Here is a 229,805-nt window from a genome sequence, read left to right on the forward strand (position 1 = left end):
CATGCTAGCCCGAGGCGCGCCCGGCCCGACCGATAAGCTCGGTCTATGACGCAACCGACCGCATGGGAGTACGTCACCGTCCCGCTTTTGACACACGCCACCAAGCAAATCCTCGACCAGTGGGGCGCCGACGGGTGGGAGCTGGTCACGGTGCTGCCCGGGCCGACCGGTGAGCAGCATGTTGCCTATCTGAAGCGTCCTAAATGACCGCCTCCGCCCGGCTCGAGCAGCTCGGCGTCACGCTTCCGCAAGTGGTGCGACCGCTGGCGTCATATGTCCCGGCCGTGCGGACCGGCAACCTCGTCTACACCGCAGGCCAGCTCCCCATGGAGGCCGGCAAACTGGCGGGAACCGGCAAGGTGGGCACCGAGGTCAGCCCCGAGCAAGCGGCTCGTCTGGCCCGGATTTGTGCGCTCAATGCGCTCGCGGCCGTGGATTCGGTGGTGGGCATCGACGCGGTGACCCAGGTAGTCAAGGTGGTGGGCTTCGTCGCCTCGGCGCCCGGCTTTCACGGCCAGCCCAGGGTCGTCAACGGGGCTTCGGACCTGCTGTGTGAAGTATTCGGCGACAACGGCGTTCATGCCCGCTCGGCGGTCGGCGTGGCAGAGCTGCCGCTGGACGCGCCGGTGGAGGTCGAGTTGGTGGTCGAGGTCCGGTGACGGCGGCGGCCTACGGTCGACTGCGCCCGGTCACCGAGACCGCGTCGGTGCTGCTGGCGAACAATCCCGGGTTGCTGACCCTCGAAGGCACCAACACTTGGGTGCTGCGCGGTCGCGGCAGCGACGAGTTGGTGATCGTCGATCCCGGTCCGGACGACGACGAGCACATCGGGAAGGTCGCCGCGCTTGGCCGCATCGCACTGGTGCTGATCAGCCACCGGCACGGCGATCACACCGACGGCATCGACAAGCTGGTCGATGCGACCGGTGCCCCGGTGCGCTCGGTGGGCAGCGGATTCCTGCGCGGCCTCGGCGGGCAGCTGACCGACGGCGAGGTGATCGACGTCGCCGGGTTGACGATCACGGTGCTGGCCACCCCGGGCCATACCGCCGATTCCCTGTCGTTCGTGCTCGACGACGCGGTGCTGACGGGCGATACCGTGCTCGGCCGCGGCACCACCGTCATCGACACCGAGGACGGCGACCTGGGCGACTATCTGGAGTCGCTGCGTCGGCTGCAGGCGCTGGGCCGTCGTACCGTGTTGCCCGGTCACGGGCCGGAGCGGCCCGATTTGCAGGCCGTTGCGTCCGAATACCTGGCCCACCGCGAGCAGCGGCTGGACCAGGTCCGGTCGGCGTTGGCCCAACTCGGCGACGACGCCACCGCGCGCCAGGTCGTCGAGCACGTCTACACCGACGTCGGCGAGGAACTTTGGGACGCCGCCGAATGGTCCGTGCAAGCGCAGCTGAACTACCTACGCCGATGAACGACGCGAGACAGAAGCCAGGGTCGCAAATCCCGCGGCGATCACGGCCCTAGCTTCTGTCTCGCGTTGCAGCTACCTCGCTCGGCGGGCCAGCCGTTCGGAGTCGGAGATCAACACGCTCTTGCCTTCCAGGCGGATCCAACCGCGATGGGCGAAATCGGCCAGCGCCTTGTTCACCGTTTCCCGTGATGCGCCCACCAGCTGGGCGATCTCCTCCTGCGTCAGGTCGTGGGTGACCCGCATCGCCCCGCCTTCTTGGGTGCCGAACCGCTGGGCCAACTGCAGCAGCTGCTTGGCGACCCGGCCGGGCACGTCGGTGAAGATCAGGTCGGCGAGGTTGTTGTTGGTGCGGCGCAGCCGCCGGGCCAGCACCCGCAGCAGCTGCTCGGCGATTTCAGGACGATCTTTGATCCACGACCGCAGCGCGTCGCGGTCCATCGACACCGCACGCACTTCGGTGATGGTGGTCGCGCTGGAGGTCCGTGGCCCCGGGTCGAAGATCGACAACTCGCCGAACATGTCCGACGGGCCCATGATCGTCAGCAGATTCTCCCGGCCGTCCGGTGAACGTCGGCCGATTTTGACCTTCCCGGAAATGATGATGTACAGCCGGTCGCCCGGCTCGCCTTCCGCGAAAATCGTGTGTCCGCGCGGGAAGTCGACGGGCTGCAATTGTTTGGTCAGCGCGGCGACGGCGCTGGGTTCGACCCCCTGGAAGATTCCGGCCCTCGCCAGGATCTCGTCCACGTTGCCCCTTTAGCTCTTGTCAATCTGATTGGCGCAGGTTTATTGCCCGGCTTCGCCTCGCGCCGTCACCGGCCCGCATTGTCGCCAGGCTGGCCAACCTCTAACCGGCTGCTGAAGCGAGTCTAGAGGTTAGGCCATTCGTTCAACGTGCCAACGCTACACAGGATTTGCATGTCGAGTCGGCCTAAACTGCGGATTCGGTCGTGAATGCCGATGCCGGCGGGTCGGCAAGCCCGGCTCTTCGGGAACGGCGAATGCGGCCCGGTAAAACGGGTCCGCGTGGTGTTTGTTGCGGCTGACCGCGGCAACCGGGGGATCGGCGAGGCGCTCGCTTTGCCGGCGGTGCATGTGGTCTAACGCCTCGGGCATCCCGTCTCGGGCCAACGTATTGACGTCGTCGGCCTCGGCCTGCTCGAGAAACTCGGCAACATCCTTGGCGGTTACCGTGTCATTGGCCAATCTGGCCTCCAGTCGGGCCAGCCCGAACGTCACAAGCATCAGCAATGCCGGGACGAAGGCCACGAGCAACCAAGACACAAGGTGCAAGTAAACACGGCGAATGTCTCAGTGGGATCACAAATCAGTACTCTGTCGAAGGTGACAGCGGGTAAGACCTCTCGGCGCTCCACCCGAGCAGCTGTGGTGCCGGACGCCGCCGCCGACCGGCGCTGGGCCTCAGAGACCCGCACCGCCTTGGTGCGACGGGCTCGCCGTATGAATCGCAAACTGGCACAAGCCTTTCCACACGTGTATTGCGAGTTGGATTTCACCACGCCGCTGGAGTTGACGGTGGCCACGATCTTGTCGGCGCAGAGCACCGACAAGCGGGTGAATCTGACGACGCCGGCGCTGTTCGCCCGGTACAAGACCGCGCTGGACTACGCGCAGGCGGATCGCGAAGAACTCGAAAACCTCATCCGCCCCACCGGTTTCTACCGCAACAAGGCGACAGCGCTGATCCGCCTGGGACAAGAGCTGGTGGAGCGGTTCGACGGCGAGGTTCCCGCCACGATGGACGAGCTGGTATCGCTGCCGGGTATCGGTCGCAAAACCGCCAACGTGATCCTGGGAAACGCGTTCGGCATTCCGGGAATCACCGTCGACACCCACTTCCTGCGTCTGGTGCGACGGTGGCGCTGGACCAGCGAAACAGACCCGGTCAAGGTGGAGCACGCGGTCGGCGAGCTCATCGAACGCAGCGAATGGATCGACCTGAGCCACCGGGTGATCTTTCACGGCCGCCGGGTGTGCCATGCCCGCAAACCGGCGTGCGGAGTGTGCGTGCTGGCCAAGGACTGTCCGTCGTTTGGGGCCGGGCCCACCGAGCCGCTGGAGGCGGCCGCCCTGGTGCAAGGCCCGGAAACCGAGCATCTGTTGGCCCTTGCCGGCCTGTAGCACGGCGTGATGAGCGCTCTTGCCGACCGGACCACTCGCTGGACCATCGCGGTCCTGGTGGTGGTGGCCGCCCTGGCTGCGGCGCTGGTGCTCGCGCTGCGCGAGAGCTCGTCGCCGCCAGGGGTGTCGGTGTCGTCCGGCCCGCTGACCGGTGGCCGCGAACACCGCGACGCCGATACCCCGGCGGCGCTGGCCAGGCCCCGGCAGCGCGCCGGTCTCCCGCCCTGCCCCGCCGCTACCGGCACTCCCGAATCGGGTGCGCTGCGCGGTGTGGTGGTGGAATGCGCGGCGGACGGTGCGCTTGTCGATGTCGCACAATCGCTGGCCGGTCGCCGGGTGGTGCTGAACTTGTGGGCCTACTGGTGTGGTCCCTGCGCAACCGAATTGCCGGCGATGGCCGAATATCAACGCCGCGCCGGGCCCGCGGTCACGGTGGTGACGGTGCATCAGGACGAGAACGAAACGGCCGCCTTGCTGCGGCTTGCCGAGTTGGGTGTGCGGCTGCCGACGTTTCAGGACGGTCGCCGGCGGGTGGCTGCGGCGCTGCGAGTCCCAAATGTGATGCCCGCGACGGTGGTATTGCGGCCGGACGGTAGCGTTGCGCAGACGCTGCCGCGAGCCTTCGCCAGTGCCGACGAGATCGCGGCAGCGGTCGGGGAGCCGGATCGGTGAGGAGGTGCCGGTGAGCGCAGCGGTTTCGCTGACGCCTGACGTCGGCCCGGCCTGGCTGCGCCCGCTGGTCGACAACGTCGGTCGGGTGCCCGACGCGTATCGGCGTCGGCTGCCCGCCGACGTGTTGGCCCTGGTGACGGCGGCCAAGGCGACGGCGAACCTGCGCGGCGACGGGCGCGACGCGGCGGTGCTGGTGCTGTTCTCCGGGCCGGAGTCGGCACCGGTGGACGGCGCTGTTCCCGACGAGGCCGATCTGCTGTTGACGGTGCGAGCTTCGACGTTGCGCCACCACGCGGGACAGGCCGCATTCCCCGGCGGCGCATGCGATCCCGACGACGACGGGCCGGTGGCCACCGCACTGCGGGAAGCCCACGAGGAGACCGGTATCGACACCAGCCGGCTTCGTCCGCTGGCGACCATGGAGCGAACCTTCATCGCGCCCTCGGGTTTTCACGTTGTCCCGGTACTGGCCTACTCACCTGATCCTGGGCCGGTCGCCGTGGTGAACGAAGCCGAAACCGCGGTGGTGGCCCGGGTTCCGGTGCGTGCCTTCATCAACCCGGCCAACCGGCTGATGGTGTATCGCCGTCCGCACAGCCGGCGCTTCGCCGGACCCGCGTTCCTGTTGAACGAGATGCTGGTGTGGGGATTCACTGGCCAGGTGATCTCGGCGATGCTCGATGTGGCCGGCTGGGCGCAGCCCTGGGACACCGGCAATGTGCTGGAGTTGGACGCGGCGATGGCGCTGGTCGGCGACGAGGGCGGGACACCGCGATGAGCTCGATGACCTCCTCCCAGTGGCTGGACATCGCGGTGCTCGCAGTGGCATTCATCGCCGCGATCTCGGGCTGGCGCTCAGGCGCGATGGGCTCGCTGCTGTCCTTCGTCGGCGTGATGCTGGGCGCCGTCGCCGGTGTGCTGCTGGCCCCGCACATCGTCACGCACATCAGCGCGCCGCGGGCCAAACTATTCGCCGCGCTGTTTTTGATCCTGTCGTTGGTCGTGGTCGGCGAAATCGCCGGTGTGGTGTTGGGCCGCGCGGTGCGTGGCGCGATCCGCAGCCGCCCAATTCGATTCGTCGACTCGCTGGTGGGAGTGGCCGTGCAACTGGTGGTGGTGCTGGTAGCGGCGTGGCTGCTGGCCACGCCGCTGACCGAGTCCAAGGATCAGCCGGCCCTCGCCGCAACCGTGCGCGGGTCGCGGGTACTGGCCGAGGTCAACCAGGTCGCCCCCAGCTGGCTCAAGACGGTGCCCAAGCGGATGTCGGCGCTGCTGGACACCTCCGGTCTGCCCGCCGTGCTAGAACCGTTCAGCCGCACACCGGTCGTCGCAGTCGCGGCGCCGGATGCTGCGATCACCAACAACCCGGTGGTTGCCGCCACCCAGCCCAGTGTGGTCAAAATCCGTGCCATCGCTCCCGGTTGCCAGAAAGTGTTGGAGGGCAGCGGATTTGTGCTTTCCCCGCAGCGGGTGATGACGAATGCGCACGTGGTCGCCGGCGCGAACAGCGTCACCGTGGCCGCCAGCGGCAACCCCTACGACGCCACCGTCGTGTCCTATGACCCGTCGGTCGACATCGCGATCCTCGCCGTGCCCAACCTGCCGGCCGGGCCGCTGGCCTTCGCCGACGCGGCGGCGAAAACCGGTACCGACGCGCTGGTGTTGGGTTATCCGGGCGGCGGCGACTTCGTGGCAACCCCGGCCAGAATCCGGGAGATCATCGAGCTCAGCGGTCCCGACATCTACCGCAACGCCACCGTCACCCGCGAGGTTTATACGATCAGAGCCACTGTGGAACAAGGGAATTCAGGAGGACCACTGATAGACCTCAACGGCAACGTGCTCGGCGTCGTGTTCGGCGCGGCTGTCGACGACCCCGACACCGGTTTTGTGCTGACGGCCAAAGAGGTAGCCGGGCAGCTCTCCAGGATCGGCGACACCCAGCCGGTCGGCACCGGGGCCTGCGTCAGCTGATCCGGGGTCTGTGTACCTGCTCGAGAAACCGGATCAGGTGCCGGTTGACTTCCTCCGGCGCCTCTTCGTGACCGAAATGCCCTACGTTGCCGACGGATACGTAACGACCGTGCGGCGCGTAGCGCCGAGTGCGTTCAACCGGGTCCGCTAGCACGTAGGGATCGGCGTCGCCGCGCAGGTGCAGCACCGGGATGCCCAGTTGTCGGCTCATCGACTTCATGAACCGCCTGCCCTCGTCGCGCAGTTGGCTGCGCACCGCCCACCGCTGATATTCCAGCGCCGAGTGTGCCGCCGACGGAATTTGGATAGCCACCCGCAGATGGCCAATAGTTTCGGAAAAGTCCTCGGAGGCAAGCCATTTCGCGCAGGCACGGCTGCGCACCAGACGCTCGACTTCTTCGCCGTCGTTTCGGGTCAGCGCGCGCTCCGGCCAAATCGGCACCTGATAGCGCAACAAGGTCGGCAGCAGGGCCCGGGCCTGGTCGCGCCGGGTCAGCGCCGACCGTCGCAACGCGGCGGGGTGCGGCGAGCTGACCATCGCGATGGCGCGCACCAGCCGCGGATGCAGCACCGAGGTCGCCCAGCACACCAGTCCACCGTCGGCGTGGCCGACCAGGGTGGCCGAAGAGTGCCCGAGCGCGCGGATCAGTCCCGCGGTGTCGCCGGCCAGCGTCCAGCCGTCATAACCGCGCGGCGGCTTGTCGCTGCCGCCGTAGCCGCGCAGGTCGACCGCGACGACACGGCCTCCGGTCAGACCGCGCAGCTGGTGACGCCAGGACCACCAGAACGAGGCGAAGCCGTGCAGGAGAATGACCAGCGGTCGCGCCGACGGGGGCGTGGTCGCGTCGTGACCGGCCGGAACTGCCTCGACGACATGAAACCGGATGCCGTTGGCGTGGACGTCCAGGTGCCGCCATGGCCCGTCGATACGGGTTACCGACGGATCCGGTGGCGCCATCTACCAACCCGAAGGATCGGCGGGCGTGGCGCCCCGCGGTGTGACCGCCCGCGGTTCGGCTTTTTCGTGGCCGGGCGCCAACGCGGTGCGGGTTTCCTTGACCGATTCGATGGTCTGGCGCGGCCCGCGGATGCGGCGGACCTTCAGGTAACCCAACAGCGCGAGCACCGCGGTGACCACGACCATGAGGCCGAACACGATCAGGTACGAAACCCACCGCCACAGCCACGTGTTGAGCAGCTCGGCAAGAAAGAAGAAGAAAAAGAACGTCGAATAAAACAACACCACCAGCGCCGAGACGAAAAAGACGCTACCGGTGAGGCCTTTTTTGACGTCGCGGGTGATCTCGGCGCGGGCCAGCTCGATTTCAGCGCGAACCAGCGTGGAAACCTGGGCCGTCGCTTCCTTGACCAGGTTGCCGATCGACGGCTCGACGGGTGAGGCGTGCGGATCAGTCAAGGGGATCGTGGTCAGAGTGCCGGGCACCCCGTCTTTGTGCTGGGCCCTGCTAGTGGAATTCGTACGATCACCCTTGCTCACAGACGGTCCTCCCGGTTTGCCATCGTTGCGGTTCATGTTGCCATGCCGCGCAACGCGAGACGAGGCCAGCGCACGAGAACCCGCAGACGACAGTGGCCCACCCGTCGTCACGCTAGACTGACGCAGCGTTTCGGATTCGGGCCCGGACTCACCGACGGGAGTGATGCCTTGCAGACCGCGCACCGCCGCGTGACGGCGGCGATGGTGGCCTTGATCCTGCTGATGGCGGTCGGCCCGGCCGGTCCGGGCAAGGCTGCAGACGACAAGGTTCCCCTCGGCGGTGGCGCGGGCATCGTCGTCAACGGGGAGGCGCTGTGCACCCTGACCGCCATCGGCACCGACAACACCGGCGCGCTGATCGGGTTCACCTCCGCGCATTGCGGCGGACCCGGCGCCGTCGTCGCCGCTGAAGCGGCACAAGATCGCGGCACGCTGGGCACCATGGTGGCCGGCAACGACAGCCTCGATTACGCGGTCATCCGGTTCGATCCGGCGAAGGTGGCGCCGGTGGCGAACTTCAACAACTTCCCGATCAACGGCATCGGACCGGATCCGGCGGTCGGCCAGGTGGTCTGCAAGCTGGGCCGGACCACCGGCGATTCCTGCGGAGTCACGTTCGGGCCGGGCCAAGATCCGGGCACCATCGTGGCCCAGCTCTGTGGCCGGCCCGGCGATTCGGGGGGGCCGGTCACCGCCAACGGCATGCTGGTCGGGATGATCCACGGTGCGTTCAGCGAGAACCTGCCCGGTTGCATCATCAAATACATTCCGCTGCACACCCCGGCCGTGGTGGTGTCGATCAACGCCGTGCTGGCCGATCTTGCCGCCAAGGGCCCGGCCCGGCGCCCGGCTTCGTGCCGGTAGCGGCCTAGCTACTTGGCCGCGCGGATCGCGTCGAACACGCCGGGGTCCAACAGCGTCGAGGTGTCGCCGAGCTCACGGTTTTCGGCGATGTCGCGCAGCAGCCGGCGCATGATCTTGCCGCTGCGGGTCTTCGGCAGCTCGGGCACGACGTGGACTTCGCGGGGCCGGGCGATCGGCGAGATCTCGCGGGCCACCTGGGCGCGCAGCTCGTCGATGATCTCCTCGCCCACCGTCTCGGGCTGGTCGGCCTGCAAGACCACGAACGCGCAGATCGCCTGGCCGGTGGTGTCGTCGCTGGCGCCGACCACTGCGGCCTCGGCCACCCCGGCGTGGCCGACCAGCGCCGACTCCACCTCCGCGGTGGAAATCCGATGCCCCGACACGTTCATCACGTCGTCGATACGGCCCACCACCCAGATCGCGCCGTCAGCGTCGTAGCGGGCACTGTCCCCGGCGAAATACCAACCCTGCTGGGCGAACTTGGACCAGTAGGTCTCGCGGTACCGGTCGGGGTCACCCCAGATGCCGCGCAGCATGGCGGGCCAGGGCTGGTCCACCACCAGATAACCGGTCACGTGCTCACCCTCGTCGGGCCCGGGCTGGAGTTGGTTGCCGAGGTCGTCGACGATCTTGGCCGAGATGCCCGGCAGCGGCCTCATCGCCGAGCCCGGCTTTGCCGTGGCCACGGCGGGCAGCGGTGAGATCATCGCGGCGCCGGTCTCGGTCTGCCACCAGGTGTCCACGATCGGGGTGCGGCCACCGCCGACGACGTCGCGATACCAGCGCCACGCCTCCGGGTTGATGGGTTCACCGACCGATCCGAGCAGCCGCAGGCTTGACAGGTCATGGGCGGCGGGAATTTCGCGGCCCCACTTCATGAACGTGCGGATGAGTGTCGGTGCCGCGTAATAGATTGTCACACCGTATTTTTCGATGATCTCGAAGTGCCGGTGCTGGTTCGGGGTGTCGGGTGTGCCCTCGTAGATGACTTCGGAGGCGCCGTTGGACAGCGGTCCGTAGACGCTGTAGGTGTGCCCGGTGACCCAGCCGATATCGGCGGTGCACCAGAACACGTCGGTGTCCGGCTTGATGTCGAAGATGCTGTAGTGCGTGTAGGACGTCTGGGTCAAATACCCGCCGCTGGTGTGCATGATCCCTTTGGGCTTGCCGGTGGTGCCCGAGGTGTACAGCAAAAACAGTGGTTGCTCGGCGTCGAACGGCTCGGCCGTATGCTCGGCTGCCGCGGGGGCGACGACGTCGTGCCACCACAGGTCGCGGCCCTCGGTCCAGGGCACGTCGATGCCGGTGCGCCGGACCACCAGCACGTGTTCGACCGGGCTGTCGTGCTGCCCGATCGCCTCGTCGGCCGCTTGCTTGAGCGGAGCCGGTTTACCGCGCCGAAACTGGCCGTCGGAGGTGATCAGCAGTTTGCATCGGGCGTCGGCGATCCGCGCCCGCAACGCCGTGGCGGTGAAGCCGGCGAACACGACGCTGTGCATGATCCCCAGCCGGGCGCAGGCCAGCATTGCCACGATCGCCTCGGGGATCATCGGCAAATAGATCGCAACCCGGTCGCCGGCGACCAGACCGAGCCCGGTCAGCGCGTTGGCGGCCTTGCAGACCTGGGTCTTGAGCTCGGCGTAGGTCAGGGTGCGGCCCTCGCCGAGCGGCTCACCTTCCCAGTGGATGGCCACCCGGTCGCCGCGACCGGCCTCGACGTGGCGGTCGACGCAGTTGTAGGCGACGTTGAGCCTGCCCCCGACGAACCACTTGGCGAACGGGGCCTGCGACCAGTCCAGCACCTGCTCGAACGGTGTCGCCCAGGACAGCCGGTCGGCTTGCTTGGCCCAAAACGCCAGCCGGTCCCGCTCGGCCTCTCGGTATACGTCGTCGTGGACGTTGGCCTGCGCGACAAACTCCGGGGGCGGGGGATACGACGACGGTGCCTGGGTGTGCGTCTCGGTCACGTGAGCGAGCGTAGCCGGGGCGATGACGTCGACGCAGCGGAAGGACTTAGGGTCGGCCCCATGGTGCGTCCAGAAAGCTGGATCAGGCTAGCGGGTGGAAGTCCCGTCCCGGTAAGCACCGGAGCGCCGGGTAGCAGGCCCCGGTTCGTCGCTGAGAGGCGACGGGCTAAGCGGGGTGTCAAGAGCCTCTTTGGAGGGAGCAAGTGCACGGGCCGTAGCAGCATCGCGAACTCTGCAGCCTCGTCAGATTCACAACAGGAGAGCCGAGCCGCTCATGTCACGGTGAAGGCCACGTCCGGCGAGTCCCGGTCCGGGGTCAGCTCGTCGGGTCTCCTCGGGGTAGGGGAGATGGCACGTGCACACAGTCTGGTTCGGAACTGGAGAGACCCGTCTGCGCACGCCCGCGTCGGGCAAGAGACCAAGGGTATAAGCCGATGGTGAAAGTCCTTGGAGCACAGCGGGAGTCCGAGGGGGTCATAGTACCGCTGATCGGCGTGCAGCATAACGCGTCGGGAGGGAAGGGCCCCTGCTTTGATCACGTGCGCGAAGCGGGTAAGTGTGAGGGCATGACCGGATCGCTCCGGTCCAATAACCCCGGCAAGCCATTGCTTGCCGTAGCCGATGACGAGCCGTTGAGCCCGTCGGGAGTGAAAGTGCGACAACTGCAACGGGCGCTATGGGCTGCGGCCAAGCAGTCTGAGGGTCGGCGTTTCCACGCCCTGTTTGACCGTATCTACAGGGGTGACGTCCTGTGGGAGGCGTGGTTTCGCGTGTGCAAGAACAAGGGCGCGGCCGGGGTGGATCGCATCACCGTGGCCGCGGTGGAGGACTACGGCGTGGACCGCATGTTGCGTGAGTTGCGCGGTGACCTTCGCACGGGTCGTTACCGTCCGGCGCCAGCGCGCCGGGTGGAGATCCCCAAACCACAGGGCGGTAAGCGGCCGTTGGGGATACCCACGGTGCGAGACCGGGTGGCCCAGGCGGCGGCCAAGATCGTGTTGGAACCGATTTTCGAGGCGGATTTCTTGTCGTGCTCGTATGGGTTTCGGCCGAGGCGGTCGGCGACGATGGCTAAGGAACGCTTGCGGACCGGGTTCATCGAGGGCTATCAGTTTGTGGTCGAGTTCGATATCGCCAATTTCTTCGGCGAAATCGACCACGACCGGCTACTGGCTCAGGTCAGTAAACGGGTTTCGGATCGGCGGGTGCTCAAACTGCTGCGCTTGTGGCTGCAGGCAGGAGTGATGGTCGAAGGTGTGTTGGAGCGGACGGTCGCAGGCACACCGCAGGGCGGGGTGATCTCGCCGCTACTGGCCAACATCTACCTGCACGTGCTCGACACTGAGTTATCTGCCCGTGGGGTGGGTGAGTTGGTGCGCTACGCCGATGACGGTGTGGTGCTGTGTCGCAACGCGGCACAAGCCGAGCACGCCTTGGCGGCGGTGGGAGAAATCTTGGCGTCATTGGGGTTGCGGCTGCATCCGGACAAAACGAAGGTAGTCGACCTACGGGAGGGTCGGGAGGGGCTGGATTTTCTGGGCTGTCACTTCCGAGCTCGCATGTCGGGGCGGCTGTGGGAACAACGGCGCATCGTGCGCTACTACCTGCACCGTTGGCCGTCACAGCGGGCGATGAAGCGGCTGCGGGAGAAGGTCCGCGACCGCACCGGCCGCAACCGCGCCGGGACAGACATCCGCGTCATCATCGCGGAGCTGACTCCGATCTTGCGCGGCTGGGGAAATTACTTTCGCACCGGCAACGCCGCCGACAAGTTCACCCAGATCGACCGGTACGTGTGGCGGCGGTTGTTCCGCTTGATGGTTAAGAAGCGGGGCCGCAACCTTCGTGCTGGGCAAGCTGATCAGTGGACTGAGCCGTGGTTCAACGGGCACGGCCTGTATCGACTTCGTGGCACCATCCGTTACCCGAAGGCTGCGTAACCATGTCTAGAAGATCATCGGTAAGCCGTGTGCGGGAAAACCGCACGCACGGATTGAAAGGGGGATGGGGAAACGGGTCTGCCTTGCAGACACCGCGCCCCTGACTACCAATGCGTCGGATGCACGCCATGGCGGCGGTGGCCGCGCTGCTGGCCGCAGTGCTCGCCGGTTGCGGGGGCGGCGGGCTCAGCCCCGACGTGGTGGTGGTCAACGGCGGCGAGCCGCAAAACCCGCTGATTCCGACCAACACCAACGACAGCAACGGCGGGCGCATCGTCGACCGGCTTTTCGCCGGCCTGATGTCATATGACGCCAACGGCACCCCGACGCTGGAGGTCGCACAGTCGATCGACACCACCGACAACATCAACTACCGGGTCGTGCTCAAACCGGGATGGACCTTCAGCGACGGATCACCGGTGACGGCTCGTTCGTTCGTCGACGCCTGGAACTACGGCGCGCTGGCCACCAATGCCCAACTGCAGCAAAGCTTCTTCAGCCCGATCGCCGGCTTCGATGAGCTGGCGGCACCGAAACCTGTCGCGACGGCCATGTCAGGACTGCGGGTGCTCAACGACCGTGAATTCACCGTGCAGCTCAAAGTGCCCACTATCGATTTCAAACTGCGGCTTGGCTTTTCGCCATTCTATCCGCTTCCGCCGGTAGCGTTCCGAGACATGACGGCGTTCGGGCAGCATCCGATCGGCAACGGTCCCTACAAGCTTGCCGACGGCGAATCCTGGCAGCACAACGTGAAAATCGACCTGGTGCCCAACCCCGCTTACCACGGCAGCCGGGCGCCGCAGAACAACGGGCTGCGTTTCGTCTTCTACGCCAACCTCGACACCGCCTACGCCGACCTGCTCTCGGCCAACCTCGATGTGCTGGACACGATTCCGACCAGCGTGCTGCCGGTTTACCGCAAAGACCTCGGCGGCCGTACCGTCACCGCACCCGCGGCGGTCAACCAGACCCTGGATACGCCGCTGCGGCTGGCGCACTTCGGGGGCGAAGAAGGCCGGCTGCGTCGGCTGGCCCTGTCGGCGGCGATCAACCGGGACCAGATCTGTCGACAGATCTTCGTCGAATCCCGCGCGCCCGCCCGTGATTTCACGGCCAGTTCACTGCCCGGATACGACCCGAACATCGAAGGCAGCGACGCGCTGGACTTCAACCCGGAGCGGGCCCGCCGGCTGTGGTCGCGGGCCAACAGCATCTCGCAATGGAGCGGGCGCTATGCGATCGCTTACAACGCGGACGGCGGTCACCAGGAGTGGGTGGACGCGGTGGCCAACAGCATCAAGAACACCCTGGGTATCGACGCGGTGGGCGCGCCACAACCCACGTTCGCGGGGTTTCGCACCCAGATCACCGGTCGCAGAATCACGACCGCGTTTCGCGCCGGCTGGCAGGGCGACTACCCGTCGATGCTGGAGTTTCTGGCACCCCTGTTCGTCACCGGGGCCGGCGCCAACGACGTCGGCTACTCCAACCGGGATTTCGACGTCGCGCTGGCCAACGCCGAGGCCGCGCCCAGCTTGCCACAGTCCTATGCGCTGGCCAACCAAGCTCAACGAATCCTGTTGCACGACATGCCAGTTGTGCCGCTGTGGTACACCATTAGCGTGGCCGGATACTCACCGGCGGTGAGCAACGTGACCCTGACTTGGAATGGTCTGCCCGACTACGAGCACATCCGCAAGACCTGACATGGCCTGGTACCTCGTCCGCCGTATCACGGTGATGGTCCCCGTTTTTCTGGGCGCCACCCTGCTGATTTACGGGATGGTTTTCCTGCTGCCGGGAGATCCGATAGCCGCGCTGGGCGGGGACCGGCCGCTGAGCCCCGCGGTGGCGGCACAGCTGCGAGCCCAGTACCACCTCGACGACCCGTTCGTGGTGCAGTACTTGCACTATCTGGCCGACATTGTGCGCGGTGACTTCGGCCGCGCCTACTCCGGTCTGCCGGTCAGCACCGTTTTGGCTCAAGCATTTCCAGTGACAATCCGGTTGGCGGCGATCGCGTTGGTGGTGGAGGCGCTCCTGGGCATCGGCTTCGGCGTGATCGCCGGGTTACGCCAGGGCGGCATCTTCGACGCCGGGGTGCTGATCGCGAGCCTGGTCATCATCGCGGTCCCGATCTTCGTGCTGGGTTTCGTGGCGCAGTTCGTCTTCGGCGTCCGGCTGGGAATCGCCCCGGTGACGGTGGGCGATCAGGCGACGTTCGCCCGGCTGTTGCTGCCCGGCATCGTGCTGGGTTCGGTGTCGTTTGCCTATGTGGTGCGGTTGACCCGTTCGGCGGTGGCCGCCAATGCCCACGCTGACTATGTGCGCACCGCGACCGCCAAAGGCCTTTCCCGGCCCCGGGTGGTCACCGTGCATATTCTGCGCAACTCGCTGATTCCGGTGGTGACGTTTCTCGGCGCGGACCTCGGCGCGTTGATGGGCGGGGCGATTGTGACCGAGGGGATCTTCAACATCCACGGTGTCGGCGGTGTGCTGTATCAGGCGGTCACCCGGCAGGAGGCGCCGACCGTGGTGTCCATCGTGACAGTGCTTGTCGTGGTGTACCTGATCACCAACCTGGTGGTCGACCTGGCCTACGCGGCCCTGGACCCCCGGATTCGTTATGGCTGAACATGTTGTCGGCCAAGGTTTTTGGCGCACTGCCTGGCGAGGGCTGCGTGGGCGACCGAAGTTTCTCGTGGCTGCAGCGCTGATCGCGTTCTTCGGTTTGGTCGCCGCCTTCCCCGCGTTGTTCACCAGCGCCGACCCGAGCTACGCCGACCCAGGCCAAAGCCTGCTGAACCCGTCGACTACCCATTGGTTCGGCACCGACCTGCAGGGCCACGACATTTACGCCCGCACCGTGTACGGTGCGCGGGCCTCCATCACCGTCGGGTTGGGCGCCACGCTGGCGGTGTTGGTCGTCGGCGGGACCCTCGGCGCGCTGGCCGGGTTCTACGGCGGCCGGATAGACACGGTGGTGTCCCGCATCGCCGACGTCTTCTTTGGCATACCGTTGCTGCTCGCCGCGATCGTGCTCATGCAGGTCATGCATCACCGCACGGTGTGGACCGTGATCGCGATCCTGGCATTGTTCGGCTGGCCGCAGATCGCCCGCATCGCGCGTAGCGCGGTCATCCAGGTGCGGGCCAGCGACTATGTGCTGGCAGCTGAGGCGATGGGGCTGAGCAGGTTTCGGATTCTGGTGTGGCACGCGCTGCCCAACGCGGTCGGCCCGGTGATCGCCGTCGCCACCATCGCGCTGGGGGCTTTCATCGTCACCGAAGCGACCTTGTCCTACCTCGGCGTCGGGCTGCCGCCGTCGGTGGTGTCCTGGGGCGGCGACATCGGCATTGCCCAGACCCGGCTGCGCGCCGGCTCTCCGATCTTGTTCTATCCCGCAGGCGCATTAGCGATTACGGTCTTGGCTTTCATGATGATGGGTGACGCGTTGCGCGATGCGTTGAATCCGGTGTCACGGTGATGACCAGCGCGGAACGCCCGCTGCTGGCGATCGAGGATCTAGAAGTCAGGTTCGGCGACGACGATGCCGCGGTTCGGGGAGTGTGGCTCGCGGTGCACCATGGCCAGACCGTCGCGGTGGTAGGCGAATCCGGCTCAGGCAAATCCACCACCGCAGCTGCCATACTCGGGCTGCTTCCCAGCCGGGGGCGGATCACCCGCGGTCGCATCCTGTTCGACGGCCTAGATCTCGCCGAGGCAAATCCGCGGGTGTTGCGGTCGATCCGTGGCCGGGGGATCGGTTACGTGCCGCAGGATCCGATGACCAACCTCAACCCGGTGTGGAGGGTCGGCTTCCAAATCCGAGAAGCATTGCGTGCCAACAATATCCCTGACCGCCAAGCGGTGGACCTGCTTGCCGAGGCGGGCATGCCGGATCCGGCCACCCAGGCCCGCCGTTACCCGCATCAGCTGTCCGGCGGCATGTGCCAGCGCGCGCTCATCGCGATCGGATTGGCCGGACGACCCCAACTGCTGATCGCCGATGAACCGACCTCTGCGCTCGACGTCACCGTGCAGCGAAGGGTGCTCGATCATCTGCAGCGCCTGGCCCGCGACCGCGGGACCGCGGTATTGCTGATCACCCATGACCTGGCACTCGCCGCCGAACGCGCCGAGCATCTGGTCGTGATGAAGCGCGGTGTCGTCGTGGAATCTGGTGATGCACAAGATGTTCTGGCCAATCCGCGGCGCGACTACACGCGTCAGCTCATCGCCGCCGCACCGGCTATGCGCCCAGCGGACAGACGCGCGCGGGCAGCCGGTGACGACATCGTGGTCGCCTCGGAGTTGACCAAGGTCTACCGGGTGTCGCGCGGCGCGCCGTGGCGAAAGGTGGAGCTGCGCGCCGTCGACGGCGTGTCGTTTCGGCTGCGGCGCGCCACCACGTTGGGGATCGCTGGCGAATCCGGCTCAGGCAAATCCACGCTGGCCCGATTGGTGCTCGGTCTGCTGCAACCGAGCTCAGGCACAGTGCTTTTCGACGGCCAGGATATCGGTGCGCTAGATCGCCAACAGGCGTTCGCGTTTCGTCGGCGAATCCAACCTGTGTTTCAAAACCCTTACAGCAGTTTAGATCCCGTGTACTCGGTGTTTCGGGCCATCGAGGAGCCGCTGCGCATCCACGGCATCGGCGACCGTCGGCAACGCGCGCAAGCGGTGCGTGAACTCGCCGCCCAAGTGGCGTTGCCGTCGTCGCTGCTGGGCCGGTTGCCACGCGAGCTGTCCGGAGGTCAGCGCCAGCGGGTCGCGATCGCCCGAGCGCTGGCGTTGCACCCGGAGGTGCTGGTGTGCGACGAGGCCGTCTCGTCGCTCGACGTCGTGGTACAGGCCCAGATACTGGACCTGCTCGCCGACCTACAGGCTCGACTCGGCCTGACCTATCTGTTCATCAGCCACGATCTGGCGGTGATACGCCAAATCGCCGACGAGGTCCTGGTGATGCGCGCCGGGCGGGTGGTCGAGCACGCGCCGACCGAGGACGTGTTCACCCGGCCGCAACATGACTACACCCGCCAACTGCTCGACGCCATCCCCAGCGCGCCGACCCGATAATGTGGGCCTTCCGTGACCGATGACCCGCTGGCACCGCTGCTGGAGCTCCACGGCGTGGCCGCGGCCTGCGAACAGGTACGTGACGCGCTGGGCCGCGCGCACCGGCACCGGGCCAACCTGCGGGACTGGCCGGTGACCGCGGCCGAGGCGGCGCTGCGGGCGGCGCGGGCCTCGGCCGTGCTCGACGGCGGCGTGCTCAACCTGGCCGACCCCGCGGCCAGTGACCCGATATTCGCCGGCGCGCTGCGGGTGGCTCAAGCGCTGGAAGGTGGACAGACCAGCCTGGTCGGGGTGTGGCAGCGGGCGCCGATGCAGGCGCTGGCCCGGCTGCACATGCTCGCGGGCGCCGGTCGAGTCGACGAGGACCAGCTGGGCCGCCTCGGGGGACGCCGACGTAGCGGCGCGTCTTGAGCTGCTCGCGGACCTGGTCAGCGGCGGCACCCAGGCCCCGGCGGCGGTGGTGGCAGCGGTCGCGCACGGTGAGCTGTTGACGCTGGCCCCGTTCGGCAGCGCCGATGGTGTGGTGGCCAGGGCGGTGTCGCGGCTGGTGACAGTTGCCACCGGACTGGACCCCCATGGGCTGGGCGTGCCCGAGGTGTATTGGATGCGCCGTGCCGCCGAATATCGCGACGCCGCCGGCGGCTTCGCCAGCGGCACGGCCGAAGGCGTCAGGGCCTGGGTGCTGTTGTGCTGCCGCGCGCTGCAAGCCGGTGCGCGCGAGGCGCTGTCGATCGCCGACGCCGTGGCGCGTGGTTAGCCGAGCCGGTCGGAAACAAGCCCCACGCACATGTGAAGCGGGCGACGATCCGAATGGTCTCGGCGCGCCGCCCGCTAGCACGGAACTCGGTTACCAAGCGTGCAACTTCGGGTTGCGTGGGTTGGCCTCGGCGATCTTGCGAAGTGTCCGGCTGCAACCCCACCCAAAGGGTCGTCGACACCGTCCGATCTTCGCAATTACGCAGGCCCGCAACACTTCTGCCATTATCGCGGCTGTAGCTCCGCGTGGGTGCCGGTATCCGTGCTGGGCCGCCCGGATCGGGAGACCGATTCTTCTCTTCCGAATCGACCTTGGCCTCACCGGGCTTCCGTGACTCCTTTGTACTACGTGACCCCTATCACATCAAGACTTAAATGCGGGCGACGGTCTCACTTGCCCCCGCCGGAGTTTGCTGACGCTAGAACGCGAAGCGGCGCAGCAGAGAGTAGGTGACGGCTCCGGCGGCCAGCGCGCTGAAGCCCACCGCGGCCGTCGTGGCGACCGCGGCGCTCGACGGCGCCGGAATGCGGTCCCGCAAAGACACCGGCCGAGAAAACGTCAGCACTGGCCAGCCCCGGGTGTTCGCGACCTTGCGCAGCGCTCGATCCGGGTTGACCACACTGGGATGGCCAACCGCCTCGAGCATCGGCAAGTCGGTGATCGAGTCGGAGTAGGCGTAACAGTGTTCCAGCGCATACCCTTCCCGGGCGGCCAGCTGCCGGATCGCCTCCACCTTGCCCTCGCCGTAGCAGTAGAAGGCGATCTCGCCGGTGTATTTGCCGTCGTTGACCACCATCTTGGTCGCCATCGCGTGGGTGGCGCCCACCGCACGGGCGATCGGTGCCACCAGCTCTTCGCCGGAGGCCGATACCACCACCACGTCGCGGCCGCACAGCTTGTGGCCGGCGATGAGATCGGCCGCTTCGGCGAACACCAGCGGGGTGACGATATCGTGCAGGGTCTCGTTGACGATCGACTTGACCTGCTCGACATCCCAGCCGCTGCACATGTTGGTCAGGTGGATGCGCATCCGGTTCATTTGGTCATGGTCGGCACCCGACAACAGGTAGAGGAACTGGGCGTAACTGGACTTGAGCACCGTGCGCCGGTTGATCAGCCCCTGGTCGAAGAAGGGTTTACTGAACGCCAGCGTGCTGGACTTGGCGATGATCGTCTTGTCGAGGTCGAAGAACGCGGCGGTGCGGGGTTGCGGATCCGGTTGCTCGGGTGCCGACGACGAAGTTTGCTGCGGCGCGGCCGAATTGGCGACGGTCACCGGCTCAGCATAGGGCGATGCCCGCACAGGATGTGCGGGTGTGGATAAAGGAGCGGCTCAGAGCGGGTGCGGCCGGCGCGCCCGGCGATGATTTCGTGCCTGAAATTACTAAGGTGTCCTGCTTTCTATTGCAAGCAGCACTTGCGCTTGCCTGCACTGTCGCGTGTATAGTAACCAGTACTCGGCCTGTGCCGAGGTGTATCAGCCCGACCCCCCGGGGCTGATACACGACGACCCTCGCCTCCTCCCCCCCTGGCGGGGGTCGTCCCTTTTCGAGTGCTCTGTCGAGCGTTGCGGAATCGCCTTTCCATGTGCCAGTGGTGAGCCCGTGACTGAGTTGTGCACAGACCGGCGGCTATCCACAAATTCTGCGCTGGCACTGGCGGTCTAGCGCAGCGGCCCGCCACGGTGGGGACGTGACCTCCACCCGCAGCCGACTCGGCCCGACCCACGATGTCGGCGTGCTGGCGATGCTCGATGACCCGCTTTTGCGCGACGAACTCGACCGGGCGGCCGCCGCGGTCGGGGTGCGGGTGGTCCACACCAGTGACTCGGCGGCAGCGAACCGAAAAACCTGGTCGGCGGCGGCCGCTGTGGTGCTCGACGCGGCGGCGTCCACCCGGTGCGGGCAGCAGGCACTGCCGCGACGCTCCCACGTGGTCGTGGTGTCCGGCACCGAACCCGACGCGTCGACGTGGGCGGCCGCAGTTGCCGTCGGCGCCCAACGAGTTCTGGTGTTGCCCGCACAAGAGCACCAGCTCGTCGGTGAGCTCGCCGATGCCGCGGAGTCGGTGCGCGACCAGCGGCTGCGCGGCGGGGTGGTCGCGGTTATCGGCGGGCGTGGAGGAGCTGGCGCATCGGTGTTTGCGGCTGCGTTAGCGCAGGTCGCCGGCGACGCGCTGCTGGTCGATCTCGACCCCTGGGGTGGTGGCATCGACCTACTGCTGGGCTGCGAAAATGCGCCTGGACTGCGCTGGCCGGATCTCGCGGTGCAGGGCGGGCGGCTCGACTGGTCGGCGCTGCGCGAGGCGCTGCCGCGGCACCGCGGCGTGAGCACACTCTCATCCCCCCGCACCAGCCACGAGTTGGATCCCGGGCCGGTGGAGGCTGTGATCGACGCCGGGCGCCGCGGCGGGGTCACCGTGGTCTGTGATATTGCGCGCCGGCTGAGCGATGCGTGCGAAACCGCTGTGCAGTCAGCTGATCTGGTTGTGCTGGTCAGTCCGTGTGATGTGCGGGCGTGCGCGGCAGCCGCGTCCATCGCACCGCTGCTGTGCACGATCAACCCCAACGTGGGGCTCGTTGCGCGCGGTCCGTCGCCGGGCGGCCTGCGTGCCGGTGAAGTCGCTATGGTCGCCGCCGTGCCGTTGTTGGCGTCGATGCGAGCCGACCCGCGAATCGCGGAGCGACTCGAACACGGCGGGCTGCGGCTGGGGCGGCGATCCGCCTTGGCGGGCGCGGCCCGTCGCGTCCTCGCCCTGCTGCCCAGCCGACCGGCGCAGTCAGAAAGCGGGGCAGCGTGAGCGGTTCCCTGATCGACCGGGTGCGTGAGCGGCTTGCCGCCGAGTCCGGGCCGCTGCGGCCGAATGTGGTGGCCGCCGCAATCCGCGCGGAGTCCGGCGGGGTGCTCGGCGACACCGAGGTGCTGTCCAACTTGCGGGTCCTGCAGACCGAACTCAGCGGCGCCGGCATCCTGGAGCCGCTACTGTGCGCCGACGGTGTCACCGACGTCCTGGTCACCGCTCCCGATGCGGTTTGGGTTGACGACGGAAATAGCTTGCGACGCAGTGAAATCCGGTTTGCCGACGAGGCGGCGGTGCGCCGCCTGGCGCAGCGGCTGGCGCTGGCCGCCGGGCGCCGTCTCGACGACGCCCAGCCCTGGGTGGACGGCCAGCTGACCGGTGTCGGGTCCGGGCGATTCGCGGTGCGGCTGCATGCGGTGCTACCGCCGATCGCTGCCGACGGCACGTGCCTGTCGTTGCGGGTACTGCGCCCGGCCACCCAGGATCTGGCGGCATTGACCGCGGCCGGCGCGATCGCGCCGCAGGCCGCCCAGCTGCTCGCCGACATCCTGGCTGCCCGGTTGGCGTTCCTGGTGTCGGGCGGCACCGGCGCGGGGAAAACGACTCTGCTGGCAGCGATGTTGGGTGCGGTGTCGCCCGACGAGCGGATCGTCTGCGTCGAAGACGCCGCCGAGCTGGCACCCCCGCACCCGCATCTGGTCAAGCTGGTGGCGCGCTGCGCCAACGTCGAAGGCGTGGGCGAAGTGACGGTGCGCCAACTCGTGCGGCAGGCCTTGCGCATGCGCCCCGATCGCATCGTGGTCGGCGAGGTCAGGGGCGCCGAGGTGGTGGATCTGCTGGCGGCGTTGAACACCGGCCACGACGGGGGCGCGGGCACGGTCCACGCCAACAGCCCCGGCGAGGTCCCGGCGCGACTGGAAGCGTTGGCCGCCCTGGGCGGCCTTGGCCGGGCCGCACTGCATAGTCAGCTCGCTGCAGCGGTCCAAGTGCTGTTGCACGTCGCGCGGGACCGGGCCGGCCGTCGCCGACTTGCCGAGATCGCCGTGTTACGCCAAAGCGACTGCGGGCGAGTCGATGTCGTCACGGTATGGCAGGCGAGACGCGGGCTCACAGACGCCGCAGACGATTTGCGCCGCCTGCTGGACTCCCGGATGTCGACGTGACTGGCCCAGCGGCTGCCGCGTTGACGTTGTCGCTCGCGGTGGCGGTGTTGCCCTCATCTCCGCGGGCCCGACTCGCCCCGGGCAGCCCACCGGATCGGCAGTCGTGCCGAAGGTGGGCGGGGTGGACCGCCGGATGTGCCGCGGCGGTGGCGGCCGTATTGCTGCCATTGACAACGGCTCTCGCCACTGCAGTAGTCGGCGCCACCGTCGCGCTGCGCTACCGTCGGCACCGGCATGGCCGGCTCGGTGTCGACGAGAGCCGGTCGCTGGAAGCCGCGCTCGATGTCCTGGTCGGCGAACTGCGCACGGGAGCTCATCCGGTGCAGGCATTCTCGGTTGCTGCCGCCGAAACCGGTGGCATCGTCGCCGATCGCTTCCACACGGTCGCCGCACGCGCGCGGCTAGGTGCCGATGTCGCCGCGGGTCTGCGCAGCGCCGCCCGGTCCTCGGCGATGCCGGCGCATTGGGATCGACTCGCGGTGTGCTGGCAGCTCGCTGCTGAGCATGGCTTGGCGATGTCGGCACTAATGCGCGCGGCTCAGCGCGATATTGCTGAGCGGCAAAGGTTTTCGGCACAGGTGAGAGCGCGAATGGCGGGAGCACGCGCCACCGCGGCAATACTGGCGGGACTGCCGGTGTTGGGCGTGCTGCTGGGCCAGCTGATCGGGGCGCAACCATTGCGTTTCTTGCTGGGCGGCCATGCCGGCGGTTGGTTGCTGGTGGTCGGAACCATGCTGGTGTGCGGCGGGCTGGTGTGGTCGGACCGAATCACCGATCGGGTGGCGTCGTGAGCGCCGCGGCGGTGTTGCTGGCGCTGGCGTTGCTGGCCGCAGCCGGTCCGTCGGCCGTGCGGGTCCGGGCCGGGTTGCGATGCCGCGCGGTCCGCCCGCGGCGGGCAACCGGGCGCGCAGCGGACCCGCTTGCGGTCGCGTCAAGCCTGGACGTGTTCGCGGTCTGCTTGGCGGCCGGCATGGCAGTGCCGACCGCGGCCGCCGCGACCGCCGCGTCGGCACCCCCGCGCTTGGCCCGCCTGCTTCGCCGGACCGCTGATCTGCTCACACTGGGCGCCGATCCGGCTGCCGCCTGGTCGCCGCCGCCGGATCTGTCGGGCGCCTCACTTGACATTCACACCCAAGCGTTGCTGCGGTTGGCCCGGCGGTCAGCGAGTTCGGGTGCCGCGCTCGCCGACGGCGTCACTGAACTCGCCGGACAATGCCGCCGCGATGCCGCGCACGCCGCCGAGGCGACCGCCGAGCGCGCCGCGGTGTTGATCGCCGGTCCGTTGGGCCTGTGTTTTCTGCCAGCGTTTGTCTGTTTGGGCATCGTTCCGGTGGTGGTGGGCCTGGCCAACGACGTCCTGCAATCGGGGCTGCTGTGAAGCGTGGTCACTTCGGTTTGGAGAAGGGAGACAAAAATGCGCAAGGACAACATGTTTCGCGCATTGCATGCGCGCCTGGTGCTTTTGGTGGTCGACGAGTCGGGCATGTCCACCGTCGAGTACGCCATCGGGACCATTGCGGCCGCCGCGTTCGGGGCGATCCTCTACACGGTCGTCACCGGCGATTCCATCGTGAATGCGTTGACCAACATCATCGCCCGGGCGCTGAACACCAAGACGTAGCCGACGATGCCGGTGTCAGCACTGTGGAGGCCGCCTTGGCGATCGCCGCGCTGGTCGCGGTGCTGGTGCTGTGCGTTGCGGGTGTCACCGCAATGTCGATGCAGGTGCGTTGTGTCGACGCCGCGCGGGAGGCGGCTCGACTGGCGGCGCGAGGCGACGAGCGCGCGGTCGACGCCGCTCGGCGCGTCGCGCCGCGGGCAGCGCAGGTGCAGGTGCGCCGCGACGGCGAGTTCGTCGTCGCGACCGTCACCGCGCGGTCGAACCTGTTGCCTGCGTTGGTCATTGGAGCCGAGGGGATTTCGGCAGCCGAGCCGCTGCGGTGAGGACGGCGCGGCCACCGTGCTCGCAGCGGTGATGGTTGCTGTGCTGCTGTGCGTCACCGGTGGCGGGGCATACCTCGGCTCGGTCGTGGTGGCCCGCCACCGCGCACAGGCGGCCGCCGACCTGGCTGCGCTTGCCGCAGCCGCGCGGGTGTCGGCTGGCGCCGACGTGGCCTGCGCCCGGGCGGCGTGGTGGCCCGTCGGATGCGGGCCGGCGACCTCGAATGCGCCGTGCAGGGGCTAGACGTCGTCGTCACGGTCGGGGCGGCGGTGGTAGGAGGGGCGACGGCCAGGGCGGCGGCCCGTGCGGGGCCCGTCGACACGGCCGGGTGAACGACGGCGTGCGCTCAGCCGGTGTGGTTACCGGAGCGCGATAACCCCGCTTCGGCCAGTTCGCGGTCGGTTGGCAGTCGCAGCGAGATCAGTCCGGCAAACGTCTTGTCTTCGATTTGGATCCGGGCTCGCCCGGGTTCGAATCGACTCGGCAATCGCCGTTCGGATGGCCGCGAGATGTGGGTTGCGTCGCAGGAAGGCGGTAATCGGCACCAGGTTGCGTGGCTGCGTTCCCTGCGCCACCACGATCGGTTCTTTGCCCAGTGTCTCCACCAGCAGCCAGTCATGGCCCATGCCAGCGACTTTACGGCGGCCGGCACGATTATCGGCCCCATTGAGCTCGTCTAAACAGGTTTGCGGCCCCGCGACTTTCGTCGATGAGTTGCGCGCAGTGTGCTGGCCGGGTATCTTGCTGCTGCGCCCGAAGCCGTCGGGATTGGGAACGGATCGCGTTGTCCGACCGTTCGTCGCGCCGTGTCGCAAGTTCGGCACGTCCCGGTCTAGTCAGCAAAGCGTTGGCGGTGTTGCCGCCATGGCCACGGACGTCGCCCGTCGAGGGGTCGGTCGTCATCCGTCGGTCAATGCGGCGAGCACCAACCGCAACACGGCGACCGCACCCGCTTTGTCCAGCGGTTGGTTGCCGCTTCCGCATTTCGGCGACTGCACACACGACGGGCAGCCGGTGGGGCATTCGCACGCCTCGATCGCCGCGGCCGTCGCGCTCAGCCAGGTCCTCGCCTGACGAAAGCCGCGTTCGGCGAAGCCGGCCCCGCCCGGATAGCCGTCGTAGACAAAGACAGTGGGCAGCCGGGCAAACGGGTCGGGACCCACCGCGGCCGACAGCCCGCCGATGTCGCCCCGGTCGCAGCTGGCCACCAGCGGCAGCAGCCCGATCGCCGCGTGCTCGGCCGCGTGCAGAGCGCCCGGGATTCGCGGCCCGTCGATGCCGTTGCGCTGCAATGACTCTGGGGTGATCGTATACATGACTGCGGTGGTGGGCAGGGTGTGTGCCGGCATGTCGAGGTCGATGAAGTCGAGTACCTCGCCGTTGAGCCGGCGGCGCAGGTAGCCGATGACCTGGTTGGTGACGGTCACCGGGACCAAGCCCAGCGTCACCGGCCCGAAAACCATGCGCTCGCCTTCGCCGGTGACCGCGATGTCGGTGACTTCCCGTGCGAATGTGGCATATCCGGGGTCTTCGGCGTGGACAAACGCGATGCCGTCCTCGGTGTCGAGTGAGTCGACGACGTAACTGTCGCCCTGGTGCAGGTATACCGCTCCGGGGTGCACAGTCGCCGGGGCTTGGCTGGCGCTGGCGGTGCCCAACAGCCGCCCGGTGTCGGCCTCCACGATGACGACCTGGCCGTCGGTGGGCCCCCGGATGTCGACGGCAGGATGCGGGTCCAGACCCGGCGCGGGAAAGTACTTGCCGAAGCGGTGCCTCAGCAGGCCGTCGTCGACCAGCGTGCTGGCCACATCTTCAGCGCGCAACGCCCGAACTTCATCGTCGTCGAGTGTCAATTCAGTTGCTGCACAGAGCAATTGCGGACCCAGAAGATATGGGTTGGCCGGATCGATCACGACCCGCTCGATGGGCTTGTCCAGCAACGCCGCCGGGTGGTGCACCAGGTAGGTGTCCAGTGGATCGTCGCGGGCGATCAGCACGATCAGGGCACCCTGGCCGCGGCGCCCGGACCGTCCGGCCTGCTGCCAGAACGAGGCGACCGTGCCCGGGAACCCGGCGATCACCACGGCATCCAGGCCCGCGATGTCGACGCCCAACTCGAGTGCGTTGGTGGTGGCCAGACCGCGCAGCCGGCCCTCGGCCAGCGCATGCGCGAGCGCGCTGCGCTCCTCGGCGAGATAACCCGCCCGGTAGGACGCCACTTTGTCAGCCAGCTCCGGCGCGATGTCTCGCAGACGAGACCGCGCGGCCAGCGCGGTCAGTTCCGCACCGCGCCGCGAGCGCACAAATGTCAGCGTGCGCGCGCCCTCGGCGACCAGATCAGCCATGAGCCGTGCCGCCTCAGCACCGGCGGAGCGGCGTACCGGGGCGCCGTTTTCACCGGTCAAGTCGCGGCGCAACGCGGGCTCCCACAGGGCTACCGTGCGCGCCCCCTGAGGGGAACCGTCGTCGGTGACCTCCTCAACAGGTTGGCCGATCAGCTCGCTGGCCGTCGCGCCCGGCGACGCCGTCGTCGCACTGGCGAAGATGAACGTCGGGCGCACATCGGGATGAGCGGCGTACCGAGCGCACAACCGCAGCAGGCGACGCAAAACCATCGCCACGTTGGAGCCGAAAACGCCGCGGTAGTAATGGCATTCGTCAATCACCACGAAACGCAGTCCGCGCAAAAACACCGCCCAGCGGGCATGGTTGCGCAATATCGACAGATGAACCATGTCCGGATTGGAAAACAGCCACCGAGAGCGCTCCCGCGCGAAGCGGCGCACCTCGGCGGGGCTGTCGCCGTCGTATGCGGTGGGCGCCACGTCGGCCAGTCGCGGGATTGCTGCGGTCAGCGCGTGCGCGGTGCGCAGCTGGTCATGGCCGAGCGCTTTGGTCGGCGACAGATACAGCGCTCGTGCCCGTGGATCGGCGGCGAGCGCGTTGAGAATGGGAAGCTGGTAGGCCAGCGATTTGCCCGAGGCGGTCCCGGTGCTGAGGACCACATGACGGCCCGCGTGGGCCAATTCCGCGGCGCGGTACTGGTGCGACCACGGTCGGCCGATGCCGTAGTCGTTGAACGCGCGAACCACCTCCGGTTGCGCCCAGGTCGGCCAGCTGCGCGGTTGGCCGGCCTGCGGGGCCAGTTCGGCGACATGCCGCAACGGATGCTCGCCCGGCTCGACGCCGGCGACTACGGCGGCGAGCAACTCGCTGCCGAATGCCACGTGTGCCTCCTCGCGCCGGCTATCAACTGCATTGTTCACCACCTGATTGGGCGAATTGCTGGCCACAAGCTGTCGCTCGAGCCGGGAACATGATTGACTTATGGCGGTCGCAGCTTCTGTGTTCGTGTCAAACTTTCGCAGGATCGACGTTGCGGCCGCGGTTCCTGCGAGGGTGTAGGTCGGGTGAGTTCCGAGCGACTCCGCGAGGTATGGCGGTCACAGCAGGCCCGGGCACCGAAACACGGTGCACCGCACCCAGAAGAGAAGGAAAGATCGAGAAATGCCACAGGGAACTGTGAAGTGGTTCAACGCGGAGAAGGGATTCGGCTTCATCGCCCCCGAGGACGGTTCGGCCGACGTGTTCGTCCACTACACGGAAATCCAGGGAACGGGCTTCCGCACGCTTGAGGAGAATCAGCGAGTCGAGTTCGAAGTCGGTCAAAGCCCCAAGGGGCCGCAGGCGACCGACGTCCGTTCCATCTGAGCGAAAGCTTCTGGCGAAAATCCCCGCGTGGTCCCGGTTACCGGGTCCGCCGGGGGTTTTCGTTATGCGACTGCGCAGCGCGAATCGTCGCCCGAGGTGACCTACTGTCGGTGACGTGAGCCAGCTGTCCTTTTTCTCGGCGGAGTCGGTGCCGCCCGCGGTCGCCGACCTCACCGGGGTGCTGGCGGCGCCCGGCCAGATCGTGATCGTGGGCGCCGGTGCGCGGCTATCGGTCGTGGTTGAGCAGCCGTGGCGGGCCGCGGCGCTGGCCGCGATGATCGACGACGCGGGCTTGGTGCCCGAGATCACCCGCACCGACGAAGACACCCCGCTGGTGCGCACGGCCGTCGACCCCCGGCTGCGGGCGATCGCCGCCGAGTGGACCCGCGGGGCGGTCAAGACCGTACCCCCGCAGTGGCTGCCGGGCCCGCGGGAGCTGCGGGCCTGGACGCTGGCAGCCGGGTGCCGGGACGCCGACCGCTACCTGCTCGGGCTCGACCCCCACGCGCCCGACACCCATTCACCGCTGGCGTCGGCGCTGATGCGGGTGGGGATCGCACCCACCCTCATCGGCACCCGCGGCAGCCGGCCCGCGTTGCGGATCAGCGGTCGGCGACGGCTATCGCGCCTGGTAGAAAACGTCGGGGAACCGCCTGCCGACCCGCAGGCGTTGTCGCAGTGGCCCCGCGTTTAGCCGCCAACCACGGCACCGGTCCCGGAGAGTCGGTTTGCGTCGGCTGGCCGGGGGTGCCACATTGTCAGTTGTCCACAGGGTTGACCGAGGGTCTTTGGACAGAGATGGAGCGTAGGCACAGTTGGCTAACGGCGGCCGCAGCAGCGGCAGAAATGGAAGCGCGCGGCGACTCGTCATCGTGGAGTCGCCGACCAAAGCGCGCAAACTAGCCGGCTACCTGGGCTCCGACTACATCGTCGAGTCCTCCCGGGGGCACATCCGCGACCTGCCACGAAACGCCGCAGACGTGCCCGCCAAGTACAAATCCGAACCGTGGGCACGCCTCGGCGTGGACGTCGACCACAACTTCGAACCGCTGTACATCATCAGCCCCGACAAGAAAAACACGGTCAACGAACTCAAGGCCCGGCTTAAAGACGCCGACGAGCTGTATCTGGCCACCGACGGCGACCGTGAGGGTGAGGCCATCGCCTGGCACCTGCTGGAGACGCTTAAACCGCGCATACCGGTCAAGCGGATGGTGTTCCACGAGATCACCGAACCCGCGATCCGCGCGGCCGCCGAGCATCCCCGCGATCTGGACAACGACCTCGTCGACGCCCAAGAGACCCGTCGCATCCTGGACCGGCTGTACGGCTACGAGGTCAGTCCGGTGCTGTGGAAGAAGGTCGCGCCCAAGCTTTCGGCTGGCCGGGTTCAGTCGGTGGCCACCCGCATCATCGTGCAGCGCGAACGCGAGCGGATGGCGTTCCGCAGCGCCGAATACTGGGACGTGGTCGCCGAGCTGGACGCCAGCGTCTCCGATCCCGGTGCGACCCCACCCACCTTCTCGGCCCGGCTGACCAGCGTCGACGGGTTGCGCGTGGCCACCGGGCGCGATTTCGACTCGCTGGGCGTGCTGCGCAAACCCGACGAAGTGGTTGTGCTCGACGAGGCGGGCGCCACCGCGATCGCCGAAGGGTTGCGTGGCGCGCAGCTGACCGTGGCGTCCGCCGAGGAGAAGCCCTACACCCGCCGACCGTATGCGCCGTTCATGACCTCGACGCTGCAGCAGGAAGCCGGCCGTAAGCTGCGGTTCTCCGCGGAACGGACGATGAGCGTGGCGCAGCGGCTCTACGAAAACGGCTACATCACCTATATGCGCACCGACTCCACCACGCTGTCGGAGTCGGCGATCAACGCCGCCCGCACTCAAGCGCGACAGCTCTACGGCGAGGAGTACGTCTCGCCGTCGCCGCGGCAGTACACCCGCAAGGTCAAAAACGCCCAGGAGGCGCACGAAGCGATCCGCCCTGCCGGTGAGACGTTCGCCACGCCCGACGCGGTGCGCCGCGAGCTCGACGGTGACGACTTCCGCCTCTACGAACTGATCTGGCAGCGCACGGTGGCCTCGCAGATGGCCGACGCGCGCGGCACCACGCTGAGCCTGCGGATCGCCGGGACGTCGGGTGAGCGGCAGGTGGTGTTCTCCGCGACCGGGCGCACCATCACCTTCCCCGGGTTCTTGAAGGCCTATGTGGAAACCGTCGACGAACTGGCCGGCGGAGAGGCCGACGACGCCGAGCGGCGCCTGCCGCACCTGAGCGAGGGGCAGCGGGTCGACGCCGCCGAAGTGATCCCGGATCAGCACTCCACCAACCCGCCGCCGCGTTACACGGAAGCCTCGCTGGTCAAAGCACTCGAGGAGCTAGGCATCGGGCGGCCGTCGACGTACTCGTCGATCATCAAGACCATCCAGGACCGCGGCTATGTGTACAAGAAGGGCAGCGCCCTGGTGCCGTCGTGGGTGGCGTTCGCGGTCACCGGGCTTTTGGAACAGCATTTCGGCCGGCTCGTCGACTACGAGTTCACCGCCGCGATGGAAGACGGTCTCGACGAGATTGCCGCCGGCCACGAGCACCGCACGAACTGGCTGTCCAACTTCTACTTCGGCGGCGACTATGGGGTACCGGGTTCGGTGGCGCGTTCGGGGGGCTTGAAGAAGCTGGTCGGCGTCAACCTCGAAGGCATCGACGCGCGAGAAGTCAACTCCATCAAGTTGTTTGACGACGCCGAAGGACGTCCCATCTATGTGCGGGTGGGCAAGAACGGTCCCTATTTGGAACGCATGGTCGCCGGCGACGACGGCGAGCCGACGCCTCAGCGGGCCAATCTCAACGACACCCTGGCACCCGACGAGCTGACGTTGGAGGTGGCCGAAGAGCTTTTCGCCACCCCGCAGGAGGGCCGGGTGCTGGGCGTGGATCCCGAGACCGGCTACCAGATCGTCGCCAAAGACGGCAGGTATGGGCCGTATGTCACCGAGGTCCTGCCCGAGGAGCCCGACGATGACGGCGCTGCCGACAGGAAGGGCAAAAAACCCGCTCGCCCCAAACCCCGTACCGCGTCGCTACTGCGCAGCATGGACCTGCAGACCGTCACCCTCGATGACGCGCTGAAACTGCTGTCGCTGCCTCGTGTCGTCGGCGTCGACCCCGACACGGGCGAGGAGATCACTGCACAGAACGGCCGTTACGGGCCATACCTCAAGCGGGGCAACGACTCTCGATCGCTTACGAGCGAAGACCAGATTTTCAGCATCACGTTGGACGAGGCGCTGAAGATCTACGCCGAGCCCAAACGCCGCGGCCGGCAAAGCGCCTCGGCGCCGCCGTTACGTGAACTGGGAATCGACCCGGCGTCGGGTAGGCAGATGCTGGTCAAGGATGGCCGGTTCGGACCTTATGTCACCGACGGGGAGACCAACGCCAGTCTTCGCAAGGGCGACGACGTGTTGTCGATCACCGACGAGCGCGCCGCCGAATTGCTGGCAGATCGCCGGGCCCGCGGGCCGGTCAAGCGGACCGCCAAGAAGACGACCCGCAAGGCACCGGCGAAGAAGCGGGCTTAGCTACTCACCTCGCTGGAAACCTGTTCGGGCGCAGCGAGATTCAAAGGCCTGGCCAGCTGGGTGGGCGCGGTTCGCCCGCGCAGTTCGACGACTTCGCCAACCTCCCAGCACAACGCTTCTGCGTCGATTGCGCCGCTGACCGCGACCGCGGATGCCAGCACGTGGCCCTCTTCGAGCTTGGCCAGCTCGGTGAGCCGGGCGGCCTCGTTGACCGGGTCGCCGATCACGGTGTATTCGAAGCGGGCCTGCGCGCCGATGTGGCCGGCGATCGCGCGGCCGGCCGAGACCCCGATCCCGAACTCCAGCGAACCCAGCACCGGCAGCAGCGCGTCGTGTAGTTCGCGCGCGGCCGCCAACGCGCCGCCGGAAGCGTCGGGGTGCTCGATGGGCGCGCCGAAGATCGCCAGCGCGGCATCCCCCTGGAATTTGTTGACGAAACCGCCGTGGCGGCCAACGGTTTCCACGATCACCCGGAAGAATTCGTTGAGCAGGTTGACGACCTCGGCGGGCGGCCGGGTCGCCGCCAGCTGGGTGGAGCCGACCATGTCGACGAACAGCACGGCGACGTCGCGTTCCTGCCCGCCCAGTTCGGTGCCGCGCTCCAGGGCGCGGCGGGCGACGTCTTCGCCCACGTAGCGGCCGAAGAGGTCGCGCAGCCGTTGCCGCTCGGCCAGGTCGCGCACCATGTCGTTGAAGCCGGCCTGTAGCAGGCCCAGTTCGCTGGCGTCGTAGATCTGCATGTGCGCGTTGTAGTTTCCGCGCTGCACCTCGCCGAGCGCCCAGCGCAGCTGGCGCAGCGGGTCGGCGATCGACATGGCCACCAACAGAGTGCTGGCCAGCCCGATCACCAATGCCAGCAGTGCCATCAGCAGGATCGGGTTGAGCAGCTTTTCGGGTGGCCCGTGCAGGAACGCGGCCTTGTCGGCCATTACGGCCAGCACGATGGCCAGCAGCGGCACCCCGGTCGACAGCGCCCACGTCAGCAATTGGCGCAGGATGACACCGGGTGCGCGCACGTTCTCGGGCACGCCGCCCCGCAGGGCGGCAACCGCCACCGGCCGCAGGACCCGTTCGGCCTGCAGGTAGCCGATGATCGCGGTCGCGGCGGCACCCAGGGCGACGGCAACACCCACCACCGGTCCTAGCTGGCTGGTCTTTCGCCAACTGGCGACGATGAACACCACGCCGCCCACGCACCAGTAGCACAGGCTGATCAGCACGCGGTAGAACGGCATCCGCAGCGCGCGGATGCGGGCCAGCTCGGTGGTGCCCGGGTCGGTGTCGGCGAGCAGGCTGTCGCGCCGCTGCCACCGAAAAACCGGCACCAGCAGCCGCACGCTCACCGAGAACCCGGTGGCGACGAGCACGACCAGCGTGATTGCGAAGAGCGTCAGGTTGGTCCGGGGCAGGTCCTGCAGCTCGACGCGGTCCTCGGGCGGCAAGCCGTAGCGCAGGAAGCCGAGCACCAGCAGTGCGCCGATGATGTCGGCCTGAAATATGCTCAGCGAGAACACCGGCCACGGCGTGCGCACCAGCCAGCGGAGGAACGCGCTGGTTCGTCCGCTCAGTGTCGCTGCGGTGTTCACGGACCCACCGTATCCGGCTGTCGGCACTTAGCGGCAACCAAAAAGCAGGTTGCGCCGCAGCTGGTGTCGGCGGTGACCAGTACTGTTTGCGGTGATGCCCGGGGTGTTCGCGCGGTTGGTCGGCCAGCAGGCCGTGGAGGCCGAGCTGGTGGCCGCTGCCCGCGCGGCCCGCGGTGATTCGGCTCACAGCCCCGCGATGTCGCATGCGTGGCTGATCACCGGCCCGCCCGGCTCGGGGCGTTCGGTGGCGGCGCTGTGCTTCGCGGCCGCCCTGCAGTGCACCTCCGATGGTGTTCCGGGCTGCGGACAGTGCCGGGCGTGCACCACGACGATGGCCGGCACCCACGCAGATGTGCGGCGCGTGATCCCGGAAGGCTTGTCCATCGGCGTGGACGAGATGCGGGCCATCGTGCAAATCGCGTCGCGGCGCCCCAGCACCGGGCGCTGGCAGATCGTGCTGATCGAAGACGCCGACCGGCTGACCGAAGGGGCGGCCAACGCGCTGCTCAAGGTCGTCGAGGAACCGCCGCCGTCGACGGTGTTCCTGCTGTGTGCGCCGTCGGTCGACCCCGAAGACATCGCGATTACGCTGCGTTCCCGCTGCCGCCACGTGGCGCTGGTCACCCCGTCGGCCACGGCGATCGCCCAGGTCCTGGTCGACGGCGACGGGCTGGACGCCGACACCGCAGCCTGGGCGGCCTCGGTCAGCGGCGGTCATGTGGGGCGGGCGCGGCGGCTGGCCACCGATCCAGATGCGCGGCGACGGCGCCAGCGAGCGCTGGAGCTGGCCCGCGACGCGGCAACCCCGTCACGGGCCTACGCCGCCGCCGAGGAGCTGGTGGCCGCCGCGGAGGCGGAGGCTTACGAGCTGACCGCCGGCCGCGACGAGGCAGAGACCGAGGAGTTGCGGACGGCGCTGGGTGCCGGAGGCACCGGCAAGGGCACCGCGGCTACCTTGCGGGGCTCGACCGGGGCCATCAAAGACCTTGAGCGACGCCAGAAGTCGCGTCAGACCAGGGCGTCACGCGATGCGCTGGACCGGGCGCTGATCGACCTGGCGACCTACTTCCGGGATTCGCTGATGGTGGCCACCGGGGCGCACACGGTGCGCGCCAACCACCCCGACATGGCGGATCGGGCGGCCGCGATGGCCGCGCATGCCTCCCCGGAACGGCTGCTGCGCTGCATCGAAGCAGTGCTGCAGTGCCGCGAAGCGCTGGCTGTCAACGTCAAACCGAAGTTCGCCGTCGACGCGATGGTCGCCACCATTGGCCAGGCGCTGCGGGTCGACCGGTAGAGTAGTGCCGCCCGGCAGGGCATGCCACCTTAGCTCAGTCGGCAGAGCGGCTCACTCGTAATGAGCAGGTCAGGAGTTCGATTCTCCTAGGTGGCTCTCACCAGGTAGCCCACCGGCCCGGCGGCGATGCACACGGCCAGCGCCGCGGTGTCGGCCCGCGCGGTGATCGCCTCACCCGCTCCGGGAAGGCGCACGTACACGCGGTTGAGGCCCGGATGCACCGGAACCTTGACCGTGGGGCCCTCGGTCAGCGACAGCATGAGCGAGCCGTCGCTGTTGGCCAGGTAGTTGATCTCGGTGGTCCAGTCCGCGGGCAGCAGCGGCCCGTCGAGCACCAGCCGCGCCGGTCGGTCCGGCTGGGCAAAGTATCCGCATTGCGGCATCGGTCCCGGCAGGATCGTCCGCACCCAGGCCACCCGTGCACCGACCAGCCACCCCGAGCTGTCGAGTATCCGCAATTGCGTTGTGGTCGAGGCGAATTCAGGCCTGTCCCGCAGCAATGCGAATATGTGGCTGGCCAGGTTCTCCGGCCAGGCCACCCGCTGCAGCACCAACGGGTCGACCTCTTGGTCGAGCAGCGGTGCCGACGACGCTGCGCGCGCGTCAGCCAAACTTCGGCGCGCATGCTGCAGATACGGCTGGGCGGGATTGTCACGCCAGGACCGCAGGAATGTCGCCGTCGAATACAGGCTGCTGGCCACGAACAGCGTCACCACGCTCGCCGTCACCGCGGTGCGCGCCGCAGACGCATCCAGCCAGCGCGAGGATGCTCGATTCGGCGCGCAGAATCCGACCGCGGCCAACAGCGCCAGCACGACGACCAGATCGGGGAAATACCGCAGGGTTTGGGCCAGTTCGAGCGCAGTGAACCGCGACGAGCGCATCAGATAGATCGGCACCTGGCAGGCGACCGCGTAGCCGGCCGCGGCGAGCCATATCAACCCGACGCGACGCTTGCGAAGCAGGGACACCGCCAGCGCCGCAGCCAGCACCAGCCAGCCGAGCGCCCGCACCGCCGGCGGCGGCGTCGCCCACGGCGAGGCCGGCGCCCACCGGTCCCAGGCCCACGGTCCGCCGGCCAGGCCCGGAACGATGCCGTGCGTGATCGAGCGGCGCAGCAGGTCACCGGTCATCGTCAGGTCCGTGCTCCACCGTCGCTGGTCCACCACCACCAGATACAAGCCAATCCAGGCACCGGTCAGCGCCAGCGACGCCGCCCACAACCGAAAACCGGCCCGCCACACCGTCACCAGCGCGGCCGGGCGACCCTGCACGTGGCACAGCAGCGCGGTGACCATGAACGCAACGAACGGGATCACCGCGGCCTTCTCGAAGAACAGCAGGCCACCGAGATACGCCAGCGCACCGGTAACCGCGTAGCGCTGGTTCCCGGTGCGCACCAACAGAACTGCGTCGGCGCATACCCAGGCCAGTGCGGCCAGCATCGGCAACGAGTTCAGGGCTGCGGCCCACCACGCGAAACCCGGAACCCCGAGCGGGGTAAACAGCGCGAAGGTCAGCGGGACCAGCAGGACCGGCCGCCAGCCCAGGATCGCGTGCAGCGCGCGCAGCAACGCCAGCGAGACCAGCAGCTGCAGTACCACCAGGCTGATCGCCGGTCCGACCCAATTCAGCGGCGCCAGCCGGGCGATTACCCCGGCCACCAGATACGCGGCCGGCATCAGGTGCCCGTCGTGGTCGTCGAACAGGTATGACGGCGACAGCAGATCATGGGTGCCGGCCCGGCCGACGAGAATCAGGTCGTCCCAGTAGAAGTAGCCGCCGAACGCCAGCACCGCACGGACCGCCAGCTGGACTGCGATCAACGCGGCGGCGGCCAGCGCGACCCGCGGAGCCCGTCGGTATGGTGGGCCGGTGCGTGCACTGGTTACCGGGGCAGCCGGTTTCATCGGCTCGACGCTAGTCGACTGTCTGATCGCCGACGGTCACACCGTGGTCGGGCTGGACAACTTCGCCACCGGCCGCGCGACCAACATCGAACATCTGGCAGGCAATCGCGAATTCGTGTTCGTCGAGGCCGACATCGTCACCGCGGATTTGCAGGCCATCCTCGACCAGCATCGCCCGGAGGTGGTGTTCCACCTGGCTGCGCAGATCGACGTGCGGCATTCGGTGGCCAACCCGGAGTTCGACGCCTCGGTCAACGTCGTCGGCACGATCCGGCTTGCCGACGCGGCGCGGCGCGCCGGCGTGCGCAAGATCGTGAACACCTCCTCGGGCGGATCGATTTACGGCACTCCGCCGACCTACCCGACCAGCGAAGAGGTGCCGACCGACCCGGCGTCGCCGTACGCCGCGGGCAAGGTGGCCGCTGAGATCTACCTCAACACGTTTCGACACCTCTACGGCCTGGAGTGCTCGCATATCGCGCCGGCCAATGTGTATGGGCCGCGCCAGGATCCGCACGGCGAGGCCGGGGTGGTTGCGATCTTCGCGGAGGCACTGCTGTGCGGCAAGCCCACCAAGATCTTCGGCGACGGCGGCAACACGCGCGACTATGTCTACGTCGACGACGTGGTGGATGCTTTCGTCAAAGCGGCCGGACCGGTGGGCGACGGCATGCGTTTCAATATCGGTACCGGAGTGGAAACCTCAGACCGCCAACTGCATTCGGTGGTGGCGGCCGCGGTCGGCGGGCCCGACGAGCCGGAGTTTCGTCCGCCGCGGCTCGGCGACCTGAGGCGCTCCTGCCTCGATATCGGCCTGGCGCAACGGGTTTTGGGCTGGTCGCCGCAGGTCGAATTGGAGGAAGGCGTGCGGCGCACCGTCGATTACTTCCGGCGGCTGCACGAAATCTAGCGCTGCTCGGGGGCTTGGGCGCTTCCGAGCGCGATGGCGCGGGCCAGCCGGGCGTAGCGCAGTTCCAGGTCCTTGAACCGCAGGTAGGTGCTGAGCGTGGTGAAACTGAACGCGATGATCAGCGCGTAGAGCATCAGGTCGGTGCCGCGAGCCACCCCCAGCCAGTGCGCCACCACCGTAGTGTCGTTGGGCCGCAGCACGGCGTAGATTGCCGCGAGCACGAACACGACATAGCCGACTTTGACCCAGGCCCGCGACTGCGCGCTGCGCCGCGAGCGCAACAGGTAGACCAGCAGCGCAATGATCGAAAAGATCAGCAGCACCTGTATCCAGTTCAACGCGGCATCCTTCCACGCAGGAATCCGTCGAAAATGATGTTGACACCGTTGAGCAGCGGCTGCCCCTTGGATTTGGAATAGTCGGTGTAGAGCACCTCGACGGGTTCTTCGGTTACGCGCCAACCGTTTTCGTCGATCAGCATGATGAACTCGGTGGCGTGGCTCATCCCGCTCATCGTGATGTCGAGCTTGTCAGCCACCTTCTTGTTGAACACCCGCAGGCCGTTGTTGGTGTCGGTTAACCCGAGTCGGCGACCGCGCGGGCTCAACCACGCCCCGGTGCGCAGCACGATCCGTTTCAGCAGTGGCGGCCGGTTGCCGCCGCGCCGGCCGAAGCGGGTTCCGATGACGATGTCGACGTCACCGGCGCTGAGCCGGTCGACCATGGTGACCAGGTCTTTGACACGGTGCTGGCCGTCGCCGTCGAACGTGGCGAAGACCTGTGCGCCGGGCTGACTGCGGGCATACTCCACACCGGTCTGGATCGCAGCCCCCTGGCCCAGGTTGACCGGATGGCGCACCAAGTGCGCCCCGGCCCCCAGCGCAATCTCGCCGGTTCCGTCGGTACTGCCGTCGTCCACACATACGGCGTGGTCGAAGACCGAGCGGACGTCGGCGATAACCTCGCCGATGACCGCGGCTTCGTTGAAGGCTGGAACAACGATCCAGACGTCGGGATAACCCATGTCGATGCCCCAAGCTACACGCCGATCAGCGGCGCGTACGGGCAAGCGCGGCCAGATGTATCGCGATCCCGACCAGCGGACCGCACAGCAGCGCGACGACCGTGCGGGTTCCCAGCGGCATCGGCAGGAGCAGGAGCAACGTCGACGCCACCGTGGCGCCCACCCAGCCCAACGCATAAGCCCGGTGCAGCGCCGCGGCGACACTCGCGGCCCCGGTCAGCGTCAGCATGGCAATTGCCAGCGCCGCAGCGGTCAGCCAGGCCAGTAGGCAGCTGGCGGCGTGGTAGCCGGGCCCGAACCCGACCCGCAACAACCACGGGCCCACCAGCCCCGCGGCCACCACCCCGACCGCGCCGATCCCACCCACGACCGCTGCCGGGCCGATCAGCGCCCGCAGCCGGTCGGTGCGCTCATCGACGAAATGCGCAATCAGGTTGCCCTGCATCGCGGTCAGCGGAACCAGCAGCGGTGCCCGGGTCAAGGTCACCGCCAAGATGACCACCCCGCCTTCTGCGCCCAGCTCGGCCGAGGTCGCCTTCAGCAGCACCGGGAATCCCATCACCAGGATGGCGCTGGCACCGGCGGCGGTGATCGAGTGGCCCACCCCGCGCAGGAAGGTGGCGGTGCTTCCGGGCGTGAGCAGCCGGGCCGCGGCCCGCGCGGTCGGGGAGGCGATCAGCATGATCAGCCACGCCGTCGCCCCCGCCACCGTGGCCCACAAGAATCCCCGCAGTCCCCAGCCGATGACGAACGTCGCGAGCGCGACCGCGACCCGGATGGTGGCGTCGGTCACCATCAGCGCCCCATATTGGCTCCAGCGGTTGGCCCCGGCCAGCACACCCAGCAGCGTCGCGTGCACGCAAAAGCTGGCCAGGCCTACGCTCAGCAACCCCACCGAAAGCCAGCGGGCATCGACGAAGACCTGCCGGCTCCACAGCGTCGAGCTGCCCGCGATCACCACAGCCGCCGCCACCCCGACCACCGCGGCCACCCGCAACGGATGAGTGCGGCCGTCCGGCAGTATGTCGGTGTAGCGCGCCGAGCGGACCTCCCGGGTGGTCTCTTGCAGAAGCCCGTTGGCGGCGCCGGTGGCCAAGCCGAACGCGCCCCAGAACACCCCGAACACCGAAAACCCGGCCGGCGCCAAATCCCGCGCGGCCAGGTAGATCACCGCGTAGCCGCACAAGGCCGTCAGAACGGTCGCCGTGCCGACGCGGGCCACGCTGCTGCGTGCGATCGGCCCGGTGGATGCTCCTTCGAAAGCAGCCGACGCTGAGGCCCCGCCGACCTCGGTCACGGCGACGACAGCTGCCGAGCGCGCAGCTTGGGTATCGGCACAGATCGAAAATACTAAGAGCCGGTCCCCAGCCCGACAGCTTCCGTTAACCCTGATCTGAAAGACTGCTGGCAAGAGGGGAGTATTCCGGCACCGCGGCGTCGTCATCCCGTCGACCGCCATCGGCCGACCGGCGTCGCGGACCGTGGTGCACTCGGCGGTGGAAGAGACCTCTGGCTTTCCTTGAAAGCGGAGGTTGTCCTTTGCACGACCCGTTGCACGACGTCGAATGGCTCGTCGTTTTAGGCATCGCGATCGCAGTCCTTTTGTTCGACGTCGTGGTTATCGCACGCCGGGCGCACCAACCAACGATGCGCGAATGCGCAATCGCGCTATCGACCTATATCGGGCTCGCCGTGTTGTTCGGGATCTGGGTCTGGCACTTCCAAGGCCCGCAGTTCGCGGTGGAGTTCTTCGCCGGGTCGCTCACCGAATACAGCTTGTCGGTTGACAATCTCTTCCTGTTCATCGTCATCATGGCGAGCTTCAAAGTTCCCCGGATCTACCAGCAACAGGCGCTGCTGGTCGGGATCGTGATCGCGTTGATCCTGCGCGGCATCTTCATCGCACTTGGCGCAGTGGCCATCCGACAGTTCTCGTGGGTCTTCTATCTCTTTGGCGCGTTTCTGGTGTACATCGCCGTCAAACTGGCCCGGAACCACACGCGTGACCGAGACGCGGAGAACGTGATCGTCCGGTTCGCGCGCAGGCGATTGCGTACCACCGACACCTGGGACGGCGTCAAGCTCTACGTGAAACAGGGACCTGACCGGCTGGCGACGCCGATGTTTTTGGTCATCCTCGCGCTTGGCGCCACCGACCTGGTTTTCGCGCTCGATTCCATACCGGCGATCTACGGGCTCACCCGCGAGCCGTACTTGGTGCTCGCGGCCAACGTGTTCGCGTTGATGGGTCTGCGACAGCTGTACTTTCTGCTCGGCGCCCTGCTGGACCGCTTGGTGTATCTGTCTCGAGGACTTGCCGTGATCCTGGCGTTTATCGGGGTGAAGCTGCTGCTACATGCCCTGCGGGAGAACGAGATCCCGTTCATCAACGGTGGTCGGCACGTCGAGGTGCCCGAGATCCCGACGCTGCTCAGCCTGGCGGTCATCGCGGTGACACTCGCGCTCACCGCGCTCGCCAGCCTGCGGGCCACCCGGGTTGCCGACGCCAGCTAGGTGGGTATCCGCGGCCCATGGGGTTCGCCGAGTACCAGAACGAGCTATATCAGCACGGCCAGACCGGCCGGCAACCGCCGTATCCGATCGTTTTCACCGATCTGGAGGCAAAGGCCGGTGCGGCGATGCCGCCGAGCACACCCAGCAGGTCAACTGCGAAGCGTTCAAGCGCTGGGGATTGCTGCCCCGCATGGGGGTCGCCCCGACCGAGCGTGATCTCTCCGTCGAGGTGTTCGGCACAACGTGGCAGGCTCCGGTGTTTATGGCGCCGATCGGTGTCATCGAGGTGTGCGCTCAAGGCGGCCACGGCGACTTGGCGGCAGCCCGCGCGGCGGCCCGCACCGTGTGCCGTTCTTCGCCGGAACACTCTCGGCCGGTAGCTGTCCTTGGTGTTTCGCGCTAGCCCGGACGCCTGCGCCATCGCGATTTTGGCCTGCTGCTTCAAGCGGTACCGTTCCAGCCGTCATTCGGCCCGGCGTTCATTGGCCGCGGTGATCGCCCGCAAACCCCCGCCGATGGCGCCCCCGAGCGGGAAGACCAGCCACCAGAAATTCGCAGCGAAATGCCACATCGGGTTCACAGCTGCCAGGATGCCACCGCGGTGGGTTGGCCGGGTGTCAGTGTTGTCTGACGACAAAGCGCGGCGCGGTCCGCCACCGCCGACGACCGCCCGGCTGGCGCGTGGGCGGCTCGAGCAGCAACACTGCCCGGCCGTCCACGAGTACCGGATGCACCCAGTCGCCGAGCTCGATAGGCTCGCCGGTGCCCGGTCGGCGCCCCTGACCGTCGCGGACCTCGTCGATGGATGCCAGCGCGCGCAACTGGGCGACGGTGGCTTCGGCAGGCAGTCGCTCCAGCCCCGGCAAGGTGATGAACAGTCCGTCGTTGCCAGACAGGTGCAGGCCCACCGCGGCCAGCGCGCCGATCACCCCGTCGCAGCTGCCGCCGTGACCGGACAGATGCACGCCGAGGCCGGCAGCAAGTTCGTGGGCTTGGTTGGTGCACAGCACTTCTCGCTTCGCTCGGCGGCCGAAGTCGACCAGCGCGGCGCGGTTGAGCCGGCGCGGGATAGCCACCGCGAGCCCGGGATCGGCGTCCGGCGGACAGACCCGCTCGAGGAAACCGCCAGCGAGCTCGACGACTTGCGTCCGGACATCCTCGGGGTTTCCCTTAGGGCTTCGCCAGGCCAGGCAGGCGCTGGAATTGTGTGTGGTGTAAGGGATTTGGTCGTCCAAGTGGAGCTGATGCCGGGTAGCCCCGGCGGGCGTCCCCAGACCTGCCGCGGCCAGCTCGCAAAGCAGCGCCCGGGCGCGGCGCCCGGTTCCGGGGCTGCGCAGGTTGTCGGTGTCGTCGATGCCGATGAGGAGATCCGCACCGGCCAGCACGCGTCTCACGGGTTGACGACCAGGGCGGTGACGTCGCGCACCCAGCGCTCGATATCGAGTTGAGCACCGGCGAGCTTGACGGTGTTCCGTTTGGTGAGAGCCAAGATGACCTGGTTGTCGAGTTCGGCCGCGCTGAGTGTTTGGGCCGGGTCGCGTCCTTCGACACGCAGGCTCTCGACGTTCGTGACGCCGGCAGCGTGGATAACGCAACGCACCGTGGGCCCCTTCTGGACTCGGGTCCCGCGCGATTGCGGTGTGACGACCTCGGCCTGCGGAAGGTGCTGCAGCTCCGACAGCGTCAACCGGGCGAGAACCCGGCCGGCTTCGTAGACGATGACGTCGCCGCCACGACCGCCACCTGGCATGACGCACGCACTGAGCGTCAGCACCGCCAGTAGCGCAGCGAGCAGCCGGGAAGCAGCGATCCGCATCTACGCAAGATAAATGGTTGATAATTGCGCATTCAAGAATGAAAAATGGTAATTATTCCGTATGTGAGGTTAAAATAGACTATGCCTTGCGCCTGTCATTCGCCGATCGCCGGTTTGTCCTTCTCCCGGGAGGCTCTCGTTCCGGTGCTTTCGGTTGCCGCGATCGCCTCCTACGCGGGCATGAGGATTCCGATGGGGCTGCCCGGACATCGCGGATTGATCTGGCTGACCTTGCTGGTCGTCGTTGCCCTCGTGACACGGCGGCGCAAGACCGTGATCATGGTGGGTGCTGCCTCGACGACGGCGACGTTGATGTCCGGTGTCCAGCCGTGGGCGAGTGGGTGCTATCTGGCTGCTGCGCTAATGCTCTATGCGGTGACCGCGACGCCGACGCTGCGCCGTCGGCCGTGGCTGGTGGTGCCGGCTGCCGCGCCGATCCACCTCGTGGCGTTGGCAGTCCCGATAGCTGCTCTGCCCGTGTGGGTTTCGCCTGGGCTCGACGTAAAGCTGCTGTGGCACTTGGTTTTCGGATTGGTGGCAGGACTGGCGGGCTGGGGCGTGGCGCTGGGCATTGGCCTTGCACCGCAGTTTGGCCGGGTCACAAAGGAGGCCGGATCATGATGTTGCGAGTGGTTCCCGAAGGTCTGACGGCGACCAGTGCGGCTGTCGAAGCCATCACCGCCCAGTTGGCGGCCGCGCACGCTGCAGCGGCTCCGGCGATCACCGCAGTGGTACCGCCGGCGGCCGATCCGGTGTCGGTGCAGGCCGCGGCGATGTTCAGTGCGCGGGGCGGCCAGCATACGGCGGCAGCAGCCAAGGGCGTCGAAGTACTGGGCCGCGCCGGCGTCGGGGTGGCCGCGGCCGGTACCGGTTACGCCGCCGGTGATGCCGAGGCCGCGTCGACGTATTCGGTCGGCGGCGGCTGACGATGATCGCACCAGTATGGATGGCGTTTCCGCCGGAGGTGCATTCGTCATTGCTGAGCAGCGGTCCCGGGCCGGGCCCGCTGTTGGCCGCCGCCAGCACGTGGAATGCGCTGAGCATCGAATACGAAACCGCCGCAAGCGAATTGACCTCGGTATTGTCCAGCGCGCAGGCGGTGTGGGAGGGGCCTACCGCTGAACGGTACGCAGCCGCGCATCTGCCATATCTGGCCTGGTTGCGGTTGGCCAGCGCAATCAGTGCCGAAACGGCCGCTCAGCACGAGACGGTGGCCGCCGCCTACACCGCGGCGCTGGCCGCGATGCCGACCATGGCGGAGCTGGCCGCCAACCACGCTATCCATAGGCTGCTGGTGGCGACCAATTTCCTTGGGATCAACACGATTCCGATCGCGCTCAACGAAGCCGACTATGCGCGGATGTGGACTCAGGCGGCCACCACGATGAGTACCTATCACGCCACAGCAGAAGCTGCCAGCAGCGGCAGCGGCGGCGCGGGTGGGGGAGCAGGTGGCGGCGTGGGGGCGGGCAGCGGCGCCCGAGGCGGCGGCGGCTCGTTCCAGTTGCCGACACCGGAGGAGATCTGGCAAATGCTCTTCGGTCCCGACGGGGAACAAATCCCCGGCCAAGGCCAACCCAACTGGAGTCCCGAGCAGTACTTGCAGAATCTGCCGAATTTCTTCAACGGCAACGCCCAAGCCCTGGCCTGGCTGCAACAGAACTGGCAGGGCTTGCTAAATCCCTCCCAGGCTCCGGCGCTCATTTCCTACTTCATCGCGTGGCAGACCTATCGGATCGTCAACTGGACGCTGCGAACACTGCGTTTCCTCATTCAGGAGCTGCCGCTGCTGATTTCAGTGGGCTTGAACCTTGCGATCGTCAACCTGGGCGGTGTGGCGGCTCTCACCGGGCCTGCTGGACTGTCGGGACTGGCCGGTGTGGCTCAGCCGGTGGGCGCTCCCGCCGCCGCGCCGCTGCCCCAACCCGCGGCCCTGGGCGGGCAGCCGGTGGTGGCCGCGCCTGCCACCGCAACGACTTCGGGGGTCCCGGCGGTGCCCGCCGCGCCGGCCGCATCGACCACGGCAACCGCCGCCCCCTCCCCAGCGCCGCCCGCGGTGCCTCCTGTCCCACCGGCACCGGTCACCGGTACGGAGGGTTTCGGCTACATGGTTGGCAGCCTCGGTCTCGGCCAGGAGTCGGCGCTATCCAGCCGCACCAGGTCCAGGCGCTCGCCCGTCGACACAGCTGCAGCCTCGGTGTCTGCCACCGCCCCAGACCAGCAGCGGCCGCGGGCACGCCGGCGCCCCGGGACCGTCATCGACCGAGGCTACGGCTACGAATACCTCGACATCGACAACGAGCCGACTACCGGCGTCGCTACGCCGTCGGCGTCGACAAATGCGGCCGGGCCGCTGGGCTTCGCCGGGGCGGTGTCCAAAGCCGCAACCCGGGCGGCCGGGTTGGCAACGTTGCCCGGTGACGAGTTCGGCCCCGGTCCGACCATGCCGATGCTGCCGCGCACGTGGGATCAACAGCACGACAACTAGCGAAAAGATCACAGCCGCGACGCGCTTGTTGGATGTTCATGTCGCGGTCGAAGCCGCCCAGCGCAGCGGCCGATCGCGCAACGGGCCTAATGCCCGCTGGTCTTGAAGCGTTCGATCGAGCGCTGCACTTCGGCTTCGGCCTCGGCGCGGCCCACCCAATCGGCCGTCTTCACGAACTTGCCCGGCTCCAACGCCTTGTACTGCGAAAAGAAGTGTTTGATCGCATCCAATTCGAACCGGGGGACGTCGTCGATGTCCTTGATGTGATCCCAACGCATATCGCCGGCCGGAACGCAGAGCACCTTGTCGTCACCGCCGGCTTCGTCGGTCATCCGGAACATGCCGACCGGCCGCGACTTGACCAGCACACCCGGATACACCGGCTCGGGTAGCAACACCATCGCGTCGAGCGGGTCGCCGTCTTCACCCAGGGTGTCGTCGATGAAGCCGTAGTCGGTCGGGTAGACCATGGAGGTGTAGAGGTAACGGTCCAGATAGATCCGCCCTGACTCGTGGTCGATCTGGTATTTGTTGCGCTGGCCCTTGGGGATTTCGATGGTCACGTCGAACTGCACCGTGCCGGCTCCTTCGCAAAGTCGCTGACCGTCGGCTGACGTCGTGGGTCATGGGTCAGGTCAACCCTAGTGCAGCGATACCGAGCACAGAACAGCTGCCAACCCGGCGGCGGTCGGAGATCGGTTCGGCACAATTAAGACAAGAACAGGCAGGAGAGTCATGCGTCCCACTCGGTGGCGGCGATCGACCCACGCGATCATCGGGGTAGCCGTGCTCGCGGTGGTCGCTGCCCTGGTGGCGGCGGCAGCGTGGCTGACCTCGAGCGCCCGCGACGCCAAGACGGCGCGGACCTCGCCGGAGCCGCACACTGTCGCGGCGCCGCCTGCGGTGGTTCCGGTCCCCGCCAGCGCCCCCGCGCCGACCGAAGCGGGGCTGTCCGCGACGCTGGCGCCGCAGGTGGCCGACCCGAATCTGGGCCGGCTGGGCGGCCGGATCACCGATGCGATGACCGCCAAGGAGCTCTGGCATCAGCTTGACGACGTGCCGCTGCTGCCGGCGTCCACCAACAAAGTGCTGACCGCGGCCGCCGCGCTGCTGACGCTGGACCGAGAGGCCACGGTCACGACGCGGGTGGTCGCCGGTAAGGAGGCGGGCGTCGTTGTGCTGGTGGGCGGCGGCGATCCCACCTTGTCGGCGGTGCCGCCCGGCGGGCAGTCGTGGTACCACGACGCCGCACGCATCAGCGATCTGGCCGGTCAGGTTCGCCGCAGTGGGGTGAAGCCGACCGCGGTCAAGGTGGACACCTCGGCATTCACCGGCCCAAAGACTGCGCCGGGTTGGGACCCGGCCGACATCGACGGTGGTGACGTCGCACCGATCGAGCCGGTGATGCTCGACGGTGGACGTGTTCAGCCGGCGACTCCGGACTCCACCCGCTCGCACACCCCGGCTGTGGATGCCGGGCGCGCGCTGGCTACCGCACTCGGCGTCGACCCTGCGACGGTGACGTTGGCAACGGCGCCGCCCGGTGCCCGGGAGCTGGCCGCTGTCCGCTCCGCGCCGCTCATCGAGCGTCTCGGCGAGATGATGGACGCCTCCGACAACGTGATGGCCGAGTGCATCGCACGCGAGGTGGCGGCCGCTACGCATCGGCCGCACAGCTTCGCCGGCGCCGTCGACGCGGTGATCAGTCGGCTGGCCGCCGCGGGAGTCGACACCTCGGGGGCCACGCTGGTGGACTCCAGCGGGCTGTCGCTCAACGACCGGTTGACCGCCAAGACACTCGACTCCGTGGTGCAGGCTGCGGCCGGGCCGAACCAGCCGACGCTGCGGCCGCTGCTGGATTTGCTGCCGATCGCCGGCGGCAGCGGCACGCTGTCCAACCGTTTCGTCGACCCCGCCGCCGACGGGATCGCGGCGGGCTGGTTGCGGGCCAAGACCGGTTCACTGACCGCCGTCAACTCCCTGGCCGGGGTGGTCACCGACAACAGCGGACGGGTGCTGACGTTTGCGTTCATCTCCAACGACGCCGGCCCGACCGGCCGTTTGGCGATCGACGCCCTGGCCGCGCGGCTGCGCACATGTGGATGCGCGACATGACCGGATCCGCTGAGCTGACCGTCGGACGCGCTATCGACTGGCGCTTCGCCGCAGAGGTCGGTGAGCGGCTTGCTCGCCCGGGTCCGCCGGCGACCGAGTACACCCGACGCCAGGTGATCGCCGATCTGACCAGCGCGGCTAAGGCAGCCGAGCCGCCGGTGCGGGAGGTCACCGGCCTAGACGTCGGCGGGCCGGTGCCCGAGGCGCGGGTCGTGGACCGGCCGCAGTGGATCCGCGCGGCGGCGGAGTCCATGCGGGTGATGACCGGCGGGACCGACAAGCCACGCGGCTTTTTCATCGGACGGCTCACCGGCGCGCAGACCGGCGCCGTGCTGGCCTTCGTGTCCTCGGGAATTCTCGGCCAGTACGACCCGTTCGCCGCCGGCAACGGAGGCTGCCTGCTGCTGGTGTACCCCAACGTCATCGCCGTCGAGCGTCAACTGCGGGTACGGCCCGCCGACTTCCGGCTGTGGGTGTGTCTGCACGAGGTGACCCACCGGGTGCAGTTCACCGTCAATCCCTGGCTGTCCGGCTACATGTCGCAGGCGTTGGCCGTGCTGACGCGCGAAAGCCGGGAAGATGTCAGCCAGGTGCTAGGCCGGCTCGCCGAGTTCGTCCGCAGTCGCAGGGACGCCGGCGGTGTCAACCCGGACGGCAACTCGCCGGGAGTGCTGGGCCTGCTGCGCGCCGTGCAGTCCGAGCCGCAACGGGAGGCGCTGGATCAACTGCTGGTGCTCGGCACCCTGCTCGAGGGCCATGCCGATCACGTGATGGATGCTGTCGGGCCGAGGGTGGTCCCGTCGGTGGACACCATCCGCCGTCGGTTCGACGAGCGTCGCCACCGCAAGCAGCCCCCGCTACAGCGGTTGCTGCGGGCGCTGCTGGGCATCGACACCAAGCTAAAGCAATACACCCGAGGCAAAGCCTTCGTCGACCAGGTGGTCAGCCGGGTCGGCATGCAGCAGTTCAACACGATCTGGTCAGGTCCCGAAACGCTGCCATTGCCCGCGGAAATCGAAAACCCGCAACGATGGATCGACAGAGTGCTGTAGGGCAGCTCACGACGGCTGTCAAGGCATTTACCGACACCTACCTCGCCGGAGTTGAGCGCTGGTGCGTGGGGCTTTCCGGTGGCCCCGACTCGTTGGCGCTCACCGCGGCCGCGGCCGGCCTGCGCCCTACCACCGCGCTGATCGTCGACCACGGCCTGCAGGCCGGCTCGGCCCAGGTCGCCGCCACCGCGCGACGACAGGCTATGGAGCTGGGATGTGTTGACGCGCAGGTACTTTGCGTACAGGTGGGTGCTGACGGCGGCTTGGAGGCGGCCGCCCGCACCGCGCGCTATGAGGCGTTGCAGGCCGCCCGCGGGGACCGTCCAGTGCTGTTAGCGCACACGCTCGACGACCAAGCCGAAACGGTGCTGCTCGGACTGGGCCGCGGCTCGGGCGCCCGCTCGATCGCGGGCATGCGCCCGCATGATCCGCCGTGGTGTCGGCCGCTACTGGGCCTGCGGCGTGCCGTGACCCATGCCGCCTGCGACGAGCTGGGCCTGGCCGCATGGCACGACCCCCACAACAGCGATCGCCGGTTCACCCGCACCCGGTTGCGCCAGGAGGTGCTGCCGCTGCTCGAAGAGGTCCTCGGCGGCGGGGTCGCCGAAGCACTGGCACGCACCGCGACGGCGTTGCGAGAGGACAGCGAGCTCATCGACACACTTGCGGCGCAGGCGCTGGCGGCCGCCACCACCGGTGACGGACTCGACACTGCGGCACTGGCCTCGCTGCCCGACCCGATTCGCCGGCGGGTCATCCGCCGCTGGCTGCTGGCCGGAGGCGCTATTGGATTGACCGACAAGCAGATTCGCGGGATCGACACCCTGGTCACCGCGTGGCGCGGGCAGGGCGGGGTGGCCGTCGGGTCCACACTGCGCGGTCAGCGGCTGGTTGCCGGGCGACGCGACGGGATGTTGGTTTTGCGCCGCGAGCCCGTGTGACAGGGCTCGCGCCGTCCGGCCGCAGTTGAGACAAAGTGGCCGCCCATACCATTACTCATCACCGCGACAAATTATTTCGATGAAATGCATAGTCGACTCATTAAATACAATTTTAACAATGGACGTTTGTTTACGCCTCTATGAATAATAAGCGCGGTTTCTATGCGTTTGCTCAGCGCACAGGCATTACCTCGAAATAGCCGCTTAGCATCACGGCGACCGTCTTCGAGGAGGAAAGTAAATGGCACTTGTAATCACAGAGCCGGAGATGCTGGCAGCGGCCGCCGGAGATTTTCACGACATCAATTCGGTGCTGAGAGCCACCAACGCGGCAGCCTCAGGCCCGACGACTGCGGTGATGCCGGCCGGCGCCGACTTGGTATCGGTGCTGACCGCTGCACAGTTCGTCGCGCACGCACAGCTATACCAAGTGGTCTGCGCCCAGGCTGGGGCGGTCCAAGACCAGTTGGCGACGACGCTGGGCGTCAGCGCCGGTTCGTACGCGGTCACTGAGGCCGCCAACACCGCCGCGTGCAGCTAGGAAAAGTAAGCCATGTTGGATTTCGCTGCATTGCCGCCGGAAGTCAATTCCGCGTTGATGTATTCCGGGTCTGGCTCAGGTCCGCTGCAGGCTGCCGCGGCTGCGTGGCAAGAGCTGGCTGCCGAACTCCGCGGCACCGCATCCGCTTACCGGTCCGTGACGGCCGGCCTAACAGGAGGGCCGTGGCAGGGGCTTGCTGCGGCGTCCATGGCCGCCGCCACCGAGGCCCATATGGGGTGGCTCGACGGTGCTGCCGAGCAGGCCGAACAAGCGGCCACTCAAGCCGCCGCAGCGGCTCAGGCCTATGAGACAGCGTTTGCCGCGACGGTGCCGCCGCCGGTGATCGCGGCCAATCGGGCGTTGCTGATGCAGTTGCTGGCGACGAATGTTCTTGGCCAGAACATTCCGGCTATCGCGGCTACAGAGGCTCACTATGCCGAGATGTGGGCGCAGGATGCCGCGGCGATGTACGGCTATGCCGGCGCAGCGACCGCGGCCTCGACGTTGACGCCGTTCGCTGCGCCTGCGCCGTCAACCAACCTGGCCGGGCTGGCGGCCCAGAACGCTGCGGTCGCGCAGGCTGTCGGCGCCTCGACGGGCACGACAGTGCAGGAACTGTCGCAGTTCACGTCGGCCGTGCCCGGCGTGCTGGCAAGGCTTGCGGGTTCAGCTACTTCTCCGCCGTGGCTTGCCGGGCTCGGTCTGACCTTGGAGCCGTCCGGCTCCGGCGTGATCGTCGGCGGGGTACTCGGCGACATGCTGGCGGGGATCAGCGGGTCGTCAACGTTGAATGCGGCCACGCCATTTAATGCGTTTGCGCGACAGATTTCCAACGTAAGGCTTTTCGCCACCGCATTCAGGGATATTGAAGGCCTCGCCTCTAAGGCCCTAGACACAATGGAAAAATCCGCGAAGGCCACCGGCGAGGCCGCGGCCAAGGCCGCCTCGGCGTTGCCGAGCATTCTTCCGGCCGCGGCGGCCCAGGCCTGGCTGGCGGCCTAGGCGGAGCGACGGGAAGTGTGGGCAAGGCCGCGTCGATCGGCGTGTTGTCGGTGCCGAACAGTTGGGCAGCGGCGGCGCCGACCTCAAGTGCGACGTCGGCAACACTGGCGGGCGCGGGCTGGACGGCTGCCCCGCAGGAAAGCGCCTCGGTGGTACCGGCACCCGGGATGCCGGGTGTGGCGTCGGCCACGCGCAATGCTGCCGGCTTCGCCGCGCCGCGGTACGGCGTCAAACTCACCGTGATGGCGCAGCCGCCGGCCGGGGCTGACGATCCAGTAGGCCAGGTAGCCACAATCGGAGGCGCCGATGTTGGCCGCGGCTTGGCGGCATGGCACGCTGTGGTCGTGGCAGCGCAATCGGGCGAGCTGTACCCCGGCGACATCAAATCGGTGCTGCTGACCGGGCAACAGATTCAGGCCCGCACCGCCGAGCTCGGCGCGATGATCGGTGACGACTACCGCGGCGTGACCGATGTTCCCGGTGCTCAAGACCTGCTGCTGATCACCGTATTGAAGGGCGCGGTCATGTTCGTCACCGACCTGGCACGCGCGATCCCGCTGCCGACCCAGTTCGAGTTCATGGCCGTCAGCTCCTACGGCTCCTCGACGTCGTCGTCGGGCGTGGTGCGAATCCTCAAAGACCTCGACCGCGATATCAACGACCGCGACGTGCTGATCGTCGAGGACGTCGTGGACTCCGGACTGACGCTGTCGTGGTTGCTGCGCAACCTCGCCACCCGGCGTCCGAGGTCGCTTCGGGTATGCACGCTGTTGCGCAAGCCGGATGCGATGCGCGCCCACGTGGACATCGCATACGTGGGCTTCGACATTCCCAACGAATTCGTCGTCGGCTACGGCCTCGACTACGACGAGCGCTACCGCGACCTGCCGTACATCGGCACCCTCGATCCGCGCGTTTACCAGGACTAGTCCAGCTCCCAGACCGCCGTCACCGAGAAATCCACTGTCTGCTGGCCGGGTTTCAGCGGAACCTCGGTGGCCATCGGTGCCCGAGGCAACGGCGTTGGAGTGGGTGTAGCGGAGGTTTCCCAGATCGAAATCACTTCACCTAAGCGGAGTCCCGATAGCCGCGCGTACTGGTCGGCTCGATCCCTGGCGTCGTTGAACGCGCGAGCCCGCGCGTCCTTTACCAACTGGGAATCGTTCTCGATGGAATAGCGCACGGAATTGATTCGGGTGGCGTCGCCGCCGGCGCTGACGATGACGGCCAGCACATGCGACGCCGAATCCAGCTTGCGAACCTTGACCTGGATCGAGTGTTCGGCGTGGTAGCCGGTGATGTTTCCTTCGCCGCCGCCGTACTGGGGTTGCACGCTGACATTCGTCGTACTGATATCCGGCGGACTCACTCCAGCGTCTGTGAGCGCGTTGATGACCGCTTGCTGCCGTTCGTTTGTCCGGTTCATCGCGGTTGTGACGTCGGGCGCAGTCAATTCGATGCCGGCGTCGACGGTCAACGTATCCGGAACACCCTGAGCTTGGCTCGACCCCGTGACGGTGACTTGGCGGGTATTGTCGTCGACCGATGCCGTGCCGGCATCGCACGCGGACACCGCGACCGCTGTGACACTTAGCGCTAGCACAGCACGCAACCACGGTTTCCCGCTCGTAGCCAAGGACATGACTGGCACCCTAGCGTTTGTCAGAACGGCGGATCGTCAGGCAGGGGTTCCAGCGGGGGAGGTCGCCAATCGGGCGGCAGCTCTTCGGGTTCTCGAGGATCGTTCACCCAGGTACAAAAGGGGCTGGTGCTCGGTGTGCCCTTGAACAAAAACAGCATGTCGCGCATATGGTTTCGAAACTTGCGGGCATCGATCTCTTGTTTGCGGGCCTCTTCGAGGTAACGCCGTGCTTTGTTGACGGGCCGCTGCTCGCGATTGTGCTTGCGCGCGCAGGCGATTCGAGCTGCGCGTTGCTTCGAGCGGCTGCGGCGGCTCGGTGTAGGTGCTACGCACACGGGAGCGCGCAGCTGCGGGAAAAGGTCTAATCCCTCGGGCACGGTGCGATAGGTGTGCCCTGCGGGTGAGACCCAGATCACTGTGCCGTCCGCCAGCTGCCTATCACGCCACCCACCGAAAGTCTTCAGCCGGTGATGTTGGCGGCAAAGGCATTTCAGATTCCATGGCACAGTCAACCCACCAGCTTTCGGGTTGGCATGGTTGAACGGAATCGTATGGTCGATATCACAGACCATGGCCGGGCGGCTGCATCCTGGGAACCGACACGTCAAATCCCGGCACCGGATCGCCCGTTCCAGCGCCGCGGACGGTTGATACCGCAAGGCCTCCGCTGGCGTCACCCTAAAATCAGCCAACCTTATCGATGCAGCCGCGGCGAGCTGGCGAACCTGCTCGGCGTCGATGACACCGCAGCCCTCGAGGTAGCCGGGCTGGGCGCTGTCGCCGTAGACCGTTTGCCCGCTGGCCACCACATTCACGACGACTTGTGCACCACCCATATCGCGACCTTCGGTGCTCGCGGTTTTCTTGGGGCAGAACGATTTTCCGCAGCAGCACGCCAGGCGACGTCCTTCAGTGAGCGCGGCGAGCGCATCGGCGCGGCGCTGATCCAGTGTTCGCGGATCGTCTGGGCACACTTGTTTGGCCAATTCCGATAGCCGCCGGTCGAATGCCGTGGCCGCCGACGCCGCTACGGTGCCATGAATCTCTGCCATGCCATGCTCACCGGCGATGGTCGCGATGTACCGGTCATCCTCGGCGCGCCGGCGACGCTCACGGGCGGCATCGGGATCGGCGACGCGCACTGCGGCATCGACGGCATTGACTATGCGCTGCCGCGACCAGCCCTGCCACTTGCCGATACGGGACGCCAGCGACTCGTCGAGCTTCGCGATCACTGTCTCATCGGTGACCAAGTCGGTGCGGCTAATGATCAATCGCACCGTGCGCCAATCAGTTCGGCCTTCGGCAAGCAGTGCAGCTACCTGAGGGAGCCGAGTGTCGAGCGCGTTGGCGTACGAGACCACATAGCTCGCGGCCGTCGGGGACAGATTCATCACCGCGGCCACCTCGGCCGTCGTCTGATCGAACCCGTCGATCACCGCATAGCCGCGCTCGGTATCGGCTGGCTCTGGCTCGGCCAACCGCTGTTGCAGCAGGGCCGCCACCGCCGCCAGCCGCCGCGCCACCAGTATCGACTCCAGCCGATGTGCCGACCCGATCACCTCCACCAGCGCCGATGCCTGCAGAGTAGCCGTCGCGGCGGGCTCACCGACCCCGGCGGCCTCCAGCGGATCAGTCGCGGTGTCAAACATAGTTTCGACGATAGGTGGCTGCACTGACGGCGACGTCGACCGAGGCGGCTCATGGTCCGGGTTATCCACAGTTGCGGATCTGTCCACAACCTTGGCCGGCGAGACTGATACTCGAATCACGCCACGCAGTGGTATTGCCCCGACAGGGAACCGCGGACCTGAGCAGGTTTATGCAGCGGGTTTGATGGCGCGGACGGTCGCAGCGTGGATCCCGTCGGCAACCTGATGGGTGAAAGTGATTGACACGTCGGTGAATCCGGCCGCGGTCAGTCCGTCTAGGTATTCCTGTCTGGACAGTGCGCCGGCGATGCAGCCGACATAGGGACCGCGCTCGGCTCGGTCGGCCGCACTCAAAGGGTCTTCTGCGACTACATCCGAGATCCCAATGCGGCCGCCGGGAACCAGAACACGAAAAATCTCGGCGAGCGCAGCAGTCTTGTCGACCGACAGGTTGATCACGCAATTCGAAATGATCACGTCCACTGATTCGTCAGGCAGCGGAACGTCTTCGATGGTGCCCTTGAGGAACTCGACATTGGTGATACCGGCTTTCGCCTGGTTCGCCTCGGCGAGCGCAAGCATCTCGTCGGTCATGTCGACGCCATAGGCGTACCCGTTTGGCCCTACTCGCCGTGCGGATAGCAACACGTCGATCCCGCCGCCCGAACCCAGGTCGAGGACGTGTTCACCCGGGCGCAGCTCGGCCACCGCGGTCGGGTTGCCGCAGCCCAGGCTGGCGGCAACGGCCTCGGCCGGCACTTCGGATTGCTCGCCGTCGCTGTAGAGGCCGACGCCGAAACTGGGATCGACTTCGACCCGCCCACAGCAACCCGCCGCGCTGATCAGATGTGCGTTGGTGTCGACCGAAGTCACCGCGACGGCGGCTTCGGCGTAGCGAGCTCGAATTTGTTCGCGAAGCTTGGTGTCCTGGTCACCCATCTATCTGAGACTCTGCTTCACAGATCGATAGCTGTCAATATGTATGGCAGAATCGGCACCATGACGGGAATTCCGACAACCACGAACCCGGTTTTCGCTGATTTTTCGGCGTGCTGCGACCCGATCACCGGTGGTGTGCTGGACACCGCCGCCGCGGAGCGACTAGCGGCGGTGCTTAAGGCGCTGGCCGAGCCGACCCGGCTGCGGCTGGTGTCGTTGATTGCGGCGCATGACCGAGCCGAGGCCTGCGTGTGCGATCTGACCGATCCTGTGGGGCTGTCACAGCCAACCGTGTCCCATCACCTGAGGATTCTTGCCGACGCTGGGCTGATCGAACGTGACCAGCGCGGCAAGTGGGCGTATTACCGCCTGATTCCGGGTGTTTTGGATGCGCTGGCCGGCGTGCTGGCCACAGCCGATCGCCGCCGACGCGCCGCAGACTCAGCACAACAAGTGCGCGTTGAGCGGCTTGCACCTGGCAGACGGCGGAGCTGATGGCTGCGAGGACGCCGAAAGGATGGCTCGCAGCCGGATCGCCGAGCTTCAGCATCGCATCGATGAATTGACAGCCATGCGCGATGCTCTGGCACAGCTTGTCGCGAGTTGTCGTCAGCCGCGGGCGAAGCGCCCATGCCCAATCCTGGACGCGATTGGAACCGCAGCTGACACAACAACATCCGTAACCGGAGGCCACAATGAGAATTGAATTGCTCACCTCGCCCGGATGCCCCAACGCGGCTACGGCCAGAAAAATCATCACCGACTGCCTGGCCGACCTCGGCATCGAATTGCCGATCCTCGAGCGGATCGGTCCTTTTCCGTCGCCGACGGTCTTGGTCGACGGTTTCGACGTGATGCGCGCGGCCCGGGCTCAGGTCGGGCATGCGTGTCGACTCGACTTGCCGACTGCGCAACAGGTCTGCGACGCACTGCGGGCCCGTCGCCGCGCAATTGGGCGTGCGGACCACGATGACATCGATGTCTGAACCCGCCATGGGGCAAGGGTCGTTTGATGACGCCAGCGTGATTGGCGGTGCGACGAGTCAAACCTGTTGCCAGCCAATACTGTCGCGGCCGAACTGGCGAAAACTGTTCGGCGGCCTCAACACTGCCGATGCGAGGGTGCATCTGATCCGTGCCGCGTTGCGCCTGCCGGCAGCCGGTGAGCCGGGTCACTAAGTCGCAGCTGGCGGATGCCGTCGGTGTGCCCGAACTCGATCTCGACGACGCGCGGCCGGGACATTGAATACGACGACCAGGGCCGCATCGTCGAGTGGGGGATAATTACGAAGCCCACCCCGCACAAATTCACCATCGACAGATGCCAGCGGCGCACCGCCAGCGTCGAGACTCGCTGCCCGACAACGGGAACCGTCATCAGACTCACCGTCGCACCCGAGGTCGGTGTTACCGCGCTGGACCCACCGCGGCGGTCGTATCCATCGTCCACCCGAGCCGGGTCGACCCAGCCGCGGTGCAAGTCACCGGCTGCAATTCGCAGCACTTCTTCGCCGCCGCAGCCCGCCCGCGATTGGCAGTCCCGCTACCCTGGGATGACGGTATTGCCCGTCGCGGAAGCCTACAGCCTGCTGCGGCCATTGGCCGACGCGATCCTTGGCGGCGACCGCCTTCATCACGGCGACACCCGCATGCCGTATCGACCCGGTCAGCCACTGCCCGACGAGCGCTAACCCGGCATCAGCAGGCGCACAACTCGGCGTAGCGCTCACACGCGGATCAGCGGTCGCCGATTCTGTGATAAAGAGATGCGAATGAGCTTCCCTAAGTCCGCATCCGTTGCACCAGATGTCGGATATGAACGGGGCCTGTCGGCGCGCACTGTCCAGATGATGGCGATCGGCGGCGCGATCGGGACCGGCCTCTTCTACGGGGCGGGTGCCGGCATCGAGCAGGCCGGCCCGGCGTTGATTTTGGCGTACATGGTTGGCGGTCTGGTGGTCTTCGTCATCATGCGTGCCCTCGGCGAGTTGCTGGTCTACCGGCCGGTGTCGGGCAGCATGTCCGAGTACGCCGAGGAATTCCTGGGGCGTTTCGCCGGTTTCGCCAACGGCTGGACGTACTGGGCGGTGTGGACCACCACGTGCATGGCCGAGATCACTGTCGCGGGAAAGTACGTGAGGTTCTGGTGGCCTGCCATACCCGAGTGGGTGACGGCATTGGTGGTGCTGACGATCCTGTTTGCCGCCAACCTGATTTCGGTGAAGATTTTCGGGGAGGCGGAATTTTGGTTCTCGATGATCAAAGTGGCAGCCATCATCGGTATGATTGTTTTGGGAATCGTTGTGCTGCTCCCTATTCCGGGCATTGGCCCCAACGCCGGACCGTCGATCGCCAATTTGTGGAACGATCACGGGATCTTCCCCACCGGCGTGAGCCAAGCGCTGCTGAGTCTTCAGACCGTGGTGTTCGCCTACGTCGGCGTGGAGCTCGTCGGCGTCACCGCCGGTGAAGCGGAAAATCCGAAGATCACGTTGCGCAAGGCAATTAATACGTTGCCGTTCCGCATCGGATTGTTCTATGTCGGCGCGTTGCTGGTCATTCTGTCGGTACGCGGATGGCGACACTTCCACAGCGGCCAGAGTCCATTCGTCGCAGTGTTCAACTACGTCAATATCCCGGCGGCAGCCGGGATCGTCAACTTCATCCTGCTGACCGCCGCGCTGTCGTCGTGCAATGCGGGCATCTACTCCACGGGCCGTATGGTGCACAGCCTGTCCGAACGACGCGAAGCGCCAGCGGCTATGCAGGCCTTGAGTTCCCGCCATGTGCCGCTGCTGGCGATCAGCTTCTCGGCTCTGGTGATGGGTCTCGGGGTGTTCGTCAACTGGCTTTCTCCCGACAAAGCCTTCGCCTATATCACCTCGGTGTCTGCGATTGGAATCATCTTCGTGTGGGCCTCAATCCTGGCCTCGCACATGGTGTATCGGCGACGCGCGGCCGCGGGAAAACTGCCGGCTTCCGACTATCGGCTGCCAGGCGCACCGGTGACCACTGCAGTGGCCCTGGCATTCCTTGCCCTGGTGGTCGTCCTGCTGTTCTTCAGCGCGCATGGGCGCATGGCGATCTTGGTCGGCGTCATCTGGCTGGCGCTCGTGTCGATCGGTTACGTTGCTCAGCGTGCCCAGACCCCAGCTCATTTGGAGAACGACTGCTGAAGCGCTGCTGCCACCATTCCGACATCGTCGTTGGCTTGCCGCAGACCGGTGGGCACATCAGGGTAGACGGCACCGCTCATCGACAGGTCGAAGACTAGATGGTGACCGTTGTCGGTGGTGAGGTATCCCGCCAGGCGCTGCACGTTGACCAGGGCGCGACCTGTCGCCGGGTCGGCTACCGCTACGGTTCCAGTCTTGGCTTGCACCTTTCCCTTTGCCGGGCTGTGCGCGCCGACGGCCGCTATCGTGCCGCTTCGGCCCAAGACCGGCTGTCCGGCGACGAAAGCCGGTCCCCACGGCTGCCTGGCCGCCCACCCGACCCAACTGGTCATCTGCCGAGGGGTCGCCGATGCCGGGTAGGCGCCCTCGCCGTCGGTCAACACGACGGCGTCGGACCGCAAACCGGCTTTGTCGACGACGGCGCGGACAGTGCGCAACCCGTCGGAGCAATCGGTGGATCCGGATTTAGTTGCCAGCAAGCACAGCATCGCGTTGGCGCCGACGTTGTAGCTGGTGCGTAGAATCATCGAACCGAACGCCTGCAACGGCGGTGACTGCAGCGACGCCAACCGGCGGCGAGCTGAATAGCTGTTCGGCGCCGGGAGCCAGTACTGGTTATTGGGGCCGAGCGCTGGGGCGCTCACCGCAATCCCCACGCGCCCAAGGGCTTCGACAAACAATGTGCGAGCCCATGTCTCGGCGTCCGGCACGTGGTAGATCGTGAGCTGCGGGCTTCCTTGCGGGATCAGCCCGCTGACGACGAGGTTGTGCGAGTTGGCGGGATCCGCGCTCACCTCGAGGCTCGATGGGTTGCCGGGTTTGATGGTCGAGACCTTCGCCTGAACGGTGAAGGCCGTTGTCGACGGTGTGGTTTGGACGATCGCCGGCTGCCCGACGTCACCGGGTGACACGTCGATGTCGAGGATGTTGTCGTTGACGAAGATTGGCGGAACGCCGCCCTCCTGCCCGGGTGCGTAGCGCCAGATCCGAGTATCGACGATGACGTCGCCGTCGATGGCTTTCACTCCCTTGGCAGCGATTTGGCGGGCCAAGTCGTTGAGGCCCGCCAACGGATCGTCGCTAACCTTGCGAGCGTTGGGTGCGATGTCGCCGTAGACGTGGTCGATGCTGTTGGCGTCGAATGCGTCGTCGACGCGGCCGTGCATCGCGCCGCGACCGCCCAACGTGAGATCGCCCGAAGCGACCAGGATGACATCGCCGTGCACTACGCCGTCGACCGTCGGCGCCGTGGCGTACACCGGTGTGGTCAGCCGGGTGTTGGGGCCGATGGTGTCGTATACCGTGCCGATCGTAAATTGCTTTGCGGTCGAGCCGGTCAACACCATCTCGTCGGGCCGCTGGCTCAACAGAACTTCTCCGGAGTCGCGATCGGCGACGTCGTAGTTCCACCGCGCCGTTGCATATGCCGGTTTCGCCATGATCTGTAGTGCGGCGGCGGGCAGCTGTGCGGTTGCTCCACCGCTGCTCTTCTCGGCGTGGCAGCCAGAGACTAGAGCGACCGAGAGTGTACCTGTGGCAAAGAGACGTATTACGCCCCGCAAAGGTCGCTGATGCCACGAGCTATTATCGACCCGGAAGAAGTTGCCGCCCAGGTAATCACACCAATCACGTACGGACCAGCCCAGCAGGCATGCATTAGCGCCCGCTGGGCTGGGCAACCGGTCACGTCTGGCTAACAGTCTTGCCAGCCGGATGGCCGTGACGCAGCTAGCGGGGAAGCCCCCACTTGCAGCATCTTCACTCGCCTTCCGACGCGCCGCTGGTGGTTGTCGGAGAAGTGGTGGTGGTCGTCGACGTGCTGGTTGTGGTTGTGGACGTGCTGGTTGCACCCGCAGGCGGGTTGTTGCATGCAGAGCGGAGGACTGTGCTGCCTGGACTTTGGTTCGTTGCGTTTCGTTCGGCCTCCTGCTGTGTCGCGCCGCTGTCACCGAAATATTGGTTCCCATTTTGGACGACCGCGCCGCAGTCGGGATACTTGAAGGTGATCAGCACGTTGCATATGGGGTTGTTTTGCTGACACTCCGAGCTCGCAGCCAAGTTAGCCTGGTACTCATTCGGCTTATTCGTCGCAACACCAACCGACTTGCCATCCGGCGAGACGGCAATTGCGCCCCACTCCTCTTGGGCGTTGGCAGCTGGCGCCATCGCGACCGTCAGCACGACTGCTAGTGCGGTACCGGAAGCGGCGATCGTCGTGCGGGTTCTAAGCCTAAATCCGTGGATGGTTCCGGTGATTTGATCGGCGTGTGAACAGCGAAAATGCCTTCTGAACTGGGACAATACGAGTGCTGAGGCCGCATTTGTCCATAGTCCGGGAAGGCACTTTCGATGCACTCATCGTATACGTTCACCACCGGATCGGCGGTGTTTGACGAGCAGAATCTGCTGTCGGCGGCCGGGTTGGTGCCAGTGCTGGAACTGGCTGAGCAGACCGGTCTTTCGGAATTGATCAACGAGCGCGTGGATCTGCCGTCGACTCGGGTGAAGTCCGGCGCGGTCAACCCGGCTGGCAAGCTGACCTCGATCGTCGCCGGGATGATGTGCGGCGCGGACAGCATCGATGATGCCAATGTGCTGCGCGCGGCGGCACACCCCGGGTGTTCAACGAGGTATATGCCCCATCGACGTTGGGGATCTTTTTGCGCGAGTTCACCTTCGGGCATACCAAACAACTCGCCGCAGTGGCCCGCGAGCATCTGATCGCACTGGCGGCGCGCACCCCGCTGCTGGCTGGCGCCGACGAGCGGATGTTTTTGGACATCGACTCGCTGCTGCGCCCGGTCTACGGCCACGCCAAGCAGGGCGCCTCCTTCGGTCATGCCAAGATCGCCAGCCGCGCGCTGCTGCGGCTGGGCCTGTCCCCACAGATCACCACCATCTCCACGGCGACCGCCGCGCCGGTGATCGCCGAGGCGCAGCTACGGAGCGGCAAAGCCGCCTCCGGGCGCGGTGCCGCATACCAGCTCAAGCAGGCGATCACCACCGCGAAAGCGATCAACCCCGACGCGCCGATCCTGGTGCGCGGCGACTCAATGTTTGGCACCAAGAAAGTGATCACCACCTGCATTCAGCGAGGCGCCGAATTCTCCCTGTCGATCAGCCGCAACAAGCGCATCAACGCCGCGATCGCCGCCATCGACGAGGCCGCCTGGACCCCGGTGCACTACCCGGGCGCGGTCGAAGACCCCGACACCGGGGCGTTGATCTCCGATGCCCAGGTCGCCGAAACCCCCTACACCCTGCGCCTGGCCCGCGGCCGAACACTGACCGTGCGGCTGGTAGTGCGCCGGGTCAAAGACGCCCGCCACCTGGATGCGTTGTTTCCGGTGTGGCGCTATCACCCGTTTGTCACCAACTCCGCGCTGCCGGTCGACCAGGCCGATATCACCCACCGACGCCACGCCATCATCGAAACCACCTTCGCCGATTTAATCGACGGCCCACTGGCACACATCCCGTCGGGGCTGTTCGCGGCCAACTGCGCCTGGCTGGCCTGCGCGGTGATCGCCCATAACCTGCTGCGCGCCGTCGGCACCCTCGCCGGTGGCCACCATGCCGTGGCCCGCGGGGCTACCCTGCGCCGCGACCTGATCAACATCCCGGCCCGCTTCGCCGCCCCGGCCCGCAAACCAATGCTGCACCTACCCGCCCACTGGCATTGGCGAGCCAGATGGAAGGCCCTGTGGCACAACGTCATCGGTTACCCGATCGCGCAACCCCGCGCCGCCTGACCCCACCTTCCAAGCCCTGTCCGCCCCGCCATCCCAGGCCCGACCCAAGGAACCCAAAGGAAAGCTGGTACAGGCCAGCGGATCACCCACGCCCCACCGCGCCACACTCGGCCGCATCCCAAAACAACCGCGTCGACGGCAACACGAAATCACCCATCCACGGATTCAGGCTAAGACTGGGCCGTGTCATGGCAGTTCCTTTCCAGGCCGGTATTGGGGTTGGGTTCAGCTTGGCGCGGTTGAACAGTTGCATGTGGATGGGCAGCGGTCTGATCTTCGAGCTGGCCAGACTGCAGAATGGATAGACCGTAATCGCACCGTGATAGGTTGATAGGCATAGCCTGCCCTGAGCCTCAGTGGTGTGAATACCTCCTTTCAATGTTGCAAATGCAGGCCCAAACAACGGAGGGTAACTCGGCCGCTTTGCGATGTCGCGGTTTTCTCCAAAATGGTGTGCAGATAGTAGTTAAACCAGGTGCTGTTCAGCACATCTGCTTGATCAGCAAACGGGGTCGAGCCCACAGTTCCTGGCCGGAACTCGGTCGCTCACTGATTCGGGGTGCTAGCGATCGCAGTCGGTCACCTAGCGTTTCGGCGTACGTGTTATGGCGTCACCAGGATCTTGCAGTGGCGTTCGGGATCGGCCAGGTCGTCGAACGCCGCTCCGACCCCGTCGAGGCCGACTTCGCCGGTGATCACCGGCGCGACGTCGATCTCACCTTCGGCAATCGCACGCAGCGACTCGGCGAATTCGTTTGGGTCATAGGCGAACACGAACTGCACGCTGATCTCTTTGGCAACGCCGAAGAACGGATGCACAGTGTCGGGTTGCATGCAAACTCCGGCGACGACAATGCGGGTGCCTGCCGGGGTCCGGCGCATGACATCATCGATGATGCCGGGCACTCCGACCGCCTCGAACACCACCTTCGGCTTCACCGTGTCGAACGGCGAACCGCCCGCGGGGTCGATCGTCTGAACGGCGCCCATCGTGGCAGCAAGCGCGCGTCGCTTCGGTGAAAAGTCTGACGCCACAATCGTTTCTACGCAGCGAATCTTCAACGCCGCGATGATCGCTATCCCGATCGGACCGCAGCCGAGCACCAGCGCCGTCTCGCCGCGCTCAATCCCCGACTTGTTGACCGCATGCAGACCCACCGCCATCGGCTCGGTCAAAGCGGCGTGCCGCGGGTCCAAGCCGTTGGGAATAGGCAACAGCAGCGGCGCCGACAGCAACATCCGTTCGGCGTAGCCGCCGATTGTTTTGTCGGTGAAGCCAATTGGTACGATCCCCTGAGCCGAAAGCACCACTGGTATTGAAGTCACCAGGGTTCCCGGTGGATGCGTGTCGGTTTCGGGTCCGGCTTCGAGCACCTCCGCGCTGAATTCGTGGCCCATAATGATGTCGCGGTGAATGTCAGCCCCGACCCCGGCGCCCATCTGTTTACTCAGCGACAGCATCTCCTCACCATGAGCAGCGAAATGCAGGTCTGAGCCGCAGATTCCGCACGACCGCACGGCGACCAGCACCTGGCCCGGCCCAGGCACCGGTTCGGGCACGTCGTCGCGGTAGACCATGCGCCCGTCGCGCAGCACCGCGGCGCGCATCAGTTCTGCTCGCTTTCCAGCTTGATCTCGTCGGTATGTTCGCTGATGGCTTTGACCACCGCCTCACCGGCCCGGCCGAGCAGCTGGTCCCTCATCCCGCGAGCCCACTCATGCGACGCCTGCGGAGCATCGAGCTGTCTCTTGAAGTGCGGAATCACCTTGCGGGCAAACAATTCGTAGGAGTGGTAGGTGGCTTGCGGTGTGGCCCAGTCGTGGCCGAGCATCAAGAAGGTGCCAAACCCGCCGGAGCGGTCGAGCAGGTCTTGGATGTAGGTGATCGCATCGTCTGGTGTGCCGATGCAGCAATTGCCTTTGGCCGCGTAGTCTTCGACAAACTCCCGCGGCGATTGTGCGCCCTCGACCAGGTTGGCCAACGGTACGAAGCCGGCGGCACCGAAGTATTTCGCAAAATCCTGCAAGCCGTAGGTGCAGTCCTCGATGGCCTGGTCGCGGCTGTCGGCCAGATGCATGATCCCCAGCACCCGCCAGCCGGCCCGGTCCGGCTCGTCTCTGCCCGCTTTGTGGGCTTGGTCGCAGACCACCTGCCAGGCGTTTTCCAGCGCCGCGTAGCCGCCGGGCACCGACATCGACAGCGACAGCAGCGACGTGCCCAGCTGGCCGGCCAGCCGTGGCCCGGACGGGGAAATCATTGCCGCGGTGGCGATTTCGGGATAAGGCCAGGTGTAGGGGCGGACATGCAGCTGCGCGTCGCGCAGGGTGAACCAGTCGCTGTGACGGTTGATCCGCTCGCCGGGGGCTGCGCGAAACAGGGCCAGAATCGCCTCGAGGGACTCTTGCATCATCCGGCGCTGCTCGACCGGGTCGATGCCCATCATGTAGGCGTCCGAGGGCAGCGCCCCGGGGCCGGTGCCGAACATCACCCGGCCGCGAGTCAAATGATCGAGCAGCACCCAGCGGTCGGCCACCATCAGCGGATGGTGGTAGGGCAGCGAGACCACTCCGGTGCCCAGCCGGATGTGTTTGGTTCGCTCGGCCGCCGCCGCGATGAACACCTCGGGGCAGGCGATCAGTTCGTAACCGCCGGAGTGGTGTTCGCCGAACCACGCCTCGTCGAACCCGAGACGGTCGAGTGCGACGACGCGCTCCATGTCGTATTCGAGTGCCACCGTGGGGGATTGCCCGGTGGGATGAAATGGTGTGATGAACACGCCGAAGCGCAGGGGTTGGCTCATCGCAACTCCAAGCTGGACAGGAAGTCGAGTAGTACTTCGTTGATCTTGTCTGGGCGTTCCTGTTGCAGCCAGTGCCCGGCCCCGTCGATCATGACCTCACGGTACGGGCCGGTCACGACCTCGGTTGCGCGGTCACGGCGCATGAAGCTCAGCACGGGGTCGTCCGCACCCGCGATGAACAGCGCCGGCACCGTGATGGTGGGGCTCACCGGGTGCGCCATGATTTCCCAGTTCCGGTCGAGGTTGCGGTACCAGTTCAGCCCACCGGTGAAGCCGGTGCGGGTGAACTCGGCGATGTAGTGGTCGAGTTCGTCGCCGCTGATCCAGTCGGGCAGGCCGTCAGGCTCGGGCAGCCTTTCGACGAAACCCTCCGGTCCCGGCCGGGCCATCCGCAGCCCGGCGGCCGGGTCGCTGCTGCCGCGCAGGCCGCCATCATTCGGCGAATCGTCTTGGCCGGGTCGGCGCCCAACTCGGCGTCGGCGACCCCCGGCTCCTGGAAATACAGCATGTAGAAGAACTTGTCGCCGAAGAGCTTGCGCAGCGCCTGGGTGGGCGGCACCTGGGAGCGCGGCACCGGCGGCACGCTCAACCCGACCACCGCCGCCACGCGATCGGGATGCAGCTGCGCCGCACCCCATGCCACCGGGGCGCCCCAGTCATGACCCACCCACACTGCCCGCTCGGCCCCGACATCGTCGAGCAGACCGACGATGTCGGTGGTCAGCTCGCGAATGTCGTAGGCCTCGACCGCTTCTGGACGAGACGATCCGCCGTAGCCGCGCTGGTCGGGGGCCAGCACGTGATAGCCAGCCGCCGCGAGCGCCGGAATTTGGTGCCGCCACGAATAAGCCAGCTCCGGGAAACCGTGCGCCAGCACCACCGCTGGTGCGCCCCGTTTCCCTGCCTCGACCACTCGTAGCCGCACGCCGTTGGTATCAACTAACCGCTGGGTCGATGCGTGCACGGTCTCACCAAAGCACAACGGCAACCGGCTGAGAAGAGGCTGCGTCGTTCCGGGCGCCCAGTGGGAACCGCCGCCGGCCGCACGCTCGTTGCATTAGACGGCGCCGATGCGGGCCTCATGGGGGCCTGCTGACGAGCCGGGCAATTAGGCGTAGCGGTAACCTGAACTTTCCAGCTGCGCGTATCGGGGAAGGACCTGGCCGACTACGGCCGATGCTTGATGAACCGGAAAAACGTGATCCGCACACTCACGGCGATCGCCGTCGTGTTGTTGCTTGGCTGGTCGTTCTTCTACTTCAGCGACGACACCCGAGGGTACAAGCCCGTCGACACCTCGGTGGCGATGGCGCAGATCAAAGCCGACAACGTCAAAAGTGCGCAGATCGACGACCGCGAGCAGCAGCTGCGGTTGACCCTGAAGAGCCCTAACAGCGACACCAACGGCTCCGACAAGGTCATCACCAAGTACCCCAGCGGCTACGCTGTCCCGCTTTTCGACGCGTTGAACAGCAAGAATGCCCAGGTCAGCACTGTCGTCAACCAGGGCAACATCTTGGGATCGCTGCTGATCTACGTGTTGCCGCTGCTGCTGTTGGTCGGGTTGTTCATGATGTTCTCCCGCATGCAGGGCGGCGCGCGGATGGGTTTCGGCTTCGGCAAATCCCGGGCCAAGCAGCTATCCAAGGACATGCCCAAGACCACCTTCGCCGACGTCGCCGGTGTCGACGAGGCGGTCGAGGAGCTTTACGAGATCAAAGACTTTCTGCAGAACCCCGGGCGGTATCAGGCACTGGGGGCCAAGATCCCCAAGGGCGTGTTGCTTTACGGCCCGCCGGGAACCGGTAAGACGCTGCTGGCCCGGGCGGTCGCGGGCGAGGCCGGGGTGCCGTTCTTCACGATCTCCGGCTCCGACTTCGTCGAGATGTTCGTCGGTGTGGGGGCCTCGCGAGTGCGCGACCTGTTCGACCAGGCCAAGCAAAACAGCCCGTGCATCATCTTCGTCGACGAGATCGACGCGGTCGGACGCCAGCGCGGCGCCGGCCTAGGCGGCGGCCATGACGAGCGGGAGCAGACCCTGAACCAGCTACTGGTCGAGATGGATGGCTTCGACCCGCGCGCCGGTGTCATCTTGATCGCCGCGACCAACCGGCCCGACATTCTCGACCCCGCGCTGCTGCGGCCCGGCCGTTTCGACCGCCAGATTCCGGTGACCAACCCAGACCTCAACGGGCGCAAGGCAATTCTGCGAGTGCATGCCAAGGGCAAGCCCATGGCCCCCGACGCCGACCTCGACGCGCTGGCCAAGCGGACGGTCGGCATGACCGGCGCCGATCTGGCCAATGTCATCAACGAGGCGGCGCTGCTGACCGCACGCGAGAACGGCACCGTCATCACTGGCGCCGCGCTGGAGGAGGCGGTGGACCGGGTGATCGGCGGGCCGCGGCGCAAGGGCCGGGTGATCAGCGAGCAAGAGAAGAAGATCACCGCCTACCACGAGGGCGGGCACGCGCTGGCCGCGTGGGCGATGCCCGACATCGAGCCGATATATAAGGTGACGATCCTGGCCCGTGGGCGCACCGGCGGTCATGCGGTGGCGGTCCCGGAGGAAGACAAGGGGTTGCGCACCCGCTCGGAGATGATCTCGCAACTGGTGTTCGCGATGGGCGGTCGCGCGGCCGAGGAGCTGGTGTTTCGCGAACCGACCACGGGCGCGGTGTCCGACATCGAGCAGGCCACCAAAATTGCCCGGGCCATGGTCACCGAATTCGGGATGAGTTCCAAGCTCGGCGCCGTGAAATACGGCACCGAACACGGTGACCCGTTCCTGGGCCGCACGATAGGCACGCAGCCTGACTATTCACACGAGGTGGCGCGCGACATCGACGAAGAAATCCGCAAGCTCATCGAGGCCGCACACACCGAGGCCTGGGAGATCCTGACCGAATACCGCGACGTGCTCGACACGCTGGCCGGTGAGCTGCTGGAGAAGGAAACCCTGCACCGCCCCGAGCTGGAAGCGATATTTGCCGACGTCGAAAAGCGGCCCCGGCTCACCATGTTCGACGACTTCGGGGGCCGCATCCCCTCGGACAAGCCGCCGATCAAGACTCCCGGCGAGTTGGCCAAAGAGCGCGGTGAGCCGTGGCCGCCGCCGGTGCCCGAACCCGCGTTCAAAGCGGCGATCGCACGAGCCAGCGCCGAGGCGGCGGAGGCCGAGCGCGAGCGAAACACCAACGGCGCCAACGGTGCACCGGCAGCCCAGGGGCGGGCGACGGCCGGGGTGCTCCACCGCGGCGCCCCACTCAGCCCGACTACGGCGCCCCGGCGGGCTGGCGCGCCCCCGGGTGGCCGCCGCAGCAGCCGAATTACTGGTATCCGCCGCCGTCGTCGCCGCCCCAGTCGTCGTACCGGCCACCACCACCGCAGAACTATCCGCGTCAGCCCTACCCGCAGGGTCCGGCGCCCGGTGACCCACCGCCACCGGCCGACAAGTCCCCGGACGAGCAGGGGCAGCGCGCGGGCCGGCCCAATCCGCCGGCCCACGGCTGACACACGGAGGCTTCGATGGCGCAGCCAAATCCCCGTACTCGCACGCTACGCATGCCGGTGTTCGACCAGGCCCGAGTTGAGGCCGCGGTCCGAGAACTGTTGTATGCGATCGGCGAGGACCCGGACCGGCACGGCCTGGAGGACACGCCGGCCCGGGTCGCGCGCACCTACCGCGAGATGTTCGCCGGGCTCTACACCGATCCCGACACCGTGTTGAACACGACGTTCGACGAGCAACACGACGAGTTGGTGATGGTCAAGGACATCCCGCTGTACTCGACGTGCGAGCACCACCTGGTGGCCTTCCACGGTGTGGCACATGTCGGCTACATCCCCGGCGACGACGGGCGGGTGACCGGTCTGTCGAAGATCGCGCGGTTGGTCGACCTCTACGCCAGGCGGCCCCAGGTGCAGGAGCGGCTCACCGGCCAGATCGCCGACGCCCTGATGCGCAAACTCGATCCGCGCGGTGTCATTGTCGTCGTCGAGGCCGAACACCTGTGCATGGCGATGCGCGGGGTGCGCAAGCCCGGAGCGGTCACCACCACGTCGGCGGTGCGGGGACAGTTCAAGACCGACGCCGCGTCTCGAGCCGAAGCGCTCGAGCTCATCTTGCGCAAGTGACCACCACGCGCGTGCAGGTAATGGGCGTGGTGAACGTCACCGACGACTCGTTCTCGGACGGCGGGCGCTACCTGGACCCTGACCGCGCCGTCGAACACGGGCTGCGGTTGGCCGCCGAGGGTGCGGCCATCATCGACGTCGGCGGCGAATCCACCCGACCAGGAGCGGTGCGCATCGAGCCGCAGGTGGAAACCGCCCGAGTGGTTCCTGTCGTCAAACAGCTTGCCGCGCAAGGGGTTACGGTCAGCATCGACACGATCCGCGCCGGGGTGGCGCGCGCGGCGCTCGAGAGCGGCGCCCGGATCGTCAACGACGTCTCCGGTGGGCGCGCCGACCCAGCGATGGCGCCGCTGCTAGCCGACGCGAAAGTGCCGTGGGTATTGATGCACTGGCGCTCGGTGTCGGCCGAGCACCCGCACCGGGTGCCGCATTACCGCGACGTGGTGGCCGAAGTGCGCGCCGAACTGCTCGCCAGCGTCGATCACGCGGTCGCCGCCGGGGTGGACGCGGCCAAACTGATCATCGACCCGGGTCTGGGATTCGCCAAAACCGCACAACACAATTGGGCACTGCTGCATGCATTGCCGCAATTCGTCGCGACCGGTATCCCGGTGCTGGTCGGGGCATCGCGCAAGCAGTTTCTCGGTGCGCTGCTGGCCGACGCTGACGGGACGTTGCGCCCACCCGACGGACGCGAGACCGCGACCGCGGTGATCTCCGCGCTGGCCGCCCTGCACGGCGTGTGGGGGGTACGCGTGCACGACGTGCGAGCCAGTGTCGACGCGCTGAAGGTCGTCGAGGCCTGGAATCAGGGCGGAACCAATGGCTGATCGAATCGAATTGCGCGGCTTGAGGGTTCGTGGCCGACACGGTGTCTACGAGCACGAGCGCGCCGACGGCCAGGACTTCGTCGTCGATATCACCGTGTGGATCGACCTGGCCGACGCCGCCGCCAGCGACGACCTGTCCGACACCTACGACTACGGCGTGCTGGCCCAGCGGGCGAGCGACATCGTCGCCGGCCCGCCGCGCAAGCTGATCGAAACGGTCGCCGGTGAGATCGCCGACGACGTCATGAAAGACACCCGGGTGCATGCCGTCGAAGTAGTGGTGCACAAGCCGAGCGCCCCCATCCCGCAGACGTTCGCCGACGTGGCGGTGGTGGCAAGGCGGTCGCGTCGCGGCGGGCGCGGATCGGTGGTACCGGCCGGAGGTGTGCCATGACCCGCGTCGTGTTGTCGATCGGGTCCAACCTGGGCGACCGGCTGGCGCGGCTGCAGTCGGTCGTGGACGGGCTGGGCGGGTCGGTGCGGGCCGTCTCTCCCGTCTACGAGACCGACCCGTGGGGCGGTGTGGATCAGGGCCCGTTCCTCAACGCGGTGCTGATCGCCGACGACCCGGCGTGTGACGGCCACGGCTGGCTGCGCCGGGCCCAGGCGTTGGAGCGGGCGGCCGATCGCACGCGCGGCCAGCGGTGGGGTCCGCGCACTCTCGACGTGGACCTGATCGCCTGCTACGACGACGGCGACGAGGTGCTGTCCCGCGACGACGGCTTGACCCTGCCGCACCCGCTGGCCCATCTGCGGGCGTTCGTGATGGTCCCGTGGCTGGCGATCGACCCGGACGCCGAGCTGACCGTGGCCGGAAAGAAGCGACCCGTGGCCCGGTTGCTGGCCGAGCTGGAACCCGCCGATCGTAGCGGTGTGCGACGGACGGATTTGGTGCTCACGACCCGGGTGTCGGGATGCTGATGGGACCGACGCGCAAACGGGACCTGACGGCCGCGGTGATCGCCGCCGCGGTGGTCGGTTACCTGCTGGTGGTGCTGCTGTACCGATGGTTTCCGCCGATCACGGTGTGGACGGGCGTGTCGCTGCTCGCGCTCGCCACCGCCGAGGCGGCGTGGGGCCGGTATGTGCGGGCCAAGATCAACGACGGCGAGATCGGCGACGGGCCCGGCTGGCTACATCCGCTGGCGGTGGCTCGCAGCGTGATGATCGCCAAGGCCTCGGCGTGGGTGGGCGCCGTGGTGCTCGGCTGGTGGATCGGGGTGCTGGTGTACCTGTTGCCGCGGCGCTCGACGCTGCGGGTCGCCGGTGAGGACACCACCGGCGCCGTGGTCGCGGCCGCCTGCGCACTGGCTCTGCTCGTCGCCGCGCTGTGGCTGCAGCATTGCTGCAGATCTCCGAGCGATCCCACCAGAAGGGGCGAGGGCACCGAAAGCTGACCGCTAATCGGCCCGCTTGAGAATCGCCGGTCCGCGACCGACACGCGCATTGACCTCGGCCCGGTACAGTCAGGCCATGACCGTTCTGTCCCGCGGCGCCCGGGCACGGCGCGGCGGCCGCAGGCCGGGTTGGCTGCTGTTGACGGCGTTGCTGGTCCTCGCCATCGGGGCCAGTTCCGCGCTGGTGTTCACCAACCGGGTGGAACTCCTCAAGCTCGCGGTGATCCTGGCCCTGTGGGCCGCCGTCGTGGCGGCCTTCGTGTCGGTGATTTACCGCCGGCAAAGCGACGTGGATCAGGCGCGGGTACGCGACCTCAAGCTGGTCTACGACCTGCAGTTGGATCGGGAAATCTCGGCACGCCGCGAATACGAGTTGACCGTGGAATCGCAGCTGCGGCGCGAGTTGGCCTCCGAACTACGTGCCCAGGCTGCCGACGAGGTGGCGGCACTGCGGGCCGAATTGGCGGCGCTGCGCACCAACTTGGAGATCTTGTTCGACGCCGAGCTCAGTCACCGGCCCGCGCTTGAGACCGAACGCACCACGGTGCGCAGCTACAGCGAGTGGGAGCGGCAGGACGAGAATCCTCGCGACCGGTTCGACCGGGTGACTTCGCTGCGGCCAGAAGAAGCAGCCAGCCGAAGCGAAGACCGCTCGATCATCGACGTGCCGGAGGAACCGCTGCTGCCGCCTCGGCCCGCAGCACCGGAGCCCGCCCCCGAACCGTATCCGTCCGCCGCGTCCTCCCAGGCCGGGGAGCGTGGGGGTTCGCCCTGGCGGCAAACAGAAGAAACAGGAGACAGCCCCTGGTCGCCGCGGGCGCGACAACCAGAGCAGCGTGAATGGTCCTCTGCCCAAGAGCGCTTCGCAGCCCAGCCGCAGGGACCTGCCCAGCGGCCACACGCGGTGCCGCCACCGTATCAGTCCCGGTTCGGCGAAACCGGGAACGTCGCGCCACAGCCCGAACCCGAGCCGCCGCGCCGCGACTGGCATGCCGCGCCCACTGAAACACCTCAGCGTGAACCAGCCAGCCAGTGGCAGCCGAGCGGCGCCGAGGACCACTGGGCGACCCCGAGAACACCCGGAAGCGCCTGGGTTACCGACCGTCGCGACCATCCCGATGTCGCGGGCGTAACGGGCAACGCCGCAAACGGTTCCACCGCCGCCAGCCAGCCCGCCCCCGAGGTGCCGCGCCCCGGCCGGCACGCCCGGCCAGCCGAGCCGCCGGTCATGCCGCGCGGCGGGACCGCCATGAGCTGGGGTTACGGCGAGAGCAGCCAGCGGCCCCGCCACTCAGCGGACCACGGCGCCCCCGCGGCTTCGCCGGTGCCGTCCGCGCCGCCACCTGAGTCCCCGCTGCAGGCCGCGTCGACCATGTCGGCGCCGTCCGAGCCCACGGCCCGGCACCGCAGCGCGGACACGGCGGGCCCATCGTCGGGTACGCAATCAGTCGCCGAGCTGCTGGCACGGTTGCAGGCCGAGCCCACCGGTGGCCGGCGTCGGCGGCGCGAAGAGTGACCAGGCCCACTGCGCGGCCGCGTCGCCTCCGGGTAGAGTCTTAGCGACCGTCCGGTACCCGCGTCGCGGGACTGGAACGAACCAACAGACGTGCGAGGTCCCTTTCTGCGATGGTGCAGTTCGACGGATTGCGCCCGGCTCGGCTCAAGGTGGGGATCATCTCAGCCGGCCGGGTGGGCACCGCGTTGGGAGTCGCGCTGGAACGCGCCGACCATGTCGTGGTGGCCTGCAGCGCCATTTCCCAAGCGTCGCGGCAACGCGCCAAGTCCCGCCTGCCCGACACCCCGGTGTTGCCGGTACCCGATGTCGCGAACAGCGCGGAACTGTTGCTGCTGGCGGTGACCGACACCGAGCTCGCCAGCTTGGTGGCCGGTCTGGCCGCCACGTCGGCGGTGCGGCCGGGAACCATCGTGGTACACACCTCAGGCGCCAATGGCCTGGGCGTTCTGGCACCGCTGGCCCGCCAGGACTGCATACCGTTGGCCATCCACCCCGCGATGACGTTCACCGGCGCCGACGAGGACATCGCCCGGTTGGCGGACACCTGCTTCGGCATCACCGCAGCCGACGACGTCGGATACGCGATCGGCCAGTCGCTGGTCTGGGAGATGGGCGGGGAGCCGTTCCTGGTCCGCGACGAGGCCCGGACGCTGTATCACGCCGCGCTCGCTCACGGCAGCAACCACCTGGTCACCGTGCTCGCGGACGCGCTGCAGGCGTTGCGGGCCGCGCTGTCTGGGCCTGGCCTGGTGGACCAGCAGACGGTCGACGACCGGCCGGGTGGGATCGCCGAACGAATCATCGGGCCGATGGCCCGCGCTGCGCTGGAAAACACGCTGGAACAGGGTCAGTCCGCGCTCACCGGACCGGTAGCCCGCGGCGACGCAGCCGCCGTCGCCGAACATCTGGCCGCACTGGCCGATGTCGCGCCGGAGCTGGCCGAGGCTTACCGCGCCAATGCGCTGCGCACCGCGCATCGTGCACACGCCCCCGACGACGTCGTAGAGGTGCTGACGCGGTGATGCCCAACAACGCGCCGAAGTTCAACGTCGGCGAGCTGAACGTGTACTCGACACCACGCGACGTCAGCCACGTCAGCCGCGCGCTACGACACACCGGCCGGCGAGTGATGCTGGTGCCGACCATGGGCGCGCTGCACGACGGGCACCTGGCCCTGGTCCGCGCCGCCAAACGGGTGCCCGGCTCGGTCGTGGTCGTCTCGATCTTCGTCAACCCGTTGCAGTTCGGCGTGGGCGAAGATCTCGACTCCTACCCGCGGACCATCGACGACGACCTGGCGCTGCTACGCGCCGAAGGCGTCGAAGTGGCCTTCACCCCGAGCATCGCGGCCATGTACCCCGATGGTCCGCGCACCGCGGTGCACCCGGGTCCTTTGGGTGCCGAGCTTGAAGGTGCTGCTCGCCCAACGCATTTCGCCGGTGTGCTGACCGCGGTGCTCAAGCTGCTGCAGATTGTGCAGCCGGATCGGGTGTTTTTCGGCGAGAAGGACTATCAGCAGCTGGTGCTGGTGCGGCAGATGGCGGCAGACCTGCACCTCGACGTGCAGGTGGTCGGCGTGCCTATCGTGCGCGAACCCGACGGCCTGGCCATGTCGTCACGCAACCGCTACCTCGACCCCGCGCAGCGCGAGGCGGCGGCGACGCTGTCGGCGGCGCTGCTGGCGGGCAGGCACGCCGCCTCGGCGGGTGCGAGCGCGGCGGTGGACGCCGCCCGCGCCGTGCTCGATGCGGTCCCCGCGATCGACGTCGACTATTTGCAGGTGCGAGACCCCGCGCTGGGCCCTGCCCCCACGCATGGCCCCGCCCGGCTCCTCGTCGCGGCCCGGGTCGGCAAGACCAGACTCCTGGACAACGTCGCCATCGAAATCGGAACTCTCACCGGCAGCAACGGACGGGTGCCCGCCGGCGATCGGGTCAGCGAATCACGTTGGAGGAATTGATGTTACGGACCATGCTCAAATCTAAGATTCATCGCGCGACGGTCACCCAAGCCGATTTGCACTACGTCGGCTCGGTGACCATCGACGCCGACCTGATGGACGCCGCCGACCTGCTCGAGGGCGAGCAGGTCACGATCGTCGACATCGACAACGGCGCCCGGCTCGTCACCTACGCGATCACCGGGGAGCGCGGCAGCGGAGTTATCGGAATCAACGGCGCCGCAGCCCATCTCGTGCATCCCGGTGATTTGGTGATCCTCATCGCCTACGCGACCATGGACGACGCGGAGGCCCGCAGCTACCAGCCGCGGATCGTCTTCGTCGATGAGCGCAACCGGGCGATCGACCTAGGGCACGACCCGGCTTTCGTGCCCGCCGACGCATCCGAGCTTCTGTCCCCGCGGTAACCGTGCTCCTCGCAATCGACGTCCGCAACACCCACACCGTTGTCGGATTGATCTCCGGGTCCAAGGACAACGCAAAGGTCGTGCAGCAGTGGCGAATTCGCACCGAATCCGAGATTACCGCTGACGAACTCGCACTGACGATCGACGGACTGATCGGCGAAGACTCCGACCGGCTCACCGGCGCGGCCGCCCTGTCCACTGTTCCCTCGGTGCTGCACGAAGTCCGGATCATGCTCGACCAGTACTGGCCGTCGGTACCGCATGTGCTGATCGAGCCCGGCGTACGCACCGGCATCCCGTTGCTGGTAGACAATCCAAAAGAAGTCGGCGCAGATCGGATCGTCAACTGCTTGGCGGCTTTTCATAAATTCGGTACCGCCGCGATCGTCGTCGATTTCGGATCCTCGATCTGTGTGGATGTGGTGTCGGCCAAAGGCGAATTCCTGGGTGGCGCGATAGCACCGGGCGTGCAACTGTCGTCGGATGCCGCCGCCGCCCGATCCGCCGCGTTGCGCCGTGTCGAGCTGGCCCGCCCGCGTTCTGTGGTTGGCAAGAACACCGTCGAGTGCATGCAAGCCGGAGCGGTGTTCGGATTCGCCGGCCTGGTCGACGGCCTGGTGCAGCGCATCCGCCAAGACGTGGACGGGTTCGCCGGTGACAATGTCACAGTGGTGGCCACCGGGCACACCGCGCCGCTGCTGCTGCCCGAGCTGCATACCGTCGACCACTACGACCAGCATCTGACCCTGCACGGGCTGCGGCTGGTGTTCGAACGCAACCGTGACAGCCAGCGCGGGCGACTCAAACCGGCCCGCTGAAGTCGGGGTCGCTGGCCGTCGCCGAAGCGTTGCGAAACAGAAGCCACGGTCGTATTCGGGCCCGAGATCGCGACCCTGGTTTCTGTTTCGCGGCCCGCACCGGCGCTCCTTTAAGCTGGCAGGTCGTGAGCGCCTCCGGTCATGACATCCCCGAGGACCTTCCCGAGCAATTCCGAATCCGCCGGGACAAGCGCGCTCGACTGCTGGCCCGTGGACACGATCCGTACCCGGTCGCCGTGGCACGCACCCATACTCTGGCCGAGATCCGGGCCGCTTATCCGGACCTGCCCGCCGACACCGCAACCGGCGACATCGTCGGCGTCGCAGGCCGGGTGATCTTCATCCGCAACTCCGGCAAACTGTGCTTTGCCACCCTGCAGGACGGTGACGGCACCCAGCTGCAGGCGATGATCAGCCTGGCGAAGGTGGGCCAAGACGCGCTCGACGCGTGGAAGGCCGACGTCGATATCGGCGACATCGTTTACGTGCACGGCGAAGTGATCAGCTCGCGCCGCGGGGAACTGTCCGTACTCGCCGACACCTGGCAAATGGCGTCGAAGTCGTTGCGGCCCCTGCCTGTCGCGTACAAGGAGATGAACGAAGAGTCACGGGTGCGGCAACGCTACGTCGACCTGATCGTGCGTCCGCAGGCGCGTGCAGTAGCCAGGCTGCGGGTCGCCGTCGTCCGCGCAATACGGGCCGGGCTGGAGGCGCGCGGTTTTCTCGAGGTCGAAACACCGATGTTGCAGACTCTGGCCGGCGGCGCGGCGGCCCGGCCGTTCGTTACCCACTCCAACGCCCTCGACATCGACTTATACCTGCGGATCGCGCCGGAACTGTTCCTCAAGCGCTGCGTCGTCGGGGGCTTTGACAAGGTGTTCGAACTTAATCGCGTGTTCCGAAATGAGGGAGCTGATTCCACTCATTCTCCGGAATTTTCCATGCTGGAGACCTACCAGGCGTATGGAACCTATGACGATTCGGCCGTAGTTACCCGCGAGCTTATTCAACAGGCGGCTGACGAGGCGATCGGTACAAGACAACTACCGTCGCCCGACGGCGGTGTCTATGACATCGACGGAGAATGGGCGTCGATACAAATGTATCCCTCGTTGTCGGCCGCGCTCGGCGAGGAGATCACACCGGATACGACAGTTGAGCACTTGCGCAGTATCGCCGAACGGCTTGGCGTCGAGATCAAGCATGGCTACGGGCATGGCAAGCTGGTCGAAGAATTGTGGGAGCACACCGTGGGCGCCCGTCTTACCGCGCCGACATTTGTCAAGGATTTTCCGGTCGAAACGACGCCTTTAACCCGCCAGCATCGCAGTCTCCCCGGCGTCACCGAGAAGTGGGACCTTTACCTGCGGGGGATCGAACTGGCGACCGGTTACTCCGAATTGATCGATCCCGTGGTGCAGCGGCAGCGGTTCGAAGCGCAGGCGCGCGCCGCGGCCGCGGGCGACGACGAGGCGATGAGACTCGACGAAGATTTTCTCGCAGCCCTCGAGTATGCGATGCCGCCATGCACGGGAACCGGAATGGGTATAGACCGGTTGTTGATGGCATTGACTGGACTGTCAATTAGGGAGACAGTTTTGTTTCCCATTGTTCGACCGCTGAGCAACTGAACCAGTGCGGTAGCGTTTAACTCTGGGATTGAATAAGCTGTCTTTGTATGGCAGATTAGTCCAGCGGGGACACAATCCAGGTTGCACAGTAAGTGCGCTCCGGAGATGCGGTAGAGGGTGAACTAATGGCGAAGAAAGTGACCGTCACGTTGATCGACGATTTTGACGGTGAGGCACCCGCCGATGAAACGGTCGAATTTGGGCTCGACGGGGTGACCTACGAGATTGATCTTTCGAGCAAGAATGCGGCGAAACTACGAAACGACCTGAAGCAATGGGTGGAAGCCGGCCGCCGGGTCGGCGGGCGGCGCCGGGGCCGGGCCAGCGCGGGCCGTGGCCGCGGGACCATCGACCGGGAGCAAAGCGCCGCGATCCGGGAATGGGCCCGTCGCAACGGGCGCAACGTGTCCTCTCGTGGCCGTATCCCGGCCGACATCATCGAAGCCTTCCACGCCGCCAACTGACAGCGACCACCGGCGCCCAGCCCGACGGCTGGGCGCCGGTTTGCTTTTCGCTGGTGGCGAACTGATCACCGGGGCGCGCGGGAAAGTTTTTGGCGATTTTCGCGTTGGTCTGTTGCGTCCGTGTTTCCACGCGGGAACGTGTGCTCGCGTTAGCGGCGCATAGGTAGGAACCTCGGGCAGCGGCCCATTACAGTGGATAGCAGGTACGCGATGCCACCGCTGTACCGATGGTGAGGGAGAGCAGGTAACCACCGATGTTTGAGAGATTTACCGACCGCGCCCGCAGGGTCGTCGTCCTGGCGCAAGAAGAGGCCCGGATGCTCAACCACAACTACATCGGCACCGAGCACATCCTGTTGGGCCTGATCCACGAGGGCGAAGGCGTAGCCGCAAAGTCGCTGGAGTCGCTGGGCATCTCACTGGAGGGCGTCCGCAGCCAGGTCGAGGAGATCATCGGCCAGGGCCAGCAGGCGCCGTCGGGGCACATCCCCTTCACCCCGCGGGCCAAGAAGGTGCTGGAACTCTCCCTGCGCGAAGCCTTGCAGCTGGGCCACAACTACATCGGCACCGAGCACATCCTGCTGGGCCTGATCCGCGAGGGCGAGGGTGTGGCCGCCCAGGTTCTAGTCAAGCTCGGCGCGGAGTTGACCCGCGTGCGCCAGCAGGTGATCCAGCTGCTGTCCGGCTATCAGGGCAAGGAGACCGCTGAGGCCGGCACTGGCGGTCGCGGCGGGGAGTCGGGCAGCCCGTCGACGTCGCTGGTGCTCGACCAGTTTGGCCGGAACCTGACCGCGGCGGCGATGGAGGGCAAGCTCGACCCGGTCATCGGCCGCGAGAAGGAAATCGAGCGGGTCATGCAGGTGCTGTCGCGGCGCACCAAGAACAACCCGGTGCTGATCGGCGAGCCGGGCGTCGGCAAGACCGCGGTCGTCGAGGGCTTGGCCCAGAAGATCGTGCACGGCGACGTTCCGGAGACGCTGAAGGACAAGCAGCTCTACACGCTGGACCTGGGTTCCCTGGTTGCCGGCAGCCGCTACCGCGGTGATTTCGAAGAGCGCTTGAAGAAGGTGCTGAAGGAGATCAACACCCGCGGCGACATCATCTTGTTCATCGACGAGTTGCACACACTGGTCGGTGCCGGCGCCGCCGAAGGTGCGATCGACGCCGCGTCGATCCTGAAGCCCAAGCTGGCCCGCGGCGAGTTGCAGACCATCGGCGCCACCACGCTCGACGAGTACCGCAAGTACATCGAGAAGGACGCCGCGCTGGAGCGCCGCTTCCAGCCCGTGCAGGTCGGCGAGCCGACGGTCGAGCACACCATCGAGATCCTCAAAGGCCTGCGCGACCGTTACGAGGCTCACCACCGGGTGTCGATCACCGACGGCGCGATGGTGGCCGCGGCCACCCTGGCCGACCGCTACATCAACGACCGGTTCCTGCCCGACAAGGCGATCGACCTGATCGACGAGGCCGGCGCGCGGATGCGGATCCGCCGGATGACGGCTCCGCCAGACCTGCGCGAGTTCGACGAAAAGATCGCCGAGGCGCGCCGGGAGAAGGAGTCGGCGATCGACGCGCAGGACTTCGAGAAGGCCGCCGCGCTGCGCGATCGGGAAAAGCAGCTCGTCGCACAGCGTGCTGAGCGCGAAAAGCAATGGCGTTCAGGCGATCTGGATGTGGTGGCCGAGGTCGACGACGAGCAGATCGCCGAAGTGTTGGGCAACTGGACCGGCATCCCGGTGTTCAAGCTGACCGAGGCCGAGACCACGCGCCTGTTGCGCATGGAAGAGGAACTGCACAAGCGGATCATCGGTCAGGAGGACGCCGTCAAGGCCGTCTCCAAGGCGATCCGGCGCACCCGCGCCGGGTTGAAAGACCCCAAGCGCCCGTCGGGTTCGTTCATCTTCGCCGGCCCCTCCGGGGTGGGCAAGACCGAGCTGTCCAAGGCGTTGGCGGAGTTCCTGTTCGGCGACGACGACGCGCTGATCCAGATCGACATGGGCGAATTCCACGACCGGTTCACCGCGTCGCGGCTCTTTGGCGCGCCGCCGGGCTACGTCGGCTACGAGGAGGGCGGCCAGCTGACCGAGAAGGTGCGGCGCAAGCCGTTCTCGGTGGTGCTGTTCGACGAGATCGAAAAGGCGCACCAGGAGATCTACAACAGCCTGCTGCAGGTGCTCGAGGACGGCCGGCTCACCGACGGGCAGGGCCGCACGGTCGACTTCAAGAACACCGTGCTGATCTTCACGTCCAACCTCGGTACCGCCGACATCTCCAAGCCGGTCGGGCTGGGCTTTAGCCCGGGCGGCGGGGAGAACAACTACGAGCGGATGAAGCAGAAGGTCAACGACGAGCTGAAGAAGCACTTCCGCCCGGAGTTCCTCAACCGTATCGACGACATCATCGTGTTCCACCAGCTGACGCAGGAAGAAATCATCCGGATGGTGGAGCTGATGATCAGCCGCGTTGCTGCTCAGCTCAAGAGCAAGGACATGACGCTGGAGCTGACCGACAAGGCCAAGGCGTTGCTGGCCAAGCGCGGCTTCGACCCGGTGTTGGGTGCTCGCCCGCTGCGGCGCACCATTCAGCGCGAGATCGAAGACGCGCTCTCGGAGAAGATTCTCTTCGAGGAGGTCGGCCCGGGCCAGGTCGTCACGGTCGACGTGGACAACTGGGACGGCGAGGGTCCCGGTGAGGACGCGGTATTCACGTTCACCGGAACCCGCAAGCCGGCCGAGCCGGTCGAGCCGGACCTGGCTAAGGCTGGCGCGCAGAGCGCGCCCGGGCCAGCATCGCCGACCCAGTAAGCCGCGCACGCCGGTGCGGGCCACGGTTTACACTTGCCTTCGTCAGCATTCGTTGATGGGTAACGGAACCTGGTGAGACTCCAGGACGGTCGCGCCACTGTACAAAGTCAGCCCCGCTACTCGTCAGCGGCTACCCCCCAGTGGGGCGCGAGATCCCCAGAAGGAGTCAACTGTGGCCAATCGCCAGGCAACCGGCACCCGAATCCGATCCGTCGATCTGTCCGCGGCAACCGCGGCGCTGTGGCTGGCGGGAACTGTTTTTCTGGCGTTGCTGGCCCCCTACTTCGTCGGCATTGACCAAGGCGCGGTGTCGGTGTTCGGCAACGATTCACACGTGCACGAGTTCGTCCACGACGCACGGCATCTGCTCGGATTCCCCTGCCACTGATCGCCGAGATGGAAAAGCGCCTAGTCGGCAGCGGTCTCCTAGCGGGAGCGATAGCCGGGACGCTGGCGTTCCTGCTCGCGCGCGTGATGGCTGAACCCGTTATCGGTCGGGCAATCGAATACGAGGACGGTCGCGCCGATGTGGCCTCGGCTCACGGAGTACACGATCACGGTGTCGAGTTGTTTACCCGAGCCGTGCAGGCCAATGCCGGTCTCGGTTTTGGCATGTTGATTTTCGGTGTCGCGATGGGCTCGCTGTTCGCCGTCCTGTTTTCCGTCACGTATGGTCGTGTGGGAAGCATTGGGCCGCAAGCGTTTTCGATTCTGCTGTCGATCGGGGTCTTCGTAGCGCTGTACCTGGTGCCGTTCTTGAAGTATCCGGCTAATCCGCCGGCCGTTGGTCACACAGACACCATCGGAGCGCGCACGGGCTGGTATTTGGTGATGGTGCTCTCGTCGGTGCTGCTGGCGGCGGGTGCGGCATGGCTGGCCCGCAAACTTGTGTCCCGAATTGGTGCGTGGAATGCCGGGCTGACCGCCGTGGCGGTCTACGTGCTGGCAATCGCCCTGGTCATGCTTGTGCTGCCGAATGTGGATGAGGCACCCGAACCGATGCGCGACGCATCGGGTGTGATCGTCTACCCCGGCTTTCCCGCCGACGTCTTGTACGACTTCAGGTTGGCGTCGGTGGGCATTCAGCTGGTGCTCTGGATGACCATCGGGCTGGTCTTTTCGATGTTCGCGGGCCGACTGCTGGTTGAGCGAGCCGAAGGTGGACGGGCCGCGAGTATCACGGCGTGACCGAAGTCGTGCGGCTGACCCTGGTGTCGCACGCAATGACCGATGCCATGGTGGCCGGGCGTTTTCCCGCCGACGAGCCGCTCAACGACGCGGGGCGCCGACATGCTCGAACCGCCGCGGCTGGCCTGGGCATCAATCGACAAACCCGCGAACTCTGCGGGCCTGAGCGTCGCGCGCTGCAGACCGCGCGGCTGCTGAACCTGCGGGCCGCGGTGGAGCCGCGGTTGGCCGACCTCGATTACGGCCGGTGGCGCGGCACGGCGCTCGACGACGTTTGTCCCGGCGAGTTGCAGGCGTGGCTCAGCGATCCGTGGCGGGCACCACACGGGGGTGAATCGATCGTCGTCCTGATCGACCGGGTGGCCCAATGGCTGGACTCGTTGACCGCCACGGTTTTACCGACGGTTGCGGTAACACATCCCGCGGTGATCCGGGCGGCGATTCTGGTCGCTCTCGGCGCCCCGCCCGAGTCTTTCTGGCGCCTCGACATCGCACCGCTCAGCCGCACGGTGATGCATTTCCGCGGACATGCCTGGACACTCCGGTCGAATTAGCGCTCTTCGGTGACGGGTTAGGTTGGTGCGGCCAGTAGCGCGAAGACCTGCTTGGCGATTTGGAGCATCCAGCCGGTCACGCTGGGGCCATGGTCACGCGGCCAGGTCAGCTGAAAGCTCACCACCCACGGCTGTCCGGTCTTGTCGATCGCATACCAGCTAAACGTCAAATCACCCGGCAGGCCACCGGCTTTGGCGCCGACATACGGCCAAACATGGCGGTCCAGGTCGACGCCTGGAACCGCTGCCAGGATTTCCTTGACGGGAGCGGCTTTACCAACCGCGACGGCTTGAAGCGCGGTGTGGACGCGACAGATGTCTTCGGCGCTTCCATACCATTCCGCACCGTAACCCGATGCTGGTGTGTGCGCGCGGTTCGGATCTGGTTGGTAGACACGCGAATTGGCCTGCTCAAGCAACTGTGCGCGGATTTGCGGGTTAGCCTGCTTCCACTGCTGGCGGAGGTCCGGCTTGCCCCAGCCGACCGAGAACAGCTCATACATAGTTGGAAACGGGGTCATCGCGGCCGGATCGTGGTGGCCGGCGTCGACCAGCGCCTTCTCGACTGCCCGGATGCCTACTTTCCCGATCAGCATGTCCGTGGCCATGTTGTCGCTGGTCGCGATCATCTTGTCGGCGGCAGTGCGCACCGAAACATGCGCTCCAACCGGTAATTCCAATCCCGACGACCCGACCGCCTTGCCCTTGTCGGTAACGGTCAGCTGGTCATCCCAGGACACCGTTCCCGCGTTGACCGCTTCGGCGACGGCGTAGAGCACGTACAGCTTGAAAATCGATGCCAGCGGCAGCGATTGCGCGGTGTTGGTGCCGGCGATCCGCTCGCAGCGGCCGGCGTTGACTTTGGCCGCTTGATAGGAATAGCGGGCTCCGGTCTTGCTCAACGTCGCATCGACGTCCCGCCACGAGGAGATCGTGGGGGTCTGGGTAACGAGGTCGAAGCGGTCAACCAGGGTGTCGTCGTTGGTGTGGATTTTGATGTCTTGGTGCGCGCCGTAGGAGGTGATCAAATGCAGAGTCGCAGCGCCGGCGCTGATGTCGACGCCGCCGACCGTGAAGGGCCGGTCCCACCACAGCCCTTCCATGGTGGTTTTGACCGGTTCCACCATCTGCGGTGCGGCCAGGGTACGAACCCCGACCGGGCCGATAGGCCACTGCGAGTTGAGCATGTCAACGGTCTGCTGCGCGCGCATTCCCGGCGGTGTCCGGATATCGATTCGGACGCCCGGGTCCGCGGCGTTCGCCGGTGCAGCGGGTGGAGGGGTGCATCCGGGGGCGAGGGCGGCGGTTAGCGTGGCCGCAGCAGTCAATGCCACGACGCGCTGCCGCGCTCGGCCGGCGCTAGGCCGTCGGGCGGTTTGCGGCAACGTCCAGCACAACCTCGAATTCCAGTAGCGATGCGCCGGTCGCTACCGGGTTGGCCCGGTGGCCGGCATGCGCCTCGATGGCAGGTCCCGTCGCCCATGCCTGGAAAGCTTCGTCGGATTCCCAATGCGTCACCACGAAGTAGCGGTCCTCGCCCTTGACCGGACGCAGCAGCTGGAAGCCGAGGAAGCCCGGCTGGTTCTCCACCGCGTGCGCACGATGCGCGAACCGCTTTTCCAGTTCGGGACCCGCGTTCGGGGGCACCTCGATTGCGTTGATCTTCACCACTGGCATGCCGCTAGGCTACCGTGCCCGACGTGGCCCCCGACCTGCTGACCCATCGCGGTGGACACGGCCAGCCCGTGGTGCTGGTTCACGGCTTGATGGGCCGGGGCAGCACGTGGTCGCGCCAGCTGCCGTGGCTGACCCGGCTAGGCACTGTCTATACGTATGACGCGCCGTGGCACCGGGGCCGTGATGTCGCCGACCCGTACCCGATCAGCACCGAGCGCTTCGTGGCCGACCTGCACGACGCGGTGAAAGCGTTGGCAACTCCCGTGCGGCTGGTTGGACATTCGATGGGCGCTTTGCACTCGTGGTGCCTGGCGGCGGAGCATCCCGAACTCGTCTCGGCGCTGGTGGTGGAGGACATGGCACCGGATTTCCGTGGCCGCACCACCGGGCCGTGGGAACCTTGGCTGCATGCTTTGCCCGTCGAATTCGACTCTGCCGAAAAGATATTCGCTGAATTCGGCCCAGTCGCCGGGCAGTACTTCTTAGACGCTTTCGACCGGACCGCGACCGGATGGCGGCTGCACGGTTACGTCGAACGCTGGATCGAAATCGCGGCCGAGTGGGGTACCCGCGACTACTGGTCGCAGTGGCGGGCAGTGCGCGCACCTGCGCTGCTCGTCGAAGCCGGTGACTCCGTCACACCACCTGGACAGATGCATATCATGCACGAAATAGGTTACTGCACAAGCTATCTGCATGTACCAGAAGCGGGTCACCTGGTGCACGACGAGGCGCCGCAGGTATACCGGCAGGCGGTGGAGTCGTTTTTACGGCGCTTCGCCCGCTAACGCATATCGACCGTCGGCCGTTCGCGTGACCAGGCCATCGGCAAGCAGCGAACTCAGGGCGCGCTCGCGCTGCTGACTATCGCTTAACCACGCCACGTCCAACTCAGCTTTGGTGGCCGGACAATCTCTGGCGCGCAATACATCCAGCAGGCATCCGCGGACCTGTCGGTCGGTTCCCGCATAGGTCTGGACCCGTTTGAACCCCTGTGAAGCGGGGTAACCGGCTCGCCGCCATGCACACTCGGGCAGCGGACACAATCCGCATCGCGGATTGCGCGCAGTGCACACCGTGGCGCCCAACTCCATCAGCGCTGCTGAAAACCGATGTGCTCGTTGGTCTTTCGGTAGCAGCGCGGCGACGTCAGCATGGTCGCGGGCGGCCGACGGTGCGGCGGCGTCGGCGCGGCCGCGCACCACGCGAGCCACCACGCGGCGCACGTTTGTGTCGACCACCGGCACCGGCTTTTGGTAGGCGAAGCACGCCACCGCCCGCGCGGTGTAGCCGCCGACACCGGGCAGCGTCAGCAGCGTATCGACGTCGTCGGGCACCACATCGGCGTGGTCGCGGGCGATCACGGTGGCGCACTCGTGCAGTCGCTTGGCCCGGCGCGGGTATCCCAGCTTGCCCCAGGCGCGCAGCACGTCGGCCGCGCTGGCTGCGGCGGTGGCCGAGGCGGTGGGCCAGCGCACCACCCAGTCCTGCCACACCGGAATAACCCGGGCCACCGGCGTTTGCTGCAGCATGAACTCGCTGACCAGGATCTGCCATGGGGTGACGCCCGGGCGCCGCCAGGGCAAGTCGCGCTTTGCCCGTTCGTACCAGTCGAGCAGTTGTGCCGCCGGCAGGCTCATCGACGGATACGGCAAAATGTGCGCCATGCCTAATACCAATCCCGTAACCGCGTGGAAGGCACTCAAGGAGGGTAACGAGCGATTCGTCGCCGGCAAGCCCCAACACCCCAGCCAGAGCGCCGAGCACCGGGCCAGCTTGGCCGCCGCGCAGAAACCCACCGCCGTGGTGTTCGGCTGCGGCGATAGCCGAGTGGCGGCCGAGATCATCTTCGACCAGGGTCTCGGCGACATGTTCGTGGTGCGCACTGCCGGCCACGTCGTCGACTCAGCGGTGCTGGGCTCCATCGAATACGCGGTGTCGGTGCTCAATGTCCCGCTGATCGTCGTCCTTGGCCACGACGGGTGCGGTGCCGTCAAGGCCACCCTCGCCGCACTCGAGGACGGTGCGGTGCCCGGCGGCTACGTGCGCGACGTGGTGGAGCGGGTGACGCCGTCGATCTTGTTGGGCCGCCGCGATGGGCTGACATCGGTGGACGAGTTCGAGGCCCGCCATGTCCGCGAGACGGCCGCGCAGCTACTAGCCCGCTCGACTGTCGTCGCCGAGCGGGTGGCCGCAGGCACTCTGGGGATCGCCTGCGTCACTTACCGGCTGGCCGAAGGCCGCACGGTGCTGCGCGATCACATCGGCGACATCGGCGATGAGGCTCAGCAACAGTAGCGTGACGTGATGATGCCACGGGGCCGCGGGCGCGCTCCGTGGTCGCGGCTGGCAAAGCGACACGCCGAGCGCGGTCGCTCGTGTCGGCGTGACCTGGGCTTACGGTGTGAATGTGCTGGATCTAGAGCCGCATGGCCCGCTGCCGCCAGAGATCTACTGGCGCCGTCGCGGACTCGCGCTGGGCATTGCGGTAGTAGTGATCGGGATCGTGGTCGCGATCGTCGTCGCAGTGATGAGCAGCAGTGCCGGCGCCAACACGACCGCGGCTGAGAAGCCAACCGCCGCACCGCCGGCAAAGTCCCCGATCGTGCAGCCCCAGGTGGTGACACCGGCTCCGCCGCCGACCGCACAGAACCCGGGCACTCCCGAGACACCGACCGCGGCGGTGCAGCCACCGCCAGTGCTCAAGGAGGGCGACGACTGCCCCGACTCGACACTTGCCGTCAAGGGGCTGACCAACCAACCCCAATACGTGATCGGCGACCAGCCCAAGTTCACCATGGTCGTCACCAACATCGGGTTGGTTTCCTGCAAACGTGATGTCGGAGCGGCCGTGCTGGCCGCCTACGTCTACTCATTGGACGGCAAGCGGTTGTGGTCGAACCTGGACTGCGCGCCCTCCAACGAGACGCTGATCAAAACGTTTGCGCCCGGCGAGCAGGTGGTCACTGCGGTGACGTGGACCGGGATGGGGTCGGCGCCGCATTGTCCGTTGCCGCGGCCGCCGATCGGACCCGGGACCTACAACCTCGTCGTGCAGCTGGGGAACCTGCGTTCGGCTCCCGTTCCGTTCATCTTGGCCCAGGCGCCGCCCCCGGGTGCCGCGCCCCCTCCGGGTGCCCCAGCCCCTGCCCCGGGCGCCGCGCCGCCCCCGGGTGCCCCGGCCCCTGCCGCACCCCAGCAGGGCGCTCCGGCACCCGAGGCACCACCCGCGCAGTCGGGCAACTGAGCCGGCGTGGTCAGCCAAGCGGATCGGCGATGGTCGACTCCGCCAACTGGGACAGACCTTCGCGGACATGACGCGCCCACATCGCGCCGATTCCGTCCACCGACTGCAGATCGGTGGCGGTGGCCGCCAGCAGGTCCTGCAACGAACCGAATGTCCGAACCAGCAGATCGACGTGTGCGAACTGCAGACGCGGGATACCGGCCATGGCGCGGTAGCCACGCGCGCTCATCGCTGAGTCCTGAGCTTCCGCAGTCGAGGGATACCCGAAAACCTTTGCCAGAACAGTGAAGTCGAGTAGCTCGGTGTCCGACAACGCGTCCAGCTCGTCCAGCGTGGCGGCCACCTGAGCCTTCGACGGCGGCTCGGGATTGGCGTGATAGTCACGCACGATCAGTTCCCGCGCGGCGTCGTTGCCGCCCAGCAATTCCTCGAGTTGCAAGCGCAATTGACGCCCGTCGGTGCCCAGCTCGACCGCATCGTTTTCGATCACCAGTCCGATCCGGCGGACCAACTCGAGTCGTTGCACCACCGTCATCACGTCGCGCAGCGTGACGAAGTCCTCGATCTCAGCCCGCGACAGCTGCCTGCTGACCTCGTCGAGTCGGGCCTTGTACCGTTCCAGGGTGGCGATCGCCTGGTTAGCCCGGGACAGGATGGTCGCCGAGTCGGCCAGCACATGTCGTTCCCCGCCCACGTAGACGGTCACGATGTTCATCGAGTGGCTGACCGAGATCACCGGGAAGCCGGTCTGAATGGCCGCCCGCTCCGCGGAGCGGTGCCGCGTTCCAGACTCGTCGGTCGGTATCGACGGATCAGGCACCAGCTGCACGTTCGCTCGCACGATGCGGCTGTCGTCGGTGGAGAGCACGACCGCCCCGTCCATCTTCGCCAGCTCCCGCAGCCGCGTCGGCGCGTAGCGCACGTCGAGGGAGAAGCCGCCGTCGCAGATGGCTTCCACGCTGTCGTCGTAACCCAGCACGATCAGCGCACCGGTGCGGCCACGTAGGATGCGTTCCAGACCATCCCGTAGTCCGGTGCCCGGCGCCAGCCGGCTGATCGCTTCACGCAAGGTGGGACGAGGTACCGGCGTGGTGCCGTTCAGCTTGCCCGGATTCATCACCACTTATTGTGCTCTGCGCCCACATCGCCGCGCGGTAGATCTAGTTGATGCAGCGGCGTAAGCGTCGCCCGGCGGTGTTTTGTTACGTCAACCAGGTGGTGCAGCGCTGCGACGATGCTCGGCGCCTCGAGCGCACGAAGACCTTGGGGCGCCGCCCCGCATCCGGCGGGGATCAACGCCGTCGTGAACCCCTGCCGGGCGGCTTCAGCCAGACGCCGTTCCATCCCGGCGACCCGGCGCAGGTCACCGGCCAGGCCCACTTCACCGATGATCACCGCAGTGCTGGGCAGCGGCAGGTTCGCATACGCGGAAGCCAGCGCCATCGCAACTGCCAGGTCCGACGACGGGTCGGTCAGACGCATGCCGCCCACGGTGGACAAGAAAATGTCAGTCACCGAGATGGGTAGCCGCGCATGGGTTTCCAACACCGCGGTGATCATCGCAGCCCGCGCATGGTCGATGCCGCTGACCGCCCGCCGCGGTGACCCTCCCGATGGTCGGGCCAACAGTGCCTGCACTTCGCCGATCAACGGCCGCTTCCCATCCAGCGTCACCGTGATAGCGGTGCCGGGCACCGGCTCCGGCCGCTGATCGAGAAACAGGCCGGACGGATCGTTCACTCCTTCAATTCCCTTGTCCTGCAACAGAAAACACCCAACCTCATCCGTGGTGCCGAACCGGTTCTTGACGCAGCGCACCATGCGCAGGGCGGAGTTGCGGTCGCCGTCGAAGTGCAGCACCACGTCCACGAGATGTTCCAGCGATCGCGGTCCGGCAATCGCGCCGTCCTTGGTGACATGGCCGACGAGAAGCAGCGCTACGCCGGTTCGCTTCGCGGCTGCGGTCAGCCCGGAGGTGACGGCCTTGACTTGGGTGACTCCGCCCATTGCGCCGTCGGCATCGGTGGTAGACAAAGTCTGGACCGAGTCCACGACAACCAGCGTGGGCGCCACCGCCTCGATATGGTCCAGCACCGCGTGCAGATCGGATTCGGCCGCCAGGTACACCTGGTCGTGGCTGCAACCGGTGCGGTCGGCCCGCATCCGGATCTGGCCGGCGGATTCCTCACCGGAGACGTATAGCGCGCGCCGCCCCGCCTGTGCCCACCGGTGGGCAACCTTGAGCAGCAGCGTCGACTTGCCCACACCGGGATCGCCCGCCAGCAGCGTCACCGAACCGGGCACCACGCCGCCGCCGAGCACCCGATCCAGTTCACCGACTCCGGTCGGGCAGTGGTGGGTATGGTGCGGCTCGATGGCGCTGATCGGAAGGGCCCGGCAAGCCTGCAGCGGTGACCGGCGGGCCGTGCCGCGAACCGCGGAGAGCAGCGCAACCTCGTCGACGGTGCCCCACGTGCCGCACGCCAGGCAGCGGCCCACCCATTTGGCGGTCACGTGGTGACATTGCGAGCAGCGGTACTGCGAACGCGCCTTGGCCACGCCGCGACGATATCGGCGGGGTGTGACAAGCCGGACTACGACGGATGCTCGGCCTGCGCCGGGGCCCGCTCCTCCGGGGTCGTCGAGCCCGCCGAAATGGGGACTATCACGGTCGCGCTCCCCGCCTTCTCGAACGAGAAGCTGAACCGGTAAGTCAGCCCGTTGGTGATTGGTTTGGCCAGCGCCACAGTGGCCTTGGCGGCGTTCGCGGGCTCGACGGCGTGCAGAGCCTTGACGGCCTGTCCGTCGGGTGTGCCGACCAATAACTTGCCTCCAGCAGGCAGTCGAGTATCGCCAGTCACGGTCACCGCGCCGATATCGGTAGTGACGCCGACCAGCTTGTCGTCGACATCCGGCGACTGGTTGGTGGCCACGAACACCAGGTCCACGGTTTGACCGGGCCGCAGGAAGTCCCCGGTTTGCACCGCCTTGATGTAGACGTTGCGCAGCGCGACGTATTTGACCGAGCCTTCGCCGCCGTTGACGGCTGACTGCTGTTCCGAGGTCTGTGCGATCTGGCCGCTGCTGCAGCCGGTGAGCATGGCGACGGCGACCAGGCCGGTCGCGGCCAGCACGGCGGTCCTGACGCGGTTCACTCAATGCCTCCTGCCACGGTTCGACTATGCACAGTAGTAGCACGCTCACCCCGGCGGTAGCGCAGGGCGTCCTAGCAGCCCAGCGGGGTGTTGACCAGCCCGGCCGGCATTCCACGGGGCTTTCCGATGAGAGGGCCCCTTGCATGAATCCGCGCATCTGTCAAGCCCCAGTTCTCACCTGCGGTGCCCCTGACCTGCACCGTTGTTCCGCGCGTGTCAAAGGGCCGTGTTAGCATGAAGTAACGAAAGGGGCTCGAATCAGATGATTTTTAAGGTCGGAGACACCGTCGTCTATCCACACCACGGTGCTGCGTTGATCGAGGCGATCGAAACCCGAACCATCAAAGGGGAACAAAAGGAATATCTCGTCTTGAAAGTGGCGCAGGGAGACCTCACCGTTCGAGTGCCCGCCGAGAACGCCGAATACGTCGGCGTCCGCGATGTGGTCGGACAGGAAGGCCTCGACAAGGTTTTCCAGGTGCTGCGCGCTCCGCACACCGAGGAGCCGACGAACTGGTCGCGCCGCTACAAGGCCAATCTCGAAAAACTCGCGTCCGGCGATGTGAACAAGGTGGCCGAGGTAGTGCGTGACCTGTGGCGCCGCGACCAAGAGCGCGGTCTCTCGGCGGGCGAGAAACGCATGCTTGCCAAGGCGCGGCAGATCTTGGTCGGTGAATTGGCCCTGGCCGAGAACACCGACGACGCGAAGGCGGAGACCATCCTCGACGAGGTTTTGGCCGCCGCGTCATAAACGCCCGGGGGGCATGCAGTGTGACGGGCACGGTAGTCGCGGTGGTCCCGGCTGCAGGCGCGGGGGAGCGGTTAGCCGCCGGTGTCCCGAAGGCATTCTTCCACCTTGACGGGCGTACCTTGGTCGAGCGCGCCGTCGTCGGTTTACTGGACTCTGGCGTCGTCGACCGGGCGGTGGTCGCGGTGCCACCCGATCGGACCGACCAAGCCAAGTTGATACTCGGACACCTGGCAACCGTCGTGGCCGGAGGCGCGAACCGCAGCCAATCGGTCAGCCTGGCGTTGGCCGCCGCGGGCGAGCCCGACTTCGTGCTGGTGCACGACGCCGCGCGAGCGCTGACACCGCCGCAGTTGGTGATGCGCGTAGTCGAGGCGCTGCGCGCCGGGCACCCGGCGGTGGTGCCGGCATTGCCCGTGCCGGACACGATCAAGGCCGTCGACGCCGACGGTGTGGTGCTGGGAACGCCGGAGCGGGCGGGCCTGCGGGCAGTGCAGACCCCGCAGGGCTTTGCCACCGAGCTGTTGCTACGGGCGTATCAGCGCGCCGAGGGCGGCGATTTCACCGACGACGCCTCGGTCGTCGAGCACGTCGGCGCCCAGGTCCAGGTGATCGACGGAGACCCGTTGGCGTTCAAGATCACCACCGCCCTCGACTTGTTGTTGGCCAAGGCGATCGTGAGCCGGTGAGCCTGCTGCCGCGCATCGGACTGGGCACCGATGTACACCCCATCGAACCAGGGCGGCCGTGTTGGCTGCTCGGCCTGCTGTTTCCCGACGTCGACGGTTGCGCCGGACATTCGGACGGCGACGTGGCCGCACATGCGCTTTGCGATGCTTTGCTGTCGGCGGCGGGCCTCGGCGATATCGGTGAGGTGTTCGGGGTCGACGACCCCCGCTGGCGCGGCGTCAGCGGCACCGGCATGCTCGGCCACGTCCGCGACCTGCTCACCGCCAACGGCTACCAGGTCGGCAACGCCGCCGTGCAGGTGATCGGCGACCGACCCAAAGTGGGTCCCCGCCGCGCCGAGGCGCAGGAGTTGCTGTCGGGGTTGCTGGGGGCGCCGGTGTCGGTGTCGGCCACCACCACCGACGGGCTGGGCCTGACCGGGCGAGGGGAAGGCCTGGCCGCGGTCGCGACCGCGCTGGTCTTCCGGCGAGCAGAAGCGTAAGCCCCTTTCCGTGGGCACGGACCCGGCGAACACGGCTGCGGCGCGAATAGCCCGGTAAGCTGGCACGTCGTGACCGATCGCGCCCAGCTGCGGCTTCACGACACGGCGAGCGGTGCCGTGCGTGATTTCATTCCGCTGCGGCCCAGGCACGTCTCCATCTACCTGTGCGGCGCCACCGTTCAGGGCCTGCCGCACATCGGGCACGTCCGCAGCGCCGTGGCCTTCGACATACTGCGCCGTTGGCTGATCGCCCGGGGATACGACGTGGCATTTATCCGCAACGTGACCGATATCGACGACAAGATCCTCAACAAGGCCGCCGCTGCTGGCCGGCCATGGTGGGAGTGGGCCGCCACCTACGAGCGTGAGTTCACCGCCGCCTACGACGCGCTGGGCGTGTTGCCCCCGTCGGCGGAACCCCGCGCCACCGGGCACATCACCCAGATGGTCGAGCTGATCGAGCGGTTGATCGACAGCGGTCATGCCTACCCGGGCAACGGCGATGTCTACTTCGACGTGCTGAGCTACCCCGAATACGGACGGTTGTCAGGGCACAGGATCGAGGACGTCCATCAGGGCGAGGGAGCCGCTCCCGGCAAACGCGATCAGCGCGACTTCACCCTCTGGAAGGCCGCCAAGCCCGGTGAGCCGTCTTGGCCTACACCGTGGGGCCGGGGGCGTCCCGGCTGGCACCTGGAATGCTCCGCGATGGCCCGCACCTACCTCGGCTCGGAGTTCGACATCCATTGCGGAGGAATGGATTTGGTGTTCCCGCACCACGAGAACGAAATTGCGCAGAGCCGTGCCGCAGGTGACGGGTTCGCCCGCTACTGGCTGCACAACGGCTGGGTCACCATGGGCGGGGAGAAGATGAGCAAGTCGCTGGGCAACGTGTTGTCCATCCCGGCCATGCTGGAACGGGTCCGGCCCGCCGAACTGCGCTACTACCTGGGCAGCGCCCACTACCGCTCGATGCTGGAATTCTCCGAAACTGCACTGCAGGACGCGGTCAATGCCTACGTCGGGATCGAGGATTTCCTGCATCGCGTGCGACGCAGGGTTGGCGCCGTGGTTCCGGGTTGCTGGACTCCCCGGTTCGCGCAGGCGCTCGACGACGACCTTTCGGTTCCGATCGCGCTGGCCGAGATTCACCACGCGCGCACCGAAGGCAACCGGGCTCTCGACGCGGGCGACCACGATGTCGCCCTGGCCAAGGCCAGCGCAATCCGCGCAATGATGGGCATCCTCGGCTGCGATCCGCTCGACGAGCGTTGGGACTCTCGCGACGAGACGTCGGCCGCGCTGACCGCCCTGGACGTGCTGGTGCAGGCCGAACTGCAGCGGCGGGAAAGGGCCCGCGAGCAACGAAACTGGGCGCTGGCCGATGAAATTCGTGACCGGCTCAAGCAAGCCGGGATCGAGGTGACCGATACCGCCGACGGTCCGCAGTGGTCACTGGTCGGCAATGACAACAAGTGATGGCCGGTAACTCGCGGCGCCGCGGGGCGGTGCGCAAACCCGGCACCAAGAAAGCCCGCACCGTCGGCTCGGGCGGACAGCGCCGCCGCGGCCTGGAGGGACGCGGCCCCACCCCGCCGGCGCACATGCGCCCGTATCATCCCGCCGCCAAAAGAGCCAAGTCGCAACCACGTAAGCCGGCCAAACCCGGCGACGACACCGAGGTGGTGCTTGGCCGCAACCCGGTGCTGGAATGCCTGCGCGCAGGCGTACCCGCGACCGCGCTCTACGTCGCGCTCGGCACCGAGGCCGACGAACGGCTGACCGAATCCATAAGACTGGCAGCCGATTCGGGCATCGCAATTTTGGAGGTGCCGCGCACAGACCTGGACCGCATCACGACCAACGGGCTGCATCAGGGCATCGCGTTACAGGTCCCGCCCTACCGCTATGCCCACCCCGACGACTTGCTCGCCGCCGCGATGGAGTCACCGCCGGCGCTGCTGGTCGCGTTGGACAACATCTCCGATCCGCGCAACCTGGGCGCGGTCGTGCGCTCGGTGGCGGCGTTCGCCGGGCATGGTGTGCTGATCCCGCGGCGGCGCTCCGCGGCGGTGACGGCGGTGGCGTGGCGGACCAGTGCCGGTGCCGCGGCCCGTGTTCCGGTGGCACGTGCTGCGAATCTAACTCGGACACTGAAGGATTGGGCTGACCGCGGGCTACGGGTAATCGGGTTGGACGCCGGCGGAGCTACGACTATCGACGAGCTGGACGGCACCGACCCGTTGGTTGTCGTCGTGGGTTCGGAAGGCAAGGGTCTGTCCCGGCTGGTGCGGCAGACCTGCGATGAGGTGGTGTCCATCCCGATGGCCGGCCCCGCCGAGTCGCTGAATGCCTCGGTGGCCGCCGGTGTGGTGCTCGCCGAAATCGCCCGCCAGCGCCGCAGATAGCCTCGCTGCCATGCTGGCCCGGTTCGGCGCGTTCCTGCTGGCGGTGGCGGTCGCACTGGGCGCTCCGAAGCCGGCGGCAGCCGCACCGGCCGCCGGCTTCGATGTGGTGGCGCATCGCGGCGGTGCCGGTGAGACGACCGAGGAATCGCTGCGCGCGTTCGCCAAATCACTTGAGCTTGGGGTTAGCACACTGGAATTCGACATTGGCATCACCAAGGACCATCAACCTGTGGTGTGGCACGACGCGACGATCGAGCCCAGCAAGTGCGCCGACACCGCGCCGGCGTTCACCGGCGACCCGCAATATCCCTACGTCGGAAAGCTGGTGCACGAACTCACCTTGGCGCAAATCCGCATGCTTGACTGCGGCAAACTGCTCAGCGAGTTCCCGAATGCGGAAGTTGTGTGGGGCAACAAGATCGCAACCCTGCCTGATGTCTTCGCGCTGACCGGATCCTATCGAGCCGACGTGCGCTACGACATCGAAACCAAGGTCGACGCTGCCGATCCGGCGAGAACGGCCGGGCCCGCAGGAATTTGTCGACGTGATATTGGCGGCGGTCAGGGCCGCGGGCAAGGCCGGGCCGGGTGGAGATCGAGAGCTTCGACTGGCGGACATTGCCAATGGTGCGTCAAGCCGAGCCGTCGATTCCGTTGGTGGCGTTGTGGAACGAGGCGACCTGGACGCCGGGTTCGGTGTGGCTGGCGGGCATCAACCCAGCCGTTGTCGGCGATCCGATCGTCGGCGCCAAGATCGTCGGTGCCGACATCGTCTCACCCGACTACGAAGTTGTCGACGAAGCATTCGTGAATCGGGCGCACGCGTTGGGGCTCAAGGTCATCCCGGCTACGGTCAACGACGCCGAGACGATGCGGGCCCAGATCGCCGCCGGTGCCGACGGCATCGTCACCGACTATCCCACGCTGCTGCGCAGGATGCTGGCCGAGCTGGCAATGCCGTTGCCGCCCGCGTACCACCGCTGGTCAAACCCCCAATAGCCGCACGCTGAGCCACAGCGCCAGCACCGACGTCACCAACGCCGTGGGCACGGTGCACAGCCCCAGCCGCGTGTACTCGCCGACACTGGCCGGCACGTCATACCTGCGAAGAACCCTGCGCCACAATAGGTTCGACAGCGAGCCAGCATAGGTCAGGTTGGGACCGATGTTGACCCCGAGTAGCACCGCCAAGATCGCCGCCGGCCCGCTGGTCGCGGCCAGCGGCAGCAGCACCAGCGTCGCCGGCAGGTTGTTGACGATGTTGGCCAACGCGGCGGCAGCCGCAGCGATACCAAGCAACGCGAGCAACCCACAGCCGGTGGGGATCAGCGCACACATGCGACTGGCCAGGCCGTTGAGCATGACTGCCTGCACCACAACGCCCAGCGCCAGCACGAACACCAAGAACGGCACGTTGACCGCGCGCACGATCTCCACCGCCGAGGTGCGCCGATGGCGCAGGCTTCGCGCAGCCAGGACCGCAGCTCCGGCAAGCGCTGCCCACGCGGGCGCGACGCCGGCGGCTTCGGCGATCGCGAAGCCCGCCAGCGTCAGCGCCACCACCAGCAACACGAACACGGGCAGCTGTGGTGGTGGGCCGACCTCGTGGCGGTCGGGCACCACACGCAGATCAGCCGCAAAAAACCAGCGGAACACGACGTACACGGTGGCCACCGCAGCCACCCACGGCAATGCCATCACCAGCGTGAACTTGATGAACGACAGGTCAGCGACGTGAAACGCCAGCAGGTTGGTCAGGTTCGACACCGGAAGCAGCAGCGAGGCGGCATTGGCCAAATGAGCGCTGGCGTAGGCGTGCGGGCGCACCGGTGCCCGCAGCCAGCGCACCGTGGCCAGCACCACCGGCGTCAACAACACCACGGTGGCGTCCAAGCTCAGCACCGCGGTGATAATCGCGGCGATCGCAAACACCTGCCGCAGCAGATGCCGCGACGGCCCGGCATGCGCCCGGGCCATCGCCGCCCCGGCGGCCTCGAACAGCCCCTCGTCGTCGCACAGTTTGGCCAGCACCAGCACCGCGCCCAGGAACGCGACAACCCGCAGCAGCCGTGCGGCCTCGGCTGCGGCCTCATGCGCGGAGATCGCGCCGACCAGGATCAGCACGACGGCGGCCGGGACCGCGGCGAAGGCCTCAGGCCAGCCGCGTGGGCGCGCGACCGCGAAGCCCAGGACGACGGCAAGCAACACCAGGGCGAGAATCAGTGTCAACGTTCAGGTCCACGGATCCTCGCGGCGCCACACCGTCGGCAAATGCAGCGCAACCTCGTCCCGCGCGGCCAACTCACCCAAGATGCGCAGAGACGCGTCCAGGTCGTCAGCCATATACGGCAAAGCCCGCAACGGTTTTGACAGCGGGCGGAAGAAGTCGTCCCAGTGGATCAGCACCACGCGGCGCGCGCCCACCGCGCGCACGGTCTGCGACCAGTAGTCGAGCAGATACGACCTGGGCAGCACGCCGAGCTGTCCCACCCCGAGGTAGACGACCTCGGCGTGCTGGCCGACCAGTGCGCCTTGCACAAACCCCGCGCTGCCCTGGATCAACAACCGTCGGCCCGACGGGCGGTGATGGACCAGCATCGACCACGCCTCCCCACACCGGAAGGCCGACGCCTTCACCGGCGGTCGCAGCGGTGTCGCGATCACACCGGGAAACCGGTCGGGCGGAGAATGACGCGACTTCACCAGCGTTATGTCATAGGCGCCCAACGAGATTGGCTCGCCCGAGGCCGCGACCACCAACCGGTCTTCGGGAAGGCCGTATCCGCGCCCGATATTGGCCGCCGACTCGCCACCCACCAGCCGAGCACCCGTGGCATCGGCGACCAGCGCCGAGTCCAGCGCGTGATCAATGTGGGTGTGCACCGGGATGACGGCCGCCAGCCGCGACACGTTGGCGCGGGCCAGGCAGCCGTAGACGCGGGCCGGCGACGGCGACACCCCGCGCAGCGCTACCCGGGCCAAGCCGGGACGAGAAAAGTAGCCGTCGGTCATCAGCGCGGAGGTGCCGTCGTCGAGCAGCAGCGTCGTCACGCCCAGCCACGTAACAGACAGGGGCGCATCAGGTTTTGCCGCGGGTACGTCGAATCTGTCGGAGTAGCGGGCGATGTTCGGCCGCCTCGGCTTGAGCCGCATCAGCAAAAGGCCTTCACGTCCACACCGCTGGCCTTCAAGTTATCCCTCACCGCTGAGGCGATCTGCACCGCACCCGGCGAATCACCATGCACGCAAACCGATTCCACGCTGATCGGGATCGTGGAGCCGTCGACAGCGGTGACCCGGCCCGATGTCACCATGCTCAGCACCCGCTCGGTGATGGCAGCCGGATCATGAAGCACCGCACCGGGGTGCCGGCGGGACACCAGCTGGCCATCCGGCCGGTAGGCACGATCAGCGAAAGCTTCCGGCACAGTGCGCAAACCACGTGCCTGCGCTTCGTCGAAAAACGCCGAGCCGGCCAGGCCTAGCACCGGCAAGCCGGCGTCGACAACGCGCACTGCTTCGGCCACAGCGGCGGCCTGGTCACGGTGGGTCACGATCGTGTTGTACAGCGCCCCATGGGGTTTCACGTAGCGGACCGCTGAGCCCGCAACCTGCGCGATGGCCTGCAACGCCCCTATCTGGTAGACGACGTCGGCGAGCAGATCGTCGGCGGAGACGTCAATGAACCGCCTGCCGAACCCGGCCAGGTCCCGGTAGCCTACTTGCGCGCCGATCCGCACACCCCGTTCGGCAGCTGCCCGGCAAACCCGCAGCAGGCCCGCTGGGTCCCCGGCGTGGAAACCACACGCGATGTTGGCGCTGGTGACGATGCCGAGCATGGCGTCGTCGTCGCCGAGCCGCCACACGCCGAAGCCCTCACCCAGGTCGGCGTTGAGGTCCACCGCCACCACGGAACCCGAGCCTAAGCGATCTCCCGACGACCCGCCGCGGCTAGCCGATTCCGTTAAGGCCCTGCCGGCCGGATGTCAGCTTTTGGCGTGCTCCTCGCCGAGCAGAAGCCGCACCGCCAGGTCCAGCCGCTTGCTGACGTCGGTGGCCGACGCGCGCCGGGTCAGCCACGCAAGCAGGTTGGACAGCCACACATCCGAGATCACCCGGGCGATGTGGTACTGGTCCTCGGTCGGTTCACCGTCGGCCATGGCCCGGGCGAACATCGAATCGATCAGTTTCTCGACGTGATCAACCTCACCCGCCGCGGAGGCGTCGGCGAACACATAGGCGCGGGTCATCGCCTCGGTCAGCAGCGGGTTGCGCTGCATGGCGCGGTTGAGTTTGCTGACCATGAAGTTCAGCCGCTGATACGGCGTGCCGCCGGGCAGCGTGGAGCGGTCGGTCTTGGCGTCGATGCGCTCGAACTCTCGACCCAGCGCCGAGACCAGCAGATGCACCTTCGACGGGAAATACCGGTACAAAGTGCCCACCGCGACGTCGGCTCGGTCGGCCACCGCCCGCATCTGAACCGCCTCGTAGCCGCCCTTGGAGGCGATGGCCATCGTCGCGTCCAGGATCCGCTTGCGCCGCTCGCGCTGTGCCTCGGAGCCCAGCTCGGATTCAGCCAGGACCGCCACGTTCATGACCTCGCGAGGCTGCGCGCTCGACGCGCCAGCCGAGTTGGTGTTCGCTGGCCCCGAGATGTGAGGGGACATGTGCCGGACAGCTCCTTCGTGTGGCGATCTCGCTGAAAACGATACGCATCCTGAACGTCGATTGCTCACCTCCGTGCGGCCTGGGACACCGGCGTGTGCTGCTGCAATGGCGTTCGACTTGACGGTCGATCGCTGGCACTATTAGAACACGTTCTAGTCAACCGAGGAGCCGTAACGTGCCGACCACCATCAGCGACGAGCAATTGGCAGCGCGGGGGTTGGTGCGTGACTGGGCCGCCGGCGCGGGCACGACGGCCGCGGTTCGCGACATCGAGCAGGGAAAGCGCGAGGCCTGGCAGCCGGTGTACGACGGCCTGGCCGGTCTGGGGCTGTTCGGTGTGGCGGTGCCTGAGGACTGCGGCGGCGCTGGCGGGCGGGTCGAGGACCTGTGCGCGATGGTCGAGGAGGCGGCCAGGGCCTTGGTGCCGGGCCCGGTCGCGACGACGGCGTTGGCCACGCTGGTGGTGTCCGATCCGCGGGTGCGCGGCCAGCTGGCATCCGGCGAACGCGTCGCCGGGGTGGCGCTGAGCGCCGACCTGCGCGTCGATGGCGCCGTGCGCGTAACGGGCACGGTGCCGTGGGCGCTGGGTGCGACGGACGGCGGGCTGTTGTTGGTGCCGGCGGACGGCACATGGCTGCTGATCGACGCCGTCGACGACGCCGTGTCGGTCGAGCCGCTTCAGGCCACCGACTTTTCCCGTCCACTGGCGCGGGTGGTGCTGACGTCGGCACCGGCCACCGTGGTGGACCGGCCGGTCGAAGACCTCGCCGCCGCGGTGCTGGCCGCCGAGGCGGCGGGGGTGACGCGGTGGGCGCTGGACACCGCCGTCGAATATGCGAAAGTGCGTGAGCAGTTCGGCAAGCCGATCGGCAGCTTCCAGGCGATCAAGCACATCTGCGCCGAAATGCTCTGCCGCGCAGAGCAAGTCGCGGTGGCTGCGGCCGACGCCGCGCACGCGGCCGCCGACCCGGACCCCGAACAGTTGTCGATCGCCGCCGCCATCGCCGCCAGCATCGGCATCGAGGCCGCCAAGGCCAACGTCAAAGACTGCATTCAGGTGCTCGGCGGCATCGGCATCACCTGGGAGCACGACGCGCATCTGTACCTGCGTCGGGCCTACGGCATCGGGCAGTTCCTCGGCGGCTCGGCGCGCTGGCTGCGCCGCACCGCGGCGCTGACCCGCGCCGGGGTGCGCCGGCGGCTGGGCATCGACCTCGGCGAGGTCGCGGATTTGCGGCCCCAGATCACTGCGACTGTCGCCGAGATCGCCGCGCTGCCCAAGAACAAACAGCAGGTGGCCCTCGCCGAAGCGGGCCTGCTGGCGCCGCACTGGCCACCACCCTACGGGCGCGGCGCCTCCCCCGCCGAGCAGCTGCTGATCGACCAGGAGATGGCCGCGGCCGGCGTCGAACGGCCCGACTTGGTGATCGGGTGGTGGGCGGCGCCGACGCTCCTCGAGCACGGCACACCCGAGCAGATCGAGCGCTTCGTGCCGGCCACCCTGCGCGGCGAAATCTTTTGGTGCCAGCTGTTTTCCGAACCGGGGGCAGGTTCGGACCTGGCGTCGCTGCGCACCAAGGCGGTGCGGGTCGACGGCGGCTGGAAACTAACCGGCCAAAAAGTGTGGACGTCGTCGGCGCACAAAGCGCAGTGGGGGGTGTGCCTGGCAAGAACGGACCCAAACGCGCCGAAACACAAAGGCATCACCTACTTTCTGGTGGACATGAGCTCGCCCGGCATCGTGATCCGACCGCTGCGCGAAATCACCGGTGACGCCCTGTTCAACGAGGTTTTCCTGGAAGACGTGTTCGTTCCCGACGAGATGGTCGTCGGCGCGGTCAACGACGGCTGGCGGTTGGCGCGCACCACGCTGGCCAACGAGCGGGTCGCGATGGCCACCGGCACCGCGCTGGGTAACCCGATGGAAGAGCTGCTCACTGCGGCAGCCGATTTGGACCTCGACGTCGCTCGTCAAGACCAGCTCGCGCGGCTGATCGTCGCCGCGCAGACCGGTGCGCTACTCGACCAGCGCATCGCGGAGCTGGCGGTCGGCGGCCAAGATCCCGGCGCGCAGTCCAGTGTCCGCAAACTCATCGGCGTGCGATACCGGCAGGCTCTAGCCGAATTCCGGATGGACATCGCCGAAGGTGCCGGGGTGGTCGAGGACGGCGTGGTCCACGACTTCCTCAACACCCGCTGCCTGACCATCGCGGGCGGCACCGAACAGATCCTGCTCACACTGGCCGCCGAGCGGCTGCTCGGCCTCCCGCGGGGATAGGCTTGTCGCCACGAAACAGAAGCCAGGGTCGTCAATCTCGCGGCTGTCACGACCGTGGCTTCTGTTTCGCGGGCGGGCGTGTCAGGAAAACCCGGTTTGCGCGCAGGTGCTGGGCGAGGTGAGGTTGACTGCGGCGTAGACCACCTGGATGTGCGTGCACGCGATCACGTTGACGTCCGTCTTCGGTTGGCCGGTGCGCCAATCCGTGGAGTCGATCCGTCCGGAGGTCTGGTACTTCTCGGGTGGCCCGTCACCGAAGTAGACGGTGGTGATCACGTCGGACCCGCCTGATTTCATGACCCTCTCGAATTGCCCATTGGCGTGCACGTCGAGGTAAGCCAGCCGATCTGTTGAGCGGATCTCGGTGCTCTGCCGCGACCACAGGTCGGGCGGAAACCCGGTCACCCCATCGGGTGTGCGCAAGTCGGCGCCGGCGGTGAAATCGCAACTGCCCGTTGCCCGGTGACAGTCGACGACGATGTGCGTCTCGAGCTGAGTCGCCTCGTCGACGGGGAACAGCGTCGTAGCGGTGTTGCTGGCCGCCGATGACAAAGGAGCTAATCCCAGCATCAGTCCCGCGCCGCCCAGCGCCGCCACCAGCCGCTTGCCCATCAGCAGAACCTAACGCCCGCGGCTACTCGTCGTAGGTGACTTCGACCGAATCGGTCTCCGGGCGAGACTGGCACGCCAGGATCAGCCCTTCGTCGAGATCTTGCTGCTCGAGCACGTCGTTGACCTCCATGTTGACCTTCCCGCGGCGCAACGTGCAGGCGCAGGCGCCGCAGTGACCTTCCCGGCAGGAAAACGGCGCATCCAGGCCGCGGTCCAGCAGCACGTCCAGCAGCTTGGCGTGCCGCGGCCATGACACGGTGTGGGTTTCACCGTCGAGCTGCACGACCACGGTGGCCGGGGGCTCGTCGCCGGAATCCTCGACCGTCACGGCGGCGAACGGGTCGGTGTCCAGCGACCGGAACACCTCGAGGTGGATGCGTTGCGCCGGCACGCTCAGTGAGTCCAACGCGTCGCGGCTGGCCTGCATGAACGGTCCCGGTCCGCAGATGAAGACCTCGTGGTCGGTGTAAGGGGCGGCCAGCTTGGCCAGCGCGGCGGCGCTGGGCAGGCCCTGCAGTGACTCCAGCCAGTGCACGACGGTCAGCCGGTCGGGATACTTGGCGGCCAACTCCCGCAACGCCTCGCCGAAGATCACCGAGCGGTCGTCGCGGTTGGCGTAAAGCAGCACCACCTGCCCGCTGCCCTCGACAAGCGCGGATTTGCAGATCGACATGATCGGGGTGATCCCACTGCCCGCCGCGATCAGCAAGAAATCGTCGTCGAGTGTTTTCGGCACGAAGTTGCCGGACGGGGCCAGCACGTGGATCCGCATCCCGGGATGGGCGTGGTCGCACAACCAGTTCGACGCATACCCGTCGGTGGTTCGTTTGACGGTCACGGTGAGCGCGTCCCCGGTGAACGGCGAGCCACACAGCGAATAGCAGCGCGCCACCGAGCCGGTGCGCTCGCTCGGGACGCGCAGGGTCAAGAACTGGCCGGGCGCGTAGCGCAGCCGGTCCGCGGGAATGTTCGCGCCGTCGGGGACGGCGAAGACCAGCGAGCTCGCCTCGTCGGTCTCGGCGATCACCTCGGCGACCTGCAGCTCGAGCACGTGACTGCCCAGCGGCTCGTCGGGAACTGTATCGGTCAAGGCCCCGGCTTTCTCTTCCGCCATAACTAGAACAGGTTACAGAAAACGCGTTAACTGGCGCTACCAGCCGCAGGAATACCCTGCTCGACACGAATCGGAACGTGTTCTAGTCTCTGATTTAAGCCCGCACTCATGGAGGAACCCAGTGACGTCCATTGAACAACGTGACGCGCAGTCGGTCCTAGACGGCATCGACGAACTGCTGCCCAAGCTGCGGCAGCGGGCCCAGGAGACCGAGGACTTGCGTCGGTTGCCCGACGCGACCGTCAGCGAGCTCCAGGAAATCGGTTTCTTCCGGCTGCTGCAGCCCAAGCAGTGGGACGGTCTGGAATGCGATCCGACGCTGTTCTACGAGGCCGCTCGGCGGCTGGCCAGCGCGTGTGGGTCCACCGGTTGGGTCGGTTCGATCGTCGGCGTGCACAACTGGCATCTGGCGCTGTTCGACCAAAAGGCCCAAGAAGAGGTGTGGGGCGAGGACAGCAATGTGCGGGTCTCGTCGTCGTACGCGCCGATGGGCGCGGGCACGGTGGTCGACGGCGGGTATCTGGTCAACGGCTCGTGGAACTGGTCGTCGGGATGCGACCACGCCACCTGGACGTTCGTTGGCGGCCCGGTGATCAAAGACGGCCGCCCGGTGGACTTTGGCAGCTTTTTGATCCCGCGCAGCGAATACGACATCGAGGACGTCTGGCATGTGGTCGGGCTGCGCGGCACCGGCAGCAACACGCTGCACGTCAAGAACGTCTTCGTGCCGCGCCACCGGTTCCTGTCGTACAAGGCGATGAACGACCACACCGCTCCCGGGCTGCAGACCAACACCGCGCCGGTGTATAAGATGCCTTGGGGCACAATGCATCCCACCACAATCACCGCGCCGATCGTGGGCATGGCCTACGGTGCCTACGAGGCGCACGTGGAGCATCAGGGCAAGCGGGTGCGCGCGGCGTTCGCCGGTGAGAAGGCCAAGGACGACCCGTTCGCCAAGGTGCGCATCGCCGAGGCGGCCAGCGACATCGACGCCGCGTGGCGTCAGTTGATCGGCAACGTGGGCGACGAGTATGCGCTGTTGGCGGCGGGCAAGGAGATCCCGTTCGCGCTGCGGGCCCGCGCGCGACGCGATCAGGTGCGTGCCACTGGCCGCGCGATCGCCTCGATCGACCGGCTCTTCGAGGCTTCGGGTGCCACCGCGCTGGCCAATACCGCTCCGATTCAACGGTTCTGGCGCGACGCCCACGCCGGGCGGGTGCACGCGGCCAACGACCCGGAGCGGGCGTACGTGATCTTCGGAAACCACGAGTTCGGGCTGCCGCCCGGCGACACGATGGTGTGATGACCACCACGGACGAGCTGACGTTCGAGTCCACTTCGCGCTACGCGCAACTCGACGTTGACGGCCCGCTGAAGCTGCACTACCACGAGGCCGGTGTCGGCAATCCGCAGACGGTGGTGCTGCTGCACGGGGGCGGTCCCGGAGCGTCGAGCTGGACGAACTTCTCCCGCAACATCGCGGTGTTCGCCCAGCGGTTTCATGTGCTCGCTGTCGACCAGCCCGGCTACGGGCACTCCGACAAACGGACCGAGCACCCGCAGTTCAACCGCTACGCCGCAAGAGCTCTGAAGGCCCTGGTCGACGAGCTCGACATCGAGCGGGCGCCACTGGTGGGCAACTCGCTGGGCGGGGGTACAGCGGTCCGGTTCGCGCTGGACTACCCCGACCGGGCCGGGCGGCTGGTGCTGATGGGCCCGGGGGGCCTAAGCGTCAACCTGTTCGCGCCCGACCCCACCGAAGGGGTAAAGCGGCTCAACAAGTTCGCCATGGAACCCACCCGGGAAAACCTCGAGGCGTTCCTGCGGGTCATGGTCTACGACAAGAACCTGATCACCCCGGAGCTGGTGGAGGCGCGGTATGCGCTGGCCAGCACTCCGGAGTCGCTGGCGGCGACCATAGCGATGGGAAAGTCGTTCGCTGGCGCCGACTTCGAGGCCGGCATGATGTGGCGCGAAGTGTATCGGCTGCGCCAGCCGGTGTTGCTGATGTGGGGTCGTGAGGACCGGGTCAACCCGCTCGACGGCGCACTGGTGGCATTGAAGACGATTCCGCGTGTCCAGCTGCACGTCTTCGGGCAGTGTGGACATTGGGTGCAAGTGGAGAAATTCGACGAGTTCAACAAGCTGACGATCGACTTCCTCGGAGGTGCGTGATGAGCATCCGGTCGCTGGGCTATCTGCGCATCGAGGCCACCGACGTGGCGGCCTGGCGGGAGTACGGCCTCAAGGTCCTCGGCATGGTCGAGGGCAGTGGCAGCACCGAGGGGGCGCTGTATCTGCGGATGGACGAATTCCCTGCCCGGCTGGTGATCCTGCCCGGCGAACACGACCGGCTATCGGTAGCCGGGTGGGAATGCGCGAACGCCGAAGGGCTGCAGGAGATTCGGAACCGCCTCGACGTCGAGGGCGTGGCTTACAAAGAAGCCACCGCCGCCGAACTGGCGGAGCGACGCGTCGACGAGATGATCCAGTTCTCCGACCCCTCGGGCAACTGCCTGGAGGTCTTCCACGGTGCCGCGCTTGAGCACCGGCGGGTGGTCAGCCCGTACGGGCATAAGTTCGTCACCGGCGAGCAGGGGCTGGGTCATGTGGTGCTGTCCACCCACGACGACGCCGAGGCCCTGCACTTCTACCGCGACGTGCTGGGCTTTCGGCTGCGCGACTCGATGCGGCTACCGCCACAGTTGGTTGGCCGTCCCGCGGACGGACCGCCGGCCTGGCTGCGGTTCTTTGGCTGCAACCCGCGCCACCACAGCCTGGCTTTCCTGCCGATGCCGACCCCGAGCGGCATCGTACATTTGATGGTCGAGGTCGAGAACTCCGACGACGTCGGGCTGTGCCTGGACCGGGCGTTGCGCCGCAAGGTGCCGATGTCGGCCACACTGGGCCGGCATGTCAACGACAAAATGCTCTCGTTCTACATGAAGACGCCCAGCGGGTTCGATGTCGAATTCGGCTGTGAGGGACTGCAAGTCGACGATCGCGAGTGGATAGCCCGGGAGAGCACCGCGGTGAGCCTATGGGGCCACGATTTCACCGTCGGCGCCCGTCAACAGTAATGGCTGCGGCACCGATCGACGCCCGCACGTTCCGCAACGTGCTCGGTCAGTTCTGCACCGGGATCACGATCATCACCACCATGCACGAGGACGCTCCGGTCGGGTTCGCGTGCCAATCGTTCGCGGCGCTGTCGCTGGAGCCGCCGCTGGTGTTGTTCTGCCCCACCAAGGTGTCGCGGACCTGGCAGGCCATCGAGGCCAGCGGGAAGTTCTGCGTCAACATCTTGCATGAGAAGCAACAGCACGTCTCGGCGCGCTTCGGCTCCAAAGAACCCGACAAGTTCGCTGGAATCGACTGGCATCTATCCGAATTGGGTTCACCCGTCATCGAGGGAACACTGGCGCACATCGACTGCACAGTGGCGTCGGTGCACGACGGCGGCGACCATTTCGTGGTGTTCGGTGCGGTGCACTCGCTGTCGGAAGTGCCGAGGGCCAAGCCGCGACCACTGCTGTTCTACCGCGGCGAGTACACCGGCATCGAGCCGGACAAGAACACGCCCGCTCAGTGGCGCGACGACCTCGAGGCGTTTCTGACCACCACCACCCAGGACACCTGGCTTTAACGGGCGAGCAGACGCTGAAGCGCCCACGTCGTCGGCGTGTGGGGGGCTTTGGCCCCGGCTCGCCTGATGGGTGCGTTGCCGCCGATGTCACGCATCGGCGTGCTACCCCGTCTAGCTTGTGAGGACACGACGGCAGGAAGGCACAACCATGAGACCCTTGAGCAAGGTGGCCCGTATATACCTGGTCACGTTGACGGCTTTGGTCGGTCTGGCCAACGTTGCGATTGGAATCTGGTGTCTGGCCGACCCCGGGTCGTTCGCCCGGTTCGTGGGATTCGAAGCGCACGAGCATTTTCTGCATGACCTCGGCGCGTTCCAGCTCGGGTTGGGCGTCACGCTGCTACTCGCCCTGATCTGGTCCGACGCATTGGCCACCGCGCTGGCCGGATTCATCGTGGCCAACGGCGTCCACACCGTGAACCACGTGGTGGACCTCAATCTCGGCGGTTCGCCCGCCCAAGCATGGGTGCTCGGCGTGGTGTCGGTGGCACTGGTCGCAGCGTTCGTGCTTCGGCTACGTCAACTCGGCTATGTACTCGGGTCCGTCGGCACCGCAACCGATCCCAGACTGGCCGCCTTCGTGCGGCAGAAAACGGTGCGGCTCACCACGTTTCGAAAGGATGGCACCCCCGGCAGCAGCCCGGTGAGCATCGCGGTAGACGGCGACCGCGCATACTTTCGCAGTTTTGAGCGGGCGGTCAAAGTACGCCGGATACGGCGCGACCCGAAAGTCGAATTCGGGCCGGCGACAGCATCGGGTAAGCCGACCGGGCCGCCCCAACCCGGCCGCGTGCGGCTCCTGGAAGGCGCCGAATATCAGGCAGCGGCCCGTCTGCTGCGGCGTAAATACCCGTTGCTGCATGGGGTGCTAGTGCCGTTGGCGCATCGGCTGATGCGACGCAAATACGGCCGCACGGTGCACGCCGAATTGACTCCGTCGGCTGCACCCAGTTAGCCCAGCCACCGCTCGATGCGGTGCAGCGCCTCTTCGATATCGGCGGTCGGTCCGGCGAATGACACGCGGACGAACGACCCGCCGCGCGCAGTGTCGAAGTCGATGCCCGGTGCGATCGCGACTCCGGTGTCGGCCAACAACTTCTCGCAAAACCGAAGCGAGTCCGAGGTGTAGTCCGAGACATCGGCGTAGACGTAGAACGCACCGTCGGTGGGAGCAAGCCGGTCGATCCCGATTTGCCGCAGGCCGTCCAACAGCAGCCGACGGTTGATCGCGTACTGACGTAGGTGTGCGTCAGCCTCGGCGACCGCCTCCGGGGTGAACGCCGCGACCGCGGCGTACTGCGACAGCACGGGTGGGCAGATCGTGAAGTTGCCGGTCAAACAGTCCACCGCGCGGCGCAGCTCCGGTGGCACCAGCAGCCAGCCCAGCCGCCACCCGGTCATCGCGAAGTACTTCGAAAAACTGTTGACCACCACAGCGTTTCGTGAGGTCTCCCAAGCGCAGCTGGTTGGCGGAGCTCCCTCGTACACAAGGCCGTGGTACACCTCGTCGCTGATGAGTCGGACGCCGGATTTCTCGCACCAGGATGCGATCGCCGCCAGCTCCGCGGGTGCGATGACGGTCCCGGTCGGGTTGGCCGGACTTGCGACGACGACACCGCGTGGTGGGGGGTCGAGCGCGGCCAGCAGTTGTGCGGTCGGCTGAAACCGGGTGTCCGGACCGCATGGCACGTCCACCACCTCACACCCCAGCGCGGACAAGATGTTTCGGTAGCACGGGTAGCCCGGGCTGGTGACGACGACCCGGTCGCCAACGTCGAAACACGCCAGGAACGCGAGCAAAAAGCCGCCCGACGAGCCGGTGGTGATGACGACGTCGTCGGGCTCGACGCTGATCCCATGCCGCGGCGTATATGCCTGCGCAATGGCCGCCCGGAGTTCTGGAATGCCAAGGGCCACCGTGTAACCCAGCGGGCTGCTGTCCAGCGCCGCCTTGGCCGCGGCACGCACCGGGGCCGGCGCTCCCGCGCTTGGCTGGCCCGCCGAAAGGTTCACCAGGTCGCCGTGGGTGCGTTGACGCTCGGCGGCCGCCAGCCACACGTCCATCACATAGAACGGCGGGATGCCGGCGCGCAGCGCGACAGAAGCGTTCACGTCGTGCTATTCAACACTTCCGGCTCGAGTCGGCGCAGGTGTTCGCGCGGCGGGCCGAGCAGCTGGGCAGTGGAGTGCGCACGTTTGAAGTACAGGTGCATGTCGTGTTCCCAGGTGATCGCAATCCCGCCGTGCAGCTGGATACCCTCGGCGGCCACCCTGCTGAACGTCTCGCTCGCGGCAACCCGGGCCAGGGCCGCCGATGTCGGCGACGGGGCGGCCACCGCGTCGTCGACCAGCGCCTGGGCGGCCTGGACCGCGACATACAGGTCGGCCATCCGGTGTTTGAGCGCCTGGAAGCTGCCGATCGGGCGGCCGAACTGCACCCGTTGCTTGGTGTAGTTGACGGTTAGCTCCAGGCAGCGGGCCGCCGCGCCGACCTGCTCGACCGCCACCAGGATCGCCGCGGTGTCGGCGATACCGGGGTCGACGCCCATCGGGACGGTGCGTTGCGGTCTGACCCGGGCGAGTCGGCGGGTGGGATCCATGGTGGTGACGGGCTCGGCGACGAACTCGGTCCATCGGATGAGCTGGTCGCCGGTGGCTTCGACGACGATGTCGGCGCGGTCGCCGTTGACCACATAGTCGGGGTCGAACACCACCGCGCCGATCGCCGTGCCCTGCGCGAGCCGCCCGAGCGCCTCGGCGTCCGGCTCGTCGGCGGCCAGCAGCGCCAACTCGGCCAGCGTGGTGCCCAGCAGCGGGGTGGGCACCAAGCCTTTGCCGAGCTCCGCGATGACGGCCGCGGCGTCGGCGAGGGTGCCGCCGGCGCCGCCGAGCTCCTCGGGCACCAGCAGGGCTGCCGCGCCGACCTGTTCGCACAGCAGCTGCCACAGCGCTTCGTCGTAACCGCGCTCGGACTCCATCGCTTCGCGCACCGCGGCGGGCGGAGCATGCTTGGCCACCAGCGCCGACACCGTTTCACGCAGCAGTTCGCGTTCGTCGCTGGCTGTCATAGCGCCTCCAGTACCCGCCGGCGGTGCACGGCCGCATCGCCCCAGGCCGGCCGCAGCGCCTGTACCCGCAGCAGCCACAGCGACAGATCGTGTTCGGCGGTGAAGCCGATCGCGCCATGGGTCTGCAGCGCCGACCGCGCGGCCGCCAGTGCGGCGTCGGAGGCGGCCACCTTGGCGGCGCTCACGTCGCGGTGCGCGTCCGCCGAATCGCCGGCCAGCGACAGCGCCGCGCCGTAGACCAGTGGGCGGGCCAGCTCGACGGCGATATGCACGTCGGCCAGCTTGTGTTTGATCGCTTGATACGAGCCGATCGCCCGGCCGAACTGGCTGCGCTGCTTGGCGTAGTCGACGGCCGCGTCCAGCAGCGCCTGGCCGGCGCCGACCAATTGAGCGGCTGTCGCCAGCACGCCGAACTCGTAGGCCCGGGCAACGTCGGCCCGCCATGTGGTACCGGTGGCGGTGACGTCGAACAGGCGCCGGCTCGGATCGATGCAATCGTGCCGGTCGCCGACGTTAGCCTCGCTGACCCGGCCCTGGTGGGCCAAGAGCACCAGGCCCGCCGCATCGGCGTCCACCGCACGCGGGATTTGCGGCGGCACTGCGGCCGTTGCGATCAGCTCACCGGTTGCCAGCGACGCACACCGCTCGTCGTCGGCAAGCAGGATTGGTGCTACCGCAACAGATTCCGTAACCGGCCCTGGCACACACCAGCGTCCGAGCCGCTCCAACGCCACGACGAGGTCGACCGGGTGCGCCTCGATGCCGTCGAACCGCTGGGGCACCATGAGGGCGGTGACACCCAGGTCGGCCAACCGGGCCCATACCTTGCGTCCCGGTCCCAGATCGCCGGCTGCCCAGGCGCGTACCGCGCCCGCGACGTCGGCTGCCGCTAACGCGGCGTCGATGCTGGCCGCGAAGTCGCGTTGCTGCGGGTCGAGGTCGAATCTCATCGCGACTTCTCCCGCGGCAAACCCAGCAGCCGCTCGGCAATAATGTTGCGCTGAATCTCGTTGGTGCCAGCGTAAATCGGGCCACCAAGCGCAAACAGCAAGCCGTCGCTCCACCGATCCACCAGCTCAGCGTCCGCACCGCGGATCTCCAGCGCGGTCTGATGCAGTGCGACGTCGAGCTCCGACCAGAACACCTTGGTCACCGACGACTCGGCACCTAGCTCGCCGCCTTCGGACAGCCGGGTCACTGTGCCGAATGTATGCAGCCGGTAGGCTTGCGCCTTGATCCACGCGTCAGCAACCTCGTCGCCGAAATCGTTGCTACCGCAGGATTTCCACAGCCGAACCAGCCGCTCAGCAGCGGCCAGGAAACGTGCCGGGCTGCGCAGCGACATCCCGCGTTCGTTGCTCGACGTGCTCATCGCGGCTCGCCAGCCGTCGTTCACCTCGCCGATCACGTCGCGGTCGGGCACGAACACGTCGTCGAGGAAGATTTCGCCAAAACCCGTGTCGCCATTAAGTTGCTTGATGGGGCGAACAGTGACGCCGTCCGCCCGCAGGTCGAACATGAAGTAGGTCAGCCCGCGGTGGCGCTCGGCGGTGGGATCGGAGCGGAACAACCCGAAAGCCTTGTCGCCGAACGGTGCCCGCGAGCTCCAGATCTTCTGTCCGTTGAGCAGCCAACCGCCCTCGGTCCTGGTCGCGGTCGACCGAAGCGACGCCAGATCGCTGCCGGCTTCGGGTTCCGACCAGGCTTGCGCCCAGATCTCCTCACCGCTGGCCATTTTCGGCAACACGCGATCCAGTTGTTCTTGGGTGCCGTGCGCAAACAACGTCGGCGCCAGCATCGACGTACCGTTCGCACTGGCCCGGCCCGGTGCGCCGGCGCGGAAGTACTCTTCCTCGAAGACCACCCACTGCAACAGTGAGGCGTCACGCCCGCCGTACTTACGCGGCCAGGTGATCACCGACAGGCCAGCATCGAAAAGTACCCTGTCCCAACGCCGGTGTTGCTCAAACCCTTCGGCGGTATCGTAGGACTTGGTGGGAAACGCTGCCCGGTTGGCGGCGAGGAACTCGCGAACCTCACGCTGGAATGCCAGCGTTTCCTCGTCGAAGTCAAGGTCCATCTATACCAGCTCTCGCAGTAGGGGTTTGACCACCTTGCCGCCAGCGTTGCGAGGCAGCTCATCGACAAAGCGCACCGAGCGGGGCGTTTTGAAATTGGCTAGATGCTCACGGGTGTAGGCGATGACGGCCTGCTCGTCTAGGCCGCTGTCCGGCCGGACTACGACAAACGCTCGGCCCACCTCGCCGAGACGCTCGTCAGGCACGCCGACCACGGCGGCGTCGACGACACCGTCGAGTCGAACGAGCACCTGCTCCACCTCGGCGGGGTATACGTTGAAGCCGCCGCAGATGTACATGTCTTTGAGCCGGTCGGTGATTTGCAAATTCCCTGCGGCATCGAGCTTTCCGACGTCACCGGTGTGCAGCCAGCCGTCGGCGTCGATGGTAGCGGCTGTGGCCTCCGGATCGTCGAGGTAGCCGAGCATGACATTGGGCCCGCGCAACAGCACCTCGTCACGGTCCCCGATACGTAGCTCGAAGTCTGCGATCGGGCGTCCGCAAGTGGTGGCGACCGTGACCGGGTCGTCGTCGGGACGGCACATAGTGGCAAACCCGCCGGATTCGGTCAGGCCGTAGGCGGTCAGCACGATGTCGATGTCGAGTTCAGTTTGCATCCGCTCGATCAACACCACCGGCACGGTTGCCGCGCCGGTCACCGCGAACCGCAGTGAGCTTAAGGCGTATTCACCGCGGGCCGGATGGTCCAGCAGCGTCTGGTAGATCGTCGGCGGCCCCGGCAGCACCGTGATCCGGTGCTCGGCCACCGCGCGCATCGCCCGCTCCGGGTCGAACGTCAACTGAGGAAACAATGTGGCGCCGGTCTGCAGGCACGCCAAAATGCCTGCCTTGTAACCGAAGTTGTGGAAGAACGGGTTGATGCACAGGTAGCGGTCGTCGCTGGTGAGCTTGCCGCAGGCCGCCCACGCCGCCGAACCGGCCAACGACTGCCGGTGGGCACATAGCACGCCTTTGCTGCGGCCGGTGGTGCCGGAGGTGAACAAGATGTCGGAAACGTCGCCGGGGCGCACCGCGGCGGCGCGGGAGTCGGCGGCCGCGAGGTCCACGCCGGCAGCGACGAACTCGTCCCACGTTCCGTCGTCTGCGTCCACTGGCACTCGCACGATGTGGCGCAGCTCGGGCAATGTGTCTCGACGCAGGTCGCTGGCCTTGTCGGCGCCTAAAAACTCGCCCATCGCGATCAGCAGCCGAGCCCCGGTGCGCGCCAGGATGTCGGCGGCTTCGGCCACGGTATAGCGGGTGTTGAGCGGCACCATCGCGGCACCGCAGTAATGAGTCGCCAGGCACGCCACGACCCAGTGCCAGGTGTTCGGCGCCCAGATCGCCACCCGCTCGCCCGGTGCCACGCCGAGCGTGATCATCGCGGCCGCGGCCCGGCGCACTTCCTCGCGCAGCTGCCCGAAGGTGAGTGTGCGATCGGGCGTGACCAACGCCGGATGGTCAGGCAGTTCGCGCGCAATTCGATCCAGCACCGCAGGAATCGTCTGCGGATCGCTCGACATCACGGCTCCTTGGCCACCACGCTGCATCGTCACCGGGCTGGGTTGTCGCGCCCGGTTCCTCCTCATCGCGCTGCGCGCTCTGCATCGTCACCGGGCTGGGTTGTCGCGCCCGGTTCCTCCTCATCGCGCTGCGCGCTCTGCATCGTCACCGGGCTGGGTTGTCGCGCCCGGTTCCTCCTCATCGCGCTGCGCGCTCTGCATCGTCACCGGGCTACAAAGCAAGTGCTTGGTAGGTTAGCCTACAGGGATGCAGGACGTCGAGGAGTTCCGGGCCGAGGTCCGCGAGTGGCTCGCCGAGAACCTGGTTGGCGAATTCGCCAAGCTCAAGGGGCTCGGCGGCCCCGGCCGCGAACACGAGGCGTTCGAGGAGCGGCGTGCCTGGAACCAGCACCTGGCCAAGGCGGGGCTGACCTGCCTGGGCTGGCCGGTCGAGCACGGCGGCCGTGGCTTGTCGGTCGCACACCGGGTCGCCTTCTACGAGGAGTACGCGATTGCCAACGCGCCCGCGAAGGTCAACCATTTCGGCGAGGAACTGCTCGGGCCGACGCTGATCGCTTACGGCACACCCGAACAGCAGCAGCGGTTTTTGCCGAAGATCCTCGACGTCACCGAACTGTGGTGTCAGGGCTACTCGGAACCCGGCGCCGGCAGTGACCTGGCCAACGTGTCCACCACCGCGGTGCTCGACGGCGACCACTGGGTGATCAACGGGCAGAAGGTGTGGACGTCGCTGGCGCACTGGGCGCAGTGGTGTTTCGTGCTGGCGCGCACCGAAAAGGGTTCGAAGCGCCATGCCGGGCTCTCGTATCTGCTAGTTCCGCTCGACCAGCCGGGGGTGAAAATCCACCCGATCGTCCAGCTGACCGCCGACTCGGAGTTCAACGAGGTGTTCTTCGACGACGCCCGCACCGACGCCGACCTGGTGGTCGGCGCACCCGGCGACGGCTGGCGGATCGCGATGGCAACGCTGACTTTCGAACGCGGCGTCTCGACTGTCGGCCAACAGATCGTCTACGCGCGCGAGCTGAACGGCGTCGTCGAACTCGCCAAACGCACGGGCGCTGCTGACGATCCGTTGATCCGGGAACGCCTGACCCGCTCCTGGGCGGGCCTGCGAGCGATGCGCTCCTATGCCTTGGCCACCATGGACGTCGAGCAGCCCGGGCAAGACAACGTCTCAAAGCTGTTGTGGGCCAATTGGCATCGCGAACTAGGTGAGATCGCAATGGACGTGCGGGGCAAGTCGGGCATGGTATTGGAAGGCGGCGATCTCGACGAGTGGCAGCGGCTCTACTTGTTCACTCGCGCCGATACCATTTACGGCGGTTCAAACGAAATCCAGCGCAACATCATTGCCGAGCGGGTGCTCGGCCTGCCCCGAGAGGTCAAGGGATGACGCTTGCCGTCGCACCGAAAGAGGTAGCCGGACACGGACTTTTAGCCGGTAAGGTGGTCGTCGTCACGGCCGCGGCCGGCACCGGCATAGGATCGGCCACCGCCCGTCGCGCACTGATGGAGGGTGCCGACGTCGTCGTATCCGATCACCACGAACGTCGCCTCGGTCAGACAGCCCAGGAGCTGGCGGCGCTGGGCCTGGGCCGTGTCGAGCACGTGCTGTGCGACGTCACCTCCAGCGTGCAGGTCGACGCCCTGATCGCGTCGACCAGCGCACGGATGGGCCGGATGGACGTGCTGGTCAACAACGCCGGGCTGGGCGGGCAGACCCCGGTTGTCGACATGACCGACGAGGAATGGGACCGCGTTTTGGATGTGACGCTGACATCGGTGTTCCGCGCCACTCGGGCGGCACTGCGCTACTTCCGCGAAGCCGAGCATGGTGGGGTGATCGTAAACAACGCCAGCGTTTTGGGCTGGCGGGCCCAACATTCGCAAGCTCACTATGCCGCGGCCAAAGCGGGAGTCATGGCGCTGACCCGTTGCAGCGCAATCGAAGCGGTGGAATACGGGGTGCGGATCAACGCGGTGTCGCCCAGCATCGCCCGGCACAAGTTCCTGGACAAGACCAGCTCGCCCGAACTGCTGGACCGGCTCTCGGCGCAAGAGGCGTTCGGCCGGGCCGCCGAACCGTGGGAAGTCGCGGCCACCATCGCGTTCTTGGCCAGCGACTATTCCAGTTACCTGACTGGAGAAGTGATCTCGGTATCGAGTCAGCACCCATGAATCGGCGCGACGAACTGCTGGAACTAGCGGCGACGATGTTCGCCGAACGCGGTTTGCGCGCAACCACGGTGCGCGACATCGCCGACGGCGCCGGCATCCTGTCCGGCAGCCTGTACCACCATTTCTCCTCCAAGGAGGAGATGGTCGACGAAGTGCTGCGCGGCTTTTTGGACTGGCTGTTCAACCGCTACCAGGAGATCATCGACACCAAACCCAACCCGCTGGAGCGGCTCAAGGGGCTGTTCATGGCGTCGTTCGACGCGATCGAGCATCGCCACGCCCAAGTCGTCATCTACCAGGACGAGGCCAAGCGGCTGTCGGCGCAGCCGCGGTTCTCCTACATCGAGGACCTCAACAAGAAGCAGCGCCAAATGTGGGTTGATGTGCTGCACCAAGGCATTGACGAGGGCTACTTCCGGCCCGACCTCGACGTCGACCTGGTCTACCGCTTCATCCGCGACACCACCTGGGTGTCGGTGCGCTGGTATCAACCGGGCGGACCGCTCACCGCCGAACAGGTCGGCCAACAGTATCTCGCCATCGTGCTAGGCGGAATCACCGCGAACAGAAAAGGAGTCTGACATGCCCGAGGCATACATCATCGACGCGGTGCGCACCGCGGTTGGCAAGCGCAACGGACCGCTAGCTGGCGTACACCCAATCGATTTGGGGGCGGCGGCTTTTCACGGCCTGTTCGGGCGCCTCGACGTCGACCCCGGCGCTGTGGACGACGTGATCCTCGGATGCGTGGATGCGATCGGCGGGCAGGCCGGCAATATCGGCCGGCAGGCGTGGCTGGCGGCCGGCTATCCGGAGGAGGTTCCCGGAGTCACCGTCGACCGGCAATGCGGCTCCAGCCAGCAGGCGATTTCCTTCGGTGCGCAAGCGATCATGTCCGGCACCGCGGAGCTGATCCTGGCCGGCGGCATCCAGAACATGAGCCAGATCCCGATCGCCGCGGCAATGGAGGTGGGCAAGCAGTTCGGCTTCACCACGCCCACCGCGGAATCCAAGGGATGGCAACACCGTTATGGCGACGAGGAGATCTCGCAGTTCCGCGGGGCGGAGCTGATCGCCGAGCGGTGGAACCTGTCTCGTGAGGAAATGGAGCGCTTCGCGCTGTCCAGCCACCAAAGGGCACTCGCGGCCATCCGCGCCGGGCACTTCGACAACGAGATCGTCACGGTCCAGGTCGACGGACTGGACTTCCGCATCGACGAGGGGCCGCGGGAGACCTCGCTGGAGAAGATGGCGGCGTTGCCGACCCTGCGTGAGGGCGGCCGGCTCACCGCTGCGCTGGCGAGCCAGATCTCCGACGGCGCCAGCGCGGTACTGCTGGCCTCTGAGCAGGCGGTCAAAGATCACAAGCTCACCCCGCGGGCTCGTGTGCATCACATCAGCGCGCGAGGCGCCGACCCGGTGTTCATGCTGACCGGCCCGATTCCTGCCACCCGCTACGCCTTGGAGAAGACCGGGCTGTCGATCGACGACATCGACGTCGTCGAGATCAACGAGGCATTCGCCCCGGTCGTTTTGGCCTGGCTCAAGGAGATCAAGGCCGACCCGGAAAAGGTCAATCCCAACGGTGGGGCGATCGCGCTGGGTCATCCGCTGGGCGCCACCGGGGCCAAACTGTTCGCCACCATGCTCAACGAGTTGGAACGCAGCGGGGGCCGCTACGGGCTGCAGACGATGTGCGAGGGCGGCGGCACAGCCAACGTCACGATCATCGAACGGCTGTAGTCTTCCGTCCTCCTTTGCTAGCCACGCGGCGTGGCTAGGGGTTCGTGTCGAAGCGCGCCCTTGCAGTGTGGGCGTTTTCCGCGGGCAGGTGGTCTGCGTAATCTCCCCGGCGGGTGCGTATAGCGAGGCCAGTCGTTGCTGCTCCCAATATAGGTGCACGGTTGGCGCACAAGGTGATCGGACAATGTGGGGAGTGGCCTCGCGGTCATCCGGAGCCGTGCTGTCGAACTACTTCCGCCATGTGGCGCTGACCGGCATAACTACCGCCCGTAGATTCCCGCACATGGTGCGTCCAGAAAGCTGGATCAGGCTAGCGGGTGGAAGTCCCGTCCCGGTAAGCACCGGAGCGCCGGGTAGCAGGCCCCGGTTCGTCGCTGAGAGGCGACGGGCTAAGCGGGGTGTCAAGAGCCTCTTTGGAGGGAGCAAGTGCACGGGCCGTAGCAGCATCGCGAACTCTGCAGCCTCGTCAGATTCACAACAGGAGAGCCGAGCCGCTCATGTCACGGTGAAGGCCACGTCCGGCGAGTCCCGGTCCGGGGTCAGCTCGTCGGGTCTCCTCGGGGTAGGGGAGATGGCACGTGCACACAGTCTGGTTCGGAACTGGAGAGACCCGTCTGCGCACGCCCGCGTCGGGCAAGAGACCAAGGGTATAAGCCGATGGTGAAAGTCCTGGAGCACAGCGGGAGTCCGAGGGGGTCATAGTACCGCTGATCGGCGTGCAGCATAACGCGTCGGGAGGGAAGGGCCCCTGCTTTGATCACGTGCGCGAAGCGGGTAAGTGTGAGGGCATGACCGGATCGCTCCGGTCCAATAACCCCGGCAAGCCATTGCTTGCCGTAGCCGATGACGAGCCGTTGAGCCCGTCGGGAGTGAAAGTGCGACAACTGCAACGGGCGCTATGGGCTGCGGCCAAGCAGTCTGAGGGTCGGCGTTTCCACGCCCTGTTTGACCGTATCTACAGGGGTGACGTCCTGTGGGAGGCGTGGTTTCGCGTGTGCAAGAACAAGGGCGCGGCCGGGGTGGATCGCATCACCGTGGCCGCGGTGGAGGACTACGGCGTGGACCGCATGTTGCGTGAGTTGCGCGGTGACCTTCGCACGGGTCGTTACCGTCCGGCGCCAGCGCGCCGGGTGGAGATCCCCAAACCACAGGGCGGTAAGCGGCCGTTGGGGATACCCACGGTGCGAGACCGGGTGGCCCAGGCGGCGGCCAAGATCGTGTTGGAACCGATTTTCGAGGCGGATTTCTTGTCGTGCTCGTATGGGTTTCGGCCGAGGCGGTCGGCGACGATGGCTAAGGAACGCTTGCGGACCGGGTTCATCGAGGGCTATCAGTTTGTGGTCGAGTTCGATATCGCCAATTTCTTCGGCGAAATCGACCACGACCGGCTACTGGCTCAGGTCAGTAAACGGGTTTCGGATCGGCGGGTGCTCAAACTGCTGCGCTTGTGGCTGCAGGCAGGAGTGATGGTCGAAGGTGTGTTGGAGCGGACGGTCGCAGGCACACCGCAGGGCGGGGTGATCTCGCCGCTACTGGCCAACATCTACCTGCACGTGCTCGACACTGAGTTATCTGCCCGTGGGGTGGGTGAGTTGGTGCGCTACGCCGATGACGGTGTGGTGCTGTGTCGCAACGCGGCACAAGCCGAGCACGCCTTGGCGGCGGTGGGAGAAATCTTGGCGTCATTGGGGTTGCGGCTGCATCCGGACAAAACGAAGGTAGTCGACCTACGGGAGGGTCGGGAGGGGCTGGATTTTCTGGGCTGTCACTTCCGAGCTCGCATGTCGGGGCGGCTGTGGGAACAACGGCGCATCGTGCGCTACTACCTGCACCGTTGGCCGTCACAGCGGGCGATGAAGCGGCTGCGGGAGAAGGTCCGCGACCGCACCGGCCGCAACCGCGCCGGGACAGACATCCGCGTCATCATCGCGGAGCTGACTCCGATCTTGCGCGGCTGGGGAAATTACTTTCGCACCGGCAACGCCGCCGACAAGTTCACCCAGATCGACCGGTACGTGTGGCGGCGGTTGTTCCGCTTGATGGTTAAGAAGCGGGGCCGCAACCTTCGTGCTGGGCAAGCTGATCAGTGGACTGAGCCGTGGTTCAACGGGCACGGCCTGTATCGACTTCGTGGCACCATCCGTTACCCGAAGGCTGCGTAACCATGTCTAGAAGATCATCGGTAAGCCGTGTGCGGGAAAACCGCACGCACGGATTGAAAGGGGGATGGGGAAACGGGTCTGCCTTGCAGACACCGCGCCCCTGACTACCAATGCTTGGGGAATCAGCGTGTTGGCCTGCCGCTCAGGCAGCGTGAACATGCTTGGGCCGTAATTGTCGGCGGCCACAGGCAAGCAATCCGCGTTGACCCCGGTCACGCGTTTCGGATGGCAAGCCCGGAGACAGGCGACAATGGGGCCGATCATGGCATCGATACCGTTGCGGCGCAGCGTCGGCCGGTCGAGTTCGGTGCCGGCTGGTCGTGCACCACGCGTGGCCAGGTGGATTAAGCCCCCTCGACCAGCCGAGATCGCCCCATGCACAGGACCTCTTCACTGGCGGCACCTGGACTTCGAACTCGACCGCCGCATTGGAGCTCGGTGGTCGCCAGGGTGCCCCCATCACGCCGATGACCAGGGACGTCGGTGCTGTGTCCTGTTGCTGGCTGGCAATGTTGACGGAGTCGAGGCGGGCCGTTGGGCCGAAATGAACTAGCGGGGCAGCCATGTCAGGGATCTGGTGTGGGCGGCGATGGTTAAGGCATGCACCCAGGCATCGAGGGCGAAACCGATCGACTCGAACGGCACCGCGTGGTCGAGGAATTGGCTGCGCAATGTCTGGTGGAACCGTTCGATCTCACTGGTTGTGGTCGGTAACCGCAGCTTGGTGAGTCGCTGCTTGACGCCATTATCACGGCGGACCTTCTCGACAAGGAACTTGACTGGAGGCGGTTTGATGTTGAGGCCGGTGAACTGACCAGCGTTGTCGCTGAACGCCTCGGTGGGCGCGATGTAGCGGCGCATCGCCGCGATGAACGCCTCAGCTACCTCCCGCGCTAACGCGGTGGCCAGCACGGCGACACACATCACCACGGGAATGCTCGTCGGGGTCGGTCAACAGCTTGCATTCGTGCCCATCGGCTAGGGGCACTCGGCGAGGATGTCGAGCGCCACCGATGCATCGACGTTTGGTGCTGCCAATGCCTAAAGCGTGTCGAACAACTGGCTGCGGTCGAGTTGTCTGAGTAGTAGGGCGATTTGGCTGAGGTAGAGAAAGCCTTCGTGCGCAGTGAGGGTGGTTTCGTAGTAGCGGTCGATGCGGCGGCGGTGGTTGATCCAACCGTTGGTGCGTTCGATCACCCGGCGTCGGGGCTGGACGGTGAAGCCGTGGTCGGGTTTCGCCCCGGAAACCACCTCCACGGTGACATCCGCCTTGGCCGCGGAGGTGGCGACGACCTGGCCGGTGTAGCCGTTGTCCACCCACACGCGATCAGCCGCCGCGGGGGCCGCTGGTGGATCTTTGTGAATGTCGAGGCCGCCGATCTGCACCCCGCGCACCAGCACCCCGCCAGTGACCCCGCGGGCCACGCCCGCTGGGTGGGTGTGGACCGCGGACTGTCGGCGTTCCTGGTCGCCGCCACCGCGGACGGCACCGAGGTCGCCCGTATCAGCGACGCGCCGAAAGCGCTGGCTGCCGGGATGAAACAGCAGCGGCGGTTGTCGAAGTCGTTGTCACGCAAGAAGAAAGGATCACACAACCGCACCGATGCCGCTGCCCGGTTGGGCCGCCATCACCACCGTGTCGCCGATATGCGCCGACATTTCCTGCACCAGGTATCGGGCGAGCTGGTCAAGACCCACGACCGGCTCGTCATCGAAAACCTGAACGTGGCAGGAATGCTGGCCAACCACCACCTCGCGCGCGCCATCTCCGATGCCGGCTGGTCAGAATTCGCGCGCATGCTGCGCTACAAACAGGCGTGGCGCGGCGGGCGGCTCGTTGAAGCCGACCGCTGGTACCCGTCGACTCGCCTGTGCCCTCAATGCGGGGCCGTCGACAGTGCGATGACGTTGGCCGACCGGGTGTTCAGCTGTGGTTGCGGGCATACCGCCGACAGAGACACAAACGCCGCGACAAATCTGGCCCGCTGGGCCAGGCCCATCATGACCCTTATCGATCCCCGGACCCCAAGCAGGAGGCCGGGTCACCAATGCCCGCCGACGGGACGGCGCTGGCCAACACCCTCGTGTTAGCGAAACCAGCCCGGATGACGCGGGAACCGACGTTCACACCGCACCCGCGGCCTAAACCAACGGACGCCCGAGAAGGACGGTGCCCAACACCCAACCGAGTTGTTCAACACGCTTTTGTGTTTGTGCATATGGGTCAATGAATCCAACTTCTGTGGGTTGTCGTTTCTGCTACCCCCCGATCGGTGGGCGTGGTACCACTGTTGGGCGGAACCCGTATTTCGGAGCACTAGCGAGACGGTTCGTGGTTGGAGCTCCCAGCGGCATCCCGCCCAACATGCTTGCCGGTCCGCTGGTTCCGATCGCTGAAGAGGTGGCCAGGCCGTTGTCTCGCAGCACCGAAGCGGTCGCTGCAATCGGTGCCATCGAAGTCCAACTCTGGGGTACTGACAACGGTCCGATCCTGGCCGCCTGGCCTATGTCAGCCGCCGCCTTGCCGAGACCACTTAGCCTAAATCCGTGGATGGTTCCGGTGATTTGATCGGCGTGTGAACAGCGAAAATGCCTTCTGAACTGGGACAATACGAGTGCTGAGGCCGCATTTGTCCATAGTCCGGGAAGGCACTTTCGATGCACTCATCGTATACGTTCACCACCGGATCGGCGGTGTTTGACGAGCAGAATCTGCTGTCGGCGGCCGGGTTGGTGCCAGTGCTGGAACTGGCTGAGCAGACCGGTCTTTCGGAATTGATCAACGAGCGCGTGGATCTGCCGTCGACTCGGGTGAAGTCCGGCGCGGTCAACCCGGCTGGCAAGCTGACCTCGATCGTCGCCGGGATGATGTGCGGCGCGGACAGCATCGATGATGCCAATGTGCTGCGCGCCGGCGGCACACCCCGGGTGTTCAACGAGGTATATGCCCCATCGACGTTGGGGATCTTTTTGCGCGAGTTCACCTTCGGGCATACCAAACAACTCGCCGCAGTGGCCCGCGAGCATCTGATCGCACTGGCGGCGCGCACCCCGCTGCTGGCTGGCGCCGACGAGCGGATGTTTTTGGACATCGACTCGCTGCTGCGCCCGGTCTACGGCCACGCCAAGCAGGGCGCCTCCTTCGGTCATGCCAAGATCGCCAGCCGCGCGCTGCTGCGGCTGGGCCTGTCCCCACAGATCACCACCATCTCCACGGCGACCGCCGCGCCGGTGATCGCCGAGGCGCAGCTACGGAGCGGCAAAGCCGCCTCCGGGCGCGGTGCCGCATACCAGCTCAAGCAGGCGATCACCACCGCGAAAGCGATCAACCCCGACGCGCCGATCCTGGTGCGCGGCGACTCAATGTTTGGCACCAAGAAAGTGATCACCACCTGCATTCAGCGAGGCGCCGAATTCTCCCTGTCGATCAGCCGCAACAAGCGCATCAACGCCGCGATCGCCGCCATCGACGAGGCCGCCTGGACCCCGGTGCACTACCCGGGCGCGGTCGAAGACCCCGACACCGGGGCGTTGATCTCCGATGCCCAGGTCGCCGAAACCCCCTACACCCTGCGCCTGGCCCGCGGCCGAACACTGACCGTGCGGCTGGTAGTGCGCCGGGTCAAAGACGCCCGCCACCTGGATGCGTTGTTTCCGGTGTGGCGCTATCACCCGTTTGTCACCAACTCCGCGCTGCCGGTCGACCAGGCCGATATCACCCACCGACGCCACGCCATCATCGAAACCACCTTCGCCGATTTAATCGACGGCCCACTGGCACACATCCCGTCGGGGCTGTTCGCGGCCAACTGCGCCTGGCTGGCCTGCGCGGTGATCGCCCATAACCTGCTGCGCGCCGTCGGCACCCTCGCCGGTGGCCACCATGCCGTGGCCCGCGGGGCTACCCTGCGCCGCGACCTGATCAACATCCCGGCCCGCTTCGCCGCCCCGGCCCGCAAACCAATGCTGCACCTACCCGCCCACTGGCATTGGCGAGCCAGATGGAAGGCCCTGTGGCACAACGTCATCGGTTACCCGATCGCGCAACCCCGCGCCGCCTGACCCCACCTTCCAAGCCCTGTCCGCCCCGCCATCCCAGGCCCGACCCAAGGAACCCAAAGGAAAGCTGGTACAGGCCAGCGGATCACCCACGCCCCACCGCGCCACACTCGGCCGCATCCCAAAACAACCGCGTCGACGGCAACACGAAATCACCCATCCACGGATTCAGGCTTAGGCCACCCACCGGAGCTGCCAACGCGCTACCGAGACCGTCGGCCGCAGCCGCTCCCGCTCCTAGAGCCGCGTCTCCGGCCGCGTCTGTCGCCTCCGTCCCAAGGAGCCCGGGAATTTCGGACAGCGTGCCGATCCAGTTACCCGGCATGTAGAACCCAGAAGAAAAGACGGTGTTCCAGATGTTCGCGTTGGGTCCCCACGTGTTCCAGAAGTTGTCGAGTGAATCATTCCCCGAGGATCCGCCCAGTAGCAGGTCAAGAATTCCCGACAGCCCAGACCAGGGCGGTGGGGTAGACGCTCCCGGCAACGCCAGACCCTGCAAGGCAGCTACCGTAGCCATCGCCTGCAGCAACGTCGTCTGGGTGTCAGAACGGGCGGATGTGCGCGCGGTCTGTGCAACCGCAGCAGCCTGCATCACAGGTCCCTCACTGGTCGTGGTCACTGGCGGCTCGGCGAAGGGTGTGAGCGCCGATACGGCGGCCAACGACGATCCCGCGTAGCCGTACATAGCTGCCCCGTCCTGAGCCCACATCTCCGCATAATCCGCCTCGGTGGCCGCGATCGCCGGGGTGTTCTGGCCGAGAAAGTTGGTCGCTATCAGCGATGTCAACAGCGTCCGGTTGGCGGCGATCATCGGTGGAGGCACCGTCATTGCGAACGCAGTTTCATAGGCGCCAGCTGCCGCTTTGGCTTGAGCAGCCGTGCGTGCGGCTTGCATGGCGGCCTGTGTCATCCATGACACGTATTGCGCAGCTGACGCGGTCATCAACGCCGATGCGGGCCCGGACCACCGCCGACTGGTCAGATTGGTGACGACAGAAGCGTAAGTGCTGGCAGCGACGGACAATTCGGCTGGTAAGCAACCCCATGCCTCTGCTGCGGCCAACATCGGTGATGCGCCAGGTCCGGCATACATGCGGCCGGAGTTGACTTCTGGCGGTAGCGCCGCGAAATCCGTTGCCAACGCAGTCAGCTCATAGCGACTGAGTTACTCGCCTCGGCGGCTGTATACGAGCTGGCGCTGGCCGCGAGCATCGCCACAAATGCTTGGTGAATTGCCGCCGCCTGAGCGCTGACTAGTTGATACAGCTGACCCTGTAAAGCGAATCGTGCTGCGGTTAAGGTAGATACTTCGTCAGCCGCGGCTGGTATCACTTCTGTGGTCGACAGTGCCATCGCCAAGTTCTGGGCATGCATCGCAGCGCCGACAGATTGCAGGTTCGCCGCCGCGACGGACAGTTCTTCGGGTTCGACATTGACGAATGACATGATTGCTCCCGGTAGAATCGCTGTTACGAGTACACTCCGCGTATAAATAGTTAGTGTGGTGTGCGCCATGCGTCAGTAGTGCGTTGGTGCAAGCTATTTCAGGCGGCAAGGACTGTGCGCAACACCATGGTTGTCGACTTCACTCAAGGCTATCGTCGGCTAGAGAATCCACCCACCGATTGGGCAAAGTTGCGGTAGATCATTGGCGCTATTGGGCGCCCGTGTCCGTGAGGGGAGGTGAACGCGAATTTCTATAATCACAAGGCGATCTGGTGACGCGTTTTAGCCAACGCTTTCGGCTACCGTCCATCTTTCCTCTATTCGCGCGGAGCGCCAGATCGCTAGTGCGACCACCCAAGTCAGTACAAACAGCCCGACGATGACGAAGCCGACAGCGTTGAGGTTGATCCCGTCGATCCAGTTCCAAAATGGACCACTCCAGCCGAATTGGTCGGCGAGCAAGGCGAGGAGCTCGATGCTGCCGATTAGCAGAGCGACCGCGACCGATAATCCGGTGATGGTGATGTTGTAGTAGACCTTACGCACTGGACTGGAAAACGCCCATGCGTAGGCGAAGTTCATGAATGAGCCGTCGATGGTGTCGAACAGGCACATTCCGGCGGTGAACAACACCGGCAGGCACAAAATCGCATACCATGGCAGATGTGCCCCCGCGCTGGTGCCGGCCAAAACCAGCAGTGCGACCTCGGTGGCGGTGTCAAAGCCGAGCCCAAAGAGCAGCCCGACCGGATACATGTGCCACGACGCGGTGATCGATTTAGTGAAGCGGCCGAGGATCCGGTTGAGCAGTCCGCGGTCGTTCAGTTGCTGTTCCAATTCGACTTTGTCGTAGACACCGCGGCGCATCCGGGTGAACGTGCGAAGGATTCCGATTAGGATCACCACGTTGATGAGCGCGATCAGGTAGAGGAACGTGCCCGAAACTGTGGCGCCGATTAGGCTGGTATAGCGATGCAGCGCCGACGACCCCTCCTTGACCGGCTCGATGATGGTATTGAAACCTACGATCAGTGCGGACAGCCCGAAGACCACCGACGAGTGGCCAAAGGAAAAGAAGAACCCGACACCGAGCGGGCGCTGTCCGTCGTTGATCAGCTTGCGGGTGGTGTTGTCGATGGCAGCAATATGGTCGGCGTCAAACGCGTGGCGGACGCCCAACGTGTATGCGGCCAGACCGATGCCGATGCCAAATGCATTGTTCCCGACGACAAAATGCGCCGGCTTCACGATGAGTATCAGGATGGACCAACCGATTACGTGTAGCGCAAAAATCACCGCGAGCATTGCGCCCAGCCGCAGCCACTCGTGCGGTGTCAAGGCCCACCGAAACCTAGGTGAAAACGACGGGTTGCCCATCGAACACATCACCGATCATGTTGCGACTCCGTCGGGCTGAAAATTCAATCCACGGAAATGTTAGCTAGGGCATCGAGCTTGATGCAACTGATTTGCAAGAATGCAAGCCACACTATTTGCAACAGATCCTTAAGTATTTAGTTTACCCTGCCCTTTGATATTGACCGGGGCAATCAGCGTGAAGTCTGGTTATGGTTCGCTGTTCGCGGGTGCAACGGAATCGCAGCCGGCAGTTCGAGTTTGGGCTGGGTTGCAAAAATCCGCATGCCGTGCGCTTGAGCCTTCGACAAGCCGGTTGTAGCCCGCGGTACGCATTGTGCCGGTGGCGACGAAGGGGTTGATTTCGGCTAGCGGGCGTCGATGATGGTGGCCAAAGTGAGTAGCTCCCGTATCTTTGGCTGGTGCATGGACAAAAACCGGTGGGGGAGGCGCAACTTAGTCTTAGCTCCGCCTTCCGTCCGAAATCGGCAAACTCCAGACCCCAGAATATTGAATTAGATTAGCGGGACTACAATTTCGAATGCGCTCACGCAGCGAGGCCTGGGTCGAATCGCGCGCGGGCAGTCACTGAAGCAGCTGTCGCGGTAACAATCATCACGGCATCGGATTCGTAACCTTTCGGAATTTGAATCGCCGCGCTATCGGGGTCTTCGCGGTGGGCCATCAGCCAGTCGTAGAGAAGCCAGTCCAGGGCAGAAGCGATCACGAACGGGTCTGCTTCGGACATGCAAGATGCGGCGATACAGGCCTCGATAGCCTCGCGATGCTCGCGCCGCGCGGCGTCCTTGTTGACACCGGAACTATCGAAAAGCAGCATCGACAAGGTGAGTGGAAACCGCTGCCCAGTCTCGCTTTCCAAGACCCAGCGCGCGCCTTTCCATGGGTTTGCCGGGTCGACGTAGCACATCCGGCCGAATCCGCTGACGACGCCGATCGGCGGGTCGTCGAGTTCTGCGTCCAACGGAGGTGGCCCGAGAAGGCCAAGCGGTTGACGCGCTCGGATCGAGAACAGCGCTGCTGTGCCGATGATTTTTCCGGCCCGCAGATCGGCGGTCATGTTGGTTAACTCAAGCGCCTGCGCAAATTCACGGCACAAGTGATCAAGCCTGCGGTACAGGATAATCAGTGCCTGGCGGTCACGGTCGTCCGGGCGTTTACCGCCGCCAAGCAAATCCCCGAACCGCCCAGCAGCAATGATCAACGCATCATCGAGGGCTTCGAGATGGGTGGCCACCAACCGATCCGGTTCTTCGTCGTCGATGATTAGTTTCGGTAATGACGTGGGTCTGTTGTCCGGTGTCGCCCAGTAGAACCCGATCTGGCCGTCGCGCTGGATGATTCGTGGTCTCACTGTCGCTGCCTTGCGAGGCGCCGGTTGGTGACTCGGATCTGGCGATGGGTGCTCTGTGCCAGCCTGTTAACCTGTTGGAGGGTAAGGACGTCGCAGACTTTGCCCCAGTGGATGGCGACGTGCCGAGAAGGGGTCAGTCGGGGTAGGCCAATGTTGGCTTCAACGCCGATCTCGGCGTGACGCACCACCGGAGTTGTCAGCTTCAGTTCGTGGCCGTCCCAAGCTAATTGTCGGGAATAGACGGTAGCTGTCGTGCTGTCAACCGACAGCACTTTGCCCCATGAGATGCGGCAGTTGTCCAGTACCCTGACGGGCTGCTCATCTGTGCATTTGCTGAGGAGCCTGGACCATGGATAGACACCGAACACGTGGAAACAGTGGTTAGGCGCCGCCTCTGAAGCGAGATCGTCGGTGAGGTGCGCCCAATAATGTCGTGCCTGCAGCCCAATGACTGCCAGCAGCTCGGCGGTAAACGCGTGACGATCGAGGGTGGCACCGAGACCGCCGCCGAGCCAGTAGGATTCGACGAGCCGGTAGTCCAGTGGGTCGGTGATGCCTGTCATCCTGGAGAGCACCTGTAGGTAAGGCCAGGCGCCAGAGAATCGCTTCGCGATGGCCTCTATATGATGCCGCGATCCGCTCAGCAGTGCGCCGGGGTCGGGTGGGCCGCAGTAGCCGAGAGCGTTGGGAGCGTAGGCGTAGCGGGCGAACATCTGCGATCCCTGGACGTCGATGCTGGGTGCGGCCACGTTCACCTCCGTCCCGTTGACTCCACCAGTTTGACGGTGTCGCGGTGCATCCGGCCGAAGTTGTAGTAGGCTGCGCAGGCGCCCTCTGGAGAGACCATGCAAGTTCCGATCGGGGTTTCCGGTGTGCACGCGGTGCCGAAAACCTTGCATTCCCACGGCTTGAGGACACCTTTGAGCACTTCGCCGCACTGGCACGCCTTGGGATCGGCGACCCGCACGCCAGGCATCGCGTAGCGCAGTTCGGCGTCGAAGTCCGCGAACTCGTCGGACAGCCGAAGTGCGCTCTGCGAGATGAAGCCCAGCCCACGCCATTCGAAGTGGGGACGTAAGGCGAAGACCTGGCCGATTAGCGCCAACGCGGCCGGGTTGCCCTCTGGACGCACCACGCGAGAGTACTGGTTCTCGACCTCGCAGCGGTTCTCGCGGATCTGAGTCAGCAGCATCGCCACTGCCGCCAAGATGTCCAGTGGTTCGAATCCGGCAATCACCAGCGGCTTGTGGTAGACATCGGTGACGAACCGGTAGGGTCGGTTCCCGACTACCGTCGAGACATGCCCCGGCCCGATGAAACCCGAGAGTCGCAAATCCGGTGATTCCAGGATCGCCTTAATCGGCGGGACGATCGTGACGTGGTTGCAGAACACACTGAAATTCGGTATGCCCAGATCGCGGGCCCGCACCAACGTCACCGCGGTCGACGGCACCGTGGTCTCAAAGCCGACCGCGAAAAACACCACCTGCTTTTCTGGGTTGTCCACCGCGACCTTGAGCGCGTCCAACGGCGAATACACAAACCGCACATCCGCACCACGCGCCTTGGCGTTGAGCAGATTGCCGTTGGAGCCGGGCACCCGCATCATGTCCCCGAAGCACGTGAAGATCATGTCAGGCTGTTCGGCCAGCCACATTGCATCATCGATGCGGCCCATCGGTATCACACACACCGGACACCCCGGCCCGTGCACCAGTTCCACGTTTTCCGGCAACAGATGCTCGATTCCGTGCCGGTAAATGGTGTGGGTGTGCCCGCCACACACCTCCATGAACTTGAAATGCTCGTCACCGCTGGACAACAATTCGATCGCGCCGATCAACTTGCGGGCCGCTGCCGGATCCCGGAACTCGTCAACAAATTTCATCCTGCGTCCTCTCTCGAATCCCTGCTCGGCTAGACGATCGCCGACGAGTCGAAGGCCTCCAATTCGGCGGCGTAGGCGTCACCGAGCTTCTTGACCGCCGCCAATGTCAGCAGTGCTTCGGTCTCGTCGATTTTGGCCATCGCGAACCCGACATGCACCAAGACCCAATCCTCAGGCTGTGGCATGTCGTTTTCCAGCAACCGCACCGAGATTGTGCGTTGCACTCCATTGACATCAACCTTCGCCAAGTAGTTGTCGAAATCAGTGATCTCGACGATCCGCCCGGGTATCCCCAAACACATCCGGCTCGGCTCCTTTCTCAACAGATCCGCGGCAGCGGGTCACCGACGAGCATGTCGACAATGCGGGTACCGCCGAAGCCGGTGCGCACCATTACTGTTCCGCCCGGCTCTTCCACGACTTGTCCCACCTCGGCCGCGTTCACCCCCAGCGGGTGGGATTGCAACGCCGCCAACGCGGCCGCGGCCTCTTCTGGCGCTACCACCGCAACGAACTTGCCCTCGTTCGCGACGTAGAGCGGGTCAATACCCAACAACTCACACGCTCCGCTGACCATCGGGTGCACCGGGAGGCGCTCTTCCTCCAACAGCATCCCCAGACCACACGCGTGAACCAGTTCATTGCAGACGGTGCCCAGCCCGCCGCGGGTCGGATCGCGCAGCCAGCGCGTCGACGGCGCCGCCGCCAACAACAACTCCACCAGCGGGCTCACCGCAGCAGTGTCAGAACGTATGTCAGCCTCGATCGCCAGGTCCCCGCGGGCCAGCATCACCGCCATCCCGTGATCGCCGATTGAACCTGATAGCAGCACCTTGTCGCCAACACGCACCGACGCCGCCGACAACTCCCGCCCGGCGGGGATGACTCCTACGCCGGTGGTCGTGATGAAAAGTCCGTCTGCCGCACCGTTGGGCACCACTTTCGTGTCCCCGGTGACGATCTGCACCCCGGTGGCCGCCGCCGCGGCGGCCATGTCGGCTACAGTCTCCTTGAGCTCGGTGATCGGAAAACCTTCTTCGACAACGAATGCTGCCGAAATCCATTGCGGTACCGCACCGGAAACTGCAAGATCGTTGGCGGTGCCGTGCACAGCTAGCTCACCGATCGACCCGCCCGGAAACCGCCTGGGCGCCACCACGAATGAGTCAGTCGACATCACCAGCCGTGCGCCGCTCGGCAGGGTGATCACAGCGCCATCAGTCAGTGGTTCCAGCAGCGGGTTGCGGAAAGCTTCGACGAACACCGCGTCGACCAGGGCCGCCGAAGCCTTACCGCCGGCCCCATGGGCCAGCGTCACATGGTCATCGACCAACCGGGGGCGGCGCTTGCGGAACGACTCAATCCGCTCGATCACCTCGCCTTCGGCGAACCCCGGACCCGACGCCAGGTAGTCGCTCACCGCTCTATCCATCAGCATCAGCTCCCTGCTCGAGCACGCTCAGCCACAGTTGGTACGCCAAAAGCGCCTGCGCTTCCTGTATTCGATGCACGCTCTGCGAGCGCACCACAAAGCACGCGTCTACGTCGGCGCCCGTGGCAAACGAGCCGCCGTCATATCCGGCAAATCCGATGGTGTACATCCGGCGGCGACGCGCCTCCCCTAATGCGGTGATCAAATCGGGGGAGCTGCCGCTGGTCGACATCGCGATCGCAATGTCGCCTGGTTTCGCGCGGGCAATAAGCTGCCGCGCGAACACCAACTCGAACCCGACGTCGTTGCCCAACGCGGTAAGGACCGCCTGGTCCGCGGTGAGTGACCACGCTGGTCGGGGCTTCCCTAGCGGCGGGCGCGCGAACAACGTGGCCAACGTCGTGGCATCGGTGGAACTGCCGCCGTTGCCGAATGTGAACAAGCGACCGCCGGCGGCGAAGCGGCGCGCCATCTCAGAGGCGGCGATCGCCACCAGTTCGGCGTTTTCCTCTAGGGTGGAGCGCCGCAGCGCCAGGCTCTCTGCGGCCTTCGCCTCGGCCGACGCAGCAAGGTCACCTAACAGCGAATCCGCGTCGCGTTCCTGCGCGTCGATAAACGGATACAAGAAGTTTGTCGCCTCGTCCGTCATTATGCATCCAGTTTGCTGATTGCCATTCCGGCGTGGACCAGTACCAGATCTCCGGCGGCAACAGGTCCCACCAACTCGGTCGACACCGTTTGCGGTCCTTGACTGGTGCGCACCAGCGCCGACCCGCGCGCTGATTTGGAAACCACTTCGCCGAGCCGGCCTTCGTCGCTGCAAGTGACGCACACGTCGTCGGCGCACTCATTGGCCATCAAAAGACCTGGGTGCTCGAAGCAAACGTGCGTCAACTCCCACAACAGGTGATACAGGAGGACAAAGCCTCCAGTGACCGTAGCGCGCGGATCCGGATTATCCAGCCATAGCACATGATCAGCCGCACCGACCGGCGGGCGGGGACCACTGCCCATCCAGATAGTGGTGGCACCCCACGCGGGCGCTCGCCGCATCACCGAGCCCACCTGCGGGTCGTCAGCGTTGGCGACCGCGACGACGATGTCGCCCGCGCTTACCGAGACCCGGGCCACGTCGACTAAATCCGGACCGCTCAGTGCCACTGCCGGCAACGCCCGCTTGCCGACGACCACCGGATGGATGAACTCCACCGCGATGTGCAGTGCATGCGGTGCCCACGATGGCGACATCGACCACATGGTGCCACCAGCGGAGAATCGTCGTGCCAGAGCCAAAGATGCGCAAGCCAGGTCGGCGGCCAGGCCAGCGTCGATCCCGTAGTTGGTGGCCGCAGTCATAAGATCGCCTGCCCAGCATCGAACACGCCGTACTCGCGCATGGTGACCAGCGTTTGCAGCGCCGCGGTCTCGTCGATGCGAGTCAGGGCGAACCCTGCGTGCACGATGGTGTAGTCGCCGACCTCAAGATCCGGGCGGTAGGCCAGGCACGCGGTCTTGATCTCGCCGGGAAACCGAACCCGCGCGAAACGTCCGCCGTCCGCGCCGTCCCAGACTTCGGTGATCCGGCCGGGAATGCCTAAACACATGCGGTAGTCCTTCCCTCGGCTAATGCCGTCAGCGTCGCGACGGCGGCTTGACCGAGCGCCAACCCGCCGTCGTTGGGCGGCACCTTGTGGTGCGCAAGCACGGTGAAACCGGCCCGCTCAAGCAGCCGCCGGCACGTTTTGAGCAACAGAACGTTTTGGAAGACGCCGCCGGTGAGCCCCACCAACCGGGTGCGGCCGGCGACCCGATCCACCACCTCGGCGACGCCCACCGCCACCGCCGAGTGGAAGGCCGCCGCCAGGCGGGCAGGTTTTGCGCCGTCTCGCAACGCGGCGACCAGTGCCACCAGCATCGCGGTGGGGTCGAGGACCCCGTCCGGCCCGATGCGCAGCCGCAGCAGCGGCTCTTGGGTGTCGAGGGGTTCGTGGGAGGCCAATACCTCCAGTTCGATGGCGGCCTGGCCCTCGTAGTCGACCCGGTGGCGCACCCCGAGCAGGGAGGCGACCGCGTCGAACAGCCGACCCATGCTGGTGGTTGGCACGCAACCCCTGCCGGTGACGAATTGGGTTCGTAGCAGCCGCAATTCCGCAGTGCTGGCTTGAGCGACCGGTGCCAGGTCATCCTCCCAGGTGATCCCTGCTGACCACAGGTGGGCCAGCGCCATGCGCCACGGGTTGCGAACCGCCAGATCACCGCCGGCCAGCGGTACCGGCGCGAGGTGCCCGGCCCGCGTGAAGCGGTGGCTGTCGGTGCCCAGGCGGAGAATCTCGCCGCCCCAGATCGCGCCATCGCAGCCGTAGCCCGTGCCGTCGAAGGCGACGCCGATAATCGGCTCGCCGAGCATGCCGTGCTCGGCGAGCAGCGAGACCACGTGCGCGTGGTGGTGCTGCACGAGATCCAACGGGCGCCCGGCGGCGTTGTCCTCCGCCCAGTTTCGAGTCAGGTACCCCGGATGCAGATCAGCGGCCAGCCGGGCCGGCGATTGGCGGATCGTGCACAATTGACGCACCGAGCGGGCGAACGCCTTTAGAGTCGCAACGCTTCCCATGTCGCCGATGTGACCCGAACAATATGCCCGCCGACCGTCGGTGAGACAGAACGTGTTCTTCAGCTCCCCGCCGACGGCGAGCACCGCGGGACCGTCGCGCCCGAGGTCGACCGGTAGCGGTGCGTAGCCGCGGGACCGACGGATCGGCAATTCGCGGCCATCCAGGACACGCACCACCGAGTCGTCGCACGGCACATGGATGGGCCGGTTGTGGTCGAGCACCGCATCGGCCAGCGGAGGGAGGCGCTGCGCTAAGTCATCGTCAGTGAAACAGATCGGTTCGTCGGATCGGTTAGCACTGGTCAGCACGATCGCCTCGGGTGGACGAGCCGACGAGCCTGGCGCGGAAGCCAGCAGCAGGTGGTGGATCGGCGAATACGGCAGCATCAGGCCAAGCCATGGGTTTTCAGGAGCCACCGCCGCGGCGACAGGAGCACTGGGCTTGCGTCGCACCAGCACGATGGGCCGGGCGGGTCCGGACAGCACGCGAGCCTCGGTGTCGTCGATCTCGGCGTAGCGCCGCGCCACCGCAAGGTCGCGCACCAGCACCGCGAACGGCTTGGTGCCGCGCATCTTTCGCTGGCGAAGCGTGGCAACGGCCGCGGCGTTATCGACGGCGCAAGCCAGGTGATACCCGCCGATTCCCTTGATCGCAACGATCAGTCCGTTGGCCAGCGCGTGCTGGCTGGCGCCCAGTGCCGCGTCGGTATCGGTGACCTGCACGCCGGCGGCGGTGAACCACAGCGAGGGTCCACAGTCGCCGCAGGCGATCGGCTGGGCGTGGAAGCGACGATTCGCCGGGTCGTGGTACTCGGTTGCGCAGCGCTCGCACATCTCAAAGTCGGCCATGGTCGTGGCCGGCCGGTCGTAGGGCAGTTCACGGATGATCGTGAACCGGGGCCCGCAGTTGGTGCACGTGATGAACGGATGCCGGTAACGCCGGTCGGCCGGGTCGAACAGTTCAGCCAGGCAGTCATCGCATACCGCGATATCCGGCGGAATCGGCGTGGCGGCGCCGTCGATGACCTGGCTGGCGACGATTTGAAACGCGGTGCCGTCGCGGGAATCGGCGGGTAGTTCGATCGACTCGACGCTGTCGATCGAGGCTAAGGGCGGCGCATCGGCGGTGAGGCGATGGGCGAATTCGGCGACCGCGGTCGGTGTTCCCTGGACTTCGATGAACACCGCGGCCGAGTCGTTGCCGACGAAACCAGACAAACCCAGCTCGGTGGCGATCCGGTGGACGAACGGCCGGAAACCGACGCCCTGCACGACTCCAGTCACCGTGAATCGGCGTCGCTGTCGGCTGAGCTGATGGATCGGGACGGTGGTGTCGATCACCGGCGCCTCCAGATGACGATCCGGTTGTTGCCGGAGTCGGCTATCGCCAAGCGATCACCGCGCAAACAAAGCCCGTAGGGCCAGCACAATGTGTCGGAGGTGACGCTCCGCCAACGGTTTTCGCCGTTGGCACCGAATGTGGGCTGCGCGAGCACGAAATCGGCGCCGCAGCCGTGATGCGGAATGCCATCCCACAACAGCACCCGATTGTTGGCGGTGTCGGCGACAGCCAGCCGGTCGGTGTCATTGTCGAGGCTCAGCGCGTAGGGGAACCGGAACCGGTCGGCGCACTGGGGCCCGTACGGCCATTCCCGTGCGGTGCTGAAGTCAGGCTGGCCGATCAGCAGATCGGCATCACGGTCTTGGGCAGGCGGCGGGCACCAGCCGACCACCCGGTGGTTGCCAGCGTCGGCGACCAGCAGCAGGTCGTCACGGCCAGCGATATCGTGAGGCCACCGGAAGCTCGCCGGGCCCACCCGATCGCCGCGGTTCTCCTCTCGACTGGCCGGGTCGGGTTGACCGACAACGACATCCGCCGGCCGCCCGGGCTCCGGGATTCCGCAGGCCCAGCCGAGGACCCTACGGTTGCCGGTGTCAGCAATCCACAGCCATGAGCCCACCACCGCAATTCCGAACGGCCAGTACAGCGACGAAGCCGAACAGGCACCGCCCCCGTTGGGGTTCACAGATAGGTCATCCGGTTGGCCGAGAACGAAATCGGGTGGTGTGGAGCTGATTTCGGGTATTGTGTTCCAGACCAAGATGCGGTGATGCCAGGCGTCGGCGACGAGCAGCCGGCCATCGTGGACAAGTACCCCGGTGGGCAGGTTCATGCCGTTCGCCGGGCCGCGCCCGCCAGCCGCGCGGCCCTCGGTGGTGCCGTCGGGCTGGCCGAGCACGACGTCGGCGGATTGTTCGTCTGCGGTGGGCAATCCGTGCCAGATCAGCACCCGGTGGTTGCCCGAGTCAGCAACGACCAGATGGTGTTCGTCGATGAAGACGCCGCGCGGGGAGTACATCCACGCCATCGTCGGGGCGGCCGCCGGTAGCGCCAAGCCGCCGGGGGCGGGTGCGCCCAGCCACACGTGTGGCGCCCATCCTCCGGAAAGAGCTGTGCCGTCGCCGCAATCGCCAGGGTCACCGCCCGGTGCTCCGAGGCGGCTGATCCGGACCGTCAACGATGTCATGCGCCGACCCGTATCCACATCCGGCCGCCGTCGACGCGCAGGGGTAGTTGCTCGAGCTGTGCCTCTGGTGCGCTGAGGCATTCTCCGGATGCGGCGTCGTAGCAGAAGCCGTGCCATGGGCACGTCAGGGTGCCGTTGTCCACGTCGAGCACTGCGTTGTCCAACGGCATCGCCTCGTGCGCGCATTCGTTGATGTAGGCCATCAACTGCTGGTCGAGTTTGACGACGAGCACTGACACGTCCTTACCCGACACAGGGGTGCTCAGCGACAGCACAGTGAGGTCGCCGTCGGCGACGTTGGTAGCTGGGCCGGCGTCGACCCAGCCGTCTTGCGCAGCGGGGCGAGCGGGGAACAATGAATCCGCCGGGATGAGCGACGGCTCCGGCTCGTTGGGCAGCACCTCCACCCGGGTGATGGACGGAACTCCGTCGACCAGTGCGGTTTCCACCATGGTCCGCAACGTCACCGACGACATCGAGCAGCCGTTGCAGGCACCCTGCAGGCGCACGAAGGCTGTGCCATCCTCGATGCGCACCAGGGTGACGTCGCCGCCGTGGCCCTGCAGCGCCGGGCGCACCGACTGCAACACGCGCGTCGCTTGCGTGGTCGGATCGGGCCGCACGATCTCGTGCAGCGAAAACAGCAGGCGCACCACCGGGTCGTCGACGAGTTCGAACAGCACGCCGCGGGTAGCCTCGTCGGCTCGCAGGCGTCGCACGATGGTCACCAGTCCGGCCCGGTGGATGGCCTCGATTGCGGCTTTCAGTTCTTCGGCGACCGCACGCGACGAGCTGTCCAGTTCCTGTGTTGCGGCGATGGCGTCGTCGACTCGTTTCGCTAGTTCTTCGAAGGTTGGTTCCGCTGAAGCGGTTTCGGTAACCTCGGTTGTCGACATCACGGTCTCCCGCATCCGTTGGTACTGGAAAGTGTTGTTTGACGGGCGATTTCGTCGAGGATGCTTCGCACGCTAAGGACCGAGTCGTTGTCGCCGAGCTCTTCGAACAAAAACCGAGCTTCGTAGAGCTTGGCCTTCGCGTCGTCGAACGCGCCCAGATGTGCCAGCACATTGCCCTGGTTGGCTAGCACCCGGGCGCGGCCAAGCGGATCGGTGTCCCGGTGGCGTGTTTGCAGCACCGCTTCGTAAAGGTCGACCGCTTCGACCAGGTTTTCGGCATGATGCTTGGACGGGGTGTACACCAACGAATTCGCCAGATTCAGCTGAACGCTGGCCCACTCCTGGGGGTACTCGGTGCGGGTGTAGACCGTCAGCGCCGACCTCAGTGATTGTGCTGCCACCCCCAGCCGAAGCTGGCCGGACGCCTCCACCATTGGCATGGTGAGATAGGCCGCAGCGAGGCCAGCGTGCGCTGCCGCCCACACCAGCGGGGCGTCGTTCCGGCGGACCAGTTGCAGCGCCGAGTGGTAATGCGGGATCGCCTTCGCGAGCAGCGCGGTATTGGATTGCGCCTGCTCGTGTATGATTCGAGCCAGGCACAAGTGGATTTCGGCACGGACAACGCGCAAGTCGTCGGCGCCGTCGAGTGCTCGCAGAGCGTGTTCAAGACGTTGCACGCCGCCGGGATCACCGATGTCGCGGCAGATTGCGGCGGCGCCACCGAGCATGATTCCGGCCAGCGGGGCCGACACAGCGCTAGCGGCGTCTGCCGCGCTGTCGAGGAATGCTATCGCCAGGGAGGGATTCTCCTTTGCGAGGGCGTAGGCTGCTTGTGCCGAGAGCACGGTCGCGGCGATTTCTCCGTCGGCGGCGTCGGATTGGGGCGGAGTTTCGGTGCGCCCGAGGGTGAACAACACCACGTCGACGAGGATCGCGAACTGATCGAGCACACGACGCAGGTCGTCAGGATCGTCGCTGTCGGGGTCGAGGACGAAGCGGTTGTAGCGGGCTACCGGATCGCCGGTCTTGGCCTGCACCGCCAACGCCGCGATCGCGCTTTCCCGCTGACCGCTGACGGCGAGCTGGTGGGCGCGCAGAGCCGGCGGCCAGTGTTCGGGCAGGCGCCCGGCCAGCATCTCGGCGCGGGCCGCCTCGGTGTGCTCAGCGGGTGGAATCAGCATGTAGCCCAACGGAAGCGGGAATACCCCCAGGGGCTGCGGCCGCGCCGGCATGCCGAACCCCCATGCGCCTGAAGCCGATTGATCAGCCATTCAGCGGTCCTTGTAGGTCACGTTCGGCGCTTTGCTGGATGATCCTGGCCGACAGCTCCGCGCGGGTCCGGGTGTGGTAGGTGTCGATTCGTTTGCGCACAATGCCGTCGGCGAACACAACGACGATGTCCACGGCCCACCGGCCTCGATCCTCGACCACCAGGGTCTGTACGCTGAGGGCGTCGTCGGTCGAGCTGTCCGTACGCTGGGTCGGACGAGGATCGGTGTGCCGATCGTCGGTCACGGTCATGACGTTTTCTGCGCCAGCGGGATTCGCAGCGCGCCATGATGGCCGTCCCAGCGCGCGCGGCGTACGCCGGTGGGAATCACGTCGCCGAGCAGTTCACGCACCAGCACGGCGCGGTCTCCGGCGGGGTTGCGCTGCTTCAGCAGCAGCCCGCCGCTTCGGGGTCCCCGCAACGGTAGCAACCACAGCTCCTCGTCACGCACGGCAGCGACGGCGACGTTGGCGGGGAAGTGCGCCGCCGACAGCGCGGCGCTTAACCGAAGGTAGCCGTCGGGGGTGAATTCCACGGTCAACTCGGCCGCTGCTGTCGGTTTCGGCGGCCGCAGTGGGGTCAGGTAGACGGCCTCGATCATGTCCATCACCTTTTCCATGGCGGCAGTGACCGGCTCGGACAGTTCCGCGCCGAACGTGACATCACCGGCCTCGATGAGGAATATGGTGATGTCGGTGGGGCATTCGTCGGCCAGCACCCAGCGCGCGAACGCGATGGCGTGGTCCCAGCGAAACGAGTGGGTGTGCAGCCCCTCGAGCGGCGGCAATTGCTCGAGCTCGTCGCTAGGCACTCGGTAGATCGTGCCCGGCTCGGCACCGGTGGCCGACGCGTCGATAATGATGACGCGCTGCGCGCCCCGCATTTGGAAGGCGACGTCCATGCCCGCGGTTCCACCGTCGACGAGTCGCACCCCATCGGGCATGCCACGCTCCCAAAGGTGACGAACCATGATCGGGCCGACACCGTCGTCACCGCGCAACAGATTGCCACAGCCGATGATCAGCACCGCGCAACCCGGAAGCCCGGCATCGGTGTCCGACCCGCCCGGCTGCGCGGCATGTCTAGAGGATGCTGACGTGATGATCACACCATTCCGTTGATCTTGAATTGAGATAGTTCCCGCCCCGTCTTGGCGTCGTAGGCGTGTACCGTGCACACCAGACACGAGTCGAAGCTGCGGGCGACATGCCCGAGTTCGACCGGATCTTCCGGGTCGACAATCGGCGAGCCCACCATTGCCTGTTCGATCGGCCCGAGCACCTCGGTCCCGTCGCGCGGGCCGATGTTCCACGCCGTGGGCGTGATCACTTGGTAGTTCTTGATTTTGCTGTCCTCGATGACGATCCAGTCCGCAAGCGCGCCGCGGGCGGCCTCGGTAGCGCCGAAGCCCATGCCCTCGGCATGCTCGATGGGCTTGGTGTAGAAGCTTTCCTTCAAGTCGAGCCGAGACAGCCAGTCTTTCACCCATGTGTAGTATTTGGGCGCCTCGTGCATGCGGGCCAATTGCCGGACGAAAACACTCGGGCCGATCTTGTTGTACATGTCGACGAACAGCGGGTCGTCGTCTTGGTGCGGGGCGGCATTGGGGCCGCCGGCCGCCATTCGCCGCGCCAGCGGGCCAGCCTCAAGCGGGATGTGGCCCAGGTTTGGCACGTCGTAGCGCGGTGCCTTGGCCCAGCTATACTTACCGCGCTTGCGGCCCTCTTCGGGGTCGACCGGAATGGTCTCACCCTCGAACGGGTGCAGCGGCCCGGTGCCCTCGTAGAAGGAGTGGGTGACATCCTCACGCACCCGGGCGTGGTCGAACTCGTACCATTTGCCGCCGACGAAGATCCCGGAGCGCCCGATCAGCGCGGCGTTGCGGCCGTCGATGGTGGGGTGCTCATACAGCGACGGCTCGAAGTACGTGCCGGTGGCCAGGTAGTTGCCCACACCCTGACCATATTTGTCGAGTCCGACGTCAAGGCAGTAGCGGATGAAAAACCCGCAGTCGCTGTTGTGCTGGGCCTCGTTCTCGTCGACCCAGGCCAGCACGTCGTCCCAGCTCTTGTTGGCCAGCCAGCGGTCCACCGAGCAGCCCAGCCACTGCTTTTCCAGCCATTCGTCTTTCCAGTGCTCAAAGATCGAGAACGAGCGCGTCACATCCGCAAGAGTCGGCGCGCACATCACCCCGCCGGGCACCATGAAGCTGGAGTGCGGCCACTGCCCGCCGAAGATCGCGTACACCTCGACGGGTTTCCCCGACAGCACCACACCGGGCTGGTAGCTGGTGCCGACGTAGGGCGCGAAGCGGCGCACCGCTTCGGCGTAGAGCGGCGATTTCGCATAGTTCTTGTTGGTGAGGTCGATGGCGAACAGCGCGTAGAAGTAGCGCGGGATCGACTGCAGCGTCTCGGCGGCCTGACAGATGTTGCGCACCAAGGTCGCGTTGGGTGGGACGTGGGTGCGCCACGCGGTGTCGAGGGCGTAGGCCGACTTGTAGAGGTGGCTGCCGCCGCAGATGCCGCAGATCCGCGGGGTGACCACCAGTCCGGCCTGCGGATCCTTGCCTTGCAGGATGATTTCGAACCCGCGGAACATCGCGGCCTCGGTCCATGCCGAGGTCACGACCCCGTCCTCGACGGTCACGCGTACGTCGAGGTCGCCCTCGACGCGCCCGAGTGGGCTGACGAACAGATCCAGTTTGGTGCTTGAGTCCACCGCGGTCATCGGTAAGTCCTTTCGCAGGTATTGGGGAGAAGTCGGAACGGGTTGCTAGACGACGAACATGTCTTCTTTTGACCATTGCGGTGCGGCGATCCGTGCGGCTGCGGCGTGCGCCATGTAGGTGAGATGGTCACTGCCCTCCGGGACTTCCTTCGGGATCATTCCGCTGACCTTCTGGGTCTTGAATACCGTGCCCGGGGCCAGGTCGAAGTGCGGGAATTCGGGTTCGGTGCAACCCAGGCAGGGCATTCCGGCGCGTGTCTTGGACGACTGGCGGTTCCACAGGATCCGGTTGCACGGGGAGTGGGTCATCGGACCGCGGCAGCCGAACTCGTAGAACAGGCAGCCGGTCCGAGTGCCCTCGCCGAACGACAAAGTGGATTGTTTGTACTCGAAGAACTGCACGCGAGTGCAGCCGGTTTGGGTGAAAGTCTTGAAAAACGTTTCAGGCCGGTGTAATTCGTCTAGCGTAATGTCACCTGCCCGCCCGGTGGCCAGCGCGACGATGATCTGGGTGATCCAGTCCGGGTGCGCGGGACAACCCGGAATGTTGATCACCGGAAGGCCCATCCTCGACCGGAAGTCGGGGCCGAGAAACCCGCCTTTTTTGCGTTTGTGGAACTGCAGTCCCGTGGACGCGGAGGGGTTGGGCTCAGTGGCGGGAATCCCTCCCCAGCAAGCGCAATCGCCGATCGCCACCACGATCTGCGCAGCAGCGCACAGGTCCGTGACCCAGTCCTTCATCGGGCGGTCGGCGAACATGTCCATGCGGCCGGTTCCGTTGGGAGCCTCGATGACAGTGCCCTCGAACACGAAGATGTCCAAGGGACGCTCACCACGAGCACAGTCCCAGAAGACTTTTTGGGCATTATCGCCCAACTCGAGACCGAGGGACGGATGCCATAGCACTTCGAGCCCGAAGTCGACGATCAGGTCGACGACGTTGGGCTCGTCGGCGTTGAGGAACGACATCGTGTTGCCGCTGCACGCTCCCCCCTGTAGCCAGAGCACGGACGCCATGAAAACTCCTCTCAATGGTTGAGAATGCGCAAGTTTGGTTTGTTGTCTGAGGTGGCGGGGTTATTCCGCAGCGTGCTTCGGAACCCGCTGTTTTTTCGTCGGTTCCGGCGCTAGCCGGCGGCCGAACGCGCGAGCGATGTGAATCATGAAACCCAGACCGCGTGACACGTCCGGATCTTTCACCACACGCATGACCGCAAAAACGCCCTTAGGTCCGCGAGGGTCGGCTACTGCGGCTTCTCTGCCCTCCAGCAGCGCCTCACCGACCTGAGCGAGCACCTCTGCGGTTTGGGGGTCGGTTAACGGTGAACGCAGTAACCGTTCCACGGCCGGCGCAGCCTCGACAGCCGCGGCCGACAGTCGCGCTACGCTGTCGCTGAGTCCGGTCACGTCGAGGCTGGGCCACGCCCGTTGCCCGTTGGTGGATGCCGCCACTTCCCGGATCTCCGCGATACCGGATACCATTGAGTCGGCGATCACTTCAGCGCGACGCAACAGGCCGTCGAGGCCAGCAATGATGGTCGCAAGCAAATCCGCGTGGTCGAGGATCTGCGACAGCGAGGATGCGATTCGCGGGTCGTCGAGCCGCTGCAGCAGGTCATCGCCCGGCGACGGGTCCGTCAGACCGTCGATTTCGGACTGTCCTACAAGTGAAGCGGTCACACGATCCTCCTCCGCCGATGTGTTGGTGGTCACACACGGTAACGACACCCCGTCATCCGGTCTAGCGCTTTTGCGCAATGACTGTCAGAATTACGCACACTTGTACGCGCAGAAGCGCGTAGCACAGCTAGAAGCCTTGAACGATGGCCGCTAACCCTTTAACGGAAACTCAACTGTCCTTGTGTCTTTGCAGCGGGCGGCTTGGATGTCTCGGCTGACCAGGCTGCGGTTCATCGACACCCGGCGTACCGGTAACCCCGTGCGCCGGAAAATTCGCTCCCGCGGTGTTCCACCGGCGCTGACCGACCATGAAATCTTCTATACCGAAAACATCAATGAGGCCTCCACGCTGATCGGCAAGGTACTGGCCCCAATGCGAATCGCGTGCACCGCGAACCCATCCGGGTTCGCCGCCACGATGCACGGTGTTCGGCTGCGCAACGTCAGCATGCTGTATCTGGACCTGAGCGTGCGGGCCACTCTGGAAATCCCCGCCTTGGGGCGTTACTTCGGCGTCCACATGCCGACAAACGGGCTCGCGCGGTGCCACCATAACGGCCACGAATTCGAAGCGAACACGGTCTGCGCACTGGTGACCAGTCCGAAAACTGCGCTCACCATGCATCTCGAGGATGACTCCCCGCAGTTGCTGATCCGCATCGAGGAGCAGGCTCTAGTTGATTACCTTACTCGGCTTCGTGGTCGGCGACTGTCCCGTCCGCTGGTCTTCCACCCCGAATTCGACCTCACGAGCGACGTGGCGATGCGCTGGCACGCCGCGGTGCAACTCCTGCACACCGAGGTCTATCAACCCGGGTCACTGGTGCAGTCCGGCCAGGGCATCAGTGGTATCGAAGAGCTGTTGATGAACAGCCTTTTACATGTGCAGCCTTCCAACTACCACGAAGAACTCGTCCGTCCGGCCAGACAACCCGGTCGCCGGGTGGTGCAGAGGGCAATCGAATATATCGACGCTCACCTGGCCGAACCCCTCACAATGGGATTGATTGCCCGCAATGTCCATATGAGTATCCGGTCGATTCAGCAGGGCTTCCGCGACGAGTTGGGGGTGTCGCCGATGACGTACGTCCGCGACCGGCGGCTGGAGCGGGTGCATGACGAGCTTGCCGACGCTATGCCCGGCGATGGGGTGACGGTCACTGACGTGGCCACCCGGTGGGGATTCCATCACCTCGGCAGTTTCGCGGTCGAGTACCGAAAGCGTTGGGGAGTGAGCCCATCGGAAACCTTGCGTCAGTGAGGATGTGAGGATGTATCGTCGTGGACTGACTCCAGGAGGCTGGCGGTGCATGAACTCTCGATCTGCAGCGCGATAGTCGGCGTTGTGCGGAAGCGCGCTGACGGCCGCGGGGTCCGCATAGTAAATCTGCGAATCGGGGAGCTGCGCCAGATCGTTCCCGACACCTTGGTCTACTGCTGGTCGTTGGTTACCGAAGGATCCGAACTGGCGGCCACAGAGCTGTGTATCGAGCGGATACCGGCCAAAATCCGCTGTAATAGCTGTGGTTGCGAGCAAGTCCTCACCGAGCTGTCACTGCTGTGCCCGGCCTGCCTCGATCGGACCGTCGACCTAGTCGAAGGCGACGAATTCCTGCTTACTTCCCTCGAACTTACGGAGGTGTGACGCCGTGGGCCGATTCCACAGACACGAAGACGGTTCTGTACACGACCATGACCATGACCACCTGGAACATGACCATGACTACCTGGAACCCACAACGTCGGCTGACGTCGGTGATCACCGCGGCTACCAAACTGGTTCCGAGCGGATCATGGTGCTCGAGCGGATCTTCGCAGAAAATGATCAGACCGCCGCAGCCAATCGCAGCGACTTCGACGATGCGGGCGTCATCGCGGTCAACCTGATGTCATCCCCGGGCGCCGGGAAAACTGCGGTGCTGCAGCAGACTTTACGTCGGCTGCAGGACACATTGCGCATCGGTATCATCGAGGGTGACATCGAGACAAGCATCGACGCAGACCGCCTCGAGGGTCTTGGTGCGGCCATCACGCTGATCAACACCGCCAACGGATTCGGCGGCGAGTGCCACCTCGATGCCCCGATGGTGCGCTCGGCAATTCCACGGCTGCCGCTTTCCGCCCTGGATCTGGTGATCATCGAAAACGTCGGCAACCTTGTATGCCCCGCCGAATTCGAGGTCGGCGAGCACGCCCGCGCGATGGTGTATTCGGTAACCGAAGGTGAAGAAAAACCCCTGAAATACCCGGTGATGTTCCGCTCAGCCGACGTCGTGCTGGTCAACAAGGTCGATTTGATCCCTCACCTCGATTTCGACATCCGACTTTTCAACACCAACCTGCACTTGGTGAATCCGGGAGCAGCCGTGATCGAAATGAGTGCACGAACCGGATTCGGGATCGACGCCTGGTGCGAGTGGCTGCTGACTACCTGGAGGGCATGCCGTACCGCGGCAGGGACGACTTGATGCGCTGAGCAGAGCAAGACACCCCTAGATTTCCACCCAGGAGGGGGAGGGCTAGATCGCGCGGCCGGGCCACCCTCTTAGGCATGCTGAGAGATCACACCACGCTGGTGCAGTTCTTGATCGAAGAGCGTCGGCGGTATCCGGGCGCCTCCGGGGACCTCAATGGACTGATCCTCAATGTGGCATTGGCCTGCAAGGCGATCGCGAATCGGGTAGCTGCCGGGGCTTTGGGCGGCGTGCTGGGCTCCGCGGAACACACCAACGTTCAGGGTGAGGTGCAGCAGAAGCTGGATGTGATAGCTAACGAATACTTCTTGCGTGCCACCGAGTGGGGCGGTCAGGTGGCGGGAATGGTTTCCGAGGAATTGCCAGAGCCCTACCGCCTTCCGGCAGAGTATTCCAAAGGCAAGTATCTATTGGTATTTGACCCGCTGGACGGTTCATCGAACATCGACGTCAACGTGTCTGTCGGCAGTATCTTTTCGATCCTGCCCGCGCCTAACCCTGGGGCGGATGCCCAGCCCGAGGATTTCCTTCAACCTGGCACAAAGCAGGTCTGTGCCGGCTATGCGATCTACGGCCCGTCGACCGTGCTGGTGCTCTCGGTGGGAAACGGAGTTCACGCATTCACCCTGGACCCGAAACTCGGTGAGTTCATCCTGACTCGAGAGGGTATCCAGATTCCCCCGACGACGAAGGAATTCGCGATCAACGCATCCAATCAGCGATTCTGGGAGCCTGCTGTGCAACGCTACGTGCAGGAATGTCTGGCTGGCCGATCGGGACCGCGGCGCAAGGATTTCAACATGCGTTGGGTCGCTTCGCTGGTGGCGGAGACCCACCGCATCCTTACCCGCGGTGGAGTGTTCCTCTACCCTCGTGACTCCCGCGAGCCCGTCAAGCCAGGAAGACTACGACTGTTGTATGAGGCCAACCCTATGGCATTTTTGATTGAACAGGCTGGGGGAGCCGCGAGCACCGGGCGCGGCCGCATGCTCGACGTCGTGCCCGTGGAGTTGCACCAGCGCGCCCCACTGGTCTTCGGTGCGCGCGAAGAGGTCAAGCTTATCGAGAGTTATCACCAAGAGGATTACGACGCGCCGACGTCTTGGCCGCTCTACGGAACCCGCGGCCTTTTCCGTACCCACGTTGGTTGACCGGCCATGTCTCGCCAGCACCCGATTGTCTCGGTCACCGGCTCCTCCGGTGCCGGTACCACCTCGGTCATGCGCACCTTCGAGCAGATCTTCCGCCGCGAAGGGATCAACGTTGTCTATGTCGAGGGCGACAGCTTCCACCGCTACGACCGCGCCGAGATGAAAACTGCCATCGCGGATGCCCACGCCCGGGGTGATCATACTTTCAGTCACTTCGGGCCTGAGGCTAACCTCTTCGAGGAACTCGAAAAGCTCTTCCGGACGTACGGTGAAAGCGGGACAGGTCAGATCCGCAAGTACCTGCACGACGAGGAGGAGGCCAAACCATATCGCCAGCAGCCCGGCACATTCACACCATGGGAGGATCTGGCGCCGGATTCCGACATGCTGTTCTACGAAGGCTTACACGGCGCCGTCGTTACCGAGGCAGTCGATGTTGCGCGCCACGCGGACCTGCGTATCGGTGTCGTCCCGGTGATTAATCTAGAATGGATTCAGAAGCTACACCGCGACAGGGTGGTCCGTGGATACACATCTGAGGCCGTTGCCGATACTATTTTGCGTCGGATGCCGGACTACGTGAATTACATCTGCCCGCAGTTCTCTCGTACTGATGTCAACTTCCAGCGTGTCCCCGTAGTCGACACCTCAAACCCGTTCATTGCCAGAACAATTCCTACTGCCGATGAGTCGATGCTGGTCATCAGATTTCGCGATCCGCACGGTATCGATTTCCCCCTATTTGTTGTCAATGCTTCACGATTCGTTCATGTCGCGGCCCAACACGATCGTGTGTCCGGGGGGGCAAGATGGATTTGGCGATGCAGCTAATCTTCACTCCGATGATTCTTCGGCTCATCGAACGGCGCAACGCCGAGCTGCTCTGCCACTGAGCTAAGCAGGGACGCTTCGAATGCCTGAGATCGACGTGCAACGGGTGTGAGTTGCAATGCGTGTACTCGTGCCAGCTGTAGCAACGATTGCGGATACTGCTTCCGGACACACTCTGCACCGCAGCGATTATGTGCTTGCCGCTCGCGGCCGCCCAGCGTGAGTTGGTTGTCAAAAGCCCCCACAGCGGGGCAGATCCTCCGCCCAGGTGGGGAATTTCGGAGTCCCCGCAAACCAGCTTTGTCATGGGACTGAAGTCAACACTTCATCATATGTGCCATTTCAGCAAGAGTAGCTCAAGTCGATACCGCCAAAGTCGTTGCAGTGAGTAAAGTTACACCATGATTGCAGACCGGGTTTGTCTTGTCGATGGGCACGACTGCCTGCTGCTCGATCTCGACGGAACGGTGTTTCGTGGGTCCTTACCGACTCCCGGCGCGGTCGAAACGCTTGCCACGGTTGGTGCTCGCACGCTTTTCTTGACCAATAATGCATCGCGAAGCGCCGAAGAGGTGGCAAAGCACCTATGTGGATTGGGACTTGCTGTCCATCCAGGCGATGTCGTTACCAGCGCCCAGAGCGCCGCGCGCGCCATCAGCGCCCGCCTGCCAGGTGGTTCGAAGGTACTGGTAGTCGGCACCGAGGCCTTGGCCGCCGAGACCGCTCGCGTAGGCCTGCAGCCGGTACGGTCGTATAGCGACGCGCCGGTGGCGGTTTTACAAGGCCATTCTCCTCACACCGGCTGGGCCGATCTCGCCGAGGCCACACTGGCAATTCGTGGCGGTGCATTGTGGGTCGCAACCAATGCCGACGTGACACTGCCGTCCGATCGAGGATTGGTGCCCGGCAACGGTTCTATGGTCGCGGCTTTGCGGGCAGCGACCGGTGTAGAACCGGAAGTCGTCGGCAAGCCGGCCGCAGCGATGATTCGAGATGCATTGGCGACCGGTACTTTTCATTCACCGCTGGTGGTAGGCGACCGTCTCGACACGGATATCGCCGGCGCCAACGCCGCCGGTTTACCCAGCGTAGTCGTGCTCACCGGCGTGAGCACGACCGCCGATCTGCTTTTTGCCTCGGATCAGCAGCGCCCGACGTACCTAGCCGAAGACCTCCGTGGCCTTTTCCTACCTGCGGTAAGTATGCGGATTGGTCCGCAGTCCGGCTGGCACGTCCAGACCGGCGACGATGCCGTGACGGTGACCTCGACTGGTGGCAGCGAGTCGCTGTCCGCGGTGCGTGCCGCGCTTGATGCGGCCTGGCGCAATGGCGTATTTCGGGTGCGTGCTGGTGATAAGCAGGCACGAGACGCACTGCGGCAGTGGGGCCTTGTTTGACCCCAAGTAAGTTATGCATGGGGCGTGGTGTGCTGTTCGCCTCGTAGGCAGCGGTCATTCGCCCACCCGGGTCATCCGGATTCGGACCTGAGTACTCGTGTGGTGCGCCTTCCAGCCCGCGGCCCGTGTCAACGTCCACCGAACACGCCAGTGAAGTCCGTTGATAGATGGTCGAGTTCAGCGTGCAGGACACCGGCCGGGAGCACCCCGGCAGCCTGGCCCAAGCTACGCGAGTAGACCAGACCACGCCATCCACCAGTGGTATCTCAGCACGAAGGGCCGATTTCGGCACGCCCTCACCGGCCGCTCACCAGGAGTATGACCGCAGCACCACCTCAGTCGCCAGTTGTGCTGCGAAGTGCTTTGATCCTCGCCATCCCGCCATCTCGGTCAGTCGGAAGTCACCATGCACGTACCGCCTGCTCGCTTGAGCAACTGACCGGGCCACCGGGGTGCTCACGAGCACAGTGGTGTCGACGTCGACGTGCGGGCAGTCCGCGTCGCGGACAACGCCGGTCGTGTCGGGGACTCGCGGGTGTCCGGCGTCGACCACCACCAGCCCCCTGAAACGTTCGGGATGATGTGCAGCGAGTTTCCAACTCAATTCGGCGCACAGCCCGTCTCCGACCAGCACGGCGCCAGTGACCCCGAGGCGATCCAGGATACGAACAACCGACTTGGTGGTCAGCCGCGGATCGGCTCCGACGACGACGGTGCAGATTAAAGCGATGTGTAGACGATGGAGTCGCTCGCGTACCTCATCGTAGGCACCGTCGTCGTGTCGATTGTCTTCGAACATGACGACATAACGCCCGTTTTCGCGACCTCCCACGCGGACCGGCACTCGGTATCCGTCGATTGTGAAGACATGGCACACCGATTCGTTTGGTGTCTGCACCGTGAGCTCGGTCATGGTGCAGCGTAGCGTTCTCCAACTGGCCGTTGGGTGGCGTAAGCGAAGGTGGTGTATTGGATGCGGCGGTCGTTGGCTTCGGCGCGGTCGAGCCGGAAGCCGGGTTCTTCGGCGGGTCGCTGCACGATGAACGACAACGCGACGGTCATCCGCCCGAGGCTGGCGTCGTAGGCGTTAAGCCGCACATAGTGATTGGGGTAGGCGGCCCGGCACTGATTGACCTCCATCAACACTCCCGCGGGGTCTTTGAGGTCGAACATCGGCAGGCCCCACATCTCCCAGTAGGTGTTGCGCGGGTGGGGATCGTCGGTGAATTCCACCGACAACGGCCAGCCGTTGTCCAGCGCGTAGTTGATTTGAGCGGTGATCTCCTCATCAGTGAAGTCGGGCAGATACGAGAAGGTGCCTTGGGTAATGCGCATGGTGTGCTCCTGTTAGTTGGCGGTCGGTGTGGCAACGACGTCGGGGGTGTCAGTGGAGGCGTAGTTGAAGGTGATATCGCCCCAGGTGGCCAACGCGACGTCGAGCGCACGGTTGCGCGACGCGGCTTTCTTGAGGATGTCCGGGCCCTCCTTGTAGTAGTCGCGGCCCTCGTTGCGGGCTTTGATCATCGCCTCGACCGCAACCCGGTTGGCTTCGGCGCCGGCGGCGATGCCCATCGGGTGACCGATGGTGCCGCCACCGAATTGCAGCACCACGTCCTCGCCGAGATAGTGCAGCAGCTGGTGCATCTGGCCGGCGTGGATGCCCCCGGACGCGACCGGCATGACCCCGGGCATCGACGCCCATTCCTGGTCGAAATACAGGCCCTTGACCGGATCGGCCTTGATGCTACCGAGACGGCACGTGTCGTAGTAGCCCGCAGTGGCATGCGGGTCGCCCTCCAGCTTGCCGACGACGGTGCCGGCGTGGATGTGGTCCACACCGGCCAGGCGCATCCACTTCGCGATGACCCGGAAGCTGACGCCGTGCGCTTTCTGTCGGGTGTAGGTCCCGTGTCCGGCGCGGTGAAGGTGCAGAATAACTCCGTTGGCACGCGCCCATTTGGCCATCGACTGGATCGCGGTGTAACCGACGGTCAGATCGATCATGATGATCACCGAGCCGAGTTCCTTGGCGAAGTTGGCCCGCTCGTACATGTCCTCCATGGTGGCGGCGGTGACGTTGAGGTAGTGGCCCTTGATCTCGCCGGTTGCGGCCTGTGCGCGGTTGACGGCTTCCATGACGAACAGGTAGCGGTCCCGCCAGCGCATAAACGGCTGGGAGTTGATGTTCTCGTCGTCCTTGGTGAAGTCCAGGCCGCCGCGCAGCGCCTCGTAGACGACACGGCCGTAGTTGCGCGCGGAGAGGCCCAGTTTGGGTTTGGTGGTGGCACCCAGTAGCGGACGGCCGAACTTGTTGAGATACTCGCGCTCCATCACGATACCGTGCGCGGGGCCTTGGAACGTTTTTACATACTGCGAGGGGATACGCATGTCTTCCAAGCGCAGCGCCTTGAGCGCCTTGAACCCGAACACGTTGCCGATGATCGAGCTGGTCAGGTTTGCGATCGAGCCCTCCTCGAACAGGTCGAGGTCATAGGCGATCCACGCAATGTATTGCTCAGGATTGTTGGGCACGGGGTCGACCTTGAAGCACTTGGCCTGATAGTGCTCGTAGGCCGTGAGCCGGTCGGTCCAGACCACCGTCCAGGTAGCGGTGCTCGACTCGCCGGGCCACCGCAGCGCCGGGCCTCTTCCGGCGGCACGCCCGGCTGAGGAGTTACCCTGAAGGCGCACAGCACGTCTGTGTCCTTCGGCTCGTAATCTGGTTTCCAGTAACCCATTTCGGCGTAGGGGATCACGCCAGCATTCCATCGATCTGTCATGGAATGAAATGCTGTCAGCAAATGATGTAGATGTCTATCGAGAATCGACCATTGAGAATTAACCTTTTGCTTAGCTAACTCACCCCGCACATCCACCCCCTTGGGTGAGACCAACCTCCCGAGCCGCGCGTTAGTTTTCATGCTGAACACCGCTTGTACGAAGGACGCACCACACGATGACCACATACAGAGAAATCGCAGCAGACCTGATGGCTCCCGGAAAAGGCATTCTGGCCGCCGACGAGAGCATCGCTACCATGTCGGCACGGCTACGTGACGCCGGGGTCGAACCTAGCGCTGAAAGGCGGCGGGATTACCGGGAGCTTCTGGCGAGCACACCGCAGCTTGCGCAGAGCATCTCTGGGATCATCTTCTGTGACGAGACATTGCGCCAAACGTTCAGTGATGGAACGCCATTCGCCCAGGCGGTGGCTGCGCGAGGAATCCTACCCGGGATCAAGGTCGACACCGGCGCCAAGCCGTGCCCCGGCCTGCCAGGTGAGAAGGTCACCGAGGGTCTCGACGGGCTTCCCGCCCGTCTAGCGGAGTACGCCGCAATGGGCGCAGCATTTGCCAAGTGGCGCGCCGTCTTTGAGATCACTGACAGCACACCAACCCGCGGCGCGATACGGGTCAACGCTGATGCCCTGGCCCGCTATGCTGCCGCCTGCCAAGAGGCGGGACTCGTCCCGATCGTCGAGCCGGAAGTGCTGATGGATGGTGAGCACAGCCGCGACCGCTGCGCCGAGGTCACCTCCGAGGTGCACGCCGCGGTTCGTGAGAACCTGGCCCTGTTGAACGTCGATTTGGCGGGGATCGTGCTCAAACCAAACATGGTGATCGAAGGCCAAGGCCACAAGCCACAGTCGACACCGGCAGAAGTCGCCGAGGACACCGTGCGGGTGCTGAGGGCATGGCCTGCTGACCTCGCGGGCGTGGCATTCTTGTCCGGGGGGCAATCGCCCGAGCGTGCGACCGCCAACCTCGCGGCGATGCAGCAGCACAGGACCCCATGGCCACTGACTTTTTCGTTCGGCCGGGCCCTGGTGTCGCCTGCATTGACCGCGTGGCACGGTGAACCGGGACTCATTGCGGCAGGCCAAGCTGCTCTCGCCGAGCGGGTCGCCGCCAATGGTGCAGCTGCAAGTCTGCGCACCGCCTTGCAATCCGCCTGATTCCGCACGGGAGCAGCGGACAGCCCCGATGCGCTGCTCCCGTGCCCAGGGGCGGCGCGGGCTCGCTTCACGCGCACGTTAGGCGGCGGGCAAGGCAGACGCCAGCGTGGGTAGGGTTAGTGCCGACCGGTGTCGCGCCTGGATTCGCTCGGCGCGGTGGTAGCGTGCGACGACGTGACCCACCCGCAACGATGTCGGAACCTGTTACACCACAGCATCTCTCACCTGGGTTGCCGATGCTGGCGGGGCTCAAGCGGCTCGATGACAGCGACGCGAACACCTGGGGCCCTGGCTGACCTGGAAAGCGCGGCCTTGGCGTGAGTGAGCGCGCGCCTGCACGCCGGAAAGCAGGCTGGTCACTGGTGAACATCCTGATACATGCGGTTTCGGGACGACGATGATTGCGGTACGGACACTGCCCGAAAGTTGGCGCACCTTGCTCGCCAAAGCCAGGCGCGCCCTACGCGTGCACTGTGCCGTTGCCTAGGCGAAGTTACCCAATCGGCTCAGGGCACACCCATCGACGCTCGGCGTCGGCAGTGCGAATCGCGTCCAAGAGGGCCTGCACGTGGAGCCCCTCATCGAGCGAGGGGTCGGGTAGCGCGCCGTGCCGGATCGCGGCCGCAAACCGGCGCGCCACCCGCGCGAACGCCCTGGGTGAACTGGCATCCAACGGACCCTCGCTCTGCAATTCCTCGCCCGAGCGCGCAAACCACAACCGCCTTTCACCATCGAGCCGCACGGTGCCCGAATCGCCATAGACCTCGATAATTTCGCCGCGCTGGTGACGAGCGGTGGACACCAGCGTGACGACACCCAGCCCGCCTCCGCGAAACCGCATCAGCAACGCGTAGGTGTCCTCGGCGGTCACCGCTTGCAGCCGTCCGTTCCCATCCGCGCGGATCGGCACTCCCACTTCGGTGGCGGCCGCCACGGCGTCCACCTCGGGAAACATCTCCAGAACGAGGTCAAGATCGTGAACCCCGTATCCCTGTAGCCGACCCCCGCCAAGCCGGGCATCGTGCACCCACGTATAGGGGCGGGATTTGGGATCAGCATGATCGGAATGCACCAGCGTGACCGACACCATCCGCGGCCGTCCCACCACCTCACGCACACGCTCAATCAGCCGGTGGCGGGTCTGTTTCAGCCGAACTTCGAAATCAACCATGCCGATCACGCCAGCTGAGCGCACAGCTTGCACCAGGCGGCGGGCGTTGGTGAGGTTGTCTGCGAGCGGTTTCTCGCACAGCACATGCAGTCCCCGCTCCGCCGCAGCGATGGCGAGCGCAGAGTGGGTCGCCACTGGCGTCGCGACGTGCACAGCCTCTAGGCCAGGCACCGACAACAGCTCATAGAAGTCGGCCGTGCCGAGTTGCAGGCCGGCCTGCTTGGCCAGTTCTGCAGCACGCTCGGGTCGTCGCGACCACACGGCCACCGGCTCGAATTCCGCTAGTTCGGCATAAACGGGCAGCGCAACGTTGCTGCCGAACCCGCCGCCGGCAATAGCGATCTTGACGGGACGCAGTCCTCGGCCTCTGGTCGACGAACTTAACGTCGGTAGCAAAAATATCACCACCTAGATGGCCGGGCCGGCCCAGTCCTGGAACCGGCGCAGGGTCTTTATGCTGGCCGGAACTCGGCGCCGAGAACGAGTGCGGCGACTCCCGTTCCACCTGCCGCACCTGCGCCCGCGTGGTCGCGGTAATCCGAGCGAGTCGTGACCGCGACGACATCGGCGAAATGCGTGAGCGAGGCGGCGAGTTCGCGAACCTGTTCCGATTCATCGCTTTTCTGCGGTCCGTAGACGGCGGCCGTACCCTTCGGCCCTGTCAGCGGGTTGTCTACTTCGCTGTCGAGCATCAGGTGCACGCCGTCCATCGAGTCGAGCGCTGCGGCGAGGTCGACGCTCGCGATCGACGAAAGCGCCACACCACCATCGCTAACCGCTGATCTGGCCGCGTCGAGCAGTTGTGCACCAAGGCCGGCGAGAAACCCGGCGCCGCCGTCGGCGCTTGCCGAACCGCCGTCGCCGACGGCCTCGGCGGCGGCCAGCGATCCTTCGAATTTGTCGGGAGCGATCAGGACGGTCGGCATGGCAGTATCAGTCCAGTAAGGCGACGACCTCGGTCGGCGCGTCTTCACCCGTCACGGCCAGCTCCTCGAACTCGACCACATTGTCGATCTCGGTGCCCATCGACACGTTGGTGACCCGCTCGAGGATCACCTCGACCACCACGGGAACCCGATACTCGGCCATCAGGTACTTCGCGTGTTCCAGCGCCGCCCGCAACCGGCTCGGTTCGATGACGCGGATCGCCTTGCAGCCCAACCCTTCCGCCACTTTCACATGGTCGACGCCGTAGCCTCCGAGCTCGGGACTGTTGACATTGTCGAAGGACAGCTGAACGCAGTAGTCCATGTCGAACGCGCGCTGCGACTGCCGGATCAGGCCGAGGTAGGAGTTGTTGACCACGACATGGATGTAGGGGATGTTGAACTGCGCCCCGACGGCGAGTTCCTCGATGAGGAACTGGAAGTCATAGTCTCCCGACAGCGCCACCACCAGGGAGTCCGGGTCGGCGGTCGCGACACCCAGCGCCGCGGGAGCCGTCCATCCCAGCGGTCCCGCCTGGCCGGCGTTGATCCAGTGCCGCGGCTTGTAGACGTGGAGCAGCTGTGCGGCCTGGATCTGAGACAGACCGATGGTGCTGACGTATCGGGTGTCGCGCCCGAACGCCCTGTTCATCTCCTGATACACCCGCTGCGGCTTGATCGGGATGTTGTCGAAGTTGGTTCGCCGCAGCATGTTTCGTCTGCGCTGCCGGCACGACTCGGCCCATGCGCCTCGGTCCGGGAGACGGCCTTCGGTGTACCATTTTTTGGCGGTCTCGACGAGTACCTCCAGCGCCGCTTTCGCATCCGAGACGATGGCGTAATCCGGTGCGAAGACGCGGCCGATCTGGGTCGGCTCGATGTCGATGTGCACGAAGGTGCGGCCTTTGGTGTAAGTGTCGATGCCACCGGTGTGCCGGTTCGCCCACCGGTTGCCGATGCCGAGTACGAAATCCGACTCGAGCATGGTCGCATTGCCGTACCGGTGCGACGTCTGCAGGCCAACCATCCCCGCCCACAGGGGGTGATCGTCGGGGATGACGCCCCACGCCATCAACGTGGGCACCACCGGGACACCGGCGATCTCGGCCAGCGCCACCAGAAGGTCCGCAGCGTCGGCGTTGATCACGCCGCCTCCTGCGACGATCAGCGGACGCTCGGCGGCCGCCATCATCGTCAGCGCCTTCTCCGCCTGCTTGCGAGTGGCGGTGGGCCTCGTCACGGGCAGCGGCTCGTAGCTGTCGACGTCGAAGTCGATCTTGCCGAGTTGCACGTCCAGTGGAAGGTCGAGGAGCACGGGACCGGGGCGGCCTTCCCGCATGACGTGGAATGCCTTCTGGAAAGTGCCGGGCACCTGTGCCGACTCCATCACTGTCACCGCCCATTTGGTGACGGGGGTGGCGATGTCGGCGATGTTGATCGCCTGGAAGTCCTCCTTGTGAAGCTTGGCTACCGGCGCCTGCCCGGTGATGCAGAGGATCGGGATGGAGTCGGCCGATGCGGAGTACAGGCCGGTGATCATGTCGGTGCCTGCCGGGCCCGATGTCCCGATGCAGACGCCGATGTTGCCCGACCTGGCCCGTGTATATCCCTCGGCCATGTGCGAGGCGCCCTCGACGTGCCGCGCAAGCACATGCTTGATACCGCCGTGAGCGCGCATCGCGTCATAGAACGGATTGATCGCCGCGCCAGGCAAGCCGAACGCCTGGGTGGCGCCCTCCTTCTCCAGGATCAGGACCGCGGCGTCGACCGCACGCATCTTCGTCATGGTTGAGCCCTTCCGCTCAGCCGTTGGACACCGCGCAGCAGCGCGGAATGGTCGAGGCTCCCGTCGCCGTTGGCCAGCGCGCTGGCCATCAACTGGGCGACCAGACCCCCGAGCGGCACCACGACGCCCACCTCCCGGGCGGCTGCGGTGACGATGCCGAGGTCCTTGTGGTGCAATGAGATTCGAAAGCCGGGGTCGAACGAGCGGTTGAGCATGTTTTCCTTTTTTTGGTCCAGCACCTTGGATCCGGCAAGGCCACCGCCGAGCACCTGGAGGGCCGCCGCAGTGTCGACGCCGTACGCCTCGACGAAGACGACCGCTTCGGCCAGCGCCTCGATGTTCGCGGCCACGATAAGCTGGTTGGCCGCCTTGACGGTCTGCCCGGCGCCGCTCGGACCGACATGGACGATCGTCTTGCCGACCGTTTCGAGGATGGGTCGTGCGGCCTGGAAATCATCGGCTTCGCCGCCGACCATGATCGACAGCGCCGCGCTTTTCGCACCCGCTTCACCGCCCGAGACAGGCGCGTCGAGCAACCTCATGTCTTTGGCGGCGGCCTGCTCGGCGAGTTGGGCGGTGACGTCGGGGCGGATGCTGGAGAAGTCGATGATCAAGGTGCCGGACTTCGCTTTGTCGAAGACGCCGCCCTCTCCTGCGAGCACGTCGGTGACATCGCGTGAGTCCGGCACCATCACGCACACCACTTCGGCGTCTGCGACGGCGTCGGCGATCGACTGCGCCGCGCGGCCCCCCGCTTCGACCAGGGCGGCGGTCTTCTCGGATGTGCGGTTGTAGCCGGTGACCTGATGGCCCGCCTTGGCCAGGCGGACCGCCATGGGGCTGCCCATGACGCCGAGGCCGATGAAGGCGATGTTCGTCATCCGCACTCCTGTTGGTCTTTGATCCAGTCGAAGCTGTCAGCGGAAGCGCCGGATGGTTTGTATTCGAGGCCGACCCATCCGTCGTACCCCGCATTGCGGAGATCGGTAAGCTGCGCGAGCAACGGAAGCTCTCCGGTGCCCGGCTCATGGCGTCCCGGCGCGTCGGCGATCTGCACATGCGCGATCCGGTTGGCGTGGTCGGCGATCACCTTGTCGACGTTGTCACCGTTGACGGCGAGGTGATACAGGTCGGCGAGCAGGGCGATGTTCGGCTCGCCTGCGCGGTCGATGACCGCCAGTGCGTCGGCGGCGGTGAGCAACGAGTATGCGGGCGCGCCGCTGATGGGCTCGACGAGCACGGTCCCGCCGATCCGGGCGGCCGCCTTGGCGGCCAGTGCCAGGTTTTCGGTGCCGAGTTCATCCTGCTGCTCCGGCGACGCATCGTCGACGCGGTTGCCGTACAGCGCGTTGAACGCCTTGCAGCCTAAGCGTTCGCCGATGCCGATGGTGACGTCGATATTGTCACGGAACTCCGCGCAGCGCGCAGGCCACGACACGAGGCCGCGGTCACCGCCCGCCATGTCACCGGCGAAGAAGTTCAGCGCGACGAGTTGCACTCCGGCGTTCTCAATCGAGGTGATGAACGCGTCGAGCTCCTTGTCGGCCGGCACCGCGCGCTCGAAGGGCCACCAGAATTCGACGCCGTCGAAACCCGCTCGCTTCACGGCCCCGGGTCGCTGGAGCAGTGGCAGTTCGGTGAACAGGATCGAGCAGTTGACTTCGTACGGAAGTGGGTGGTTCATGAAATCAGCCTTTCTGCAGACGCTCAGAGAATCGCCCGGCGCCTCGGCCAGCGGGCGACCCCGGGTGACGACGTAGTACGCGATGGCGCCACGCGCAGCCCCGATGAACCAGCCGAACGGCGCGACCTTGCCGAACGTGGGGACCAGCGCCAGCACACGTCACCGAGCGCGCCGAGGCGGGGGTCGCGTCGGTCATGCTCTTGGCGGTGTTGACGTTGGCGGCCAGGATTTTCACTCTTGCGCTCCCGAGGCTGTCGACGATCAGATAGTTCCGTATTGCGGATTTTTATTTCCGTTTGACGGTAGTGTGTCCGCCATCACTGGCGCTGTCAAGAGCACGGAACAACAATGGATGACCGGTGGTCAGTCCCTCGTACGGCGCTTTACCGGCTCGGGCAGCCTGTCAGGGGTCGACGCCGACCGTCGAGTTCCGCTGGGTCGAGGGCGCCGCTCGACACAAACACCGCGGTGCCCGCGGCGGCGACCTGCATTACAGCTTTGGTCGGCGACGGGATTTTCGATGGTCCGGTAGCCGGCCGCCGCGCCGAGCGAGCCCGAGTAGTCGTGTGTGCCGTGCACCCCGGTGGCGCGCTCGCCTCCTGTATGGATCATGCGCGCGAAGGGCCTGTCAGGTTCGAGCGAGCACGACTCTTCGACCGCGGCGAGCGCGTAAACGAATGCGTAGACCTGCTCGATAGACGTCACCTTGGGCAATGTGACGACGAAGCCGGGGTCACGCCATCTGCCTCTACCAGGGTGCGGACGAACGTCTGGAGCGTGCGGGCGCCGCGATGACGCCAGCGCGCCCCGAAGCTTGTGATTCGGATGCCGTGAAACGCGTGGCGCTTCCGGAAGCTGTCGGTTTTGTGAGATCTGTCGCGGCGTCGCGGCACGCAACGCGTCTGCATGCACGAGCCGTGCGTCGAGTTCATCGGCGTGTGCGCTGCGGTCATCGGCATGACCTCGCTGTACTCGGTGTTTTCGTATCGTGGAGATAATATCTGGATGGCGGTATTCAGAAACCCAGTTGAGGACGACGCCATGGCCGACGCGGCACCCAAACCCAAGGCCCGCGCCGGGTCCGTGCAGTCGGTCGAGCGCGCCTTCTCGTTGCTCGAGCTGATGGCCGACGCAGGCGGGACTCTTGGGCTGTCGCAGCTCGCCAATCAGTCCGGTCTTCCACTTCCCACGATCCACCGATTGCTGCGCACGCTGGTCGACCTCGGCTACATCCGCCAGGAGTCATCGCGCCAGTACGTTCTCGGCCCCGGCCTGATCCGGCTCGGCGACGCATCATCGCGGATGCTCAGCGTGTGGGCGCGTCCCCATTTGGCAAGGCTGGTCGACGAACTCGGTGAGTCGGCGAACTTGGCGATGCTCGACGGTGACGAGATCGTCTATGTCGCGCAGGCACCGTCGCGCCACTCCATGCGGATGTTTACCGAAGTCGGCCGTCGGGTGCAGCCGCACTGTACCGCGGTTGGCAAAGCGATCTTGGCCACCATGCCGATAGACGAAGTGCGCGAGATACTCAACCGTTCCGGCATGCCGCGCCATACCGACGCCACCATCACCGACCCCGACGAGTTCATCGGCCAGCTCGCCTTCGCTGCCAAGCAGGGCTATGCGATCGACGAAGGCGAGCAGGAGACCGGCGTGCGCTGTGTGGCCGTCGCAATCCCCGATGCGGCATCGCGGCTTGCGCTGTCGATTTCCGGGCCCGCAGGCCGGGTGACAGACGAGCTGATCGAGCGCGCCGTGCCGCTGCTGACGAATGCGTGTAAGGCGCTGTCGGCCGATCTGAGTTGATGGGCCTGAGCCGCTCGTGCCACCCGCCGGTCTTCGCGTTGCGCGTCGACGACCGCGCCCCACCGCTGGCGGTGGACCTGAGGAACTGCTGTGGAGCACTATTCGACTCGCGCCTGTTTGCGTCCGGATTGTCCGCCATCGGCCGCACCACCTCGCAAAGGCTGGGCCCATCCACCGTGTTAAAGACAGCTGTTTAAATTCAAGTCAGACACACCTCAAGCAAAGGCGCCGCATTTGCGGGGAACTTCGGCTTAGCGCAGGAACAGCCCGGCCTGGTTGGCGAGGTCGAGTAGCGGCTGCGGCGCAATCCCCAGTAACACGGTGACGGCCACCCCTGCCGCAACTGCGGCCGCGGTGAGTGCGCTCGGCGTCCTGACGTGTGGCGGGTCGGCGGGCGGATCGGTGAAGTACATCATCACAATGATTCGGATGTAGGCGAAAGCCGCGATCGCACTGCTGATCACACCGACGACCACCAAGACCGCGCCTCCGTCGGACATCGCTGCCTGGAAGACCACGAATTTACTGATGAACCCGCTTGTCAACGGAATTCCTGCCATGGCAAGTAAAAACAGCGCAAGCGTCGCCGCCACTAGCGGCGCCCTCCGGCCTAATCCGGCCCACCGGGAAATCTCGGTGTCCTCCTCGTCAGCGGTATTCCGCGCGAGACTGATCACCGCGAAGGCTCCCAGCGTGCTGAAACCATAGGAGACAAGGTAGAACATCGTCGATGACAAGCCGGCGCTTTTCGCGGCGATCACGCCGATAAGGATGAAGCCAGCATTTGCAATCGAAGAATAGGCGAGGAGACGCTTGAGTTCGGTCTGGGTCACCGTCAACACCGAGGCGACGATCATGGTCAAGATCGTGACCGCCACTAATATGGGCCGCCAATCGGCAGTCAATCCCGGCAGTGCCACAGTGAGGATACGTAGCAGCGCACCGAATGCGGCGATCTTCGTCGCGGCTGCCATGAACCCGGTAATAGGTGTCGGTGCGCCCTGATATACGTCTGGAACCCAGGAGTGGAACGGTACCGCTCCGATCTTGAATAGCAGGCCGACCGTCAGCAGGCCAGCGCCGATCAATGCCATCGCGGTGCCGCCATTTTTCGTGATGGCGGCACCGATACCAGGCACTGTCAACGTGTCGGCATAGCCGTAAAGCATCGCGATGCCGTAGAGGAAGAGCGCCGACGAGAATGCCCCTAGCAGGAAGTACTTGAGTGCCGCCTCCTGTGACAGCAGTCGGCGGCAGCGTGCTAGCCCGCACATGAGGTATAGAGGTAGCGAAAGTACCTCCAACGCAACGAACATTGTCAACAGGTCGTTGGATACCGGAAACAAGAGCATGCCGCCGGTTGACAGCATCGCGAGGGGGAAGACTTCGGTCTGGGTGATCCCGGCGCGTTCTGCGTGCTGCTCGTCCAAACTTCCGGGGATGGTCGCCGCGTGTGAGGCGAACGCGCCAAGATGCCGCTCAGCGATCACTCCCACGGCAGCTATGCCGAGCGACAATATGGTCGCTTGCAGGAACAGCGCAGGCCCGTCGACTGCGACGGAACCCATAACCGCAGTGCCATGGTGCCCCGCGAGCAAACCAACGGCCACCAATGCCAGTACCAGCCCGCCCGCGGCAAGCGCGAGCTGCGTCGAGTAACGATTGCGGTGTGCGACGAAGGCCTCGACGAGCAAGCCCACGACGGCAGCGCCGAAGACAATCAGCATCGGCGACAGTCGGCCGTATTCGATGCAGGGGACGGTCATGCTCATCGAGGCCCTTCAGCCGTGCGCGGTCCAGGATCGTGTTGTCCGATCGTTGCCATGGTGTGGCCGACCGCGGGATTGATGATGTCCAATACCGGTTTGGGGTAGAAGCCGAGCATCACCAGCAACGCGATCAGGGGTGCCACGACGACGATTTCGCGGGGGATCAGGTCGCGGATGCGTTCGTTGCCGTTGGCGACGGGGCCGGTCATGACCCGCTGGTAGAGCCACAGCATGTAGATCGAGGAGAGCACCAGGCTGGTGGCGCCGAACACCGCTGCCAGCCAGTATCGGTTGAAAGTGCCGATCAGGACCAGGAATTCGCTGATGAACGGTGCCAGTCCGGGCAGGGCCAGCGTCGCCAGCGCCGCGACCAGGAACGTGCCGGCCAACAGTGGTGCCACTTTCTGCACGCCTCCGTACGCGGCGATGGCGCGCGAGCCGCGCCGCTAATCAGGAATCCGGCGGTGAGTAACAATGCGGCGGTGGACAGGCCGTGGTTGACCATGTACAGCGTGGAGCCGCTCTGTCCCTGGGTGGTCATCACAAAGATGCCCAGGATGATGAACCCGAAGTGCGAGATCGAGGCGTAGGCGATCAGTCGCATAATGTCGGTCTGGCCGATCGCCACCACCGCCCCATAGATAATCCCGACCACGGCCAACGTGATGATCGCCGGGCGGAAATAGGTTGACGCGCCGGGGAATAATTGCAGGCAGTAGCGCAGCATACCAAAGGTGCCGACCTTGTCCATCACCGCCATCATCAACACCGCGGTGGCCGGTGTGGCTTCGGTGGCCACCCCTGGCAGCCAGGTGTGAAACGGCCACAGTGGGGCTTTCACGGCGAACGCGAACAAAAAGCCGCCGAACAAGGCGTTTAGCACCCCGGGGTCGACGTGCAGCGATCCCGATGCCACTGCTGTCACGATCGCGCGAAAATCGAACGTGCCGATGCCCTTCTGCGCGGTTACCACATACAGCCCGATCACCGCCGCCAGCATGACCAGGCCGCCGAACAGGTTGTACAGCAGGAATTTCAGTGCCGCGCGGGAGCGATGTTCGCCCGGGCCGAATGCGCCGACCATGAAGTACATCGGTATCAGCATGGCCTCGAAGAACACGTAAAACAGCAATATGTCCAGCGAGGTTAGCGAGATCAGCACCATCGATTCGACGGCCAGCATCAATGCCACGTAACTTTGTGGGCCGCGAACACGTGCGTCGCCGTCGTTCCAGCCGGCGATGATCAATAGCGGCAGCAGGGCCGCGGTCAACAACACCAGGACCATCGCGATACCGTCCACACCCAGCGTGTAGCTGGCACCGAATTCCGGTATCCAGCGGTGTGATTCGACGAATTGGTAGGGTGCACAGCTGGTGTCGAATCGCGCAGCCAGCACCACCGATACCGCCAGCACGGCCATCGCCGTACCCAGTCCCAGCCACTTGGCGAATGTCCGCATGGTGGCGGGCAACAGCGCGATCACCGCTGCGCCGCCGCCCGGTGTCAGCCACAGGATGCTCAGCCAGGGCAGGTGGCTCACCACAGTCTCACCGCCAGGATCGCCACGAGCACCAGCGCTGTTGCGGCGAACATCGACAACGCGTATGAGCGGACGAATCCGCTCTGCACCCGCCGCAAGTCGGTTGAGGTGCCGGCCAGCAGAGCTGCGATGCCCTCGACCGCGCCGTCGACCCCACCTTCGTCGATTTTGACCAGCGCCCGGGTCAGGTGCGCGCCGGGCCGCATGAACACTGCCTCGTTGAAGGCGTCGCCGTAGAGATCCCGGCGGGCAGCTACCGTGAGCGGCGAACCCGCGGGGGCCACCTGCGGCACGGACCTGAGCCCGAACATTCCCACCGCCACGGCGATTCCGGCGCCAACCAGCACGAGGACCAGCACAGTGATCATCCACACCGGCGTGATCTGCGCGACTGCCTCCACGCCGACAACCGGTTCCAGCCAGTGTTGCAACGCCCCGCCGGTGGCCAGCAGTCCACCAGAGAACACCGAGCCCACCGCGAGCAGGATCATCGGCCAGGTCATCACCGCGGGCGCCTCGTGTGGGTGCGCGTCTGGTGCCCAACGCTTTTCGCCGAAGAACGTCATCAGCATGACCCGGCTCATATAAAACGCGGTGATCCCGGCACCCAGCACCGCCGCCGCGCCCAGAAGAGCTCCCCGGATGCCCCCATAGTCCAGCGCGGCCTCGATGATGGCGTCCTTGGAGAAGAATCCAGCCAATGGGGGCACTCCGATGATCGCCAGATAGCCCAGCCCGAACGTCAGGTAGGTGATCGGCAGGACGGTGCGCAGGCCGCCGTAGCGGCGCATGTTCACTTCGTCGTTCATCGCGTGCATCACCGAACCGGCGCCGAGGAACAGCCCGGCCTTGAAGAAGCCATGGGTCAGCAGGTGCAGGATCGCGAACGCGTAGCCGGCCGGGCCGAGGCCGGCGGCTAGCACCATGTAGCCGATCTGACTCATCGTCGAGGCGGCCAGTGCCTTTTTTATGTCGTCTTTCGCGCAGCCGATGATCGCACCGAACAGCAATGTGACAGCGCCGACGAGCATCACGGCCACTTGAGCATTCGGCGCCAGATCGAAGACCGGGTTTGAGCGCACAATCAGGTAGACGCCGGCGGTCACCATGGTGGCGGCGTGGATCAGCGCGGACACCGGGGTGGGGCCCTCCATCGCGTCGCCGAGCCAGGACTGCAACGGGACCTGCGCCGATTTTCCGCAGGCCGCCCAAAGCAGCGACAGGCCGATCGCAGTCAGCGCTCTCTCGTCTGCACTGGAGGCGGCCGTGAACACCCCGTTGAATGAGATCGTGCCGAATGCAGCGAACATGACCATCATCGCGACGGTCAACCCGACGTCGCCCACTCGGTTAACCACGAAAGCCTTCTTGGCCGCTGTCGCCGCCGACGGGCGCTCGTACCAGAAGCCGATCAGAAGATACGATGCCAAGCCGACGCCCTCCCACCCCAGATACAAGCCCAGGTAGTTGTCGGCGAGCACCAATAGCAGCATCGCCGCCACAAACAGATTCAGGTGCGCGAAAAACCGCCTGCGGTCCGGGTCGTCGGCCATGTAACCGATCGAGTAGATGTGGATCAGCGAACCGACGCCGGTGATCAGCAGCACAAAGCACATTGACAACTGATCCAGCTGTAATCCGAAATCGACCCGCAGCTCTCCAACCGGCACCCACGAGAACAAGGTCTGTTGGATCGCGCGGGATTCGCCGCGACGGCCAAGCATTTCGACGAATAACGTTGCCCCAACCGCGAACGACGTCAGCACCGTCGCGCAGCCTAGGAGATGCCCCCAGGGATCGCTGCGCTTTCCGGTCAACAGCAACACCACCGCCCCGACCGAGGGCAGCGCGAGCAACAACCACACAAGATTGGCCATGTCAGCCTCTGAGCAGATTGGCGTCGTCGACCGACGCCGACTTGCGGGCGCGGAAAGTCGTGATGATGATGGCCAGCCCGATCACGACCTCGCAGGCGGCGACCACCATGGTGAAAAACGCGACCATTTGACCGTCGAGGCGGCCGTGCATGCGGGCGAAGGTGACGAACGCCAGGTTGGCGGCATTCAGCATCAGCTCGATACACATGAACATCACGATCGCGTTGCGCCGCAACAAGACACCTATAGCACCGATGGTGAACAGCAATGCTGACAAATCCAGGTAGTTCTGCGGGTTCATGGTTGACCGTCCTTGCCGGAAGAGCCGCTCATCCAACCTTCCATCCATTCAGCGGTGGCTTTGGGCGGCGGTGGTACCAGTCTCAGATGTGACCGTGCGGGTGGCAGGTGCGCAGAACCGTGGCGTCGGCGTGGCAGGACGCGACGTGGCCGCAAGCTCCCTGAGACGGATTTCTGGGCGTAGGAGCCGTCAGGCAGCAGGGCCAGTATGTCGACGGCGTTGTGGTGGGCGTAGACGCCGGGGTTGGGCTGCGGGGTCGGGTGACCTCCCGGTCGGAACCGTTCGATTGCCAACTCGCGCTGAGTCTTTCGCTGCTCGAGCCGCTGCCGCTGCGCCAGCACCATCGCCCCGACGGCCGCGGTGATCAGCAGCGCGCTAGTCAACTCAAACGCCCACAGGTAGCGGGAGAAGATCAGCGTGGCCAAGCCTTCGACGTTGCCGCCGGCATTGGCCTGGGTCAGTCCGGCGAATCCGGTGGTGGTCACACTGCCGATGCCCGCGATCAGCGCACTGCCGAACCCCACTCCGGCCACCACGGCGGCAATGCGCTGTCCGCGCAGGGTTTCCTTCAGTGATTCCGCGGTATCCACGCCGATCAGCATCAGCACGAACAAGAACAGCATCAGCACCGCGCCGGTGTAGACCACGATCTGCACCACACCGAGGAACGGCGCGTCTTGGGTCAGGTAGAACACCGCCAGGATGATCATCGTCATCGCCAAAAACATCGCCGAGTAAACCGCGTTGGCGGCCATCACCACCCCGAGCGCGCCGACGAGCGCCAGTGGGGCCAGAATCCAGAACGCCACGGCCTCACTGGTCGAGGTCTGGGTGATTGTCTCCGCGACAAACGTGGCTGTCATTGGCTCACCTCCCAAAAGGGTTTGACGTTGCCGCGGTAGTAGTCGGCGTCGGTAGCGCCGGGCGCGCGCGGGTGTGGTGGTGGTTGCATTGCGGGCTGCAATGGGGCCAGCAGGCGATCCTTCTCATAGATCAGGTCGGCGCGGTTGTCGTCGGCCATCTCGTAGTCGTTGGTCATTGTCAGCGCCCGGGTCGGGCACGCCTCGACACAGAGCCCGCAGCCGATGCAGCGCAGGTAGTTGATCTGGTACACCCGCCCGTAGCGCTCCCCGGGCGAATAGCGTTCTTCCTCGGTGTTATCGGCGCCCTCCACGTAGATGGCGTCGGCCGGGCACGCCCAGGCGCACAGCTCGCACCCGATGCACTTTTCCAGGCCATCGGCGTACCGGTTGAGTTGATGACGGCCGTGGTAGCGCAGTGCCACCGGGCCGGGCTTTTCCGGATACTCCTCGGTGAGCGGGCGTTTGAACATCGCCGCCAGCGTCACACCGAACCCGGCGATCGAGTCGAAGAACTTAGCCATGGGCGGCCTCCTTGATCGGCGCCTCGCCCGGCAGCGGCGGCGTGGGGAACTCCGCGGCACTGACCGGTGCGGGATCGTCCCGGGGTCGAGTTTCCAAGCCGGACAGCGGTCTTCGCATGTAGGTCAGCAGGCCCGCGGCGACGGCGACACCCGCGGCAACCAGCACGGCGGTCGGGTGGGTCAGCCCTGCGGTGCTCAGGCTGCGGATGGTGGCGGCGACCATCACCCACAGCAGCGACACCGGGATGAGGACTTTCCAGCCCAGCGCCATGAACTGGTCGTAGCGCAGCCGGGGCAGGGTGGCGCGCAGCCAGAAGTAGACGAACAGGAAAGTCCAGACTTTGGCGGTAAACCACAGCAGCGGCCACCAGCCGGCGTTGGCGCCGGCCCACAGGTTCAGCGGCCACGGGGCGTGCCAGCCGCCGAAGAACAGCGTGGCGGCCAGCGCGGACACGGTGGTCATGTTGATGTATTCGGCGAGGTAGAACATCGCGAATTTCAGCGACGAATACTCGGTGTGGAAGCCGGCGACCAGTTCGCCTTCGGCCTCGGGCAGGTCGAACGGCGCGCGATTGGTTTCACCGACCATCGACACCAGGTAGACCAGAAACGACGGCAGCAGCATGAACACGTACCACACGCGGTCCTGGGCGGACACGATGCGCGAGGTCGACATCGAGCCGGCGAACAGGAACACCGCCGCGAACGACAGGCCCATCGCGACCTCGTAGGAGATCACCTGGGCGGTGGAGCGCACGCCGCCCAGCAGCGGGTAGGTCGACCCCGACGACCAGCCCGCCAGCACGATGCCGTATACCCCGATCGACGAGCACGCCAGGATGAACAACACCGCGACCGGCAAGTCCGTCACCTGCAGCGGCGTACGTTGACCGAAGACCGACACCCGCGGACCGAACGGGATGAACGCAAACGCGGTGATCGCCGGGACGGTCGAAATGATTGGCGCCAGAAGGTAAACCGGCCGGTCGACACCCGCGGGGATGATGCCCTCTTTGAGCGCGAGTTTGACTCCGTCGGCCAGGCTCTGCAGGTACCCACGCGGGCCGACCCGGTTGGGTCCCCAGCGCATCTGCATGCGGCCCAACAACTTCCGTTCGACCAAGATGGCGACGAGCACGGTTACCAAGAGGAAGGCGAAGACCCCGACCGCCTTGGCGGCGATCAGCCACCAGATGTCCTGCCCGAAACCAGTCATCGGTTCACTCCGATCGATACGACGGCCCCAACCGTGACGCCCAGCTGCCGGTGCACCGCGGAGCCGGGTGAGTTCAGCGGTAGCCACACCACCCGGCTTGGCATGTCGGTGATGGTCAGCGGCAACGTGATCGCGCCGCGCGCGGTGCTGACGGTGACCGGAACGTCGTCGGCGGCACCGATTTCGGCTGCGGTGTCGGCCGACAGCCGCACGACTGGCTTTCGCGCGGTACCGGCCAGGTATGGCTCGCCGTCCTGCATGCGGCCGTAGTCGAGCAGCATCCGCCAGCCCGTCAGTATCGCCTGCCCGGCAGGCGGTCTCACCGCCGGAGCAGGCTGGATGTTGGGGCTGTTTGGGCGGTCGCCGTCCCAGGTGCCCAGCTGGCTCAGCTCGTTGCGGGCGGCCTCGACGTTGGGCAGTCCGAGGCGGATACCCATTTCGTTGGCCAGCGCATCGAGCACCCGCAGATCGGAATTTGTACTATTCGACAGTGCGGCAGCGAAGCTGCGTGGGCGGCCCTCCCAGTTGAGGTAGGTCCCCGACTTCGCTGCTGCCGGGGCGACCGGGAACACCACGTCAGCGCGCTGCGTGACATCGCTGTGCCGCAGCTCCAGGCTGACCAAGAAGGTGACCCTATCCAGAGCGGCCAGGACGGCGTCCGGATCGGCCAGGTCGCCCGGGTCCATCCCACCGATCAGCAGCGCATCCAGGCTCCCATCACCCGCAGCGGCAAGGATACCTGCAGTGTCTCGCCCCGGTACCGCGGTTGGCCGGCCGCCAGGCAGCAGGTTTGGCAGTGCACCAGCTTCCAGCGCACCGCGCTCTCCGGCGCGCCGCGGCACCCACGCCAGCCGCGCCCCGGTGGCGTCGGCCAGCCTGGCTGCCGCCGACAATCCGCCCGGCACGGTGGCTAGTCGCTCGCCCACCATGATCACCGCGCCCGTCCTGCGCAGCAGTTCCCCCACCTCGCCGGGGAGCTGCTCCAGCGCCGACGCCTCTGCGCCGGGCACGGTTTTGATTACCCGGCCCCACATCTTCTCCAACCCGTGGCTGGCGAACGGCGCGATCGCATACACCGGCAGACCGTGTTTGCGGGCGGCCTTACGCAACCGCAGGAATACGATCGGCGACTCGTCCTCCGGCTCGAAGCCGGCCAGCAGCACCACCGGCGCGGATTCGAGCGCGGAGTACGTCACCGTCATCGGCTTTCCCGCGATGCGGGCTGCCAGGAACTCGGCCTCCTCGGCCGAGTGTGGTCGGGCCCGGAAATCGATGTCGTTGGTGTGTAAAGCGATCCGTGCGAACTTGGCGTAGGCGTAGGCGTCCTCCAGCGTCGCGCGCCCGCCGACCAGCACGCCTGCGCGTCGGCGGGCCGCGGCCAGCCCGTCGGCTGCCGCCTGCAGTGCCTGCGGCCAGGACGCCGGTATCAGCGAACCCTGGGCGTCGCGGACCAATGGAGTGGTGATGCGGTCGGGTTGGGTGGCGTAGGTGAACGCCCAGCGGCCCTTGTCGCAGTTCCACTCCTCGTTGACTTCCGGGTCGTCACCGGCCAGCCGACGCAGCACTGTGCCACGGCGATGGTCGGTGCGCTGCGCGCAGCCTGAGGCGCAGTGCTCACACACGCTGGGGGTGGACACCAGGTCATAGGGGCGGGCCCGGAAGCGGTAGGCGGTGCCGGTCAGTGCGCCGACCGGGCAGATCTGCACGGTATTGCCCGAGAAATAGGAGTCGAACGGTTCGTTGGCGTAGATGCCGACCTGCTGCAGCGCGCCGCGCTCGAGCATGTCGATGAAATTGTCGCCCGCGATCTGGTTGGTGAACCGGGTGCAGCGGGCGCACAGAATGCACCGCTCCCGGTCCAGCAGCACTTGCGAGGAGATGCTGATCGGCTTGGCGAATGTGCGCTTGACGTCGGTGAAGCGGGAATCGGGACGGCCGTTGGACATCGCCTGGTTCTGCAGCGGACATTCGCCGCCCTTGTCGCACATCGGGCAGTCCAGCGGATGGTTGATCAGCAGCAGTTCCATGACGCCGTGCTGGGCTTTGTCGGCGGCTTCCGAAGTCAGCTGGGTGCGCACCACCATGTCGTCGGTGGCCACGGTCGTGCACGAGGCCATGGGCTTGCGCTGGCCTTCGATTTCGACTAGGCATTGCCGGCACGCGCCGACCGGGTCCAGCAGCGGATGGTCGCAAAACCGTGGGATCTGGATGCCGATTAACTCGGCGGCGCGGATCACCAAGGTTCCCTTCGGAACGCTGATCTCGACACCGTCGATCGTGAGCGTCACCATCTCCTGGCCAGCGACACTCTTTGCGGCGTCGGCCGTCTGCGTCATGCGTCCGCTCCGCTGAGCATCGACTTGCGGGGGTCGAAGGGGCAGCCACCGCCCTCGATGTGGGCGACGTATTCGTCGCGGAAGTATTTCAGCGAGGACTGCACCGGCACGGCTGCGCCGTCGCCCAACGCGCAGAACGACTTTCCGAACAGGATGTCGCCGATGTCGAGCAGCTTCTCGAGATCCTCCTCGGTACCTTTCCCCGTTTCCAGCCGCTCGTAAATCTGGTCGAGCCAGAAGGTGCCTTCGCGGCATGGCGTGCATTTGCCGCAGGATTCGTGTTTGTAGAACTGCGTCCAGCGCCGCACTGCGCGCACCACGCAGGTGGTCTCGTCGAAGATCTGCAGTGCCTTGGTGCCCAGCATTGAGCCGGCCTCGCCGACGCCCTCGTAATCCAAGGGCACGTCGAGATGCTCGTCGGTGAGCAACGGAGTCGACGAGCCGCCCGGCGTCCAGAACTTCAGCCGGTGTCCGGCGCGCACACCGCCGGCGTAGGCGAGCAATTCACGCAGCGTGATGCCCAGCGGCGCCTCGTACTGGCCGGGGCGGGTGACGTGCCCGGACAGCGAGCACAGCGTGAAGCCAGGCGACTTCTCGCTGCCCATCGACCGGAACCAATCGACGCCGTTGAGAATGATCGCAGGGACCGACGCAAGGGTTTCAACATTGTTGACGACGGTCGGGCACCCGTACAGGCCCGCTTCGGCGGGAAAGGGCGGCCGCAGCCGCGGCTGGCCGCGCCGGCCCTCCAGGGAATCGAGCAGCGCGGTCTCCTCGCCGCAGATATAAGCGCCCGCGCCGGCGTGCACCACCAGATCCAGGTCGTAGTCAGAGCCGAGAATATCGGTGCCCAAAAAGCCAGCGGCGTAGGCCTCGGCGACGGCGTTGTGCAGCCGCCGGATCACCGGCAGCACTTCGCCGCGGACATAGATGAATGCGTGGCTGGCCCGGATCGCATAGGCGGCGATGATGCTGCCCTCGATCAGAACGTGCGGCGTGGCCAGCATCAGGGGGATGTCCTTACACGTGCCGGGCTCGGATTCGTCGGCGTTGACGACGAGGTAGTGCGGCTTGGCGCCCGGCCCGGTGTCACCCCGCGGGATGAACGACCACTTCGTCCCTGTCAAGAAACCGGCACCGCCGCGGCCCCGCAACCCGGAAGCCTCAACCGTTCGGATGACCTCCTCGGGCGTCATGCCGAGCGCCTTTTTCAGCGCTTGGTAGCCGTCGTGGCGGCTATAGGTATCCAGCGTCCAGGACTCGGGATGGTCCCAATAGCGGCTCAAGACCGGCGTCAGCGGCATGTCAATCCTGTCCTTCCAATCCGTGCGCGGCCATACCCTTTTCGAGCGAAACTCGAAGCCCGGCCAGGGTTGCCTCACCGACTGTGTGGATTTCGCGTTCATCGGGGAAGCCGGCCAGCGCGCGTTCGGTTTGGCGGAACGGGCATAGCGGGGCACCGCGGGTGGGCCGCGGCGGGTTGCCCGCGCGCAGCGCGTCGACGAGCCGACGCGCCGACTCCGGTGTCTGGTTGTCGAAGAACTCCCAGTTGACCATCACCACCGGCGCGTAATCGCAGGCGGCGTTGCACTCGACGTGCTGCAAGGTGATCTTGCCGTCAGGGGTGGTCTGGTCGTTGCGGACGCCGAGGTGATTTACCAGCGTGTCGAAGATGGCATCACCGCCCATGATCGCGCACAGCGTGTTGGTGCAGACGCCGACCAAATACTCACCGGTGGGCCCGCGGCGAAACATCGAGTAAAAGCTCGCCACCGCCGCGACCTCCGCGCCGGTCAGTCCCAGCTGCTCGCCGCAGAATTCCAAACCCGCCGGCGTCAAATACGAGTCCTCGGACTGCACCAGGTGCAGCAGCGGCAAGATCGCCGAGCGCCGATCGGGGTAGCGGCTGATGATCTCCTTGGCGTCGACCTCCAGCCGAGCCTTCACGTCGGGCGGATACGACTGGGGAGCACCCTCGACGACGAACTGCCCGGGCTCTTCGGGTGGAGGGCCTAGGTGCAGGAACACCGGCTCGCGTTGCGGGCCGGTCACCGGTCGACCCCGCCCATCACCGGGTCGATGCTGGCAACCGCGGCGATCACGTCGGCGACCATGCCGCCCTCGCACATGGCGGCCACGGCCTGCAGGTTGGTGAACGACGGATCGCGGTAGTGCACGCGGTACGGACGAGTGCCACCGTCGCTGACCATGTGCACGCCCAGCTCGCCGCGCGGCGACTCCACCGCGACATACACCTGTCCCGGGGGGACGCGGATGCCCTCGGTCACCAGTTTGAAGTGGTGGATCAGCGCCTCCATCGAGCTGCCCATGATTTTGGCGATGTGCTCTGGTGAGTTGCCCAGCCCGTCGGGGCCCACCTTCAGATCGGCGGGCCACGCGATCTTGCGGTCGGAGACCATGATCGGACCTGGCTTCAGCTTGTCCAGGCACTGCTCGATGATCTTCAGCGACTCGTGCATCTCCTTGACGCGAATCATGTAGCGCCCGTAGGCGTCACAGCTGTCCTCGGTGATCACGTCGAATTCGTAGTTTTCGTACCCGCAATACGGGTCGGCACGCCGCAGGTCGTAGGGCAACCCCGTGGAACGCAGGATTGGGCCGGTGATGCCCAGCGCCATGCACCCGGTCAGGTCGAGGTAGCCGATGCCCTGGGTACGGGCCTTCCAGATGTAGTTCTCGTTGAGCAGGTCCTCCAGGTCGCGCAACCGGCGTGGCATCAGGTCGAGGAACTTGCGGATTTCGGTGACTGCGTTGTCCGGCAGATCCTGGGCCAAACCGCCGGGGCGGATATAGCCGTGGTTCATCCGCAACCCGGTGATCAACTCGAACAAGTTGAGCACTAGCTCGCGCTCCCGGAAGCCGAGGAACATCGCGGTCATCGCGCCCAGTTCCATGCCGCCGGTCGCCAATGCGACCAGGTGCGACGAGATCCGGTTGAGCTCCATCATCATCACCCGGATGACGTTGGCCCGCTCGGGAATCTGATCGGTGATGCCGAGCAGTTTCTCCACACCCAGGCAATACGCGGTCTCGTTGAAAAACGGTGACAGGTAGTCCATCCGGGTCACGAAGGTGACGCCCTGAGTCCAGTACCGGTATTCCAGGTTTTTTTCGATTCCGGTGTGCAGGTAGCCAATACCGCAGCGGGCCTCGGTTACCGTCTCACCTTCGATCTCCAGGATCAGCCGCAGCACCCCGTGGGTGGACGGGTGCTGGGGCCCCATGTTGACGACGATGCGGTCGCCGGGATCCGCGTCGCGGGCGGCCTGGACAACCTCTTCCCAATCTCGGCCACCGGCCATCAGCACCGTTTCGGTCGGTTCACTCATCAGTTGTAGGCTCTCCGCTCATCGGGCGGGGGAATCTGCGCGCCCTTGTACTCCACCGGGATGCCGCCGAGCGGGTAATCCTTGCGTTGCGGATGACCATGCCAGTCGTCGGGCATCTCGATACGGGTCAACGACGGGTGTCCATCGAAGATGATTCCGAAAAAGTCGTAGGTTTCGCGTTCGTGCCAGTCGTTGGTCGGATAGATCCCGAATAGCGACGGGATGTGCGGATCACTGTCCGGCGCAGACACTTCCAGCCGGATGCGACGGTTGTGGGTGATCGACTTGAGCGGGTAGACCGCGTGCAGTTCGCGTCCGGTGTCGTGCGGGTAATGCACGCCACTGACCCCGAGGCACAGCTCGAAGCGCAGCCGCGGGTCGTCGCGAAGCTGCTGGGCGACTTGCGGCAACAGCTCACGGCGTACGTGCAGCGTCAGCTCGTCGCGATATACCACGACTTTCTCGATCGCGTCGGCGTATTCGACGCCGTTGCATTTCAATGCGTCGGCCAGGGTGTCGACCACCTCGTCGAAGTAGCCGCCGTAGGGCCGCGGGCTGCTGCCGGGCAGCGTGACCGCGCGCACCAGCCGTCCGTAGCCGGAAGTGTCGCCGGTGTCGTAGACGCCGAACATGCCGCGGCGGACATCGATCACTTCCTCGTCGCCGCGGCGTATCGCCTCATGTGGGTCTTGTCCTGGTGAGCTCATCGCAACAGCCCGCGCATCTCGATCGTGGACTTGGCTGCCAGCGCCGCCTCTTCGGCTTCGGCGATGGCACGCTCTCGGTCCACCCCAGCGGCATCTGCTGAATCTTCTCGTGTAGCTTGAGAATTGCGTACAGCAGCATCTCCGGCCGCGGCGGGCACCCGGGCAGATAGATGTCCACCGGCACGACGTGGTCCACGCCCTGCACGATCGCGTAGTTGTTGAACATTCCGCCCGACGATGCGCACACGCCCATGGCCAGTACCCATTTGGGCTCGGCCATCTGGTCGTAGATCTGGCGCAGCACCGGTGCCATCTTCTGGCTGACCCGGCCGGCGACGATCATCAGATCGGCCTGACGCGGCGTTGCCGAGAACCTCTCCATTCCGAAGCGGGCGATGTCGAATCGAGGCGACGCCGTCGACATCATTTCGATCGCGCAGCACGCCAGCCCGAATGTCGCCGGCCACAGGGAGCTCTTGCGAAAATAGCCAGCCAGCGCTTCGACGGTGGTCAACAGGAAACCGCTGGGCAGTTTCTCTTCCAGGCCCACGTCTTACCTCAATCCCACGTCAACCCGCCGCGGCGCCATACGTACGCGTAGGCCACCAACACGGTGAGCATGAACACCACCATCTCGACAAGCGCGAATATCCCCAGCGCGTCGTAGCTGACCGCCCAGGGGTACAGGAACACAATCTCGATGTCGAACACGATGAACAACATCGCGGTGAGGTAATACTTCACCGGGAACCGGTGCCCGCTAGTGGTGCGCGCCGGGGAAGATTCGGGAGGCTCGATGCCGCACTCGTAGGCCTCCAGCTTTGCCCGGTTGTAGCGAGACGGGCCGACCACCGATGCCACGATCACCGAGAACACCGCGAAAGCAGTGGCGATCCCCCCGAGGACCAGGATCGGTGTGTAGACATTCACCGGGTAACCTCTCATCGACAACGTTGTGATTCCCACCGTGACGAATCGCTCCCGCAAACCAGCACCCCAACCTGGGGGACTGATAAGGGGATTCACGCCTGCAAGCCAGGCCGTTAGCATTCGTGGCGTGATTCAACACCTGACTCGCCGCAATCTCGAAACTCCGCTTCGAGTGCTGGTTTACAGCAATAACGCGGACACGCGCGACCGAATCAAACTGGCATTGGGCATGTCACCATCGACTCGTTTGACTGCAGCAGATTTCATCGACGTCGCCACGCCGGCTGTTGCCCTGCGACACGTAAGGTCAGGAAATGTTGACGTGGCGATTCTAGACGGGGAGGCATCACCGGCTGGGGGATTAGGCATGGCTAAGCAGCTCAAAGACGAGCTGCTGCAATGCCCCCCGATCACAGTCATTACCGGCAGGGCCGACGACGACTGGCTGGCGGCATGGTCACGGGCAGAGGCCGTCTTCTCACACCCAGTCGACCCGATTGCGTTGAGAGATGGTGTCATTCGACTGTTGCGACGCCATTTCATCGCCTAAGTTCTGCGGCAACCGGACGAAAAGCGGGCTGGTTGGCTGTGCTGCGTTTTGAGCTGCCATCCACTGGTGTTCGATGCGCAGCACCCGATGATGCTCGACAACGAGCCATGCAATACCGCCGGCGATCGCGAGAGCGCCCACTACCGCTGTCGTCAACACCCATTCGTGATGGTTGTATGCCGCCGCGGCCAGGCAGCATACAAGCGACATCGCTCCCAGTGCGATCGAGGCCAGCCCCGGCCAGCAGTAGAGGTCTATGAAAAACTCACCGGCGTGGTGGTTGGTGGTCCGGAAATGATCTATCGGATCGCGATGGGTGCTTCTCATGTACCCTCCTCGGTTGGGGTAATGTGAAACACCTAGCCACAACTGCTATTGGGCACCATCCCCCTCCTGGGTGACCGTCAGGGTGGACCCAGGCACCGCACGCCAACCTAGTTCGCGATGAGCGATCAGATGCTTGATCAATAGCTCAGTGGGCCCGGTACAGTGCAAATGAGTGACGACGTGCCACGGCCTATCCAACGGCGTACCGGGTACCGGCAGCTCAATCAGGACACCGGACTCCAACTCCTTTTTCACCGCCTGGCGGTGCACTAACGTCACGCCTAATCCCGCGATCGCGCCTGCCACCACCGCCCCATGGGAGCCCAGCACCATCTGCGGTGGCGAAATCTCCAATTCGCTCAAGAGCATCGCCGTCGTGGCCCGCGTCCCGGAACCCGATTCCCGTAGCAGCCACGTCGCCTCTGCCGGCACGAAAGATTGCGCTAGCTCCGGCGGTCCGACCACGACGAGTACATTCGGGCTGATCGCTCGCACGTTGATCTGGCGCAGATCGGTCGGCGGGCGCCCGGCAACCACAACGTCGACCTCGTGGCGGGCGAGCATCGGCCAGAGCGCGGTTCGCGAGCCGACCTCCAACTCGCACACGACATCGGGGTACTTGGCGGTAAACGAAGCAAGCAATGCTGGAATCAACAGCTCGCCGGCGGTGGTGACCGCGGCCAACCGGATGGAGCCGTGCTCGGGATCGGCTTCCCCGCGAGCCGCCAGAACCGCCTCGTGATGCAGACCGAGAATTCGGCGCGCGTACTCGACGTAGCGGTGCCCGGCTGGTGTCAGGCACACGCCGCGGCCGTGCCGGTCGATCAGAGGAACCCCGACTTCGGCGCTTAGCGCGCTGAGTGCGGACGAGACCGCCGACTCCGTCACCACAAGTCGCTCCGCGGCCCCGCGCACCGATCCCGTGTCGGCCAGCTCCACCAGAGCGCGCAGCCGAGCAGCGGTGGTCATTGTGGCCCCGGCGGGGCGTGTGCATCATCGAATACCCTGCTTGCCAGGAGGTCGGGCGCCTCGATGGTGGTCAGCGACGGCAAGTCGGCGGAGCCGTCATCACAGAACAGTCGGCGTGCGTGTCGGAGCCTGGCCCGCTCCAGGGCGTTGCGTACACTGCGGGCGTTTGCGAACCGGGGCTGTTTGATCCGACGACTCAGATACTCACGCAGCGCTACCCGGGCGTCGTCGGAGAAGGTGTAGCCCAGGTCGGCAGCCATCAGCAACGCGATCTCCTCAAGCTCGTTGAGTGTGTAGTCCGGGAACGTGATGTGGTGTGCAATCCGGCTCTGCATCCCGGGGTTTGCCGAGAAGAACGTGTCCATCTTGTCGGCGTAACCGGCCAAGATCACAACCAGGTCGTCGCGGTTGTTCTCCATCACCTGTAGCAGGATCTCGATCGCCTCCGACCCATAGTCACGTTCGTTCTCGACCTTGTATAGGTAATAGGCCTCGTCGATGAACAGCACACCGCCCATTGCCCGCTTGATCACTTCTTTGGTCTTGGGCGCGGTGTGGCCGATGTACTCGCCGACCAGGTCGTCGCGCGTGACATGGACCAAGTGTCCCCGCCGCAGGTAGCCCAGCCGGTGGAGCAGCTCAGCCATCCGCATCGCCACGGTGGTTTTGCCAGTTCCCGGGCTTCCGGTGAAGCACATGTGCAGCGTGGGTTGCTGCGCGGTGATGCCGAACCGGGCACGTGTCTTGTCGACTAGCAGCAGGGCCGCGATCTCGGCGACCCGGGTCTTGACCGGTTGGAGCCCGACGAGTTCGCGATCGAGCTTGTCCAGCACCTCATCGACGCCGGACTGCCTGCGCGCTTCCGCGAGGTCCACCACCGCGTCGGCGGGCAGGGCCGCGACATCCGGCTGCGCTTGCTTTGCCTCCAACTGTGGTCCGGATATCGAACCGCCGCTGAAACCGAAGGACCGACGTGGGGTCTGCGAGATTGGGTCGCTCATCGTCTGCACCGTAGCTCCGAGAGATTCGATTGGGTCATCAAGGCGCACGCATGGGTCCGGGATTCGAGGACCGAATCTGCCGGGCCGGATCGGCTTCGGGCAGCCGGACTTAAAACCCAGTTGCGCCCTGTCATACCCGAATAGTCCCACGTCACCATGAACATGTCTATTGAGAATCAACCCTTAATAGTAAAGTAAATAGTTGATATTCTCACCCAAGGCGCCCACCACCTGGGTGAGGCTGTAGCTGCCCGGCCGTCAGTAGCGTCCACCCTGGGGCCAGGAGGTGACCGCAGGCATGGCCAAGTGGGCGCTGATGGGACACCTAGAGCGCGCAGTGATGGAGCAGCTGTGGTCGGCATCCGAGCCCCAGACGGTCCGCCAAGTATATGAGGGACTATCGGAGCGCCATCTGGCTTACACCACGATCATGACGGTGCTGCGGCGGTTGACTACCAAAAACCTTGTCGTGCAGTATCGCGACGGTCGGGCCTACCGGTATGCGCCCGCGCATAGCCGCGAGGACTTGGTCGCCGAGCTGATGCTCGATGCGCTGCACCAGACCGCCGATGCATCCGAAGAGCGCACGGCGGCCATCCTTCACTTCGTCGAACTTGTCGGGGCTGACGAAGCGTGCGCGCTCCGTAACGCGCTTGTCTCAGTCTCAAGTGATCGCTGCATCACCCCAGCGGGGCGGTTGTCGTCACTGCACGAGTTGGACGCCGCCGGCGAGTTTTCGGCCGAAACGCAGGATTAGGCCGTGGGCGCTGATGTGCTGGCCAGCCTGATCGCAGAGCTGCCGGACGGGATGGTGGTCTCCGACCCGGCGGTCACCGAGGGCTATCGGCAAGACCGCGCCTTCGACCCGTCGGCGGGCAAGCCGCTGGCCGTGGTGCGGCCCCGGCGCACCGAAGATGTGCAGACCGTGCTGCGCTGGGCCAGTGCCAACCGGATACCGGTGGTCACCCGCGGTGCGGGCACCGGACTGTCCGGCGGGGCGACCGCGCTCGACGACAGCATCGTGCTCTCGATGGAGAAAATGCGCGAGATCACCGTCGACCCACTCACCCGGACCGCGGTGGTTCAGCCCGGCCTGCTCAACGCCGAGGTGAAAAAGGCCGTCGCCGAGTACGGGCTGTGGTATCCGCCCGACCCGTCGTCGTATGAGATCTGCAGCATCGGCGGCAATATCGCCACCAACGCCGGCGGGCTGTGCTGTGTGAAATATGGAGTCACCGCCGACTACGTACTGGGCCTGCAGGTGGTGCTGGCCGACGGCACCGCGGTGCGGCTGGGCGGGCCGCGGCTCAAAGACGTCGCAGGGCTTTCGCTGACCAAGCTGTTCGTGGGCAGCGAGGGCACGCTGGGTGTCATCACCGAGGTGACGCTGCGGCTGCTGCCTGCACAACCTGCGTCGAGTGTCGTGGTGGCCACCTTCGCGTCGGTCCAGGCCGCCAGCGACGCGGTGCTCGGGGTCACCCGCCGGATCCGCCCCGCGATGTTGGAGTTTATGGACTCGGTGGCGATCAACGCCGTCGAGGACAACTTCCGCATGGGTCTGGACCGCGAGGCCGCCGCCATGGTGCTCGCCGGCTCCGACGAGCGTGGACGTGCCGGAGCGGAGGACGCCACGCTGATGGCGAACGTGTTCGCCGAACACGCAGCCAAGGAAGTGTTCACCACCGACGATCCGCAGGAGGGCGAGGCATTCGTCGCCGCTCGCCGGTTTTGCATCCCCGCGGTCGAAGGCAAGGGATCGCTGTTGCTGGAAGATGTAGGAGTGCCGCTGCCGGCGCTGGGCAAGCTGGTCACCGGAATCGCGCGCATCGCCGCCGAACGTGAACTGATGATCTCGGTGATCGCGCACGCCGGAGACGGCAACACCCACCCGCTGATCGTCTACGACCCCACCGACGCCGCGATGATGCAGCGCGCCCATCTGGCGTTCGGGGAAATCATGGAGCTGGCCATCGGCCTGGGTGGCACGATCACCGGCGAGCACGGCGTCGGCCGGCTGAAGCGGCCGTGGCTGGCCGGCCAGATCGGTCCGGACGCCATGGCGCTGAACCAGCGGATCAAGGGCGCGCTCGACCCACTGGGCATCCTCAACCCCGGCGCGGCGATCTGACGCGCCCGGCGCCGAGGCATGACGTTTTCGGCCTGGGGAGGAGATCGGTGATGTGGCTCTGGCGGCGACGGGAACGCCACAGATGGTCTCCAAACTATGCCCTACCCACCGGTTGGCGCTTCACAAACCACCGAAGCAGTTGACGACACCATGAGGGCTAACGTCAGCGCGTTGTCAGCGGGATGGTCGCCGTGACCGTTGTGCCGGATCCGGCGCGTGAGCGGATGTGCAGTTGGCCGCCGACGAGTTCAGCGCGTTCGGCCATCGACAACAGGCCGTAGCCGCCCATCTCGTCACCGCCCAGCGGTTGCTCTGAGGTGTTGAAACCGATCCCGTCGTCGGCGATTTCAAGCCGGGCGGTACCACCGTCCACACTGAAGCACAGCCGTGCCGTTTTCGCATTGGCGTGTTTCACCACGTTCTGCAAGCATTCCTGGGCGATGCGGTAAAGCGCGAGTTCAATGTGCTCGGGCAATCGGGTATCGTCCAGCTCCACTTCCAGGTCGATCTGGGGAATCGAGCGGGCGAGGCTGGCCAATCCGCCTGCGAGGCCGAGATCGTCGAGAACTGGCGGCCGCAGCCCGCGAATGGCCGCACGGGCCTCCAGCAACGTCGATTCGACGAGTTCACGTGCCGCGTCGAGTTGTGCGGATGCCCCGGCCTGGTCATCGCGCATGGCCCGCGCCGCGGCATCGAGCCGATACGCGAGCGTGATCAGCCGTTGCGTGATGCCGTCGTGAATGTCGGACGCCAGCCGGCGGCGCTCGATCTCTTGAGCCTCGATCACTTGCTCGACGAAGTTCTCATGCGCGCGCTCGCGGGCCACCAACTGACGATGCAGTCGCGCCTGGTGCAGTGCCCCGGCGATGAGCCGGCCGATCACCAGCAGCAGCTCGACGTCGCGCCATGTGAACTCACACCGATTAACCGTGTGCACCTCAAGCACTCCGACGAGTCCGCCCAGTTTGGTCTCCATTGGGATTGACACCACCGACGCAAAATCTGGCCCGGGCAGGGATTCGATTGCCAGGTACCGCGGGTCGGATTGCTTGGCGTCGCTGATCACGGCAGGCTGGCGGCGGCTGGCCACCCAGCCCGAGATGCCGCATCCCAACGGCAATCGGACCTGTCCGACCTGACGGTCGAACGGCGGTGTGGCACCGGCCAGGGTCAGCGAACGGCCGGTATCGTCGAGCACGTGCACCAAACACACGTCGGTGCCGGTGGCCTCGGTGATCATTCGCGCCGCCGCCGCGGCGAGCGGCTCGACTTCCGGCCCGTTCGACGCGGCCCGGATCAATTCGCGCAGCAATGCGAGTTCACGGTCGGCGCTCACAAGGTCATGCACAGCTTTGGGGCTGTCGCTGCACCATTCCTGGGCCGCCGCAGTTCGCGCCGGTACGTGCGCGGCCGGATTCGTCACTGGTATATGCCTTCTCGCAGCGCAGTGGCCACCGCACTGGTGCGATCGGTAACCCCCAGCTTGCGGTAGATCGAACGGAGGTGAGTCTTGACCGTCTCGTCGCCGATCACCAGCTTCTTGGCGATGGCGCGGTTGGACAGGCCGGACACCATGTAGGACAGGATCTCGCTTTCCCGAGGCGTCAAGCCCTGGCGGGCACCGGGCCAGAACTCGTCGCGCTGAATGCGTGCGGCGGTGTCGACCGATCTGGCCGCCATCGCGGGGTCGATCGCAGTCTGGCCTTCGCCAACTCGTTCCAGTTGCCGGACCAGCTCTTCGCTACCAATGCTCTTGAGCAAGTAGCCCGACGCCCCGACCCGCAATGCCTGGAACAAATATTGCTCGTCGTCATACACCGACAGCATCACTATCTTGCGCTGCGGATCACGTTGGTGCAGAGCCAAACACAGGTCCAGTCCGCTGGAGTCCTTCATGCGAATGTCGCATAGCACCACGTCGGGGTCGAGGCTCTCAACAACTTTCAGCGCCTGTTCAGCTCCCACGGCGTGCCCGACGACGCGCACCCGGCTGGCAAAGCCGGCCAGCATCGCCTTGAGACCCTCAATGACCACTTCGTGGTCATCAACCAATACAACTCGTACCGGACGCGTGACTTCCGTCACCATGCCCACACCATATAGGCGGCCCGTCGTGCCGTCATCCGGCTTTCGCGCCTGGCGCGGCATCTACCCCAGTCAATCCCCCGCGCAGGGGGAACCTCCCCAGAGATTCGCTCCCTAGCATCGGCGGTGACGCGAGGAGGAATTGGAGTGGGTACGCGCGCGCCGATGGTTGTTGCTTCAGTGCTGCCGGCAGACTTTTCGGAACTCGGCCAGCAAGTCAAGCTACTGGAGAAGGCCGGTGTGGACCGGATTCAATGGGACGTGATGGACGGCCGTTTCGTGCCGAACCTGACCTTCGGGCCCGACGTCATCGCCGCCAATCGGGGGCATGTCACGCTCGGTTTCGAGGCGCACTTGATGGTCGAGGATCCCGATCCCATGCTGTCGAGGTGGGTCGAAGCCGGTTGTGAAATCGTCATCGTGCACGCTGAGGCTACTCGGCATCTGCACCGCACATTGTCTGCGATTGCCGACCTGGGTGCGCGGCCGGGTGTCGCGTTGAACCCATCTACACCGCTGGAAGCGGTGACCAATGTGTTGCATATGGTTGACTTGCTGCTGGTGATGACGGTCAACCCGGGATTCGGTGGCCAGCGGTATCTGTCTGAGATGGAATGCAAGATTTCGGCGGCTCGCGCCGAAATCGACCGTCGCGGTTTGAAAATCGAACTCGAAGTTGACGGTGGCATTGGTGCAGCCACAATCGGTGCCGCCGCTCGTGCGGGTGCGGATGTGTTCTGCGCCGGCTCGGCCTTGTTCGCCGGCCCAGGCACGATGGCCCAGCGCGTGGCGGCTTTGCGCGACGCGGCCACCGCGGGAATGGAGACCTGGTGAGCGTTGCGTCGACTGTCAACCGGGAGGCCCTGAGCGACAAGCTGGATTGGCTGGCCGTCACCACGTTGCGGTTCCTGGCCGCGGACGCGGTGCAGGCGGCCAACAGTGGGCATCCCGGCCTGCCGCTGGGCACTGCGCCAGCCGCGTGGGTGCTGTGGTCGCGCCACCTGCGCCACGACCCGGCCGACCCTAGCTGGCCCGACCGCGACCGGTTTGTGCTGTCCGCGGGTCACGGTTCGGCGCTGCTCTACGCGCTGCTCCACGTTTTTGGCTATGACATCTCCCTCGGTGACCTGCGCCGGTTTCGTCAACTTGGTTCGCGCACTCCAGGTCATCCCGAATACGGCCATACACCTGGCGTGGAGACCACGACCGGACCACTTGGTCAGGGCCTGGCGAACGCTGTCGGGATGGCGCTGGCCGAGCGCATGCTCGCGGCGCGCTGCAATAACGGCCAGCATCGCATCGTCGACCACCGCACCTGGGTGCTCGCCAGCGACGGTGACCTGATGGAAGGAATCAGCCATGAAGCGGCCTCGCTGGCCGGGCGGCTCGGGTTGGGCCGGCTGACTGTCATCTTCGATGACAACAACGTCACCATCGACGGCCCGGCCGAGCGTACCTGCCGCGACGATGCGACCGCGCGGTTCGCTGCCTACGGGTGGCACACCCTGTCGGTCGGGGACGGCAACGACATCGCGGCCATCGACGCGGCGCTGACGCAAGCCCGCGACGTCGAATCTGCTCCCACCTTCATCCGGCTGCACACCACGATCGGGTACGGGGCCCCCGGTGTCGAAGGAACGCCAAAGGCACACGGCACCCCGCTGGGTGCCGACACGATCGCGACGATGCGGGACCGCGCCGGCTGGCCGCACGAATCCTTCCACGTCCCCGAGGTCGTGCGGTCGGCGACGGCGGCGCTAGCGGCGGAAGGCGCTGCCGCACGGGCCGAATGGCTGCGCGTTTATGACGAATGGAATGCCGCGCATCCCCAGCTTGCCGCCGATTTCCCACTCGACCGGTCGCCCGCACCGCGCGACATCGCGGTATTGGCTCCGCTACTCGATACCCCGGGGGGCGGTCGGAGCGCAACGCGGCAGGCATCGGGCGCAGCATTGCGTGCGCTCGCCCCCGAGTACCCCGCGCTGGTCGGCGGGTCAGCCGACTTGGCATCATCCACCAATACCGCCATCCCTGGTGGTGACGTGAGCGCCGACGACTATGGTGGCCGCACGATCCATTTCGGCGTGCGTGAACACGCGATGGCCGCGATGATGAACGGCATCGCGCTGCACGGTGGCTTGCGGCCGTTCGGTAGCACCTTTTTGGTCTTCTCGGACTACCTGCGGCCGGCGCTGCGGCTTTCCGCGCTGATGCGCCAACCGGTCATTTACATCTTCACCCACGATTCCGTCTACGTTGGGGAGGACGGGCCGACACACCAGCCGATCGAACACATCGAAGCCCTGCGGGCGATCCCTGGGCTGACCGTGCTGCGGCCGGCGGACGCTGCCGAGACCGCGTTGGCCTGGGAGATCGCCGCCACCAACACATCCGGGCCGACCGCGCTGATATTGACCAGGCAGAACGTGCCAGTGCTGGGCGGCGCCGGGATAGGTCAGGTACGCGACAACGGTTTCCGTGTGGTGCACACCGACGCTGACGAGGCTGACGTTGTGCTAGCTGCCAGCGGCTCGGAGGTGTCGCTGGCGTTGGAGGCCGCCGAGCTGCTGGCCACCCGTGACGTGCGGGCCACGGTCATCTCCGTGATGTGGCGAGAGCGGCTGCAGCAGGCGCTTGTCAGCGGGTGTCGACCCTGGGGTGATGCCCCGGTAGTGTGGGTAGAAGCCGGGGTGCCGATCGGCTGGCGCGCGATCGGCAGCGACTGCGATACGGTCATTGGTTTGAACCGGTTCGGTGAATCCGGCCCGGGAACGCAGGTGGCCGCGCATTTGGGATTGACGCCGGTCGCGATCGCCAACGCGGCGCTTGCCGTGCTAGGCCGCGCCGCTAGCTGGAGGTGACCAGAGAAGTTGCCGGACAAGACCTTTCAAATTAGCCGCGTTCGCACCGGTCGTCGGCCGGTGATGCTTGCGGTCGTCGGCGACAGCGCTGCGGGTAAAACGACCATCACCGCAGGACTGGTCGAGGCGCTGGGACCGGACCGCTGTGTGTCAATATCGGCCGACGACTATCACCGGTTCGATCGCGCGGAGCGGCGAGGCAAGCCGTTCACGCCACTGCACCCCGACTGCAACTACATCGACATCCTGGAACAGCACCTGCAGCTGCTGGCTACCGGCCATCCGATCCTCAAGCCCGTCTACGATCACTCCATCGGTCGGCGCGTTCGTCCGGAACTCGTGGAACCGAAGGACTTCATCATCGTCCACGGCCTGTTGCCATTACACAGCAAGCTTGCTCGAGCCTGTTTCGACGTAACGGTATTCCTCGACCCGCCCGAAGAGATCAGACGTGCCTGGAAAATAAACCGCGACACCGTCACTCGGGGCTACACCACGGACCAGGTTATGGCGGAAATCGTCGCCAGCGAAGCCGAATCCGCGAAATACGTTCGACCTCAGCGAGCCCACGCCGACATCGTCGTCCGATTCGCCCCTATCGCAACACGCAACGACCCACCGGATACGCCGCTGTCTGCCGAACTAATACTGCGGCCGACAATCCGCCAGCCCGACCTCACCGAGGTTCTGCAGCCCGACGTGACCCGGACTATTCACCTTCGGCTGGCTCGTGACACCGACGGCCGTCCCGTCGACAGCGTACACATTCACGGTTACACCACGGCGGAAGAAAACGCGGCCGCGGAGAAAATGCTCTGGGAGGCGCTGGGGGACCCGCGTACAGCAGCTCCGAAGTGTCTTGGACTGATCAGTCCCAACCAACGCAGCACACCGTTGGCGATTACCCAGATCATCCTATTGCACCACTTGTTACATGGTGCCCGGTAGCAGCCCTTCCGACGCTCGACACCCGGTCCTCTCGGCGGTGATCTTCGATGTGGATGGCACCCTGGCCGATACTGAGCGCGATGGACACCGGCCGGCATTCAACGCGGCGTTCGCCGCACACGGCCTCGACATCGCCTGGGACGAACAGGAATACGGTCGACTCTTGAATATTACCGGCGGCCACCGGCGTATCGCGGCCGACTTGAGGGCGCGTGGTGTTGGCGACGTCGCAGACAAGCTTGCGGCAGAAATCCATCAGACCAAGACCGAAATCTTCCGCGCCCAGATCCTCGCCGGTGACATCTTACCCAGACCCGGGCTGCTGGCCTTGGTGAAGAGCCTTGTAGATCGGGGGATCTGTATCGCAGTGGCGACCACTGGCCAGCGTGCTTGGGTCGAGCCACTGCTGGCGCAGTTGCTCGGCGACGGAATCGTCGAGACCACTGTGACCGGTGACGACGTCAGTCGGCTCAAGCCCCATCCCGAGGTGTACCTGCGGGCACTTGAACGACTCGATCTGCCGCCGGAGCACGCGCTGGCAGTGGAGGATTCGGCACTGGGGTTGCGTGCTGCGCTAGCCGCCAACCTAGCGACGGTCGTGGTCACTACCGACTACACCGCCAACCAGGACTTCACTGGGGCGGCCATGGTCCGGTCGTCATATGACGGGGCCAACCCCCTTTCGGCGGCGAGTTGTGAGCAGGTTCATCGGCAATGGTGGGCTGGGCGGAGTCGCATCAGAGGCTGTCAACCAGCCGAAGCCGAGTAACACCCTTCGACTTGATGCCGGAAAGCACACCGGTCACAGCGAATCATGTGTGCATGACTCAGAGATGCTTTAAGAAGCCCTTTTGTTGCCATCTTATTTGTTGGATTCCACTTCTGCGCCCCCTATCTGGGGGAGTTGGCTAACACAAACCTGTTTTATCGTTTCGGTGTTGTATTGGGCGTCGCCCAAATCGGCGGCGTCGGATGATCAGCGCTCGAGGAGACAGATGTGGCGGTCCGTGTAGGTGTTAACGGCTTCGGTCGGATTGGACGCAATTTTTATCGAGCCTTGCTCGCACAGCAGGCGCAAGGCAACAGCACCGATATCGAGGTCGTGGCCGTCAACGACATCACCGACAACGCTACGTTGGCGCATCTACTCAAATTCGACTCAATCCTGGGTCGGCTGCCGCAAGATGTCAGCCTCGAGGGCGATGACACCATTGTCGTCGGCAGCGCCGAGATCAAGTCGCTGGAGGTCAGGGAAGGGCCTGCCGCAATGCCCTGGGGCGATCTTGGGGTGGACGTCGTCGTGGAGTCCACCGGCCGGTTCACCAATGCCGCCAAGGCCAAAGGGCACCTGAAGGCCGGCGCCAAGAAGGTGGTCATCTCCGCACCCGCTGTCGACCCGGATATCACCATTGTGCTCGGCGTCAACGACGACAGGTACGACGGCAGCCAGGACATCGTCTCCAACGCATCATGCACGACCAATTGCCTGGCGCCGCTGGCCAAGGTGGTTCACGACGAGTTCGGCGTCGTCAAGGGTCTGATGACGACTGTCCATGCCTACACTCAGGACCAGAACCTGCAGGACGGCCCGCATAAGGACCTGCGTCGCGCCCGCGCAGCCGCGCTGAACATCGTCCCGACCTCGACCGGCGCTGCAAAAGCTATTGGGCTGGTGCTACCCGATTTGCAGGGCAAGCTTGACGGTTATGCCATGCGCGTACCGATTCCCACCGGTTCGGTCACTGATTTCACGGCGGAATTGGCCAAGCCCGCCAGCGTCGAGGAGATCAACGCGGCTTTCCAGGCGGCCGCTGGGGGCAGGATGAAGGGCATCCTGAAGTATTACGACGCGCCGATAGTGTCCAGTGACATCGTCACCGACCCGCACAGTGCGATCTTTGACGCGGGCCTGACCAAGGTGATCGACAACCAGGCCAAGGTGGTGGCCTGGTACGACAACGAGTGGGGCTACTCCAACCGCCTGGTCGACCTGGTCGCGCTAGTCGGCAAGTCGCTGTAAGCCATGACCATCAGGACTCTGGAACACCTTCTTGCAGAGGGAGTTTCAGGCCGGGGCGTGCTGGTGCGCTCAGACCTGAACGTCCCTCTCGGTAACAACGGTGCCATCGCCGACACCGGCCGCATCAGTGCCTCGGTGCCGACGCTGAAAGCGCTTCTCGATGCCGGCGCCAGGGTGGTGGTCACTGCGCATCTGGGCCGGCCCAAAGGCGGGTTCGATCCGACGCTGTCGCTGGCGCCGGCGGCCGTAGCGCTCGGCGACCAGCTGGGACAGCCAGTGCCGTTGGCCGATGACGTCGTCGGCTCCGACGCGCTGGCCCGTGCGAAGGCCTTGACCGACGGGGATATCCTGTTGTTACAGAACATCCGATTTGATCCACGCGAGACCAGCAAGGACGATAGCGAGCGAGTGGCGCTGGCAGAACAACTGGTCGAGCTCGTCGGTGAGGACGGCGCGTTCGTCTCAGACGGATTCGGTGTGGTGCACCGCAAACAGGCTTCCGTTTACGACATCGCCACGCTGTTGCCGGCGTACGCCGGCAAGCTGGTCGCCGCTGAGGTGAGAGTGCTTGAGCAGCTGACTAGTTCAATCGAGCGGCCCTATGCCGTGGTGCTTGGCGGGTCGAAAGTGTCCGACAAGCTCGGTGTGATAGAAGCATTGGCCGCCAGGGCAGACAGCATCGTCATCGGTGGCGGAATGTGCTATACATTCCTTGCAGCGCAGGGTGTTTCGGTTGGCAATTCACTCCTGCAGCCGGAGATGATCTATACCTGCTGCCGGCTTTTGGATACCTACGGCGCGATGCTGCAGCTGCCGGTAGATATCGTGGTGACCGAGAACTTCGCCGCCGACTCGCCAGGAGAGATTGTCGCTGCCGACGCAATCCCGAACGACACGATGGGACTGGATATCGGTCCGGAGTCGGTGGCGCGGTTCAGCGCACTATTGTCGAATGCCAAGACGATCTTCTGGAACGGCCCGATGGGCGTCTTCGAGTTCCCAGCCTTCGCCACGGGTACCCGAGGTGTCGCCGAAGCTATTGCCGCCGCGACTGCTAGGGGTGCGTTCAGCGTGGTCGGCGGCGGAGACTCCGCGGCCGCGGTACGCGCGCTGGGGCTACCGGGAGGCAGCTTCTCCCACATTTCCACCGGCGGCGGCGCGTCGCTAGAGTACCTTGAGGGCAAAATGCTGCCCGGTCTCAACGCCCTAATCTCAGCTGAAGGTTAGCAAGGTGGCTCGCAATGTGACCGTCGGGCGGGCGGCGCAATCAACGGAGGCGAAGAGCGCTACAGCGAATCCTCGGCTCAGCCATCGAGTAGGCAATCTGGTCGGGCATTTTGAATCGGCGGTCTATGGGATCGCATTTCTGCAGCTCGTGGTGGTCGCCGTCCTGGTGGTTGTCGGAGGTGTTCAGCCGATGGTGCAAGCTGCGAACGGCAAGGTAAGCGTACTCGAAGGCGGTATCTTAACACTCGACCGTATTCTGCTCGTGCTCATTATTGGCGAACTCGCTTACACGCTGCGCACCGTCCTGCTGTATCGCGAAATTTCCCTTGCCGTAGAGCCTTTCCTATTCATCGGGCTGATTGCCACCGTACGACGAATCCTGATCGTGACCGCGGCATTCGAGCAGCCCCAGTCGGACCAAGAGCTCAACCGCCTGCTTCTTCAGCTGGGCGCATTAGGTTTATTGGTGCTCGGCATCGCCGTCGCAATCTTTATGATCCGCTGCAGGCCCAGCGCTCCTCCGCTCAGCGGTCCGGATGACAGTTGTTGACCACTGATCCTCGTCAGCGGGGACGTTGGTTCGCTTTAGCCCGGCTACGCATCAACTGCGTTCGCGGTGGCAGAAACCGCAATGCGCGAAATCTCGGCGACTGCGGCATCAGAGATACAAACCTCGATTTCGGGATTCTTTACCGCGCTGGGTTCAAGACATCATCAAAGATGGCTGCGACAGCTGCGGTGCGGTGGCGCCTTTGGTTCACACTGGCGCGAACTGGGCACTGGAGCGGTTGCAAGTCGCTACGATCCGCGGGTGCGCGGAGGCTGAGTAGCCGCACACGGGGATGGTGTTTGTGGTTCTTGCGGCGTGCATGGAGGGGATGCATCGGGGGATTGTTCGGGGGCCAGTTGTTCAGAGCTGTGTCGGCCAGCGCGCGGCAGCCTCCTACGAGGATTCGGACAATCAAATCGAAATGGCAGGGTGCCAGGCGAGGCAGGTACAGTTACGTCAGGATCACTCGATGGTCAGATGTGCTGTACTCCAACAGATATATAGCATTGCCGGCCGAATCAACGCTATCGGCGGCGGGCGTCGCAGAATTCCACATTGAGACATTGCACGCCGAAGACCTGCTACTGAAAATCTGCCTGCGCCGAGGCCTGCCGCTGGATCTGCTGGATGCTGACTGGCAGGAACGTGCATCCGTTTCGGTGGCCGACGACGTGCTAGAGCCCAAGGGTCACCGACCGGTGCTCACCGACCCTTACCGGCTGTTGGCCGATGCAGTGGTCCGCATGGTGCAGTTCGAGCTTTTCATGCAGCGAGGGCGTGCCTCCTGCCGTCTGAACCGGACCACGCTGTCGCTTGTGGCAAAGCTGCCCGGTACGTGCCATCCCCTGGACGTGGTGCGTACCGGGATCAGCTACATGGGATCCGACGACTTCGATGAGGACAGCAGCGGCGTAAGTGCCAATTACGCCAAGTCGCTCCGCATGTTCGCGGCGCTGCCAGCCATCGTGGTGGCCGATACGCGCCGACGGCGTGGCCTAGAGCCCATTGCTCTGCACAGCGACATGAATTATGCACAGAACGTCCTGCACATGTGCTTTGGCGATGTTCCGGAGCAGGTGGTGGTCGACGCCTCCGACGAGCACGGCTTCGCCACCTCGATAGCCGCCGCCCGAGTGGTCACCTCTACCCTGCCCCACATCGACAGCGCCGTCACGGCGGCCATCGGAGCGTTGAAGGGCCCGCTGTACGGCGACGTCAACAAGGCCGTGATGACGACATGCTCGAAATCGGTATAGGAAAGTGAGCGTCGGAATGGTTGCAGGCCAGGCTTATTCGAAAGAGAAGATCGTGGACTTCTCTGATCTGTCCGCTCAGCGAATACGTCGGTCCGCCGGAACGCGAGGTTCGAGTAATTCGCTAATCCTGAAATGGGTAAGTGATCGCCGGTGATTTCGAAGGTTCTGGTTGCCAACCGCGGTGAGATCGCTATTCGGGCGTTTCGTGCGGCCTACGAATTGGGCATGGGTACGGTGGCGGTGTACTCTGTCGAAGACCGCAACTCGGCGCATCGGGTCAAAGCCGACGAGTCGTATCAGATCGGCGAGGCTGGGCATCCTGTCCGGGCATATCTCAACGTCGAAGAGATCGTGTCGACAGCGCAGGCCTGTGGCGCTGACGCAATCTACCCGGGCTACGGCTTCTTGTCGGAAAACCCGGAGCTGGCGGCGGCCTGTGTCTCGGCCGGGATCAAATTTGTGGGTCCGTCCGAAGAGGTACTGCAGCTGACCGGGAACAAGGCGCGGGCGATCGCCGAGGCGCGGGCAGCAGGGCTGCCGGTGCTGGATTCGTCTGCACCGTCATCTTCGACCGAGGAATTGGTAGCAGCGGCTGCGTCGATGCAGATGCCGTTGTTCGTCAAGGCCGTTGCTGGCGGCGGCGGCCGGGGAATGCGCCGGGTGACCGATCCCGCAGATCTAATCGAGGCGATCGAGGCTGCATCCCGGGAGGCCGAGTCGGCTTTCGGTGACCCGACGGTGTTCCTCGAGCAGGCGGTGACTAACCCTCGTCATATCGAGGTGCAGATTCTGGCGGACAATCACGGAAACGTCATCCATCTCTACGAGCGAGACTGCAGCGTGCAGCGCCGCCACCAGAAGGTCATCGAGGTCGCACCTGCGCCGAACTTGGACCCTGAACTGCGCCAGAGGATCTGCGAGGATGCGGTGACGTTCGCGCGGCGTATCGGTTATACCTGCGCGGGCACGGTGGAGTTTCTGGTCGATGCCGGCGGCAAGTACGTGTTCATCGAGATGAATCCGCGTATCCAGGTGGAACACACGGTGACCGAAGAGGTCACCGACGTCGACCTGGTGTCGAGCCAGTTACGCATCGCCGCCGGAGAAAGCCTGCGCGACCTCGGTTTGGATCAGCAGGCGATCATCCCGCACGGGGCGGCTCTGCAGTGCCGGATCACGACTGAGGATCCCGCTAACGGCTTTCGGCCTGACACAGGACGCATCACCGCCTACCGCATGCCCGGGGGAGCCGGCATCCGACTGGACGACGGTACTCACTTGGGTGCAGAGGTATCGGCCCACTTCGACTCGATGTTGGTAAAACTCACTTGTCGAGGCCGGGATTTCGCGAGCGCCGTTCGCCGGGCACGTCGGGCAGTGGCCGAGTTTCGCATCCGCGGGGTCACGACCAACACGGCCTTCCTGCAGGCGGTGCTGGGCGATTCCGATTTCATTGCGGGCCGAGCGACGACATCGTTCGTCGATGAGCGCCCCCAGTTGCTGACGGCCCATTCGAGCGCCGACCGCGGCAGCAAGATTCTCAGCTACCTGGCCGACGTGACGGTCAATCAGCCGCACGGTCCGCGAACCTCGACCGTGTATCCGCACGACAAACTGCCGGCGATCGACCTGTCGGTGCCGCCGCCACCAGGGTCCAAACAACGCTTGACCCAGTTGGGTCCGGAAGGATTCGCAAGGTGGATGCGGGAATCCGGAAGCCTAGGTGTCACCGATACAACGTTTCGGGACGCACATCAGTCGTTGCTAGCGACCCGGATCCGCACTACAGGCTTGCTCAAGGTGGCGCCCTATATCGCGCGGACGATGCCGCAGCTGTTATCGGTGGAGTGCTGGGGCGGGGCGACCTACGATGTGGCGCTGCGGTTTTTGAAGGAGGACCCCTGGCAGCGGCTGGCCGCGTTGCGTGAGACCATTCCTAACATCTGCCTACAGATGCTGCTGCGGGGGCGCAACACGGTGGGCTACACACCATACCCAGAGATTGTCACGACGGCGTTCGTCGAGGAAGCAGCCCGAACCGGCATCGACATCTTCCGGATATTCGATGCACTGAACAATGTCGACTCCATGCGGCCGGCCATCGACGCGGTGCGGGACACCGGGAAGGCGGTGGCTGAAGTTGCGATGTCTTACACCGGCGATCTCAGCGATCCGACCGAAAAGCTCTACACCTTAGACTATTACCTGAAGTTAGCTGAGCGGATTGTTGTGGCAGGCGCGCACGTGCTGGCGATCAAGGACATGGCAGGGCTGCTGCGGGCACCGGCGGCTGCGACGCTGGTGTCGGCACTCAAGTCGCGGTTCGACCTGCCCGTGCACGTACACACTCACGACACGCCAGGCGGGCAGCTGGCGACATATCTGGCGGCCTGGCACGCCGGAGCCAACGCGGTCGACGGGGCCGCGGCGCCCCTGGCCGGGACCACAAGCCAGCCTGCGTTGTCCGCGATCGTGGCCGCCGCGGCGCAAACTCCCTTCGACACCGGGTTGTCGCTGTCCGCAGTGTGCGATCTGGAGCCGTACTGGGAGGCACTGCGAAAGGTTTACGCGCCCTTCGAATCCGGACTACCAGCGCCGACCGGGCGGGTGTACCGCCATGAGATTCCAGGTGGACAGTTGTCGAACCTGCGGCAGCAGGCCATTGCGCTCGGGCTCGGTGATCGGTTCGAAGACATCGAAAACGCTTACGCAAGCGCCGATGCCATCCTCGGGCGCCTGGTCAAGGTGACCCCGTCAAGCAAGGTTGTGGGGGACCTGGCGCTCGCGTTGGTAAGCGCAGGAATCAGTGCAGAGGACTTCGCAGCGCATCCAGCCAGCTACGACATCCCGGATTCGGTGATCGGCTTCCTGCGCGGCGAACTCGGCGAACCGCCAGGGGGATGGCCGGAACCTCTGCGTACCAAGGCATTACATGGACGGCCTACCGCGGCGCCGACTCAGCCGCTTTCGGTTGATGACGAACGCGCATTGAACCTGGCGGGGGCCACCAGGCAAGCTGCCCTGAATCGGCTGCTGTTTCCCGGACCGACGAAAGAGTTCGAGGCGCATCGTGAGAAGTACGGCGACACCTCACGGCTTAGCGACAACCAGTTCTTCTACGGGTTGCGACGCGGAGAAGAGCACCGCGTAGAGCTAGAGCGCGGCGTGGAGTTGTTGATCGGCTTGGAAGCCATATCCGACCCCGACGAACGCGGGATACGTACGGTCATGTGCATCCTCAACGGGCAGCTTCGTCCCGTGCTCGTACGTGATCGAGGCGTCGCCGTTGACGTGCCTGTCGCCGAAAAGGCCGACCGCAGCAACCCGGGCCACATCGCAGCACCATTTTCGGGTGTGGTCACCGTCACCGTTGACGTCGGTGCGGAAGTTGACGCCGGTCAGACTGTAGCCACTCTTGAGGCAATGAAGATGGAGGCTGCGGTATCGGCACCCAAATCCGGCAAAGTTGCACGAATTGCGGTATCCCGGACAGCCCAAGTCGAAAGCGGAGATCTGTTGGTTGTAATCAACTAACCCCGGAAGTGCCTTGCCCTGATTGGGTGCGATTTGTCCAATTTGACCGTTGACTCGAGCTCGGCCCGCAGCCCTCCACCAGCGCCGACGCCGCCTGTAGGTGCTTGATCGCGTCGCTGACGATCGTGGCGATCAGCTCGGCACACGAGGGCAGGTCCTCGAGGATGCCGGCTACCTGACCGGACGCCAGCACTCCGGCGTCGGTGTTGCCCTCGACCAGCCCGGCTTTTAGCAGCATTGGCGTGTTGGCCGCCATCAGCACTTGCGAGAAGGTCATGTCCTTGCCGTGGCGCATGGCCAACCCGTCGCGGATCATCGACCGCCAGGTCATGCCCGACATCTTTTTGAACTTGGCAGCGTTCAGCACTGCAGCAGCGAAACCCCGTGCCCGAGAACCGCTTTCGAGTTTCTCGACCAGCTCGGTGCGCAGCACGCGGTGCGGCATACCGTCGACTCGGGTGGTGACCACGGTGCCGTCCAGGCCGGCTTCCAGGTAGCGGCGCTTGACCGCGTCGGGAACCGTCGAATCCGACGTGAGCAGAAACCGGGTGCCCATCGCCACACCGGCTGCCCCGTAGCACAATGCAGCGGCCAGCCCGCGGCCGTCGAAAAACCCGCCCGCGGCAATCACGGGGATGTCGACGGCGTCAAGGACCGACGGCAGCAGCAGCGTGGTCGCAACGGGTCCGGTGTGCCCGCCGCCTTCGCCGCCCTGCACGATCACCGCGTCTGCGCCCCAGGAGGCCACCTTACGGGCATGCTTGGCCGCGCCCACCGACGGAATCACCACGACGCCCGCTTCTTTCAGCCGAGCGATCAGCTCCTGACGAGGCGCTAACGCGAACGACGCCACCTTCACGCCTTCGCGGATCATCAGTTCGACCCGCTCGCCGGCATCGGCGGCGTCGGCGCGGATGTTTACTCCGAACGGTTTGTCGGTGGCCGACTTGACTTTACCGATCGCGGTGGCCAATTCGTCCAGCGTCATGGTGGCCGACGCCAGGATGCCCAGCCCACCCGCATTGGCGGTGGCGGACACCAGCCGAGCACCGGCCACCCAGCCCATACCGGTCTGCACCACAGGGTGCTCTATACCCACCAGCTCGGTCAGCGGGGTGCGCAGCCTCATAGCCACCGCCAACGATGCAGAGCGATGCGATGAGGAGGAGGCGGAATAATCATCGCCACCGCCGACGATGCAGAGCGATGCGATGAGGAGGAGGCGGAATAATTCACAATCGTACCTCTTTGTCGCGCAACGACTTCGGGTCGATCACCTCACGGATCAGCCGCAGGTCGTCCTCAGTCGGTGGCCTGGTCTCATCGGCATCCGATAGCCCGTGCACTTCGAACGACGTCGCTTGCCGTACGTCGTCGGCATGCACGCCCGGGTGCAGGGATAACGCCCGCATCGTGTGGTCGGGTCCGCCGAAGTCGAACACTCCGAGGTTGGTCACCACGCGGTAGACGTTGACGAAGCGGAACGCCGGATTGCCCGGGTCGATCTTGTCGTAGCCGATACCGGACACCACGTCGACGGCGTCGCAGAACACCCGCGGCGAATGGTTGCCGACCCAGTAGCTGGTGGCGTGGTTGATGGTGTTGCCGGGTGCGCCACGTACCCCGAACATCTGCCTGGTCGGGTGTTGCAGCGGCCCGAGCGCCGAGATGTTCTGGTTGCCGTAGCGGTCAATCTGGTTGGCGCCCATCACCACGTGGCGCCGACCCCACGCCAGCGTCTCGAACACGCGACCGAACGGCATCCAGCCCTCGATCGCGCCGGAAGCACCTAGCGCCGGGGTGTCTGCCAGCAGTTGAGCCTCCCCGTCGGTCAGCAGAATGTCGGGGGAGAACGTCAACCGGGCCAGCCGGGCGCCGACCGACGCCACGGTAGTCATCGGGCTGACCAGGATCTCGCCGGCATCGCGGAACAGCTCGGCGCAGGCCATGACGCAGACTTCTGCTCGGCTGATCATGACGAGGCTCCGAATTGCCGCACTGCGGCCTGGTAGTCGGCTTCACTGCCAGACAGGTAGGTCGCCACGAACTGACTCCAACTCTCCTGCGACGCCGCGGCTTCCACGTAATGGCGCTGAAACCTCTCGTCGCGGCCGTAATCGGGAGCCGCAGTGGTGAAGTGGGCCCCCAACGGCGCCTCCACCACCGCGTCGACCATCATCCGGTTCACCAGCAGAGCCTGTGGCGGCACCGACTTGACCAGCTCCTCGGTCGACACCAGAGACTCCACCGACAGAAAGCGTTTCTCCGCGGCCATCAAGTACAGGTCGTCGAAATAGGGATCGATCCCCGTGTAGGCCGCATTGCCTTGTGCATCACCAAGATTCATGTGCACGAACGCCGCATCGAGGTGCAGCGCGGGCATCGCGATCAGCGTTTCGTACCGACCGTCCGTGGGATACGGCGAGGTCACGGTCTTGAGCTCACCCTCAAAAAACTCCGGCACCGAGCTGCCCAGCCCGGCGCGGATCGGCAGAAACGGCAGCCGCTGAGCCGCCGCCTGCAGCCCGCAGCGCAGCATGCCCTCGTCCATCTCACGGGCCTCGATCAAACCGTGAGTGCGTGCGCGCGCGAACCACGGGTCGTAGAACGGCGGCGAATCCAGCGAAACAAATCCGTAGTAGACGCGGCGCACCTTGCCCGCCGAGCACAGCAGCCCCAGGTCCGGCCCGCCGTAGGTGACCACAGTCAAGTCGGTGACGTCGCTGCGCAGGATCGCGCGTACGAACGCCATCGGCTTGCGCCGCGACCCCCAGCCGCCGATGCCGATGGTCATGCCGCTACGCAGTTCAGCGACGGCGTCGTCCAGAGTGGTTCTCTTATCGCTCATGACTTCTTCACAAATGCGTCGCGGTGCTCGTCGGCAACACCCGCGAGATTGAGTTCGAACGTAAAGCCTTGTTCCATACGGTAACTGGAGTTGACCCGCTGCACGTCGATGAAGTTCAGCGCCTCCTTGGCGGCCCGGATCACCCTGGTGTCCTTGGCGGCGATATCGCGGGCCACCCGTAACGCGGCCTCGCCCAACTGCTCTCGGGGCACGACCTCATGCACCGAACCGAAGTGGTGCAGCGTGGCGGCGTCGACGGTGGCGGCGGTGAAGAACAGCCGCCGCATCATGTGCTGCGGCACCAGACGTGACAGATGTGTCGCCGCACCCAGGGCGCCCCGTTCCACCTCGGGCAGGCCGAAGGTCGCGTCATCGGAGGCCACGATGACGTCGGAGTTGCCGACCAGCCCGATGCCGCCGCCGACGCAGAACCCGTTGACCGCGGCGATCACCGGCACCGCGCACTCATAGACCGCTTTGAACGCCGCAAAGCAGCCGCGGTTGGCGTCGATCAGCGCGGTGAATCCCTCGGTGCGCTGCATCTCCTTGATATCGACTCCCGCGTTGAAGCCGCGGCCCTCGGCCCGCAGGATCACCACGCGGGTGTCCGGTTCGCGGCCTGCGGCCGTCACCGCGTCGGCAAGTTCAAACCAGCCGCGCGACGGAATCGCGTTGACCGGCGGATAGTCGACGGTGACGGCGACTATGCCGGGCTCGATGGTGGCGGAGGTGATCGGCATGGCACTTCCCGGGGTCGGCTACCTAAGCAAGCACTTGCTTGGTACGCTAGCACAGTGACCCGCGCCGAAGGAGCCCCCGCCTACAACTTGGGTCTGGACGGTCGGGTTGTGCTGGTGACCGGTGGCGTGCGGGGGGTCGGCGCCGGCATCAGCGCGGTGTTCGCCGAGCAGGGTGCGACGGTGGTGACCTGCGCGCGCCGCGCGGTCGAAGGGTTGCCCTACGAATTTCACGCCTGCGACGTGCGAGACGAGGACGCGGTCGACCGGTTGATCGATGCGATCGGCGAGCGGCACGGGCGGATCGACGTGCTGGTGAACAACGCGGGCGGATCGCCGTACGCGCTGGCCGCCGAGGCGACGCACACGTTTCACCGCAAGATCATCGAGCTCAACCTGCTTGCTGCCCTGCTGGTTTCCCAACGCGCTAACGCGCTGATGCAACAGCGCGACGGCGGTGCGATTGTCAACATCTCCTCGGTCAGCGGCCGCCGTCCCTCGCCCGGCACGGCGGCATACGGCGCCGCGAAGGCCGGGATCGAAAGCCTCACTGCCACACTGGCGGTCGAATGGGCCCCCAAGGTGCGGGTGAACGCAGTGGTGGGCGGCATGGTCGAGACCGAGCAATCGGAGCTGTTCTACGGTGACGCCGCATCGATCGCTCGAGTCGCAGCCACCGTGCCGCTGGGCCGGTTGGCAAAACCCGCCGACATCGGTTGGGCGGCAGCGTTTTTGGCATCTGACCTGGCGTCATACATCAGCGGGGCGACATTGGCGGTCCACGGCGGCGGCGAGCCCCCGCCGTATCTGGCCGCGTCGAGCGCCAACAAGTAAAGGAGCAACGGGTATGGGTTTAGTCGACGGCCGAGTGGTCATCGTCACCGGGGCGGGCCGCGGTATCGGGCGCGCCCACGCATTGGCGTTCGCCGCCGAGGGCGCACGAGTGGTGGTCAACGACATCGGGGTAGGCCTCGACGGCACGGGCGCCGGTGAACGCAGTCCCGCAGATGCAGTCGTCGAGGAGATCAAGGCGGCCGGCGGAGAAGCGATCGTCAACGGCGACGACGTCGCCGACTGGAACGGCGCAGCCAACCTGATCCGCACGGCAGTCGACACTTTCGGCCGGCTCGACGTATTGGTGAACAACGCCGGAATCGTGCGAGACCGAATGATCGCGAACACCAGCGAGGAGGAATTCGACGCGGTCATCGCCGTACACCTCAAGGGCCATTTCGCCACGATGCGGCACGCCGCCGACTACTGGCGGGAGCGGGCGAAAGCCGGCGAATCGGTGGACGCCCGGATCATCAACACCAGCTCGGGTGCCGGCCTGCAGGGCAGCGTCGGGCAAGGCAACTACAGCGCGGCCAAGGCCGGGATCGCGGCGCTGACGCTGGTGGCCGCCGCAGAGCTGGGACGCTACGGGGTGACGGTGAACGCGATCGCCCCGGCCGCCCGCACCCGGATGACCGAGAAGGTGTTCGCTGAAACCATGGCCAAACCTGACCAGGGCTTCGATGCGATGGCGCCGGAAAACGTTTCGCCGCTGGTGGTTTGGCTGGGCAGCGCGGAATCGAAGGACGTCACCGGCAAAGTGTTCGAGGTCGAGGGTGGCCTGATCCGGGTGGCCGAAGGCTGGGCGCACGGCCCGCAGGTCGACAAGGGAGCGCGCTGGGATCCCGCGGAACTTGGGCCGGTGGTCAGGGACTTGTTAGCCAAGTCGCGACCGCCGGTGCCGGTGTACGGGTCGGGTGGTTAGGCCGCTGGCCCGTCGCGGGTTAGGGTTCGCAGACCACGATCGGGATCGTCCGGTCCGTCCAGGCCTGGTAATCCTGGTACGACGGATACATCGCCACCAGCTGCGGCCAGTACATCGCTCGCTCTTCCTCGGTGGCATCCCGCGCGGTCAGGTTGAGCACCTCTTTTTTGATCTGCACCTGAACCTGCGGGTTGGCCTTGAGGTTGAGGTACCACATCGGGTTTTTCGCCGAACCGCCCCTGGATGCAACCAGGATGACCCGGTCGCCGTCGCGCAGGTAGAGCAGCGGGCTCACCCGCGGTTGTCCGGTTTTGCGGCCGGTGGTGGTCAACAGCGCAACCGGACGCTTCTGGAACGTGCCGCCGAGACCCTCGCCGCCGCCGCGGCGGTACAGGAACGTGTTGACCCGCGACATCCACTTGATGACGAAGTCGGTGAACGGCGAATTAAGAAACCGCGGCGGTGATTTCGAAGGCATGAGCGAGATCCTATGTTCGGCGGATGTAGGGGCGGAATTGCGCCGTGATGTGGTGGATCATTCCGTCGTCGGCCGGGATCACGAATGTCTCGTCGATCCGCGCCGCAACCTGCCGGCCGAACAGCCGGGGTTTGGTGACCACGTCGTAGACTGCCCGCACCTCGTCGCCAACGACCGTGTACTCGGGCTGACTGGCCGCTGCGATCAGCCGGAACTGCAAGCCACGATTGAGGCTGCGGCGCAAATGGTTTCCCGAAAACCCGGTCCGCACCCCCTGCTCGATTCGCGTGCAGCCCGGCGCAAAAGGCACCGCGTCGGCGTCATGGCTGACCAGCGCGTCGATGTAGGACTGCGCGGCGGCAATCCGGTCGGCCTCAGAAACCACTAGATGCGCTCGATGATGGTGCCCGTCGACAATGCCCCGCCGGCACACATCGTGATCAACGCGGTGTTCTGGTCGCTGCGCTCCAGCTCGTGCAACGCGGTGGTGAACAGCCGGCTGCCCGTGCAGCCCACCGGATGACCCAGTGCGATCGCACCGCCGTTGACGTTGACCCGGGCCATGTCGGGCTCATGCACCCGCGCCCAGGACAGCACCACCGAGGCGAACGCCTCGTTGATCTCGACCAGGTCGATGTCACCGATCTTCATGCCGGCCTTCTCCAGCACCTTCGCCGTCGACTGCACCGGGCCGTCCAGGTGGTAGTAGGGCTCGGCGCCGACCAGCGCCTGGCTGACGATCCTCGCCCGCGGCCGCAAGCCCAGCGCCTTGGCCTTGTCCTCGTCCATCCACAACACCGCGGCCGCGCCGTCGGAGATCTGCGACGACGTGCCCGCGGTGTGAATACCGCCGTCCAGCACCGGCTTCAGCTGAGCCAAGCCCTCCAGTGTGGTGTCGCGCAGCCCCTGGTCCCTCGTCACGGTGTGCCGGTCACCGGTCGGTTGGTGCTGCTCGTCAAGCACCGGCGCCTCGATCGGCGAAACTTCCCTGTCGAAGCGACCCTCGTCCCAGGCCCGCTTGGCCTTCAGTTGCGACTGGAACCCGAACTCGTCGATGTCTCGCCGACTGATGCCGCGCCGCTTGGCGATGCGCTCGGCGGCCTCGAACTGGTTGGGCAGGTCGATGTCCCACGACTCGGCTCGCCAGTTGCGCTCCGGGCCCGCGTTGGCGCCCAGCCCGACCCGGCTCATCGCTTCGATGCCGCAGGCGATGCCGATGTCGATGGCGCCCGCGGCGATGAGCCCCGCGACCAAGTGGTTGGCCTGCTGCCCGCTGCCGCATTGGCAGTCGACGGTGGTGGCGCCGACGTGCTCGGGCAGGCCAACGGTCAGCCAGGACGTGCGGGTGACATTGTTGGACTGCTCGGCATACTGCGTCACGCAGCCGCCGATCACCTGTTCGACGTCGCCGGCATCGATGCCGGCCTTCTGCACCAGCGCCTTTTGCACCGCACCGAGCAGTTCGGTCGCGTGCAGGCCCGACAACCATCCGTTGCGTTTCCCGATCGGGCTGCGGGTGGCTTCAACGATTACCGGCTTACCCATGCGGTCAGGCTAGAACACGTTTCATTACTCTGACAAGCGGCGATGCTTCGCGCCTTTTGTCTGCGGTGGAGCCATGTTTTACTGGCACTAGAACACGTTGTAATGAGGAGCGCACCGATGCCTACCGTCAATCTAGCCCCCGGGTTCGACTTTCTCGACCCCGACATCAACGTCAAGGGCCTGCCGGTCAAGGAGTTCGCCGAGCTGCGCAAAGCAGAGCCGATCCGCTGGATCGAACAGGCGCCGGGCAAGGGTGGCGGCTTCAACGACGGCGGCTACTGGGCGATCACCAAGCACAAGGACGTCAAGGAGGTGTCGCTGCGCAGCGACGTCTTCTCCAGCTACGAGAACTGCGTCATTCCACGCTTCCCCGACGACATGGCGCGCGAGGACATCGAGGTGCAGCGGTTCGTGATGCTCAACATGGACGCGCCGCACCACACCCGGCTGCGCAAGATCATCTCCCGCGGCTTTACCCCGCGCGCCATCGGCCGGCTGCGCGACGAGCTCAACCGGCGCGCCCAAACCATCGCCAAGACGGCCGCCGCCCAGGGTGCTGGCGACTTCGTCGAGCAGGTGTCGTGCGAGTTGCCGTTGCAGGCAATCGCCGACCTGCTCGGGGTGCCGCAGGACGACCGCGACAAGTTGTTCCGGTGGTCGAACGAGATGACCGGCAACGAGGATCCCGAGTACGCCGATATCGATCCCAAGGCGTCGTCGGCCGAGCTGATCATGTACGCCATGAAGATGGCCGAGGAAAAGGCCAGGAATCCCGGCGAGGACATCGTCACGCAGCTGATCCAGGCCGACATCGACGGCGAGAAGCTGTCCGACGACGAGTTCGGCTTTTTCGTGGTGATGCTCGCGGTGGCCGGCAACGAGACCACCCGAAACTCCATCACCCACGGCATGATCGCGTTTTCCGAACACCCCGACCAATGGGAGCTGTTCAAAAAGGACCGCCCGCAGACTGCGGTTGACGAGATCGTCCGCTGGGCCACCCCGGTGACCTGTTTCCAGCGCACCGCGCTCCAGGACTACGAACTGTCTGGTGTGCAGATCAAGAAGGGCCAGCGAGTCGTGATGTTCTACCGCTCGGCCAATTTCGACGAAGAGGTCTTCGACGACCCTTACACCTTCAATATCCTGCGCGATCCCAACCCGCACGTCGGATTCGGCGGCACCGGGGCGCACTACTGCATCGGTGCTAACTTGGCACGGATGACGATCGAGCTGATTTTCAACGCGGTGGCCGACCATATGCCCGACCTGAAACCGCTCTCGGAGCCCGAGCGGCTGCGCTCCGGGTGGCTGAACGGGATCAAGCACTGGCAGGTCGACTACACCGGCAAGTGCCCGGTCGCGCACTGATGGACTTCACACCTGACGCGGCGCAGCAGGCTGTCGCCGATGTGGTTACCTCGGTGCTGCAACGGGATTCGAGTTGGCAGGCGCTGGTCGACGGCGGTGTCACGGCATTGCCGGTGCCGGAACGGTTGGGCGGTGACGGTGTCGGCCTGGCCGAGGTGGCGACCGCGCTGACCGAGCTGGGCCGTCACGCGGTTATCACGCCGGCGTTGGCCACCTTGGGATTTGGTGTGGTGCCGCTGCGGGAGTTGGCGTCCGAGGCTCAGCAGGACCGCTACCTGGCCAGCGTGGCCAAAGGGACGGTGCTGACTGCCGCGTTGAATGAACCAGGTGCAGCGCTGCCCGAGCGGCCGGCGACAACATTCGTGCACAGCCGGCTGTCGGGAACCAAGGTGGGTGTCGGGTATGCCGAGCAAGCGGAATGGATGGTGGTCAGCACCGACAGCGCCGTGGTCGTGGTGTCGCCGAACGCCGACGGTGTCGAGCTGGTCCGCACCCCGACGTCCAATGGCAGCGACGAGTACACCGTCACGTTTACCGACGTGCCGGTCTCAGAGCAGGATGTGTTGACCGGTGCTGCTGTCGATCGGGTCAACCAGCTGGCGCTGGCGATGATCGGCGCCTACGCCGACGGGCTGGTGGCCGGAGCGCTGCGGCTCACCGCCGACTACGTGGCCAACCGGCACCAGTTCGGCAAACCGCTGTCGACGTTTCAGACTGTCGCCGCGCAACTAGCTGAAGTTTATATCGCCTCGCGCACAATCGATTTAGCTGCCAAATCCGTGATTTGGCGACTGGCCGAGGGCCTTGATGCCGACGAGGACCTCGGCGTGCTCGGGTATTGGGTGACGTCCCAGGCGCCGCCGGTGATGCAAACCTGTCACCACTTGCATGGCGGTATCGGCGTCGATATCACCTACCCGATGACCCGCTACTACTCCACGATCAAGGACCTGACCCGGTTGCTTGGCGGGCCGTCGCATCGTCTTGACCTGGTGGCGATCCCAAGCGCGGCGAAGCCGGGTGCAGCGGCTCGCGATCCAGACGGTTTGGTAGGAGCGCAATGTTCATCGACCTGACCCCCGAACAGCGCGAGCTGCAAGCCGAACTGCGGCAATACTTCTCGACGCTGCTCACGCCCGAAGAGGCGGAGGAGATGAAGACCGACAGGCACGGCAAGGCCTACCAGGAGGTGGTACGGCGCATGGGCCGTGACGGCTGGCTGGGTGTGGGCTGGCCCAAGGAATACGGCGGACGCGGTTTCGGGCCTCTCGAGCAGCAGATCTTCGTCAACGAAGCGTCACGGGCTGACGTGCAACTGCCGTATGTCACGCTGCAAACCGTCGGCCCCACCCTGCAGGTGTACGGCACCGAAGAGCAGAAGAAGAAGTTCCTGCCGGCGATCCTGGCCGGTGAGATACATTTTGCGATCGGCTACACCGAGCCGGAAGCCGGCACCGACCTGGCGTCACTGCGCACCACCGCGGTCCGCGACGGCGACCACTATATCGTCAACGGCCAGAAGATCTTCACCACCGGCGCACACGAAGCGGACTACATCTGGCTAGCGTGCCGCACCGATCCGAATGCCCCAAAACACAAAGGCATTTCGATTTTGATCGTCGACACCAAGGATCCCGGATACTCGTGGACGCCGATTATCAGCAACGACGGCGCGCATCACACCAACGCCAGCTACTACAGCGACGTGCGGGTGCCGGTCGACATGTTGGTCGGCAAGGAGAACGACGGCTGGCGGCTGATCACCACTCAGCTCAACCACGAACGGGTGATGCTCGGCCCGGCAGGGCGCATCGCCGGCATCTACGATCGCGTGCACGCCTGGGCATGCAAGCCTCAGGCCGACGGGCTGGCCCCGATCGACCACGCAGGCGTGCGCCGGGCACTCGGTGAGATGCACGCGGTGTGGCGCATCAACGAGCTGCTGAACTGGCAGGTGGCCGCCGCGGGGGAGACCATCGATGTCGCGGACGCCGCAGCGACGAAAGTCTTTTCCACTGAACGAGTTCAAGCGATCGGCCGACTTGCCGAGGAGATCGTCGGCCGGTTCGGCAACCCCGCCGAGCCCCACACGGCCGAGCTGCTGGAGTGGTTGGACGTGCAGACCAAACGCAACCTGGTCATCACGTTCGGCGGCGGTGTCAACGAGGTAATGCGGGAAATGATCGCCGCCGCGGGTCTCAAGGTGCCGAGGGTGCCGCGATGACCACGGTGGGCGACATCCAGGAAGCGGTTGCACAGGTCAAGGCGGCTGGGCGAAGCAAGCCACGGTTGGGCCGCGACCCAGTGAACCAGCCGATGATCAACAACTGGGTCGAGGCCATCGGCGATCGCAACCCGATCTACGTCGACGAGGCAGCCGCCCATGCCGCCGGTCATCCCGGAATTGTGGCACCGCCAGCCATGATTCAGGTGTGGACGATGATGGGGCTAGGTGGTGTCCGCCCTGACGACGACCCGCTGGGCCGGATCATCCAGCTGTTCGACGACGCCGGCTATGTCGGGGTGGTGGCGACCAACTGCGAGCAGACCTATCACCGGTATCTGCGCCCGGGCGAAGAAGTCAGCGTCAGCGCCGAACTCGGCGACGTGATCGGGCCCAAACAAACCGCTCTGGGCGAAGGCTGGTTCATCAACCAGCACATCGTGTGGCAGGTCGGCGACGAAGACGTAGCCGAAATGAACTGGCGCATACTCAAATTCCGGCCGAAGGATGCCGACAGGCCAGCTGTGCCCGAGGACCTTGATCCAGCGGCTCTGATGCGGCCGGCAGCCTCGCGTGACACGAAGTTCTTCTGGGACGGCGTCAACGCTCACGAGCTGCGAATCCAGCGCCGCGCGGACGGCAGCCTGCAGCACCCGCCGGTGCCGGCCGTTTGGCAAGACAAAGAAGCGCCGGTCGACTATGTGGTGGCCAGCGGCAAGGGCACAGTGTTTAGCTACGTGGTGCACCATGCGCCGAAAGTTCCCGGCCGCACACTGCCCTTCGTCGTCGCTTTGGTCGAGCTGGAGGAAGGCGTCCGCATGCTCGGCGAACTGCGCAATGTCGACCCGGCGAAGGTAGAGATCGGAATGCCGGTTCGCGCAATCTATCTGGACTTCCCGGCCAGCGACAGCGGACCGGAGTGGACACTTTACGCCTGGGAGCCGGACACATGAGCGCCCCAGCGGTGCAAGTCGGGACCAAGCTGCCGGAGCTGTCGATCTACGGCGATCCCACGTTTATCATCTCGACAGCGTTGGCCACCCGCGACTTTCAAGACGTGCACCACGACCGGGACAAGGCACAAGCCAAGGGCTCGAAGGACATCTTCGTCAACATCCTGACTGATACCGGGCTGGTGCAGCGGTATGTGACTGACTGGGCCGGCCCGTCGGCGCTGATCAAGTCGATTTCGCTGCGGCTGGGCGTGCCGTGGTATGCCTACGACACGGTGACCTTCTCCGGTGAAGTCACCGCGATCGAGGGTGGGGTGATCACAGTGAACGTGGTGGGCCGCAACAGCCTTGGCGATCATGTCATCGCGACGACCACGCTGACGATCGGCGGTGGCGATGCTGTCGGGTAAGGCTGCGATCGTCGGCATCGGGGCCACAGACTTCTCGAAAGACTCCGGCCGCAGCGAACTGCGGCTGGCCGCCGAAGCGGTCCAAGACGCACTCGATGACGCCGGGCTGAGCCCGTCCGACGTCGACGGGCTGACCACGTTCACAATGGACAGCAACACCGAGATCGCCGTCGCACGGGCGGCGGGAATCGGCGAGTTGACGTTCTTTTCCAAGATTCACTACGGCGGCGGCGCGGCGTGCGCGATCATCCAGCAGGCGGCGATCGCTGTCGCCACCGGGATCGCCAATGTGGTTGTGGCATATCGTGCGTTCAACGAGCGCTCCGGAATGCGATTCGGCCAGGTCCAGACCCGGCTGACGGAGAACGCCGATTCCACCGGCGTGGACAACTCGTTCTCGTATCCGCATGGGCTTTCCACCCCGGCCGCGCAGGTCGCGATGATCGCCAGGCGCTACATGCACCTGTCGGGTGCGACCAGCCGCGACTTCGGTGTGATCTCAGTGGCGGACCGCAAACATGCCGCGAAGAACCCGAAGGCGTATTTCTACCAAAAGCCGATAACGATTGAGGATCACCAGAATTCGCGGTGGATCGCCGAGCCGCTGCGGCTGCTGGACTGCTGTCAGGAGACCGACGGAGCGGTCGCGATTGTGGTGACCTCGGTGGAGCGCGCGAAAGACCTCAAGCACCGGCCGGCTGTCGTCGAGGCGGCTGCTCAAGGCTCTAGCCCCGACCAGTACACCATGGTCAGTTACTACCGGCCCGAGCTCGACGGCCTGCCCGAGATGGGTCTGGTCGGTCGGCAACTGTGGCAGCAGTCCGGGCTCAAGCCGGCCGACATCCAGACCGCGGTGCTCTACGACCACTTCACTCCGTTCACGCTAATTCAGTTGGAGGAGTTGGGTTTCTGCGGCAAAGGCGAAGCCAAGGACTTCATCGCCGACGGCGCGATCGAAATCGGCGGGCGGCTGCCCATCAACACACACGGCGGCCAGCTCGGGGAGGCCTATATCCACGGCATGAACGGCATCGCCGAAGGGGTGCGCCAACTTCGGGGCACCTCGGTGAACCAGGTCCCGAACGTCGAGCATGTCTTGGTGACGGCTGGCACCGGGGTGCCGACGTCCGGCTTAATCCTGGGCTGACGCGCGTCGATCGTAACGTCACGGCGGAATCTAGCCGGATGTTCCTACGGCCGGAGTCGCATTCGGGGCCGCGAGGAATCTACGCGGGCACCAACTCCACTCCGCTGAGCACCACCGCGTTGTCGCGGGCGGGCGCCACCACACTGGCCAGCAGCCGGCCGTCGGCTTTCCAGATGCCGGCCTTGAGCGTCTCGCCGGGAAATGCCACACCGGAGAATCGTGCGCCGAAGGAGGCAACCGCGCCGGCATCCCCGTCCAGCATCGCGTCGACCATCGTCTTGCACGTCATGCCGTAGGTACACAACCCGTGCAGGATCGGTCGCGGAAAGCCCGCAGCGGCAGCAAATTCGGGATCCGAATGCAGCGGATTGCGGTCGCCGCAGAGCCGGTACAGCAACGCCTGCTGCGGCAGCACCGGGATGTCGACCTCGACGTCCGGTGCCCGCTCCGGTGCGGCGGCCGACGACCCGCCGCCTGAGGGCCCACGCTCGCCGCCGAACCCGCCCTCGCCGCGGGCGAAAATCGAGCGCCGCTGCGTCCACAACGGTGCTCCGTCCGACGCGGTCACCGATGTCTCGAGGACCACCACCGCGGCCTTGCCCTTGTCCCATACCTCGGAGATCCGGCTTATGGCACGGGCACTTCCGGACGGCGGCAGCGGCGCGGGCACCCTGACCTCTTCGGAGGCGTGCAGGATCTTGGCCAAGTCGATGTCCACCCCCGGCCAGCTCACTTTCGGCGGCTCCACCTCGTGAAACGACGCCGCGACACACCCGAATGTCGGTAGCACCTGGGGGGTATGGTCGCGCACGTAGCTGAGCTCACGCGGGCTGAGGGGATCTGCTCCTGCGCCCAGGGCCAGGTTATAGAGCTGCACATCTGTTGCTGTCCAGGAGAATTCGACGGCTCCGAATTCGGCGCCAAGTGCAACGCTTGGATCAATTGGCATCTGTAGGCGCCTCCCGTACTGCTTCAGCGATGTGCAATGCCGCCAGGTAGCCGAATGTCATTGCCGGTCCGATGGTTCCACCCGGACCGGGGTAGGTGTGTCCCATTACCGGGGCGCTGACGTTGCCCGCGGCGTAGAGCCCTTCGATGACGGTGCCGTCGTCGCGCAGTGCGCGACCGTGGACGTCGGTGCGGATGCCGCCCTTGGTGCCCAGATCACCGGGCACCATTTTGACCGCATAGTAGGGGGATGTTTCAGCTCGCCCAGGCTCGGGTTGGGCTTGTTGGTCGGATCGCTGTAGTAGCGGTCGTAGGCGCTTTCCCCCCGGTGGAAGTCCTCGTCGACGCCCGCGCGGGCGAACCCGTTGAACCGTTCCACGGTGCGCACCAGCCCGTCGACGTCCACGCCGATCTTCTTGGCCAGCTCTGTGATGGTGTCGGCCATCACCACGACTCCGGATTCCAGCCATTTGCGTGGGATGCGTTGCCCGCCTTGCAGGCCGGCGAACAAATACCGGTCGCGGCACTGCTGGTCCATGATCATCCACGCCGGAATGTTCTCACCTGGTCCCGGCCCCTGGCCCCATTTTCCGCCGTACATCCGGTGGGTGGCCTCGACATACGGCAGCGCCTCGTTCATAAAGCGTTGGCCGGCGGCGTTGACGATGATCGAGCCGGGCGCGTTGCGTTCGGACAGCGCGAACCACGGCCCGTTCGGCAGCGGGATCGTCGGACCCCACCATGCATCCTCCATCAAATCCAAAGCAGCGCCGAGCTTTTCAGCAGCCACAATCCCATCGCCGGTATTGGCGGCCGCGCCCACCGTCCAGTCGGCGTTGATCGGGGCACGCTGGTATTTGACCCGCATCTGCTCGTTGCGTTCGAATCCGCCGCAGGCCAAGATGACGCCACGCCTGGCCTTGATCAGCCGTGGCTCCGCCGATTCCGTCCCACTGGTATCGCGCACGTATACGCCACGCACCGCGCCGTTTTCGACGTAGAGATCGGTCAGGGCGGTGTTGAGCAGCACGGGTACACCGGCCTCCCGCAACCCGATCCGAAGCGGCGCAATCAACGCGCGGCCCATCCCGACGAGGTTCTTGCCGGTCGCCTTGGCCCAGAAGGTGCGAGCAGCCACTCGTATGCTGCGCAGAAAACCCTTCGGGTGGCGCTTGAGCAGGTTGAGCCGCACGTAATCCTGCTGCATCACGACAACATTCATCGGTACCTTGCTGTACGGCGGCTCCAGGCCGGGCAAATCAGCGCCAAGTTTGTTGGCGTCGAACGGTTTCGGCTCGATCGAGCGGCCACCGGGGCGGCCGCCGTCGGCCTCGGGGTAGTAGTCGGAGTAGCCGGGCACCCAGCACATCTTCAGCGGTGTGTGCTTCAGCACGAACGACAGCATCTCGGGGCCGCGTTGCAGGTAAGTGTCGATGCGCTGCGGTTCGACGACGTCTCCGATGATTCCGTGCAGATAGCGACGGGCAGCTTCGGGTGTATCGCGGACCCCGTCGCGCTTGAGGACCTCGTTGTTGGGGATCCACACGCCGCCACCGGATCGGGCGGTCGACCCGCCGTAGTGCGGGGCCTTTTCGATGACTATTGTCGAGAGGCCCCGGTGGGCGGCGGCAAGGGCGGCGACCATGCCGGCGCCGCCACTGCCGACCACGACGACGTCGAACTCCTGAGCTGTCATGTAGAACACGTTATAGAATTGCCAGGGGCTGTCGCTACTGCCCCGGTCACAGCCACGAGGGGACTTCGGTTCATGCTTTCAACCGCCATCCGGGAAGCGCTCGCCGCCGATCTGGCAAGGGCGGAGCGCAGCCGGGAGCCGATCGCCCCGTTGACGTCGGCCCACCCGCAGATCGACCCCGTCGACGCATACGAAATCCAGTTGATCAATATCCGCCGGCGGGTGGCCGCGGGTGCCCGGGTGGTGGGCCACAAGGTGGGGTTGTCGTCGGTGGCGATGCAGCAGATGATGGGGGTCGACGAGCCCGACTACGGGCATTTGCTCGACGAGATGCAGGTGTTCGAGCACATCCCGGTGCGGGCGGCGAAGTACCTGTATCCGCGGGTGGAGGTCGAGGTCGGTTTCATTTTGGCCGCTGATCTGCCGGGCGCGCAGTGCAGCGAGGACGACGTGCTGGGTGCGACGGCGGCGTTGGTCCCCGCGATCGAGTTGATCGACACCCGGATCACCGACTGGAACATCGCGTTGTGCGACACCATCGCCGACAACGCGTCCTCGGCGGGGTTTGTGCTCGGCGAGGCCCGGGTTTCGCCGGCCGAGGTCGACGTCACCGGGATCGAGGCGGTGTTGGCGCGCAACGGTGAGGTGGTGGCCAAGGGCCGCAGTGATGCCGTGTTGGGTAATCCGGTCACCGCGGTGGCCTGGCTGGCCCGCAAGGTGGAAAGTTTTGGTGTGCGGCTGCGAGAAGGTGACATCGTGTTGCCGGGCTCGTGCACCCGAGCCGTCGACGCCCGGCCCGGCGATACGTTCGTCGCGGAGTTCGACGGCCTGGGGTCGGTGCGGTTGTCTTTCGAATAGGGCTTTCGAATCAGAGGAGCGTTCATGCCGTCCAAAGCTTCAGTCGCCATCGTCGGGTCGGGCAACATCAGCACCGACCTGCTTTACAAGCTGCTGCGCTCGGAGTGGCTGGAGCCGCGCTGGATGGTGGGCATCGACCCGGACAGCGAGGGCCTGGCGCGGGCTCGCAAGCTGGGGCTGGAAACCACCGCCGAGGGCGTGGACTGGCTGTTGGCCCAGCCCGACAAACCGGACCTGTTGTTCGAGGCCACCAGCGCCTACGTGCACAAGGCGGCGGCGCCGAAATACGCCGAGGCCGGGATCCGGGCCATCGATCTGACGCCCGCCGCGGTCGGCCCCGCGGTGGTTCCGCCGGCGAACCTGCGCGAGCACCTCGATGCCCCCAACGTCAACATGATCACCTGCGGTGGGCAGGCCACGATCCCGATCGTGTACGCGGTGTCGCGGGTGGTCGACGTGCCCTACGCCGAGATCGTCGCCTCGGTTGCCTCGGTGTCGGCTGGGCCGGGCACCCGGGCCAACATCGACGAGTTCACCAACACCACCGCCCGCGGTGTGGAGACCATCGGCGGCGCGCAGCGCGGCAAGGCGATCATCATCTTGAATCCGGCTGAGCCGCCGATGATCATGCGTGACACGATCTTTTGCGCCATCCCCGAGGACGCCGACCGCGACGCGATCGCCAAATCCATCCACGACGTCGTCGAAGAGGTGCAGACCTACGTGCCGGGATACCGGTTGCTCAACGAGCCGCAGTTCGACGAGCCGTCGTTGAATTCGGGTGGCCGGGCGGTGGTCACGACCTTCATCGAGGTCGAGGGCGCCGGGGATTACCTGCCGCCGTATGCGGGCAACCTGGACATCATGACCGCGGCGGCGACCAAGGTCGGCGAGGAGATCGCCAAGGAGACGCTCAGCGTTGCGGGAGGCACGCGATGACCGGCGCCGACGATGCAGAGCGCAGCGATGAGGAGGAGGCGGCGCAATGAGTGACAGCATCTGGGACGTGCGGATCACCGACACCTCGCTGCGGGACGGGTCGCACCATAAACGCCACCAGTTCAGCAAAGACGAGGTGCACGCCATCGTGGCGGCGCTGGACGCGGCCGGGGTTCCGGTGATCGAGGTGACCCACGGTGACGGCTTGGGTGGGTCGTCGTTCAACTACGGGTTCTCCAAGGTTCCCGAGCAGGAGCTGATCAAGCTGGCCGCCGACACCGCGAAAGAGGCCAGAATCGCGTTTTTGATGCTGCCTGGGGTGGGCACCAAAGACGACATCAAAGAAGCCCAGGACAACGGCGGGTCGATCTGCCGGATCGCCACCCACTGCACCGAGGCCGACGTATCGATCCAGCACTTCGGGCTGGCCCGGGAGCTGGGGCTGGAGACGGTCGGGTTTTTGATGATGGCCCACACGATTCCGCCGGAGAAACTGGCCAAGCAGGCCCGCATCATGGCCGACGCGGGCTGCCAGTGCGTCTACGTCGTCGACTCCGCCGGCGCGCTGGTGCTCGAGGGCGTGCGCGACCGGGTCGCGGCGCTGGTCGCCGAGCTTGGCGACGACGCCCAGGTCGGTTTTCACGGCCACGAGAACCTCGGTTTGGGGGTGGCCAATTCGGTGGAGGCGGTGCGAGCAGGCGCCAAGCAGATCGACGGGTCCTGCCGGCGCTTCGGCGCGGGCGCCGGCAACGCTCCGGTCGAGGCGCTGATCGGGGTGTTCGACAAGATTGGCGTCAAGACGGGCATCGACTTCTTCGACATCGCCGACGCCGCTGAAGACGTGGTGCGCCCGGCCATGCCGGCCGAATGCCTGCTCGACCGCAACGCGCTGATCATGGGCTACGCGGGGGTCTACTCCAGCTTCCTCAAACACGCGGTCCGGCAGGCCGAACGCTACGGCGTGCCCGCGTCGGCGCTGCTGTACCGGGCTGGTCAACGCAAACTCATCGGCGGGCAGGAAGACCAGCTGATCGACATCGCCCTGGAAATCAAGCGCGAGCAGGAGCAGGGACAGGTCGTCAGCCACTGACACCACGCGCAGCCCTGCCGTTCCTGAGCTAGAGGCGCGCACAGGCCACGCGGGTAGCCTGGTCCGCATGAGCACATCCAAGACGGTCGGCGCTCCTCGTTGCGGGCTGTATGGCCGGCTTGCCGGCGGGCTACTCACTGCGACTGCCGCGACGGTGATCGCGCTACCCCTGGCCAGCACAGCCACCGCAGATCCGCCATGCAACCAGACCGTCGGTGACTCGATCGACCAGTACCTGCAAAAGCACCCGGACCTCCACCAGCAGCTGCAAGCCAGGGCTCAGGCGGAGGGCGGTAACGGTAGCGTCATCGACTACCTCAACCGGCACCCAGATGTGCGGCAGCATCTGATCGACCTGTCGCAGCAGTGCGTACCGTAGTGAGTCGGTCTCGTCGGTAAGCGCTGTGGCCGACACCCTGGAATCTTCGCCCATTGACGAAAAATAGAACACGTTCTAGCGTCTAGGCGTGTCTGCTGCGTCCTTTTCTGAGCCGCTAGCCTCTGCGATCGCCGAGGCCGAGAAACTTGTCGCCGCTGCTGCACACATCGAGACCGAAGCCGACCTGCTCGAAGGATTGCAATACCTGGCCGGCTGCATCGAAGCCTGCACGCACATGGCGTTCAACTACGAGCGCGACCACCCGTTCCTGTTGTCGGGCACCGGGCCGTTCACCAAGATGGGCCTGGACAACCCGGACACCCTCTACTTCGGCACCCGTGTGCTTCCCGACCACGACTATGTCGTCACCGGCCGGCGCGGCACCACCACCGATCTGAGCTTCCAGCTGCTCGGCGGCGAATATACCGACGACAACGTGCCGGCCAGCCAGGTGGCGTTCGACGACCGCGAACTCGACATCGCCGAGGACGGCAGCTTCGAGTGGCGGCTGCGCCCAACCAGTCCTGGGCAACTGGTGATCCGCGAGGTGTACGGCGATTGGTCCCAGCAGCGTGGGACGCTGGCGATCTCGCGGCTTGACACTGCCGGCACCGCACCGCCGCCACTGACCCGCGCAACAATCGAAAAGCGTTACGCCACGGCGGGAAGGCAATTGGTTCAGCGGGTGAAGACATGGCTGCAGTTCCCGCAGTGGTTTTATCTCAACATCCCGGTCAATACCATGGTGGCGCCCCGTCTGACGCCGGGCGGGCTGGCCACCCAGTACTCCTCGGCCGGGCATTTCGAGTTGTCGGCCGATCAGGCGCTGATCATTACGGTGCCGGTCAGCGACGCTCCCTATCTGGGCTTCCAGCTGGGCAGCATGTGGTACATCTCGCTGGATTACATCAACCACCAGACGTCGCTGAATGCCACTCAGGCCCAAGCTGATCCGGACGACAAGATCCGGATCGTGGTCGCCGATCAGAATCCGGGCGTTACCAATTGGGTGGAGACGCTCGGGCATCGGCGCGGCTTTCTGCAGTTCCGGTGGCAACGGGTGTCACGCGCCCTCACCGAGGCTGACGGGCCCACCGTCGAAATCGTTGACTTCGAAGCGGTTCCGTCCGCGTTGCCGTATTACGAGTACAACAAAATCTCCCAGGATGACTGGCGTGCACGAATAGCCCTTCGCCAGCGCCAAATTGCGAGCAGGATGCTGGGGTAGCTAATGGCCGGATTGCTAGACGGCAAGGTAGTGGTGATCAGCGGTGTAGGGCCCGCGCTGGGCAGCACGCTGGCTCGCCGATGTGCGCGCGACGGCGCAGATCTGGTGTTGGCAGCCCGCACTGCCGAGCGCCTGGACGACGTCGCCAAGCAGATCACCGACACTGGGCGTCGTGCGGTAGCGGTCGCCACCGACATCACCGACGACGAGCAGGTGGCCAACCTCATCGACTCCACTATGGCGGCCTACGGCAAGGTCGACGTGCTGATCAACAACGCGTTCCGGGTGCCGTCGATGAAACCGCTAGCGAGAACGTCTTTTCAGCACATCCGTGACGCGATCGAACTCACGGTGCTGGGCGCGCTGCGGCTCAGCCAGGGCTTTACGCCTGCGCTGGCAGAGTCCAAAGGCTCGATCGTCAACGTCAACTCCATGGTGATCCGGCACTCTCAACCGAAGTATGGCGCCTACAAGATGGCCAAGTCGGCGTTGCTGGCCATGTCGCAGTCGCTGGCCAGTGAACTGGGCGAGCAAGGCATTCGCGTCAATTCTGTTGCACCGGGCTATATCTGGGGAAAGACGCTGAAGAGCTACTTCGAGCACCAGGCGGGCAAGTACGGCACGACAGTGGAGGAGATCTACAGCGCCACCGCGGCTAATTCCGACCTCAAGAGGCTGCCTACCGAGGACGAAGTCGCCTCGGCCATCATATTTTTGGCGAGCGACCTGGCCAGCGGTATCACCGGGCAGACCCTCGACGTCAACTGCGGGGAGTACAAAGCATGACCGGGCGCACCGACGTCGGCACCGTCGAGGACTTGCACGAGTCGGCCACCAAAGTTACCGGGCTGGACGATTTCGGCAGCGACGAGGACAACTACCGTGAAGCGCTAACCGTCTTGCTCGACTCTTACCGACGCGAGGCGGACCTGACGCCGTTGGGCAGCAAGATGAACCGGTTCTTCCTGCGGGGTGCGCTGGTGGCGCGATTGTTGTCCGAGGCGGCCTGGAAGCAGTACCCCGAGCACGCCGACGTCGTCATCGAGCGGCCGATCTTCGTCACCGGCTTGGTGCGCACCGGGACCACGGCGCTGCACCGGCTGCTGGGCGCCGACCCTGCCCATCAGGGCTTGCAGATGTGGCTCGCCGAGTACCCGCAGCCCCGCCCGCCCCGCGAGACCTGGGAATCAAATCCGGTGTATCGCGAGCTCGACGCCCAGTACACCCGCCACCACGAGGAGAACCCCGGCTACACCGGGCTGCACTTCATGGCCGCTGCCGAGCTCGAGGAATGCTGGCAGCTGCTGCGACAGTCGTTTCATTCGGTGTCGTACGAAACGCTGGCCCACCTGCCCAGCTATGCGCAGTGGCTGGCAGAGCAGGACTGGACGCCGGCATATCGGCGGCACCGCAAAAACCTTCAGCTGATCGGGCTCAACGACGCCGACAAGCGGTGGGTGTTGAAAAACCCCAGCCATTTGTTCGCTCTCGACGCGCTCATGGCGACCTACCCCGACGCGCTGGTGATACAGACGCATCGGCCGGTCGAGACGATCATGGCCTCGATGTGCTCGTTGGCGCAGCACACCACCGAGGGCTGGTCGAATACCTTCGTGGGCGCGCAGATTGGCTACGACGCAATGGAAACCTGGTCGCGCGGGCTGGAACGTTTTAACGCCGCACGGGCCAAATACAATCCGGCTCAGTTCTACGACGTCGACTACGCCGATTTCGTCGCTGACCCGATCGGCACCGTAAAGGCGATCTATCGTCACTTCGGACTGACACTCACCGACGAAGCGCTGGCGGCAATGGAAAAGGCCCACGCCGAAAGCCAAACCGGCCCCCGGGCCCCCAAACACAGGTATTCGCTAGCCGATTACGGGTTGACGGCCGAGTCGGTCAAGGAGCGGTTCGCCGGGCTCTGACGGCACCTTCCCCCCGCGCAGACGCAAAAGCGCCCTATTTCGCAACGATCAGCCGTCGCCCGGAGGCGGCGTCGACGGCACCGGCTCCAAAATGCCCTCGGCGATCGCGTGATCGATGCTGTCGGCCAGCTTCGGGCAGGTGGGAATGCGTGCGGTGTCGCCACCGGCTTCCCGCACTGTCGCGAAGTAGGCACAACGCTGAGCGGCCTCCGAACTCCATTGCACCGAGGTATGTCCGGGTCCGAGCTTTCTGACCAGCACGGAGACGTGGCAGAAGCGGCAGTCAACCGGTTGTAGACCCCAGCTGAGGTATCGCTCCCTGTCACGCTGGGTGGCTTCACGCAGCGCGGCGGCGCGCTGCGGATCCGAAACAGGGGCGGGTGTCGTCGAGCCGCGCCCTCCCGGCCGGCGCGGCCGTTCGTCGTCGTGGGCCCCGTGCACTGCCAGCATCGATCGAGCCAGCCGGTCGACGTCGGGGACGCAGGGATCGTTGTGCGGACTCATCGTGACTGCTGGGTGGCTTGTCCTTCCGCCTCTTGTTCGGCCCGCCGACGCAGGTTCTCCTCCACCTCGGCGTGCCAGAATTCGTTGGCCTTCGTGGTATCGACCTCGATCTCGAACCGGTCGGTCATCTCCGGAGTGACCTCGGCAGCGTCGACATAAAACTGCTCATACCAGCGCCGCAACTGATACACCGCGCCGTCCTCCTCGACCAGCAGGGGATTGTCGATGCGCGCCTTGTTCTTCCAGATCTCGACGTCCTGTAAGAACCCCTTGCTGACTCCCACCGTGAACGCGTCGGCGAGCTTGTTGGTCATCTCTTCGTCCATGCCCTTGGGCTTTTGCACGATGACGCCCCACTGCAGCATGAACGAGTTCTGGGTGACAGGGTAGTGGCAGTTGATCAGAATGGACTCGGCCTTGTATCCGCCGTAGTTGTTGTGCAACCAGTTGATCATGAACGACGGCCCGAAATACGAAGCCTCCGAATCCAATATTTGCTCGCCGGTGTAGCTTGAACCACCTAGGTCGACGTCTGGGCGGCCAACGGTGCGCAGGTACTGCGAGGCGACGTGGCCCTCGAAGACGTTCTTGAAGTAGGTCGGGAATCCGAAGTGGATGTAGAAGAAGTGCGCCATATCGACGACGTTGTCGATGATGTCGCGGCAATTCGACGGGATCAGCTCGCGATTCCAGCGCCAGTCGGTCCACTCGTCGCTGGCCCACTCCGGGATTTCCGGGATGCGGACCTCGGGTGGCGGCGGGTTGCCCTCGACGTCGTGCCAGACAAATAACAGGCCGCTGCGCACATCGGTGGTCCACGAGCGGGTGCGGGCCATGCGGGGTGTGCGCTTGGCGTAGGGCACGAGCTTGCACCGCCCGTCCCCGCCCCAGCGCCAGTCGTGGAACGGGCAGGCGATCTCGTCGCCCTTGATGGTGCCCTGGGTCAGGTCACCGCCCATGTGGCGGCAGTAGCCGTCTAGGACGTGGAGATCGCCGTGCGAGTCGGCGAACACGACAAGCTTGGTACCGAATGCCTCGATCGCGTGCGGTTCGCCGTCCAAGAACTCCACGACTGGCCCCAGGCAGTGCCAACCGCGGGCGTACCTGGTCGGCAGGGTGCCGGAGTCGATGTCGCGGACGCCGACGCTGTCGGTACTCACCTGTCACCTCCCACTCGATGCCTCTAATTAGAACACGTTACAGTTTTCTCCATCGATAGTGCAACGACAGTGGGTTAGGGGTGGGTGAGCAGACGCGTAGCACCCATTTCGGCACAAGATAGGGTGTCTACGCGTCTGCTCGGCGTCTAGACCGGCCGCGCGGTCGCGGCGGCGCGGTCCATCTCCCAGTAGGCGCGCAGGGCAACCAGTTTGCCGTCGTCGTCAACCTTGTAGGTGAAAACCCCTTCGGCGGTGATCTGGTGTTCGCCCATGGTGATGACGATGTTGCCGACATTGGCTTCTTCGTTGCCGCACTGGAACGTGTCGCGGAAGTTGAACTCGATCTTGTCAGCGGGGGCGATCGCCTTGTCCCAGAACGCCGAGATCGCTTCCTTGCCCCGGTGCCCCTGGCCTTCAGGGTCGAAAGCCGATGGGCCGATCGGGTCTTCGACGATCGCGTCGTCGGCAAACACCTCCAGCCAGGCCTGTTTGTCCTTGGCCTGCACCGCTTCTCGTGAGCGGCGGCCAGCGGCGTGCGCCGGATGCTCGGTCATGACCGGTCCTGCCAACCGGAGTGGATGTAGGTGTCGGCGAAGCGCTTCAGCGAGTCGCGTTTCTTGTTCAGCGGCGCGTCGAAGCCCAGGCCGTCGAGAACCCAGGGGATGACGATGTTGTCGGTGACGCCGATCGCGGTGAGTTCGCGGTGCCCCTCGACGCCGAACTTGTCGATGCACACGGCCTGGAACTCGAACGGTTGGTCGGCGCGACCGTATTCGGCGCGCAAGTCATTGAGCCGCCTGATGGTCTTGGCGAGCTGTTCGGCCGTCATCATCGCGCTGGTCCAGCCGTCGCCGACCCGGGCGGCCCGCTTGAGCGCCGGCTCCGTATGCCCGCCGATGTAAAACGGCACCGGCTGCGACGGCGCAGGGCTCATCTGCAGCCGGTCGAAATCGTAGAATTTGCCATGGAATTCGACCATGCCACCGCCCAGCACCAGCTTGATAACCTCGATCATCTCGTCGACCCGAGCTCCGCGGCGCTCATAGGGCTGCCCGCACCATTCGAATTCTTCGGGTGCCCAACCGATGCCGACTCCGAAGCCGAATCTGTTGTTGGTGAGGTTGGCGACCGAGCCGACTTGGCGTGCCAGCAGCAACGGGTTGCGGGAACCGAGCTTCATCACGTTGGTGTAGAACCGCAGCGTCGAGGTGACCGCGCCCATCGCGGCGGCGGCGATCAACGGGTCCACCCAGGGCGTGTTCTCGTCCCACATCCGTGATCCGTCCGCGGTGTAGGGGTAGTCGGCGGCGGCCTTCTCCATGTAAAACAGCGAATCGGGCAATGCGATGGAGTCGAAGCCGACTTCCTCGGCGGTGCGGGCAATGTCGAGTAGCTCGTCGATGGGACCCATCGCGATGCTGCACGTGTATTTCATGCGGCCGCTCACGGCTTGTCGGCCCCTACCACCCACATCGAAAAGTACTGCGAGCCACCGCCGTAGGCATGACCCAACGCCTTGCGAGCACCCGGAACCTGGTGCGCCCCACCCTTGCCCATCACCTGGATGGCTGCCTCAGCGAAACGGATCAGGCCGGAGGCGCCGATCGGGTTCGACGACAGCACGCCGCCGGAGGGGTTCACCGGCAGCCGCCCGCCGATCGCCGTTTCCCCAGCCTCGGTGAGCTTCCAGCCTTCGCCCTCGGGCGTGAATCCGAGGTTCTCCAGCCACATCGGCTCGAACCAGGAAAACGGAACATAGATCTCGGCGGCGTCGATCTCGTCGATCGGGCTGGTGATACCCGCGGCGCTCCACAGCGCGGCCGCGCAGTCCCGGCCGGCCTGCGGGTTGACCTGGTCGCGGCCCGCGTAAGCCAGCGGCTCGGTGCGCAACGCGGTGGCGTGGATCCAGGCCACCGGATGACCGTCGGCGACACGTTGGTCGGCGATCTCCTCGTTACCGATGACCAGGGCGCACGCCCCGTCGGAAGACGGGCAGGTTTCGTCGAACCGGATTGGATCCCAAAGCATTTGGGACGACAGCACTTTCTCCAGGGTGATGTGGGGCTGCTGGACGTGCGCCAACGGGTTCTTCGCGCCGTTGAGGCGGTCCTTGACCGCGACCATGGCGCCGATATGAGACGGCGCGCCCGAGCGGCGGATGTATGCCCGCACATGTGGGGCGAAGTAGCCGCCCGCCCCGGCACCGACCGGCTTGGTGAACGGCACTGGGATGGACAGCGCCCACATAGCGTTGGATTCCGACTGTTTTTCCCACGCTATCGCCAGCACGCGGCGATACTTGCCCGACTGCACCAGGCTGGCGGCCACCACTCCGGTGGACCCGCCTACCGAACCGGCGGTGTGCACCCGGATCAACGGCTTGCCGGTAGCGCCGACAGCGTCGGCCATGAACAACTCCGGCATCATGACGCCTTCGAAGAAGTCGGGTGCCTTACCGACCACGACGGCGTCGATATCGTCGAAGGTGACACCGGAGTCGGCCAGTGCTCGGTCGATGGCCTCGCGCACCATGCCATTCATTGACACGTCGTGCCGCTTGGCGACGTATTTCGTCTGCCCGGTGCCCAGCACTGCGGCAAGCTGCTTAGTCATCGGCGCAACTCCTGCTCATCGCGCTCCGCGCTCTGCATCGTCGTGGGAGCGCCATCAGTTCTTCCTTTCCATAACCGCGACTAGATTTTGTTGCAGCGCAGGCCCGCTGGTGGCATGTGCCAGCACGCGTCGTGCCGACCCATTCCAGATGTGTTGGGCGGCGAATCCGATGCGCTCAAGGCCGGCGACGAACATCGGGTTCGCTGCCAGGGCGCCGCCTGACGGATTCACTTTGACCGATGCCGGCAGCCGCATGGCCTCCGCGAGGATGAGATGTTGGTGGGTGAACGGGGCATGGATCTCGGCGACGTCGATGGTGCGCATTTTGTCGCCGGTGGCGATCTTCGTCGCTGCGGTGGTCGACGGCGACACCGTGAGATCGCGTGCGCCCAGCACCGGGGATTCGATGCGGTGCTCGAAACCGGTGATCCAGGCAGGGTTTTCGCGCAGCTCGCGAGCGCGGTCGTCGGCGGCGAGTACGATCGCGGCGGCGCCGTCGGTGATTGGTGCGATGTCGTGGCGCCGCAGCGGGTCCGCGAAAAACGGTCGCTGCAGCAGGTCCTCAAGACTCTTGGGCGGCGGCACCCGGTCCACCCGCTGGGCCACCGCGAACGAGTCGTAGGCGACGCGGGCCATCTGTTCAAAACTCCACTTTTCGGCCTCGAGTCCGAGGCGGGCCTGCAGCGCGGCGATCGACACGGAATCCGGCCACAGCGGCGCCACCGTGTAGGGGTCGGTTTGCCGTGACAGTATTCGGCGAAGGATTCCCGCCGAGGACTTGCCGAACCCGTAGACCAGCGCGGTGTCGACTTCTCCGGTCAGCAGTTTGATGTAGGCTTCGTAGGCCGCCCACGCCGCGTCCATCTCGACGTGTGATTCGTTGATCGGCGGCACGGCGCCGATCGAGTCGATCGCCGAGATGAACGAAAACGCCCGGCCGGCAAGGAAATCGGAGGACCCTGAGCACCAGAAGCCGATATCGGCCTTGGTGATGCCGAGCTCGTCGTAGAGTTTGGCGAAGCACGGCATCAGCATCTCGACGCCGTTCGTGGTGCCGTCGGTGCGGCGTACATGCGGGGCGTGGGCGAAGCCGACGACCGCAACATTGCGAGCGCTCATTGGTGGTACAGCCCTTTACAGGTGATGCTTGTAGGTGTCGTAGTCGGCGTCGGGTTCGCCGGTCGGCCGGAAATGCGAGATGTTGTCGATGCCCAGCCCCCACTCCTCGCGGGGCCGCCACACCGCCTGGACGCGCATGCCCATCCGCACCTCCGAGGCGTCGATCTCGGTCACCAGGTGCAAAAACGGGATGTCGGCGCCGTCGAGCAGTATGTAGGCCGCCACGTAGGGCGGCTTGATGCGCTGCCCGGCGAACGGGATGTTGATGATCGCGAACGTGGTCACCGTGCCCGTGTCGGACACCTCGACATAGTTGTCAAGCGGCAAGCCGGTGGCCGGATCCGCTTCCCGGGCAGGGAAGTACACCTTCCCGTTCTCGCCGGTGCGGGCTCCGAGCAGCTTTCCTTCCTGCAGCGCCCGCAGATATGCGCTCTCCGGATGTGACGCGGTGTGCTGGATCTCCATGTGGATCGGGGTGGTCAGCATGCTCACCGGGTCGCGATCGTCGCTGGTCTGCGGAGACCTTGTTTCCGGTTCGCCTTCGCCGGGCGCGAAATACGCGATGTCGGTGATGGCGCCGACCGGCTCGTCGATCCACTGGGCGTGCACCCGCATGCCGGTGCGCATGGCCTTCGGTCCGTCGGCGCCGGCGTCCACGGCGTGCAGCAGGGTGGTGTCGGCGCCGTCGAGTTTGATCAGCGCCCAGGCAAACGGGCGGTCCAGGGGCTGACCCTCCAGCGGCTCGGGCTGCCACGACCAGGACTCGACCGTGCCCGCAGTCGACACCGGTACGATCTCGCCCAGCGGTTCATAGGTGACCGGGTCGTATTCGGCTGGCGGCACGTGCACTCGGCCATCGGACCCGCGCACTCCGACGATGCGGCGGTCGCGTAAGGCGGTGAAAAACTTGCCCAGCGTCGGACCGACTGAACGGGTGTAGTCGAATGACAACGTCAGCGGTGCCGAAAGGGGTGGCTCGGGTTGATCGATCAGGGTCAGGCGAGTTGAGCTGGCTGTCACGTCTTCGAGTAGAACAGGTTCTAACAATCGAGGCAAGAATCGGTCGAAAGGCAGTCTAATGAAGCTCGGGTTGCAGCTGGGATACTGGGGCGCTCAGCCGCCGGACAACGCCGGTGAGCTGGTCGCCGCGGCCGAGGATGCCGGGTTCGACGCGGTGTTCACCGCCGAGGCGTGGGGCTCGGATGCTTACACACCGCTGGCCTGGTGGGGTGCGTCCACCAGACGCGTGAGGCTGGGCACCTCGGTGGTGCAGTTGTCGGCGCGCACCCCCACCGCGTGTGCGATGGCCGCGCTGACGCTCGATCACCTGTCCGGCGGGCGGCACATCCTGGGGCTTGGCGTGTCCGGTCCGCAGGTCGTGGAGGGCTGGTATGGACAGCCGTTTCCCAAGCCGCTGGCACGCACCCGCGAATACATCGACATCATCCGTCAGGTGTGGGCCCGGGAAAAGCCGGTGACCAGCGCCGGACCCCACTACCCGCTGCCGCTGACCGGCGAGGGCACGACCGGGTTGGGTAAGGCGCTCAAGCCCATTACCCATCCGCTGCGGGCCGATCTGCCGATCATGCTGGGTGCGGAGGGGCCGAAAAATGTGGCGTTGGCCGCCGAGATCTGCGACGGCTGGCTGCCGATCTTCTACGCGCCGCGGTTGGCCGACATGTACAACGAATGGCTGGACGAGGGCTTCGCGCGCCCCGGCGCGCGCCGCAGCCGCGAGGACTTCGAGATCTGCGCGACCGCGCAGGTCGTGATCACCGACGACCGGGCCGCCGCGTTCGCCGGCATCAAGCCGTATCTGGCGCTCTACATCGGCGGCATGGGCGCCGAGGACACCAACTTCCACGCCGACGTCTACCGCCGGATGGGGTACGCCGAGGTCGTCGACGACGTGACTCGGCTGTTCCGCAGCGACCGCAAGGACGAAGCCGCCAACGTCATCCCCGATGAGCTCGTCGACGACGCCGTCATCGTCGGCGACATCGACTACGTGCGTAAGCAAATCAGCGTGTGGGAGGCCGCCGGGGTCACCATGATGGTGGTCTCGGCGCGCAGCCCGGAGCAGGTCCGCGAGCTAGCCACCTTGGTCTAGTTTCGGCCGCGGCCGCTTTGCGCGAAGCCTTGCCAGCGAATTAGAACGCGTTCTAGATTGGCCGGGTGGGCCGGTCAGATCGGGCGTGCGTCGCCGAACGTCATCTCCACGTTGCGCACCGATCCCGACGCCAACGCTCGCCTGGGCAGTCCCAGCGACCGCAGCTCGTCGGCGTACTGATGCGTCCCCAAACGAAGCGTCGCGCCGCCGATGCGGCCCCGCACGCCCGCCGTCTTCATCTCCCAGGGCACTTCCCGCGTGCTGCCTTCGGCGTGGGTGTAGGTCTTCAGTACTTGTGGCCGCGCAGTGAACATCGACGGGACCGGCAAGCCCGGGCCGAAGTCGATGCCCGCAATGTGCAAGCCCTCGGCGCTGACATCGAAACCGAAGCGACGCCGTTCGCGAACGGTGAAGTCCGCCATGATCTTCGGGAAGCCCCAGATGCGGCGACCGGCCTCCAACGTGAACGACTGGTCGACCGGCAGATGGTGAATGAACGCGGCGGCGTCTTTGAATGCCCGCCAGCCGTGGGCGCGCGAACCCGGCGGGTTGACCATGACGGCGGTGCCGAATTCGTGATACTGCCCGAGGTCGCCGTCGAAGTAGCGGGCCAGCATGAGGTTGACCACGGCGCGTCCGGGCCGGTACTGGCAGACTTCCAGACCGCTGTAGTCGATGAGCTTTTGCGCCGCCGCGGCGTCGACCGAGAACATCGCGGCGTGCACGTCGGCCTTCCGAATCCGAACGGGCATGGTCAGCACCGTTCCGGCGATCGTGTGTTGTGAACCAGGCATAGGTGGAGGTTAGTTGATGACTGTCACGATCCCAGACATCGATCTGACCGACGGTAGGTTCTACGCCGACGGCCCCCGGGCCCGCGAGGTGTATCAGTGGATGCGCGCTAACCAGCCGGTGTTCCGTGACCGCAACGGGTTGGCCGCGGCGTCGACCTACCAGGCGGTGATCGACGCCGAGCGGCAGCCGGAGTTGTTCTCCAACGCCGGCGGTATCCGGCCGGGTGTCGACGCGTTGCCGCACATGATCGACATGGATGACCCGGCACACCTACTGCGGCGCAAGCTCGTCAACGCAGGCTTCACCCGCAAGCGAGTCCGCGACCGAGAGGCGTCGATCGCAGAGTTGGTCGACACCTTGATCGACGCGGTGTGCGAGCGCGGCGAGTGCGATTTCGTCAGGGACCTCGCTGCGCCGCTGCCGATGGCGGTCATCGGCGACATGCTCGGGGTGCGACCCGAGCAACGGCAAATGCTGCTCAAGTGGTCCGACGATCTGGTGTGCGCGCTGAGTTCGACCATCGCCGAGGCGGATTGGCAGGCTGCGCTGGACGCCAATGCCGCCTACACCGAGTTCACCCTGGAGACCATCGCCGCGCGCCGCAAGGAGCCCACAGACGATTTGACCAGTGTGCTGGTGCACGCCGAAGTGGACGGTGAGCGGCTGACCGATGAAGAGATCGTCTCCGAAACGTTGCTGATCCTGATCGGCGGCGACGAGACCACCCGGCACACTTTGAGCGGGGGCACCGAGCAGCTGCTGCGTAACCGAGACCAGTGGGAGATGCTGCAGCGTGATTCGGATCGGCACCTGCCCGGGGCGATCGAGGAGATGCTGCGCTGGACGTCGCCGGTGAAGAACATGTGCCGAACCCTCACCGCGGACACCGAGTTCCACGGCACCCAGCTGTACAAGGGCGAGAAGATGATGCTGCTCTTCGAGTCCGCCAACTTCGACGAATCGGAATTCGTCGAACCCGAACGCTTCGACATCACCCGAAACCCTAACAGCCACTTAGCATTCGGTTTCGGCACGCATTTCTGCCTGGGCAACCAGCTGGCCCGCCTGGAGCTGACGCTGATGACGCGGCGGGTGCTGGAACGACTACCCGATCTGCGGTTGGCCTCCGACGATCCGCTGCCGCTACGTCCGGCGAACTTCGTCAGCGGGTTGGAGTCGATGCCGGTGGTGTTCACACCGACCAAGCCGCTGCGCCGAGCGTGAAACTGCTGCGAAAAATCAGCGCTTGAATCCAAGGGCACGATCTCGCAACAGCTTCACTTTCGGCGATCCCAGGCCGCCGATACTCGGCCGATGATGCCGCCTTCGGTGTCCTCGGCAGTGACCCGCACGTCGATCCACCCCGACTCCGTCACCGCTTCCGCGCGCCGGATGTCGTGGTAGAACCGCCGCCGGTTCATCCAGTGGTGGTCGCCCTCGTAGTCGACGCCGACTTTGATGTGTTCCCAGCCCATGTCAATGACGGCGACGAGCTGGCCGTACTCGTCGTACACCGGTATCTGGGTCGTTGGCGGAGGAAAGCCCGCGCGAATCAGCAATAGCCGCAGCCACGTCTCCCGGGGCGATTCCGCGCCGGGGTCGACGAGGGGGAGTGCGATACGGGCTCGCCGGATACCGCGTCGGCCCTTGTAACGGTCGGTCAGTAGTTCGACGTCGGCCATTTTGAGGTGTGTTGCGCGGGCAAGGGAATCGATGGCGGCCACGGCCTTACCGACCGGGTTGCGACATGCCAAATCGAGGGCGGTGCGTGCCGGCGTCGTGACGGACATGCCGGCGATCAGTTGGATTTCGTCGTCATCGACACGATCCGACCAGGTGCGAATACCGCTGGGCGGCCGGCGATAGTCGTACAGCAGCGCGGCCGGTGCGCGGGCGTCGACCCATTTGGCGCCGTGCAAAGCCGAAGCCGAATGGCCGGCGATCACGCCGCGCCGCCGAGACCACAGCCAGGCGGCGCGTGCGCGCTGCACGCCTGTGACCTCGGTGCCGGCTGGAATGTAGACATCCGGATAAATCGCGACGTACTTGCTTCTGAGGGCGTGGCGGGTCAGCTGAGCGCCAGCGATCGCTTCGCTTCCCAAAAACGGTTCCCCCATGGCGGGAGTGTGCCGCCCGGCACCGACAAGCCCATCGGACGTGTACTTAGGGCGGAAAATCGGAGCGAATCCCGCCCCCAGTACACGTTCGGCGCAAAGGGTTACCGGCCCTTGAACTGCGGGGGCCGTTTCTCCTTGAAGGCCAGCGGCCCTTCCTTGGCATCCTCGGACAGGAACACCTTTATCCCCAGCTGGGTGTCGATCTTGAACGCCTCGTTCTCGGGCAGGCCTTCGGTCTCCCGGATGGCGCGCAGGATCGCTTGCACCGCCAGCGGCCCGTTAGCCGAAATGACGTCGGCGATCTCCAAAGCCTTGGCCAGCGCCTGCCCGTCGGGCACGACATAGCCGATGAGTCCGATCTCCTTGGCCTCGGCGGCGGTGATGTGCCGGCCGGTCAGCAGCAGATCACAGGCCACGGTGTAGGGAATCTGCCGCACCAGCCGCACCGCCGAGCCGCCCATGGGATAAAGGCTCCACTTGGCCTCGGAGATACCGAACTTTGCGCTTTCGCCGGCGACCCGGATGTCGGTGCCCTGCAGGATCTCGGTGCCGCCGGCGATGGCCGGGCCCTCGACCGCGGCGATCAGCGGCTTGGTCAGCCGTCGACCCTTCAGCAGTGCGTCGATGCGCGACGGGTCGTAGCTGCCGTCCTTGAACGAATCGCCCGGTGGCTTGGCGGTCGCCGCCTTCAGGTCCATGCCTGAACAGAAATAGCCGCCGGCCCCGGTCAGGATCGCGCAGCGGATGTCGGGATCGTTGTCGATACGGTCCCACGCCTCGACCATGATCGCCATCATTTCGCTGCTCAGCGCGTTGCGGGCCGCCGGCCGATTGAGCGTCACGATCAGGGTGTGTCCGCGCTGCTCGACGAGGGCATCGGGTTCTTTCACGGGTGTCTGCCTTCCTGCTTATAGGCCCCGGACTTGTCAGGAAATGTAACACGTTCTAATTTGGGGCCGTGGCCCTCAATATCGCCGATCTCGCCGAGCACGCCATCGACGCCGTGCCTGACCGTGTCGCCTTGATCTGCGGCGACGATCAGCTGACCTACGCGCAGCTCGAGGAGAAGGCCAACCGCTTCGCGCACTACCTGATCGACCGGGGCGTCAAGAAGGACGACAAGGTCGGCCTCTACTGTCGCAACCGCAACGAGATCGTGATCGCGATGCTGGGCATCGTGAAGGCGGGCGCCATCCTCGTCAACGTCAACTTCCGCTATGTCGAGAGCGAGCTGCGCTACCTGTTCGACAACTCCGACATGGTGGCGCTGGTACACGAGCGTCAGTACGCCGACCGCGTCGCAAACGTCCTGCCGGAAACCCCAAACGTCAAGACGGTGTTGGTCGTCGAGGACGGCAGCGACAAGGACTACCAGCGCTACGGCGGTGTCGAGTTCTACACCGCGCTCGAACAGGGCTCGCCGGAACGAGATTTCGGCCCGCGCAGCGCCGACGACATCTACCTGCTCTACACCGGCGGCACCACCGGCTTCCCCAAGGGCGTGATGTGGCGCCACGAGGACATCTACCGGGTGCTGTTGGGCGGAACCGATTTCGCCACAGGCGAATACGTCGAGGACGAATACGACCTGGCCAAGCAAGCGGCCGCGGGGCCACCGATGGTCCGGTTCCCGATTCCCCCGATGATCCACGGCGCCA

Annotated in this window: 214 protein-coding genes, 1 tRNA gene and 16 pseudogenes (1 of these 231 running past the window's edge); 120 read left to right on the forward strand and 111 right to left on the reverse strand. The window is 65.6% G+C overall.

Annotated features, from left to right (window positions below; all coding sequences use genetic code 11):
• Positions 1–45: 45 nt before the first annotated feature.
• From MYXE_RS01860 to MYXE_RS01870, 3 genes are read left to right on the forward strand one after another with little or no spacing between them, the layout of a single operon-like run.
• Positions 46–207, forward strand: coding sequence for a DUF4177 domain-containing protein (locus tag MYXE_RS01860; RefSeq protein WP_003921611.1), 162 nt, complete (start codon positions 46–48; stop codon positions 205–207).
• Complete coding sequence (locus MYXE_RS01865) at positions 204–659, forward strand: RidA family protein (RefSeq protein WP_085194928.1); 456 nt, start codon at positions 204–206, stop codon at positions 657–659. The genes MYXE_RS01860 and MYXE_RS01865 overlap by 4 nt, the downstream gene beginning before the upstream one ends.
• A complete protein-coding gene (locus MYXE_RS01870) occupies positions 656–1,426 on the forward strand; it encodes an MBL fold metallo-hydrolase (RefSeq protein WP_003921613.1) in 771 nt (256 codons plus the stop codon). Before MYXE_RS01865 ends, MYXE_RS01870 begins: the two co-directional genes overlap by 4 nt.
• Before the next feature lie 72 nt (positions 1,427–1,498).
• On the opposite strand, the gene crp is transcribed toward MYXE_RS01870, so the two are convergent.
• Both crp and MYXE_RS01880 read right to left on the reverse strand, forming a co-directional pair.
• Positions 1,499–2,173: a cAMP-activated global transcriptional regulator CRP gene (gene crp / locus MYXE_RS01875; protein WP_003921614.1), complete on the reverse strand. Its 675-nt coding sequence runs from the start codon at positions 2,171–2,173 to the stop codon at positions 1,499–1,501.
• A 156-nt stretch (positions 2,174–2,329) separates the two neighbouring features.
• A complete protein-coding gene (locus tag MYXE_RS01880; protein ID WP_232061800.1) occupies positions 2,330–2,671 on the reverse strand; it encodes a hypothetical protein in 342 nt (113 codons plus the stop codon).
• A 216-nt stretch (positions 2,672–2,887) separates the two neighbouring features.
• Here MYXE_RS01880 and nth point away from each other — a divergent pair, with 216 nt between their 5' ends.
• The 4 genes from nth to marP are packed head-to-tail and all read left to right on the forward strand — an operon-like array spanning position 2,888 to position 6,214.
• The gene (nth, locus tag MYXE_RS01885; protein WP_112650066.1) at positions 2,888–3,568 is read left to right on the forward strand and encodes an endonuclease III; all 681 of its coding nucleotides are present in this window, start codon (positions 2,888–2,890) and stop codon (positions 3,566–3,568) included.
• 9 nt (positions 3,569–3,577) lie between these two features.
• Positions 3,578–4,240: a TlpA disulfide reductase family protein gene (locus MYXE_RS01890; protein ID WP_003921617.1), complete on the forward strand. Its 663-nt coding sequence runs from the start codon at positions 3,578–3,580 to the stop codon at positions 4,238–4,240.
• On the forward strand, positions 4,233–5,018 hold the full coding sequence (locus tag MYXE_RS01895; protein WP_172468575.1) for an NUDIX hydrolase: 786 nt from the start codon (positions 4,233–4,235) through the stop codon (positions 5,016–5,018). The genes MYXE_RS01890 and MYXE_RS01895 overlap by 8 nt, the downstream gene beginning before the upstream one ends.
• Positions 5,019–5,023: 5 nt before the next feature.
• Positions 5,024–6,214 (forward strand): acid resistance serine protease MarP, encoded by a 1,191-nt coding sequence (gene marP, locus MYXE_RS01900; protein WP_003921619.1) that lies wholly within the window; start codon positions 5,024–5,026, stop codon positions 6,212–6,214.
• Here marP and MYXE_RS01905 read toward each other — a convergent pair.
• Together MYXE_RS01905 and MYXE_RS01910 are read right to left on the reverse strand one after the other, a co-directional pair.
• Positions 6,207–7,172, reverse strand: a complete 966-nt coding sequence (locus tag MYXE_RS01905) for an alpha/beta fold hydrolase (RefSeq protein WP_003921620.1) — start codon at positions 7,170–7,172, stop codon at positions 6,207–6,209. The two genes, marP and MYXE_RS01905, sit on opposite strands and share 8 nt — an antisense overlap.
• A complete protein-coding gene (locus MYXE_RS01910) occupies positions 7,173–7,712 on the reverse strand; it encodes a phage holin family protein (RefSeq protein ID WP_003921621.1) in 540 nt (179 codons plus the stop codon).
• A gap of 168 nt (positions 7,713–7,880) precedes the next feature.
• On the opposite strand from MYXE_RS01910, the pseudogene MYXE_RS01915 reads away from it, so the two are divergent.
• A pseudogene (locus MYXE_RS01915) lies at positions 7,881–8,584 on the forward strand (S1 family peptidase).
• Here the strand turns inward: MYXE_RS01915 and acs are convergent.
• On the reverse strand, positions 8,585–10,543 hold the full coding sequence (acs, locus tag MYXE_RS01920) for an acetate--CoA ligase (RefSeq protein WP_085194937.1): 1,959 nt from the start codon (positions 10,541–10,543) through the stop codon (positions 8,585–8,587).
• 566 nt (positions 10,544–11,109) lie between these two features.
• On the opposite strand from acs, the gene ltrA (MYXE_RS01925) reads away from it, so the two are divergent.
• From ltrA (MYXE_RS01925) to MYXE_RS01950, 6 genes and pseudogenes are all read left to right on the forward strand, one after another.
• On the forward strand, positions 11,110–12,483 hold the full coding sequence (gene ltrA, locus MYXE_RS01925; protein WP_085196455.1) for a group II intron reverse transcriptase/maturase: 1,374 nt from the start codon (positions 11,110–11,112) through the stop codon (positions 12,481–12,483).
• Positions 12,484–12,593: 110 nt separating this feature from the next.
• Positions 12,594–14,192 carry a peptide ABC transporter substrate-binding protein gene (locus MYXE_RS01930; protein ID WP_039890601.1) on the forward strand — a complete coding sequence of 533 codons (1,599 nt, stop codon included), beginning with the start codon at positions 12,594–12,596 and terminating at the stop codon, positions 14,190–14,192.
• Between the two features lies 1 nt (position 14,193).
• Positions 14,194–15,120 carry an ABC transporter permease gene (locus MYXE_RS01935; RefSeq protein WP_003921625.1) on the forward strand — a complete coding sequence of 309 codons (927 nt, stop codon included), beginning with the start codon at positions 14,194–14,196 and terminating at the stop codon, positions 15,118–15,120.
• A complete protein-coding gene (locus MYXE_RS01940; RefSeq protein ID WP_085193072.1) occupies positions 15,113–15,973 on the forward strand; it encodes an ABC transporter permease in 861 nt (286 codons plus the stop codon). Before MYXE_RS01935 ends, MYXE_RS01940 begins: the two co-directional genes overlap by 8 nt.
• Positions 15,973–17,565 (forward strand): dipeptide ABC transporter ATP-binding protein, encoded by a 1,593-nt coding sequence (locus tag MYXE_RS01945; protein ID WP_003921627.1) that lies wholly within the window; start codon positions 15,973–15,975, stop codon positions 17,563–17,565. Before MYXE_RS01940 ends, MYXE_RS01945 begins: the two co-directional genes overlap by 1 nt.
• Before the next feature lie 12 nt (positions 17,566–17,577).
• A pseudogene (locus tag MYXE_RS01950) lies at positions 17,578–18,322 on the forward strand (oxidoreductase).
• 418 nt (positions 18,323–18,740) lie between these two features.
• Here the strand turns inward: MYXE_RS01950 and MYXE_RS01955 are convergent.
• Positions 18,741–19,598, reverse strand: a complete 858-nt coding sequence (locus MYXE_RS01955; RefSeq protein ID WP_003921629.1) for an HAD-IB family hydrolase — start codon at positions 19,596–19,598, stop codon at positions 18,741–18,743.
• A gap of 470 nt (positions 19,599–20,068) precedes the next feature.
• On the opposite strand from MYXE_RS01955, the gene ssd reads away from it, so the two are divergent.
• The 7 genes and pseudogenes from ssd to MYXE_RS01990 all read left to right on the forward strand — a co-directional run bounded on the left by ssd (position 20,069) and on the right by MYXE_RS01990 (position 24,469).
• Complete coding sequence (gene ssd / locus MYXE_RS01960; RefSeq protein ID WP_085193080.1) at positions 20,069–21,121, forward strand: septum site-determining protein Ssd; 1,053 nt, start codon at positions 20,069–20,071, stop codon at positions 21,119–21,121.
• A complete protein-coding gene (locus tag MYXE_RS01965; RefSeq protein ID WP_085193070.1) occupies positions 21,118–22,284 on the forward strand; it encodes a TadA family conjugal transfer-associated ATPase in 1,167 nt (388 codons plus the stop codon). The genes ssd and MYXE_RS01965 overlap by 4 nt, the downstream gene beginning before the upstream one ends.
• The gene (locus MYXE_RS01970; RefSeq protein ID WP_085193069.1) at positions 22,281–23,075 is read left to right on the forward strand and encodes a type II secretion system F family protein; all 795 of its coding nucleotides are present in this window, start codon (positions 22,281–22,283) and stop codon (positions 23,073–23,075) included. Before MYXE_RS01965 ends, MYXE_RS01970 begins: the two co-directional genes overlap by 4 nt.
• Complete coding sequence (locus tag MYXE_RS01975; RefSeq protein WP_003921633.1) at positions 23,072–23,662, forward strand: type II secretion system F family protein; 591 nt, start codon at positions 23,072–23,074, stop codon at positions 23,660–23,662. Before MYXE_RS01970 ends, MYXE_RS01975 begins: the two co-directional genes overlap by 4 nt.
• A 36-nt stretch (positions 23,663–23,698) precedes the next feature.
• Entirely contained in the window at positions 23,699–23,905 is a 207-nt protein-coding gene (locus tag MYXE_RS01980) for a DUF4244 domain-containing protein (RefSeq protein ID WP_085193068.1), read from the forward strand.
• A gap of 23 nt (positions 23,906–23,928) precedes the next feature.
• Positions 23,929–24,260, forward strand: a pseudogene (locus MYXE_RS01985) (TadE family type IV pilus minor pilin).
• Positions 24,245–24,469: a pilus assembly protein TadG-related protein gene (locus tag MYXE_RS01990; protein ID WP_332102212.1), complete on the forward strand. Its 225-nt coding sequence runs from the start codon at positions 24,245–24,247 to the stop codon at positions 24,467–24,469. Before MYXE_RS01985 ends, MYXE_RS01990 begins: the two are co-directional and overlap by 16 nt.
• Positions 24,470–24,684: 215 nt before the next feature.
• Here the strand turns inward: MYXE_RS01990 and MYXE_RS01995 are convergent.
• Positions 24,685–24,852, reverse strand: a pseudogene (locus tag MYXE_RS01995) (GAF domain-containing protein); the annotation flags it as partial.
• A gap of 273 nt (positions 24,853–25,125) precedes the next feature.
• Positions 25,126–27,453: a DEAD/DEAH box helicase gene (locus MYXE_RS02000; protein WP_085193079.1), complete on the reverse strand. Its 2,328-nt coding sequence runs from the start codon at positions 27,451–27,453 to the stop codon at positions 25,126–25,128.
• Positions 27,454–27,733: 280 nt separating this feature from the next.
• Between MYXE_RS02000 and MYXE_RS02005 the strand changes: the two genes are divergently transcribed.
• From MYXE_RS02005 to topA, 3 genes are all read left to right on the forward strand, one after another.
• Complete coding sequence (locus MYXE_RS02005; RefSeq protein WP_003921638.1) at positions 27,734–27,937, forward strand: cold-shock protein; 204 nt, start codon at positions 27,734–27,736, stop codon at positions 27,935–27,937.
• Positions 27,938–28,052: 115 nt separating this feature from the next.
• On the forward strand, positions 28,053–28,631 hold the full coding sequence (locus MYXE_RS02010; protein WP_003921639.1) for a hypothetical protein: 579 nt from the start codon (positions 28,053–28,055) through the stop codon (positions 28,629–28,631).
• Positions 28,632–28,752: 121 nt separating this feature from the next.
• Positions 28,753–31,521 (forward strand): type I DNA topoisomerase, encoded by a 2,769-nt coding sequence (gene topA, locus MYXE_RS02015; protein ID WP_039890612.1) that lies wholly within the window; start codon positions 28,753–28,755, stop codon positions 31,519–31,521.
• Here the strand turns inward: topA and MYXE_RS02020 are convergent.
• Positions 31,518–33,134: an adenylate/guanylate cyclase domain-containing protein gene (locus MYXE_RS02020; RefSeq protein WP_232061703.1), complete on the reverse strand. Its 1,617-nt coding sequence runs from the start codon at positions 33,132–33,134 to the stop codon at positions 31,518–31,520. The genes topA and MYXE_RS02020 overlap by 4 nt on opposite strands.
• A gap of 67 nt (positions 33,135–33,201) precedes the next feature.
• On the opposite strand from MYXE_RS02020, the gene MYXE_RS02025 reads away from it, so the two are divergent.
• Complete coding sequence (locus tag MYXE_RS02025) at positions 33,202–34,404, forward strand: DNA polymerase III subunit delta' (RefSeq protein ID WP_085193064.1); 1,203 nt, start codon at positions 33,202–33,204, stop codon at positions 34,402–34,404.
• A 23-nt stretch (positions 34,405–34,427) separates the two neighbouring features.
• Positions 34,428–34,500, forward strand: a tRNA-Thr gene (locus MYXE_RS02030).
• Here MYXE_RS02030 and MYXE_RS02035 read toward each other — a convergent pair.
• Positions 34,491–36,314, reverse strand: coding sequence for a hypothetical protein (locus MYXE_RS02035; RefSeq protein WP_161552028.1), 1,824 nt, complete (start codon positions 36,312–36,314; stop codon positions 34,491–34,493). The two genes, MYXE_RS02030 and MYXE_RS02035, sit on opposite strands and share 10 nt — an antisense overlap.
• Here MYXE_RS02035 and MYXE_RS02040 point away from each other — a divergent pair.
• Complete coding sequence (locus tag MYXE_RS02040) at positions 36,280–37,224, forward strand: GDP-mannose 4,6-dehydratase (RefSeq protein WP_003921644.1); 945 nt, start codon at positions 36,280–36,282, stop codon at positions 37,222–37,224. The two genes, MYXE_RS02035 and MYXE_RS02040, sit on opposite strands and share 35 nt — an antisense overlap.
• On the opposite strand, the gene MYXE_RS02045 is transcribed toward MYXE_RS02040, so the two are convergent.
• The 3 genes from MYXE_RS02045 to MYXE_RS02055 are packed head-to-tail and all read right to left on the reverse strand — an operon-like array spanning position 37,221 to position 39,590.
• Positions 37,221–37,562, reverse strand: a complete 342-nt coding sequence (locus MYXE_RS02045; RefSeq protein ID WP_003921645.1) for a DUF2304 domain-containing protein — start codon at positions 37,560–37,562, stop codon at positions 37,221–37,223. The genes MYXE_RS02040 and MYXE_RS02045 overlap by 4 nt on opposite strands.
• Positions 37,559–38,248, reverse strand: coding sequence for a glycosyltransferase family 2 protein (locus tag MYXE_RS02050; RefSeq protein WP_003921646.1), 690 nt, complete (start codon positions 38,246–38,248; stop codon positions 37,559–37,561). Before MYXE_RS02050 ends, MYXE_RS02045 begins: the two co-directional genes overlap by 4 nt.
• Positions 38,249–38,273: 25 nt before the next feature.
• Entirely contained in the window at positions 38,274–39,590 is a 1,317-nt protein-coding gene (locus tag MYXE_RS02055; RefSeq protein ID WP_172468574.1) for a hypothetical protein, read from the reverse strand.
• Positions 39,591–39,787: 197 nt separating this feature from the next.
• Here MYXE_RS02055 and MYXE_RS02060 point away from each other — a divergent pair, with 197 nt between their 5' ends.
• Both MYXE_RS02060 and MYXE_RS02065 read left to right on the forward strand, forming a co-directional pair.
• Positions 39,788–40,762, forward strand: coding sequence for a TerC family protein (locus MYXE_RS02060; RefSeq protein WP_112650000.1), 975 nt, complete (start codon positions 39,788–39,790; stop codon positions 40,760–40,762).
• Positions 40,763–40,779: 17 nt separating this feature from the next.
• Positions 40,780–41,137 (forward strand): annotated as a pseudogene (locus tag MYXE_RS02065) (alpha-hydroxy-acid oxidizing protein); the annotation flags it as partial.
• Positions 41,138–41,379: 242 nt separating this feature from the next.
• Here MYXE_RS02065 and MYXE_RS02070 read toward each other — a convergent pair.
• On the reverse strand, positions 41,380–42,156 hold the full coding sequence (locus MYXE_RS02070; protein WP_039890622.1) for a hypothetical protein: 777 nt from the start codon (positions 42,154–42,156) through the stop codon (positions 41,380–41,382).
• Positions 42,153–42,578 (reverse strand): hypothetical protein, encoded by a 426-nt coding sequence (locus tag MYXE_RS02075; protein ID WP_003921652.1) that lies wholly within the window; start codon positions 42,576–42,578, stop codon positions 42,153–42,155. Before MYXE_RS02075 ends, MYXE_RS02070 begins: the two co-directional genes overlap by 4 nt.
• A gap of 144 nt (positions 42,579–42,722) precedes the next feature.
• On the opposite strand from MYXE_RS02075, the gene MYXE_RS02080 reads away from it, so the two are divergent.
• The 3 genes from MYXE_RS02080 to MYXE_RS02090 are packed head-to-tail and all read left to right on the forward strand — an operon-like array spanning position 42,723 to position 45,066.
• Positions 42,723–43,199, forward strand: a complete 477-nt coding sequence (locus MYXE_RS02080; RefSeq protein ID WP_232061704.1) for a hypothetical protein — start codon at positions 42,723–42,725, stop codon at positions 43,197–43,199.
• Positions 43,196–43,504 carry a PE family protein gene (locus MYXE_RS02085; protein WP_003921654.1) on the forward strand — a complete coding sequence of 103 codons (309 nt, stop codon included), beginning with the start codon at positions 43,196–43,198 and terminating at the stop codon, positions 43,502–43,504. Before MYXE_RS02080 ends, MYXE_RS02085 begins: the two co-directional genes overlap by 4 nt.
• A gap of 2 nt (positions 43,505–43,506) precedes the next feature.
• Positions 43,507–45,066: a PPE family protein gene (locus MYXE_RS02090; RefSeq protein ID WP_232061705.1), complete on the forward strand. Its 1,560-nt coding sequence runs from the start codon at positions 43,507–43,509 to the stop codon at positions 45,064–45,066.
• Between the two features lie 86 nt (positions 45,067–45,152).
• Here the strand turns inward: MYXE_RS02090 and MYXE_RS02095 are convergent, their stop codons facing one another.
• A complete protein-coding gene (locus MYXE_RS02095; RefSeq protein WP_085193062.1) occupies positions 45,153–45,641 on the reverse strand; it encodes an inorganic diphosphatase in 489 nt (162 codons plus the stop codon).
• 160 nt (positions 45,642–45,801) lie between these two features.
• On the opposite strand from MYXE_RS02095, the gene dacB (MYXE_RS02100) reads away from it, so the two are divergent.
• From dacB (MYXE_RS02100) to hpt, 6 genes and pseudogenes are all read left to right on the forward strand, one after another.
• A complete protein-coding gene (gene dacB / locus MYXE_RS02100; protein WP_085193061.1) occupies positions 45,802–47,181 on the forward strand; it encodes a D-alanyl-D-alanine carboxypeptidase/D-alanyl-D-alanine endopeptidase in 1,380 nt (459 codons plus the stop codon).
• Positions 47,178–48,233, forward strand: a complete 1,056-nt coding sequence (locus MYXE_RS02105; RefSeq protein ID WP_085193074.1) for a zinc-dependent metalloprotease — start codon at positions 47,178–47,180, stop codon at positions 48,231–48,233. Before dacB (MYXE_RS02100) ends, MYXE_RS02105 begins: the two co-directional genes overlap by 4 nt.
• Positions 48,212–49,174: a tRNA lysidine(34) synthetase TilS gene (gene tilS / locus MYXE_RS02110; RefSeq protein WP_003921659.1), complete on the forward strand. Its 963-nt coding sequence runs from the start codon at positions 48,212–48,214 to the stop codon at positions 49,172–49,174. Before MYXE_RS02105 ends, tilS begins: the two co-directional genes overlap by 22 nt.
• Positions 49,175–49,415: 241 nt before the next feature.
• Positions 49,416–49,715, forward strand: coding sequence for a PE family protein (locus MYXE_RS02115; protein ID WP_003921660.1), 300 nt, complete (start codon positions 49,416–49,418; stop codon positions 49,713–49,715).
• A gap of 12 nt (positions 49,716–49,727) precedes the next feature.
• A pseudogene (locus MYXE_RS24905) lies at positions 49,728–50,980 on the forward strand (PPE family protein); the annotation flags it as partial.
• Between the two features lie 30 nt (positions 50,981–51,010).
• Positions 51,011–51,646 carry a hypoxanthine phosphoribosyltransferase gene (gene hpt, locus MYXE_RS02125; RefSeq protein ID WP_085193059.1) on the forward strand — a complete coding sequence of 212 codons (636 nt, stop codon included), beginning with the start codon at positions 51,011–51,013 and terminating at the stop codon, positions 51,644–51,646.
• Here hpt and MYXE_RS02130 read toward each other — a convergent pair.
• The 3 genes from MYXE_RS02130 to arsM form a co-directional block, all read right to left on the reverse strand.
• Positions 51,643–52,359, reverse strand: coding sequence for an SIMPL domain-containing protein (locus tag MYXE_RS02130; RefSeq protein WP_085193058.1), 717 nt, complete (start codon positions 52,357–52,359; stop codon positions 51,643–51,645). The two genes, hpt and MYXE_RS02130, sit on opposite strands and share 4 nt — an antisense overlap.
• 20 nt (positions 52,360–52,379) lie before the next feature.
• Positions 52,380–54,011: an HNH endonuclease signature motif containing protein gene (locus MYXE_RS02135; protein ID WP_232061706.1), complete on the reverse strand. Its 1,632-nt coding sequence runs from the start codon at positions 54,009–54,011 to the stop codon at positions 52,380–52,382.
• A 168-nt stretch (positions 54,012–54,179) separates the two neighbouring features.
• Positions 54,180–54,950: an arsenite methyltransferase gene (gene arsM / locus MYXE_RS02140; protein WP_085193057.1), complete on the reverse strand. Its 771-nt coding sequence runs from the start codon at positions 54,948–54,950 to the stop codon at positions 54,180–54,182.
• A 60-nt stretch (positions 54,951–55,010) separates the two neighbouring features.
• Between arsM and MYXE_RS02145 the strand changes: the two genes are divergently transcribed.
• From MYXE_RS02145 to MYXE_RS02165, 5 genes are all read left to right on the forward strand, one after another.
• Complete coding sequence (locus MYXE_RS02145) at positions 55,011–55,445, forward strand: ArsR/SmtB family transcription factor (protein ID WP_232061707.1); 435 nt, start codon at positions 55,011–55,013, stop codon at positions 55,443–55,445.
• 22 nt (positions 55,446–55,467) lie between these two features.
• Positions 55,468–55,656, forward strand: a complete 189-nt coding sequence (locus MYXE_RS25195) for a MerR family transcriptional regulator (RefSeq protein ID WP_369124669.1) — start codon at positions 55,468–55,470, stop codon at positions 55,654–55,656.
• A complete protein-coding gene (locus MYXE_RS02155) occupies positions 55,646–55,936 on the forward strand; it encodes a hypothetical protein (RefSeq protein ID WP_003921668.1) in 291 nt (96 codons plus the stop codon). The genes MYXE_RS25195 and MYXE_RS02155 overlap by 11 nt, the downstream gene beginning before the upstream one ends.
• A gap of 216 nt (positions 55,937–56,152) precedes the next feature.
• Positions 56,153–56,641 (forward strand): organomercurial lyase, encoded by a 489-nt coding sequence (merB, locus tag MYXE_RS02160; protein WP_161552030.1) that lies wholly within the window; start codon positions 56,153–56,155, stop codon positions 56,639–56,641.
• Between the two features lie 81 nt (positions 56,642–56,722).
• Positions 56,723–58,126: an amino acid permease gene (locus MYXE_RS02165; RefSeq protein ID WP_039890630.1), complete on the forward strand. Its 1,404-nt coding sequence runs from the start codon at positions 56,723–56,725 to the stop codon at positions 58,124–58,126.
• On the opposite strand, the gene dacB (MYXE_RS02170) is transcribed toward MYXE_RS02165, so the two are convergent.
• Positions 58,105–59,565 carry a D-alanyl-D-alanine carboxypeptidase/D-alanyl-D-alanine endopeptidase gene (gene dacB, locus MYXE_RS02170; protein WP_085193054.1) on the reverse strand — a complete coding sequence of 487 codons (1,461 nt, stop codon included), beginning with the start codon at positions 59,563–59,565 and terminating at the stop codon, positions 58,105–58,107. The two genes, MYXE_RS02165 and dacB (MYXE_RS02170), sit on opposite strands and share 22 nt — an antisense overlap.
• Positions 59,566–59,884: 319 nt before the next feature.
• Entirely contained in the window at positions 59,885–60,307 is a 423-nt protein-coding gene (locus MYXE_RS02175; protein ID WP_085193053.1) for a DUF4189 domain-containing protein, read from the reverse strand.
• A gap of 168 nt (positions 60,308–60,475) precedes the next feature.
• On the opposite strand from MYXE_RS02175, the pseudogene MYXE_RS02180 reads away from it, so the two are divergent.
• Positions 60,476–61,878: pseudogene (locus MYXE_RS02180) on the forward strand (IS1380 family transposase).
• A 603-nt stretch (positions 61,879–62,481) separates the two neighbouring features.
• On the opposite strand, the gene MYXE_RS02185 reads toward MYXE_RS02180, so the two are convergent.
• The 3 genes and pseudogenes from MYXE_RS02185 to MYXE_RS25050 form a co-directional block, all read right to left on the reverse strand.
• Positions 62,482–63,486, reverse strand: a complete 1,005-nt coding sequence (locus MYXE_RS02185; RefSeq protein ID WP_085196485.1) for a zinc-binding dehydrogenase — start codon at positions 63,484–63,486, stop codon at positions 62,482–62,484.
• Complete coding sequence (locus MYXE_RS02190) at positions 63,486–64,679, reverse strand: LLM class flavin-dependent oxidoreductase (protein ID WP_003921677.1); 1,194 nt, start codon at positions 64,677–64,679, stop codon at positions 63,486–63,488. The genes MYXE_RS02185 and MYXE_RS02190 overlap by 1 nt, the downstream gene beginning before the upstream one ends.
• A pseudogene (locus MYXE_RS25050) lies at positions 64,676–65,643 on the reverse strand (alpha/beta fold hydrolase). The gene MYXE_RS02190 and the pseudogene MYXE_RS25050 overlap by 4 nt, the downstream one beginning before the upstream one ends.
• Before the next feature lie 219 nt (positions 65,644–65,862).
• Here MYXE_RS25050 and ftsH point away from each other — a divergent pair.
• The 17 genes and pseudogenes from ftsH (at position 65,863) to MYXE_RS02280 (ending at position 82,388) form a co-directional block, all read left to right on the forward strand.
• Positions 65,863–68,192: pseudogene (gene ftsH, locus MYXE_RS02200) on the forward strand (ATP-dependent zinc metalloprotease FtsH).
• A 15-nt stretch (positions 68,193–68,207) separates the two neighbouring features.
• Complete coding sequence (gene folE, locus MYXE_RS02205) at positions 68,208–68,816, forward strand: GTP cyclohydrolase I FolE (protein ID WP_039890633.1); 609 nt, start codon at positions 68,208–68,210, stop codon at positions 68,814–68,816.
• A gap of 20 nt (positions 68,817–68,836) precedes the next feature.
• Positions 68,837–69,646 carry a dihydropteroate synthase gene (gene folP, locus MYXE_RS02210; RefSeq protein ID WP_112650063.1) on the forward strand — a complete coding sequence of 270 codons (810 nt, stop codon included), beginning with the start codon at positions 68,837–68,839 and terminating at the stop codon, positions 69,644–69,646.
• Positions 69,639–70,040, forward strand: coding sequence for a dihydroneopterin aldolase (gene folB, locus MYXE_RS02215; protein ID WP_003921682.1), 402 nt, complete (start codon positions 69,639–69,641; stop codon positions 70,038–70,040). Before folP ends, folB begins: the two co-directional genes overlap by 8 nt.
• A complete protein-coding gene (folK, locus tag MYXE_RS02220) occupies positions 70,037–70,567 on the forward strand; it encodes a 2-amino-4-hydroxy-6-hydroxymethyldihydropteridine diphosphokinase (RefSeq protein WP_003921684.1) in 531 nt (176 codons plus the stop codon). The genes folB and folK overlap by 4 nt, the downstream gene beginning before the upstream one ends.
• On the forward strand, positions 70,567–71,043 hold the full coding sequence (locus MYXE_RS02225; RefSeq protein ID WP_003921686.1) for a DUF3180 domain-containing protein: 477 nt from the start codon (positions 70,567–70,569) through the stop codon (positions 71,041–71,043). The genes folK and MYXE_RS02225 overlap by 1 nt, the downstream gene beginning before the upstream one ends.
• 76 nt (positions 71,044–71,119) lie before the next feature.
• Positions 71,120–72,559 carry a DUF6779 domain-containing protein gene (locus MYXE_RS02230; protein ID WP_085196481.1) on the forward strand — a complete coding sequence of 480 codons (1,440 nt, stop codon included), beginning with the start codon at positions 71,120–71,122 and terminating at the stop codon, positions 72,557–72,559.
• Positions 72,560–72,669: 110 nt separating this feature from the next.
• Positions 72,670–73,581: a Rossmann-like and DUF2520 domain-containing protein gene (locus MYXE_RS02235; RefSeq protein WP_085196479.1), complete on the forward strand. Its 912-nt coding sequence runs from the start codon at positions 72,670–72,672 to the stop codon at positions 73,579–73,581.
• Entirely contained in the window at positions 73,581–74,519 is a 939-nt protein-coding gene (gene panC, locus MYXE_RS02240; RefSeq protein WP_085196477.1) for a pantoate--beta-alanine ligase, read from the forward strand. Before MYXE_RS02235 ends, panC begins: the two co-directional genes overlap by 1 nt.
• Complete coding sequence (panD, locus tag MYXE_RS02245) at positions 74,519–74,926, forward strand: aspartate 1-decarboxylase (RefSeq protein WP_085196475.1); 408 nt, start codon at positions 74,519–74,521, stop codon at positions 74,924–74,926. Before panC ends, panD begins: the two co-directional genes overlap by 1 nt.
• Before the next feature lie 2 nt (positions 74,927–74,928).
• Entirely contained in the window at positions 74,929–75,744 is an 816-nt protein-coding gene (locus MYXE_RS02250) for a type III pantothenate kinase (protein ID WP_003921694.1), read from the forward strand.
• 125 nt (positions 75,745–75,869) lie between these two features.
• Positions 75,870–77,375 (forward strand): lysine--tRNA ligase, encoded by a 1,506-nt coding sequence (lysS, locus tag MYXE_RS02255; protein WP_085196473.1) that lies wholly within the window; start codon positions 75,870–75,872, stop codon positions 77,373–77,375.
• A gap of 125 nt (positions 77,376–77,500) precedes the next feature.
• A complete protein-coding gene (gene lsr2, locus MYXE_RS02260) occupies positions 77,501–77,839 on the forward strand; it encodes a histone-like nucleoid-structuring protein Lsr2 (protein ID WP_003921698.1) in 339 nt (112 codons plus the stop codon).
• Positions 77,840–78,093: 254 nt separating this feature from the next.
• On the forward strand, positions 78,094–80,646 hold the full coding sequence (gene clpC1 / locus MYXE_RS02265; protein ID WP_003921700.1) for an ATP-dependent protease ATP-binding subunit ClpC: 2,553 nt from the start codon (positions 78,094–78,096) through the stop codon (positions 80,644–80,646).
• Positions 80,647–80,818: 172 nt separating this feature from the next.
• Positions 80,819–81,034, forward strand: a complete 216-nt coding sequence (locus tag MYXE_RS02270; RefSeq protein WP_085196471.1) for a CbtB domain-containing protein — start codon at positions 80,819–80,821, stop codon at positions 81,032–81,034.
• An 8-nt stretch (positions 81,035–81,042) separates the two neighbouring features.
• The gene (locus tag MYXE_RS02275; RefSeq protein ID WP_085196468.1) at positions 81,043–81,834 is read left to right on the forward strand and encodes a CbtA family protein; all 792 of its coding nucleotides are present in this window, start codon (positions 81,043–81,045) and stop codon (positions 81,832–81,834) included.
• Complete coding sequence (locus MYXE_RS02280; protein WP_085196466.1) at positions 81,831–82,388, forward strand: histidine phosphatase family protein; 558 nt, start codon at positions 81,831–81,833, stop codon at positions 82,386–82,388. The genes MYXE_RS02275 and MYXE_RS02280 overlap by 4 nt, the downstream gene beginning before the upstream one ends.
• Before the next feature lie 17 nt (positions 82,389–82,405).
• Here MYXE_RS02280 and MYXE_RS02285 read toward each other — a convergent pair whose 3' ends face one another.
• Complete coding sequence (locus tag MYXE_RS02285; RefSeq protein WP_085196463.1) at positions 82,406–83,773, reverse strand: serine hydrolase; 1,368 nt, start codon at positions 83,771–83,773, stop codon at positions 82,406–82,408.
• Positions 83,748–84,065, reverse strand: coding sequence for a mycobilin-forming heme oxygenase MhuD (gene mhuD, locus MYXE_RS02290; RefSeq protein WP_048891088.1), 318 nt, complete (start codon positions 84,063–84,065; stop codon positions 83,748–83,750). The genes MYXE_RS02285 and mhuD overlap by 26 nt, the downstream gene beginning before the upstream one ends.
• 89 nt (positions 84,066–84,154) lie before the next feature.
• Here mhuD and MYXE_RS02295 point away from each other — a divergent pair, with 89 nt between their 5' ends.
• On the forward strand, positions 84,155–84,853 hold the full coding sequence (locus MYXE_RS02295) for an alpha/beta fold hydrolase (RefSeq protein WP_415624469.1): 699 nt from the start codon (positions 84,155–84,157) through the stop codon (positions 84,851–84,853).
• Here MYXE_RS02295 and MYXE_RS02300 read toward each other — a convergent pair.
• The gene (locus MYXE_RS02300) at positions 84,833–85,732 is read right to left on the reverse strand and encodes an HhH-GPD family protein (RefSeq protein WP_085196459.1); all 900 of its coding nucleotides are present in this window, start codon (positions 85,730–85,732) and stop codon (positions 84,833–84,835) included. The two genes, MYXE_RS02295 and MYXE_RS02300, sit on opposite strands and share 21 nt — an antisense overlap.
• On the opposite strand from MYXE_RS02300, the gene MYXE_RS02305 reads away from it, so the two are divergent.
• Complete coding sequence (locus tag MYXE_RS02305) at positions 85,731–86,363, forward strand: carbonic anhydrase (protein WP_085196457.1); 633 nt, start codon at positions 85,731–85,733, stop codon at positions 86,361–86,363. The two genes, MYXE_RS02300 and MYXE_RS02305, sit on opposite strands and share 2 nt — an antisense overlap.
• A gap of 112 nt (positions 86,364–86,475) precedes the next feature.
• Positions 86,476–87,312, forward strand: a complete 837-nt coding sequence (locus tag MYXE_RS02310) for a hypothetical protein (RefSeq protein WP_232061708.1) — start codon at positions 86,476–86,478, stop codon at positions 87,310–87,312.
• A 10-nt stretch (positions 87,313–87,322) separates the two neighbouring features.
• On the opposite strand, the gene disA is transcribed toward MYXE_RS02310, so the two are convergent.
• The 3 genes from disA to MYXE_RS02325 are packed head-to-tail and all read right to left on the reverse strand — an operon-like array spanning position 87,323 to position 90,413.
• On the reverse strand, positions 87,323–88,429 hold the full coding sequence (disA, locus tag MYXE_RS02315) for a DNA integrity scanning diadenylate cyclase DisA (protein WP_085195569.1): 1,107 nt from the start codon (positions 88,427–88,429) through the stop codon (positions 87,323–87,325).
• Positions 88,429–89,871, reverse strand: a complete 1,443-nt coding sequence (gene radA / locus MYXE_RS02320; RefSeq protein WP_085195535.1) for a DNA repair protein RadA — start codon at positions 89,869–89,871, stop codon at positions 88,429–88,431. Before radA ends, disA begins: the two co-directional genes overlap by 1 nt.
• Before the next feature lie 35 nt (positions 89,872–89,906).
• Positions 89,907–90,413 carry a hypothetical protein gene (locus MYXE_RS02325; RefSeq protein ID WP_232061801.1) on the reverse strand — a complete coding sequence of 169 codons (507 nt, stop codon included), beginning with the start codon at positions 90,411–90,413 and terminating at the stop codon, positions 89,907–89,909.
• A gap of 316 nt (positions 90,414–90,729) precedes the next feature.
• Between MYXE_RS02325 and carD the strand changes: the two genes are divergently transcribed.
• The 6 genes and pseudogenes from carD (at position 90,730) to MYXE_RS02355 (ending at position 95,793) form a co-directional block, all read left to right on the forward strand.
• Positions 90,730–91,218 carry an RNA polymerase-binding transcription factor CarD gene (carD, locus tag MYXE_RS02330; RefSeq protein ID WP_003921720.1) on the forward strand — a complete coding sequence of 163 codons (489 nt, stop codon included), beginning with the start codon at positions 90,730–90,732 and terminating at the stop codon, positions 91,216–91,218.
• A gap of 20 nt (positions 91,219–91,238) precedes the next feature.
• Positions 91,239–91,904 carry a 2-C-methyl-D-erythritol 4-phosphate cytidylyltransferase gene (gene ispD / locus MYXE_RS02335; RefSeq protein ID WP_003921721.1) on the forward strand — a complete coding sequence of 222 codons (666 nt, stop codon included), beginning with the start codon at positions 91,239–91,241 and terminating at the stop codon, positions 91,902–91,904.
• Complete coding sequence (gene ispF / locus MYXE_RS02340; RefSeq protein WP_085195537.1) at positions 91,901–92,386, forward strand: 2-C-methyl-D-erythritol 2,4-cyclodiphosphate synthase; 486 nt, start codon at positions 91,901–91,903, stop codon at positions 92,384–92,386. The genes ispD and ispF overlap by 4 nt, the downstream gene beginning before the upstream one ends.
• 69 nt (positions 92,387–92,455) lie before the next feature.
• Positions 92,456–93,865 (forward strand): cysteine--tRNA ligase, encoded by a 1,410-nt coding sequence (gene cysS / locus MYXE_RS02345; RefSeq protein ID WP_085195539.1) that lies wholly within the window; start codon positions 92,456–92,458, stop codon positions 93,863–93,865.
• Entirely contained in the window at positions 93,865–94,794 is a 930-nt protein-coding gene (gene rlmB / locus MYXE_RS02350; protein WP_085195541.1) for a 23S rRNA (guanosine(2251)-2'-O)-methyltransferase RlmB, read from the forward strand. Before cysS ends, rlmB begins: the two co-directional genes overlap by 1 nt.
• A gap of 10 nt (positions 94,795–94,804) precedes the next feature.
• Positions 94,805–95,793, forward strand: a pseudogene (locus MYXE_RS02355) (glycerophosphodiester phosphodiesterase family protein).
• Here MYXE_RS02355 and MYXE_RS02360 read toward each other — a convergent pair.
• From MYXE_RS02360 to kstR, 4 genes are all read right to left on the reverse strand, one after another.
• Positions 95,779–97,023 carry an SLC13 family permease gene (locus MYXE_RS02360; protein WP_085195543.1) on the reverse strand — a complete coding sequence of 415 codons (1,245 nt, stop codon included), beginning with the start codon at positions 97,021–97,023 and terminating at the stop codon, positions 95,779–95,781. The pseudogene MYXE_RS02355 and the gene MYXE_RS02360 overlap by 15 nt on opposite strands.
• A 3-nt stretch (positions 97,024–97,026) precedes the next feature.
• Positions 97,027–97,947, reverse strand: coding sequence for an MBL fold metallo-hydrolase (locus MYXE_RS02365; RefSeq protein ID WP_085195545.1), 921 nt, complete (start codon positions 97,945–97,947; stop codon positions 97,027–97,029).
• Positions 97,947–98,705, reverse strand: a complete 759-nt coding sequence (locus tag MYXE_RS02370; protein ID WP_085195547.1) for a LamB/YcsF family protein — start codon at positions 98,703–98,705, stop codon at positions 97,947–97,949. The genes MYXE_RS02365 and MYXE_RS02370 overlap by 1 nt, the downstream gene beginning before the upstream one ends.
• Positions 98,706–98,780: 75 nt before the next feature.
• A complete protein-coding gene (gene kstR, locus MYXE_RS02375; RefSeq protein WP_003921731.1) occupies positions 98,781–99,383 on the reverse strand; it encodes a cholesterol catabolism transcriptional regulator KstR in 603 nt (200 codons plus the stop codon).
• 254 nt (positions 99,384–99,637) lie between these two features.
• Between kstR and MYXE_RS02380 the strand changes: the two genes are divergently transcribed.
• Positions 99,638–101,740 carry an acyl-CoA dehydrogenase gene (locus MYXE_RS02380; protein WP_085195549.1) on the forward strand — a complete coding sequence of 701 codons (2,103 nt, stop codon included), beginning with the start codon at positions 99,638–99,640 and terminating at the stop codon, positions 101,738–101,740.
• Between the two features lie 81 nt (positions 101,741–101,821).
• On the opposite strand, the gene MYXE_RS02385 is transcribed toward MYXE_RS02380, so the two are convergent.
• On the reverse strand, positions 101,822–102,352 hold the full coding sequence (locus tag MYXE_RS02385; protein WP_085195551.1) for a hypothetical protein: 531 nt from the start codon (positions 102,350–102,352) through the stop codon (positions 101,822–101,824).
• A gap of 22 nt (positions 102,353–102,374) precedes the next feature.
• A complete protein-coding gene (locus tag MYXE_RS02390) occupies positions 102,375–103,442 on the reverse strand; it encodes a ferredoxin--NADP reductase (protein ID WP_112650060.1) in 1,068 nt (355 codons plus the stop codon).
• Positions 103,443–103,587: 145 nt separating this feature from the next.
• On the opposite strand from MYXE_RS02390, the gene hsaA reads away from it, so the two are divergent.
• From hsaA to MYXE_RS02415, 5 genes are all read left to right on the forward strand, one after another.
• Positions 103,588–104,772: a 3-hydroxy-9,10-secoandrosta-1,3,5(10)-triene-9,17-dione monooxygenase oxygenase subunit gene (hsaA, locus tag MYXE_RS02395; protein ID WP_085195555.1), complete on the forward strand. Its 1,185-nt coding sequence runs from the start codon at positions 103,588–103,590 to the stop codon at positions 104,770–104,772.
• Complete coding sequence (hsaD, locus tag MYXE_RS02400) at positions 104,772–105,644, forward strand: 4,5:9,10-diseco-3-hydroxy-5,9,17-trioxoandrosta-1(10),2-diene-4-oate hydrolase (RefSeq protein WP_003921739.1); 873 nt, start codon at positions 104,772–104,774, stop codon at positions 105,642–105,644. The genes hsaA and hsaD overlap by 1 nt, the downstream gene beginning before the upstream one ends.
• Positions 105,644–106,549 carry an iron-dependent extradiol dioxygenase HsaC gene (gene hsaC / locus MYXE_RS02405; RefSeq protein ID WP_003921740.1) on the forward strand — a complete coding sequence of 302 codons (906 nt, stop codon included), beginning with the start codon at positions 105,644–105,646 and terminating at the stop codon, positions 106,547–106,549. The genes hsaD and hsaC overlap by 1 nt, the downstream gene beginning before the upstream one ends.
• Positions 106,549–107,115, forward strand: a complete 567-nt coding sequence (gene hsaB, locus MYXE_RS02410) for a 3-hydroxy-9,10-secoandrosta-1,3,5(10)-triene-9,17-dione monooxygenase reductase subunit (RefSeq protein ID WP_003921741.1) — start codon at positions 106,549–106,551, stop codon at positions 107,113–107,115. The genes hsaC and hsaB overlap by 1 nt, the downstream gene beginning before the upstream one ends.
• Positions 107,116–107,263: 148 nt before the next feature.
• Complete coding sequence (locus MYXE_RS02415) at positions 107,264–108,070, forward strand: PPOX class F420-dependent oxidoreductase (protein WP_039890644.1); 807 nt, start codon at positions 107,264–107,266, stop codon at positions 108,068–108,070.
• On the opposite strand, the gene MYXE_RS02420 is transcribed toward MYXE_RS02415, so the two are convergent.
• Genes MYXE_RS02420 through fadD3 form a run of 5 tightly spaced genes read right to left on the reverse strand, consistent with a single transcriptional unit; the run spans position 108,067 to position 113,784 of the window.
• Positions 108,067–109,227 carry a pyridoxal phosphate-dependent aminotransferase gene (locus MYXE_RS02420; protein WP_003921744.1) on the reverse strand — a complete coding sequence of 387 codons (1,161 nt, stop codon included), beginning with the start codon at positions 109,225–109,227 and terminating at the stop codon, positions 108,067–108,069. The two genes, MYXE_RS02415 and MYXE_RS02420, sit on opposite strands and share 4 nt — an antisense overlap.
• Positions 109,224–110,183 (reverse strand): acyl-CoA dehydrogenase IpdE2, encoded by a 960-nt coding sequence (gene ipdE2 / locus MYXE_RS02425; protein ID WP_085195557.1) that lies wholly within the window; start codon positions 110,181–110,183, stop codon positions 109,224–109,226. Before ipdE2 ends, MYXE_RS02420 begins: the two co-directional genes overlap by 4 nt.
• Positions 110,180–111,133: an acyl-CoA dehydrogenase gene (locus MYXE_RS02430; RefSeq protein ID WP_085195559.1), complete on the reverse strand. Its 954-nt coding sequence runs from the start codon at positions 111,131–111,133 to the stop codon at positions 110,180–110,182. Before MYXE_RS02430 ends, ipdE2 begins: the two co-directional genes overlap by 4 nt.
• Positions 111,130–112,263, reverse strand: a complete 1,134-nt coding sequence (locus tag MYXE_RS02435) for an acyl-CoA dehydrogenase family protein (RefSeq protein WP_003921748.1) — start codon at positions 112,261–112,263, stop codon at positions 111,130–111,132. Before MYXE_RS02435 ends, MYXE_RS02430 begins: the two co-directional genes overlap by 4 nt.
• On the reverse strand, positions 112,264–113,784 hold the full coding sequence (fadD3, locus tag MYXE_RS02440) for a 3-((3aS,4S,7aS)-7a-methyl-1,5-dioxo-octahydro-1H-inden-4-yl)propanoate--CoA ligase FadD3 (protein WP_085195561.1): 1,521 nt from the start codon (positions 113,782–113,784) through the stop codon (positions 112,264–112,266).
• A 247-nt stretch (positions 113,785–114,031) separates the two neighbouring features.
• On the opposite strand from fadD3, the gene ipdE1 reads away from it, so the two are divergent.
• The 5 genes from ipdE1 to ltrA (MYXE_RS02465) all read left to right on the forward strand — a co-directional run bounded on the left by ipdE1 (position 114,032) and on the right by ltrA (MYXE_RS02465) (position 119,870).
• Positions 114,032–115,180, forward strand: coding sequence for an acyl-CoA dehydrogenase IpdE1 (gene ipdE1 / locus MYXE_RS02445; protein ID WP_085195563.1), 1,149 nt, complete (start codon positions 114,032–114,034; stop codon positions 115,178–115,180).
• Positions 115,177–115,965, forward strand: coding sequence for a (5R,7aS)-5-hydroxy-7a-methyl-1-oxo-2,3,5,6,7,7a-hexahydro-1H-indene-carboxyl-CoA reductase (ipdF, locus tag MYXE_RS02450; RefSeq protein WP_085195565.1), 789 nt, complete (start codon positions 115,177–115,179; stop codon positions 115,963–115,965). The genes ipdE1 and ipdF overlap by 4 nt, the downstream gene beginning before the upstream one ends.
• Positions 115,962–116,546 carry a TetR family transcriptional regulator KstR2 gene (gene kstR2, locus MYXE_RS02455; RefSeq protein WP_003923114.1) on the forward strand — a complete coding sequence of 195 codons (585 nt, stop codon included), beginning with the start codon at positions 115,962–115,964 and terminating at the stop codon, positions 116,544–116,546. Before ipdF ends, kstR2 begins: the two co-directional genes overlap by 4 nt.
• A gap of 1 nt (position 116,547) precedes the next feature.
• The gene (gene fadA6 / locus MYXE_RS02460; RefSeq protein ID WP_085195567.1) at positions 116,548–117,708 is read left to right on the forward strand and encodes a steroid 3-ketoacyl-CoA thiolase FadA6; all 1,161 of its coding nucleotides are present in this window, start codon (positions 116,548–116,550) and stop codon (positions 117,706–117,708) included.
• A 788-nt stretch (positions 117,709–118,496) separates the two neighbouring features.
• Positions 118,497–119,870 (forward strand): group II intron reverse transcriptase/maturase, encoded by a 1,374-nt coding sequence (gene ltrA, locus MYXE_RS02465; RefSeq protein ID WP_085196455.1) that lies wholly within the window; start codon positions 118,497–118,499, stop codon positions 119,868–119,870.
• A gap of 549 nt (positions 119,871–120,419) precedes the next feature.
• On the opposite strand, the gene MYXE_RS02470 is transcribed toward ltrA (MYXE_RS02465), so the two are convergent.
• Entirely contained in the window at positions 120,420–120,800 is a 381-nt protein-coding gene (locus MYXE_RS02470) for a hypothetical protein (RefSeq protein WP_085193038.1), read from the reverse strand.
• Between the two features lie 111 nt (positions 120,801–120,911).
• Entirely contained in the window at positions 120,912–121,295 is a 384-nt protein-coding gene (locus MYXE_RS02475) for a transposase (RefSeq protein WP_085193037.1), read from the reverse strand.
• On the opposite strand from MYXE_RS02475, the gene MYXE_RS02480 reads away from it, so the two are divergent.
• On the forward strand, positions 121,230–121,961 hold the full coding sequence (locus tag MYXE_RS02480; protein WP_232061709.1) for an RNA-guided endonuclease InsQ/TnpB family protein: 732 nt from the start codon (positions 121,230–121,232) through the stop codon (positions 121,959–121,961). The two genes, MYXE_RS02475 and MYXE_RS02480, sit on opposite strands and share 66 nt — an antisense overlap.
• 168 nt (positions 121,962–122,129) lie before the next feature.
• Here MYXE_RS02480 and MYXE_RS25200 read toward each other — a convergent pair whose 3' ends face one another.
• Positions 122,130–122,534 (reverse strand): PE/PPE C-terminal domain-containing protein, encoded by a 405-nt coding sequence (locus MYXE_RS25200; RefSeq protein WP_112649997.1) that lies wholly within the window; start codon positions 122,532–122,534, stop codon positions 122,130–122,132.
• Here MYXE_RS25200 and MYXE_RS02490 point away from each other — a divergent pair.
• Positions 122,529–123,932 carry an IS1380 family transposase gene (locus MYXE_RS02490; protein ID WP_085193969.1) on the forward strand — a complete coding sequence of 468 codons (1,404 nt, stop codon included), beginning with the start codon at positions 122,529–122,531 and terminating at the stop codon, positions 123,930–123,932. The genes MYXE_RS25200 and MYXE_RS02490 overlap by 6 nt on opposite strands.
• A gap of 82 nt (positions 123,933–124,014) precedes the next feature.
• On the opposite strand, the gene MYXE_RS24910 is transcribed toward MYXE_RS02490, so the two are convergent.
• The 20 genes from MYXE_RS24910 to MYXE_RS02590 all read right to left on the reverse strand — a co-directional run bounded on the left by MYXE_RS24910 (position 124,015) and on the right by MYXE_RS02590 (position 143,138).
• Positions 124,015–125,022, reverse strand: a complete 1,008-nt coding sequence (locus MYXE_RS24910) for a PPE family protein (protein WP_112649996.1) — start codon at positions 125,020–125,022, stop codon at positions 124,015–124,017.
• A gap of 53 nt (positions 125,023–125,075) precedes the next feature.
• Positions 125,076–125,375 (reverse strand): PE family protein, encoded by a 300-nt coding sequence (locus tag MYXE_RS02500; RefSeq protein WP_085197379.1) that lies wholly within the window; start codon positions 125,373–125,375, stop codon positions 125,076–125,078.
• A 282-nt stretch (positions 125,376–125,657) separates the two neighbouring features.
• Positions 125,658–126,761, reverse strand: coding sequence for a Nickel transporter NicT (gene nicT, locus MYXE_RS02505; protein WP_085197381.1), 1,104 nt, complete (start codon positions 126,759–126,761; stop codon positions 125,658–125,660).
• Between the two features lie 517 nt (positions 126,762–127,278).
• Entirely contained in the window at positions 127,279–128,103 is an 825-nt protein-coding gene (locus MYXE_RS02510; protein ID WP_085197383.1) for a hypothetical protein, read from the reverse strand.
• Positions 128,100–128,852: a DUF6390 family protein gene (locus tag MYXE_RS02515; RefSeq protein ID WP_112650059.1), complete on the reverse strand. Its 753-nt coding sequence runs from the start codon at positions 128,850–128,852 to the stop codon at positions 128,100–128,102. Before MYXE_RS02515 ends, MYXE_RS02510 begins: the two co-directional genes overlap by 4 nt.
• Positions 128,853–128,854: 2 nt before the next feature.
• On the reverse strand, positions 128,855–129,991 hold the full coding sequence (hypD, locus tag MYXE_RS02520; RefSeq protein WP_085197385.1) for a hydrogenase formation protein HypD: 1,137 nt from the start codon (positions 129,989–129,991) through the stop codon (positions 128,855–128,857).
• A gap of 29 nt (positions 129,992–130,020) precedes the next feature.
• Entirely contained in the window at positions 130,021–130,293 is a 273-nt protein-coding gene (locus MYXE_RS02525) for a HypC/HybG/HupF family hydrogenase formation chaperone (protein ID WP_085197387.1), read from the reverse strand.
• A 17-nt stretch (positions 130,294–130,310) separates the two neighbouring features.
• Complete coding sequence (hypE, locus tag MYXE_RS02530; protein WP_085197456.1) at positions 130,311–131,423, reverse strand: hydrogenase expression/formation protein HypE; 1,113 nt, start codon at positions 131,421–131,423, stop codon at positions 130,311–130,313.
• Complete coding sequence (locus tag MYXE_RS02535; RefSeq protein ID WP_085197389.1) at positions 131,416–132,072, reverse strand: D-sedoheptulose-7-phosphate isomerase; 657 nt, start codon at positions 132,070–132,072, stop codon at positions 131,416–131,418. Before MYXE_RS02535 ends, hypE begins: the two co-directional genes overlap by 8 nt.
• Entirely contained in the window at positions 132,072–132,779 is a 708-nt protein-coding gene (locus MYXE_RS02540) for a HypC/HybG/HupF family hydrogenase formation chaperone (protein WP_085197391.1), read from the reverse strand. The genes MYXE_RS02535 and MYXE_RS02540 overlap by 1 nt, the downstream gene beginning before the upstream one ends.
• Positions 132,776–133,027, reverse strand: coding sequence for a HypC/HybG/HupF family hydrogenase formation chaperone (locus MYXE_RS02545; RefSeq protein ID WP_085197393.1), 252 nt, complete (start codon positions 133,025–133,027; stop codon positions 132,776–132,778). The genes MYXE_RS02540 and MYXE_RS02545 overlap by 4 nt, the downstream gene beginning before the upstream one ends.
• On the reverse strand, positions 133,018–135,375 hold the full coding sequence (gene hypF, locus MYXE_RS02550) for a carbamoyltransferase HypF (RefSeq protein ID WP_112649995.1): 2,358 nt from the start codon (positions 135,373–135,375) through the stop codon (positions 133,018–133,020). The genes MYXE_RS02545 and hypF overlap by 10 nt, the downstream gene beginning before the upstream one ends.
• Positions 135,372–136,562 carry an NHL repeat-containing protein gene (locus tag MYXE_RS02555; protein ID WP_085197396.1) on the reverse strand — a complete coding sequence of 397 codons (1,191 nt, stop codon included), beginning with the start codon at positions 136,560–136,562 and terminating at the stop codon, positions 135,372–135,374. The genes hypF and MYXE_RS02555 overlap by 4 nt, the downstream gene beginning before the upstream one ends.
• Positions 136,559–137,458, reverse strand: coding sequence for a NifU family protein (locus MYXE_RS02560; protein WP_085197461.1), 900 nt, complete (start codon positions 137,456–137,458; stop codon positions 136,559–136,561). The genes MYXE_RS02555 and MYXE_RS02560 overlap by 4 nt, the downstream gene beginning before the upstream one ends.
• Complete coding sequence (locus MYXE_RS02565; protein ID WP_085197398.1) at positions 137,458–138,729, reverse strand: hypothetical protein; 1,272 nt, start codon at positions 138,727–138,729, stop codon at positions 137,458–137,460. The genes MYXE_RS02560 and MYXE_RS02565 overlap by 1 nt, the downstream gene beginning before the upstream one ends.
• Entirely contained in the window at positions 138,722–138,979 is a 258-nt protein-coding gene (locus MYXE_RS02570; protein WP_085197400.1) for a hypothetical protein, read from the reverse strand. The genes MYXE_RS02565 and MYXE_RS02570 overlap by 8 nt, the downstream gene beginning before the upstream one ends.
• The gene (locus MYXE_RS02575) at positions 138,976–139,836 is read right to left on the reverse strand and encodes a hydrogenase maturation protease (RefSeq protein WP_085197402.1); all 861 of its coding nucleotides are present in this window, start codon (positions 139,834–139,836) and stop codon (positions 138,976–138,978) included. Before MYXE_RS02575 ends, MYXE_RS02570 begins: the two co-directional genes overlap by 4 nt.
• On the reverse strand, positions 139,833–141,458 hold the full coding sequence (locus MYXE_RS02580; protein ID WP_085197404.1) for a nickel-dependent hydrogenase large subunit: 1,626 nt from the start codon (positions 141,456–141,458) through the stop codon (positions 139,833–139,835). Before MYXE_RS02580 ends, MYXE_RS02575 begins: the two co-directional genes overlap by 4 nt.
• Before the next feature lie 45 nt (positions 141,459–141,503).
• Positions 141,504–142,475 (reverse strand): NADH-quinone oxidoreductase subunit B family protein, encoded by a 972-nt coding sequence (locus MYXE_RS02585; RefSeq protein ID WP_085197406.1) that lies wholly within the window; start codon positions 142,473–142,475, stop codon positions 141,504–141,506.
• A 60-nt stretch (positions 142,476–142,535) separates the two neighbouring features.
• On the reverse strand, positions 142,536–143,138 hold the full coding sequence (locus MYXE_RS02590; RefSeq protein WP_085197463.1) for a DUF1641 domain-containing protein: 603 nt from the start codon (positions 143,136–143,138) through the stop codon (positions 142,536–142,538).
• Positions 143,139–143,343: 205 nt separating this feature from the next.
• On the opposite strand from MYXE_RS02590, the gene MYXE_RS02595 reads away from it, so the two are divergent.
• The 6 genes from MYXE_RS02595 (at position 143,344) to MYXE_RS02620 (ending at position 148,991) form a co-directional block, all read left to right on the forward strand.
• Entirely contained in the window at positions 143,344–144,399 is a 1,056-nt protein-coding gene (locus MYXE_RS02595; protein WP_085197408.1) for an AraC family transcriptional regulator, read from the forward strand.
• 84 nt (positions 144,400–144,483) lie between these two features.
• Positions 144,484–144,783, forward strand: coding sequence for a hydrogenase maturation nickel metallochaperone HypA (locus MYXE_RS02600; protein ID WP_232061710.1), 300 nt, complete (start codon positions 144,484–144,486; stop codon positions 144,781–144,783).
• A 4-nt stretch (positions 144,784–144,787) separates the two neighbouring features.
• On the forward strand, positions 144,788–145,606 hold the full coding sequence (gene hypB, locus MYXE_RS02605) for a hydrogenase nickel incorporation protein HypB (protein WP_085197412.1): 819 nt from the start codon (positions 144,788–144,790) through the stop codon (positions 145,604–145,606).
• A gap of 107 nt (positions 145,607–145,713) precedes the next feature.
• Complete coding sequence (locus MYXE_RS02610; RefSeq protein WP_232061711.1) at positions 145,714–146,763, forward strand: class 1 fructose-bisphosphatase; 1,050 nt, start codon at positions 145,714–145,716, stop codon at positions 146,761–146,763.
• 6 nt (positions 146,764–146,769) lie between these two features.
• Positions 146,770–147,594, forward strand: a complete 825-nt coding sequence (locus tag MYXE_RS02615; RefSeq protein ID WP_269474416.1) for a phosphoribulokinase — start codon at positions 146,770–146,772, stop codon at positions 147,592–147,594.
• Between the two features lie 401 nt (positions 147,595–147,995).
• Complete coding sequence (locus MYXE_RS02620; protein WP_085197418.1) at positions 147,996–148,991, forward strand: HAD-IIA family hydrolase; 996 nt, start codon at positions 147,996–147,998, stop codon at positions 148,989–148,991.
• A gap of 307 nt (positions 148,992–149,298) precedes the next feature.
• Here the strand turns inward: MYXE_RS02620 and MYXE_RS02625 are convergent, their stop codons facing one another.
• The 4 genes and pseudogenes from MYXE_RS02625 to MYXE_RS25055 all read right to left on the reverse strand — a co-directional run.
• Positions 149,299–149,904, reverse strand: coding sequence for an alpha/beta fold hydrolase (locus MYXE_RS02625; protein ID WP_085197420.1), 606 nt, complete (start codon positions 149,902–149,904; stop codon positions 149,299–149,301).
• A complete protein-coding gene (locus tag MYXE_RS02630; RefSeq protein WP_085197422.1) occupies positions 149,901–150,326 on the reverse strand; it encodes a ribulose bisphosphate carboxylase small subunit in 426 nt (141 codons plus the stop codon). The genes MYXE_RS02625 and MYXE_RS02630 overlap by 4 nt, the downstream gene beginning before the upstream one ends.
• 12 nt (positions 150,327–150,338) lie before the next feature.
• On the reverse strand, positions 150,339–151,760 hold the full coding sequence (locus tag MYXE_RS02635) for a ribulose-bisphosphate carboxylase large subunit (protein WP_332102214.1): 1,422 nt from the start codon (positions 151,758–151,760) through the stop codon (positions 150,339–150,341).
• A pseudogene (locus MYXE_RS25055) lies at positions 151,676–151,957 on the reverse strand (hypothetical protein); the annotation flags it as partial. The gene MYXE_RS02635 and the pseudogene MYXE_RS25055, both read right to left, overlap by 85 nt.
• On the opposite strand from MYXE_RS25055, the gene MYXE_RS02640 reads away from it, so the two are divergent.
• Positions 151,948–152,946: a class I fructose-bisphosphate aldolase gene (locus MYXE_RS02640; RefSeq protein ID WP_085197426.1), complete on the forward strand. Its 999-nt coding sequence runs from the start codon at positions 151,948–151,950 to the stop codon at positions 152,944–152,946. The pseudogene MYXE_RS25055 and the gene MYXE_RS02640 overlap by 10 nt on opposite strands.
• Positions 152,947–153,439: 493 nt before the next feature.
• On the opposite strand, the gene MYXE_RS02645 is transcribed toward MYXE_RS02640, so the two are convergent.
• The 5 genes from MYXE_RS02645 to MYXE_RS02665 are packed head-to-tail and all read right to left on the reverse strand — an operon-like array spanning position 153,440 to position 158,513.
• Positions 153,440–154,513: a Gfo/Idh/MocA family protein gene (locus tag MYXE_RS02645; protein ID WP_161552034.1), complete on the reverse strand. Its 1,074-nt coding sequence runs from the start codon at positions 154,511–154,513 to the stop codon at positions 153,440–153,442.
• A 56-nt stretch (positions 154,514–154,569) separates the two neighbouring features.
• Positions 154,570–155,043 (reverse strand): glycerate kinase, encoded by a 474-nt coding sequence (locus MYXE_RS02650; protein WP_085197430.1) that lies wholly within the window; start codon positions 155,041–155,043, stop codon positions 154,570–154,572.
• Positions 155,044–155,050: 7 nt separating this feature from the next.
• Entirely contained in the window at positions 155,051–156,829 is a 1,779-nt protein-coding gene (gcl, locus tag MYXE_RS02655; protein WP_085197432.1) for a glyoxylate carboligase, read from the reverse strand.
• The gene (locus MYXE_RS02660) at positions 156,826–157,710 is read right to left on the reverse strand and encodes a 2-hydroxy-3-oxopropionate reductase (RefSeq protein WP_085197434.1); all 885 of its coding nucleotides are present in this window, start codon (positions 157,708–157,710) and stop codon (positions 156,826–156,828) included. Before MYXE_RS02660 ends, gcl begins: the two co-directional genes overlap by 4 nt.
• Entirely contained in the window at positions 157,707–158,513 is an 807-nt protein-coding gene (locus MYXE_RS02665; protein ID WP_085197465.1) for a hydroxypyruvate isomerase family protein, read from the reverse strand. Before MYXE_RS02665 ends, MYXE_RS02660 begins: the two co-directional genes overlap by 4 nt.
• Positions 158,514–159,554: 1,041 nt before the next feature.
• On the opposite strand from MYXE_RS02665, the gene MYXE_RS02670 reads away from it, so the two are divergent.
• Positions 159,555–160,322, forward strand: coding sequence for an IclR family transcriptional regulator (locus tag MYXE_RS02670; RefSeq protein WP_112650056.1), 768 nt, complete (start codon positions 159,555–159,557; stop codon positions 160,320–160,322).
• Positions 160,323–160,573: 251 nt separating this feature from the next.
• Here the strand turns inward: MYXE_RS02670 and nuoN are convergent, their stop codons facing one another.
• The 17 genes and pseudogenes from nuoN to cbbX form a co-directional block, all read right to left on the reverse strand.
• Positions 160,574–162,094 carry an NADH-quinone oxidoreductase subunit NuoN gene (gene nuoN, locus MYXE_RS02675; protein WP_085197438.1) on the reverse strand — a complete coding sequence of 507 codons (1,521 nt, stop codon included), beginning with the start codon at positions 162,092–162,094 and terminating at the stop codon, positions 160,574–160,576.
• Positions 162,091–163,634, reverse strand: a pseudogene (locus tag MYXE_RS02680) (NADH-quinone oxidoreductase subunit M). The gene nuoN and the pseudogene MYXE_RS02680 overlap by 4 nt, the downstream one beginning before the upstream one ends.
• Positions 163,631–165,511, reverse strand: a complete 1,881-nt coding sequence (nuoL, locus tag MYXE_RS02685; RefSeq protein ID WP_085197442.1) for an NADH-quinone oxidoreductase subunit L — start codon at positions 165,509–165,511, stop codon at positions 163,631–163,633. The pseudogene MYXE_RS02680 and the gene nuoL overlap by 4 nt, the downstream one beginning before the upstream one ends.
• A 1-nt stretch (position 165,512) precedes the next feature.
• The gene (gene nuoK / locus MYXE_RS02690; RefSeq protein WP_085197444.1) at positions 165,513–165,812 is read right to left on the reverse strand and encodes an NADH-quinone oxidoreductase subunit NuoK; all 300 of its coding nucleotides are present in this window, start codon (positions 165,810–165,812) and stop codon (positions 165,513–165,515) included.
• Positions 165,809–166,675, reverse strand: coding sequence for an NADH-quinone oxidoreductase subunit J (locus MYXE_RS02695; protein ID WP_085197446.1), 867 nt, complete (start codon positions 166,673–166,675; stop codon positions 165,809–165,811). Before MYXE_RS02695 ends, nuoK begins: the two co-directional genes overlap by 4 nt.
• Positions 166,672–167,196 carry an NADH-quinone oxidoreductase subunit NuoI gene (gene nuoI, locus MYXE_RS02700; RefSeq protein WP_085197448.1) on the reverse strand — a complete coding sequence of 175 codons (525 nt, stop codon included), beginning with the start codon at positions 167,194–167,196 and terminating at the stop codon, positions 166,672–166,674. The genes MYXE_RS02695 and nuoI overlap by 4 nt, the downstream gene beginning before the upstream one ends.
• Entirely contained in the window at positions 167,189–168,412 is a 1,224-nt protein-coding gene (nuoH, locus tag MYXE_RS02705) for an NADH-quinone oxidoreductase subunit NuoH (protein ID WP_085197450.1), read from the reverse strand. Before nuoH ends, nuoI begins: the two co-directional genes overlap by 8 nt.
• Positions 168,409–170,748 carry an NADH-quinone oxidoreductase subunit G gene (locus MYXE_RS02710; protein WP_112649994.1) on the reverse strand — a complete coding sequence of 780 codons (2,340 nt, stop codon included), beginning with the start codon at positions 170,746–170,748 and terminating at the stop codon, positions 168,409–168,411. Before MYXE_RS02710 ends, nuoH begins: the two co-directional genes overlap by 4 nt.
• Positions 170,745–172,052 (reverse strand): NADH-quinone oxidoreductase subunit NuoF, encoded by a 1,308-nt coding sequence (gene nuoF, locus MYXE_RS02715; protein ID WP_112649993.1) that lies wholly within the window; start codon positions 172,050–172,052, stop codon positions 170,745–170,747. The genes MYXE_RS02710 and nuoF overlap by 4 nt, the downstream gene beginning before the upstream one ends.
• 1 nt (position 172,053) lies before the next feature.
• Positions 172,054–172,800, reverse strand: coding sequence for an NADH-quinone oxidoreductase subunit NuoE (gene nuoE, locus MYXE_RS02720; RefSeq protein ID WP_112649992.1), 747 nt, complete (start codon positions 172,798–172,800; stop codon positions 172,054–172,056).
• Complete coding sequence (gene nuoD / locus MYXE_RS02725; RefSeq protein WP_085193723.1) at positions 172,797–174,098, reverse strand: NADH dehydrogenase (quinone) subunit D; 1,302 nt, start codon at positions 174,096–174,098, stop codon at positions 172,797–172,799. The genes nuoE and nuoD overlap by 4 nt, the downstream gene beginning before the upstream one ends.
• Positions 174,098–174,805 (reverse strand): NADH-quinone oxidoreductase subunit C, encoded by a 708-nt coding sequence (locus tag MYXE_RS02730; protein ID WP_003920747.1) that lies wholly within the window; start codon positions 174,803–174,805, stop codon positions 174,098–174,100. The genes nuoD and MYXE_RS02730 overlap by 1 nt, the downstream gene beginning before the upstream one ends.
• Positions 174,802–175,355: pseudogene (locus tag MYXE_RS02735) on the reverse strand (NuoB/complex I 20 kDa subunit family protein). Before MYXE_RS02735 ends, MYXE_RS02730 begins: the two are co-directional and overlap by 4 nt.
• An 8-nt stretch (positions 175,356–175,363) precedes the next feature.
• A complete protein-coding gene (locus MYXE_RS02740; RefSeq protein WP_112649991.1) occupies positions 175,364–175,735 on the reverse strand; it encodes an NADH-quinone oxidoreductase subunit A in 372 nt (123 codons plus the stop codon).
• A 478-nt stretch (positions 175,736–176,213) separates the two neighbouring features.
• Positions 176,214–176,612: a protein UsfY gene (gene usfY / locus MYXE_RS23915; protein ID WP_174893198.1), complete on the reverse strand. Its 399-nt coding sequence runs from the start codon at positions 176,610–176,612 to the stop codon at positions 176,214–176,216.
• Between the two features lie 45 nt (positions 176,613–176,657).
• Positions 176,658–177,581 carry a LysR family transcriptional regulator gene (locus tag MYXE_RS02750; protein WP_085194873.1) on the reverse strand — a complete coding sequence of 308 codons (924 nt, stop codon included), beginning with the start codon at positions 177,579–177,581 and terminating at the stop codon, positions 176,658–176,660.
• Complete coding sequence (cbbX, locus tag MYXE_RS02755; protein ID WP_085194871.1) at positions 177,578–178,582, reverse strand: CbbX protein; 1,005 nt, start codon at positions 178,580–178,582, stop codon at positions 177,578–177,580. The genes MYXE_RS02750 and cbbX overlap by 4 nt, the downstream gene beginning before the upstream one ends.
• A gap of 298 nt (positions 178,583–178,880) precedes the next feature.
• Between cbbX and MYXE_RS02760 the strand changes: the two genes are divergently transcribed.
• Complete coding sequence (locus tag MYXE_RS02760; protein ID WP_085194869.1) at positions 178,881–179,339, forward strand: BlaI/MecI/CopY family transcriptional regulator; 459 nt, start codon at positions 178,881–178,883, stop codon at positions 179,337–179,339.
• Positions 179,340–179,342: 3 nt separating this feature from the next.
• Positions 179,343–180,710, forward strand: coding sequence for an FAD-binding oxidoreductase (locus MYXE_RS02765; protein WP_085194867.1), 1,368 nt, complete (start codon positions 179,343–179,345; stop codon positions 180,708–180,710).
• A gap of 163 nt (positions 180,711–180,873) precedes the next feature.
• Here MYXE_RS02765 and MYXE_RS02770 read toward each other — a convergent pair whose 3' ends face one another.
• Positions 180,874–182,058 (reverse strand): GAF domain-containing sensor histidine kinase, encoded by a 1,185-nt coding sequence (locus MYXE_RS02770; RefSeq protein WP_085194893.1) that lies wholly within the window; start codon positions 182,056–182,058, stop codon positions 180,874–180,876.
• Between the two features lie 71 nt (positions 182,059–182,129).
• Positions 182,130–182,798: a response regulator gene (locus MYXE_RS02775; RefSeq protein WP_085194891.1), complete on the reverse strand. Its 669-nt coding sequence runs from the start codon at positions 182,796–182,798 to the stop codon at positions 182,130–182,132.
• 144 nt (positions 182,799–182,942) lie between these two features.
• Between MYXE_RS02775 and rpe the strand changes: the two genes are divergently transcribed.
• The 9 genes and pseudogenes from rpe (at position 182,943) to MYXE_RS02820 (ending at position 195,191) form a co-directional block, all read left to right on the forward strand.
• Positions 182,943–183,629, forward strand: a complete 687-nt coding sequence (gene rpe / locus MYXE_RS02780) for a ribulose-phosphate 3-epimerase (protein ID WP_232061712.1) — start codon at positions 182,943–182,945, stop codon at positions 183,627–183,629.
• Positions 183,626–185,656: a transketolase gene (gene tkt / locus MYXE_RS02785; RefSeq protein ID WP_197904883.1), complete on the forward strand. Its 2,031-nt coding sequence runs from the start codon at positions 183,626–183,628 to the stop codon at positions 185,654–185,656. The genes rpe and tkt overlap by 4 nt, the downstream gene beginning before the upstream one ends.
• A gap of 9 nt (positions 185,657–185,665) precedes the next feature.
• The gene (locus MYXE_RS02790) at positions 185,666–186,604 is read left to right on the forward strand and encodes a phosphoribulokinase (protein ID WP_085194863.1); all 939 of its coding nucleotides are present in this window, start codon (positions 185,666–185,668) and stop codon (positions 186,602–186,604) included.
• Positions 186,591–187,373, forward strand: coding sequence for an HAD-IA family hydrolase (locus MYXE_RS02795; RefSeq protein ID WP_085194861.1), 783 nt, complete (start codon positions 186,591–186,593; stop codon positions 187,371–187,373). Before MYXE_RS02790 ends, MYXE_RS02795 begins: the two co-directional genes overlap by 14 nt.
• A gap of 228 nt (positions 187,374–187,601) precedes the next feature.
• Positions 187,602–188,624, forward strand: a complete 1,023-nt coding sequence (gene gap / locus MYXE_RS02800; protein ID WP_085194859.1) for a type I glyceraldehyde-3-phosphate dehydrogenase — start codon at positions 187,602–187,604, stop codon at positions 188,622–188,624.
• Between the two features lie 3 nt (positions 188,625–188,627).
• The gene (locus MYXE_RS02805) at positions 188,628–189,851 is read left to right on the forward strand and encodes a phosphoglycerate kinase (protein ID WP_085194857.1); all 1,224 of its coding nucleotides are present in this window, start codon (positions 188,628–188,630) and stop codon (positions 189,849–189,851) included.
• 16 nt (positions 189,852–189,867) lie between these two features.
• Complete coding sequence (locus tag MYXE_RS02810) at positions 189,868–190,401, forward strand: phosphate-starvation-inducible PsiE family protein (protein ID WP_161552035.1); 534 nt, start codon at positions 189,868–189,870, stop codon at positions 190,399–190,401.
• Between the two features lie 749 nt (positions 190,402–191,150).
• Positions 191,151–191,662, forward strand: a pseudogene (locus MYXE_RS24175) (citrate/2-methylcitrate synthase); the annotation flags it as partial.
• Between the two features lie 145 nt (positions 191,663–191,807).
• Positions 191,808–195,191 (forward strand): pyruvate carboxylase, encoded by a 3,384-nt coding sequence (locus tag MYXE_RS02820; RefSeq protein WP_085194853.1) that lies wholly within the window; start codon positions 191,808–191,810, stop codon positions 195,189–195,191.
• A gap of 73 nt (positions 195,192–195,264) precedes the next feature.
• Here MYXE_RS02820 and ipdC read toward each other — a convergent pair.
• From ipdC to echA20, 4 genes and pseudogenes are all read right to left on the reverse strand, one after another.
• A pseudogene (gene ipdC, locus MYXE_RS02825) lies at positions 195,265–196,320 on the reverse strand ((3aS,4S,5R,7aS)-5-hydroxy-7a-methyl-1-oxo-octahydro-1H-indene-4-carboxyl-CoA dehydrogenase); the annotation flags it as partial.
• A 103-nt stretch (positions 196,321–196,423) separates the two neighbouring features.
• Positions 196,424–197,167, reverse strand: coding sequence for a cholesterol ring-cleaving hydrolase subunit IpdB (gene ipdB / locus MYXE_RS02830; protein ID WP_085194851.1), 744 nt, complete (start codon positions 197,165–197,167; stop codon positions 196,424–196,426).
• Positions 197,164–198,039: a cholesterol ring-cleaving hydrolase subunit IpdA gene (gene ipdA, locus MYXE_RS02835; protein ID WP_085194849.1), complete on the reverse strand. Its 876-nt coding sequence runs from the start codon at positions 198,037–198,039 to the stop codon at positions 197,164–197,166. The genes ipdB and ipdA overlap by 4 nt, the downstream gene beginning before the upstream one ends.
• Entirely contained in the window at positions 198,036–198,779 is a 744-nt protein-coding gene (gene echA20, locus MYXE_RS02840; protein WP_003923120.1) for a (7aS)-7a-methyl-1,5-dioxo-2,3,5,6,7,7a-hexahydro-1H-indene-carboxyl-CoA hydrolase, read from the reverse strand. The genes ipdA and echA20 overlap by 4 nt, the downstream gene beginning before the upstream one ends.
• 54 nt (positions 198,780–198,833) lie before the next feature.
• Here echA20 and MYXE_RS02845 point away from each other — a divergent pair, with 54 nt between their 5' ends.
• Together MYXE_RS02845 and MYXE_RS02850 are read left to right on the forward strand one after the other, a co-directional pair.
• Positions 198,834–199,610 (forward strand): SDR family oxidoreductase, encoded by a 777-nt coding sequence (locus MYXE_RS02845; RefSeq protein ID WP_085194847.1) that lies wholly within the window; start codon positions 198,834–198,836, stop codon positions 199,608–199,610.
• A 13-nt stretch (positions 199,611–199,623) separates the two neighbouring features.
• Positions 199,624–200,535 carry an SDR family oxidoreductase gene (locus tag MYXE_RS02850; protein WP_085194845.1) on the forward strand — a complete coding sequence of 304 codons (912 nt, stop codon included), beginning with the start codon at positions 199,624–199,626 and terminating at the stop codon, positions 200,533–200,535.
• Between the two features lie 19 nt (positions 200,536–200,554).
• Here MYXE_RS02850 and MYXE_RS02855 read toward each other — a convergent pair whose 3' ends face one another.
• Genes MYXE_RS02855 through MYXE_RS02865 form a run of 3 tightly spaced genes read right to left on the reverse strand, consistent with a single transcriptional unit; the run spans position 200,555 to position 202,558 of the window.
• Positions 200,555–201,013, reverse strand: coding sequence for a nitroreductase family deazaflavin-dependent oxidoreductase (locus MYXE_RS02855; RefSeq protein ID WP_003923123.1), 459 nt, complete (start codon positions 201,011–201,013; stop codon positions 200,555–200,557).
• Between the two features lie 10 nt (positions 201,014–201,023).
• Positions 201,024–201,398 (reverse strand): hypothetical protein, encoded by a 375-nt coding sequence (locus MYXE_RS02860; RefSeq protein WP_003923124.1) that lies wholly within the window; start codon positions 201,396–201,398, stop codon positions 201,024–201,026.
• Positions 201,398–202,558 (reverse strand): steroid 3-ketoacyl-CoA thiolase, encoded by a 1,161-nt coding sequence (locus MYXE_RS02865; protein WP_003923125.1) that lies wholly within the window; start codon positions 202,556–202,558, stop codon positions 201,398–201,400. Before MYXE_RS02865 ends, MYXE_RS02860 begins: the two co-directional genes overlap by 1 nt.
• Positions 202,559–202,675: 117 nt before the next feature.
• On the opposite strand from MYXE_RS02865, the gene MYXE_RS02870 reads away from it, so the two are divergent.
• From MYXE_RS02870 to MYXE_RS02895, 6 genes are read left to right on the forward strand one after another with little or no spacing between them, the layout of a single operon-like run.
• Positions 202,676–203,929, forward strand: a complete 1,254-nt coding sequence (locus MYXE_RS02870; RefSeq protein ID WP_003923126.1) for a cytochrome P450 — start codon at positions 202,676–202,678, stop codon at positions 203,927–203,929.
• A complete protein-coding gene (locus MYXE_RS02875) occupies positions 203,929–205,005 on the forward strand; it encodes an acyl-CoA dehydrogenase family protein (protein ID WP_085194887.1) in 1,077 nt (358 codons plus the stop codon). Before MYXE_RS02870 ends, MYXE_RS02875 begins: the two co-directional genes overlap by 1 nt.
• Entirely contained in the window at positions 204,990–206,153 is a 1,164-nt protein-coding gene (gene fadE29 / locus MYXE_RS02880; protein WP_085194843.1) for an acyl-CoA dehydrogenase FadE29, read from the forward strand. Before MYXE_RS02875 ends, fadE29 begins: the two co-directional genes overlap by 16 nt.
• Positions 206,150–207,106 carry a bifunctional MaoC family dehydratase N-terminal/OB-fold nucleic acid binding domain-containing protein gene (locus tag MYXE_RS02885; RefSeq protein WP_112649990.1) on the forward strand — a complete coding sequence of 319 codons (957 nt, stop codon included), beginning with the start codon at positions 206,150–206,152 and terminating at the stop codon, positions 207,104–207,106. Before fadE29 ends, MYXE_RS02885 begins: the two co-directional genes overlap by 4 nt.
• Positions 207,103–207,516, forward strand: coding sequence for a MaoC family dehydratase (locus tag MYXE_RS02890; RefSeq protein WP_003923130.1), 414 nt, complete (start codon positions 207,103–207,105; stop codon positions 207,514–207,516). Before MYXE_RS02885 ends, MYXE_RS02890 begins: the two co-directional genes overlap by 4 nt.
• Positions 207,503–208,663, forward strand: a complete 1,161-nt coding sequence (locus MYXE_RS02895) for a lipid-transfer protein (RefSeq protein ID WP_003923131.1) — start codon at positions 207,503–207,505, stop codon at positions 208,661–208,663. The genes MYXE_RS02890 and MYXE_RS02895 overlap by 14 nt, the downstream gene beginning before the upstream one ends.
• Before the next feature lie 79 nt (positions 208,664–208,742).
• Here the strand turns inward: MYXE_RS02895 and MYXE_RS02900 are convergent, their stop codons facing one another.
• Entirely contained in the window at positions 208,743–209,612 is an 870-nt protein-coding gene (locus MYXE_RS02900; RefSeq protein WP_085194841.1) for a MaoC/PaaZ C-terminal domain-containing protein, read from the reverse strand.
• Positions 209,602–211,307: pseudogene (kstD, locus tag MYXE_RS02905) on the reverse strand (3-oxosteroid 1-dehydrogenase). The gene MYXE_RS02900 and the pseudogene kstD overlap by 11 nt, the downstream one beginning before the upstream one ends.
• 72 nt (positions 211,308–211,379) lie before the next feature.
• On the opposite strand from kstD, the gene MYXE_RS02910 reads away from it, so the two are divergent.
• The 7 genes from MYXE_RS02910 to MYXE_RS02940 all read left to right on the forward strand — a co-directional run bounded on the left by MYXE_RS02910 (position 211,380) and on the right by MYXE_RS02940 (position 217,729).
• Positions 211,380–212,165: a 2-keto-4-pentenoate hydratase gene (locus MYXE_RS02910; RefSeq protein ID WP_003923134.1), complete on the forward strand. Its 786-nt coding sequence runs from the start codon at positions 211,380–211,382 to the stop codon at positions 212,163–212,165.
• 24 nt (positions 212,166–212,189) lie between these two features.
• On the forward strand, positions 212,190–213,104 hold the full coding sequence (locus MYXE_RS02915) for an acetaldehyde dehydrogenase (acetylating) (RefSeq protein ID WP_003923135.1): 915 nt from the start codon (positions 212,190–212,192) through the stop codon (positions 213,102–213,104).
• A gap of 46 nt (positions 213,105–213,150) precedes the next feature.
• Positions 213,151–214,194 carry a 4-hydroxy-2-oxovalerate aldolase gene (gene dmpG, locus MYXE_RS02920; protein ID WP_003923136.1) on the forward strand — a complete coding sequence of 348 codons (1,044 nt, stop codon included), beginning with the start codon at positions 213,151–213,153 and terminating at the stop codon, positions 214,192–214,194.
• Positions 214,195–214,261: 67 nt separating this feature from the next.
• Positions 214,262–214,573: a hypothetical protein gene (locus MYXE_RS02925; protein ID WP_085194837.1), complete on the forward strand. Its 312-nt coding sequence runs from the start codon at positions 214,262–214,264 to the stop codon at positions 214,571–214,573.
• 88 nt (positions 214,574–214,661) lie between these two features.
• Complete coding sequence (locus MYXE_RS02930; protein WP_085194835.1) at positions 214,662–215,801, forward strand: hypothetical protein; 1,140 nt, start codon at positions 214,662–214,664, stop codon at positions 215,799–215,801.
• A 3-nt stretch (positions 215,802–215,804) separates the two neighbouring features.
• Positions 215,805–216,587 carry an SDR family oxidoreductase gene (locus MYXE_RS02935; RefSeq protein ID WP_085194833.1) on the forward strand — a complete coding sequence of 261 codons (783 nt, stop codon included), beginning with the start codon at positions 215,805–215,807 and terminating at the stop codon, positions 216,585–216,587.
• Positions 216,584–217,729, forward strand: a complete 1,146-nt coding sequence (locus MYXE_RS02940; RefSeq protein WP_003923140.1) for a sulfotransferase family protein — start codon at positions 216,584–216,586, stop codon at positions 217,727–217,729. Before MYXE_RS02935 ends, MYXE_RS02940 begins: the two co-directional genes overlap by 4 nt.
• Before the next feature lie 48 nt (positions 217,730–217,777).
• Here MYXE_RS02940 and MYXE_RS02945 read toward each other — a convergent pair whose 3' ends face one another.
• The 7 genes from MYXE_RS02945 to MYXE_RS02975 all read right to left on the reverse strand — a co-directional run bounded on the left by MYXE_RS02945 (position 217,778) and on the right by MYXE_RS02975 (position 224,145).
• The gene (locus MYXE_RS02945) at positions 217,778–218,233 is read right to left on the reverse strand and encodes a hypothetical protein (RefSeq protein ID WP_085194831.1); all 456 of its coding nucleotides are present in this window, start codon (positions 218,231–218,233) and stop codon (positions 217,778–217,780) included.
• On the reverse strand, positions 218,230–219,393 hold the full coding sequence (locus MYXE_RS02950) for a Rieske 2Fe-2S domain-containing protein (protein ID WP_003923142.1): 1,164 nt from the start codon (positions 219,391–219,393) through the stop codon (positions 218,230–218,232). Before MYXE_RS02950 ends, MYXE_RS02945 begins: the two co-directional genes overlap by 4 nt.
• Positions 219,394–219,539: 146 nt before the next feature.
• The gene (locus MYXE_RS02955) at positions 219,540–219,947 is read right to left on the reverse strand and encodes a nuclear transport factor 2 family protein (RefSeq protein WP_085194829.1); all 408 of its coding nucleotides are present in this window, start codon (positions 219,945–219,947) and stop codon (positions 219,540–219,542) included.
• Entirely contained in the window at positions 219,944–220,828 is an 885-nt protein-coding gene (locus tag MYXE_RS02960) for a TIGR03619 family F420-dependent LLM class oxidoreductase (RefSeq protein WP_085194883.1), read from the reverse strand. The genes MYXE_RS02955 and MYXE_RS02960 overlap by 4 nt, the downstream gene beginning before the upstream one ends.
• Before the next feature lie 8 nt (positions 220,829–220,836).
• On the reverse strand, positions 220,837–222,006 hold the full coding sequence (locus MYXE_RS02965) for a thiolase domain-containing protein (RefSeq protein ID WP_085194827.1): 1,170 nt from the start codon (positions 222,004–222,006) through the stop codon (positions 220,837–220,839).
• Positions 222,007–222,060: 54 nt separating this feature from the next.
• Positions 222,061–223,125, reverse strand: a complete 1,065-nt coding sequence (locus tag MYXE_RS02970; RefSeq protein WP_085194825.1) for a thiolase domain-containing protein — start codon at positions 223,123–223,125, stop codon at positions 222,061–222,063.
• A 15-nt stretch (positions 223,126–223,140) separates the two neighbouring features.
• The gene (locus MYXE_RS02975) at positions 223,141–224,145 is read right to left on the reverse strand and encodes a Zn-ribbon domain-containing OB-fold protein (protein WP_085194823.1); all 1,005 of its coding nucleotides are present in this window, start codon (positions 224,143–224,145) and stop codon (positions 223,141–223,143) included.
• A gap of 58 nt (positions 224,146–224,203) precedes the next feature.
• Here MYXE_RS02975 and MYXE_RS02980 point away from each other — a divergent pair, with 58 nt between their 5' ends.
• The gene (locus MYXE_RS02980) at positions 224,204–225,235 is read left to right on the forward strand and encodes an LLM class F420-dependent oxidoreductase (RefSeq protein WP_003923148.1); all 1,032 of its coding nucleotides are present in this window, start codon (positions 224,204–224,206) and stop codon (positions 225,233–225,235) included.
• A 74-nt stretch (positions 225,236–225,309) separates the two neighbouring features.
• Here MYXE_RS02980 and MYXE_RS02985 read toward each other — a convergent pair whose 3' ends face one another.
• Positions 225,310–226,029, reverse strand: coding sequence for an acetoacetate decarboxylase family protein (locus MYXE_RS02985; RefSeq protein WP_003923149.1), 720 nt, complete (start codon positions 226,027–226,029; stop codon positions 225,310–225,312).
• A gap of 16 nt (positions 226,030–226,045) precedes the next feature.
• On the opposite strand from MYXE_RS02985, the gene MYXE_RS02990 reads away from it, so the two are divergent.
• On the forward strand, positions 226,046–227,254 hold the full coding sequence (locus tag MYXE_RS02990; RefSeq protein ID WP_003923150.1) for a cytochrome P450: 1,209 nt from the start codon (positions 226,046–226,048) through the stop codon (positions 227,252–227,254).
• Positions 227,255–227,307: 53 nt separating this feature from the next.
• On the opposite strand, the gene MYXE_RS02995 is transcribed toward MYXE_RS02990, so the two are convergent.
• Positions 227,308–228,147, reverse strand: a complete 840-nt coding sequence (locus MYXE_RS02995) for a hypothetical protein (protein ID WP_085194821.1) — start codon at positions 228,145–228,147, stop codon at positions 227,308–227,310.
• A gap of 101 nt (positions 228,148–228,248) precedes the next feature.
• The gene (locus MYXE_RS03000; RefSeq protein WP_085194819.1) at positions 228,249–229,037 is read right to left on the reverse strand and encodes a crotonase/enoyl-CoA hydratase family protein; all 789 of its coding nucleotides are present in this window, start codon (positions 229,035–229,037) and stop codon (positions 228,249–228,251) included.
• A gap of 68 nt (positions 229,038–229,105) precedes the next feature.
• Here MYXE_RS03000 and MYXE_RS03005 point away from each other — a divergent pair, with 68 nt between their 5' ends.
• Positions 229,106–229,805, forward strand: partial view of an acyl-CoA synthetase gene (locus tag MYXE_RS03005; RefSeq protein WP_085194817.1) — the beginning only. 935 nt of this gene lie beyond the right edge of the window; the window shows 700 of its 1,635 coding nt (coding positions 1–700); its start codon is at positions 229,106–229,108; its stop codon lies off the right edge, out of view.

Source organism: Mycobacterium xenopi (assembly GCF_009936235.1).
Lineage (GTDB): Bacteria > Actinomycetota > Actinomycetes > Mycobacteriales > Mycobacteriaceae > Mycobacterium > Mycobacterium xenopi.

Coding starts and splice junctions, on each gene's coding strand:
- MYXE_RS01860 (WP_003921611.1), top strand. CDS start 46: ATGACGCAACCGACCGCATGGGAGTACGTCACCGTCCCGCTTTTGACA.
- MYXE_RS01865 (WP_085194928.1), top strand. CDS start 204: ATGACCGCCTCCGCCCGGCTCGAGCAGCTCGGCGTCACGCTTCCGCAA.
- MYXE_RS01880 (WP_232061800.1), bottom strand. CDS start 2,671: ATGCTTGTGACGTTCGGGCTGGCCCGACTGGAGGCCAGATTGGCCAAT.
- nth (WP_112650066.1), top strand. CDS start 2,888: ATGAATCGCAAACTGGCACAAGCCTTTCCACACGTGTATTGCGAGTTG.
- MYXE_RS01890 (WP_003921617.1), top strand. CDS start 3,578: ATGAGCGCTCTTGCCGACCGGACCACTCGCTGGACCATCGCGGTCCTG.
- marP (WP_003921619.1), top strand. CDS start 5,024: ATGACCTCCTCCCAGTGGCTGGACATCGCGGTGCTCGCAGTGGCATTC.
- MYXE_RS01905 (WP_003921620.1), bottom strand. CDS start 7,172: ATGGCGCCACCGGATCCGTCGGTAACCCGTATCGACGGGCCATGGCGG.
- ltrA (WP_085196455.1), top strand. CDS start 11,110: ATGACCGGATCGCTCCGGTCCAATAACCCCGGCAAGCCATTGCTTGCC.
- MYXE_RS01930 (WP_039890601.1), top strand. CDS start 12,594: ATGCGTCGGATGCACGCCATGGCGGCGGTGGCCGCGCTGCTGGCCGCA.
- MYXE_RS01935 (WP_003921625.1), top strand. CDS start 14,194: ATGGCCTGGTACCTCGTCCGCCGTATCACGGTGATGGTCCCCGTTTTT.
- MYXE_RS01940 (WP_085193072.1), top strand. CDS start 15,113: ATGGCTGAACATGTTGTCGGCCAAGGTTTTTGGCGCACTGCCTGGCGA.
- MYXE_RS01945 (WP_003921627.1), top strand. CDS start 15,973: ATGACCAGCGCGGAACGCCCGCTGCTGGCGATCGAGGATCTAGAAGTC.
- ssd (WP_085193080.1), top strand. CDS start 20,069: ATGCTCGATGACCCGCTTTTGCGCGACGAACTCGACCGGGCGGCCGCC.
- MYXE_RS01980 (WP_085193068.1), top strand. CDS start 23,699: ATGCGCAAGGACAACATGTTTCGCGCATTGCATGCGCGCCTGGTGCTT.
- MYXE_RS02005 (WP_003921638.1), top strand. CDS start 27,734: ATGCCACAGGGAACTGTGAAGTGGTTCAACGCGGAGAAGGGATTCGGC.
- MYXE_RS02025 (WP_085193064.1), top strand. CDS start 33,202: ATGCCCGGGGTGTTCGCGCGGTTGGTCGGCCAGCAGGCCGTGGAGGCC.
- MYXE_RS02035 (WP_161552028.1), bottom strand. CDS start 36,314: ATGAAACCGGCTGCCCCGGTAACCAGTGCACGCACCGGCCCACCATAC.
- MYXE_RS02050 (WP_003921646.1), bottom strand. CDS start 38,248: ATGGGTTATCCCGACGTCTGGATCGTTGTTCCAGCCTTCAACGAAGCC.
- MYXE_RS02075 (WP_003921652.1), bottom strand. CDS start 42,578: ATGCGGATCGCTGCTTCCCGGCTGCTCGCTGCGCTACTGGCGGTGCTG.
- MYXE_RS02085 (WP_003921654.1), top strand. CDS start 43,196: ATGATGTTGCGAGTGGTTCCCGAAGGTCTGACGGCGACCAGTGCGGCT.
- MYXE_RS02090 (WP_232061705.1), top strand. CDS start 43,507: ATGATCGCACCAGTATGGATGGCGTTTCCGCCGGAGGTGCATTCGTCA.
- dacB (WP_085193061.1), top strand. CDS start 45,802: ATGCGTCCCACTCGGTGGCGGCGATCGACCCACGCGATCATCGGGGTA.
- MYXE_RS02105 (WP_085193074.1), top strand. CDS start 47,178: ATGACCGGATCCGCTGAGCTGACCGTCGGACGCGCTATCGACTGGCGC.
- tilS (WP_003921659.1), top strand. CDS start 48,212: ATGGATCGACAGAGTGCTGTAGGGCAGCTCACGACGGCTGTCAAGGCA.
- MYXE_RS02115 (WP_003921660.1), top strand. CDS start 49,416: ATGGCACTTGTAATCACAGAGCCGGAGATGCTGGCAGCGGCCGCCGGA.
- MYXE_RS02130 (WP_085193058.1), bottom strand. CDS start 52,359: ATGTCCTTGGCTACGAGCGGGAAACCGTGGTTGCGTGCTGTGCTAGCG.
- MYXE_RS02135 (WP_232061706.1), bottom strand. CDS start 54,011: ATGTTTGACACCGCGACTGATCCGCTGGAGGCCGCCGGGGTCGGTGAG.
- arsM (WP_085193057.1), bottom strand. CDS start 54,950: ATGGGTGACCAGGACACCAAGCTTCGCGAACAAATTCGAGCTCGCTAC.
- MYXE_RS02145 (WP_232061707.1), top strand. CDS start 55,011: ATGACGGGAATTCCGACAACCACGAACCCGGTTTTCGCTGATTTTTCG.
- MYXE_RS25195 (WP_369124669.1), top strand. CDS start 55,468: ATGGCTCGCAGCCGGATCGCCGAGCTTCAGCATCGCATCGATGAATTG.
- MYXE_RS02155 (WP_003921668.1), top strand. CDS start 55,646: ATGAGAATTGAATTGCTCACCTCGCCCGGATGCCCCAACGCGGCTACG.
- MYXE_RS02165 (WP_039890630.1), top strand. CDS start 56,723: ATGAGCTTCCCTAAGTCCGCATCCGTTGCACCAGATGTCGGATATGAA.
- dacB (WP_085193054.1), bottom strand. CDS start 59,565: ATGGCGAAACCGGCATATGCAACGGCGCGGTGGAACTACGACGTCGCC.
- MYXE_RS02185 (WP_085196485.1), bottom strand. CDS start 63,486: ATGCGCGCCGCGGTGCTGCGCGACGGGCGCATGGTCTACCGCGACGAC.
- MYXE_RS02190 (WP_003921677.1), bottom strand. CDS start 64,679: ATGAGCCAACCCCTGCGCTTCGGCGTGTTCATCACACCATTTCATCCC.
- folE (WP_039890633.1), top strand. CDS start 68,208: ATGGCGCAGCCAAATCCCCGTACTCGCACGCTACGCATGCCGGTGTTC.
- folP (WP_112650063.1), top strand. CDS start 68,837: ATGGGCGTGGTGAACGTCACCGACGACTCGTTCTCGGACGGCGGGCGC.
- folB (WP_003921682.1), top strand. CDS start 69,639: ATGGCTGATCGAATCGAATTGCGCGGCTTGAGGGTTCGTGGCCGACAC.
- folK (WP_003921684.1), top strand. CDS start 70,037: ATGACCCGCGTCGTGTTGTCGATCGGGTCCAACCTGGGCGACCGGCTG.
- MYXE_RS02225 (WP_003921686.1), top strand. CDS start 70,567: ATGGGACCGACGCGCAAACGGGACCTGACGGCCGCGGTGATCGCCGCC.
- MYXE_RS02230 (WP_085196481.1), top strand. CDS start 71,120: ATGACCGTTCTGTCCCGCGGCGCCCGGGCACGGCGCGGCGGCCGCAGG.
- MYXE_RS02235 (WP_085196479.1), top strand. CDS start 72,670: ATGGTGCAGTTCGACGGATTGCGCCCGGCTCGGCTCAAGGTGGGGATC.
- panC (WP_085196477.1), top strand. CDS start 73,581: ATGCCCAACAACGCGCCGAAGTTCAACGTCGGCGAGCTGAACGTGTAC.
- panD (WP_085196475.1), top strand. CDS start 74,519: ATGTTACGGACCATGCTCAAATCTAAGATTCATCGCGCGACGGTCACC.
- lsr2 (WP_003921698.1), top strand. CDS start 77,501: ATGGCGAAGAAAGTGACCGTCACGTTGATCGACGATTTTGACGGTGAG.
- clpC1 (WP_003921700.1), top strand. CDS start 78,094: ATGTTTGAGAGATTTACCGACCGCGCCCGCAGGGTCGTCGTCCTGGCG.
- MYXE_RS02275 (WP_085196468.1), top strand. CDS start 81,043: ATGGAAAAGCGCCTAGTCGGCAGCGGTCTCCTAGCGGGAGCGATAGCC.
- mhuD (WP_048891088.1), bottom strand. CDS start 84,065: ATGCCAGTGGTGAAGATCAACGCAATCGAGGTGCCCCCGAACGCGGGT.
- MYXE_RS02295 (WP_415624469.1), top strand. CDS start 84,155: ATGGGCCGGGGCAGCACGTGGTCGCGCCAGCTGCCGTGGCTGACCCGG.
- MYXE_RS02305 (WP_085196457.1), top strand. CDS start 85,731: ATGCCTAATACCAATCCCGTAACCGCGTGGAAGGCACTCAAGGAGGGT.
- MYXE_RS02300 (WP_085196459.1), bottom strand. CDS start 85,732: ATGGCGCACATTTTGCCGTATCCGTCGATGAGCCTGCCGGCGGCACAA.
- disA (WP_085195569.1), bottom strand. CDS start 88,429: ATGAATCCGGGCAAGCTGAACGGCACCACGCCGGTACCTCGTCCCACC.
- MYXE_RS02325 (WP_232061801.1), bottom strand. CDS start 90,413: ATGCTCACCGGCTGCAGCAGCGGCCAGATCGCACAGACCTCGGAACAG.
- carD (WP_003921720.1), top strand. CDS start 90,730: ATGATTTTTAAGGTCGGAGACACCGTCGTCTATCCACACCACGGTGCT.
- rlmB (WP_085195541.1), top strand. CDS start 93,865: ATGGCCGGTAACTCGCGGCGCCGCGGGGCGGTGCGCAAACCCGGCACC.
- MYXE_RS02365 (WP_085195545.1), bottom strand. CDS start 97,947: ATGCGGCTCAAGCCGAGGCGGCCGAACATCGCCCGCTACTCCGACAGA.
- MYXE_RS02385 (WP_085195551.1), bottom strand. CDS start 102,352: ATGGGCAAGCGGCTGGTGGCGGCGCTGGGCGGCGCGGGACTGATGCTG.
- hsaD (WP_003921739.1), top strand. CDS start 104,772: ATGACCACCACGGACGAGCTGACGTTCGAGTCCACTTCGCGCTACGCG.
- hsaC (WP_003921740.1), top strand. CDS start 105,644: ATGAGCATCCGGTCGCTGGGCTATCTGCGCATCGAGGCCACCGACGTG.
- hsaB (WP_003921741.1), top strand. CDS start 106,549: ATGGCTGCGGCACCGATCGACGCCCGCACGTTCCGCAACGTGCTCGGT.
- MYXE_RS02415 (WP_039890644.1), top strand. CDS start 107,264: ATGAGACCCTTGAGCAAGGTGGCCCGTATATACCTGGTCACGTTGACG.
- ipdE2 (WP_085195557.1), bottom strand. CDS start 110,183: ATGACAGCCAGCGACGAACGCGAACTGCTGCGTGAAACGGTGTCGGCG.
- MYXE_RS02430 (WP_085195559.1), bottom strand. CDS start 111,133: ATGAGATTCGACCTCGACCCGCAGCAACGCGACTTCGCGGCCAGCATC.
- MYXE_RS02435 (WP_003921748.1), bottom strand. CDS start 112,263: ATGGACCTTGACTTCGACGAGGAAACGCTGGCATTCCAGCGTGAGGTT.
- fadD3 (WP_085195561.1), bottom strand. CDS start 113,784: ATGTCGAGCGATCCGCAGACGATTCCTGCGGTGCTGGATCGAATTGCG.
- ipdE1 (WP_085195563.1), top strand. CDS start 114,032: ATGCAGGACGTCGAGGAGTTCCGGGCCGAGGTCCGCGAGTGGCTCGCC.
- ipdF (WP_085195565.1), top strand. CDS start 115,177: ATGACGCTTGCCGTCGCACCGAAAGAGGTAGCCGGACACGGACTTTTA.
- kstR2 (WP_003923114.1), top strand. CDS start 115,962: ATGAATCGGCGCGACGAACTGCTGGAACTAGCGGCGACGATGTTCGCC.
- fadA6 (WP_085195567.1), top strand. CDS start 116,548: ATGCCCGAGGCATACATCATCGACGCGGTGCGCACCGCGGTTGGCAAG.
- ltrA (WP_085196455.1), top strand. CDS start 118,497: ATGACCGGATCGCTCCGGTCCAATAACCCCGGCAAGCCATTGCTTGCC.
- MYXE_RS02490 (WP_085193969.1), top strand. CDS start 122,529: ATGCACTCATCGTATACGTTCACCACCGGATCGGCGGTGTTTGACGAG.
- MYXE_RS24910 (WP_112649996.1), bottom strand. CDS start 125,022: ATGTATGCCGGACCTGGCGCATCACCGATGTTGGCCGCAGCAGAGGCA.
- MYXE_RS02500 (WP_085197379.1), bottom strand. CDS start 125,375: ATGTCATTCGTCAATGTCGAACCCGAAGAACTGTCCGTCGCGGCGGCG.
- nicT (WP_085197381.1), bottom strand. CDS start 126,761: ATGTGTTCGATGGGCAACCCGTCGTTTTCACCTAGGTTTCGGTGGGCC.
- hypD (WP_085197385.1), bottom strand. CDS start 129,991: ATGAAATTTGTTGACGAGTTCCGGGATCCGGCAGCGGCCCGCAAGTTG.
- MYXE_RS02525 (WP_085197387.1), bottom strand. CDS start 130,293: ATGTGTTTGGGGATACCCGGGCGGATCGTCGAGATCACTGATTTCGAC.
- hypE (WP_085197456.1), bottom strand. CDS start 131,423: ATGGATAGAGCGGTGAGCGACTACCTGGCGTCGGGTCCGGGGTTCGCC.
- MYXE_RS02535 (WP_085197389.1), bottom strand. CDS start 132,072: ATGACGGACGAGGCGACAAACTTCTTGTATCCGTTTATCGACGCGCAG.
- MYXE_RS02540 (WP_085197391.1), bottom strand. CDS start 132,779: ATGACTGCGGCCACCAACTACGGGATCGACGCTGGCCTGGCCGCCGAC.
- MYXE_RS02545 (WP_085197393.1), bottom strand. CDS start 133,027: ATGTGTTTAGGCATTCCCGGCCGGATCACCGAAGTCTGGGACGGCGCG.
- MYXE_RS02555 (WP_085197396.1), bottom strand. CDS start 136,562: ATGACATCGTTGACGGTCCGGATCAGCCGCCTCGGAGCACCGGGCGGT.
- MYXE_RS02560 (WP_085197461.1), bottom strand. CDS start 137,458: ATGTCGACAACCGAGGTTACCGAAACCGCTTCAGCGGAACCAACCTTC.
- MYXE_RS02565 (WP_085197398.1), bottom strand. CDS start 138,729: ATGGCTGATCAATCGGCTTCAGGCGCATGGGGGTTCGGCATGCCGGCG.
- MYXE_RS02570 (WP_085197400.1), bottom strand. CDS start 138,979: ATGACCGTGACCGACGATCGGCACACCGATCCTCGTCCGACCCAGCGT.
- MYXE_RS02580 (WP_085197404.1), bottom strand. CDS start 141,458: ATGACCGCGGTGGACTCAAGCACCAAACTGGATCTGTTCGTCAGCCCA.
- MYXE_RS02585 (WP_085197406.1), bottom strand. CDS start 142,475: ATGGCGTCCGTGCTCTGGCTACAGGGGGGAGCGTGCAGCGGCAACACG.
- MYXE_RS02595 (WP_085197408.1), top strand. CDS start 143,344: ATGTCTCGGCTGACCAGGCTGCGGTTCATCGACACCCGGCGTACCGGT.
- MYXE_RS02615 (WP_269474416.1), top strand. CDS start 146,770: ATGTCTCGCCAGCACCCGATTGTCTCGGTCACCGGCTCCTCCGGTGCC.
- MYXE_RS02620 (WP_085197418.1), top strand. CDS start 147,996: ATGATTGCAGACCGGGTTTGTCTTGTCGATGGGCACGACTGCCTGCTG.
- MYXE_RS02625 (WP_085197420.1), bottom strand. CDS start 149,904: ATGACCGAGCTCACGGTGCAGACACCAAACGAATCGGTGTGCCATGTC.
- MYXE_RS02630 (WP_085197422.1), bottom strand. CDS start 150,326: ATGCGCATTACCCAAGGCACCTTCTCGTATCTGCCCGACTTCACTGAT.
- MYXE_RS02635 (WP_332102214.1), bottom strand. CDS start 151,760: ATGGAATGCTGGCGTGATCCCCTACGCCGAAATGGGTTACTGGAAACC.
- MYXE_RS02640 (WP_085197426.1), top strand. CDS start 151,948: ATGACCACATACAGAGAAATCGCAGCAGACCTGATGGCTCCCGGAAAA.
- MYXE_RS02650 (WP_085197430.1), bottom strand. CDS start 155,043: ATGCCGACCGTCCTGATCGCTCCCGACAAATTCGAAGGATCGCTGGCC.
- gcl (WP_085197432.1), bottom strand. CDS start 156,829: ATGACGAAGATGCGTGCGGTCGACGCCGCGGTCCTGATCCTGGAGAAG.
- MYXE_RS02660 (WP_085197434.1), bottom strand. CDS start 157,710: ATGACGAACATCGCCTTCATCGGCCTCGGCGTCATGGGCAGCCCCATG.
- MYXE_RS02665 (WP_085197465.1), bottom strand. CDS start 158,513: ATGAACCACCCACTTCCGTACGAAGTCAACTGCTCGATCCTGTTCACC.
- MYXE_RS02670 (WP_112650056.1), top strand. CDS start 159,555: ATGGCCGACGCGGCACCCAAACCCAAGGCCCGCGCCGGGTCCGTGCAG.
- nuoN (WP_085197438.1), bottom strand. CDS start 162,094: ATGAGCATGACCGTCCCCTGCATCGAATACGGCCGACTGTCGCCGATG.
- nuoL (WP_085197442.1), bottom strand. CDS start 165,511: ATGGCCAATCTTGTGTGGTTGTTGCTCGCGCTGCCCTCGGTCGGGGCG.
- nuoK (WP_085197444.1), bottom strand. CDS start 165,812: ATGAACCCGCAGAACTACCTGGATTTGTCAGCATTGCTGTTCACCATC.
- MYXE_RS02695 (WP_085197446.1), bottom strand. CDS start 166,675: ATGACAGCCACGTTTGTCGCGGAGACAATCACCCAGACCTCGACCAGT.
- nuoI (WP_085197448.1), bottom strand. CDS start 167,196: ATGGCTAAGTTCTTCGACTCGATCGCCGGGTTCGGTGTGACGCTGGCG.
- nuoH (WP_085197450.1), bottom strand. CDS start 168,412: ATGACTGGTTTCGGGCAGGACATCTGGTGGCTGATCGCCGCCAAGGCG.
- MYXE_RS02710 (WP_112649994.1), bottom strand. CDS start 170,748: ATGACGCAGACGGCCGACGCCGCAAAGAGTGTCGCTGGCCAGGAGATG.
- nuoF (WP_112649993.1), bottom strand. CDS start 172,052: ATGCCGCTGACGCCGGTCTTGAGCCGCTATTGGGACCATCCCGAGTCC.
- nuoD (WP_085193723.1), bottom strand. CDS start 174,098: ATGAGTGAACCGACCGAAACGGTGCTGATGGCCGGTGGCCGAGATTGG.
- MYXE_RS02730 (WP_003920747.1), bottom strand. CDS start 174,805: ATGAGCTCACCAGGACAAGACCCACATGAGGCGATACGCCGCGGCGAC.
- usfY (WP_174893198.1), bottom strand. CDS start 176,612: ATGAGAAGCACCCATCGCGATCCGATAGATCATTTCCGGACCACCAAC.
- MYXE_RS02750 (WP_085194873.1), bottom strand. CDS start 177,581: ATGACCACCGCTGCTCGGCTGCGCGCTCTGGTGGAGCTGGCCGACACG.
- cbbX (WP_085194871.1), bottom strand. CDS start 178,582: ATGAGCGACCCAATCTCGCAGACCCCACGTCGGTCCTTCGGTTTCAGC.
- MYXE_RS02760 (WP_085194869.1), top strand. CDS start 178,881: ATGGCCAAGTGGGCGCTGATGGGACACCTAGAGCGCGCAGTGATGGAG.
- MYXE_RS02775 (WP_085194891.1), bottom strand. CDS start 182,798: ATGGTGACGGAAGTCACGCGTCCGGTACGAGTTGTATTGGTTGATGAC.
- MYXE_RS02795 (WP_085194861.1), top strand. CDS start 186,591: ATGGTGCCCGGTAGCAGCCCTTCCGACGCTCGACACCCGGTCCTCTCG.
- MYXE_RS02805 (WP_085194857.1), top strand. CDS start 188,628: ATGACCATCAGGACTCTGGAACACCTTCTTGCAGAGGGAGTTTCAGGC.
- ipdB (WP_085194851.1), bottom strand. CDS start 197,167: ATGATCAGCCGAGCAGAAGTCTGCGTCATGGCCTGCGCCGAGCTGTTC.
- ipdA (WP_085194849.1), bottom strand. CDS start 198,039: ATGAGCGATAAGAGAACCACTCTGGACGACGCCGTCGCTGAACTGCGT.
- echA20 (WP_003923120.1), bottom strand. CDS start 198,779: ATGCCGATCACCTCCGCCACCATCGAGCCCGGCATAGTCGCCGTCACC.
- MYXE_RS02850 (WP_085194845.1), top strand. CDS start 199,624: ATGGGTTTAGTCGACGGCCGAGTGGTCATCGTCACCGGGGCGGGCCGC.
- MYXE_RS02855 (WP_003923123.1), bottom strand. CDS start 201,013: ATGCCTTCGAAATCACCGCCGCGGTTTCTTAATTCGCCGTTCACCGAC.
- MYXE_RS02865 (WP_003923125.1), bottom strand. CDS start 202,558: ATGGGTAAGCCGGTAATCGTTGAAGCCACCCGCAGCCCGATCGGGAAA.
- MYXE_RS02870 (WP_003923126.1), top strand. CDS start 202,676: ATGCCTACCGTCAATCTAGCCCCCGGGTTCGACTTTCTCGACCCCGAC.
- MYXE_RS02875 (WP_085194887.1), top strand. CDS start 203,929: ATGGACTTCACACCTGACGCGGCGCAGCAGGCTGTCGCCGATGTGGTT.
- fadE29 (WP_085194843.1), top strand. CDS start 204,990: ATGTTCATCGACCTGACCCCCGAACAGCGCGAGCTGCAAGCCGAACTG.
- MYXE_RS02885 (WP_112649990.1), top strand. CDS start 206,150: ATGACCACGGTGGGCGACATCCAGGAAGCGGTTGCACAGGTCAAGGCG.
- MYXE_RS02890 (WP_003923130.1), top strand. CDS start 207,103: ATGAGCGCCCCAGCGGTGCAAGTCGGGACCAAGCTGCCGGAGCTGTCG.
- MYXE_RS02895 (WP_003923131.1), top strand. CDS start 207,503: ATGCTGTCGGGTAAGGCTGCGATCGTCGGCATCGGGGCCACAGACTTC.
- MYXE_RS02900 (WP_085194841.1), bottom strand. CDS start 209,612: ATGCCAATTGATCCAAGCGTTGCACTTGGCGCCGAATTCGGAGCCGTC.
- MYXE_RS02910 (WP_003923134.1), top strand. CDS start 211,380: ATGCTTTCAACCGCCATCCGGGAAGCGCTCGCCGCCGATCTGGCAAGG.
- MYXE_RS02915 (WP_003923135.1), top strand. CDS start 212,190: ATGCCGTCCAAAGCTTCAGTCGCCATCGTCGGGTCGGGCAACATCAGC.
- dmpG (WP_003923136.1), top strand. CDS start 213,151: ATGAGTGACAGCATCTGGGACGTGCGGATCACCGACACCTCGCTGCGG.
- MYXE_RS02925 (WP_085194837.1), top strand. CDS start 214,262: ATGAGCACATCCAAGACGGTCGGCGCTCCTCGTTGCGGGCTGTATGGC.
- MYXE_RS02935 (WP_085194833.1), top strand. CDS start 215,805: ATGGCCGGATTGCTAGACGGCAAGGTAGTGGTGATCAGCGGTGTAGGG.
- MYXE_RS02940 (WP_003923140.1), top strand. CDS start 216,584: ATGACCGGGCGCACCGACGTCGGCACCGTCGAGGACTTGCACGAGTCG.
- MYXE_RS02945 (WP_085194831.1), bottom strand. CDS start 218,233: ATGAGTCCGCACAACGATCCCTGCGTCCCCGACGTCGACCGGCTGGCT.
- MYXE_RS02955 (WP_085194829.1), bottom strand. CDS start 219,947: ATGACCGAGCATCCGGCGCACGCCGCTGGCCGCCGCTCACGAGAAGCG.
- MYXE_RS02960 (WP_085194883.1), bottom strand. CDS start 220,828: ATGAAATACACGTGCAGCATCGCGATGGGTCCCATCGACGAGCTACTC.
- MYXE_RS02965 (WP_085194827.1), bottom strand. CDS start 222,006: ATGACTAAGCAGCTTGCCGCAGTGCTGGGCACCGGGCAGACGAAATAC.
- MYXE_RS02970 (WP_085194825.1), bottom strand. CDS start 223,125: ATGAGCGCTCGCAATGTTGCGGTCGTCGGCTTCGCCCACGCCCCGCAT.
- MYXE_RS02980 (WP_003923148.1), top strand. CDS start 224,204: ATGAAGCTCGGGTTGCAGCTGGGATACTGGGGCGCTCAGCCGCCGGAC.
- MYXE_RS02985 (WP_003923149.1), bottom strand. CDS start 226,029: ATGCCTGGTTCACAACACACGATCGCCGGAACGGTGCTGACCATGCCC.
- MYXE_RS02990 (WP_003923150.1), top strand. CDS start 226,046: ATGACTGTCACGATCCCAGACATCGATCTGACCGACGGTAGGTTCTAC.
- MYXE_RS02995 (WP_085194821.1), bottom strand. CDS start 228,147: ATGGGGGAACCGTTTTTGGGAAGCGAAGCGATCGCTGGCGCTCAGCTG.